Raw genomic sequence first — 167,200 nt, forward strand, 5'->3', positions numbered from 1 at the left:
AAGGTACTCATACTAAGATAAAGACTTTAAAAAGAAATTGTTTTGGTATGAAAAATTTCAATTTGTTTAGAAAGAGAATCATGTTTGCTTGTAAGTAATGATATGAAAACGGGAAAATTTTGCAAAACCCCTAAGGGTTTTGTTTGCTATGCTTATTTTTAATAGTTTTCTTGTTATTTTAGTATTTAAGCTTTATTAGCGTCTATGTGTTTATTTTTACATAAAAAGAGAGACTCAAGTTAACGAGTCTCCCCAATATTTGACATAGAGCCTTTATTTTGTGTTAAATTTTGGGAGACTCGATAATATCGAGTTTTTTATTGTAAAAATAAATAACTATAAATAAAAAATAATAATTTCCATAAGAGCAAAAAGCAAATTAAATAATAATGGAATATAACCTTCAAAAAGCTTCATTAAATATTAATAAGTAGCTAAAGCATTTAAATTAATTGTATCAAAGTACAAAAAGTGAAACATATGTCTTGACAGTTAAGAGAAAAAAGTTTTTGAAAAGAAAAGGAAACTTGTTAATTGCAAAACTATGTCCCACTTTCTTAGAAAATTTGTATTGGAAAAAGAGATTTATGTTGTTGATTTAGAACCCTTTAGAAATCTGCAATGGATACTTGCAAATGAAACAAATAATAAAGTTTAGCATAATTAATTTTAAATAAAATTATAACAAATAGATTGTTATGTGGTTAAAGAGATCCTACCTTTTACAAAAAGTTATCATATTAATAACAAGTTTTTTACATATCATAGTTATAATAACATTAAAGTATCACAGTATAAAGTATTTAAAGGAGAGAATTTTTTTTAAAAAGATTAGTAGATGTTTAAATTTATTTTTAGCTTTTGTAATTTCATTCGTTTTAATGGGGAATTCAATTGTATATGCAAATGAGATTAATTCACAAAAACCTTATGAGAAAAGAGAAAATTTAAAAATCATTGAAGAGTCCTTTTTGAAAGGCAAGTATAAGGCTATTTATGAATATACTGAGGGAGATACTCATTATAAAAGAATAGATGAAGCTGATGATGAATTCAAAGAAACAAAAAGTGAATTATTTGAATTAGTGCGTGGTAAATATGTCAAAGTTGAAACTCAATATACTAATATTGATGATAAAGGCATAATGAATGTATACATAGATTCAGAAAAAGGAAATGATAAAAATTGGCAGGTTAATCTAAAAGATAATTTGGAAATTAACAATAATGCAATTGTACCTTATGTAAATAATTATGATTGGATTACAGAGGAAACCGATGGATATAAATATATAGGGAATTTAGGCAGAACGGCTTTAATATCAGCAATAGCTGCTATAGCTGGGTCTATAATAGGAGGACCGTTAGGCGCTGGTGTTGGGGCATCGGCAGCAGCTATTGCAGATGCCTTATTTAATGGCGGAAATAATTATGTATATTATCATAAAATATATAATTGGAAATATTGTGAAAGAGATTGGAGAATTATAGAAGAAACAGAATACACTAGATTTTATGAAGATTCATATCATAGATTTTTTATTGATTATACCTATGTGGAGTGGAGATGTTAGTTGAAGGAGTGGTATGTATAATTTTTGAGATTATATATGCTAAAAAACTAAAATATACAGAATTAAAAAATAGGAAGTATTATTATTATATAAGTTTTTTTATTATACTAATTAATCTATATAGATATAAATATGGAAATTCAAGTTTTTGGACTATTCAGTTGGTAATTTTTTTAATAGCAATAAACTTAGGTTTTATATTTGAAAAATTTATAAGTAAATAATTTAAAAATCGTTAATTATCTTTAATTGAATTATAAAATTGTTAAACAGTAGTGTAAAATAGCTTGTGTATCGGCTTAACCTGACTAAGGTAGGTCGATACTTTTTTATGGCTCTATGTTAAATTTTGGGAGACTCGATAATATCGAGTTTTTTTTATTGTAAAAATAAATAACTATAAATAAAAATAATTCTAAACTATAAATAAAAAATTATAATTTCCATAAAAGCAAAAAGCAAATTAAAAATGAAAAATATCTATTCTATTATTTCTATCTACTTAAATAAACTAGTCTAGTATAAAAGTGGATAGATAATTATACAAAAAATCTAAAATATTTTAAATATTTAAAACATAAGACAAAAGTAAATTTAAAAATTTACAGCTATTACAATTAATTGTGTATAAATAAAAACTAATTTGTTCCTTAAAAAAATTAAAAAAAAAAAGATAACTATCTATAAGATATTTAAAGTCAATTATGCTATATTTTGAGAATAAATATCCTTAGTAAACCCAAATTTTATAGCTTATTGCGTGATAATGGATATAGATTTTGGTTAAGGTTTCTATCTTTTAAAGGGAGGTAATTTAAAAAAGATAAAAGTTTTCACGACAAACACAATGGAGCAATAAAATTTTTGCAAAAATAATAGAAAAGCTATTTAAACAAAAAATCAACAAAAATTTAAAATAGCTAAAAGTCTATTATACCTTGCTTATAATTTTATAATGACAATCAAAAAAATTAATAGGAGGAATTATGATTTTAGTAGAATCAATAATCATAGTGCTATTATTTGTAGCATTATTTAAAAATTTAATTAAAAGTAATCCCATTCCATTTTATATTTTGGCAGTGTTAATAAATTTTATGTATATAAAAATTGCATCAATGCCAATGGTCAAAGAATTGAACCCAGCAATATCCAAGTATTTATTAGGACCACTAAATAGAGGAGTCATAGGGACAGCCTTTATCATAATAGTAATGTATATTGGCGTTCTCAAAAAGGATCAATTTGTAAGAGAATTAATGCAAATAAGAGGAGAACTTGCAATAATAGGTTCAATTATAATTTTTGGACATAATATATTATTTGGAAAAATATTTTTTGTACAATTTTTCACAGATATGTCAAGTCTTGAACCATTAAAACTAGTGGCGACGATAATTTCCTTGGTGATGATAGCAATTTTAATTCCATTATTTTTAACATCCTTTAAAACTATTAGAAAGAAAATGAATCCAGGTAGCTGGAAAAAACTTCAAAAGTTAGCCTATACATTCTTCTACTTAATATTCATTCATGTAATAGTACTATATTCTGGACATATTAAAGATAAAGTACTTGATGTTGTAATTTATGTTTTAATTTGGGGTTACTACACAATCAAATTAGTTCAAAAAAATCAAATATAAATTCAAGTGAAAGGGTTGCAATAAAAATATAAAGGAGAAGTTAGTCTAAAATAAGTAAAACTATTGTAAAAGTGGTACTTTGTATCATTAATTCTATTTAGGAGGTAGATATGAAAAGAAAATTAATTGCGCTAATGATGGCAATGCTAATGATGATTGGCACTGTAAGCTTTGAAGTCTTTGCTAAAGAAGAATTAACTAATAAACAAAAAGTTGACAAATTAGTTAGTGCAAAAATAGTTGAAGGAGATGAAAGAGGAAATTTAAACCTTGGCAATCCAATCAAGAGAAGTGAGATTACAAAAATCCTAATATATTCCTTGGGATATAAAGACGAGGCTGCAAAACTTCAATCAGAAAAATCTAAATATTCAGATGTTAATTCAAACCACTGGGCAAAGGGAGTAATTCAAGCAGCAAGCAAAATAAAAATGCCCAATGGTCAATATTTGATAGCAGGTTATCCAGATGGGACTTTCAAACCAGAAAAAAACATAACAGAAGCAGAATTGATAAAATTAATGGTTGTAGCCACTAAGAAGGACTTGACAAGTGAGGAAATGGCAAAAGCAAAATGGCCTAATACTTATATTGATTGGGCAAAAGAGCTAAAGATTATAGGCAAGGGTACAGGCATTGAAACTATCGATCCAAATAAAGAAGCAAGCAGAGAATTATCCTTTGTAGCTTTATTTAATGCAACAGAAAATAATGAAACTAAAAAAACTGAAGAAAATAAAAAGGCAGTATCAAGCCTAAAGACGAATACAGTCAAAAAATCATCTTCACGAACAAGTAATAGGTTTATCACTAGTAGCGGTAGCGCATCAACATCAAGTACAACACAAGCACCGAATGCTAATGAAAACTCTAGTTCTACACAAGCACCGAATGCTAATGAAAATTCTGGCTCTACACAAGCGCCAAAAACAAAAAAACCTTTAGATGGAGAATGGTATGCAGCTTCCTTTGAAGGACTTGAAAGTGATAAATATGGACCAAGTATTGTAAAAGTTAAATTAACAGATGAAAAAATAGATTCAGTTGAAGCCATAGCTGATGGTGGATTTAAAGAAGAGTATTTAAATATTGCAAAGCATATTCTTCCAAAAATGAAGGGTTTAAAACTTAATGACCTAGATAAGGTTTTAAGTCAAATAAATAATAAAAAGGGAGAATATTATGATTCAGTAACTAATGCTACTATAACAGCTAAGGATTATGTAAAAGCAACTAAAAAAGCTATTCAAAGATCCATTGATGCAAATGACAATAAAAATATTCAGGACATAACATATATAAAACTAAGACTTGCACCAGGAGAAACAAGAACACAATATATGCTAAAAACTGATTTAAAAGCTGGCGAAAAAGCTGATTTCAATTTTCTAAAATTCGACATAGCCTATGCTAATGGCAGAGTTGAATCTGGAGCAGATTTTACTGAACTTAAATATAACAATATAGATGCAAACTATACTCAAAATCAAAAGCTGGAAAAACCAGGAAGTATCACGTTGCACATAAAGGACAAGACAGGATATCTTGAAGAAAAAGTGACTCTTCATGTATCAGATCAAGAAGATCCAACAAAGATAAAAGTCGAAACCAAACAAATGAAGATGGTAAAAGCTAATGGAGAAGAACAAGATACAGGAATAGTTGTAAAAAACAAAGGAAAAGATACAACAATTACAGCTAACAATAAAGAAGACAAGCAAGTTCCAGTAAGAATAGATGAATCTGGAAAGGTATTTGTCACTCCAAATGCTGATGTTGGAACAATAATCACTATAAGGATTACTGATAAGGATCTTCCTAGAGGTTTTGCAAGTATTAATGTTTCTGTAGATACTACTTCAACTGACATAAAAAAGATAAGTGTAGATAAAGATAATATAAAAACTGTAAATGCTACTAATGAAGAACAAGACACAGGAATCCTTGTAAAAAATAGTGGTAAAGAAACAACTATTACAGCAATTAATCTTGATGGCGATGATGTAGTAGACATAAGAATAGATGACTCTGGAAAAGTATTAGTTACTCCAGGCACTAAAGCAAAAGATTCAATTCATATTGAAATTTTTGATGACAATTTACCTGATGGCTCTGTAGAAATTGAAGTTCCCGTAGACAATAATTCAATTGACTCATCAAAGATAAGTGTAGATAAAGATAATGTAAAAACTGTAAATGCCACTAATGAAGAACAAGATACAGGTATAGTTGTAAAAAACAAAGGCGAAGAAACAACTATTACAGCAACTAATAATGATTACAAGGAGATTCCAGTATCAATAGATGAATCTGGAAGAGTATTTGTTACACCAGGTACTGATGTAGGAGATATAATCTATATTGAAATTGCCGATAGTGATTTACCTTATGGTTTTGTAAATATCGATGTTCCTGTACAAGCAAATAGTGGTGAAACATCTCCAGCTGAAAAAACTTGGTTTGGAACATCTGATGTTAATGTAGGTTTTAATCCTAAGGGAGCAGGTCCAAATATTCTCGAGGTAAAGATAGATGAGGGTCTAGTAAAAGATATAAAAGTTATTAAAAATGGTGGATTAGAAGAAGGATATATAAGAATAGCTCAAAGAATCTTGCTAAAATTAATAGACAAGGATAAAAATGCAATCTTGAAGATTGAAGCTGAAATAGATAAAAAATTAGATAATAAAAATTATACAGGTGAATATGTAGATGTAGTAAGCTCTGCTACTAAGACAGCTAAGGGATATATAAGGGCTGTTGCAAATGCAATAGACAGATCTGAAAAATATAGTGGAGATAAAAATATTCAAGATATAGCCTATATAAAACTCTCTGGAAATAATGAATTTAGTCCGGAAAAATACAGAAATGCTATTGCAGATAAAGTAAAATTAGTACGTGGAGAGAGTGCAGATTTTGATTCTATCAAATTTGATATAGCTTATGGCAATGGATTAATAAGACCTAATGTTAAATTTTCAGATTTAAAAAAATATGGAATAGAAACAAATTACGAGCAAGGACAAATTTTAAACCCTGAAGGAAATCAAATAACTATAAAAGCAAAGGATAAATCAGGCTATGCAGAAGATTGGCTAACACTTTTTGTCGCAGAAAGCCTAAAACATGAAGTAACTCCAACACATTTTATATTGACAATGCCAAATGGAAGTGAAGATAAATTCAATATACAAAAAGGATCTGGAGTTAATCTTGGTGGGAAAACAGTCAATGTCAAACCTACAAAGGCTGAACTTTTCTACAATGATAAAAAGATAGCAGATGGTCAGTGGCTAGATAAACCTTTTGAGTATTGGAAGTTTGAAAACTTTGATACAAGTGTATTAAAGGAAGGTGAAAAATTTGAAACTTCATTCTATAGATTTAATACTTGGGTTGATGATAAATCAGAATTAAAATCCATCAAGCTTAATTTAAAGAAAAATAAATATTTTGAGGGAGAAACTTTATCCAAAGGAGATTTTACAATCACTACAACTACTATCAATGGTACTGTAAAGGAAATAGGTTGGGATGAAGCAAGTCAATTAGGCATTAATATCAATCCAAATATTGATTATGAATTTACTAAAGAGGATACAAGTACTCATGAAAAGGAGATAACTATTAGCTACAAAGAAATAAGTGATAAGGCTAAAGTACAAGTATTAGAAGCAGATTCCGAAACTCCAACAAAGGTTGAGGTCAAACTAGGTGAAGAATTAGTTTATACTCAAAATATAACTAAAGAGGAATGGAATAATGCAGATAAAAAACTTAAAATAATCGGAAAAGAAATTTCAGATAAATTTAAAGGAAAACAAAAGGATTTCAATGTTATTCTATATAATGAAAGCAATAAAGTTATAAGAACAAGTAATGAATATAAGTATAATTTCAACTATGCAAACATTGGAGAATACAAATATGTAGTACTTGGTCATTGGGTATTTAAAGCTGACCCTAAGGTACCAACAAAGGTTGAGGTCAAACTAGGTGAAGAATTAGTTTATACTCAAGATATAACTAAAGAGGAATGGAATAATGCAAATAAAAAACTTAAAATAATCGGAAAAGAAATTTCAGATAAATTTAAAGGAAAACAAAAGGATTTTAAAGTTATTGTATATAATGGAAACAATGAAATTATTCCAACAGAGTATAGATATGACAGTGGCTTGAATATCTCGACAATTCAAGAAAATGAATATATTATGCTTGGACAATGGGTATTTAAATAATGATTTGTGAAATTCATAAATAACAAATATTTCTCTCTAGATTAAGTTAATCTAGAGAGATTTTTATTTCCCATGCTTTATGTATTTTAAATTTTTGATATAAGATTTAAATATATTTATATGGGCGAGAAGGGAAACTAAGGATTAGTTTAAGTTAAAGACTCTCATATAGGGATAAAATTAAAATGAGAGCCTTATTTTTTGTAGACTTCTGTGGTAAAGTCTGTGTTTATTTTTCCATTTTTTATATTGTATATATTGCTTGCGAGAATTTCTTTTTCTAGCATTTTTTTTATTATTCCATTAGATTTATCGTAAAAGTTTTTAAAGGAATAGATTTTATTTTTGTTTTTTGATTTTTTAAATATTTCGATGCCTCTTTTATCACAAGCGAGGACTCTTGTATAGGGTTCTTCAAAGGATTTTTTTATTTCATCTTTTTTTATATCTAAGAGAATTTCAAGAACAAGTCTTTTTATTCTCGATTTGCTATGCCTTTTTGAGTGAACTTTTTCTATAAGTTCTTCAAAATTTTTAGAGTCTAAATTTTCTAAAATTCTATTTTCTAATCCTACTTCATAGTCAAAGTAATCTTTGAAGTTTATTTTTTCTGAAATCATTTTGTATTTAAAAATTTCAAAATAATTTTCTAATTTGTTTTCAACCTTGAGTTCATAATGTGGTATAAAGTTATTTACATCTTCATTATTATAGCAAAGTCTTCTTATATAAGATGCTGATGCAAATTCGTCAATTGAAAAGTCATCATTGTGGTTTACATTTTTTCTCTCGATTGAATAGGGCTTTATTTTTGAATTTAATTTTTCTAGGTTTTTAATGTACTCAAGTGCCAAAATATTATTAGGCTTTTTTAAAATTTCTTTTTCTTCTCGAGGTAAAAAGTCCATGGCAAGTTCACGAGATTTTATATAAGAGTTTCCCTCAGCTAGAAATTTTTTTATTTTAGCATCATCTAGGTTTGTGTTAATTTTTTTTAGTAATTTTTTTAAAATTATAGAATTATCTTCGCTTCCAAAGTAAAGCCTATCGACAATGCCCATAGAATTTAGAATATTTATGCCGCCGTGAGCGAATATTTCTGCGTTTGATGTTGAATAGATTAGTGGCAGCTCTAAAACTAGGCTTGCACCATTATCGACGGCAATTTTTGCCCTTTTAAACTTATTTATTATGGCAGGTTCACCTCTCTGGACAAAATTTCCAGACATTATGATTATTATATAATCTGAATATTCATTTTTTATTTTTTGTATTTGATAGGCGTGACCATTGTGAAAGGGATTGTACTCCGCAATTATAGAAGCAATTTTCATATTTTAAAACTCCAATTATTGACTAATGTCTACATCTGTTATAAACTAATTATTAGTTATTATACTATATTTAATGAATTAAAAAAACATTAGGAGGAAATATGAAGATATTAGTAATTAATTGCGGATCTTCTTCTCTTAAATATCAATTAATTGATATGGAAACTGAAGAATTGATGGCAAAGGGTTTAGTTGAAAGAATTGGAATTGATGGTTCAAGAATTAAGCACGAAACAATAGGCAAGGAAAAGAAAACTATTGAAACTCCAATGCAAGACCACAAAAGAGCTTTGGAACTTGTAATGGAATCCCTAACAAATGAAGAATATGGTGCAATTAAATCCCTTGATGAAATTGACGCAGTAGGTCACAGAGTAGTACATGGTGGTGAAGATTTTGCAAAGTCTGTTATAATTGATGAAAAAGTTTTAAAGGGAATTGAAGATAATGTTGAAATAGCTCCTCTTCACAATCCACCAAATATTATGGGAATTAAGGCTTGTCAAAAACTTCTTCCAAATGTTAAACAAGTTGCAGTATTTGATACAGCTTTCCATCAAACTATGCCTGAAGAAAGCTATATTTATGCACTTCCTTATGAATATTATGAAAAATATAAAATTAGAAGATTTGGTTTCCACGGAACTTCCCATAAATACATCACTAATAGAGCAGCTGAAATGCTTGGAAAAGATGTAAATGAAGTTAATTTAATTACTTGTCACCTTGGCAATGGTTCAAGTATTTGTGCTGTTAAAAATGGTAAATCAATTGACACTTCAATGGGCTTTACTCCACTTGAGGGACTTGCAATGGGAACTAGATGTGGTGATTTAGATCCAGCTATTATTCCTTTTATTATGGAAAAAGAAAATCTTTCTACTGAAGAAGTTAACACTTTAATTAATAAAAAATCAGGTGTACTTGGAATTTCTGGAGTATCAAGTGACTTTAGAGATATAGAAGCTGCAAGAGATGAAGGAAATAAGAGAGCTAAACTTGCCCTTGATATTTTTGAAAAAAGAGTTCGTGGATACATTGGATCTTATATGACTGAACTTGATCATGTTGATGCAATTGTATTTACAGCAGGCGTTGGCGAAAACTCAATTGAAATGAGAGAATCAATTGTTAATGGATTAAAATCTTTAGGAGTTAAAATTGATCCAGAAAGAAACAATGTAAGAGGCGAAGATAAGCTTATTTCTGCTGACGATTCTTTGATAAAAATATTTGTAATTCCAACTAATGAAGAGCTTATGATTGCAAGAGATACTAGAGAACTTGTTAAGGCATAATTTTGCAATAAGTATTGACATTTAAAAAGTAAAAAGTTATAATAATTTGTATGTATTTTTGAGGTGAGTATATGAAATTAGATCTTAGTGCTTTTTTGTCATCTGATGATATTAGGTTAAACTTTGATGGTAGCCTAAAGGAAAATGACACGGATTTGAGTTTAGAAGATCTAAATCTCATCTATCCAATAGAGTACAATGGATATATTCATAATTTGACAGGGGAATTAGAACTTTGTCTAAATATTTCCTACAAATTTAAAGCAACCTGTGACAGATGCCTCAAAGAGTTTATAAAAGAAAAAGAGACGAGTTACATTGGATACAATTTTAAAGACCTTAGTTTATATGATGATGATTCAGTAGACGAGTATTTTAAAATTAAGGATGATTCTGTAGACCTTTCGGAGATTATTTTCTCACAAATTATTACATCTATTGTTGGGAAAAATTTGTGTAGAGAAGATTGTAAGGGTCTCTGTCCACGTTGTGGCAAGAACCTCAATGAAGGTACTTGCGATTGTGAAAAAGGATCTTCTGAAGAGAAATTTGATCCAAGATTTGGAAAGTTATTAGATTTATTTAAGGATGAGGAGGTGTAGAAATGGCCGTACCTAAGAGAAAAACTTCAAAACAAAGAAAGAATAAGAGAAGAGCATCTTCTTACAGATTAAATAAAGCAACAGTAGTTGAATGTCCTAACTGCCATGAAATGAAATTACCTCATAGAGTTTGTCCATCATGTGGACACTATGCAGGCAAAGAAATTGTTGCAGAAGCTGAATAATTAAGTGAGACTTGAGTCTCACTTTTTTTGTGCGAAAAATTTGCTCTATAATATTTCAAATATAGTCCAAGATATAGAGTTTTTATTATCAAATTTCTTTTAAGAATTCATACTAAAGTTATGTTATAATAAAAATATGGTAAAGTTAAAAAAAGCTGATATTTTAGTTATTATTTTAATAGTTATTATTTCTTTTTTAATTTATTTTTTTACAAATAAATTGCCTAAAGAGGATGTAAATCTTGCAAAAAAAGTTGTGATTACTGTTGACGGGAAAGTGTTTAAAGAGATTCCCTTAAATAAGGATACAAAAGAGAAGATAGATATAAATACTATTTATGGTAAAAATGAAGTCGTAATTGAAGGGGGAGAAGTCCATATGCATGAATCCAATTGCAAGGATAAGATTTGCATAAAGATGGGGAAAATAAGTATTCCCGGCGATTCAATAATATGTCTTCCCAATAGACTTATTGTTAAGATAGTATCTGAAAAAAGAAATGACAATGACTTGGATTTGGTTATAAAATGACAAAAAACAAAAAATTAATTTATTTATCACTACTTAGTGCAATTGGGATTGTCCTTGGTTTATTTGAAAGTGTAATTCCACTCCCAGTGGCAATTCCTGGAGCTAGACTTGGATTGTCAAATATTGTTGTGCTTGTAATCATAGTTTCTATTGGTTATAAAGAGGGCTTTTTTGTCTCTATTTTTAAGACTGTGATTTTAGCTCTTGTTACTGGTGCAGTTTCAAGTTTCTTTTTCTCCATGGGTGGTGCAATTTTAAGTTCAATTGCTATGATAATGTCTCATAAATTTTTGAGAAAATATTTATCTTTAATTGGCATCAGTGAAATAGGATCTTTTTTTCACAACTTGGGACAGGTTTTAGTTGCATCCTATATTATGAAAACTACGGCAATACTAGCATATCTACCTTTACTTGTAATTTTGGGGATTTTCACAGGATATTTTGTTGGTCTTGCTTCAATCTATGTAGTCGGCAATACCAATATATCTAAAGAGAGAGGTTGAAATGGAAAGTATTATTTTGGCGTCAAATTCTCCTAGAAGGAGAGAAATTTTATCGAACTTTATAGATTTTAAGGTAATTTCTAAGGAGATCAATGAAATAAAAGACGATTCTTTTTCTCCTTCTACAACGGTAACTGCTCTTGCCTTTGAAAAGGGAATTGAAGTCGCCAGGGAACATGTTGATGAAATAATTTTATCTGCGGATACTTTAGTTGAATTGAAGGGACTACTTTTAGGTAAACCTAAAAATCGAGAAGATGCAAGAGAAATGATTAAAAGTTTAAGGGGAAAGACTCATAATGTCTACACAGGTTATGGGATTTTTAAACTTTCAGAGAAAATTAAATATGTAAGCTATGAGAAGTCTAGTGTAAAATTTTATGATTTAAGTGATTATGAAATTGAAAAATATTTAGACACTCTTGAGTATAAAGATAAGGCTGGTGCCTATGGTATTCAGGGCAAAGGCTCGCTATTAGTGGAAAAAATAGAAGGAGATTATTATAATATTGTGGGCTTTCCAATAGGAAAGATAAACAGGGATTTAATAAAATTATTTAATTTTAGCTTATGGTGATTTTATGAGAGAAAGAGAAATGGAAAAATACACAATAAAGGAAATGCCAGAAGACGAAAGACCTCAGGAAAAATTAATAAAATTTGGGCCAAATTATCTTTCCAATGCCGAACTTTTAGCTCTTATTATAAGAACTGGTACAAATTCAGGTGATTCAGCAATTGATACTGCTCAAAAGGTTCTTAGAAGTTTAAAATCAGAAAATGATGAAGATGGTCTAAACAGCCTTAAAAATGCAAATTTTTCAGACTTGATGAAGGTTGATGGAATCGGACAAGCAAAAGCTGCTATGATTATTGCTGCTGTACAACTTGGAATGCGACTTGCTGTTAGTAATTACAATTCAAAAATTAAAATTACATCGCCGTCTATTGCTGCAAATTATGTTTTAAGTGAAATGAGCGTTTTGGAAGAAGAGCATTTTAGGATTATGACGCTAAACACTAAGAAAGAAATAAACTTTGTTAGAGAAATTTCGAAGGGAACTATTAATATGACCATTGTCCACGCAAGGGAAGTTTTTAGAACTGCAATTCAGGACAATGCACATAGTATAATTTTATTACATAATCATCCAACAGGAGATCCAAGCCCTTCAAAGGAAGATATTAATCTTACAAAAAGTCTTGTCGAGGCGTCAAATATTGTTGACATCAAAATCTTGGACCACATAATTATTGGCGACAATAAATATTTTAGTTTTTTAGAAGAGGGACTTATTTAGGAGGTTTTATGAGGATTTGTGCTCTGGGAGACTCCATATTTGAAGGCTATTTAGTTGGTGGAAAGTCTTTAATTTATTATTTATCGGGAAAAGGTTATGATATTGACAATTATAGTGTCAATGGTTTTACAACAGATGAACTTTTATATCTTATAAATAAGTCAATGAGTTATGATATATATTTAGTTCATATAGGTCTCAATGATTTTTTTAATGGTAGATCTCTTGAATATGTACTAAATAATATATACAAAATTATTGAAAAATTGAAAACCTTGGGAGGAAGGATTTTTATAATAAGCCCCTATCCTACGTCATTTAAAAATTTAGACGAAGCCTATGAAAGTTTTATTAATTTTAGTTCAGTAAATAAGAAAATAGAAAATCTGGACAAAATTTTAAAAAAGAAGGCTAAAGATTTTAAAGTTATTTCCTTTTTTGATTATGCTAAAGAAAATTACATAGAAGAGGATTTAATTGATGGGATTCACCCAAATACAAATCTAAATAAAAGGCTATCAAGTCTTGTAGAGGAAAAATTAAATGGATATATTTGATGCTTTAAGCAAAAAAATTGGATATAGAAAATTTTCAAAAAGAGAGAAGATTTTATTATTAATTTTTATTTTATTGTTTTTAGAATTTTTATTTTATAATTTTCTGATAAAAAGGGAAGCACAAAAAGTATCTGAAGTTAATTTTAACAAAAATGTTGAAGTTGAAAAACCTATTTATAAATATAATGGACTTTCAGATTTTTCCAATGAAAACTTAGATAAAATTGCTTCTGAAAATAATTTAAGCAGAGATAATTTTACCAAGGAAGGGCAAACAGATATTGAGACCCTTTTAATTTCTGGGAAGGTCAATAATAGTGAAATCAAAAAAATTTCTGCTTTCACAAATTATTATGGGTATTCAACTATTGAACTAAATAGGGATGATGAAAATTCTTTTTCCTATAGATTAAAAGCGGAAAAACCATCTAAAGCAATTTATTATTCAGATCTAAAAGGAGCTTATTTTAATGGGAGTGAAAAAGACAAAAAAATAGAAGATCAAATTAAAGGGGAAGAAATTAATCCTAAAAAAGTAGGAGAAAGTGTAAAAGCAGACCAATTAAAAAACACTAAAGTGGCTATGATAAAAAATTCTAAATTAGAAGACATTAGTAAAGAGAATAAAAATATTGACAATAAAATTAAGAGCAAAGAAGTTTCTTCCGCAGATATTAATATAAATTCAAAACCTGAGAGGGATAAATCAAAATATATTAATCCAATTTTATTTGATGATTTTGAAAATAAAATTAAAAAAAATAAAGAATACAAATTCATTGTTGAGGATAATGTGAATACAACTTATCATAGCGAGTCGGGCATTACATCATTTTATATAAATTCGGAAAGCATAGGCGATATTGTTAAACTTGGAGTAGAAAAGCACTGTGACGGAATTTCTCTTTCACTATTTTTCCCCTATGATTCCTGCAAGGAAATTGGAATTATAAATATTTCAGGGGAACAAATCCCCTTTACAGGAGAGATATGTCAAGCTGAGTGGTTTAGAATTAATTTATTTGCATACGATATTAACTATATTTATTTTTTGCCACAAAATAACGAGGATTTATTCTTTTTTGTAAAAGATGTTGAGTATGATGAAGAAATCTAGAGGATTTACATTAATTGAGTTAGTGATATGTATTGGGATTTTATCAATTCTTTTATCTATTGCCAATATTAATCTTAATGTTCGCGACAAAATCGAAGCTAAGGAGCAACTCAAGACCATGGCTTTAGATATAAAACAATTGAAGAATTATTCCCAAGTTAATAACTGTAGAACTAGTATAAAAATAAATAATGATGGATACATTCTTAATTTTTTAGGAAAAAGTAGACATGTAAAATTTAACAAATTAGTTAAACTTAAGTCAACAAATGTAAGAGTTATTAATTTTACAACTGAAGGGAAGCCATCTTTTTTAGCTAATAAAAATTCTGCTGGAACTATTAACTATACTATAAATGATAAAAAAACTGTTAAAATAACAATACAACCTGTTACTGGAAAGGTTAGTTACGATGAATTTAAAAACTAAAAATAAGGGTCATTTGATGATCGAAATACTATTTTCTATAGCCATAATAGGACTCATTGCATCAGTAATTATGCCAAATATTATTACTCTTTTAGAAAACCAAAATAATATAAAAGAAAGAGAAGCATTAGTTTATGCTCTTAATTCAAAAATGGAGGAAATAATTGGCGAAGCTTACAATAATAAAGATTTAAATTTGAATTTTGGTAATGCAGATAGTGAAAATGAGGACTTTATTATTAATGTTACAAAAAACAGCGAAGGCAAATTAAATCATGTAATAGTAAGTGGAAAGAGGCATGATACTGATGAAGAAATTAAGTTTGAGGTTTATATCACGAAGGGAGGGTTATTCACTAATTGAAATAGTGCTTTCTATTGCTATCCTTTTAATTATTTCAATGATATTAACTTCTATTCTTGGAGTTTCACAAAAGGCTTTGAATAAAATCTATTTAAACCAAAATGCAAATTCTGAAATGTCTTATGCAATTGAATATATAAAAGATGAAATAGATAGCTGTGATTATTACGCTTTAATCAATGGGAAAATTTATTTTATTAAAAAAATGGGAAACAAGTACAATTACATAAATTATGAGAAAAAAACAAACCAATTATATAGGGTTTCTAATACTGTAAATACATTATTGAATAAAATAGATACATCAAGTGGAATTAAAAATTCTATGACTGGAGAAATAAAGAGTTTTAAAATTTCTGATTGTGGAAATTATTTTAACATTTATTTGGAATATAGAAATAGAGATAAAATAAATTTTAAAGTAGCAAAGAGGATACCAATTTATGAATAGAAAAGGAAAGGGCTATATTTACATTTTTACAATTATTTTAATTTCACTTCTTGCTCTTTTCTTTTATTTTATTTATTCATATATTTCAAATGCATCTTATATAAATTTAAATAGAGTTGAAAAAATTCAATCAAAATATGCAGCGGAATCTCTTTTAAATATAAAGATTTCTGAAAATGATTTTAATGAAGAATTGGGAAATTTCATATTTTCTAATGAAGAATATAGAAATTTAAATTGTGAATTCAAGCCAAAGGATACAGAAGTAAAGAAACTCGAATTAAGAAAAAGAAACTATGTAAATAAAGATGGCATAGATGTAGATTTAGTTGAACTTAAGGCTGATGCAAAATATAAAAATTCCATAGCAGGTGCTAAGATCATGGCGAATTATGTCAACAAAATTTACAAAGAAGAAGATGGAGTTTTAAATTCAGGTAAAGTAAATAAAGATGATTTAGAAAAAATAAGAAATTTCTTTAACGAAAATAATTGGTCCAAGGGAGACAATAGAGTATTAAATCTAGATGGAGATTTTTTCTACGGAATTGAAAAGGGTAAAAAATTCATCTTTGAAGAAGTTGAAGTCTATGATGAAAACCTGAGAGAGAATGTAAAAAAAAGGAAGCCTCTTTATTTGCTAGACAATGTAGATGTTATTATTCAAAAGAGTGGAACTCTAAATATAGAAACAGGCATAAACAATCAAATTTTATTAATAAATAATAAAGTTTTGTTTAATGACAATGCAATATCTGGTATAATTATTTTAAATGATAATGCAGAAATTTTTAATAATTGTAAATTAGAGGGATATTTAATAAATTTATACGATAAAAATTCTGGCATAAGTGTTAAATATAAACCACAAGTCTTCGAAAAATTTGGTTCTGTATTGCCTGAATACATAAAATTTCAGCCAATTTCACTTAACTATTATGATATAGAAGACAATACTTAATATGGAGGAAAATATGATAACAGCAGGAGATTTAAGAAAAGGACTTACATTTGAATGGGACGGAGATGTTTGGGTAGTTCTAGACTTTCAACACGTTAAGCCTGGAAAAGGTGCAGCTTTTGTAAGAAGTAAAATTAAATCTGTACTTACTGGTGGCATTAAAGATACAACTTTTAATCCATCAGAAAAATTTGAAAAAGTTGTAATTGAAAATAAAGAAATGCAATATCTATACTCTGATGGAACATTATATTATTTCATGGATCAAGAAACTTATGAACAAATTCCACTAGAAAAAGATATGGTAGAAGATGCTCTTAACTTTATCAAAGAAAATGATATGGCAACTATTAATTTTTATAAGGGCAAGGCTTTTAGAGTTACACCTCAAAACTTTGTTGAATTAGAAGTAACGGAAACTGAACCAGGTGTCAAAGGCGATACATCAAGTGGTGGATCTAAACCAGCTACTGTTGAAACGGGTTTCACTCTTAATGTACCACTTTTTATTAATACAGGTGACATTATAAGAATTGACACAAGAGATGGCGAATATATGTCTAGAGTTTAATTTGGAGGGAATATGGAATATTTATTAAAGAGAATATCTTATTTACAAGGTCTTTGTGATGGGTACGATTTGGACACAACTACTAATGAAGGGAAAATTATATCTGAACTTGTGGATATTTTAAGTGATGTTATTGATGAAATGAGAGAATCACATGAAGAAATCGAAGATTATGTAGACATTATTGAAGAAGATCTAGCGGATTTAGAGGATTATGTATACGGAAATGAAGATATGGATTTCGATTTATACGATGACGATTTTGACTTTGACGATTTAGAAATCTACGACGAAGACGAAGAAAAAGGCGAAGAAGAATAATTAAATTTTAGAAGGGCGAGGATTTCCTCGTCTTTTTTTAAAATTTTTATAAATAGGAGAAAATATGATTATAAAAGGCGGAAGAGTAATAGATCCTCTTTCAAAAACTGATGAAATTTTAGATATAAAAATTGAAAAGGAAAAGATCATTGATATTAAAAAAAATATTGATACATCAAATATTAGCGAAGAAATAATTGATGCCAGCGGGAAAATTGTAGTTCCCGGATTTATTGACGTTCACGTTCATTTTAGAGATCCTGGTCAAACTTACAAAGAAGATTTAAAAAGCGGAAGTGAAGCAGCAATCGCCGGTGGATTTACCACTGTCATTCAAATGGCTAATACTAGTCCTAAAATCGACAATAAAGAAAGAATTATTGAACATTATAAGAAGGCAAGAGAACTCCCCTTGAAGATTTTTACGGTTTCAGCTCTTACAAAGAATTTTAGCGATGTTGAACTTGTCGATATGGAAGAAAATTATAAAGCAGGTGCCATTGCCTTTACAGATGACGGAATTCCAAATAGAAATTCTAAATTAATTTTAGAAGCCATGGATCGTGCAAAAAAGCTAGGTGCAATAATTTCTTTTCACGAAGAAGATCCAAATTTAATTATTCAAAATGGGATAAATCATTCAGAAGTTTCAGATAAACTAAATATAGAAGGCTCTCCAACTATTGCAGAAACATCTTTTATAGCAAGAGATGTTGCTATGGCAATTTATACTGGTGCAAAGATTTCAATACAGCATATTTCAACAGCTTTAGGAGTAGAACTAGTTAAATTTGGAAAATCTATGGGAGCAAATATTTTTGCAGAAGTAACTCCTCATCACATTGCACTAAAGGACAGTGCAGTTTTAAAATATGGAAGTTTAGCAAAGATGAATCCGCCTCTTAGAAGTGAAAGGGACAGAAAAAGAATAATTGAGGGAATTAAAGAGGGAACAATTGAAATTATAGCAACAGACCATGCACCACATAGCAACGAAGAAAAGGCTTTAGAACTTACCAAGGCACCATCAGGAATAATTGGACTTGAAACTTCTTTTTCAATTTGCTATGAAAATTTAGTTTTAAATAATGAGATAACTCTTATGAAATTAATTGAGTTAATGAGTACAAATCCAGCAAAAATTTATGGATTAGAGGGAGGAGAAATTGCAAAAGCTAAAATAGCTGACATAGCTATTATTGACCTTAACAGTTGCTATAAAATTGAAAAATTTAAATCAAAATCATCAAACACTCCTTTTAAAGATAAAGTTTTAAAGGGAGAAGTTCTTTATACGATTTCTGAAGGAAAAGTTGTGTACAAAAAATAAATATGTCAAAGTAGATACAATGATAAAGATTTTTACTATTTACTTTAAAATTTAAGATGTTTGATATATTATTAAAATAGGGAGGCAGTTATGAGAATTTTTAATTATACATTATTTAATTTTAATAGTATTAAAAACACCTTTAAAAGATTCCCCTTTACTATTATAAGTGCCATGCTTGCTACAGTGTTTTTGATTATATCGACTTTTTATGAAAAAGATGATATGTTTACAAATAGAATGGGAGGCTATGGTTTAGTCTTTGTATTTGGAATTTTTCTTTATACCTTTGTTGGACTTTTTAATGAAGGACTAAGAAATTATTATGACCTAAAAAACTTAAAAACTAATAATTTATTCAGGGTACTTTCCTATATAATAACCTTTCCAATTTTATATGGAGTTTATGAACTTGTTTACAATGAAGCTACAATATTAGCTAATTATAATAATAATTTTATTTATTTTACATTGATTGCAGCACTAGTTGTATCTTCATCCTTTATTGGGAAATTTAGTTACCACAAGGATTATGTAGCTTATGTTGCAAAAATTTTAAAGTCCTTTATAATATCAAATATTTACAGCTTTATTGTATTTATTGGTGTAAGCGGAATTATATTTGCATTAAATAGTTTATTTAAATTTAATTTTCAGTCCTTAGTTTATTTTAGAGTGGCAATTTTTTCTTTTATATTATTTAATGTTGTAACCTTTTTTTCTGATTTTCCAAAAGTTAGAGATTCTTTCACAGATTATAAATATCCTAAAGCTTTTAAAATTTTATTAGTTTATATAATTGCACCGATTGTAATTATTTATACAGCAATTTTACTTGCGTATTTTGTAAAAATTTTAGTGCTTTGGCAAATTCCTAATAATTTAATCGTAAATTTAGTTATTTGGTTTGCAAGTTTTTCAATAGTATATTTATTTTTCTTGTCTAGAGTGGATTCGATAAAAATTATTAACAAATTTAAAATTATTTTTCCTTTCACACTTTTCCCATTATTGGGAATGATGTTTTTTGCAATTTATTTGAGAATTAATGAATATGGAATAACGGAAAACAGATATATTGTTATAGCGATAGGAATTTGGGTTTTTCTTTCTCTCATTTATTACATTTTGTATAGAGAAAATTCAAATATAACTATACCGATATTTTTATCTGTAATAATTTTAATTACGGGAATAGGACCTGCATCTGCACCAAGCCTTAGCGTAAGATCTCAAAAATCAAGATTCGAAAAACTTTTAAAAGACAATAAAATGATTGCAGGAGAAGAAATTAAGCCTAATTTAAATATTGAAAGTGATGCGAAAAACCAAATAGTAGGTATAGTTAGCTATATGGCAAAAACTGATAGAGTGTCTGAACTAAAATATATACCTAAGGATTTTAAGCTAAATGAAGATAGTTTTACAAAATTATTTGGCTTCAGTAATATTATCGAAGACAAAAATTATCTCGGTTATTCTTATACAGATAATTTTCCAAAGGACAATGAACTTAAATTTAATATAGACATTGAAGGTTACAAAAATTTAATTTTTGTATATTCGCTTGATGATGTTGTTACATCTGGAGATTATAAATTTGAAAAAACTAAAAGAGAAATAAAAATTTATAAAAAATCAGGTGAAGATTATAAAGATATTATTACAATTGATTTGGCAAAATTAAAAGACAACCTAAAAGTTTTGAGAAATACAAAAGACAAAATAGAGTTAGAAGATTTGGCAATGGAAAAAGATGGGTATAAAATTTTATTTACAAATATCTATTTTCCAAAAGAAGATAATTTAGAAGATGCCTATATTGAATTTTATCTTTTAACAAAATAAGGAGTGATTATTTGTACTATATAAATTTTGAAAATGATGTCTTTATTAAAGAAGAAATTGATTTAAGCCCAGTTTCAGATATTTTAAAAATTTATTTAAATAAATGTGATTCCTATCAGATTAAAGTTTTAAAAGAAGATAAAAAATCAAAAAAATTAGTTGAAGAATTTGCGGTTTACTCTGATGAAGATGGATATGAATATATTTTTCAGGGGATAATTGATGAAGACTTTAAAAAAATGATTTTAGATAATTTAATTGGAGATGTTGCTCTCAACTTTATGGGAATAAGTCTTTATAATGATGGGATTTTAAAATTAGAAATCATAAATTATGGTAGCGAAGTCTACATCTATGGTTTTGATGAAAAATCTGTAGTTGAATTTTCCGAAAAACTTGAAAAAATTTATGGAATTAAGGATTTAAATGTATACATGGATGAGAGTGAGGAAGATGATGGTGATGGACATGACCATCACGAAGATAAACACAGTTGCAATTGCAAAGATGATAATGAAAATTCTTGCGATTGCAATGGGAATTGCTCTAAATAAAGTAAAAAAGAGTCTATCGAAGTGAACTAACCTTCTAAGTTGGTTTTTAGGTCCAATTTTTGGGTCAGTTCAAAGGATGGCTCTTTTTTATTAAAAATTATGAAAGTTCTTCTGATATTGCAGAACTAATTTTAGGAAGAAGTTGTTTTTTCCTTGAAAGAAGTCCTTCAGATAAAAATTTGTCGCCAATTAATTCTTTTTCAAATTTTCTTGCAATTGCCTCTTTAAAACTTCCCACAAGGATTACCTCAGAAATCTCTTTAAATATATCCGTTATCATTAAAACAAAAGTATCTGTATCAGATGTTTCTACAAAGTGTTCCATTGCTTCTTTTAATTCCCTTTCCACAGAAGTCGTACTTTCCAAATCCATAGTAAAAATTTGGCAAACTCTTACATTTATGCCTTCAATAGAAAAGTTTTTAACGTCAGATTTTAAAAGTTCATCTGGTTTTCTCCCTTCGAGGCTTGTGCCTGCTTTGAACATTTCCATTGCAAATTCATCTACATCAATTGCTGCAATTTTTTTCATTTTATTTAGCACATATCTATCTGTGTCAGTAGATGTAGGAGATCTAAATAAAAGTGTATCAGAAATTATAGCTGCGCAAAGAAGACCAGCAACTTCACGAGAAGGCTTTATTCCATTTTCAAAAAACATTTTTGAAATAATTGTTGCAGTTGATCCAACAGGTTCATTTCTAAAATAAATTGGAGAATTTGTAGAAATATTGGCAATTCTGTGGTGATCTACGATTTGCACTATTTCTGCAGAATCTATATCATCAATGGATTGATTTCTTTCGTTGTGGTCAACTAAAATTATTTTTTTCTTTAAATTTGAAATCAAGTGGTAACGGGAAATATTTCCAATTACTTTATTTTTATTGTCGAGAACGGGATAGGATCTAAATCTCGATTGTGCCATTTTTTCACGGACTTCGTCAATTAAATCATCCTTGTGAAATACAACTAGATCATTTTTTGTCATCACATATTCAATGGGAACGGATTGTGGTAAAATTCTCGCAACCATAAAAGTTGAAAGCCCAGTAGAAATTACTGCAACATTATTTTCCTTTGCAAGTTCTAAAAGTTTATCGTCAAGCTTACTTGAAATTGTAAGAATTAAAAGAGAGACGCCCTTTTTAATTACAGCTTCTTGGTCTTTTACATCGTCGCCAACAATTACTATATCATTTTCATTTATCAAATCTTGATTTTTTATAGCTTTAACAGCCATTTTACCTGATAACTTTCTTGGATTTTTTGGTAGATAAAGGACTTTACCCTTGAGTACATCTAAAATATTTTCAAAGCTTGTGTTACTCCTACCAATTATAGAGTCGTCCCAAACTTCCATATAAGATGACGCAATATTGGATAAACTTACGATTCCAATGAGGTTATCATCATCGTCTACAACGGGCAAGGAATTGATATTATTTTTTTGAATCAAATCCATTGCCGAAGCCATAGAAAGGCTTGAATCGACACAATAAGCAGCGTCTATTTCAATATCGCGGACTTGCGGTTTAATAGAAGCCTTAAGTCTTGGATTAGGAACGTTAAAATACTTGAGAACAAATTCGGTTTCTTTATTTATATTGCCAAGTCTAATTGCTTCAGCATTTTCACCCAATTTATTTTTTAATTCCGCCAAAGCAATGGCAGAACATATACTATCTGTATCAGGGTTTTTATGTCCTGTTATATAAATTTTATTTTTCATAATTCCTCCAAATTTATTAGCTATTATAACACAAATTTCTTAAATTCTTGTAAAATTATATAACTTTAGGATATAATTTGTTTGTGATACTATGAATATAATAATTATTGGGGCAGGACCTGCTGGGATAGTCGCTGCTATAAATGCAAAAAATGAAAATAACAATGTAATATTAATAGAGAAAAATGATAGAATTGGGAAAAAATTATTGGCAACGGGCAATGGCAGATGTAATTATACTAATTTGAATTTATCGGAAAAAAATTATTCATCTCCAGATTTTGTTAAAGATACTTTAAAGGAATTTAACAATTATGATTTAATAAATTATTTTAAAGTGCTAGGACTTGAATCCACCATTGATGGAAATAGAGTTTATCCAATTACATTGAAGGCAAATTCTGTGTTAAATATTTTAATGTATTGGCTTAATAAAAAGAAGATTGATATTAGGACAAACACAGAAGTTTTAGAAATAAAAAAAGATAAAAAAGGTTTTGAAGTAGTTACAAATGAGGGGGTTTTAAAATCAAAGGTAGTTATAGCAGCCTTTGGTGCTAAATCAATGCCTGCAAGTGGTTCTGATGGAAGAAGTTTTGAAATTTTAAAAGAACTAGGGTTAAAAATAACTGAATTAAAGCCAGCACTTACTCAATTAAAATTAGAATCAAAATATTTAAAGCATCTTAAGGGAACAAAAGTAATTGGGAAGGTAAAATTATTTGAAAAGGATAAAAAAGTCGACGAGAGATTTGGAGAAATTTTATTTACAGATTATGGAATAAGTGGACCACCAATTTTAGATTTGTCAGTAAATATTTCTAAAGACAATTTTATTGAAGTGCCAATTATAAATAATGTTGATGAGAAAACAATTGAGATGCTTTATAGTAGATATTATATGTTTCCAGATTTTTCTCTCGAAGAGTACTTAATGGGAATAGTCGATAAAAAATTTATTCACTATATAATTGACTCTTTAAATTTAGACAAAAAAATTGCAATGAATATGATTTCTATGTCAGATTTTGAAAAGATCCTAGAAATTTTATTAAAGTCAAGGTTTAAGGTACTTGGAACTATGGGTTTTAAAAATTCTCAAGTTACAAGAGGCGGAGTTGATTTAAGTGAGGTAAACTCTTATAATTACTCCTGTAAAAAGATTGAGGATTTATATATTATAGGTGAAGCACTAAATATTGATGGAGATTGCGGTGGTTATAATTTGCAATTTGCATTTTCTTGTGGATATCGACTTGGAAGGATACTTAGTGAAAAATAATTTGCAATAGAAATAGATTCAGATTAAAATAATTTTTGTGAATAAGATTAATTTTAATGATTCAAATAGACTTGGAGGAAAAATGTTTTACTTACAGAAAAAATTAAAGGAATATGGAAATATTTCTGTTGGAATTGTTGGCTCAGGAATAATGGGCACTTCACTATTCACTTTGTTAAGTCAAAATGAAAATTTTTATCCCATAGTTTTTTCATCAAGAAATAAAGTAACACTAAAAGCTGCAATAGATTCAGCAAATATAGATAAGGGTGATTATGCCTTTACAGATGATTTGGAAGAAGCAAGGAGTCTTTTAAAAGAAAAAAAATATATTGCTACAACAAATAATCTAATAGCATCAACTCTTGTAGACTGCATAGTTGATTGTACTGGAGATACTGAGGCCGGTACGAGGTTATCTATTTCTGCAATAGAAAATAATGTGGACATAGTTAGTCTTAATGTTGAGATGGATGCAACAGTCGGACCAATCTTAAAGGTAATGGCAGATAAAAAGGGAATAATTTATTCGGGAACAAAGGGTGACGAGCCTGGTGCTATTGTAGAGATTTATGAATTTGCAAAAAATTGTGGATTTGAAATTTTAGTTCTTGGAAAGGGGAAAAATAATGAATTAAACAATTATGCAACTCCAGATAGTTTAAGGGATTCTGCAAATAAAAGAGGAATAAGCCCAAGAATGCTAACTTCTTTTGTCGATGGGACTAATACAATGATTGAACTTAATGCAGTATGCAATGCTCTTGGATTTATTCCAGACATTAGGGGTTGTCATTTTGTAGACACAAGCCCTAAAAAAATTGCAGATGATTATAAACTAAAAGAAGATGGCGGAATTTTAAATTCCTATGGTGTTGTAGATTTTGCAACTGGGATAGCTCCTGGTGTATTTGCTGTAGTAAAACCAAAATCTAATATTATAGATAAAGAAATGAAATATCTTTCCATGGGCGAAGGTCCAAATTATACAATATATAGGCCTTATCATTTGACTAGTATTGAAACAATAATTTCTATCATTAAAGCGGTGGTATTGAGAGATGCATCTATTGCTCCAATGGGAGAACCCTATGCAGAAACCGTAGCAGTGGCTAAAAGAGATATAAAAAAAGGCGAAAAGCTTGATTCTATTGGTGGAGAAATGATTTTTGGAACTTTGGAAACAAAAAAAGATCAATTAGAAGGAAACCACGTGCCAATTGGTATTGTAACAGAGGGTGCTTGTGCTAAGAGAGATGTAAAAAAGGGAAGCCTAGTTACTTATGATGATATATCTTTAAATGAAGATTCAGAAATTGTAAAACTTAGAAAAATACAAGACAAGTATTTTAAAAAGTAAACAAAGATGATATAATATTTAAAATAGGTGATAAAATGAGAATAACACAAGAGACAGATTATGCCTTTAGAATTGTAAGATATCTGGCTGAAAATGAAGGAAATGTAATTGGAGCACCTCAAATTGCTGAGAACGAAGGTGTTACTAAAAGATTTACTCTGAGAATTTTGAGAAAATTAAATTTGGCTGGAATTACTGATGCAAAAAGAGGTTCTAAGGGTGGCTATTATTTAAAAAAACCAAAAGAAGACATAACATTATACGACATACTTATTGCGATAGATGGACCTATTGTGATTAATAGGTGTTTACAAGAAGATAGTTTTTGCAGCAAAAATAAATCTGGTAATGTAGGAAATTGCAAATTTCACGGTACACTTGCAAAGATTCAATCCAATATTATTAAAATGTTTGAGAATGAAACAATAGACAATTTTATATAAGCTTTGATGAGGACGGTAAATCCTAAAAACTAAGAGAGCAGTTGTTTGGTGCGAAACTGTGTTTTGAAAATTTATAGATCACCTCGGAGCTCAAAGGTCAAAAACCTTTGCGTATTTGCGTTAAAAATTAAGTGATAGTTACCTATAATTAGGGTGGTACCGCGGCTAGTTCGTCCCTTCTCGTTTGAGAGGGGACTTTTTTATAAAATTTAGGAAGAATAAGGAGTTTTAGATGAAAAATTTTAAAGAATTATCTAAGGATAAGGTTAGTGTAAGGGAAGAAGAAATCTCAAAATTTTGGGATGAAATAGATCTTTTACACAAATCTGTGGAATCTAGAAAAGATGGAGAGAATTATATTTTTTATGAGGGTCCTCCAACGGCTAATGGCAAGCCAGGCATACATCATGTAATGGCGAGAACTTTAAAGGACTTAACTTGTAGATATCACACAATGCTAGGATATAAAGTTAAAAGAAAAGCTGGTTGGGATACACATGGTCTTCCAGTTGAAATTGAAGTTGAAAAAAAGCTTGGACTTCATAATAAACAAGATATTGAATCCTATGGAGTTGAAAATTTTAATAAAAAATGTAGAGAATCTGTATTTGAATATGAAAAAGAATGGAGAATTCTTACTAGAAGAATGGGTTATCTAATAGATTTAGATCATCCATATATTACACTTGAAAACAACTATATTGAATCAGTTTGGCATATTTTAGACAAGATGTTTAAAGAAGGACTAATCTATGAAGGACATAAAATTGTTCCCTATTGCCCAAGATGTGGAACGGGACTTGCGTCCCACGAAGTTGCACAAGGTTATGAAGAAATAAAAACCACTACTGCAACTTGTAAATTCAAATTAAAGGGCAAGGATAATGAATATTTCTTGGCATGGACAACTACACCATGGACACTTCCATCTAATGTAGCCCTTGCTGTTAATCCAAAAGTTTTATATATAAAAGTAAAACATTCTGACGGAAATATTTATTATGTGGCAAAACAACTTGCAAAAACAGTTTTTAAAGATGATGAATATGAAGTAATAGAAGAATACATCGGTAAAGATTTAGAGTTTATAGAATATGAACAACTTCTTGATTTTTTAAAACCAGATAAAAAAGCATTTTATGTAATTTGCGCTGACTATGTAACTACTGAAGATGGTACAGGTATTGTTCATATTGCACCTGCTTTTGGTGAAGATGACTATCAAACTGCAAGAAAATATGATCTTCCAATGCTAAAACCAGTGGACGAAGAAGGAAAGTTCACTGATACGCCTTGGAAGGGTCAATTTGTAATAGATGCTGATCATGATGTGCTTCATTATCTAATGGATAAGGGATTAATGTTCTCAAAGCAAAAAGTAGTTCATAATTATCCACACTGCTGGAGATGTCATACTCCATTAATTTATTATGCACACCCATCTTGGCACATTGAAGTTACAAAATTTAAGGATAAATTAATTGAAAACAACAAGGGCGTTAATTGGTTTCCAGATTTTGTTGGTGAAAAGAGGTTTGGAAATTGGTTAGAAAATCTAAATGATTGGGCAATTTCAAGATCAAGATATTGGGGAACACCACTTCCAATTTGGAGATGTGAATGTGGTCATACAGAATCAGTTGGTTCAATTGAAGATCTTAGAAATAAAGCTGTTGAAGATGTGCCAGAGGACATAGAACTTCATAGACCCTATGTTGATGACATTCATTTAAAATGTCCAAAATGTGGAAAAGAAATGAAAAGAGAACCAGATGTAATCGACGTATGGTTTGACTCAGGAGCAATGCCCTTTGCACAATGGCATTATCCTTTTGAAAATAAAGAAAATTTTGGAGATTTATTTCCAGCAGACTTTATATGCGAAGGAATTGACCAAACTAGAGGTTGGTTCTATTCACTAATTACAATTTCAACTTATATGACTGGTAAAAGTCCATATAAAAATGTACTTGTAAATGATCTTATCCTTGATAAAGAAGGAAAGAAAATGTCAAAATCAAGAGGAAATACTGTAGCTCCTTTTGAATTATTTGATAAATACGGTGCTGATGTTGTAAGATGGTATTTACTTTATGTATCTCCACCTTGGGCTCCAACAAAATTTGATGAAGATGGTCTGCGTGAAATTGAATCAAAATTCTTTAGATCACTTAGAAACACTTATAACTTCTTCAGTCTTTATGCAAATACAGATAATATCGATCCTAGAGAACACAAAGTAAGCTATGAAGATTTAGAAGAAATTGATAAATGGTTGCTTTCAAAATATAATAGGCTTGTAAAAACTGTAAGAGAAGACATGGAAGTATTTGAACTTACAAAAGTTGTTAGAGAAATTCAAGAATTTGTAATAGAAGATGTTTCAAACTGGTACATTAGAAGAAATAGAAGAAGATTCTGGAAGGTAGACAAAGACAACACTAAACTTGCAGTATATAAGACAACTTATGAAGTTTTACTAGGTGTTACAAAACTAATTGCACCAATAGTTCCATTTATATCTGAAGAATTATTTAAGTCACTTACTGATGAAGAGTCTGTACATTTAGTTGATTACCCAACTTATGATGAAAATATGATTAATGACAAAGTAGAAGAAAAAATGGATTTAGTAAGAGATCTTGTAACATTGGGAAGAGCATCTAGAGAAAAAGCAAAGATTAAAGTAAGACAACCACTTTCAGAAGTTATTATTGACGGTAAATATAAAGATATTATTGGAGATTTAACTGATTTAATTAAAGAAGAATTAAATGTTAAAGAGGTAAAATTTGAAGATAATCTTTCAGAATATATGGAATTTGAGCTTAAACCAAACTTTAGAGTTTGTGGAAGCATTTTAGGATCAAAAGTAAAAGACTTTGGCAAGTATTTGAGGGAAACTAATGCAAAAGAACTTCTTTCAAAATTAAATGAAGGAAATGTAAATATTGAAATCGGTGGCGAAGAAACAGAAATCGAGAGAGATTATGTAGAAGTGAAAATCACTGCAAAAGAAGGCTTTGATGTTGTTATGGAAAACAACCTCTTTGTAATCTTAGATACTGAGCTTAACGCCGAACTTCTCAAGGAAGGATATGTAAGAGAATTTATATCAAAAATTCAACAACTTAGAAAGAAAAAGGACTTAGATATTCTGGACAATATTAGGATAACTTATAAATCTGACGCAGAAGTAGAGAAGGCAATAACAGCTGAAGAAGAATTTATTAAGACAGAAACTTTGGCAACTGAAATAGTGAATTCAGATGTAGATGCAGAAGTTGAAAACTTAAATGGTCACGATATAAAAATAGGAATAAAAAGAATATAAATTTAATTTAAAATTATCTAGTAAAAATCAAATGACCTCCTCAATTAGGACTTTAAAAGGACTTGAGGAGGTAAATTTTTTATTAAATCTAAGGAACATCTTTTTACCATATGAAAATTATGTAAAACTATTGACAAAAGTAAAAGTTTCAAATATTATGATTAAAGAATATGAATTGACTAATCAATTTAATTTATATTACATATTTGGAGGTATAAAGTGAGAAAGGAAATTGATAATTTAGAGAAGACAGCTGAAGTTTTAAAAGTAATGGCACATCCAATTAGGCTTAAAATTATTAAAAATCTAATTGACAATGGTCCATGTAATGTTGGATCTTTACAAGAGATATTTAATATTCCTCAACCAACTGTTTCTTCTCATCTTGGAAAATTAAAGAGAGCTGGTGTGTTAAATAGCGATAGAAATGGAACTGAAATTTTTTATAAAGTTGACAATAAATTCATAATATCTCTTGCGAAAATAATATTTGATTAATTCCTATAGAGGAATTTTTTTAATGGAGTTTTTATGAATTTAAATAAAATTCAATTAGAGGCAGTTGAGTCTATTGATAAAGATGTAACATTGATGGCAGGAGCAGGAACGGGGAAAACTAGAGTATTGACAAGTAGATTTATAAACATTGTAAAAAAATACAATGACCCCAAAAGTATTTTGGCAATTACTTTTACAAAAAAAGCTGCGGAAGAAATGTTAGCAAGAATTTCCAAAGAACTTGTAGAAGAAAACATTGAATTTGAAGAAAAAGATTTAAATGTCATGACAATCCATTCCTTTGCTCTTGAAATCGTAACTAATTACTCTTATATTCTTGGGATTAATCCAAATTTTAAAGTCTTAGAAGAGGCTAAAAACTTGGAATTATTAGAAGATTCTATAAAATTAGCTTTGAATAGCAATACAGATGAAAAATTGAAAAAATATCTAATAGATTTTAATACAAATCCCTTTGAGGAAAGAAAAGTTTTCTTTGACCTTTACTTGGATTTTAATAATAATGATTTAGATTTTGCAGATGTTTTAAAAAAGAGCTTAAGTTTTTGTAGTTCAAATAAAAATTTTAGCGAATTAATTTTATTGCTAGACGACTTTAGAAAAGTAAGTGGCAAAAAGTTTCAATATTTTTACGATAAAAACATTGAAGATATTAAAAATTTAGAAAATTATAATCTCGACATTTTAAACTCAATAGAAGAAAATCTTGGATCGGCAAAAAAATATAATGACAAAATTAAAAATATTTTGGATTTAGTAAAGGAATTAAGAAAAAACCTTGAAATAAAGAATAAAGAGTATTATGAAATTATCATTGAAATTTTAAGGGAGATTCACGATATTTATTCTAATAAAAAAAGAGAAATAAATTCCCTTGATTATGACGACATCATCTCTTACACTCACAAGATTTTAAAAAAGGAAAACTGCAAAAAAGCTTTACAAAAAAGGTATTCTTATATATTAGTTGATGAATATCAAGATACAAATGGAATTCAAAATGAGATTATAAATACCTTTTCTGCTTCAAATTTATTTATAGTTGGAGATCCAAAGCAGTCTATTTATGCCTTTAGAGGTGCGGATCTTTATAGCTATTTTAGATTTTCAGATGATATAAAAAAACGCGGGCTTTCACTTATAATGAATAAAAACTATAGAAGCGATGGAAATATTATAAATTTTATAAATTCTACTTTTGAAAAGTTAATTGATAATTATGAAGAAATGGAATATGACTTTCAAAGTGACGGCGATGTTTACCTATATGATACTGATGACAATAATGAGATAAGTATTGTTATAAGCGACTTATTAAAAAAATTTGAAGCGAAAGAAGTTGCTATTTTATCTAGGAGCAATGCACAGATTGATGAAATAAGTAAAATACTTACTATTAAAGACATACCCTTTAACAAGGGTGAGAGAACTTTAGAGGAAATAGAAGTTTTAAAGGTCATTAAAAATATTTTGTCTACAATTTATAGCCCTGAAGAATTTTTAAATACATTATCTCTTTTTAATTCTCCTATTTTAAAATTTAATTTTAAAGATCTAGTCAATATTTTAAATTTAGGAATTGATAATTTTTCAGATTTAATTCAAATTGAAACTGAAAATAAAAATTTAAATAATTTTATAAAATTTTTAATTTCAATAAAGAAAAAATCTAAGGTTCTTTTTTTTGATGAAATAATTGAAGAAATTATGAATTATTTTTATGAATTGGAAACTTTAAGAGAAATAGACTGGGATTATTTATATAAATTTAAAGAGATAGCAAAAGATTTTTCCTCAGAAAACTCAAATGATTATAGAATTTTTGAAAAGTATATTTTAACTATTAAATTTAAAGATTTGGAAGAGGGAATAAATCTTTTGACAATACACAAATCAAAGGGTTTAGAATTTGAGGCAGTGGTAATTTCTCACATGGATAAGGGAAGAAAATTAGGGCAAAATAAAAAAATAATCCTAGACAAAGATCTTGGTATTGCCATTAAATCTAATTTTTCTGATTCAAGGTATAGAGAAGTAAGCGAAAGATTGAGAGAAATTGATAAAGAAGAAGAAAAAAGAGTTTTATATGTAGCCATGACTAGGGCAAAAAAGGAACTTTTACTCTTTGGAAATTTTAAAGATTATAAATCAAATTCCTATTTTGATTTTTTGGATAAAGAATTAAAAATCAGGGAATACAAGCTTTCTAGTGTTTTAAAAGAAGATCCTCCTTCAAAAAAATATTTACCCTTAGATTTAAAAATTAATTTTGAAAATAGAATTAGAGAGTATTATACTGTTACGGATTTTATAAATTATAAAAGAAGTCCAAGGGATTTTTACAAGAAATATTTTTTAGGAGTAGACGAGTACACAATGGGCTATGGAAAGAATAGAGCATTAGATCCAAAAACCTTAGGAAGTATTGTGCATTTATTTGCACAAATTCATTCAAGAAAAGATACAAATAAAAATAATATAGAGGAATTTTTAAAAGAAATTTTTGATTATTATGAAGAAGAAATAGATGATGATAAATTAAAAATTGCAAGAGAACTTTCTCTAAATTATTTGGCAATGGAAGAAGAAAATATAATTGAGAAAGAATTATTATTTTATTATGATTTAGAAGGATTTCTAGTAAAGGGCTATATTGATCAAGTTATAAAAATTGGTGAAGAATATTATATTGTTGATTTAAAGACTAGTGACATGGATTTAGACTATATTAAATCTTCTTATGAAAATCAATTAATACTTTATTCAGCGATCTATGAAAATTTATACAAAGTTAATGTAAAAGGTGCATATATTTTTGACCTAAGGGGTAAAAATAAAATAATAATTGAGACTAATGAGGAAAAAAGCAAAATTATAATGAAGGAATTTTTAGATTATATTAAATTTTTAAGGTCTCATACTATTTATAAGGATTATTTATAATTAAGGAGGAAATATGGATTATTCTAAAGAATATCAAGAAAAATTAATTTCAGCAAAAGATGCTGCTTCAATGGTAAAAGATAATATGTGGATTGACTATGCATGGAGTGCTAATACTCCTGTTGCCTTTGATAAGGCTCTCGCTGAAAGACTTGATGAATTAAATGAAATTTATTTAAGAGGTGGTGTAATTCTTTGGGAACCAGAAGTTTTTAAGAAGGATCCTAAAGGAGAAAAAGTTGTGTGGAATTCTTGGCACGCAGGTGGACCAGATAGAAATAGGATTAACAAAACACCAGGTGGATTTTATAATCCACTAAGATATTCTGAATTGCCAAGATGGTACAGAGAAAATTGTAAAGTTGATATTGCAGTAATAGTAACTCCTCCGATGGATAAACATGGAAACTTTAACTTTGGTTTAAGTGCTTCTCATTTAATGGCAGTTATTGAAGTAGCTGACAAGGTAATTATAGAAGTAAACGAAAAAATGGTAACTGGACTTGGCGGCTTTGAACATGAAATTAACATCAAGGATGTTGATTATGTTATTGAAGGCGAAAATCCTGAAATTGCTACTCTTCCAAAGGGAAGTTTTGGTGAAGTGGATAAAAAGGTTGCAGAATTAATTGTAGAAGAAATTCCTAATGGAGCGACTCTTCAATTAGGAATCGGCGGGATGCCTAACGCAGTAGGATCACTTATTGCTGATTCTGACTTAAAAGATCTAGGAGTTCATACAGAAATGTATGTCGATGGATTTGTAGAAATGGCAAAGAGAGGTAAACTTTCTGGCGCAAAGAAAAATATCGATAGATTTAGACAAGTCTATGGATTTGCAGCTGGTTCAAAGGAAATGTATGATTACATCGATGGCAATTCAGCCTGTATGGCAGCTCCAACTTCTTACACAAATGATGCAAGAGTAATTGCACAACTTGATAATTTTGTATCAATCAATAATGCTGTAAATATTGATTTATTCGGACAAGTAAGTTCAGAATCCTCAGGATTAAAACATATTTCTGGAGCAGGAGGACAACTTGACTTTGTGCTTGGAGCATATTTATCTAAGGGTGGCAAATCTTTTATTTGTTTATCTTCTAAATTTATGAATAAAAAGACAGGGAAAGAAGAATCAAGAATCGTTCCTAATTTTGAACCTTTTTCAGTAATTACAGCTGCAAGACCAAACACTCACTGGATTGTAACTGAATATGGAAAGTATAACTGCAAGGGTCAATCAACTTGGCAAAGAGCAGAAGGAATAATAAACCTTGCCGCACCTGAATTTAGAGATGATCTAATCAAAGAAGCAGAAAAGATGAATATTTGGAGAAGAACTAATAAGAGATAATTTTTAAAGAATTTCGCCCTCTAACTTATATGAGTTAGGGGGTTTTAAATTAAAAAAATTTCACAAAAAAAGTTATTAATTTTCACAATAAAGCCTTATACTTATATTAATGCAAATAAAATAAAAAATAATAAAAAATCTTTGCATAAAACAATAATCTATGATATAGTTAAGAATTTTACTTTTTTAAAAATCTCTGTTATACTAATAATAGGGATAATGGGGGGTAAAATATGTTTAATATCGGCGATAAAATTGTATATCCTATGCATGGGGCAGGTGAAATTGTAGCAATAGAAGAGAGAGAAATTCTAGGTAATGTGCACAATTATTACATAATGAAATTACCAATTAATAATTTAAAAGTTATGGTGCCTGTAAAAAATGCTGAAGAGGTTGGCGTTAGAAAAATTTCTGATGTACAAACTATGAAAAATGTTTTAGAGACACTTTCTTCAAGAGAAGAAATATCTATGCCAAAGAATTGGAATAGAAGGTATAGATTTAATTTAGATAAAATAAAGTCAGGTGATTTAACAGAAATTGCCGATGTAGTAAAATGTCTTGAAAATTTGGACAGACAAAAATCTCTTTCAACAGGAGAAAGAAAAATATTGACAGAAGCAAGGCAAATCATCATTTCAGAGATGGCTCTTGTTTTTGATAAAAAGGTGGAAGAAATCACAAAACTTATTGATGACGCCATATTTGGTTAAGGAGGGATTTTTATTAGCAAGAACCGAAAGATCGTGTCCAAAATTTTTAAAGTGCTATTCACATTAATAGGAGCACTAGTGGGTGTTTTTATCGTGTCTATTTTATCAGACATGAAATTTGTAAGAGATATTGAAAGCCAAAAAATTATGACAGTAATTTTTGTCGTTACTGTAATTTTATTTGCACTTATATTTTTTATACTTTCACCAAAGGCCTTCAAAACTTTAGAAGAACTTTTGTCTTTTTGGGAAAGACAAATTCAGACAAAATCTTTTGCAGAGGTAATACTCGGTGCTGTTGGACTTATTCTTGGGCTTATAATAGCATTTTTAATTTCACAGCCTATTTATAAAATTCCTATTCCCTATGTAGGGTCGGTAATTTCTATTTTACTCTACGGAATGCTTGGTTATTTAGGGCTTAATATTGGAATGTCAAACAAGGACACTATTTCAGAAAGAGTAAGGGATTTAATTTCTTTAGCTGCGAAGAAAACATCAAAGCCAAAGGAAAGCATTAAAACTCGAGAAGGCATCCCAAAAGTGTTAGATACTTCTGTTATAATTGATGGAAGGATACTTGATATTGCAAAAATTGGTTTTATTGAGGGACCTCTTGTAGTTCCAGTTTTTGTATTAGAAGAACTTCAACATATTGCAGATTCCGCAGATGGACTAAAGAGAAATCGAGGAAGAAGAGGACTGGATACTGTTGCAGAAATTCAGGAATTAAACAATGTTGAAGTAATAATATATAAGGGGAAAATCGAAGAAATTCCTGAAGTAGATTCAAAACTTTTAAAACTTGCAACTGACTTAGGTGGTAAAATTGTTACAAATGATTACAATTTAAATAAAGTTGCAAAAGTACAAAATTTAGAAGTTTTAAATATCAATGAACTTGCAAATGCAGTTAAACCACTTTACCTCCCAGGAGAAGAAATGAAAATTTTAATTGTTAAGGAAGGGAAGGAACAAAATCAAGGTCTAGGATATTTAGACGATGGAACAATGATAGTTGTTGAAAATGGGAAAAATCTTATTGGAGAAAGTGTAGACATAATAGTTACAAGTGCACTTCAAACTTCAGCAGGAAAAATGATTTTTGCAAAATTAAAATATTAATTTAAAAACTCTGTCTATGGCAGAGTTTTTAATTATATTAAAAAGGGTAAATAAAATAAAATTGAAGGCTCAACAAAAAAATTTATTTGACTATAAGAATATTTTATATTATTATCGTACTAATAATTTAAAAAAAGGGTATATAATAATATATCAAAAGAACATAGTGTAAGTTAATTGCTAGTTTTAACAAAAAAAGGAGGAATTGCTTTGGATAAAGGATACGATTTTTTTGAAGATTATATGAATTCACAAAAAAAGATGATGAATATGTGGCAAGAATACGTAAAATCTTTTGGCGGAAATAACTTCAATCCCATTAATAATGAATATTTTTCAAGTTTTACTAAAATTTTTGGTGATATTGGATCAGCAGATTTCTTTAATTATAGTGGTACACCTACTGAAGTTGTACAAAAAATAAAGGAAACATCTAAGCTTTATTACAGTATTTACGAACTTTACAAAAATATTTACGACAAAGATATTGAACCTACCAAGGAAAATCTTGAAAGAATAATGAAACAATATAAGGAAGGCTCACTTCAATATATTAATAACTATATTTTCCCATATATACCCGTTGATTTACAAAATTTAATAAAACAATGCATGGGGGCTGCTGAAAGTTACAAGAATATGATTATTGCAATTTATGGTCCTTGGATGGATAATTCATCTGAATTAATGGATTATGTCATGAAGGGAGTCTTTGATGATCCCAAGGCCTTTCTTGAATTTTTCAAGTTGTGGAAGAAAAATTATAGCGAAACTTTTGGAAAAATGTTAAATGCTCCACAATTTGGAATTGATAGAAACACTTATGAAATGCAAATGAAAACGATAGATAAAATGATTACTTTTATAGGCAATTATTTAGAACTTAGCATTATGATCTCAAATTTAATTAATGAATCAACTGAGAATGTTGTAAAAGAAAGCTTTGAAATGATTAAAGAAGGTAAAGCACCTAAGACTTATGAAGAATTTTATAATTATTGGAAGGCAAAAACTTCTGAAGAATTCGATACATTATTCTACTCTGACGAATTTTCTAAATTTTTAGGAAACTTTGTTGATTCTCTAATGCTATTGAAGATCGACTTAGATAGAGTTATTGAAGAATCACTTAAATGGGTTCCAATTCCAACTAATTCAGATATGGATTCATTATATAAAACTGTTTATGAACTTAAAAAAGAAGTTAGAAATTTAAAAAGACATATTAGAGATAAAGAATACGAAGAAGAAAAAAAGGAAAATAAATAATAGGAGGTTATTAATTTGAAAAACGCATTTGGAATAGATTATGTGAAGTCAATGTCCGATATGGTCGATTCTTACGAAAAGATTATAAAGGGTGTGGACACTCTCATGAATGTAGACTATAGTGGATTTGATGCAACTCCTAAAAAATTAATTTTTTCACAAGACAAGATGAAGCTTTATCACTATGAGCCAAAGGTTAAAGAGCAAAATAAAATTCCCACACTAATAGTTTATGCTCTTGTCAACAAACAATACATGATGGATTTGCAAGAAGATAGATCTCTAATTAAAAACTTATTAGAAGGTGGACAAGATATTTACATCATTGATTGGGGATATCCTACAATGGACGATAAATATATAGGTTTAGACGACTACATCAATGGCTACATCAATGATTGTGTTGATATCATTAGAAGAAGACACAATATCGAAAAAATCAATATTATAGGAATATGTCAAGGTGGCACTTTTTCCTTTATTTATACAGCAATTCATGGCGAAAAAGTAAATTCATTAGTATCTCTTGTAACGCCAATTGATTTCTCTACAGATGATGGACTTCTATTTAAATGGGGACCATATTTAAACCCAGAAAATATGGTTAAAGCCTTTGGAAATGTACCAGGAGAATTTATGAACGCAGGATTTGTATTCCTAAAACCAATTGATCTTATGGTGGATAAATACATCGGTGTAATTGATTCTCTAGATGATCCAAGCAAACTTGCAAATTTCCTTCGCATGGAACATTGGATCTTCGATTCACCTGATCAAGTTGGGCGAGCTTATCAAGAGTTTCAAGAAGAAATGTATCATAAAAATAGTTTAATCAAGGGAGAATTTTATCTCGATGGAGAAAGAGTAGACCTTAAAAATGTAAAATGTCCAGTGCTTGCAATTTTAGGTACAAAGGACAACCAAGTTCCACCAAATGCAACTAGACCAATACCTGATGTTGTTGGTTCAGATGATGTTGAACTCGTTGAAGTTGAAACAGGTCACATTGGACTATTTGTATCTGGAAGAAGCCAAAAAGAAGTTGCACCAAAGATAAATGAATTTTTGACAAAAAAATCTAAATAATTTTATAATGAAGGGCCGAGCATTTTTGCTCGGTCTTTTACGTCTATAAATTTTATTTTGAAATAATTTTTGAATGGCCGATATTAAGAGAATAATAATAAATTTTTGCAGCGTCCTCTAAATACTCTGCAGATAAAAAAGCTCTATTTAAATCAATTCCACAGCAGACCACGCCATGATTTGCCATTAGACATGAATTTGATTTTTTTAAATAGGGGAGGATGGACTTAGCAAGTTCAAGAGATCCTGCTTCTTGAAAGGGAGCGACTTCTATTTCCCCACCTAAAAAAGCTTCCATTTCAATTAAAATCATGGGAATCTTTTTATTACAAACTGAAAAAGCCGTTGCAATAGGTGAGTGAGTGTGTACAATAGCATTGTAATTTGGATAATTTTTATAAATTTCTGAGTGCATTTGCCACTCTGATGAAGGTTTTTTATTTCCTTCAATAGTTTTGCCATCGAAGTTTATCTTTACTATATCCTCTTCTGATATTTCTAAATAATCCATGCCACTTGGAGTGATGTAAAATATGTCATCATCTTCGCCACGAAGGCTCAAGTTGCCACTTGTTCCTGCAACTAAATTTTTATCTAAAAGTTTTTTTCCATATTTTACTAAAAGTTTTCTATAATTCATTTTGCACCTCAAATATAATTTATCATATTTTTCTTCTAATTGACAATTTATTATGCTGTGTTAGACTAAAATCATAAAGGAATGGAGATTAATTATGTTAAAAGAAAAAATTTTTGATAATTATAAAAAGAGTGCTAATTATATCTTGAAAAAAATAAAGATAAAACCTGAGATTGCAATAATCTTAGGCACAGGCCTTGAAAAACTTTTAGATGAAATTGAAGATAAAATTGAAATTAATTATAAAGATGTGCCAAATTTTTTGATTTCAACTGTAAGTGAAGATAGTGGAAAATTTATTTTTGGGAAGTTAAAGGGCAAATTTGTAATTTGCATGACTAAAAGATTTCATTATTACGAAGGTTATGATTTTAACGAGCTTGCGACTACAGTCTATGTTTTAAAACTCCTTGGTGTAAAAGAATTAATTCTTACAAATGCAGCTGGTGCAGTGAATTATAATTTTCATCCTGGAGATATTTGCCTAATAACCGATCACATAAATTTTGCGGGAGTAAGTCCAACTAGAGGAAATAATTTATCTGAATTTGGCGATAGATTTTACCCAATTGATAAATTGTACGACAAAAGTCTTCGCAACCTAGCAAAAAAATCTGCAATAAAATTAGGAATTGAACTAAAGGAAGGGGTTTATTTCTTTACAGTAGGTCCATTTTTTGAATCACCTTCAGAAATTCGTGCAATAAGAAATTTAGGAGGAGATTTAGTTGGAATGTCAACTATCACAGAGACATTGACGGCGGGTCACTGCGGAATAAAGGTTCTTGCCTTTTCAGTTGCAACAAATTATTCATCTGATAGAGTAGAAAATATGGATGGAAGTGAGGTTGAAGATGTGGCTAGGGAAGTTTCGCCAAAATTAAAAAATTTAATCATTGATATTATTGGGGAGTTGAAATAATAAATGGAAAGACAAGATTATGGTATGCCCTTTATGCTTAGATATGAAAATGTAGCTTGGTATGAAAAGGGAAGAGTGAGAATTTTAGACAGAAGAGTATATCCAAGGGATATTAGATTTGAAATTTGTAATAGTTATAAGGATGTTGCAAGAGCCATAAAAGACATGGTAACACAATCAGCAGGGCCTTATACGGCAGCAGGTATGGGAATGGCGCTTGCAGCCTATGAGGGAAGAAATTTAAAGGGTGAAGAGTTAATAAAATTTTTAGAGGAGGCTGCCCATACAATTTCCACTGCAAGACCAACTACATCAAGTAGACTTAAAAAAGTAACTGAGGGATCAATTAAAGCTGCGAGAAGAGCAATTAAAAATAGGGAAGATGTTGTAGATGCAGTTTTTCGAGAATCTCTAAATTCACTAAATAGAAGATATAATGCAATGAATGAAGTTGCAAAATATTTATGTGATGTAATCCCTGATGGCGGGAAAGTATTGACTCAATGTTTTGCAGAAACGATTATTGGAACCATGACTAGAACTTTAAAGGAGCAAGGTAAAAATGTAAAATTTTACTGCACGGAAACTAGACCTTATTATCAGGGAGCGAGGCTTACTGCAACATGTATAAATGAAATGGGATTTGATACATATGTTATAACGGACAACATGGTTGCCTACGCCATGGAAAATATTGGCATTGATGTATTCACATCTGCGACAGATACAATTACACTTGACGGTCATGTTGCAAATAAAGTTGGCACGCACCAAATTGCAATTGTTGCTCGTGAATTTAATGTTCCCTTTTATGTTACGGGAATGCCCGATAGGGAAAAAAAGAAAAGGGAAGACATAGTAATTGAAAGGAGAGACCCATCCCTTGTGCTAGGTAATCACACTGCAAAGGGAGTAAAGGCAATCTATCCTTCTTTTGATATAACACCTCCAAAGCTAATTACAGGTTTTGTAACAGACAAGGGAATTTATGAGCCTAATAATCTAAAAAAATATTTTGAAACAGATTATAAAAGTTATTATTAAATATAATAAAAATTATGTTGAACTTAAAAAAATAAATAAAAGAGGAGAGTAGTTAAAAATAATTTAACCATTCTCCTTAAGTTTAAAAGAGTGTTACGAAAATAAAATTAATTATAAACCATATCATCTTAAATAGGAGTTCAAAGAGTGTAAAAGCAATGGCATACCAGCCAATGAAATTAATTTTTGATCTCCCAACAAGTTCTTCCTTATAAAGAGTTATTGCAATAAGAATTGATAATATAATTAATATCAATGTAGCAAGGGGCATAGCAGTAAGTGCTTGCAACATATTGTATTTAAGAAATCCACCAAAAGGTGTGATAATAAATCCAACAAATAAAAATACTTTACATATTATCCAGTTAATAAGAGCGAACTTTTTGACTTCTGGATAACTTGTGTCAATCTCATCTCTATCAGTTGCAATATTAAGAGGAATGTAAAATTCAAAATAATCAAATACAAGTTTAAGTATTAAAAATACTATTAAAATAATTTTAAAGGATCCACTGCCAATTAAAAGTGCAATTGCGTTTAATATTGCACCAATTCCTATTAAAATTTTACTTTCCTTTGAGCCAAAGTCGCCTATGTAATTGGAAACTTTGTCGGTAATCTTACTTAAAAATTCCATTGCTTTGTCAATGGCATCTAAAGATGATTTAGAAATTTTAGATTCCATACTATTTACTTTATTAGATAGATTATTTTCAATAACTTTTTCAACTTTTGAATCCACAGATTCTATTTCTTTTATAGGCTTTTCACCATTATCTTTAAAAGTAAATAAATCCTTTAAATTTTTAGATTTTTTATAAGTTTTATGCTTATCTAAAACTTTAGAGCTTTCTGTTTGTTTAGGTATTTTTATTCTATTGAGTTTTTCAGAAAGTTCGGAATCATTCATTGATTTAAAATCTTTAGGTGTATCAGATTTATTATCTTTTGACGCCCTATTGATATCTTTGGCATTGTAATTTTTTTCAGCTAAATCCTTATTTTCATTTTTTTTCCTCTTTACTTCTTCAGATTTTTTTATGGCATCTTCGATATCAATTTTTGGAGTAGAGAGAGTATTTTCAAAAGATTTTTCTGAGTCGCCAATAGATTTACTTATTTCTAAATTTCTTACATCTTCTTTTTTCTTGCTATCGTCTTTAATACTTGAAAAAATAGAAAATTCGTCATTATCTTCATTTATAAAGTTTTTCCATTTTTCCTTTAAAGAAAATTTTTTAGGGTTTTCCTTTTGTGAATTCTTTTTATCATCAAATTTTTCAGAGCTATTAATAAAATTATGGGAAGGAGTTTCTTCTGTATATATGTCCTTTTTTAAATTAGAAACTTTCTTTGAACTTTCGCTAAAATTTGACTTTTTAAGTTCTTCTTGAACTCTTCTTATTAATTCTTTTTGACTCATTCCTGAGTTGGATTCTGATCCTCTATTTGCGTCTAAAAATTCTTTGTCAGCTTTTTTTGTATCAATGGAATCATATCTATTTTCAGAAAGTTTGGATTCTTTTTTTATATCAATATTCTTCGAAGGAGATTCTTTAGGTTTCCTTTCCTTTGAAGATGATTTTGCTTGGACATTGCTTTTTTGGTATTCTTCAATATTTTTGGAAATTTTTCTATCAACTTCAGCAATAATATTCTTTAGCTCGTCAGTAGTGTCAATTCCATCAAGGGACTTTGGATTAAATACTCTAGTATGTTCACTCATTTTTTTAACTTTAGTAGTATTTTCTTTTTTTATTGACGAGTTTGATGTAATATTTATTTTAACATCCTTTAAATTGTAACCACAGTAAGCACAAAAGTTGTCATCTTTAGAGACAGAATTCCCACATTTTGGGCAAAACAATGTAGCACCTTCTTTCATTAATTCTATTAAAATATTATAACATATTTTTTATGACGAACAAATCTTTTATGTAGTAAATAAAAGGTTTGAAAAGTTATATACTTAAAACAAAAATTTTAAAGCAATAAATTTATGTAAAAAAAGAAGCCTCTAAGGGCTTCCTTTAAAGTTAAGCTAAATTATTTTGCTTTTTCTTCTGTTTGAGCAGCATTATTAGTTGCTTCTTCTGTTTTAGCTTCATTAGCTTTAGCGTTTACTTCTTCTTTAGCTTTTTCTTCGTCAGCTTTTACATTAGCTTCAGCTTCTTTAGCATTAGCTTCAACTTTAGCTTTGTTAGCTTCAGCTTGTTCTTCTACTGCTTGGTTTTTAGCATTAGCAGCTTCTTCTTTTTTGTTGTTAGAACCTTGGCATGCTACCATACCTAACATTAGTACAGAAATCATTCCAACGCTTGCTATTTTCTTTAAATTTTTCATTTTAATAATCCTCCTATTTGAAACTTCTTGTTTCTTAATTTATTTATATAATATATTTGCTATGTGATAATTGTGTGAAGATGATGTTAAAACTTTTGGAAATGAAAGCAAAAAGAATTTATAAAAACTTTAAAAATAATTTAATAAAATATTTTTTCATGTATAATTATTTTAGGTGAGAAAATGTATAAAGCATTATATAGAAAATATAGACCACAGACTTTCGATGAAATATGTGGACAAGAGGCAGTGAAAGCTTCACTAAAGAATCAGGTAAAAACAGGAGAGATTAGTCACGCATATATATTTCAAGGTACAAGGGGAACTGGGAAGACTTCTGCTGCAAAAATTTTATCTCGTGCAGTAAATTGTCTTCATCCAGTTGATGGAAATCCATGCAATGAATGCGAAAATTGCAAGCAAATTTTAAAGGAATCAGTTTTAGATGTAGTTGAAATGGATGCAGCAAGTAATAATGGAGTGGACGATATACGGGAATTAAAGGAAAAAGTAATTTATCCGCCTCAATCTCTTAAGTATAAAGTTTACATAATAGACGAGGTTCATATGCTATCCAAGGGTGCCTTCAATGCACTTTTAAAAATTTTGGAAGAACCACCAAAGCACTTGATTTTTATACTTGCAACTACAGAAATCCACAAAATTCCTGCAACGATTTTATCTAGATCTCAAAAATTTAATTTTAAAAGAATATCCATAGAGGAAATTGCAAAAAATTTAAAAAAAATTACTTCTCTCGAAAAAAAACACTGTGATGATGAAGTTTTTACACTTATTGCAAAATCAGCTGATGGTGCAATGAGAGATGCACTTTCAGTTTTAGATCAACTTCTTACAAAAAATAAGGAACACATAACACTCAAAGATGCAATGGAAGTTCTTGGCATATCATCTTCAGAATTATTATTTACACTATCAAAGGCGCTAGTAGAAAAAAATATAAGTGAGTCACTTTTAGCAATTGATGAAATATATAAAGAGGGAGTTGAATTTAACACTCTTGCTTCACAAATTTTAAGTCACTTTAGAGATCTTTTGTTAGTAAAAACTTTAAGAGATCCCAATAAAATTGTCTATACGACTTATTTAAATGAATTTAGAGAACTTGCTGCAAGAGTTGATATCGAGGAACTTTTAATAATTATTGATATTTTAAAAAATTTATCAATGGAAATAAAATATGCAGACAATAAACGTGTAGTATTTGAGATGAATGCAATAAAAATTTGCAATAGAGTTATTAAGGATGATTTAGTTCTTCGAGTTAAGGCTTTAGAAGATAAAGTTAATTCTTTTGGCGATGTAAATTTTGCATCAAATTCTTTTGAAGATCTTTCAAAGGATATTGTCCATAAAAATTCACTTAATATAAAAAATGTGGAAAACCAAATAAATAAAAGCATTGTCAATAATATTGAAAGTGATATAAATATAACTAAGCCCATAGAAAATGCTTCAATTGAAAAATCAAATCAATCTGATATAATAAAAGATAAAGGCAAAGTTCAGAAAGAGGGGATTACTCTAACTCTTGAAAAAATAAATAGTGATTGGCAAAAAATATGTCAAGAATTAATTTCTAGAAAATATCACGGGTTTGGTAGAAATCTTGCCTTTGGAAAACCAATGAAGTTTCACGATGATATTTTAGAAATTGTATTTAAAGAAGGACATGAGTTCTATTATACTTATTGTTCTGATTCTGAAAGGAAAAACATTTTGTCAGATCTTTTAAAGAACATATATGGTATAAATATAGATGTTCGGATGAAGTTGCAAAAAAGTGGAGTAGATAAATTAGAAGAAATATTTGGAAAAGATAATATAGAAGAAATTTAGGAGGAAATATGGCTAGAGGTGGATTCAGTGGTTTCCCTGGTGGAGGCGGAAGAAATAATATGATGAAGCAAATTGAGAAGCTTCAAAAGCAAATGGAAGAAATGCAAGAAAATTTAGCAAATGAAGAAGTTTCTGCGACTTCAGGGGGCGGTGCAGTTTGTGCAACTGTTAATGGAAATAAAGAACTTATTTCTATTAAGCTTGACAAAGATGCTGTTGACCCAGAGGATGTTGAAATGCTTGAAGATTTAATTGTAGCGGCAGTAAACGAAGCTATGAGAAGTGCTGAAAGTAAAATAAATTCTCAAATGGGTAAATTTACTGGCGGATTAAATATTCCGGGGCTATAAGATGAATAAAGAAATTGGTCCTATTGAAGACTTGATAAAAAAGTTAAATAGACTTCCTGGGATTGGTTCAAAAACGGCTCAAAGGCTTGCCTATTACATCATTGGACTTGATGAAAATGAAGTGAAAAATCTTTCAGAAGCTATTATTTCTGCGAAAAAAAACACAGTTGAGTGTTCTATTTGTATGAATTATGCAGATAGTGATCCTTGTGAAATTTGTTCTGACAAGACAAGGGATGATTCAATTATTTGTGTAGTTGAAGGACCAAAGGATGTGGAGGCAATGGAAAGATCTCTTAGTTTTCGAGGAAAGTATCATGTCCTTCATGGGGTAATATCTCCATTAAAGGGCAAGACTCCAGAAGATGTCAAGGTTAAAGAACTAATTAATAGAGTTGAAAAGGGAAATATTAAAGAGATAATAGTTGCGACTAATCCAACAGTTGATGGCGATGCAACCGCAACTTATATAAAAAATGCTCTAAAAGACTTTGACATAATAATTTCAAGAATAGGATATGGATTGCCAGTTGGAGGAGACCTTGAGTTTTATGACGAGATAACAATTCAAACGGCAATGGAAAATAGAAGAAGACTAGATTAATTTTGGGACTAAGTCCCAAAATTTTTCTTTTAATATTTTAGGAAGGGGAAGAATTTGTCTAATAACAAAAATAATTTTAATAAGTACATTCCAACAATCCTCTATGTAATTTTAGCGATAGCAATTTTTTATGTAGTTGCAATATTTCTAGTTCCAAAATTAAATAAAGAATCTGATATAAAGGAAACTGATTATGTATCCTTTGTAAATATGGTCAATAAGGGTGAAGTTAAGAAGGCAGAGATAAGAGATAAAACTATTGCCTTTGAAGTAGAAAAGGACGGGGAAAAAACAAGGTATCAAACTAATAGGATGTACGATCCAAATTTAGTTGATAGACTAGTGAATAAAGATGTAAAATCTGCACAAGTTTATAAAGCGGAGATGAATCCAGTATTGTCCTTTATAATTTCAACGGTGGCTACCTTTGCAATCTTTATTGCTTTTTGGCTATTTCTTTCAAAATTCATCTTTAAAAAAATGGGTGATGTTGGTCCAATGAATTTTGGAAAGAGTGGGGCAAAAATTTATGTGGAATCAACTGATGGAATAAAATTTGAAAATGTGGCAGGTCAAGATGAAGCAAAGGAAGCTTTATCAGAACTTGTAGATTTTTTACACAATCCAAAAAAGTATACAAAAATCGGTGCAAAATTACCCAAGGGTGCACTTTTAGTAGGACCTCCAGGGACTGGTAAAACTCTTCTTGCAAAAGCCGTGGCAAGCGAAGCGGAAGTACCTTTCTTTTCAATATCCGGTTCAGCTTTTGTTGAAATGTTTGTAGGGCTTGGTGCAGCAAAGGTTAGAGATTTATTTAAACAAGCTGTGGAAAAGGCTCCTTGTATAATTTTTATTGATGAAATTGATACAATTGGAAAAAAGAGAGATGGAGCGGGATTTTCGGGAAATGATGAAAGAGAACAAACTCTTAACCAACTTCTTTCTGAAATGGATGGATTTGATGCGAAAGCAGGAGTTGTAATTCTTGCTGCAACCAATAGACCCGATTCTCTTGATCCAGCTCTATTAAGACCAGGTAGGTTTGATAGGAGAATCCCTGTTGAACTTCCAGATTTAAGTGGAAGAACTGCAATTTTAAAAGTTCATGCAAAGGACATAAAAAAAGAAGAGGGCATAGATTATGACAAAATTGCTCGTGCAACTGCAGGAGCAAGTGGAGCTGATCTTGCCAACATGGTAAATGAAGGTGCTCTTCGTGCAGTTCGTGAGGGTAGAGATAAAATGAGCGAAAGGGATTTGGAAGAATCTGTTGAAGTTGTCCTTGCAGGATATGAGAAGAAAAATGCAGTTATTTCTCCGAAGGAAAAGAGAATTATAGCTTATCACGAAGTAGGTCATGCCCTTGTAGCTGCAAAACAAAAGGATTCGGCACCAGTTCATAAAATTACAATTATTCCAAGGACTTCAGGTGCATTGGGCTATACTATGCAAGTTGACGAAGAAGAAAAGTTTCTTATGTCAAAGGAAGATGCAATTAATAGTATTGTAACTTTAACTGGAGGAAGGTCCGCTGAAGAATTAATATTTGGGATTAGAACAAGTGGTGCTTCAAATGACATTGAAAAGGCTACAAAAATTGCCAAGGCAATGGTAACTAGGTTTGGCATGACAGATGAATTTGGTTTTGTTGCACTTGAGTCTATGACAAATGCCTATCTTGGTGGAGACACTTCTCTTCAATGCTCACCACAAACTCAGTATGAAATTGATGAAGCAGTTCAAAAAATTATTGGCGATGCCCATGATAAAGCTCGTAAAATTTTAAAGGAAAATATTAAAGCACTTCACGCAATTGCCGAATATCTTTTGAGACAAGAAACGATTACTGGCGAAGAATTTATGGACATTTTAAAAGAATATGACAGTAAAGAAGAGCAAGTTGAAATGCAAAGAGAATCCGAAGATCGTAATAAATCTATAGAAAATAGTGAAGATTGACATTTTAAAATTATATTTAAGATGGGTAAGTATTGGCTTTTAAAGATTATGCTTTTAAATTCAAATTAATATTTATTTAGGCTCTATATGTCTGTTAGAGATTTTACTTTTCAACAGATGTATAGAGCCTTTAAATAATAAATAATAAGATTTAAAGATTAAAGAGAAATAAATTAAAAATGATCTGCATATGCAAATTAAAAATTATAATACAAAATTTTTAATATAATGGTAAAATTATAGTAGAAGCGATACTTCAAATTTTATAATTTTGCAAGGAGGAGAAATGAAAAAAAATAGTTTTTTTAATTCCTTAGTTTTTAAACTAATATTAGGAATTATCATTGGAATTTTTGTAGGAAGAATCTCTAGTGAATCTGCTATCGTTGTAATTGATACTATTAAGAGAATAGTTGGAGATTTAATAAGTTATATTGTTCCACTTATAATTTTGGGATTTATAACTCCTGCCATTGTTTCTTTAAAGGAAAGTGCAGGCAAGATACTAAGTGTAACACTTATTATATGCTACATATCATCTGTTGGAGCAGCTACAATGTCATTTTTGGCAGGTAGAGCAATAATACCTAAACTTAACATCGCATCAAATGTTGGAGCAGGAAATGTTATTCCAGAATCAATTTTTAAATTATCAATAGCTCCAATTATGCCTGTAATGACTGCTCTCGTTACATCAATTTTATTTGGAATTGCAGTAATAGTTACAAAGTCAGAACATTGGGAAAATTTACTTTTAGAATTAAACAAAATAATCTTATCTATTGTAAATAATTTTGTTATAAAAATTCTTCCAGTTTACATTGCTACAACTTTTGCAGCATTGTCATATGAAGGTGCAATTATTTCTGAACTTCCAGTTTTCTTAAAAATTATTCTTATTGTAATTGTAGGGCATTTTATTTGGATGACAGTAATGTATTCAATTGCAGGAGCTATTTCAAAAACAAACCCTAAGGAAGTATTTAAACACTATTTACCAGCGTATTTAACAGCAGTTGGTACTATGTCTTCAGCAGCAACACTTCCTGTTGCACTTGAATGTGCTAGGAAATCTAAGACACTAGATCCAAAGATTAGAGACTTTGCAATTCCACTTTGCTCTAACACTCACTTGTGTGGCTCTGTATTAACTGAAGTTTTCTTTGTAATGACAGTTTCACAGATTTTAACTGGAAAGCTTCCTGAAACATCAAATATGATAGTATTCATAGTTTTACTTGGAATTTTTGCCATAGCTGCACCAGGAGTGCCTGGCGGTACTGTCGTTGCATCTCTAGGACTTATAACATCAGTTCTTGGTTTTAATGACACAGGAACTGCCCTTATGCTTTCAATTTTTGCACTGCAAGATAGCTTTGGAACAGCATGTAATGTAACATCAGACGGTGCAATTGCACTAATGGTTACTGGAATATTTGACAAAGTTCCTGGCAAGGGAAAAAGTAGTAAGGCTAAGGAAATTTAATATTAATTTAAAGATTAAACCAAGGAGCTTCCTTGGTTTTTTCATTTAGAAGTTATTAAATGATAAGTTAATAATTTTTAATATAATTTTTGTTAAACCTAAAATTATTGAAAAAGTCCAAATTATTGCAAAATGATATGGGAAGATTTTTATTTAACAAATTCCTATAATATTATATAAAAATTCCTCTTTAAATTTATTAAAATAAAAGTTAGATGATAATAAATTTCAGAATTGGAGGAAATAAAATGAGTAAAGTAAATGTAATATACTGGTCAGGAACTGGCAACACAGAGAAAATGGCAAATGCCATTGTTAAAGGGGCAGAAGGCGAAGGCGCTGAAGTAAAATTAATCCAAGTTGGATCTGCAACTGAGGATGATGTAAAAAATGTTGATAGAATTGCCTTTGGCTGTCCAGCAATGGGTGCAGAAGAACTTGAGGAAACTGAAATGAGACCTTTTATGGATAAAGTAAATCCACTTCTTTCAGGGAAAAATGTTGTTCTATTTGGTTCTTACGAATGGGCTGACGGCGAATGGATGAAACTTTGGCAAGAAGAAGTTGAAAATACTGGAGCAAAATTAATTGCAGATGGATTTGCTGCTTATGATGACCCAGATGAAGATGCATTAGAAGAGTGCGAAGCTCTTGGAAAGGATCTTGCAAGGTCATAAGATATCATGGAAAAATCTATTTTCATTGAATTTTTTAATCATATAAAAAATTTTAAAGATTTTGAATATATCTTAGCTTTAATAAAATCCACTGTGGCTCCAACTTTAAAAGATTTAAAATTAGGCACAATGATGAACTTAAAAAATGGAAATAGACCGTTGAAAGATTTATGGGTAAAAAATAAACTTCTCATAAAGGAAGCTTTAGGACTAGATTTTTATGAGCTCAATGAGGGAAAGGATTTTATTTTAGTTTATTTTTTTAAAAAAGATTTACTTATAAAAAAATTATCCACGCCGAAGATTTTAGATTTTCTAAATACAATGGGTTATGAAAATTGTTTTAAACTTGAAGATTATCTTAGTTTATTAAAGAGTCGATTTAATGGCACTTGCCCTGATGAAATTGGTGTATTTCTAGGATATCCTCTAAAGGATGTAATTGATTTTAAGGATCGCCACAAAAAAATATGCAAATGCACAGGATATTGGAAGTGTTTCAACGATGAAGAAAGTTCCAGAAAAGCTTTTGAAAAATTTGATGAAGTAAAAACTATTGAGATGAAAAGTATTTTAGATGGATGTTAAGATTAAAGTGGCACATAAAGTTGTGTTTAAACCAGGGTTAGTTTATACTAGCTCTGGTTTTTTAGATATTTTAGTTTGCCATAAAATTGAGTTTGATTTATGTTAATGTTATATATTTTGCCATAAAAAACCACCCTTTTAAAGGTGGTTGTAGATAAATATTAAATTATTTTACAAAAGTTTTAATAAAAGTTAGTACTATTGGTTGATATATAATGTCTACTAAGAAAGCTCCAACTATAGGAACTATCATCATGGCTTTTCTACTCATGCCATACTCTTCGTTAATTGCAGTCATATTGACTATGGCAGATGGAGTAGCACCAAGTCCGTGACCACAAAGTCCTGCACACATAACTGCTGCATCATAGTTCTTTCCAAGGGCTCTAAATACGAAGAAGTAAGCGTAAATTATCATAAAGATTACTTGACAAATTAGAACTACAAGAACTCCGCCCATTAAATCTTGAAGTTCCCAAAGTTTTAATGTCATAAGTGCAAGTGCAAGGTATAGGTTTAACATTACATCTCCAATACCATCTACTAAATTTCCGCTGAATTTGTACAGATGTGCTTTTTCATTTACATTTCTAAGTATTACTGCTATAAACATTGCACCGACATAATCGGGAAAATCCATATTAATTAAAGTGCCGATAAATTTAGAAACTAATGTACCAATTGCCATTGAAATAATAATTGCAGCAACATTCTTAACTATGTCTAAGTTTGTTAGTTCAATTTTTTCTTCTTTAAAAAGACTGTCTAGTTTTGAAGAGTCAAAATTATCCTCAACAGGTTTTAAGTCGTTTTTGAAAATCAATCTTCTTCCAAGGGGTCCACCTATTACTACTCCAAAGATAAGTCCAAAAGTTGCAGCAGCAGCGCCAACTACTGGAGCTTGTTCATATCCCAGTTTAGCAAAGGTAGAACCATAACTCATTGCAGCTCCGTGTCCACCAATCATTGATATAGATGATGCAAGCATACCGTAAGCTGGCTGAAGGCCAATAGTTTTTGAAACACCGATGCCAATTATATTTTGAAAAAGTGATAAAAGACCACAGATTAGCCAGTAAATAATTAATAGTTTGCCACCTGACTTTAATATCTTTAAGTTTGCTCCAAGACCTACTGTTGTAAAGAATGCCAACATAAATGTTGATTGAAATACATTTTCATAACCAAAGTTAAAAGTATTTGTTTTATAACCTATAAATGTGATAAACATAAACAAGAAGCCACCGACAACGGGTGCAGGTATACAATATTTTCTTAAAAATGAAGATCTATTTTTAATTCCATAACCCACAAGTAGTAATATCACAGCCAGGGCAAGAGTTAAAATAGAATCAAGGTTAATTGTTAAAACGCCATTTTCTCTTATAAATTCCATAATTTACTCCTTTAAATAAAATATATAAATGCATTACACTCTACATAATTAAATAATAACATTTATATAAATTTCCTTCAATAAAGAAATCACAATTTAATTTGTTAAACCAAAGGTTAAAGAATTTTCATTCTAGTTATAATTATAATTTTGCAATATTTTATTGTCGATACTTTTTAAAAGAATCTGGAATATTTATTGCTTTTGTTGTAAAATTATTAAAACACATCATTTATACTAATGCATTAAAACCAATGTATTAAAAAAATGCAACAAACGTTTAAGTAAAATTTATTTTTAGATAAAATATTGTTATAGGGTACTATGAAAGGAGTCCTATGGAAAAATTAACATTTAAATTTTTAGGAAAAAAACATATTGATAAAATTTATGAACTTACTTCAGAAGTTTACGAGGGAATAGAAAATAAAGAAATTTTCTCACACGACTCAAAGAGCGACTTGGAACATATAATAGATAATGGAGGAGCTTTTATTGGAGTTTATGATGGGGATAAACTTGTTGCTTACAGAAGTATTAAAGTTCCTAATGATGAGGAAAACTTGGCCTATGATGTGGACTTTTATTTAGATCCAAAAAAAGTTATTATAAATGATACAGTTGCTGTTTTAAAGGAGTATAGGGGGAAAAATCTTCAAAATATTACAAGGGAAAAATTAGAAGAGAAATATAAAGACTCTAACTTCACTCATAAAATGTCTACGGTTTCACCAAAAAACTATCATTCATACAAAAATACTTTGGATTCAGGATATATGCTTGTAGCACTAAAAAAGAAATATCCCGATGAATTATGTGAAGAGGGTTATGATAGATTTATTTTATTAAAGTCAGAAGATATTGATTTTGATTTTACTGGTGAAGAAGTTATAATTAATGCTAGTGAAATTGATAAATTAAAAGAAATTTTCGCTTCAAATTATTTTGGAGTGTCTGTAGATGATAAGGGCAATATTTTATTTAAGAAAGTTAAACCCTTTGATAGGTTTATCGCAGAAAATGAATAATTATCTTTAAATATTAGGGGGAATAAAGATGAAATTATTTTTGCCGGGTCCTGTGTCTGTTCGCAGCGAAGTTTTAAAACAATTTGAAAAACCTGTAATAGGACATAGAACTAAGGAAGCATCAGAAATTCAAAAATCGATTATAATAAATATGCAAAAAATTTTTGGGACTAAGGAAGATATTTTAGTTTCAACATCATCAGGAACTGGACTTATGGAAGGTGCAATTAGATCTTGCACAAGGAAGAGGGCATTGATTTGTGCACTAGGTTCCTTTGGAGAGCTTTGGCAAAAACTAGGCATCGAAAATGGAATTGAAACAGATATTTTAAGGACCGAACCAGGAGAAGCTACTGATCCAAATAAATTAGAAGAAGTCTTAAAGAAAAAAGATTATGATTTTGTTGGAATTACACATAATGAAACATCCTCTGGTATTTTGAATAATCTTAAAGAACTAAAGCCCATTATAGAAAAATACAGTGAAATTATTTGGGCAATTGATACTGTTAGTTCTGCTGGTGGGACTCCAATTGATCAAGATAAATATGGGATAGATATTTCTATTACATCTTCACAAAAATGTTTAGGTCTTGTGCCAGGACTAAGTTTTGCATCTTTTTCAACAAAGGCCGTAGAAAAAGCAAGGACAATAGAAAATAGAGGCCACTATTTGGATTTATTGCTTTTATATAATTATTCAAGGGAGCATAACTTCCAATATCCTTCAACGCCAGCTATCTCAAATATGGTTGCAGCAGAATATCAGCTTAATTATATTGTCAATGAAGAGGGTCTTGAAAATAGATTTAAAAGACATTTAACGATGTCAAATTATTTTAAAGATTGGGCAAACAAAAATTTTGAGGTTTTTGGAAATAAGAAATATTTGTCACCAACAATAACTTGTGTTAAAAATACAAAAAACTTAAATTTTGAAAAATTAAGTGATGAGTTTTCGAAAAGAGGTATTGTAATTTCTAATGGATATGGTTCAATGGCAGATAAAACTTTTAGAGTTGGACATATGGGTGATACAACTTTAGGTGATATGAAAGAATTTACAAAAATATTTGACGAAATATTAAAAAACATTTAAAATTTTAAGATATCTTGCAAGTATGAAAGATATCAGAGTAAAGACAAACTTAGGGAAAATATCCTTTGAAAAGTTTGGCGTATCAGCTCCTCTTGATAGGTTGTGAGCTGATATTTTTTTGTGTACTTTAGCGTGAATAAACTATTAGCTATGCTAGTGGATAGTTTATCATATGTTTTTTGAAATTGTAATAATATATGGAAGATTAAAATTCACAATAAGGGTAAAAAGAAAAAGAAGAAAAAGAAAAGGGGAGAAATATGATTTTTACAAATGCAGTTGTGCTGTCAGTAATAATTTTGGCAGCTCTATGTTTAGCTAAAGTTCCTGTATTTTTTGCATTGATGATTTCAGGCATATCTGCAGGGCTTATCTCAGGACTTGGAATTTCTGAGACGATGCAAATTTTAATAGGAGGAATGGGAGGAAACGCAGAGACAGCACTTAGCTATATTCTTCTTGGTTCACTCGCCTATTGTATGGAAGAGACTGGTGCAGCAGCTATAATGGCAAAAAAAATTGGTTCACTAGTTAAGGGCAATAAAATTTTATTATGTGCTATCATTATAGTAATTGCAATTGCCGCAGAAACAATAATACCAATTCACATTGCCTTTATTCCAATTTTGATACCACCACTTCTAGCTCTTACTAACAAGATTAAGATGAATAGAAAAATGCTTTCTGTTTCTTTTGGGTTTGGGCTAAAGGCACCTTATATTGCAATTCCAATAGGTTATGGCGCAATATTCCACGGTTTAATAATTGATTCCTTTGCAAGATCAGGACTTACAATAACAGATAAGGATGTAACTGGAACAAATTGGATAGTTGCATTAATTATGTTTTTAGGTCTATGTGCAGGCTTAATATTCTTTATGAAGGATAGGGAATACGAGACTAAAAGCGTTGAAGGGAAAATAGTTGAAGTTCCCGAAAAGCTAGAAAAGAAACATATAATTGTTCTTTTATCGGGAGTAATAACTGTTGTTGTTCAAATATTTACAAAATCGCTTCCCCTGGGAGCTTTAGTTGGGCTAATATTTGTAATTGTAACTGGTGTAGTAAAGTGGTCAGATATGCAAAAAATGCTTGACGGTGGCATTAATATGATGGGATTTATCGCTTTTGTAATGTTACTTGCGGCGGGATATGCTGAAGTAGTTAAGCAATGTGGAGCAGTTGATGATTTAGTTCAAGTAGCAACATCTTCCTTAGGAGAATCAAAAATTATATCATCTTATGTAATGATCCTTCTAGGACTTATGATTACTCTTGGAATTGGTACTTCATTTGGTACAGTTCCTATTATTTCAGCAATTTATGTGCCAATTGCAATGAGTCTAGGATATTCAATTCCAGCAACAATTTTACTTGTAACTATTGCAGCAGTTTGTGGAGATGCAGGTTCACCAGCATCTGACACAACACTTGGACCTACATCTGGACTTTCAGTTGACGGTCAACATGAACATATAAAGGACACTTGTATACCACAAATTTGTTTTTTTGGAGTTCCATTAATCATAATCGGTGGATTTGTTACAACAATAATTTAAAATTAAAAAATAAAAGAGATTCCTGCGGGGTGTACAGGAATCTCTTTTATTTTTGTCAAAATATAAGTAAAGGATGTAAAATAATCATTATTATCTTACTAAGTATATTATAACTCAAGCTCAGTAAAAGTAAAGAAAAATTTTATAATACGAACGATATTCCATATTGTGGGATATCGTAAAATATAAAAATACAATAAATTCATTTAAAAACTATTTATCTTTTTGGCAATCAGGGCAGATGCCGCGAAGTTCTACTATGTGATTTGTAACAGTGTAGCCCGTTTCTTTTTCTGCAATATTTTCAAATTCCGAAATTGGACAATTTTCGATTGCAGAAATTTTTCCACACTTATCGCAGACGATATAATGTCTATGTCCCATATTTGCAAATTCAAAATAGTAAAGTCCATTATGATACAAATTCTTTTTTAAAATATTCTTTTCAGAGAGTTCGTTTAACATTCGATAAAGGGAAGTGAAGCTTGGCAAAGAATTTTTGTCTACCGCTTCATAAATTTCTTCAGTATTCATTGGCACATGGGATTTGTAAAGTAAATTTAAAAGTGCTAACCTTCCCTTAGTTATTTTTAAATTATTTTCCTTTAATATATTTTCAAAATTTTTCAAAAAATCACTCACTTTCAATCTTTAATATTATTATATCAAAATTTAATTAATTTCAAAAATTACTTTAATAATAAAAATTTAGTGCTATAATAACTAATGGAAATCATTATTATTTAGGAGGCAAAAATGAAAAATATCAAGAAAATTTTATTTTTATTAGCAGGAATAGTTTTACTTTCAGGCTGTTCCAAAGGTGCAGATACGAAAAACTCTACAAAAGAAGATACAAATAAGGAAGGGTTAAAGGTATATGCTTCAGTTTATCCAATGTACGATTTTGCAAAGAAAATTGCTGGAGACAAATTAGACGTAGAAATGATAATGCCACAGGGAATAGAACCTCACGGATGGGAACCAGATTCTAATGCAATTAAAAATCTTGAAAACGCAGATATGTTTATTTATAATGGTGCAGGTCTTGAATCTTGGACTGACAAAGTTATCAATTCTTTATCAAATAAAGATTTAAAAGTTGTGGAAGCATCAAAAGGCGTTGAACTCATTAAGTCAGATCATGATGAAGATGAAGAAGAACACGAACATGAACATGAAGAAGTTGAAGATAACAAAAACCATGATGCAACTAAAGAAAACAACAATCATGTTCATGAAGACGAACATGATCACGAAGATCATCAACATGGTCCAATGGATCCTCATGTATGGATTTCACCAAAGAATGCAAAAATAGAAATGGAAAACATAAAAAATGCTTTTGTTGAACTTGACAAAGAAAATGCAGATTATTATGAGTCAAATTATGAAAAATATGCTAAAATGTTAGATGAACTTGATGCAAAATATAGTGAATCTTTAAATAAACTTCCAAATAAGACAATTGTAGTAAGCCACGAAGCTTATGGCTATTTATGTAAAGAATATGGTCTAACTCAAATTGGCATAAAAGGTGTTAACGCAGAAACTGAACCTGATGCAAAGAAAATGGCGGAAATAATTAATTACATCAAAGAAAATAAAATTAAAACTATTTTCACAGAAGAATTAATTGATCCAAAAGTTTCAAAAATTATTGCCGATGAAACTGGATGCGAGGTAAAAGTTCTTTCTCCAATTGAAGGTCTTAGCGAAGAAGAAATTAAAAACAATGAAGAATATTTTAGCATCATGGATAAAAATTTAGAAAATTTAGTGGGTGCTTTAAAATAGTGAAGGAAAAATTGTTAGAAATCAAAAATCTAAGTTTTAAATACAGTGATGAATTAGTCTTAGATGACATAAATTTTGATGTTTATAGGGGCGACTACATCGCCCTTATAGGTTCTAACGGTGCCGGAAAGTCGACATTAGTTAAGCTGATATTAAATCAACTTAAACCACTTACCGGCACCATTTCTTTTTATACAAAAAAGGGATTAAAGGACATTGGATATGTTCCACAACTTTCCATACCATCAAGTTTGGAATTTCCAATAACTGTAATAGAACTTTTATCTCTTGCACTTTATCCAAAGAACAAGGGGTTTAAAAAATTAAAGGAATACGACAGAGAAAAAATTTTCAATGCATTAAATCTCGTTGGCATGGAAAAATACAAGGACAGACTTTACACAGAATTATCTGGAGGACAAAGACAGAGAGTTTTAATTGCAAAAACACTTGTGGCTACACCAGAATTTTTAATTTTAGACGAGCCAATGACTGGAGTGGATAGGGAGTCCAAGAATTCATTATTCCATCTTTTGAGTCATATAAATAGGAAACACGCCATTACAATTCTAATGATTACACATAATCTTGAAGAAGTTGAAGAAAATGTAAACAAAGTTTTTGAGATAAAAGATGAAAAAATTAGGGAAGTGAAATAATGGAAATCTTTCAGTATTCATATATGGTTAAGGCACTAATTGTCGGAGCATTTTTGTCAATAATTATTCCGTGCATGGGAGTTGTAGTTGTAAACAAAAAGATTTCAGTAATTGGAGATGCACTTTCTCACGTTTCCCTTGCGGGTGTAATGCTTGGACTTATTACTTCAACTTCGCCAGTGCTTGGTGCACTTTTATTATGTATAATTGGTTCAATTTTTCTTGAATATGTTAGAAAAAAATTTCCTGGTTATCAAGAAATTTCCACTGCAATTTTAATGAGTACAGGAATTGGTCTTGCTTCACTTTTTTCTGGATTTGTAAAGACTAGTGCAAACTTTGAAGAATATCTCTTTGGATCAATAATTGCAATTCCAAAGTTTGATTTTTATTTAATTTTAATAGTTTCAATAATTGTATTTATTTTATTTTTCTATTTATTTACAGATCTCATGTATATTTCCTTTGACGAGTCTTCTGCAAGATTATCGGGAGTAAATGTAGATAGAATAAATTTGATTTTTATGATTTTAATTGCAGTTACAATTTCTGTTTCAGCAAGAACTGTTGGGATTTTAATCATATCATCTCTCATGGTAGTGCCAGTAGCCTGCGCAATGCAATTTAAGCTAGGCTATTTAAAGACAACTATACTTTCATCTATCTTCGGTTTTATTTTTACAATAATTGGACTTGTAGCTTCCTTTTACATTGGGCTAAAGCCAGGAGGAGCAATAGTATTAATTGGAGTTTTATTTTTGACGATTATACTCTTAATAAAGAAAAAATAAGAGTGAGGATTTTGACATGTCCTCACTCTTTATTAATAATTTATGTTTTAATTTTTAACTATGACGACCGTAGTGTACATAATTTTCTTCATAGAAATATTTAAAATAAGAAGATGTTCCTGTTACGGAAAAATACAAATTACCACTCTCGCCAATGCCAACACTTCCTAAATGTACTATTATAGGAGTCTCCACTAATTGAGTAATAAATTCATGGCTGTCCTCCTAAGAAATAAATAATTTTAATTAAAATTAACATAAGCTATAAAATAAAACAAAGAGAAAATTTATTTTCATTATATTTATAATCCAAGATTAATATAATCCAAGATTATATAAACAAATGAAAAAAGCAAAAACAATAAAAGCTATAAAAGTGCAGAGGTATGTAAGAATATAATATTCTTTTTTAAAGGATTTTTTAAAATCAGAAAAACCTAGCTTTCCAAGTATGATAGGGAAAAAGGGTAATAAAATAATTAAAAATTGTCTAAATAAATAATTAGAATAATCGCTCATATAATCACCTCGTCTTAATTGTAATATATTTTTGTTAATATGCAATGATATTTAGATAAAGTGAGAATAAAAATATTTTAGCTTAAAGCTAATAAGATTCTTTATTTATAGGCATCTTTGTTTTATTATAGAGAGAGCAAGGCATAGGAGTGTTTTATGAAAATTCAAGTTAAAGAAAATAATTATACAATTGATATTGTTTATAAATGTGAAGAGAAAATAAAAAATTTTTTAAATAAAAATAGAGATTCAAAATATTTAGTAATAACTGATGAAAATGTCTACAATCTTTACAGTGAAAGATTAAAAAATATTATGTATGGATTAAATTTTTATATTTTCAAATTTCCTGCTGGAGAAAAGTCTAAATCCATGGAAAATTATATAAATATTAATAAATTTTTGCTGGAAAATAATTTTAACAGAGGAGATATTATAATTGCCTTTGGTGGCGGAGTTGTAGGTGATATTTCTGGATTTGTTGCAGCAACATATTTAAGAGGAATTGATTTTATTGCTATGCCAACGACCCTTCTTTCCATGATTGATTCTTCAGTTGGTGGTAAAAATGGCATTAACTTTATGAATTTAAAAAATCAAATAGGATCTTTTTATTTTCCAAAATATGTCTATATTGATTATAGCTTTTTAGAAACTTTGGACGATAGAAATATTAACAATGGACTTGCAGAAATTTTTAAATATTCTGTACTAAAAGATAAAAATCTTTTTTATTACTTAAAGTCCTGTAACAAACTTGATTATAAAAAAATAATTTATGAATCGCTAAATATTAAACTTGATTTTGTGAAAGAGGACGAGAGAGATAAGGGAAAAAGACAAAAATTAAATCTTGGTCATACTATTGGTCATGGAATTGAATCCCTTTCGAACTATAAATTAAATCATGGAGAGAGCATTGGAATTGGAACAATTTATATGGCAAGAGCTGCTTATAAAATGGGCATAGCAAAAAGCGATTTTTCAAAAGAATTAATTTTAGCCTTTAAAAATCACAATCTTCCAACAAGTTATGATTTTGATACAGATGAGATTTTAGAGATTTTAAAACACGATAAAAAGATAAATAAAAATCTTATAAATGTAATTCTTCCAATAAAAATTGGTGAAGTAATAAATAAAAAAGTTACTTTTGATGAATTAAGAGAAATTGTTGAATTAGGTAAGGGAAATGAATAGAATTATTGAAAATAAAAAACTTTCGGGAGAAATTTCAGGGATTACATCAAAATCCTATGCACATAGAGCTATTTTTTGTGCCGCAATTGCAAAGGGAAAGCCAATAATTGAAATAAGCGACCTTTCAAAGGATATTGAAGCTTCAATAAATGTAATAAAATCTTTGGGAGTTGAAGTTATAAAAAAAGATAATAAGTTTTATATAAATCCTTCCAAAATTTACAAAAGTCCAGTGACTTTTGATGTAAATGAAAGTGGAACTACTCTTAGATTTTTACTTCCAATTGTTGCAACACTTGGTCTTGATGCAAAAATCATAAGAAGAGGAAGTCTAATTAATCGAACAAATTCAGTTTATTTTCACGAATTTCCAAAACATGGCGTAGATATTTATGAAAAGGGTGATATGATTTTTGTAAGTGGAAAATTAAAAGACTATAATTTTACGCTTCCAGCAAATATTAGCTCACAATTTGTTTCGGGATTTATGATAGCTTCAGGATTTTATGGCGAAGATTTTAATATTAAAATTACTACAGAAAGGGAATCAAAACCGTATATCGACATGACAATTGATATAATGAGAAAATTTGGAAGTTGTGTAATAGAAAAGAAAAGGGGATATATTTGTAGGGGCAAATTTAAAGCGATAGATTATGTTGTAGAAAAAGATTGGAGCAATGCTTTATTTTTCTTGGCAAGTGGTGTAAAGGTCAAAGGTTTAGATAAAAATTCTAAGCAAGGAGATAGAAAAGCAATTGAAATTTTCAGGGATTTGGGATATGAAAATATTTTAAAAGATGAATTTCAATTTAAAAGAGTTAAAGATCCAAAGAAAAAAATTATTATAGATGCCAAAAATATGCCTGATGCAGTTCCTATTCTTTCAGTACTTGCTGCTGCATCTAATACAGAGACAGAAGTTATAAATATAAAAAGATTAAAATTAAAGGAAAGCGACAGAGTAAAGAGCACTGTTGAGATGCTAAATAATTTAGGCGTAGATGTTAATCTAAGGGAAGAATCTTTTTCTTTTAGTGGAATAGAAAAATTTAAAAGTGCAAAAATTGATTCACATAAGGATCATAGAATTGCAATGGCATCATCTATTGCGGCAACTTTTGCAGAAGGTCCTATTATTATAAATAATAGCGATTGCGTGGAAAAATCCTACAAAAACTTTTTTAAGGATTTTAAATCTTTGGGAGGAATTTCAAATGTCCTATAGTTTTGGCAAAAATTTTAAAGTAACTTTATTTGGTCAATCTCATTCTAAGGGAATTGGTATTTTAATTGAGGGAATAAGTGCGGGCTATAAAATAAATAGAGATTTAATCGCAAAAAATTTAGATAGAAGAAGACCGGGCAAAAATAAATTCTCAACTGCAAGATGTGAACTTGATGACTTTCAAATTATAAGTGGTGAAGTTGATGGAATAACTTGTGGTGCTCCTCTTGCTTTTGTAATTGAAAACAAGGACCAAAGAAGCAGCGACTATGAAAATTTAAAGGACAATCCTCGTCCATCTCACGCAGATTACCCGGCCTATGTAAAATATGGTGGATTTAACGATATTAGAGGTGGCGGACAATTTTCTGGCAGGATGACGGCTCCAATTGTAATCGCAGGTTCTATTGCAGAAGATTTGCTATTAAACAGAGGAATAAAAATTTTTTCAAGAATAAAAAGCATTGGGAGTATAAAGGATGTTGAGATAAATTTAAATAATATTGATGAAGAAGTTTTTTATGACTTAAAAAATCAAGAGATACCAGTTTTTGATGAGCATACAAGAGAAAAAATGGGAAGTGAAATTTTAAAAGCAAAGGAAAGGGAAGATTCTATTGGCGGAATTGTGGAAACTTTTATTTTAAACATGCCAGCGGGAATTGGAGAACCCTTCTTTGATTCAGTTGAATCAGTTATTTCTCATGCAGTTTTTTCTATTCCAGGAGTTAAGGGAATTGAATTTGGGAGCGGATTTGAAGCTGCAAAAATGACGGGCAGTAGCCATAATGATGAATATTATTATGATGATGGAAAAGTTAAGACTAAAACAAATAATCATGGTGGAGTAATTGGTGGACTTACTACGTCAATGCCAATAATTTTTAGAACTGCAATAAAACCAACTAGCTCCATTGGAAAAACTCAATACACAATATCATTAAAAAATAAAACAAGGGAAAAGTTAAATATTCATGGAAGGCATGATCCTTCAATTGTGCCTCGTGCATTAGTTGCCATTGAAATGATTTCGGCAATTGCAATTTTAGATTTAGTTATGGAAGGTGAAAGATGAAAAATTTAGATGAATCGAGAAAAACATTGGATCAAATTGATTCACAAATTGTAGATCTTTTAGAAAATCGAATGAAGATTTCAAAGGAAATTGGAATTTACAAATTAAATAACAATTTAAATACAGAAGATTCATCACGGGAAGATAAAATTATAAAAAAACTGGAAAATAAAATAGATCCTGAATTTAAAAATTCTATAAGACCAATTTATAGTGAAATTTTTAGTGAAAGCAAAAAAATTATTACAAAAGTAAAAAATGAAAATTTTAAATATGGTTTAATTGGAGAGGACTTATCTCATAGTAAATCTAAGGAAATTCATGAACTATTTGAAAAATATAATTACAATTTAAAGAATTTAAAAAAAAGTGATGTTGAAAGTTTTTTTGAAAATAAAAATTTTCTCGGCATAAATGTTACAATTCCTTATAAAGAGATTTCAATGAAATATTTAAATGAAGTAGATGGACTTGCAAAAGAAATTGGTGCAGTGAATACTATTGTAAATAGAGCTGGAAAATTAATTGGATATAACACGGATTATTTTGGATTGGATTACAGTTTAAATCACTATGGAATAAATATTAAAGATAAAAAAGTTTTGATTCTTGGAAGTGGTGGAGCAAGTAAAATGGTACAAAAACTTGCAAAAGACAAAGGTGCAACAAGTGTAATTGTGATAAGTAGAAGTGGCGAAAACAATTACGAAAGATTGGATAAATATAAGGACTACAATATTTTAATTAATACAACACCTATTGGAATGTATCCCTATAATATGGAATGCAAAGTTGATCTCGCTAGATTTCAAGCTTTAGAAAGTGTAATTGATTTAATTTATAATCCACTAAACACAAAATTAATTTTAGATGCAAAAAGACTTGGATTAAAAACTATGTCCGGACTTTTGATGTTAGTTGTGCAAGCTTTTTTTGCTGGTGAATTATTTTTAGATGAAAAACTAGACAAGAGTTTAATAGAAAAAGTTTATTTGAATTTAAAAAAAGATATGCAAAATATAGTCTTTGTTGGCATGCCATCTGCTGGCAAGACTACAATGGCAAAGCTATTGTCAGAAAAATCTAATAGAGAATTTTTTGATACAGATAAATTAATTGAAGAAAGAGAAGGGAAAATTTCTGAAATTTTTAAAAATAAGGGCGAAAAATATTTTAGAGAAGTCGAAAGCAAAATTTTAAAGGAAGTTTCAAAAAAAACTGGAGTAGTAATTGCCACTGGTGGTGGTACACCTTTAAAAGAAGTAAATAGAGACTTAATTTTACAAAATTCAATAGTAATTTATTTAGATAGAGATTTAAAGAACCTTGAAACCGAAGGAAGACCCCTTTCTAAAAATTTAAATAATCTTAAACAAATGTATGAAGATAGACATAAAATTTACGAAGACATCTCTCACATAAGAATAAAAGTAATTGAAGATAAAGAAAAAAATTTAGAGAAAATTTTGGAGGAAATCAAAAATTATGAAAATTTTAGTAATTGACGGTCCAAATATGAACATGCTTGGAATTCGTGAAGTGAATATTTATGGAAGTGAAAACTATGAAACTTTATTAAAATTATTAGATGAAGTTGCTCTTGAAGAAAATATTGATATAATACACTTTCAATCAAATTATGAGGGAGCGATTGTCGATGAAATTCAAAAAGCTTATCAAAAAGTTGATGGCATAGTTATAAATCCAGCTGCCTATACTCACACAAGTGTTGCAATTTTAGATGCTCTTAAATCTGTGAGTATACCAACAGTTGAAGTTCACATTTCAAAAGTTTCAGAGCGTGAAGACTTTAGACAAATAAATTTTATTAAGCCCTATGCAATAAAATCCTTTGAAGGATTTGGCATAGATGGATACAAAAGGGCAATAATATATCTAAAAAATTATTTAAAGGGGAAAAAATGAAATCACTTATAATTGACAATTACGATTCTTACACCTACAATCTTTTTCAATTAATTGGAAAGGTTAGTGGAGTAGAGCCAATTGTAATTAAAAATGACGAGATGACTTATGAAGAAATTTTAGATTTAGACTTTGACAATGTAATTCTTTCTCCAGGTCCCGGAAGTCCAGAAAAAGAAAAAGACTTTGGAGTGTGTAAAGATATTATTGAAAAATTAAATAAACCAATTTTGGGAATTTGTCTTGGACATCAAGGAATATACTACTACAATGGTGGAAAAATTTTAAAGGCGAGAGAGCCAATGCACGGTAGACAAAGTGAAGTGATTCATAAGGGAAAAAATTTATTTAAGGGAATAAAAAATAATTTTAAAGTAACAAGGTATCATTCCTTAATTTGCGAGGACAAAGAACTTGAAAATATAAATATTGATGCAAGGACAAGTGATGGCATTGTAATGGCAATTTCTCATAAGAATAAGCCAATTTATGGAGTTCAGTTTCACCCCGAGTCCATAGCAAGTGAATGTGGAGAAAAGTTAATAGAAAATTTTATAAATATTTGTCAAGAATTTTATAAAACAAGGGAACTTTATTATGAAATAATTGATAAGAGTTTTGATACTAAAAATATTTATGACAAAATTTATAATTACTGTGAAGGAACTCTTTGGCTAGACAGCAACAAGGTGGAAGAAGGACTTTCGAGATTTTCTATTTTTGGACTTCAAGGGCCTAAGAGCCATACAATTAAATACGATGTTGATAAAAAAATTGTAGAAAAATCCTTTGAAAATTCTTCAGAAGTAGAAATTTATAATATAGATATTTTTGATTTCTTAAAGAAAAATCGCAAAAAGTGGATTTATGACGAATCACTTCCCTTTGATTTTCAATTGGGATATATTGGCTACTTTGGTTATGAATTAAAAAAAGATACAGAAAAGGTAATAAATAAATATTCCTATGAACATCCCGATGCCTATTTTAAATATTGCGATAGAGCTTTAGTTTACGATCATAAAGAAGAAAAATTATATTTTCTTTCTCATGTTGACGATAAAAATTGGATAAATGAAATAAAAAATATTTTAGAAAAAGAAATTGAAATAAAAAAAGGGGATAATACAAAAAAAGATTTTCCAAAATTAAAATTTATAAAGGACAAAAAAACTTACATTAATGACATAAAAAGAATAAAGGAATTAATTTGCGAAGGGGAAACTTATGAAGTATGTCTAACAAATAGACTAGATATTTTTGACAAAATAAATGGAAAAAAATATTATGAATATTTGAGAGAAAAAAGTCCTGGACAATACAGCGCCTACTTGCCCTTTGATGAAATAAAAATTGCGTGTTCTTCAATGGAAAGATTTTTAAAGGTGGACAAGAATAATTTTGTAACTACAAAGCCAATTAAGGGAACTGTAAAAAGAGGAGATTCTTTAGAAGAAGATCAAAAATTAATTGAAGAGTTAAAAAATGAAGAGAAAACGAAGTCAGAAAATCTTATGATTGTAGATTTACTTCGCAATGATTTGGGTAAATTTTGTAAAATTGGTTCTGTTGAAGTGCCAAAATTAATGGATGTGGAGACTTATAAAACTCTGCACCAACTTGTTACTACAGTTTCTGGAAAAATTAAAGATGATGTTGATATAATAGATGTGCTGAAAAAAACTTTTCCAGGTGGATCAATGACAGGTGCTCCTAAAAAAAGGACATTGGAAATAATAGATGAATTAGAAAATTATCCACGAGGAATTTATTCTGGAACTATTGGATATATTTCAAATAATTCTACAATGGATTTTAATATTGTAATTAGAACTGCATTAATTGAAGATGAAAAGACTACTATTGGAGTTGGTGGAGCTATTATTATTCTATCAGATGAAGAGGAAGAGTTCGATGAAATTGTTTTAAAGGCAAAGGGTTCTCTTCTTGCACTGCAATCTTATTACAATAATTTTGATGAGATAGATATTGAGGGAAGCAAAGGATAATGAAAGATAAATTAAGTAAAGGAAAAATTGTAAAAATTAAAGAAGTAAAGGTGGGCGGAAATAAGCCTATTATTATAGCAGGTCCTTGCTCTATTGAATCTCGTGAACACATCGTTGACGAGGCTTTATCGTTAAAAGAAATAGGAGTAGACATACTTCGTGGTGGTGCCTTTAAGCCAAGGACAAGCCCCTTTGACTTTCAGGGTCTTGGGTTTGAGGCAGTTAAGTACTTAAAGGAAGCATCAGAAAAAAGCAATCTTCCCATAGTAACAGAAGTATTAAGCGAAGAGCATGTTGAGAAGATGAAAGATTATGTAGATGCCTTCCAAATAGGTTCTAGAAATATGTATAATTATGCTCTTTTAAAAAAAGTTGGGAAAACAATGAAACCAATAATTTTAAAAAGAGGATTTTCTGCAACTATAAGGGAGTGGGAGATGGCTGCAAAATATATTGAAGCTGAGGGAAACGAAAATATAATTTTTTGTGAGAGAGGTATAAGGACCTTTGAAACTGAACTTAGAAACACATTGGATCTTGCAGGAGCTTATCTCTTAAAAGAAAAAACTGGCTATCCTGTAATTGTGGATCCAAGCCATGGCACAGGCAAAAGAGAATTAATTTTCCCAATGGTAAAAGCAGTACTTGCACTTGGACTTGACGCAGTGATGATTGAAGTTCATCCAAATCCTGATGAAGCAATGAGTGATGCAGCACAAACTATTGACTATAAGACCTATGAAAAAATAGCAAAATATGTAGGAGAATTTAATGAAAATAGAATTTGACGATGGTTTTTCCTTTGGAAAGGGCGTCTTTGAAACTATAAAAGTAGTTGATGGTATGCCTTTATTTTTAGAAGATCATTTAAAAAGACTAAAAAATTCTTTGGATTTTTTTGAAATAAAAACTGATATTGATGAAAAAAAGATTTATGAATATATAGATAAATCAAATAATAAAAACTTTGCCATGAAAGTGATTATTTCAGATAAAAATTTTATTGTTACTTCAAGAGAAGATAATTATAGGAATGATAATAAATCTTATAAACTGAAAATTTCCAAAGTCAAAAGAAACTCAACTTCAAAAATAATTTATCACAAAAGCCTTTCCTATTATGAAAATATTTTAGAGCATGGATTGGCGGTAGGTGGTGGTTATGATTCAGCCTTATTTTTAAATGAAAGAGAAGAAATAAGTGAGACTTCTTTCGCCAATATATTTTTTGTAAAAAATGATAAGATTTATACTCCAACAGTTTCTTCGGGACTTTTAAGGGGAACAATGCGAGGATTTTTGATTAAGAATTTTGAAATTATTGAAGATAAAATTTACGCCAAGAATTTAGATAGTTTTGACGAGTGTTTTATTTCAAATTCACTAATGGGAGTTAGAAATGTAGTTTCCATTGACGAAATAAAATTTAATAGGAATGTGAAAACAAAAATAATACAAGATTATTTAAAAAAATTTGGATTTTAAAATATTTAGACTGGAGATCGCAACTTTTTTATACTTTTTAGTATGAATAAACCACTGGATAAGCCAGTGGTTATGATCTGTCCATTTTATATTTTTTATTTTTGTAATAAAACCAAAGGATAATTAAAAAATATATCCCAGTTATAGAAAACAATAAAGTTTGCTCTAAAAAAAGTGCTGTAAAAGCTAAGTAAAAATCTTCAGCCAGCAATAAAAGTATGTGATCTGGATTAATGTCTAATTTAGAAATTAAAACCATTGGAATTATGTTTAATGCTGATATTATAATAAAATAAATGTAAATACTTTCGTGAATTTTATTGAAATACACATGGTCAATATGCGTTAAAGCTAATTTAAGTGAACAATAATAAAAAACATATAAAAGTATTGTAATTATCTTTTTTTTCATGATTAACTTACCAGTTGGGACAATTATACCATTGACTAACTACTACCGTGTATCTATTTAGATCATTTGTGTCAATATTTTCTTTTGAATTTGCAGCATTGAATTCAATAGCATATGAATTAATAGGAACAATCAAAAAAGCTAAGATTATTAACATTGATATTTTACACAAATTTTTTCTCATAAAAACAGTATACATCCTTTAATATTGTAAAATAAAATGGACTAATAAAAGTAAAATTAATTTTACTTTTAAATAATATTAACACAAGTAGTTTTATTTTTCAAATGAGAAGAAAATTAACACTAACTATTAAATAGATGAAGAAAAGACTTTTTTGTTGTAAAATTAATATAGATGAAAAGGTGATTTTGTGAAAAAAACTAATGCGATGAGAATTCTTGAAAGTGAGAACATAAATTTTGAAATAATTGAATACTCAACTAAGGACGGAATTGGCGGAGTAGATGTTGCAGAAAAGTTGGGAGAAGACAAGGATAGAGTTTTTAAAACTCTTGTGACAGAGGCAAAAGATGGTGAGCATTTTGTATTTGTTGTTCCAGTTTCTAGTGAGCTTGATTTAAAAAAGGCAGCTAAGGCATCAAATTCTAAAAAAATTGAAATGATTCCACAAAAAAAGTTGCTTCCACTCACTGGTTATGTCCACGGTGGTTGTTCTCCAGTTGGTATGAAAAAATCTTTTAAAACTTATATTGATTCATCAGCTGAAAATCTAGACTTTTTTTATGTAAGTGGTGGAAAAGTTGGCATGCAAATAAAAGTAAATCCAAGAGAACTGATTTCTGCAATTGATGGAGAATTTTCGGATATTAAAAAGGAGTAAGTATGTACAGAGATATTTATGAAAAATGGCTTGCAAGTAAAAATGTAGATGAAAATTTAAAAAAAGAACTCATTGACATAAAAGACAATGAAGAAGAAATTGAAGATAGGTTTTATAAAAATTTAGAATTTGGAACTGCAGGTCTTCGTGGAATTTTAGGTGCAGGTACAAATAGAATGAATTATCTGACTGTTGGAAAAACTGCAATTGCACTTTCAAATTTAATCGAAAATCTTGGCGAAGACGCAAAAAAAAGAGGGGTAGTAATTGGACGCGATATAAGACATTTTTCCTACGAATTTTCAATTTTGACTGCAAAAATTTTGGCAGAAAGAGGGATTACCGTTTATTTATTTCCAGGCATTACCCCCACTCCACTTCTCGCTTATTCAATAAGATACTTAAAAACAATTTCTGGAATAATGATTACTGCATCTCACAATCCAAAAAATTACAATGGGTTTAAACTTTATTGGGAGAAGGGGTCTCAAATTTTATCGGACATTGCAGATAGAATGGAAGAAGAGGCACAAAAAGTCGACATCTTAAACTTTGATTTTGCTAGGCTAAAAAAAATAGGCGAATATGAAAATATTAAATTTATTGGTGAAAAAGTTACAAAATCTTTTTATAGAAATACTCTGAAACACACATTGACTGACGATGTCGACAAGGACATAAAGATTATTTACACACCCTTAAGTGGATGTGGCAATAAATTTGTGAGAAAAATTTTAGAACTCCGTGGTTTTAAAAATGTAATTGTTGTGCCAGAGCAAGAAAACCCAGATGGAGATTTTACAAAGGTTACAAATCCAAACCCTGAAGATATAAGGGCCTTTGACAAGGCAATTGAGCTTGCAAAAAAAGAAAATGCCGACATAATTATTGCAACAGATCCAGATGCAGATAGAGTTGCTGTATTGGAAATGAATGGCGAAGTTTTTAGAATAACGGGAAACCAAATGGGTTTTATCCTTGGTAATTTTATTTTGGAAAGAATTAAGGATAAAAATATTGAAAGGGGAGCAATAGTAAAGACAGTTGTAACTTGTGATTTAATTAAAAAAATTGCAGAAAACTTTGACGTTGAAGTTTTTGAAACTTTAACTGGCTTTAAAAATATTTGCAATCTTCCTAATATTTGGGAAGAAAGTCATGAAAAGAACTTTATTTTTGGATATGAAGAGTCCATAGGATATGTAATTGGAGATCATATTAGGGACAAGGATGCCATTGGCACGTCAATGATTGTGGCAGAGATGGCGGGCTATTTAAAGAAGAGGAATTTAAAAATAAAGGATTATCTTGAAGAAATTTACAAAAAATATGGATATTTTGAAGAATATCTAGACTCAATTTATTTTGAAGGCAAAGATGGAAAAATAATCATGGAAAAAATCATGGATGACTTTAGAAAAATTGAGAGCTTTGAAAAAATTGGCGTGCTAAAGAAAAAAATTGATTTTATTAAAGATGAAGAAAACCCACAAGATTTATTAAAATTTTATTTTGATGAAGAAACTTGGTTTGCACTAAGACCTTCAGGAACAGAACCAAAACTAAAAATTTATGCTTATGCAGTTTCAGAAAATAAAGATGAAGCTAATAAAATAATAAATGCAATGAAAGAAGAAATAATGGAAAAAATCGAGGCAAGTAGGTGATTGTATGATATTATTTTGTGACTTTAATCCAAAAATCATTAGAGAATATATATTAAATAGCGAGCTGGAAAATATTATTGAAAGCTCTAAAATTTATCCAAGTGGCAGGGGGATTTATATGTCTCTTTTTGCGAAAAAAATTGGCGTGGACTCAGAAGTTTTTATGCTAAAGGGAAGTGGAAGGGGAAGAGAAATTGCACTTGCTCTAAGTAGACTTGGAATCGACATAAATTACACAGCACTAAAAGACGAAAATGTGGAAGAAGTTATAATAAAGAGTAAAAATTTTGAAAAAAGATACAAGACTAAGGACCCCAGGATTACTATGGAAGATAGAAATGATATTTTAAGTTCCTTTGAGAGAGCATTGTATAATAAAAAAATTGTAGTAATTCCAAAAATTGATTTATTTGGACTTGACGATGAAATTTACGAAAAACTTATTAAAATTTGTTATAAAAACAATACAAAAGTTGCTGTAAATCCAAAAAATCTTGATGCAATAGAAAAGACGAACCCATATATTTTAATGTTTGATAAAGATGACATTGAAAGGGAAAGAAAAATAAATTATACCGGTGAAGTCATTGAATACAATAAAAAATTCATCAAATCAGGAACGAAAATTGTTTTTGTGAATAGCAAGAGAGCAACAATTATTTCCACTGAAGATAAAAATTATAGAGCTTATGTAGATAAACAAAAATTAGAAAGAAAGGAAATCACAGAAAAATTGGATAGCTCCTTATCTCTTGCTGGTCTTGCCATTGCAATCGACAGAGATTATGATTTTATCACTTCAATAAAACTTGCAATATCCTGTGGAGTGTGGGAAAATTTTGTTGAAAAGGATAAGATAGAAATGAGTGCTATTAAAAAAATTATGAATAGCGTTGAAGTTGAAGAAATTTAGGAGGATAAATGAAGAATTTTCACTTAAATAGAGAGGATGTACTCTTTGCCTTTATTGACATTCAAGATAAATTATTAAAGGCAATTTACAACAAAGAAGAAATTGTAAAAAACTCTACAATTTTGGCAAAAGTTGCAAGTATTATTGGAGCAGAAGCAATTTATACAGTTCAATATCCAAAAGGACTTGGATACACTAATGAAGATGTAAAGGCTCCACTAGGGGACAAGGAAGAATTTGGCAAGTTAACTTTTAATTCCTATGGCGATGAAAATATTAAAAGGGAAATCGACAGACTTGGGAAAAAACAAATAATAGTTTGCGGTATGGAAACACATATCTGCGTTTTTCAAACAGTTAGAGCGCTTTTAGAAGCAGGTTTTGAAGTTTTTGTTGTAGAAGATGCACTTGGATCAAGAACAGAAAAAAACTTTAAAAATGGGGTAGAACTTCTCCGTGAAATGGGAGCCGTTGTTACAAATACTGAGACAGTATTATTTGACTTAGCAGGCGTTGCGGGTACAGATGAATTTAAAACTATACAAAAATTAATAATTTGACACTTATGAGCTTCTTGATGGAGCTCTTTTTTAATTATAAACTGTGATATAATTATTTTGGTGATGAAATGAAAATAATTCATGCAGCAGATTTACATTTAAAAAAATTTTATAAGGGCAGACTTCCCCTTGAGATTTCAAATAAACTTTTAGAGGATACTTGGCGTACCTTTAGAGATGTAGCTAATTTCTCAAATGAAGTGGATGCAGATATTTTTTTAATTGCTGGAGATTTATTTGAAAGAGAATTTTTTTATCTTAGAGATTTAAGAAGATTTTTAAATATAATAGAAGACATTAAGGCAAAGGTCTTTTTGGTTTTTGGAAATCACGATTATCTTTCCAAGGATAATTTATTTTTAAAGGTAGATTTGCCAGAAAATTTATATATATTTAATAGTGAGCTTGATTTTTATGAGTTAAAGGATTTAAATACGAGAATATACGGCATCTCCTACGACAGCTATAAATTTAAAAAAGATTTTAGCGATGTTAAACTTGATAAAAACTTCATAAATATTGGGCTTTTTCACTCAGATTTGAAGGATGAGAGGTATATGCCCCTTGATGAAAAATTTTTAAGAGAGTTTAACTATGTTGCACTTGGGCATATTCACAAGAGGGCAAAAGTATTTAACAATGCCTATTATTCTGGCTCGCTAATTTCACTTTCCTTTAAAGATGAGGGTGAAAGGGGAATAATTTTTTTAGATGACGAGAAAAAAACCATAGAATTTAAAAATTTTTCAAGGAGAGAATTTATAAATTTAGAAATAAAAATTGATAAGGATATGACTTTTTCTGAAATTTTAAAAAAGGTTCAAGGTAAAATTTCTACTGAGAATCTTTATAGAATTACTCTAAAGGGCGTGAGTCATAATAAAAGGGAAATAGAAAGTTTCCTTCGTGAAAATTTATCTGCATTTTATTTTGAGGTAATTAATGAAATTACAGAAGAAAGAAATCTTGATTTTGAAATTAAAGATAAGTATATTTTAGATTTACTTGGAACTTTTTCTAATAGCGACATTGAAAGAGATGCACGAGAAATCTCTAAGAATTACATTTTGGAGCAATATTATGGTATTTAAAGAATTGGGAATTTTAAGTTTTGGAAAATTTGAAAATGAAATAATAGAGCTTGATGAAGGGATAAATTTAATTTCTGGCAAAAATGAAGGAGGCAAGTCCACAATTGTAAATTTCATAGACGGAATTTTTTATGGATTTAGCAGAGATTCACTAGCCAAAAAAGTTCGTGACGATATTTTTGAAAAATCAAGACCTTGGAATTCAAATTTTTATAGAGGTTATATTGTTTTAAGTGATGGTAAAGAAAGTTTTAGAATAAGTAGAGATTTTAATAGTGATGAAATTTCAATTATAAATACAAACCACGGTGAAGATTTATCAAAGGACGAGAGGAATTATTTGTATTCGAGAATTCCACAACCTGGAGTTTTGTTTTTTGAAATAAGCAGGAAAATTTATAGATCTAGCTTTTTTATTTCTCAAAGACTTTCACAAGTGGAAGATGATGCAGCAGAGGATTTAAAAAATAAAATCGATAATTTTTCTGTCTCTCAAGATGAAAATATAGATTTAACAAAGGTTTTAGATAAAATGAAAGATGATCTTTATGATTTAGGATCTAAAAGGCGTAAAACTTCAGAAATTGGAAGGATTTATGCTGAACTTGACAAAATTACTACTGAAAAATTAAATTTTATAAAGGTCAGAGAAAATTATGAGAAAACTGCCGAGGATTTTAAAGCTTCAAGGGAAAAATTAAAAACTTTGGAGGATAATTTAAGGGGTAGAAAACTTTTTGAACTTGAAACTTTGAAAAAAAAGTTAAGAGAAATTGAAGAAGAAAAGTCAAAAGAAGATGAAAGCTTAGTTTTTTCAGATTTGGAAAGGGCAATCGAAATAAATAAAACTACGGGGATTTATTTAAGTAAACTTGATGATTTAATTTCACAAGAAAGAAATAGTTATGAGATCGACGACTATGTGGAACAGGATTACAAGAGATTTCGAGACATTAAAGAAGAGATTTCAATTTTAAATGAAAATAATTTTTCTAAAGAGATTGAAATAATTTCTGGAGACATAAAAAACATCGAAAAAACTGTATTAAAATGTTTTTTAAAAATACTTTTTTCTACAATTGGAGGCATAGGAATAGTTTTTCTTTCAATTTATTTTAAAAAATATTTTTTAATAATTTTTTCTCTTTTATTTTTTCTCTATTCTTATTTTAGAATTATGAAGTTTAGAGAAAACAAGGATTTACTAAATAGACTTAGAAGTAAACTCATGGATTTTAAGAAAAAATCAATGGAGAAAACTATAAAGAAAAGAGGATTTGATAAAGATTTTGCAGAGCTTCTTGAAAAATATGACGCAAGAGATATAAGGTCATTATCAGAAATTTTAGAAGAAAAAAGGGAATTAAATTTAAAAAATATTTTTAAAAAGGAGTACAATGAAAGTTGGAAAGAAAAAAACAATCTTGAAATAGAAAAAACTAAGGAAAAAATTACAAATTTTGAAGGGGAACTTAGCAAAATTTTTGAAAAATATTCTGTAAAAAATATAAAAGAACTTAAAAGTTTATTTTACAACTATGCGGGTTTTGATGATAAGAGGGCAAGTGAGTATAAATACAGGATTGAAGAACTTGAAAAAGAAAATTTAAGCGGTGAAATGTACTCACAGGAGTCCCTAGAACTTATTTCAAAAAATATTAAGGAAACAATTATAGAAATTTCGAACTTGGAGGGAATTTTAAATACTCTAGAAGAATCCATGGAAAAACTTAGAACTTTGGAAGAAAAATCCTTTGAGCTAAAGGATAAATTAAAAAAGCTAGAGTATAAGAGAAGTTTAATTGAGCTTTCCATAGAAAAGTTTGAAGAATTTATAAAACTAAAAAGAAGGGACACTCTCCCTATTTTAAGAAATAATATTTCAAAATATTTGGAGAAAATGACAAACTTCAAATACAGTGAAATTTTAATTGATGACAGATTTAAAATAAAGGTATATGATAAATTTGTTGACAGTTATGTTGATTTACACAATTTAAGCCTTGGAACTATTGATCAAATTTATCTTGCCTTTAGACTTTCTATATCAAAAATAATTACAGACAAAAAAATTCCCCTCGTACTCGACAGTCATTTCGACAGTTATGATGATGATAGGTTAAAAAATACTCTTGATGTATTAAGGGATGAGGAGCAAGTTTTGATTTTTTCAAGCTCAAGTCGGGAAAGAGAAATTTTAGATAAGTACAATTTGACATATAAATTTATTAAACTTTGAGGTGTATATGATATTCGCAATAGGAGATCTTCACTTCGATTATACAGAAGAAAAGCCCATGGATATTTTTGGAAATAATTGGGAAAATCACGAAGAAAAAATAATAGAGAATTGGAAAGAAGTTGTCTCTGAGGATGACTTAGTCCTCTTGCCAGGGGATATTTCTTGGGCACTAAAGCTAGATATAGCAATTTATGATTTAAAAAAAATTGACGAACTACCTGGAACAAAGATTATTTCTAAAGGCAATCACGATTATTGGTGGTCTTCGCTAAATAAGATGAATAATTTAGGACTAAAGACGATTCATTTTTTGCACAATAACTCCTTTGAGTACAAAGATTATTCCATATGTGGCACGAGAGGTTGGGCTTCTCGTGATTCCTTTGAATTTTCAGAAGACGATGAAAAAATATATTTAAGAGAAGTCCAGCGACTTAAAAACTCCTTGGATTCTTGTGTAAACAAAAAAATAATTGCAATGATTCACTATCCTCCCTTTAATCAAGATTTAGAACCTAATGAATTTTCACAAACTCTTTCTGATTATAGCGTAGAAAAATGTGTTTATGGACATTTACATGGAAAGGGACATAAATATTCCTATGAAGGAGATTTGCTTGGAGTGGATTATAAATTTGTTGCAAGTGATTTTTTAGATTTTAAACTTAAAATAATTGAGGAGGACTAATGGAAAGGGAGATTGAAGTTAAACTTCTTGACATTGACATATTAGATTTTGAAAAAAAGATCCAAGCTTTGGGAGCAAATTTTGTCAAAGAAGAAGATCAAATAAATATTACAATTAATTCTACTGCACATAAAATTTATAAGAAGCAGGGATATCTTAGAATTAGAATTTCAAAATCAGAGGGTGAAGAAAAAAAATATTTCACTTTTAAAGAAAATATTTCCAATATAAGAGTAAGGGACAATATAGAGCATACTACTGAAATAAGTAGTGTGGATGATTTAATAAATATTTTAAAATGTCTTGGTTATGATAAATTTTACAAGGGCTATAAAAATAGAAAAAAATACAATTACAAAAATCTTGTGATTGATATTGACACTTGGGATGAAAAGACTTATCCAAAGCCATATGTTGAGATAGAAGCACCTAGCATTAATGAAATTTATGCACTTATTGATGATCTAAAAATAGATAGAGAACACGTATCTACAATGTCCATAGATGAACTTAGAAAATCTTTAAAAAAATAGCGTGACATATATAATTAATGTGTTATAATATTTTTAGCAAATAAGGAGGAAATATGTCTAAGTATAATTATATAAAATGGTTTAATGAAATTGGAAAAAATGATGTAGGAATTGTCGGTGGGAAGGGTGCAAATTTAGGTGAACTAACTAGTTTTGGATTACCTGTTCCTCCGGGATTTTGTGTTACTGCAACTGGATACACTAAGTTTATTAAGTACGCAGAACTTGATGAAGTTGTAAAACTTCTAATGGAAGCTGTTGATGTTGAAAATGTTGATGAACTTACTAATGCTTCAAAGGAAATTCAACAGAAAATCAAAGAAAAAGAATTTGATCCAGAACTTAAAGAAGAAATTTTAAATGCATACAGAGAATTTTCTGAAAGTATTGGAGTTAAAGATCCTGAAGTAGCAGTTAGATCATCAGCAACTGCAGAAGACTTGCCAGATGCATCCTTTGCGGGACAACAAGATACTTACCTGCACATTAGTGGCGAAGAGGAACTTTTAAAACACATAAGAGATTGTTTTGCATCACTTTGGACTTCAAGAGCTATTTATTATAGAGAAAAACAAAATTATGATCACTTTGATGTTGCTCTTTCAGTAGTTATTCAAAAAATGGTTAATTCTGAGAAATCCGGTGTAATGTTTACAGCAAATCCTATTAACAATAGCTCCGATGAAATGATGATTAACGCAAGCTATGGACTTGGGGAAGCTGTTGTATCTGGAATTGTAACTCCTGACGAATATATTATTGACAAGAAAACTAAAAAAATTATAGAAAAGAATATTTCTGAAAAAGAATACATGGTTATTAAAAATGAAAATGGGATTGGAACTAGAGTTGTAAATGTTAAAGATGTTTTAGGTGTTGATGCAATTAAAGCTGAGGCACTTTCTCCAAAGGAATTAGATACTTTAATCGAAAGAGGACTAAAAGTAGAGAAACTTTATGGTTCAGTTCAAGATACTGAATGGGGTTTTGATAGAGATACGAAAGAATTTTATTTCTTACAATCAAGACCTATCACAACTCTTGGAGATAAAGAAGAAGAGAAGGAAGAAAAACTAATTACTCTTGTTAAGGGACTTCCTGCTTCTCCGGGAATTGGCAGAGGTAAAGTAAAATTAATTAAAGACATTTCTGAAATCAACCTTGTTGAAGAAGGAGATGTTCTTGTAACAGCAATGACAAATCCTGACATGGTTCCTGCTATGAGAAAATGTGCTGGCGTTGTAACTGACGAAGGCGGAAGAACTTGCCACGCAGCCATAGTTTCTAGAGAATTACAAATACCATGTATAGTTGGAGCAAAAACTGCAACTAAAACTTTAAAGACTGGCGACATTGTAACAGTTGACGCAGTAAGAGGAATTGTATATGAAGGTGAAGTTCTAAAAGAAAAAGAAGAAAAGAAACATGAAGATACAGCAGGTGTATCTAGCATTGCAAATTTAGATGAACTTAGAAATCTTTTCGCACCAACTACTGCGACTAAAATTTATATGAATCTTGGCGAACCAGAATTAATTGAAAAATATAAAAACTTACCAATGGATGGCATTGGTCTAATGAGAACGGAATTTATTTTTACAAATATGATTGGTGCTCATCCAATGTATTTAGTGAAGACTGGTCAAGGAAGCCTTATGGTAGATAAATTAGCTGAAGGAATTTCTAAAGTGGCACAAGCAATTTATCCAAAAAATTTAGTTGTAAGAACTAGCGACTTTAGAACTAATGAATTTAGAGGTCTTAAAGGTGGAGATGAAGTTGAGCCAATTGAAGCCAATCCAATGATTGGATGGAGAGGTGTTTCAAGATATATTTCTCCTGAATATGAAAAGGGATTTAGGTTAGAGTGCCAAGCAATTAAAAAAGTTAGAGAAGAATATGGACTAACAAATGTAATTGTAATGCTTCCCTTTGTTAGAACTCCTGAAGAACTCAAAACCGTTAAGGGAATAATGGCTGAAGAAGGACTTGTGCAATCTAAAAACTTTAAGATTTGGATTATGGCAGAAGTGCCAGCAGTAGTTCTACAAGCAGAAGAATTTGCAGAATTAGTTGACGGATTTTCCATTGGTTCAAACGACTTAACTCAACTTGTAATGGGTGCAGACAGAGACTCTGGAATCCTTAACAACATGGGTTATTTTGATGAAAGAAATGACGCAGTAAAAATTGCATTAAAGACAATTATTGATGCAGCAAACAAAAGGGGAATTACTTGTTCAATTTGTGGACAAGGACCTAGCCAATATCCAGAACTTGCAGAATTTTTAGTTGAATGTGGCATCACTTCCATCTCAGTAAATCCTGACACAGTTGAATACACAAGAAGACTTGTTGCAAGTGTTGAACAAAAGATTATTTTAAAGAAACTTAGACAAATATAAATTATAAATAAAAAGATCTCATGAATGAATTTAATCTCTAAAAGTTAGGTTTAAAAACCAACTTAAGAGATTAAATTCATTATGAGATCTTCTTTTTGCAAAAAAATTTGTGAAATTCATCAACAGATTTTAAAAAATTAAATTAATTTGTCGTAGTCCAAAAAATTTGAAACAAGAGATTTTGTGAATAAAAGTTTTACTAAATCAATTATACACAAATCATCTTTAAACTTTAAGGACTTGTCAATATTTATTTTTATACCATTGTTTAGAAAAATAAAATAATCTCTATCACTTCTTCTGGGAATTCCAATATATGTTTCAGAAGAAGGTAGACCGCTACCACAACATTGTTTAGATGTAATATAATCAATGGTTATTTCTTTTGCCCTTTTATCCTTTAAAAATTCAAAAGCATCTTCTGTAATTTTTATTTTCAAATTAATTATCCTTTTTTATGAGAGTTACAAAAAACTCACTTGGCTCTATTGCTTCAATGGTGATATAATTTTCACCATCGAATTTTAAAACCTTACCTGGTGTAAACTTTCTATCCTCATCGTCATTTAAAATAACTTTAATTTCACCTTTAACAATAGTTACAAGAACAGTAAATCCGGGGTGATTGTGCTTGTCAATAGTTTCACCAGAAGCCAAAACTTTCTTCACTAGAGTAAATTCGTTTTCGCTAAAAACTTTTCCCGGCATACTTCCCACATAACCAATCATTTAATTACCTCATTTCTTAAATTTATCTAAATCATGAAAACTTTCTAAGTTCAAATCACTATTACTAAGATCTTTATCTCTTGAGAAATTTTTTGCATCATCTAAATTCTTTTTGATGATTTGCTCTTCTTCTAAAGTACTTTCTTTTTCAACTTTAATTTCTTCACCACTTATGATGTGATTAATTAAATCTTCAGAAGATTCTAAATCTTCAATTTTGTATTGAGGCATCTCCTCTAAGAAAGTAGAAAGATTTATAGTTTCACTTTCGTAAAGCTTTCTAATGATTTCATCTATATTTTGTGAATTTTTACGGACAAGTTCCGATCTAATTTCGCTTAAAATATTTAATTTTTCCAAATTATATTTTTCAGAAAATTTTTTTAAATCTTCAAAGATAATGTCTGTAATAGTTGGGTTTAGTCTTGAACTATTAAGGGAAAAAGTAAGGGGTCCCCGTTCAATAGACTTATTTATGGACATCAATGATTTTGAAAAGATGTCAAATCTTTGGTAAATCATATTTCTTGAATTTGCTCTTTTCTCCAAAGCTTCATTTAGTTCAAAATCTTCTGTTGCAATAAGAACATAGTCGAATCCCATAAATTTAAAATCCTTTTCTAAAATATGTTCCTTTAATTTAATTTTGCCATTAGATTCATCAGATTTTTTAATTATATCTGTAGTAAAACTATCTGCAATCATATAAATTTCTGCTTCGGTATCTAATACAGATTTAAGTGCAGATAGAGCAAGGTAGCCTCCGCCTAAAATTAAAATCTTTTTTTCAAAAGTATCAATACTTACTGGAAGGAAACGCATAATATCACTCCTTTATAAAAAACTATTTACAAATATATGTAGTTCTTAGCTTAATTATACCAAATATAAAACTAAATTAAGCAAAATATTACATTATTTATAAATTTTCAATTCTAATTATGAAATTTTAACATTTTTAAAATTTAACAGTTTAATATATGTTATAATAAGGAAAACATGCTATATAAAAATGGAGGTTTTATAATGAAGTTTAAAAATTTAAGGAGAGTAGCTTCGATTGGGCTTGCAACTGTTATGCTTGTACCAAGTGCAACTTTTGCTAAAGAATTTAAAGATGTCAAAAAGAATAATAAATATTCTTGGGCTTACGACGCAATTGACGTATTAAGTGATAAGAATGTTATTAATGGACATCCAGATGGTGAATTTAAACCTGGAGATTCAGTTTCTCTTGAAGAACTTTTACAACTAATAAAACAAGTATTAAATCCAAGTGATGAAGAATTAAAAACTGCACGTGACAAATATTCAAAAATTGCTAAAGAAAATGGAGTTAATTCTTGGGCGGAAGATGCAATATGTTTAGCACTTCATAGAGATTACTTAAATGAATCTGCACTAAAAAAAGCTTCTGAAAGAGGATTTTTTAAAATTAATCAAAGAGAATATCCTAGTAGGGGAGATATTGCAATTTTCTTTGCAAGAGCTCTAAACTTAAATGCCAAAGGAAATACTAATCTTTTAAAGCATAAAGATCAAAATAAAATGAGTGACACTTTAAAGGGTTATTTAGCTTCTCTTGTTGATGTAGGAATTTTTACAGCAACTGGTTCTGATGGAAATTTTGAAGGAGACAGACCTATTACTCGTGCTGAAACTGCAATAATTACTAAAGCATCCTTTGATTATGCATCAAAGAATACAATAAGTAATAAGACTGAAAAGAAAAAGGGAACTGTAATTCTTTCTTCAAAACTTAATAATGTCAATGTTATTATAATTGAAACAAATAATCAAAAGTTTTCCTTTGATATTGACAACAACACAAAATTTAAATTAAAGGATAAAGACATTAAATTAGAGGACATTAAAGCTGGTCAAGAGGTTGAAATTGAATATGTAAAGAGTAATAATAACGATAGAGAAGGTACAGCTAAATTAATCAATGTTACTAATGCGAAGCTTGATATGGTTGGATATGTAAATTCTAAGGGAACAAATGAAATTACTTTAAGATATAGAGATAATTCAGACACATTAAACTTTAGAACAACTTCAAAAATCTCAACTTCCGACACAAAGACTTTTATTCTTGATTCAAATGCAAAGATCAAAGCTTATGGAAAAGATTTAAAACTTGATGATATTAAAGTTGACGATTTAGTTGAATTTAAAACAAATAATGACAACAAGATAACTGAAATGACAATTTATCCTAAAGAAGCACAAGTAAGTGGAAAAATTACATCACTTAATACTTTAGACAAGGATAAATCTTCTCTAAAAATTAGACTAAAAGATAATAAGGATTATGAACTATATATTACTAATGAAACTAGAGATTTAGATAAAATTACATTAAATGACAATGTGGATCTTTATGTAAATTACAAAGTTGTAATGGGACTTTCTTCAAATTATAGGGATGGAGATATCTCAGGAGAAGTTGTCGCTTTTAGTGGAGATGAATCTTCTTTTACAAATAGAAGATATAATCGCTATATAGGCATTAAAGATAAATATGGTTACACGAAAAATTATTATTTAGCTGACAGATTTGAAATTAAATCTTATAATGGAGCTAAACAAAATCAAATAACAGAAAATTATCTTAGAGGAAAGAATGTAATTTTAACATTAAATAATTATGGCGAAGTTGAAACTATCACTATAATAGATTCAAGTCTTCAGTTTAGTGGAATGTTCCAAGTAGTTAGCAATGAAAGAATTGGTAGAAGTTTTAATATTTATAAAATAGGACTTCGAGTTATTCAATCAGACAATGATAATTTAAAGCCTGGAAAGACACTTTATTTCCAAACTAGCCAAAATTTGGAACTATACGACGTTCTATCTTTTGATGGTTATTTAAATTATAATGGAGAAATAATTTCAGATTCAAATAATAAATTTCTTGGAAATCCTAGAGAATATTTAAATACTGCAAATAGGACTACAAGAAAAAGCGATTTTGAAGACTACAGATTTTTCTTAAATAATAATCGCTATTATGACAATAAAAACAATGAAAGATTATCAAATCTTAATAAATTTTATTAATGCTTTTCAAAATAGAAACCCATGTGGTTTCTATTTTTTTACATAAAATTATGTTATAATTTACTTCGGAGTGATTAAATGAAGAAAAAAATTATAATAATAAATTTAGTTTTATTACTTTTATTTGCACCGGCAAGTCTTTTTGCAAAAACTTTTACAGATGTTAGTAAAAATGGAAATTCTGCTTGGGCATATAAATATGTAGATGAATTATCAAATAAAAATATTTTAAAGGGTTATGATGATGGAAGTTTCAAGCCAAATAATCCCGTTAGTTTTTTAGAAATAATGCAAATTTTAAAAACTGTATTAAATCCAAAGGAAGAGGAAATGAAATTAGCGAGAGAGGCTAATTTGGAATTTGTAAATTCCATGGGTATCATTGACTGGGCAAAGGATGCTCTTTGTTATAATTTATATCACGGTACGGTGTCTAAAAAGACAATTGAAGCTGCTCGTGAAAGAGGATTTTTAGAAAACAAAGTTTATCCAAATAGAAATACAATTGCAGTTTATTTTGCAAGAGCATTTAGAATTGAGAAAAACAAGGATTTATCAATTTTAAAGTTTAGGGATATTGATAAAATCAATGCTGAAACGTTAGAATATTTGCCAAATCTTGTTAAATTAAATATTTTTACTAGCTCTGGTTCTGATGGGAAATTCAATGGGAATTTTGCAATAAGGAGAAGTGAAATTGCTGTAATTACTTCAAGGGGATTAAACTATGTTGAAGCTAATAAAGATAAAATTAATAATCAAAATAATAATATAGATGGCGAAGATCTTTTAATAAAAAATAATGATAATATTTCTGAAAAAAACCTAGATAATGAAATAAACAAGGCTGAAAACAATAATTCAATTTTAGGGACTTTTACTGAAGAAGAAAACACAGAAGAATTAAAACCGGCAGAGGCAGGTATAATTGTAAATTTTAAAGGTAAAGTTACTGAAGTAATTGATGGAGGAAATGTCAAATACATTAGAATTAAACTTGGGGAAACTGATTCAAATAAATTTATGCCAGGAAATATTATTACTGTTAATACCTTTAGAAATCATAAAATCGATGACAATGTTGAAGGTAGCGGAATTTTGGGCGAAAATAGTTTAACAAATATAAAATTAAAATAATTATTAAGGGCTGTTTAATGACGGCCCTTTCAAATTGGAGGAAAATTGAAATTTCTAAGTAGAATGGAGAGAATGCTCTCATCTGAGGACATTAAAAAAATAAATTCAAGATCTGTATTAGTCTTTGGATTAGGCGGCGTTGGTGGTTCATGTGTTGAAGCACTTATAAGGTCTGGAGTTGAAAAAGTTGGCATAGTTGATGGTGATGAATACGAGATTACAAATTTAAATAGACAAATCTTTGCTACTATGAAGACTATTGGTATTAGAAAAGTAGATGCTTGTGAAGAAAGAATGTTGGAAATAAATCCTAAATTAAAAATCAAAAAATATGATATTTTCGTTACAGAAGAAAACATATGTGGAATTGATTTTGAAAATTATGATTATGTCGTAGATGCAATTGATACAATTACATCAAAACTTTTAATAATAAGGGCTGCATATGAAAAAAACATCAAGATAATTTCTGCTATGGGTGCTGGGAATCGTCTTGATCCGACAAAGTTTGAAGTTGTAGACATCGAAAAGACCAAAAACGATCCTGTTGCAAGGATTATAAGGAAAAAATTGAAAGAAATGAATATAAAAAAATTAAAGGTAGTTTGTTCAAAAGAGATCCCAATAAAAACTCATGACAGGACTCCTGGTTCAATTTCTTTTGTGCCACCTGTTTGCGGCATGGTTTTGGCATCTTATGTGATTTCTGATATTTTAAAAAGTTGAAATGATGGCGAAAAAAACATATAATAATTAGCAGTAAGGAGAAGTCATGGATATAAATACATTAAATGATAAACAAAGAGAAGCACTTTTAGCTACGGAAGGTCCTCTATTAATATTAGCAGGAGCGGGATCTGGAAAGACGAAAGTTGTAACTTCAAAAATTGCATATCTAATAGAAGAATTAAATGTTCCTTCATGGAAGATTTTGGCAATAACTTTCACTAATAAAGCAGCAAAAGAAATGCAAGATAGAGTTCGCAAGTTAATAGATAGAGACATCTCCTCAATGTGGATAGGTACTTTTCATTCAATTTGTGTGAGAATTTTAAGAAAAAACATTGAAAGAATTGGATATAATTCAAATTTTACTATTTATGATAGAGATGATCAAGTAACTGTTGTAAAGGAAGCTATTGCAGAACTTGATCTTGATAAAGATATGTATAAGCCAAGATCTATTGTAAATGATATTTCCAATATAAAAAGTGAAGCAATCTCACCAATTGAATACATTGAGTTAAACGATGATAATTTTTTCAAAAAAAATCTTGGAAAAATTTACGATCTATATGAAAAAAAACTTAAAAAAAACAATGCCTTGGACTTTGACGATTTATTAATAAAAACTGTGGATATTTTAAATACAGAAGATGATGTTAGAGATTTTTATAAAAAAAAGTTTGAATATATTTTTGTAGATGAGTATCAAGATACAAATAAAATTCAGTACAATCTTATAAGATTAATTGCAGGTAAAAATCCAAATTTAACAGTAGTTGGCGACAATGATCAATCCATTTATAAGTGGAGAGGGGCAGACATAAACAATATTTTAAACTTTCACAAAGACTTTCCTGGTGCAAAAATTGTAAAACTTGAGCAAAATTATCGCTCAACTCAAAAAATATTAGATGTTGCAAATAAAGTCATTGAAAACAATGCTACTAGAATAGAGAAAAATCTTTGGACTTCGAGAGATGAGGGTAAAGATGTAATTTATCGTGAATTTCCACATTCAAATGAAGAAGAATATGGTGTTGTAAATAAAATTATTTCACTTAATTACAAGGGCGAAGACTTTAAAGATATGGCGATTCTTTATAGGACTAATGCACAGTCAAGAGGATTTGAAGAAGCCCTTGTGAAAGAGAGAATACCCTATAAAATTGTGGGAGGACTAAAGTTTTACGATAGAATGGAAGTAAAGGACGTCCTTGCTTATCTTCGAATACTTAATAATACCAATGACAATGTAAGTCTTGCACGAATTATAAATAGACCAAAAAGGGGAATTGGAGACACATCTTTATCCGATTTGCTAGACTACGCAGATAATAACGCTCTTTCACTATATGATGTGGTTACAAATATTGACAAGTTTGAAGATCTTAATATTAGAGCAAGAAAAAACATCAAAGAATTCGGAAGCATTCTTAAAATTCTAAAGGATAGAGCGGAAAATCTTTCTATTGGAAAACTTTTTGAAGATGTTTTATATGAAAGTGGATATGCTCTTGATTTAAAGAACCAAAACACAATAGAAGCAAAGACTAGGCTTGAAAATATTGAAGAGCTTCACTCAAATATTATGGAATACGACAGAGAGGGAGTTGAACTTTCAGAGTATTTAAATGCTCTTTCACTTTTATCTGATGTGGATAAAACTTCTGAAGATAGAGGAGTGAATTTAATGACAATGCACGCTGCTAAAGGGCTTGAATTTGATACTGTGTTTTTAGTTGGACTTGAAGAAGGGCTCTTTCCAACTAGCAGATCTCTTGAAAGCGAAGAAGAAATTGAAGAAGAGAGAAGGCTTTGTTATGTAGGTGTAACTCGTGCTCGCAATAATTTATTTATTTCATCTTCAAGGACTCGTTCCATGTATGGAAAATTAACTCCTGCAAAGAGAAGTAGATTTATTGAAGAAATGGGCGACAAAATAGAAATCATCGAAGACAAGAGTAGGGAACTACTAGAAGTAAAAGATTACAATCAAGGTACTTCTATTACTAGACCTAAAAAATTCTTTGGTATTGAAAAGAAAGTTGAAACTACAAAAAAATCTGATGATAAAAATATAAATATTGGAGATAAAGTAAAGCACAAAATTTTTGGAAATGGAATGGTAGTTCAAAAGAAGGAAAAAAATGGTGATTATGAAGTTGTGATTTCCTTTGATAAAAAGGGCTTAAAGAGACTTATGCTCTCAGTTGCTCCTATAAAATTAATTGATTAGTTGGTGAAATATGATTGATAAAATAAAAGAAATGGATGATTTAATTTCGCAAATAGACAAATTAAACTATCATTATTACACATTGGATGATCCACTTCTTTCAGATGCTGAATACGATAAAATTTATGATAAACTTGTAAACCTTGAGAATGAAACGGGAACAGTTTTATCCTATTCTCCAACTACAAGGGTTGGCGGATCGATTTTAGATAAATTTGCCAAGCACACACATCTAGGAAGACTATACTCAATGGATAAAGCACAGGGAGATGATGCTCTTCTTACTTGGTACAATCGAATTGAAAAATTTGTAAAAGATTATAATTTAGTAAATATTAATAAACTTCCTGAACCAGAATTTATTGTAGAATTAAAATTTGATGGACTTACAATTAATCTAACTTATGAAAATAAAAATCTAGTAATGGCATCGACTAGAGGCAATGGAATTATAGGTGAAGAAATCTTGGAACAAGTGAAGACAATATATTCCGTTCCACTTCGCATAAATTATGCTGGTAAAATTGAAGTTCAAGGTGAAGGTTTGATGCCACTATCTGAACTTCAAAAGTATAACGAAAAATTTGATGATAAATTAAAAAATGCAAGAAATGCAGCAGCGGGTGCTCTTAGGAATTTAGATCCAAAAGTTACAAAAAAGAGAAATTTAACAGCTTTTTTCTACAATGTTGGCTACATTGAAGAAGAGTTGTTTAACTCAGATGAAGATATAAAAGAGTTTTTAAGAGAGAATAATTTTAAAGTTTCAAAATATAATTTTAAGGTAAAAAAATTTCAAGAAATAATAGATAAGATTCGTGAAATAGGAGATAATAGGGATAAGCTTGATATATTAATTGACGGAGTTACTATTAAAGTAAATGATATTGCAACGAGAAAAGCTCTTGGTTACACAAATAAATTTCCACGTTGGGCAATTGCCTATAAGTTTGAAGCAGAGGAAATATCGACAACACTATTAGATGTTGTCTGGAATGTGGGTAGGACTGCAAAGGTAACGCCATCTGCAATACTTGAGCCAGTGGATATCGGAGGAGTTACAGTTCAAAGGGCAACACTTAATAATTACGATGACATACTTAGAAAAAAAGTTAAAATAGGTTCAAGAGTTTTAATAAGGAGATCTAATGACGTAATTCCAGAAATACTTGGAACTTTACCTAGTGACAATGAAACTCGTGAAATTGAAAGACCAAAGACTTGCCCCTATTGCGGTTCACATTTGTATCAAGATGGAGTCCACATATTTTGCCCCAACACATTATCTTGCGTGCCTCAACTTGTGTCAAGGCTTACGCATTTTGCATCAAGAGATGCCATGGACATCGAGGGTTTTAGTGAAAAGACAATTGAAAAATTAATGAAGGCAGTGAATTTAAAAGAAATTCCTGATATTTACAAATTAAAGTATGATGACATAATAAAAATTGAGGGTTTTAAGGAAAAAAGGACAAAAAATCTTTTAAGGGCAATTGAGGATTCTAAGAGCCCACATCTTTCAAATTTTATTTATGCACTTGGAATTCCAAATGTTGGAATAAAAACTGCTAGAGATCTTGCAAAGCACTTTAAAGATTTTGATAAATTAAAAGACTCTAAGGAAGAAGAATTAATTTCAATTGGCGATATTGGAAGTATAACTGCTGAGGAAATTGTGGATTTTTTTAATGATGATAGAATAGTAAGGGCAGTGGATGAACTTTTTGAACTTGGAGTTTCTCCAAAGTTTGAAGATGAAGATGATGCTCCAAAACCACTTCTTGATAAGACAATTGTAATAACAGGTACATTGGGTTTGCCACGCAAGGAATTGGAAGAAAAACTAATTTCTTTTGGAGCTAAGGTAACGGGCTCTGTTAGCAAAAAAACAGATTATGTAATTGCTGGCGAAAATCCAGGGTCAAAATACGATAAGGCAAAGTACTTAAATATAAAAATTTTAAGTTTAGAAGAACTTGAAAAATTAGTAGGAGGGTTAAATGAATAAAGAAGATATAAGGCATATTGCAAATATTGCTCAAATTGATTTTTCTGACGAAGAGTTAGATAAATTTGCACCAACCTTTGATGAGAACATTGAACTTGTAAATAAAATTAAAAAAATCGACACAGAAGGTGTTGAAAAAGTTTTTCAAGTTAATGGTACAGAAAACAATATTCGTGAAGATAAAACTGGAGAGTCTCTTTCACAAGAAGAGGCACTTGAAAATGCCGCTACTACAAAATACGGTTATTTTAAGCTTATTAAATTTGTGGATTAGGAGGGACTCATGACTTTTAGTAATTTAAGAGCCTGGGAGATAGCCCAAGGATATAGAAATAAAGATTTTTCTTGTGAAGAAGTTACAAGAGAATTTTTAGATAATATTGATAAAAAAGACAAGAATATTAACGCATATATTACTGTTACAGAAGAAATGGCAATGAAAAAAGCAAGGGAAGTTGACGAAAAATTCCACAACAGAGAAGAAATGTCCCTTCTTGCAGGAGTGCCAATTTCAGTAAAAGATAATATTTCAGTAAAAAATGTCAAGATGACTTGTGCATCAAGGATGCTAGAAAATTATATTGCTCCTTACGATGCGACTTTAGTAAAAAAAATAAAAGATAATGATGGAGTAATTCTTGGCAAAGTAAATCTTGATGAATTTGCCATGGGTGCTTCAACAAAAACTTCCTATTTTGGAGTTACAAAAAACCCCCTTGACTTAACAAGAGTTTCCGGAGGTTCATCAGGTGGTTCTGCTGCATCAGTTAGTGCAAATATGGCTGTAATTTCCATTGGTTCAGATACAGGTGGATCAGTTAGACAACCTTCAAGTTTTTGTAAAACTGTAGGAATGAAACCAACTTATGGTTCTATTTCAAGATTTGGCATGGCGTCAATGGCAAATACTTTTGACCAACCAGGTGTAATTGCAAAGGATGTTAGAGATCTTACGATTATGTTTAACGTAATCGAAGGACGTGACGAAAGAGATGCAACTTCTGTTGGAAATCCAGGGCTTAAATTTGACTTTGACTTTTCTGATGCTGCGATAAAAAATTTAGAAGGTAAAAAGTTCGCAATTCCAAAGACTTATTTAGAAATGGATTTAAATAAAAGAGTAAGGGGAGAACTCGACAAAGCAATTGAAATTCTAAAAGAAAATGGTGCAATAGTTGAAGCTTATGACATCAACTCACTTAATTACACAATTGAAACTTATAATATTCTGGTAAATGGTGAAATTGCATCTAACCTCGCTCGTTTTGATTCTATTCGCTATGGCCACAGAACTGACAAAAAATTTGACACAGTCGAAGAAATGTATCGTGCATCAAGAAGTGAAGGTTTTGGAGAAGAAGTTAAGAGAAGAATAATGATTGGAACTCACATTCTTTCAATGGAAAATGCCGACGAATTTTATTACAAGGCATTAAAGGTTAGAGGACTTATAAAAAGAGATATGGATAGAATGTTTAAAGATTATGACTTTATGATTTGTCCAACATTCCCAGTTTTACCATTTAAAATTGACGACGAGATGAGTCCAATTGAAATGTACCAAGCAGATTTGTTTACAATCCCTGCAAATATGGTAGGCTCACCATCAATTTCACTTCCAATGCCAGCGGCAGAAGATGGACTTTCTGTTGGCATTGAATTTACTGCAAGGAGATTTAAAGATAAGGATTTGCTTCAAGCATCACTTGCTTTTGAAAGGAGTTTAAATAAATGAAATATAAAACAATTGTAGGTTTGGAAATTCACGTTGAACTTTCCACAGAAACAAAGGCTTTTTGTTCATGTAAGAACTCCTTTGGAGATGAACCGAATACAAATGTATGTCCAGTATGTTTAGCACTTCCAGGTGGTATGCCAGTTTTAAATAGAAATGTTGTAAATTATACAATAATGGCTGGAACTGCATTTAATTGTAAAATAAATAATAAATCAAAATTTGATAGAAAAAATTATTTTTATCCCGATTTAACTAAGGGTTTTCAAATAACGCAAAATGACAATCCAATTTGCACAGATGGTTATCTTGAAATCGAAACTGATGAAGGAAATAAAAAAATTGGCCTTTTTCAAATTCAAATGGAAGAAGACACTGCAAAAAGTCTTCACACAGAGGAAAATGAAACACTAATGGACTACAATAGATGTGGTGTTCCATTAATTGAAATTGTTACTAAACCTGATATTTCAAGTGGCAAAGAAGCTCGTATATTTCTTGAAAAATTAAAATCAACATTAAGGTTTTTAAATATTTCTGATTGTAAAATGGAAGAGGGTTCTCTTAGATGTGATGTCAATGTCAATGTCAAGGATATGGAAACAGGAAAAAAGACTGCTATAACTGAAGTAAAAAATCTTAACTCTTTTAGAGGAGTTGAAAAGGCAATTGACTTTGAAGTAGAAAGACATATTAAACTTCTTGAAAATCACGAAGATGAAATTAGAACTACAAGAAGATGGGACGATGCGAAAAACGAAACTGTTTTAATGAGAGTTAAATATACAGCTAGTGATTATAGATTTGCACCTGAAGGGGATCTTCCTATAGTTCATATCACTGATGAAGAGATAAAAGAAATTGTCGACAAAATGCCTGAACTTCCAGCACAAATGATTGAAAGATTTGTAAAGGATTACGGCATTACAAAAGAAGATGCAATAGTTCTTGCATCATCAAGAGAGCTTGCCAAGTTTTTTGAAGATATAGCAGCTGACTTTAAAGACTACACACTTCTTTCAAACTGGATTCAAACAGAAATTTTAAGAAGAGTAGAAATTTCTGATGATGTAGAATTTAAACTTCCCTTTGCTAATAAAGAATTTATTGAACTTTTAAATTCAATTAAAAATGAAAAAATTAGCAATAATGCCGGCAAAAAAGTTTTACGTGAAATGTTTGAGACAGGAGAGGGTGCAAAGGAAATTATTGAAAGGCTTGGTCTTGTTCAAATGACAGATGTATCTGCAATAGAAGAAATTGTAGATGAAGTTCTAAATGAAAACGAACAATCAATTATTGATTTCAAAGAAGGAAAGGACAGAGCTTTAGGATTTTTAGTTGGACAAGTAATGAAAAAATCAAGAGGTAAGGCAAATCCAAAAATCGCAAATGAAATGCTTGTAAAAAAATTAAAAGAAAGATAATTTAAGGTGTCGGAGATGACACCTTTTTTTATTTGCAATTTAAAACTAAATTAAAAATAAATATTTTACAAATTTATTAGAAGTATTGATATAATTAGGTCATCTAAAAGACAAATTTTTATTATTATAGACTTAACAAAGTTGTCATTAAATATTCACAAATTTTTACTATAATAAAGCGGGTGATTAAATGTTTAAGATTTTAGTTGTAGATGATGAAAAAAGCATAAGAGAAGTTATTAGAACTTATGCAGAATTTGAAGGTCATGAAGTCGTTGAAGCCTCAGATGGACTTGAAGCAATAGATAAAGTACGTGAAGAAAATTTTGATGTAATAGTAATGGATATTATGATGCCAAAGCTTGACGGGTTTTCTTCCTACAAAGAGATAAAAAAAATAAAGGACATTCCAGTTCTAATGCTTTCTGCCAGAGGTGAAGAATATGATAAACTATTTGGTTTTGAAATTGGAATTGACGATTATGTTACAAAACCTTTTTCTCCAAAGGAACTTATGGCTAGATTGAATGTAATTGTAAATAGAAATAATAAAATTGAAGAAAATAATACTATGGAGTTTGAGGGTTTAAAAATTGATTTAGATGGAAGAGTTGTTTTTGTTGACGATGAAATTGTTGATTTAACACCTAAAGAGTACGATCTTTTAGTTTACATGGTAAAAAATAAAAACATTGCTTTATCTAGGGACAAACTTTTAAATCAAGTTTGGGGCTACGATTTTTATGGAGAAGACAGGACAGTTGACACTCACATAAAAATGTTGAGAAATTCAATAAAAAAATACAGAAAGTTTATTATTACTGTAAGAGGAGTTGGATATAAATTTGATACAAGAAATTAAAGAGATAAGGAGAGTTAAAATCGACAAAAATAGCATTCTATTTAAGTTATGGAAATATTTTGTCTTTTTTGCTGGACTAATTTTAATTTCTATTTGGCTTTTTCAAACAGTTTTCTTGTCGAGCTTTTACGAAACAATGAAAATCCGTGAAGTTACAAAAGTTGGCAACGAACTTAGAAGCGACTACGATTCTAAGGACTTTGAAACTAAACTATCTAATTATGCAAATACAAAGGGATTAGAGATAAAAGTATTAGATGAAAATGGTGCTTGGGTTTACCCCTTGAGATTATTTGATGAATTTATAGAAAGACCTAGAATGATTTGGGAAAATTTCGATAAGTTTTTTGGATCCCTTAAAAGAGATAATAGGACTTATAAAATTTATACAGTTAGGTATGAAAATTTAAAGGATCCTTCAATTATTTATGCAGGTTATCTTGGAAATACAGATGGAGAAGATTATTATCTTTATATAAATTCCGTGTTAAAACCAGTTGATGCAACAGTTGATGTTATAAGAAGAATTTTAATTATTATATCTTTTTTGGCTCTTATTTTTGCGTCTATTACTGCATACTTTGTTTCAAAAAGACTTTCAGGACCTCTTGTAAGGATGTCAAATACGGCAAAGGAACTCGCTAAAGGTGATTACAAAGTTCAGTTTAGAAAGGGAGAATACACAGAAATCGATGATCTTTCTAATACTCTTAACTATGCAAAAGATGAATTAACTAAGACAATTGAAATGAGGAAGGATTTAGTGGCAAATGTAAGTCATGATTTAAAAACTCCCCTTACTGTTATAAAATCCTATGGCGAGATGATCAGGGATATCTCTGGTTCAAATGAAGCCTTAAGAAATAAACATTTAGAAACAATAATTAGTGAAGCGGATAATTTAACTGCTTTAGTAAATGATTTATTAGATTTATCAAAAATTGAATCCAATCTTGAAGAAATAAAAAAAGAAGAGTTTTGCCTTGAAGATTCAGTATACGAGGTTCTTGACAGATTTAAAGTTAACAAAAATTATTCTGATTATAAATTTGAAATTGATTCAAGTGGAGATACAAGGATTTTAGGCGATAGATCGAAGATAAATCAAGTTATCTATAATTTAATCAATAACGCAATAAATTATTCTCCAGTGAACAAGGATATAAAACTAGTGATTAAGGGCGACAAAAATAAAACTGAATTTCACTGCATTGATAAAGGAATTGGCATTAAAGAAGAAGATATCAATGGGATTTGGGACAGATTTTATAGAGTTAGAAATAATCACACTAGGCCAGAAATTGGAACAGGTCTTGGTCTATATATTGTAAAAACTATTATGGAACTTCACGGATACGAGTATGGCGTTCATTCAAAAATAAATGAAGGTTCAGACTTTTACTTTATTGGAAATAAGTAATTAGAAAATTTAATAAAATTTTGAAATCGGCTAGAAATAGTCGATTTTTTTGTGCCATTTTAATAAAAATAGTTATTTTTGTTCAATTTAAGTTTTTAGTTAGGAGGAAAAATAATGCCATTAGTCCCATATTAAAAAAAGAAATTAAAATACTAGAAAATAGCAAGCTTATGTAGTAAAATTAATCTAAGTGGAGCAAAGTGGATTAAAAAATAATATAAATGGAATAAAGTGGAGAATAAAATGCTAATAGGTGAATTCAGACACAATTTAGACCCAAAGGGCAGAATTACAATTCCATCAAAATTTAGAGATGACCTTTCTGTATTTGTAATGACAAAGGGTTTAGATAATTGCCTATTTTTATATCCAAAAGATCAATGGGAAAAGATTGAAAATAAATTAAAGGAGCTACCTATGACAAATAAAGCAGTCCGATCCTTTGTGAGAACATTTTTCTCCGGTGCAGTTGATTGTGTATTAGATAAACAGGGAAGAGTGCTCATTGCAGAAAATTTAAGAGATTATGCAAATTTAGAGGACAAGTGTGTAATCATAGGGCTTTCCAATCGTGCAGAAGTATGGTCTGAGGATAATTGGAATAAATACAACGAAGAGGAAGCACTTTCTTATGAAGAGCTTGCTGAAAAAATGTCGGAGTTGGGAATATAATGGATTTTTCGCATAAAAGTGTTCTTTTAAAGGAAACAATTAACGGACTAAATGTCAGAAGGAATAAAATTTATATTGATGGAACTCTTGGAGGAGCTGGCCACAGTTATGAAATTTTAAAAAAATTAGATGGTACTGGGCTTTTAATAGGAATTGACCAAGATGTAGAAGCACTAAAAGCAGCTAAAGTTAGACTTTCTGAATTTAAAAATGTTGAATTTTTTAATTTAAATTACATAGATTTTGAAAAAGCACTCGATGCACTTGGTATAAATAAAATTGATGGAGTTCTATTAGATATTGGAGTTTCTTCCTATCAATTTGACAATCCAGAAAGAGGGTTTTCATATAGATTTGATGCACCACTTGATATGAGAATGGATAAGAGTTTAGAAATATCTGCTAAAGATATTTTAAATACATATAGTGAAGATGAAATTACAAAAATTATAAAAGAATATGGTGAAGAGAAATGGGCTTCTCGAATTTCTAAGTTCATTGTAGATTATAGAAAAAACAGAAATATTGAAACTACTTTTGAACTTGTTGAAATAATAAAAAATGCAATTCCTGCATCTGCTAGAAGAAAGGGGCCTCATCCTGCAAAGAGAACTTTTCAAGCTCTTAGAATCGAGGTTAATAAGGAGTTAGATGTTCTTAAGAATTCAATTGACAGTTTTGTAAATAGATTAAATCCTGGCGGCAGAATTGCTATAATTACTTTTCATTCCCTTGAAGATAGAATTGTAAAAAACTCTTTTAAATATTTGGAAAAGGACTGCATATGTCCACCTAATTCTCCAATATGCACTTGTGATAAAAAAAGAGAAATTAAAATTATTACTAGAAAACCCATTACTGCAAGTGAAGAAGAATTAAAAGAAAACAATAGATCTCATTCAGCTAAATTGAGAATTGCCGAAAAATTAGAGGTGTAAAATGGCAAAAAAATCAACTAAAATCTCAAATAAAAGTTATAATAGATATAAAGATCAATTTTTAAATAATAAGCCTTTTATTTTCACTTTGGCAATTGTTACAATTATTTTTATTGCGATTTTAATTTTATACTCTCAAATTGCAGGTCTTGACAGAGAGATTTTAAAACAAAAAGCTGAAATAGATGAATTAAATAAAACTAAGATAACTCTTGTAGGTGAAATAAAAGCTGTAAAATCTTCTGCACAAATTGCTGAAGAAGCTATGTATAAACTTGGAATGGTTTATCCTTCTGAAGATCAAATAGTTTATATTGATTCAAAGGAAGAAAAAAATTTAGGAGATATTAATTACAATGTATTTTTGAGTCCTATCGTATCTGTTTTAAGGTCCTTTACAAGAGATTAGGAGGATATATTGAAAAATAATAAGATCAAAGCTAGAGATAGAAAAAGGGAAGGTGGATTTAAAAGGCACACTAATAACGCCAATAAATTCATATTTATATTTTTTATCTTTCTAGCTTTTTTATTTGTAACTGTAATCGCAAAACTTTTATATATTCAAATTGTTCAGTCAGAAGATTTAACCATTGCTGCTCTTAACCAACTTACTAGGACTGAGGTTATAAATTCTAATCGTGGCATTATTTACGATAGGAATAAAAAAGAGATGGCTATAAACATTACTAAGTGCAATATTTTTTACAATTTGGATTATTTGACACAATTTAAGGATGAAAGTAATAGCGATTTTAAAAACAGAAAAGAAAAATTATATGATGAAGATGCAAAAATCATTTCTGATATTACTGGATTAGATTACGATGAAGTAAGAGGAAATATGATTGGCGATAAAGTTGTGAGAGTTGCCACAAATATTGATCGAGCAAAGGCAAATGAGTTAAAGGATTTAAGAACAAAAATTGCAAAGGAAAATCAAAACAAAAAAGACAATAAAAATTTGAATTTAATGGCAATTTCTATTGACGATGTAACTAGGAGACTTTATCCTTTTAATAATCTTGCTTCTTATATAATTGGATTTACTAATGACGAAAATGTTGGACAATATGGAATTGAGGCTAGCTATGACGAAGAACTTTCTGGAATTTCTGGAAAAAGTGTTTCACTAAAGGATAATGCATCAAATAAGATCCCTTTGACAGATGAGGAAACTTATGCTCCAAAAGAAGGTCATTCTGTAGTTTTGTCAATTGATTCAAATATTCAACAATTTGCAGAGACTGCTGCAGAAAATGCAAAAAAAGATAATAATGCAGATAGAGTTTCTGTAATTGTTCAAGATACTATGACAGGCGAAATTTTAGCAATGACAACTAAGGACGACTATAATCTAAATGATCCAAGAGCTCCTATAAATGAAAACCAAGAAAAAGAATGGAACAATTTAAATGAAGAAGAAAAAATTAATGTGCTATACGAAAATTGGAGAGATTTTAATGTAAACGATCAATACGAACCAGGTTCAATTTTTAAACTCATTACGGCAGCAGCTGCTATCGAAGAAAACACTTCTCAACCAGATTCACAGTATTATTGTAATGGGTGGATGAAGATAGGAGATAGAAAATTATCTTGTACAAGTCCAACTAGGGGAATGAAAACTCTTGCAAAGGCGATTGAAGAGTCTTGTAACATGACTATGATACAAGTTGGGCAAGGTTTAGGAGCTGAAAAGCTTTTAAATTACATCAAAGCTTTTGGGTTTGGTAGAAAAACTGGTATAGAATTATATGGTGAGTCTATGGGGTTAATTCCAGCATCTGCTAATGAGATTAGCAAAGTAAAACTTGCAACAATGTCTTATGGTCATTCAATTGCAGTTTCTCCGCTTCAACTTATAAATGCAGTAAGTGCAATTTCTAATGGTGGTTTTTTAAACAAGCCAACACTTATAAAAGAATTAGTGGACGCCAATGGAAATGTAATTGAAAAAAAGAAAACTGATCTCAAAAGAAGGGTAATTTCCGAGGAAACTTCAGATAAGATGAAGTATATGATGAAGAGAGTAGTCGATAGTGGAATAGGAAAACTTGCACAAGTACCAGGTTATCAAGTTGGCGGAAAATCTGGTACAGCAAATATTGCAACACCTACAGGTTATTTAGATGCATATAATTCATCTTTTGTCGGAGTTGCTCCTCTTAATGCTCCTAGATTAACTGTACTTGTTATAGTAAATAATCCTAAGGGTGCAATACTTGGTAGTGCTGTTGCAGCACCAGTAGTACAAGAAATTTTAAGTAAATCTTTGAATTATATGAAAATTCAAAAAACTGAAGAAGTTGATGAAAAAGAAGATTTTGTATCAGTGCCAGAAGTAGAGGGATTGCTTTTAGAAGATGCTGGGAAAATTTTACTAAAATCAGGGCTTAGATTTAACACTAATGCTGAAGGAGTAGAAAATTATTCTGTAGTAATAAATCAAAGTCCGTCACAGGGATCTTATGTAATAAAAAACACCATAGTTGATCTAGCAATAAATGATAAAGACAGTGGTATTTTGATAATGCCTAATTTATCAAGAAAGAGTAGAAAAGAAGTTGAATCTATTTTAAATTCTATGAATATAGAGTATAATATCAAAGGAAATGGCGACTTTATTTCACAAAGCCCTAGAGCTGGCAAAAAGTTATCAGGAGATGAAACTGTTACAATTAATTATTCGAAAAGAGATGACGAAGAAGTTTTGAATGAGGAAAATTCAAAAATTAATAATGGTGTCAATGCGAATAATAAAAATTCAACAGAGGAAAATTCTAACAATAAGAAAAATTCGTTGATAAATAAAGGAAATAATGTTAAAAAAGAAAAATAGAGAATAATAAAAGTTTAAATAGAGTACATTATAAAAAATAAAAGGGATTAGGATAAAAAATATTATGAATTATTTAGTTAATTTAGCGTTGGGTTTAATTTTCTCATTAATTTTTGGAAGAATTTTAATTCCAATATTAAAAAACTTGCACGCAGGTCAAAGTATAAGAGAAGATGGCCCACAAAGTCATATGATAAAAAGCGGCACGCCAACAATTGGTGGATTAATATTTTTATCTTCTGCAATAATGACAACTTTACTTACAAGAAATTTTAAAGTTTCTGTCCTTATGATACTTTTTTCTACACTTGCCTTTGGAGCAGTTGGATTTATAGACGATTATATAAAAGTTGTTATGAAGCGGAATTTAGGACTTCGTGCTTATCAAAAACTTCTTTTACAAATCATAGCAGCTGTAATTTTAATTGTTTATCAGTATAATTCTAAAAATATGGGAACGGATTTATACATTCCTTTTTTAAAGGATTATAGATCCATTGGACTTTTTTATATTCCTTTTATAATTTTTGTAATAGTAGGAACTGTTAACTCAGTAAATTTAACTGATGGTCTTGATGGACTCTCTACTAGTGTGACAATTATTTGTCTATTGTTTTTTAATGTAGTTTCTGTTAAATTTCAAAGATATGAGATTGCAACTTTCTGTATTGTGCTTGCAGGAGCCTTAATTGGTTTTTTATTTTTCAATAAATATCCAGCCAAAGTTTTTATGGGTGATACGGGATCTCTAGCACTAGGTGGTGCAATTTCTGCAATAGCTCTTCTTTTAAATGTACCCTTAATCCTACCAATAGCTGGAGGAATATATTTTATAGAAACTCTTTCTGTCATTATTCAAGTCCTAAGTTTTAAGATGAGGGGAAAGAGAGTATTTCTCATGTCGCCGCTTCATCATCACTTTGAACAAAAGGGGTGGCACGAGAAAAAAATTGTTGCAGTATTCTCATTAGTTGAACTTATATTATGTGTAATTTCATATTTAATATTATTTTAGGTGATAGAAATGTTAGAAAATAAAAATATTCTTATATTGGGCTTTGGAGTAACGGGAAGAGCTACTTTAAAATTTTTAAAGGGATTTCCATGTAAAATTTATATTTTCGATAGTAATAAAGATCTTCAAAAGTTAAATATAGACGAAGATTTTATAATTTTTAAGGAAGAAGATTTAGAAAAAATTGATTTAATAGTAAAAAGTCCAGGGATTTATCCTTTCCACGAACTTTTAGTCAAAGCAAGGGAAAAAAATATTGAAATAATTTCTGATATTGAATTAAGTTATAGAAATTTAAAAACTAATAATGTAGTTGCAGTTACAGGAACTAATGGGAAAACTACAACGACTACAATTATTGGCGATATTTTAAGAAGAAAGGCAAAGACTTTTGTAGTTGGAAATATTGGAAAGGGAATTTTAGAAATAACTGAAGAAGTAAATGATGATGACTATATTGTTATAGAAGCTTCATCCTTCCAATTAGAAGATACGAAAACTTTTAAGCCACATATTGCACTTTTAACTTATGTTACTAGCGATCACTTAGATTGGCACAAGACAACACAAAACTATATTGATGCAAAATTTAAAATTTTCGCAAATCAGGATTGTGAAGACTTTGCAATTTTAAATTATGAAAATAAAGAGCTTGCTCAAAATTATAATTTAAAGGGCGAAAAATATTATTTTTCAATGAATAAGATTTCAGAAAAAGGAACTTATGTTGAAAATGGAAAGATTTATTTTAACGATGGCGAAAATATCGAGGAGATTTTAGAAACAAGGGATGTTAAAATTCCTGGAAAGCACAATATTAAAAACATTATGGCGGCAATTATTGCCACAAAACTCTTAAATATTGATACGGATACTATAAGAAAGAGCATTATTTCTTTTACTGGAGTTGAACATAGAATTGAATTTGTAAGAGAAATTCACGGAGTAAAATATTACAATGATTCAAAGGGAACAAACCCAGATTCAACTGAAGTTGCAGTTGCTGCAATGGATGGCAATGTGATTCTTATAGCAGGTGGATACGACAAGGGTGCAAATTTTGATGAGTTAATAGAAAAGTCTAAAAATAAATTAAAAACTGTAATTTTATTTGGACAAACTGCAGAAAAATTTTCTAATTCTTGCAAAAAGTCAGAAGTTGAATTTTATATTGTAAAGGATCTAAATAGGGCTGTTGAACTTGCAAATAAATTGGCAGTTAAGGGAGATGACGTTCTCCTTTCTCCTGCATGTGCATCATGGGATATGTATAGTGATTATGAAGCTAGAGGAAGACATTTTAAAGATTTAATTAGAGAGTTGGTATAAATGAAGTTAAAAAAGGAGATGAAAGATGTTGATCTAATGCTTTTAGTTAGCATGATACTTTTAGTAGTAATAGGTCTTATTGCGGTTACATCAGCATCTTTTCCCACTGCAAAAAAATACAATTTAAATAGTTTTCACTATCTAATTAGGCAGGGAATGTTTCTAATTTTAGGAATAGTCTCCATGATTTTAATAATTCGTGTGCCTAGAGCAGTAATTTATAAGAATATTTCATGGTTATTTCCTTTAAGTGTAATATTAATTTTATTGCTATGGACACCTCTTGGATCTGCGAAAAAGGGTCAAGCAAGGTGGTTGGACTTTAGGGTAATACCTCTTAGATTTCAGCCCTCAGATATTTTAAAAATTTCATCTATTATTTATTTGTCAAAATATCTTTCAAGAAATATCTATAGCCTTAGAGAACCAAAGACATTTATGACAGCCGTTGCTATAATGGGTATATCTGTAGGACCAATTATGATAAAGGATTTTTCTACGGCAGTTGTAATAGGAGTGGCACTTTTTGCGATACTTCTTGCAGCTGGCATTGATAAGAAGCAGTTTTTATTTTTAATAGTATTGGGTGCTGTCTTTATATGGCTTGTTCTAAAGGATCCAGAAAATAAGTTTAGAATTAAAAGAATTTTAGGATTTGTATCCGATTCTACAAATTATCAATCAGCAGATTTATACCAAGCAAGACAATCTCTTTATGCTTTTGCTCTCGGTGGTTATTCAGGTGTTGGACTTTTTAGATCTAGACAAAAATACACAAATTTGCCAGAAGCATACACTGACTTTATTTTTTCAGTGATAGCAGAAGAATTTGGATTTATAGGAACTTTTGTAATTATTTTGCTTTTTATAATCTACATTTATAGAGGTTATATGATTGCCTTTAAAGCAACAAATTATTTTGATAAATTCACAGCAATTGGTATGACAACTTATATTGGTATACAGGCATTTTTTAACATGGGAGTATGTGCAAAACTACTTCCTGTAACTGGTATTACACTTCCTTTTATATCCTATGGAGGAACTGCACTTGTAATAGCAATTGCATCCACAGCAATTTTACTTAAAATATCGAAAGAAGGCACTATATGAAATATATTTTATCTGGTGGAGGAACTGGTGGACATATTTATCCAGCTCTTGCCATAGGAGAAGAAATAAAAAAACAAGACAAAGAGGCAAAAATTTTATATGTAGGCAAGAAAAATTCTTTAGAAGAAGAACTTGCAGAAAAATATAATTTTGACTTTAAGGGAATAGATATTTCTGGTCTACCTAGAAAAAAGTTAAATAAAGACACTGTAATTACGTTTTTTAATTTAATGAAGGGCTTAAATCAGTGTACAAAGATATTAAATATATTTAAACCAGATATTGTTATTGGGACTGGTGGATATGTATGTGCTCCAATAGTTTTTAAAGCACAACAAAAAAAGATAAAGACGGCTATCCAAGAGCAAAATGCATATCCTGGAAAGACTAATAAAATTTTGGCAAAAAAAGCAGATTATGTTTTTATAAATTTCATGGAAGCGAAAAAACATTTAAGTAACGAGAATATTATTTTTACAGGAAATCCAATAAGGGATGTTTTTTCACATCTTGACAGAAACAAATCAAGAGAGAAATTAAAAATAAAAAATAATGAAAAATTTGTGTTTTCCTTTGGCGGAAGTGGTGGACAAGAATCTACTAATGACGCAATTTTAGAAATATTAAACAAAAAAGAAAAATTACCTTTTAAGTTAACTCATATAACTGGAAGAGAACATTTTAAATCATTTATGGAAAAATTAGGGAAGGTACCTGAAAATGTTGAAATTTTAGACTATACTCATAATGTTTATGATTATCTTTCCAGTGCAGATCTTGTAATAGCATCTTCATCTGCAATGACATTGGCTGAAATTTCAGCAATAGGAATAGCATCAATTTTAATACCAAAGGCGTATACTGCAGGAAATCATCAGTATTACAACGCTATGAGTTATAGCAATATGGGCGCAAGCTTTGTTATTGAAGAAAAAAACTTAAAGGGAGATACCTTATTAAGAAAAATAGAAAATATATTAAATAATTATGAAGAAAGAAACATAATGGCAGAAAATGCAAAAAAGCTGGCAAGTCCTGATGCTGTTTCAAAAATTGTTGATTTAATTTTAAAGTGATTTTATGAAAAAGATGAAAAAGAAAAAAAGAAAACTAAATAAGAAAAGAAAATATTTTAGAATTTTTACTAGGTTTTTTTTATTTTTTTTCTTCGTTTTTTTGTTGATTTTTGCATTAAAAAATTCTAATCTATTTAATATAAAAAGTGTAACTATTGAAGGCAATAAAAAGGTTGCCTCTGCCACTATAAAAAGGGTTTCTGAATTAAAAAAGGGAAATAAATATTTCTTGATTTCAAAAAAGAAAAGACAAGAAAGCATAAAATCTATTCCATACATAAAGGATGCAAAAATATCATTTAATGCCATTGGAAATGTCAAGATTAAGGTAACTGAAAGAGTTCCTTATTATCAAATGGAAACAAACGAATATCTTTTGGTTGACGAAGATTTTAGAATATTGGAAAACTCAAAGAAGAAAGCTGACAATTTAATAAATTTAAGTGGTTTTAATTTAGAGGATCAAAAACCAGGCAATTATATTTTAAATAATAAAGAAGATGAGGAAAAAAAGGCTCTTCTTCTAGAGATTAAAAAAGATAAATATTCACTAAATGGAAATATAAAAGAAATTGAATTAATGGACTCTATTGCGACCTTTACAACAGTTAGTGGAATTAAAATTGAATTTGGGTCTTATAATAATACAGCTTATAAATTAAAAATGCTCTCTTTAATTTTGGATGATATTAAAAAAACGAATAAAAACGCTGTCATTATTCAAATGGAAAAGGGTGAGAGTCCGATTCTTATTACTAATGATGAGAATGAAGGCGACAATAAAAACAATAAAGAAGCGAGAAGAGAAAATTCTAAAGAGAATAATGAAAAAAGTTACAAGGAAATAGAAAAAAATTAGTAAAAACAAATAAAAGTTAGCAAATGACCTTTATATATTGACTATTTGCGACTATTTCTATAAAATAATAGTAATGAATAAAAAAACAATTAATTAGTATAAGAGGAGGATGTTTATGTTGGAATTCGATATGGATCAAGACGAATTTGCCAAAATTAAAGTAGTTGGCGTTGGTGGCGGCGGAAACAACGCTGTTAATAGAATGATTAACGCTGGTGTTAAAGGCGTAGAATTTTTAGCTTTCAATACTGACAAACAAGCATTAAAAAGCTCACTTGCCGAAAACAAGATTCAACTTGGTGAAAAAATAACTAAAGGTCTTGGAGCAGGTGCGAATCCTGAAGTAGGAGAACAAGCAGCAGAAGAATCAATTGATGAAATTAGAGAAGCTCTTGAAGGTGCTGACATGGTGTTTATCACTGCAGGTATGGGTGGAGGTACTGGTACTGGTGCAGCTCCTGTTATAGCTGATGTTGCAAAAGAATTAGGCCTACTAACAGTTGGTGTTGTTACAAAACCCTTTACATTTGAAGGTAAAAAAAGAGCAAAATCTGCTGAATTAGGAATAAACTCTCTAAAGGGAAAAGTTGATACATTAGTTATAATTCCAAATGACAGACTTCTTAGCGTTGCAGACAAGAAGACTAGCTTCTCACAAGCTTTTGAAATGGCTGATGACATTTTAAAACAAGGTATTCAAGGTATTTCAGATTTGATTTCTGTACCTAATTTAATCAACCTTGATTTTGCTGATGTTAAAACGATTATGTATGACAAAGGCGTTGCTCATATGGGTATTGGTCGTGCTTCAGGTGATGATAGAGCTACAGAAGCTGCAAAACTTGCAATCAATTCTCCTCTACTAGAAACTTCTATTGAAGGAGCAAAATCTGTCCTATTGAATATTACTGCAGGGTCAGATCTTGGTATTTTTGAAGTTAATGAAGCAGCAGATTTAATTAGAGATTGTGTATCTGAAGATGCAAATATTATCTTCGGTGCAGGAATTGACGAAACACTTAAGGATGAAGTAAAGATAACAGTTATTGCAACTGAATTCGATAAGTATAAAGATGAAAAGAAGGATAAAAAAGAAAGCAAAACGGAAGTTTCAGAGAAAAGCCCCCTTGAATCTCTTGAAGATACTGAAGAAGATAGTGGCGAACTTAAAATCCCTTCTTTCTTGAGAATTAATAGAAAATAATAGAATTATTTTCATAATATAACATTTTGGACATTGGAGACAATGTCCTTTTTTATTAAATTAAAAAAAATAAATTAATAAATTTACTTGACAAAAATAAAATTGAACATTATAATCATTCATTAAATATTGAGATAATATTGTACAACTTTGAATACTATATAGCTATGAGAAAAAGCGCAAAATTTATCTAAGTTTAAGAGAGATGTTATTTGGTGAGAAACATTACTTGAATTTTTTGCAACTCATTTTCTCGCATCACTATTGAATAAAGTAGGTAGTGACGTATAACTACGTTAAAAGTTTCAAGTGGCTGTAAAGCAATTTAGGTGGTACCGCGATCATTCGTCCTGAGATTATTCTCAGGACTTTTTTATTAGGAGGAAAAGATGAAAAAGATAGTAAAAATTTTTGATACTACATTGAGAGATGGAGAGCAATCCCCAGGATGTTCAATGAACAGAAAAGAAAAAGTTCAACTGGCTTATCAAATAGAGAAGTTGGGAGTAGATGTTATTGAAGCAGGTTTTGCTGCATCTTCAGTGGAAGATTTTAATTCCATAAGAGAAGTTGCAAAAATAGCAAAAAATATGACAGTAGCTTCCCTTGCAAGATGCAATAAAAATGATATAGATAGAGCTTATGAAGCTTTAAAGGATGCGAAATATAAAAGATTGCACATTTTTATTGCTACAAGTGATATTCACATGGAATATAAACTAGAAATGACTAGAGAGGATGTTAAAAATTCCGTTAGAAAGCATGTTACTTATGCAAAAGAAAAATTTTCTGATATTGAATTTTCATGTGAAGATGCTACAAGAACAGATGTAGATTTTATGATAGAGGTAATTCAAATTGCAGTAGATTGTGGAGCTACGACAATAAATATTCCCGATACTGTAGGTTATATTATGCCAGATGAGTATTCAGATATCATTAAAAAGGTAAGAGAAAAGGTTGTAGGAATTGAAAATGTAGACATATCAGTACATTGTCATAATGATTTAGGGCTTGCTGTTGCAAATTCACTTGCAGCAATAAAGGCAGGGGCAACTCAAGTTGAATGTACAATAAATGGTATAGGAGAAAGAGCTGGCAATACAGCGATGGAAGAAGTTGTAATGGCATTAAAAACAAGAGGGGATTTTTTTAATATAGATACAAATATTAATACTAAAGAAATAATGAAATCTTCAGAAATGCTTTCTTCAATAATTGGAGTTAAAATAAGTCCAACAAAGCCAATTGTCGGTAAAAATGTATTTAGTCATGAGGCTGGAATTCATCAACATGGAGTTTTAAAAAATAAAGAGACTTATGAAATTATGGATCCTTCAATGATAGGTTATAAAGCAAATTCTTTTGTACTGGGCAAGCATTCAGGAAAACATGCATTAAAACAAAAACTAGAAGAATTAGGTTTTATTGTAAATGATATAGAGATGAATGATATTTTTGAAAAATTTAAAGAGGTATCCGATGTTAAAAAAGAAATTTATGATGATGATTTAATTGCGATTATGAGTGCCAACAATAAATTAGTTCCTGGAGGATATGAATTTTTAGATTATCAATCTATGACAAGTAATGGAAAAGATTCTAAGACAATAATAAAAGTTAAAAAAGATGATAGAGAAATAGAGATGCTAGGTACTGGTAAAGGCCCTATAGATGCTGCATTTGATGCAATGAGAAAGATTACATCTAGAAATATTAAATTAAAAGATTTTTCTATAAACTCAGTTACGCAAGGAAAGGATGCACTTGGGGAGACTATAATTAGAGTATATGACGAAGATACAAATAGGACACTTGGTGCTAAGGGATTAGACAATGACATCATAAAATCGGGAATATTATCTTATATAAATGCAGTAAATAGAATTGAAAGATGAGGATAGAATATGAAAACACTATTTGAAAAAATTTGGGATAGACATGTAATTACATCGAAAGATGATAAAGACTTATTATACATTGACCTTCATTTAATTCATGAAGTTACATCTCCTCAAGCTTTTGAAGCATTAAGAATTAAGAATAGGAATTTTAGAAGACCTGACTTGACTTTTGCTACAATGGATCACAATACGCCTACAAGAATAGAAAATAGAAAAAATATATCAGAAATTAAAGATAAACTTTCAAAAGAACAGTTAGAAACTTTAGAAAAAAATTGTAAAGAATATGGAATAGAGCTTTTTGATATGAATTCAGAAAATAATGGAATAGTCCATATGATTGGACCTGAAATGGGTCTATCTCTTCCGGGAAAGACAATAGTGTGTGGAGATTCACATACTGCAACACATGGCGCTATGGGTGCAATAGCTTTTGGAATAGGTACAAGTGAAGTTGAAGATGTATTTGCAACACAATGTATTTGGAATAAAAAACCTAAAAATATGGGAGTTAAAATTACTGGACAGCTTGGTAAAAACATAAGTTCAAAAGACATTATTCTAAAATTAATAAGTAAGTATTCAACATCTTTTGGTAGTGGATATGCAATAGAATTTTATGGCGACACAATTGAGAACATGGAAATGGAACAGAGACTTACACTTTCTAATATGGCAATTGAAGGTGGTGCAAAGTTTGGGATTATAAAGCCTGACAACAAGACTATAGAATATATTAGAAATAGGAAATATACACCTAAAGGAAAAGCTTTTGAAAAATATTTGAAATCAATTGAAGATTTATATACAGACGATGAGAGTTGCTACGATAAAATAATAAGTTTAGATGTTAGCAATTTAAAAAGGCAAGTAAGCTATGGGACAAATCCATCTATGACTTGTGATATAGATGAATACTTTCCAAAAATTAAATCAGAAGAAGATAAAAAATCCTATGAATATATGGGAATAAAAGAAAATATGAGAGCAAATGAAATAAAAGTGGATACAGTTTTTATTGGCTCATGCACAAATGGAAGAATTATAGATATGAAAATAGCAGCAGATGTTATTAGGGGAAATAAAGTAAAAGATGGTATACGTTGTATAATTGTTCCAGGTTCTATGGAAGTGAAAAGATATATACATGAGAAGGGATTAGATAAAATATTTTTAGATGCTGGATGTGAACTTAGAGAACCGGGATGTTCATATTGTTTAGCTATGAACGATGATAAAATTGATGAATTTAAACATTGTGTATCTACTTCAAATAGAAATTTTGAAGGAAGACAAGGTAGACTTTCTAGGACACATCTAGTATCACCTTATACAGCAGCACTTTGTGCAATAGAAGGGAGAATAGTATGAAAAAGATAGAAGTAATTAAATCAAAGCCAATAATTATTTTTAAAGACAATATTGATACAGATATACTAATTCCCAAAAATTATCTAAAGACGACTAAGAGAAAGGGTTTTGAAAAGGCACTATTTTCGCCTTGGAGATATGATGTGAAGGGAGAAGAAATTAAGGATTTTCCTCTTAACATTGATAAAAATAAAGATAGAAATATTTTAATAACAGGGGATAATTTTGGATGTGGTTCTTCACGCGAGCATGCAGCATGGGCTCTTATTGACTACGGAATTGATATTATTATAGCGGGGGGATATTCGCCTATATTTTATATGAATTATATAAATAACAATAGACTCCCAATTATTTTAGATGAAAAATACAGAAGAGAACTTGTAGATGATATTGAAATAGAAATAGATATTATAAACAAAAAGATTACTCAAGAAGATAGAATTTATAGTTTTGAAATTGAAGATTCTTTCAGAGAAAAACTAATAAATGGAGAAGACAATATTTCAGAAATTTTAAAATATGAAGAATTAATAAGCTCATATGAGGAGAGTAAAATATGAAGGAAATTTTAGTTTTAAAAGGAGATGGGGTTGGAGAAGAAATTATAAACTCCGCTTTAAAAGTTTTAGAGGAAATTTCAAATAAAAGTGATTTCAAATATAATTTAAATTTTGCTGAAATAGGTGGAGATGCCATTGATAAATATGGAGATCCCTTTCCAGAAGAAACAAAGGAGATGCTTAAAAATAAAGATGCAGTCCTCCTTGGAGCAGTTGGAGGTCCAAAATGGGATAATATTGAAAGGGACAAAAGACCGGAAAAGGGACTTTTAAGACTTAGAAAAGAAATGGGAGTCTATATTAATCTTAGACCTGCAAAAATTTATGAAAAATTACTAGACAGATCTCCAATAAAAAACGAAATAGTAAAAGACTTAAATATTTTAGTTGTGAGAGAACTTCTTGGAGGAATTTATTTTGGCAAGAGAGATATCTATGTAGAGAAGGGCATAAGAAAGGCCTATGATGTAGAATTCTACGATGAAAAGGAAATTAAAAGGATTGCAAAATATGCTTTTATAGCAGCAAGAGATAGAAGAAAAAAATTAAGTTTAATAGATAAGGCAAATGTTCTTGATTCTTCAAAACTATGGAGAGAAGTTGTAAAGGAAGTTCATGAAGATTTTAAAGATGTAGAACTTGAATTTTTGTACGTAGATAATGCCTCTATGCAGCTTATTAAAAATCCTCGAAATTTTGATGTAATTCTGACAAATAATATTTTTGGAGATATTTTATCTGATGAATTAAGTGAGATAACAGGATCTATTGGCCTACTTCCTTCGGCATCAATTGGAGATAGTATATCTCTATATGAGCCAATACATGGTTCAGCGCCAGATATTGCAGGCAAAAATATTGTAAATCCAATTGCAACTATTCTTTCAGTAGCAATGATGCTTAAATTTTCCTTTAATAGAGAAGATTTAGCAAAAGAAATAGAAGAATCTGTTAAAAAAACTATTGAAAAAGACATTTTAAGCTTTGATTTAAATAAAGAAAATTACTATACCACAAAAGATATAACAGACGAAATTATTAAAAATTTATAAAAAAAACTTGACACTTTTAGAAAATTAAATTAATATAATTAACAATACAAAAAAAGAGTTATATTAATTTTGCGCTAAAGAAAAAGGGTAATAATTTAGAAAACATTAAGAGAGTTGCAGTTTGGTGGAATGCAATTGTTTTGATTATTATAGATCATTTTCTAGCATCATTTCTGAAGTAAGTAGGAAGTGACGGTTAAAGCCGTTATTTAAAATAAGTGATTAAATTTTTTGATTTAATAATTTAGGTGGTACCGCGAATTTCGTCCTGAGAATATCTCAGGATTTTTTTATTAGGATTATTAGGAGAAAAGATGATAGAGTTTTGTGGAGTTTCCTTTATTAGAGATGGAAAAACTATTTTAAAAGATATAAATTTAAAAATAAAAAGTGGAGAAAATTGGCTTGTATTAGGGCCAAATGGCAGTGGGAAAAGTACACTTTTTTCAATGCTTATGGCATATAGAATTTCTACAACAGGAAGAATAATGTGTTTTGGAAGGGAATTTGGAAAAGACAATTGGAGTCAAGTAAAAGATAAAATTGGAATCATTTCATCAACAATGGAAAAATTCAATCCAACATTTTTCAATATGACTGTAAAAGAAATTTTAATTTCAGGTATAAAAAAGACAATTGGAATTTATGACGAAGTTACAAAGGAAGAGGAAGAAACTGTGGAAGAATATATAAAAGAATATAATCTTTCTAAGTTAAAAAGTGAGTACTTCAAAAATTTATCTTCAGGCGAGAGAAAAAAAGTCTTAATTGTCAGAAGCTTAATTCAAAAACCAGAAGTTTTGATTTTAGATGAACCTTGTGCATCATTAGATATATGCGAAAGGGAAAATATTTTAGACACATTAAGAAAAGCTAAAACTGATCTAATTTATATCACACATGATGTAGAAGAAACAATTCCAAAAATAACAAATGTACTATTATTAAAAGATGGAAAAATTTTTAAATGTGGAAAGAAAAGTGAAGTTTTAAATTCGGAAAACTTAAAAAATTTATATGGCATAGATTTGAATTTAACCAAAAAAAATAATTATTACTCAATAGAAGTTAACGCTAGGAGGTAAAATGAAATACACAGGAAATGAAATAATATTAAAGACACTTATAAACCTTGGGATAGACACTATATTTGGATATCCCGGAGGAGCAGTAATTGATTTATATGATGCTATTTATGATCACAAAGATATTATTACTATAACAAATTCGCATGAGCAATCAGCAGCACATAGTGCAGATGGATATGCTAGAAGTTCAGGGAAAACTGGAGTATGTATTGCAACAAGTGGTCCTGGTGCTACAAATTTAGTAACTGGAATTGCAACAGCTTTTATGGATTCAGTTCCTATGATAGCTTTAACAGGCAATGTATCGACAACTCTTTTAGGTAGAGATTCCTTTCAAGAGATTGATATTGTGGGCATGACAATTCCAATTACAAAGCATTCATTTTTAATAAAAAATATAGAAGATTTAGAGTATTCAATTGTAAGAGCTTATGAAATAGCAAATGATAAGAGAAAAGGTCCTGTTCTTATAGATATTCCAAAGGATATATTTTCTTCAAAGGCAGAATTTAAAAATATAAAAGCAAAAAAAGAAGGAAATGGCGTTGTTCCTAATAGAGATGATTTATTGAAGATTTCTGATTTAATAAACAATGCAAAAAAACCTGTTGCCTATGTTGGTGGAGGGGTTAAAAGCTCTGGAGCATATTTAGAACTTAGAAAACTTTTAAAAAAGGGAAAAATCCCAAGTTGTCATACAATTACTGGTAAGGGCGTACTAGATCCAAAGGATAATTTAAATCTTGGTCTTGTTGGGATGCATGGAAATCAAAGTGCAAACTATGCAATTGAAGAATGTGATTTATTAGTCGCTATTGGAGTTAGATTTTCTGATAGGGTTGCACTTAATAGAAATAAATTTGCTCCAAATGCAACAATTATTCAAATAGATATTGATGAAAGTGAAATAGACAAGAATGTCTTTGTCGATATAAATATTGTATGCGACATTAAAGATATTGTTTTTGAATTAGAGTCCTTAATTCTGGAAAAAGACAGATGCTCTTGGCAAAATAGAATTACTGAATTAAAAGAAAAAGATAGAGAACTTGTGAACAAAGAAGAGGGAATAAAACCCTTTGATTTAATTGACATTATTAATGAAGATATGGATGAAAATACAATAATAGTCACAGATGTTGGACAACATCAAATGTGGACTGCACAAAGGGCAAAAATTTATAATCCTAGAAATTTTATTACTAGTGCTGGTCTTGGCACTATGGGATTTGGAATGGGAGCAAGTATAGGGGCTAAATGTGCAAACACAGATAAAGAAGTGATTCTAATTACTGGAGATGGATCTTTTCATATGAATTTAAATGAATTAGCTACATCAGTATTTTATGGAATAAAAATTATTGTAATAGTTCTAAATAATAAAGCTTTAGGAATGATAAAACAATGGCAACATTTAATATATCATGATAGATTTTCACATACAAAGGGCAAAGATACAAAATTTGATATTGTTGCAAAGGGATTTGGAGCAATGGGATATGATGTAAACTCACTAGAAGAATTTAGAGATGCCTTTAACAAGGCAAGGGCAAGTAAAATTACATCAGTGATAAATGTTAATATATCAGATAAAAATTTAGTTTTACCAATGATACCAGCTGGTGGAACGGTGGATGATTTAATTGTGGAGTAGTTTATGAAATATGAAGTATTAAGTTTATTAGTAGATAATCAGTCAGGAACACTGACAAGGATAGCATCTCTATTTGCAAGAAGAGGCTATAATATAGAATCTCTTACAGTTTCTGCTGTTAAAGATAGCAAGCATTCTAAAATAACAATAACAACTATTATAGAAGATAAATATGAGTTAAAGCAAATTGTTAGTCAATGTGCAAAACTTGAAGTAGTTAGAGATATTGAAATCATAACTAGGGAAGAGGCTGTACAAAGAGAGATTTGTCTAGTAAAGATAAAATGTAAAAGTGAAAGGGCAATGGAAGTTGTAAACATTGCGAATATATATAAAGCTAATATAGTGGATTTTTCAAAGGACTCACTAATAGTAGAAATTACAGGTAAGCCTGCAAAAGTCGATGCCTTTTTAAAGGTCATTGAATCTTATGAAATTATAGATTTTTGTAGAACTGGCATAACAGCCATGAAAAGATGAAGGGAGTAAAAAATGATAAAAAAATATTATGACAAAGACGCAAATTTAGAATTATTAAGTGGTAAAACAGTAGCTATTATTGGCTTTGGATCGCAAGGTCATGCTCATGCATTAAACCTTAAAGAAAGTGGAGTAAATGTAATAGTTGGGCTTCATGAAGGTTCGAAATCAATACAAAAAGCAAAAGAATATGGTCTAGAGGTTTTTAGTGTAGAAGAAGCTGCAAAAAAAGGCGATATGGTTATGATGCTCGTACCAGATGAAATTTCTGCTGATTTGTATAAGGAAAAAGTTGCACCATATATGAAAAAAGGTGACACATTGATGTATGCTCATGGATTTAATATTCATTATAATCTAGTGAGGCCATCAGAAGACATAAATGTAATTATGGTTGCTCCAAAGGGACCAGGACACACTGTTAGAAGTGAATATGAAAAGGGAGCAGGAGTACCTTCTCTAATTGCAGTATATCAAGATGCAACAGGTAATGCAAAGGATCTTGCTCTTGCATATGCGTCAGGAATTGGAGCAGGCCGTGCAGGAATTCTTGAAACTACATTTAAAGAAGAAACAGAAACAGATTTATTTGGAGAACAAGCTGTACTTTGTGGTGGAGTTACAGAACTTATGAAAGCAGGTTTTGAAACATTAGTAAATGCTGGATATGAACCAGAAATGGCATATTTTGAATGTATACATGAAATGAAATTAATTGTAGATATGATTATCGAAGGTGGATTTGAAAACATGAGAAATTCAATTTCAAATACAGCTGAATATGGGGACTATCATGCTGGCAAAAAAATAATTGGAAAAGAAACGAGAGAAGCTATGAAAGATATTCTTGATGATATACAAACAGGTGCTTTTGCATCAGAATTTATGACAGAATTTTCATCAGGAAGAAAAATCAAATTCTTAACAACAAGAAGAAAAGAAAGAGAACATCAATTAGAATCTGTTGGCAAAGAACTTAGAAAAATGATGAGTTGGTTGAAAAAATAAGAGAGGAGAAATTATGAATTTAAGAAGTGATAATGTAGTAAGGGGACCCGAAAGGGCTCCCAACAGGTCACTTTTTTATGCATTAGGATATACTGATGAACAGCTAGATAGACCACTTGTTGGAATAATATCTGCATATAGTGAAATAGTACCAGGTCATATGTTTTTAGACAAGCTTGAAAAAGCTGTAAGAGAAGGAGTTCTAATGAATGGAGGAACTCCAATAATGATTCCATCAATAGGAGTATGTGATGGGATAGCTATGGGACATACAGGAATGAAATATTCACTTCCAAGTAGAGAACTCATTGCAGACAGTGTAGAATCTATGGCTATTGCACATGGGCTTGATGCATTAGTACTTGTCCCTAACTGTGATAAAATTGTGCCTGGAATGATAATGGGTGCACTTAGAGTAAATCTTCCTACTATTTTAGTTAGTGGAGGACCAATGCTTGCAGGACATGATCAAAATGATGAAATTTCTCTATCAAAAATGTTTGAAGCTGTTGGTGCATTTAAGGCAGATTTAATAACAGCAGAAAAACTTATGGAATTAGAAAAATCCGCATGTCCTAGTTGTGGATCATGTGCAGGAATGTATACAGCTAATTCAATGAATTGTCTTAGTGAAGCAATAGGTCTTGCTTTAACTGGAAATGGCACAATCCCAGCAGTATACTCGGAAAGACTAAGATTAGGTAAAAAAACAGGAATGCAAATAATGAATCTTTTAAAAGAAGATATAAAGATAAAAGATATCATAAACAAAGATTCAGTTAAAAACGCACTAGCTTGTGATATGGCACTAGGTTGTTCTACAAATACAATTCTTCATCTTTTAGCAATTACAAATGAAGCAGGAATTGAAGTAGATTTAAATGATATAAATGAAGTTAGCGATAAAGTGCCAAATCTTTGTCATCTTGCACCAGCAGGAGATACTCATATAGAAGATTTATATTTTGCTGGCGGTATTGCGGCTGTTCAAAAAGAACTTTCAAAGAAAAACCTCTTAAAACTTGACGTAATAACTGCAAGTGGCAAAAATCTTTCTGAAAACATAAAAAATGCTATAAATAAAAATAAAAATATTATTAGAGATATTAATAATCCCTTTTCTGAAACAGGAGGACTTTGCGTTTTATTTGGAAATATTGCAAAAGATGGAGCAGTTGTAAAAAAATCTGCTGTTGCAGACAATATGTTGAAACACACTGGACCAGCTCGAGTATTTAATTCAGAAGATGATGCCATAAAGGCGATTTATAGAGGAGATATAAATCATGGCGATGTAGTAGTAATTAGATACGAAGGACCTAAGGGTGGACCAGGAATGAGAGAAATGTTAAACCCAACATCAGCCCTTGCAGGTATGAAACTTGATACATCTGTTGCACTTATAACAGATGGAAGATTTTCAGGAGCAAGTAGAGGCGCATCCATTGGTCATGTTTCTCCAGAAGCTGCTCAAGGCGGAGCTATTGGAATAATAAATGAAGGGGATTTAATAGAAATAGATATATTAAATCATAGTTTAAATTTAAAAGTATCAAATGAAGAGTTTAGTAAGAGAATTGAAAACTTTACCCCTATTGAAACTAACAAAGTATCTGGATATTTAAATAGATATAGAAGGTTGGTAACAAGTGCTGATAAAGGAGCTATATTAAAATAAGTTCCATATAAATATAGGAGACTCAATTTTAAACTGACAACAAAAGTTGGACCTAAAACCAACATAGGAGGCAGTTCATTTTTGAGTCTCTTTTATTATTTTAAAGACATGAAAGTACATGAAAAGGATTTAATTGTAAAATTAATTTTCAGAAAAAATTTTACAATTTTCAGAACATGGCTTAAGAATTTTTTATAATTTTTACTGCAAAAATATTTACGATTAGATATTTTTGCAGTAAAAATTATAAAAAATGATTAATTTTAAAATACTTAAAGATTAGATTAAACAATACGTAAAAATTTTAATAATTACTTTTCAGTTATAATTTTTTTGTTATAATAAGTGATGTAGTGAAAAAGGAGGTATTATAAAAACGTGAACATTTCATTCAATTTAATGCAAACGGTAGGATTTGCGATAATAGTTTACTACATAGGAAAATTTCTAAGACAAAAAATTAATTTTTTTCAAAAGTTTTGTGTGCCAGCACCTGTAATTGGCGGATTTTTATTTGCTATAATTAGATTTTTATTACAAATAGGTGGCATTGCAACTTTTGAATTTGATCAAACCCTACAAAATCCATTTATGATGGTATTCTTTACAGCAATAGGTGTTGGAGCAGACATTGACACTTTGAAAAAAGGTGGAAAAGGATTTTTAATATTCTGGTTAATATCAGCAATATTAGTTATAGGACAGGATACAATTGGACTTGTACTAGCTAAAACTCTTAACCAAAATCCTCTTCTAGGGCTTATTTGTGGTTCAGTTACAATGGTAGGTGGACATGGTTCTGCTGGAGCTTGGGGAGGCACATTTGCTAAATTAGGTTTGGACAATGCCAAGACATTTGGATTAGCTGCAGCAACTTTCGGAGTTATTATGGGGTCTTTAATTGGTGGACCAATTGGATCAACTCTAATTAGAAAGCATAATCTCACAGGAAACAACCCTAATGTATCAAACTTTGACGAAGTGTTGGAAAACCTTGAAGAAAACAATGCAGGAGAAGGATATGAAAGAGTAATTCCTCTTCAAGCAGGTGATTTCATTAAAGTTCTTGGATTAATTTTTGTATCAGTTGGATTAGGTTCAATTCTTCAAGAATTTATCAGAACTCATGTATCAATTCTTGGAAAAGAATTAAATTTACCGGCTTACGTAACTGCCATGATTATTGCAGGGATTTTTGTAAATACTATTGGCAAAAAGGGACCACTAATGGTTAGCCAAAGAGCTAACTCTATTTGCGGCGATGTGGGGCTAAATGTATTCTTAGTAATGGCATTAATCGATATTAATTTATTAGATCTTAAAGATGTTGCAGGTCCTATGTTAATAATTCTATTTGCACAAACAATATTCATGGCTCTATTTGCTTACTTTGTAACTTTTTGGGCAATGGGTAAAAATTATGATGCGGCAGTTTTATCAGGCGGTATTTGTGGATTTGGTATGGGAGCAACTTATAATGCACTTGCAAATATGGACTCAATTACTGAGAGATTTGGGCCATCACCAAAAGCATATTTTATATTGCCTATGGTAGGTGCTTTTGCAATCGACATTACAAATTCAGTATTTATAACAGTATTCTTAAATATTGCGCAAAGTATTTCATAAAAATATTTAGGTCAAGACCGAGCACAAAAGGTGTTCGGTCTTTTTGTGATGAGTTTAATTGATTAATAAATTTTTAAATGATATTATATTTTATAATAGTCTTTTAGACTACATTAGAAGAGGTGAAGACAATGAAATGTCCTTTTTGCGGATACAATGATTCAAAAGTTTTAGACACTAGACCAACAGATGAAGGTTATACAATTAGAAGAAGACGCGAGTGTTTAAAATGTCAAAAAAGATTTACTACTTATGAAAAAATAGAACAGTCTCCTGTAATGGTTATAAAAAAAGATGGAAATAGGCAAGCTTTTGATCGAGAAAAAATAATTAAGGGAATGATCAAGTCATGTGAAAAAAGACCAGTTTCTGCTGATAAGATAGAAGAAGCAGTTAATAATATTGAAAAGAAAATTGAAAACTCTATGCGCCGAGAAATTACTTCTCTAGAAATTGGAGAAATGGTAATGAATGAACTAAAAGATTTAGATGAAGTTTCCTATGTAAGATTTGCATCAGTTTATAGGGAATTTAAAGATTTACAATCTTTTGTTGATGAACTTGAAAGTTTTGTAAAAAAGAAGAATTAATATGGACTTATTTGAACTTAGCATGCAAAAAAATTTAATGAAGCAGGCACCTCTTGCTGATAGGATGAGACCTAGAAATTTGCTTGAGTTTGTAGGACAAGATCATGTTATTGGCGAGGGAAAATATCTTTCACGACTTATAAAAAGCGACAGACTTAGTTCAATTTTATTTTATGGTCCACCTGGAGTTGGAAAAACTACTTTGGCAGAAATAATTGCAAAGACTACAAATAAAAATTTTATAAAACTTTCTGCTGTCACATCAAACTTAAAAGAACTTCGTGAAGTTTTGAAAAAGGCTGAAGACTCTATGAAATTTCACGATATTTCAACAATAGTTTTCATTGACGAAATTCATAGATTTAATAAGACGCAACAAGATGCACTTTTGCCTTTTGTAGAAAGAGGAGTAATAACTTTAATTGGAGCAACAACAGAAAATCCATATTTTGAAGTTAATAGAGCTTTGTTGTCTAGGATGCAAATAATAAATTTATTTCCACTTGAAGACAAAGATTTACTCAAAATATTAGAAATGGCTTTAAGTGATAGGGAAAGAGGATTTGGCAATAATAATATAGAGATCACAGATCTGGCAAAAAAAATTCTTATAAAAAACTCCAATGGAGATGGAAGATTTTTGTTAAATAGTTTAGAAATTGCAATTCTTTCGACGGATAAAATTGATGGGAAAATTTTAGTAGATGAAAATGTAATAGAAAATTCTCTTTTAATAAAAAATGTAAAATACGATAAAAATAATAATGAGCATTACGATACAATTTCTGCTTTTATAAAGTCCATGAGAGGCTCTGACCCAGATGCAGCTCTTATTTATCTTGCAAAGATGCTTGAAGGTGGAGAGGACATAAAATTTATTGCAAGAAGACTTATGATTTTTGCATCAGAAGATGTGGGAAACGCAAATCCACAAGCAATGGTCATGGCTTCAGCGTGTTTTAATAGTGTCAACGCTGTGGGAATGCCTGAAGCTAGAATTATTTTAGCGCAGACTGTAACTTATCTTGCATCCTCAGAGAAATCAAATGCATCCTATCTTGGTATTAATAAAGCCATGGCGGATGTCAGAAATTCAAGTAATATAATTATTCCTAAAATTATTAGAGACAAGCACAATCCGCAAAATGAAACTAATGAAAATTATTTGTATCCACATAATTATAAAAACTCCTATGTAGATCAAACTTATATGCCAGATAATTTTATTGGCAGAAAATATTATGAGCCAAAAAATATTGGATATGAAAAGATTATTAAGGAGTATTTAGATAGTTTAAAGTGAGTAAAATTGACAAATAAGGGATTTAATTATATACTTAAACATTATGTGGCAAATACAAATTAGGAGGAATTATGTCAATTAGCATTAGAGATATTTTTAAAAATCCAGAAGATTTTTTAGATAAAGAAATATTATTAAATGGTTGGATAAAAACAAGCAGAGCATCAAAGAATTTTGGGTTTATTGAGCTTACAGATGGTACAAGCTTTAAACCAATTCAAGTAGTTTATGGAAAAGACTTGGAAAATTTTGATTTAGTTGAAAAATATCCAATTAGTTCATCATTAGAAGTTAGTGGAAAGGTTGTTAAATCTCCAGGAAAGAATCAATCTTTTGAACTTCAAGCGGATAAAATTGTTGCGCTTTGTTCATCTGATCCTTCCTATCCTCTGCAAAAAAAGAGACATACATTGGAATATTTAAGGACAATTGCACATCTTCGTCCAAGGGCAAATACTTTCAATGCTGTTTTTAGAGTAAGGTCATTAATTGCTTATGCAATTCACAAATTCTTCCAAGAAAAAGGGTTTATTTATGTTCATGCTCCAATTATCACAACATCAGATGCTGAAGGTGCAGGAGAGATGTTTCAAGTAACAACACTTGATATAGATAGTATTGCAAAGTCAAATCCAACAGAAGTTGATTATTCAAAGGACTTTTTTAACAAAAAGACTCACTTAACTGTATCTGGTCAACTTGAAGCTGAAGCATTTGCAGAAGCTTTCAAAAATATTTATACTTTTGGACCTACATTTAGAGCAGAAAACTCAAATACACAAAGACATGCAGCTGAGTTTTGGATGATTGAACCAGAAATGGCATTTGCTGATTTAAATGTAAATATGGATGTTTCAGAAGAAATGTTAAAATATATTATTTCTTATGTTTTGGAAAATGCACCACAAGAAATGGAATTTTTCAACAATTTTATTGACAAAGGTCTTTTTGAAAGATTGCAAAATGTACTTAAAAATGAATTTGCAAGAATAACATATACAGAAGCTATTGAAATTCTTGAAAAAGCAGATAGAAAATTTAACTATCCTGTAAGTTGGGGCATTGATCTTCAAACTGAACACGAAAGATATATTACAGAAGAAGTTTATAAAAAACCAGTTTTCGTAACAGATTATCCTAAAGAAATTAAAGCTTTTTATATGTATCAAAATGAAGACGAAAAAACTGTTGCAGCAATGGACCTTTTAGTTCCAGGAGTTGGGGAAATCATTGGAGGAAGCCAAAGGGAACATAGACTTGAAGTACTAGAAGAAAAAATGAAAAATATTGGAATGAATATGGATACTTATAATTGGTATCTTGATTTGAGAAGATATGGCTCTGTTGTTCACTCTGGTTATGGACTTGGATTCGAAAGGGCTGTAATGTATATAACTGGAATGAAAAACATAAGAGATGTAATTCCATTCCCAAGAACTGTTGGAAATGCTGAGTTTTAGGAGTTAATATGAAAAAATATATACCTAGTGAAATAGAAAAAAAGTGGCAAGACTTTTGGGATGAACACGAGTCCTTTGTATGTGAAAATAATTCCGATAAAGAAAAATTCTATGCACTTGTAGAATTTCCTTATCCGTCAGGGCAAGGACTTCATGTAGGGCATCCGAGACCTTATACTGCTCTTGATATTGTTTCTAGAATGAAGAGAATGCAGGGATATAATGTACTTTATCCAATGGGTTGGGATGCTTTTGGCTTGCCGACTGAAAATTATGCAATAAAAAATAAAATTCATCCAGCAATTGTTACAAAAAACAATATTGAACATTTTAAAAGACAATTAAAGTCTATTGGCTTTTCCTTTGATTGGTCGAGAGAAATAAATACAACTGATCCTGAATATTATAAGTGGACACAATGGATCTTTTTACAACTTTTTAAACATGGACTTGCTTATAAAAAAGAAATGCCAATAAACTGGTGTCCTTCTTGTAAAGTTGGACTTTCTAATGAAGAAGTTGTTGGTGGAAAATGCGAAAGATGTGGAGAAGTTGTTGTAAGGCGTGTAAAAAGTCAATGGATGTTAAAAATTACTGATTATGCAGATAGACTCATTGAGGATCTTGATGACCTTGACTTCATCGAAAGAGTTGTAACACAACAAAAAAACTGGATTGGAAGAAGTGAAGGGGCAAGTATAAAATTTTCTCTTAAGGATTTTGATGAAAAACTTGAAGTTTTCACTACTAGACCTGATACAATTTACGGAGCAACTTATATGGTAATTGCACCCGAACATCCGCTAATTAAAAATCATTCAGATAAAATTGAAAATTTAGACGAAATAAATGCTTATAAAGAAGAAGTTGCAAAGAAAAGTGACTTTGAAAGAACTGAACTTGAAAAAGAGAAAACGGGTGTTGAAATTAAGGGAATTAAAGCCATTAATCCTCTTACGAATAAAGAAATGCCAATTTGGATTTCAGATTATGTTCTCATGACTTATGGAACTGGAGCAATTATGGCTGTTCCTGCTCATGATGATCGTGACTACGACTTTGCAAAAAAATTTGGTCTTGAAATAATTCCTGTAATTGAAGGTTCTGACATAAGTGAACATGCAAACACTGAAACTTCTACTGGAAAAATGATAAACTCAGGTATTTTAAATGGTCTTGAAGTTAAAGAGGCTATTGCCAAGATGATTGATTATCTTGAAGAAAATAATATTGGAGATAGAAAGGTCAATTATAAGCTTAGAGACTGGTTGTTCTCAAGACAAAGATATTGGGGAGAGCCAATACCAATAGTTCATTGTGATAAATGTGGTTATGTTGCTCTTCCTGAAGAAGAACTTCCACTTTTACTTCCAAAAGTTGAAAATTACGAACCAACTGATTCTGGTGAATCACCACTTGCTACGATGACTGATTGGGTTAATACTACTTGTCCAAAATGCGGAGGACCTGCAAAAAGAGAAACAGATACTATGCCACAGTGGGCTGGATCATCTTGGTATTTCTTGAGATATACCGATCCACACAATGACAAAGAGCTTGCAAGTAAGGAAGCGCTTGAATATTGGACTCCAGTAGACTGGTATAATGGTGGTATGGAACATACTACACTTCACTTACTTTATTCAAGATTTTGGCATAAATTTTTGTATGATATTGGAGTAGTTCCAACTAAAGAACCATATAAAAAGAGAACCTCCCATGGCATGATTCTAGGCAATAACAACGAAAAAATGTCTAAATCAAGAGGAAATGTTGTAAATCCAGATGATATTGTAAGGGATTATGGTGCTGATACACTTAGATGCTATGAAATGTTTATTGGTGATTTTGAAAAGCCTGTTCCATGGTCAGAAAATGGAGTTAAGGGTTGCAGAAGATTTTTGGAAAGAGTTTGGAATTTACAAAGTATTGTCGTAGATGGAGAAGATTATAGCGAAGGTTTAGTTTCAGAAATTCACAAAACTATTAAAAAAGTTACAGAAGATTATACAAATCTAAAAGCTAATACTGCAATAGCACAACTTATGACACTTTCAAATGAGTTTAATTCTGTTGGAAAAATCACAAAAGAAGACTTCAGGACTTATTTAATTTTATTAAATCCTGTTGCTCCACATATAACTGAAGAATTGTGGCAAATATGTGATTTAGGCGGAATTTTATCAGAAAAAGATTGGCCTAAATTTAATGAAAAAATAATTATAGATGATGAAATTGAAATTCCAGTTCAATTTAATGGTAAGGTTAGGTATACTATTAAAATTGAAAGAGATGCATCTGAAAGTAAAGTATTTGAAATAGTAGAGGAGAACGAACTTTTTGCTAAAAATACTGAATCAAAGAAAGTTATAAAGAAAATTTATATTTCAAATAAGATAGTAAATATTGTTGTAAAATAAAACTGAAAGGCACTATATAGTGCTTTTTAGTTTTTATGAGGAGTTTTTATGAATAGCATGACTGGCTACGGCCTTTTTGAGAAGAGAAGTGATGATTTTTGTATCAAAGTGGAGATGAAATCTGTTAATAATAGATTTCTTGATATTAATGTAAGGATGCCGAGTTCTATTATGTATGCTGAAGAATCTGTTAAATCTTTTATAAAAGATAAAATTAAAAGAGGTAAAGTTGATGTTTTTATAAATTTTGATTATCTAAACTCTAAAGATGTTAAAATTGATATTGACTATGAGCTTTTAAATAAGTATATTAGTATAAGTAAAGATTTACAGAAAAAATTCGGAGTTATAGAAGATCTTTCTTTTTCAAAATTAACTGAAGATTCGAATATTTTTAAACCACAAAAAGCTGAATTTGATGGCGACTATATTAAAAAAGAGCTACTAGAGGTTGTTGAATTTGCCGCAAAGGATTTTATCGAAGCTAGAAATATTGAAGGTGAAAAAATCAAAAATGATTTTCTAGTTAAACTTGAAGAAATTAAAAAATTAACTGATTTTATAGAAAAGAGAGCTCCAATTACTCTTAAAGAAAATGAAAAAAGACTTAGAGATAGGGTTAGTGAATATCTTGATTCGAATAAAATAGATGAAGATAGAATTTTGACTGAAATTGCGATAATGCTTGACAAGCTTTCCATTGATGAAGAAATCACTAGATTGAAAATACATATAGACAATTTTAATGATATAATAAATTCAGAGGGAGCTATTGGAAGAAGATTAGATTTTCTTATTCAAGAGATGAATAGGGAATCTAATACAATTGCTTCAAAATCTAATGATATCGAAATTATAAGTAAAGTTCTTCTACTTAAATCTGAAATTGAAAAGCTGCGTGAACAAGCACAAAATGTTGAATAGTTAATAATTAGGATGGTGATGATTTGGACGGCGGATTTTTATTGGTTTTATCAGGTCCTTCTGGTTCTGGGAAGGGAACTGTAAGCGAGGCTCTTATGAAAAACAATGACGATATAATTTTTTCTACTTCTGTAACCACGAGAACACCTAGACCAGGCGAAGTTAATGGTGAAAATTATTTTTTTGCTACAAGAGAAGAATTTGAAAAAATGGTGGACAATGATGAACTTTTAGAACATGCCTTTGTTCATACAAATTATTATGGCACACCAAAAAAGTTTGTTTTTGATGAAATTGAAAAGGGCGAAATTGTACTTTTAGAAATTGATGTGCAAGGAGCTTTACAAATTAAAGAAAAATACAAGGAAGCAGTCTTTATTTTTTTAATTCCTCCAACTATGGATGAACTTAAATCTCGTCTTGTTAAGAGGGATACAGAAACTGAAGATGAAATTGAAACTAGATATAGAAATGCCTTTAAAGAACTGGATTTTGTTGGTGAATATGATTATTTTGTTATAAATGATGTAATAGATAATGCCGTTAAGGATATCGAAAATATTATTGCTGCAGAAAAGTTAAGAGTAAAAAGACATAAAAATATTAAAAAAGAAGTTCAAGCAGAAGAGGAGAGAAATAAATGATAATACCATCTTTTAAAGATTTAAGAGAAGTTGCAAATTCCAGATATGAACTTGCAATTTTAGTTTCAAAGAGAGCTAGAAAGATAATTGACGGAAATCCAAAACTTGTTGATACAGAAAGTAAAAAGCCAGTTACAATTGCTTTGGAAGAAATTATGGCTGGAAAAATTAAATTTGGAGAAAAGTTATCTGACTCTCAATATGAAAAGAAAATTGCAGAAGAAAAAGAAGAATTAATTGAAAAAATTAAACAAGAAAGAATTGAAAAAATAAACTCTGAAGGATTGGAAGAGGAATAAAATGTTAAAGGGCAAAAAAATTCTACTTGGCGTAACAGGTGGAATTGCATCTTATAAATCACCTGGAATTTGTAGTTTACTTAGAAAACTAGGGGCAGAAGTAAAGGTTGTAATGACCAAAAATGCAACAGAGTTTGTAACTCCTCTTACTTTTCAGACTATGTCAAACAATACAGTACACTGCGAAATGTTTAATCAATTATTTAACATGGATGTGGAGCATATTTCTCTTGCAAAATGGGCAGATATAATTGTAATTGCACCAGCAACTGCAAATGTAATTGGAAAATTTGCAAATGGAATAGCAGACGATATGCTTACTACAGTTTTAATGGCATCTAGGTCAAAAATAATAATTGCACCGGGAATGAACACTGTAATGTTAGAGTCAGAGGCTAATCAAAAAAATATGGAAACTCTCAGAAAAAGAGGAGTAATTATTTTAGATACTAAAGAAGATCTTTTGGCTTGCAATGATTATGGCAGTGGAAAAATGCTTGAACCAAGTGAAATTGTCGACGAAATAGATAGGGCTTTGACAGAAAAAGACTTGAAGGGAAAACATGTTGTAATTACGGCTGGACCTACTGTTGAACCAATTGATCCGGTGAGATTTATTTCAAATTATTCTTCAGGGAAAATGGGCTATGCTTTGGCGGATAATGCAAAAAAAAGAGGAGCAAAGGTAACTCTAATCTCTGGGCCAACTAAAATAGACATTCCAAAAGTCGACAATTTTGTAAGAGTTAAAACTACACGAGATATGTATGAAATTGTTGGAAAATATTTTGACGATTGCGACATACTTATTAAGGCTGCCGCACCTAGTGATTATAGACCAAAATTTTATAGTGAAGAAAAAATTAAAAAGGGCAATGACAGTCAAATGAATTTAATTGAAATGGAAAAAAACCCAGATATTGCTGCTCATTATGGAAGCCTTAAGAAAAATCAAATTATTGTTGGCTTTGCAGCTGAGTCAACAAATATTTACGAGTATGCAAAGGAAAAACTCGTAAAAAAGAATTTTGACATGATTGTTGTAAATAATATTAAGAAAAAGGGTGCAGGTTTTGGAAGTGACACTAATATAGTTTCTATTATCAGTAAAAGTAAAACTGATGATTTAGAAATTATGAGTAAATCTGATCTTGCAAAGGAAATTTTAGATAGAATATTAAAGCTTATGAGCTAGAGAAATCTAGCTCTTTTGTAGGTGAAAAAGTGTTTGCAGATATTTTTATAGAAAATAATTTTCAAAAAATAGATAAACTTTATACATATATCGTAAAAGATGATGTTAAACCAGGTATGCGAGTTCTTGTAAATTTTGGAAATAGCTACCGAGTTGGTATCGTCCTTTCTTTGCATGCAAATTATTCTGAAAAGTATTTAGATAAATTAAAAGAAATTCATTCGGTACTAGATGACGAGCCAATTATTTCAAGGGATTTAATTGAACTTGGACTTTGGATGAAAGATAGGTATTTAATTGGATATTCAAAGGCTTTTTCTCCAATTTTACCTCCTGGAAATTTGCAAAAAATAAAAAAGAAAATTATTGTAGAAAAATATCCTCATGGAAAGGACCTTGAAAAATTAAATTCTATTGATATAAATAAATATTTTGAAGATTTAAGTGAAACTGAAAAGAAATTTATAAAAAAATTAAGAGCCAAGGGTTTTATTAAATATATTTACGATTCGCTAGTTATGGTAAAGCCAAAGCTTGTAAATTATCTTAAAGTATCAGAAAATTTTGCCCCAAAAAATTTGGAAGGTATAAGTGAAAAACAAGCTCAAGTCTTTAATTTTGTAAAAGAAAAAAAAGATATATCAAGAGTTGATGTAATGGCTAGTCTTGGAATTTCTTATTCTCCAATAAAAACTTTAATAAAAAAAGATTTAATCTGTGAATATAAAAAGGAAATAAAAAGGGAGCCAGTTGAGAAAAATTTTGCAACACAAAAGATTTCTTTAAACGAAGAGCAGCAAAAAGCTATAAAAAGTATAATAGAAACTGATAAAGTTGTTTCACTGCTCCATGGGCTTACGGGAAGTGGGAAGACTGAAGTCTATTTAAATCTTGCATCAAAGGTAATAGAAAAGGGTGGGGAAGTAATAGTTCTAGTGCCAGAAATTGGACTTACTCCACAAATGATAGATAGATTTAAGGGAAGATTTGGAGATAAGGTTGCAGTTATTCACTCAAAACTTTCTCAAGGAGAAAGATACGATGAGTATAGAAAAGTTTTAAATGGAGAAGTAAATATTGTTGTTGGCGTAAGAAGTGCAGTCTTCGTTCCATTTAAAAGTCTAAAAATGATTATAATAGATGAATCTCACGACTCTTCTTACGAATTTCACGACAACCTAAAGTATGACACTATTGAAGTTGCAATAAATCGAATGAAGCACAGAGGAAAAGTTGTCCTTGGTTCAGCAACGCCTTCTATTGAAACCTATTTTTATGCAAAGAAAAATTTTTATAATTTATGTGAGTTAAAGAATAGAGCAAAAAAGGGTGCCTATCTTCCAGAAACAAAAGTTGTGGACATGAGAGATGAATTAATCATGGGAAATATTTCTATTTTTAGCAGAGAACTTAAAAAAGCAATGGAAGAAAAATTAAAAAAGAAGGAACAAATAATTTTATTTTTAAATCGTCGTGGTTTTTCTAATTTTATTTCATGCAGATCTTGTGGCGAAGTTATAAAATGTGACGATTGTGATATTTCCATGACTTATCATAAGACAAAAAATAGGCTTATTTGTCATTATTGCGGAAGTACAAAACCTCTTCCTAAGGTATGTCCAAGTTGTGGATCAAAATTTATCAAACAATTTGGAGTTGGAACACAAAAGGTTGAAGAGGAAGTAAAAAAATTGTTTCCTGAGGCACGAGTGCTTAGAATGGATAGAGATACCACTACAAAAAAAGATTCCTTCGATAAATTTTATGAAATTGTAAAAAATAGGAAAGCAGATGTAATTATTGGAACGCAAATGGTTTCAAAGGGTTTTGACTTTGAAAATGTTACTTTAGTTGGAATTGTTGCAGCTGATATGTCTCTTTATGTTTCTGATTACAAGGCAAAGGAAAGAACTTTTCAACTTATCACTCAGGTTTCAGGAAGAGCTGGGCGTGCATCGAAAAAAGGTGAGGTAATTATTCAAACATATAGTCCTGATAGCGAGATCATAAAATATTCTGCCACTGGCGATTATGTTGATTTTTACGATTATGAAATTGAAGAGAGAAAACTATTTTTATATCCACCTTATACAAAATTAATTGAGATTGAATTTTCTTCCTACGATGAAAAGTTAACTCAAATATGGGCAGAAAGGTTTTTGCATCAAATGTCTACTGATATAAAAAATGTAGAATTAATGGTAACAAAATTTATTAAGATGCCAAAGATAAAAAATATAAATAGAACTAAATTTTCAATAAAGGTAAAGCCAAAAAATTTAGTTCTGTTAATAGATGGACTTAAAAGGGTAATTAATAATAGTAAGATAGAAGAAGATAATAAAGTATTTTTAAACATAGATTTTAGGTGATTATATGGCAATAAGAAAAATTAGAACGGATGGAGATCCAATACTTAGAAAAAAATCAAAAGTAGTTTCAAATTACAACGACAGATTAAAAGTTTTAATCGACGATATGTACGAAACCATGGATATAGCTTATGGAGTAGGTCTTGCCGCACCGCAAGTTGGAATTTTAAAAAGAGTTATTGTAATTGACAATAGAGACGAAGAAGATGGCAATAGATTTTACATGATTAATCCTGAAATTATTGAAAAGGAAGGGGAAGAAGTTTCCTTGGAAGGTTGTCTTTCAGTTCCTGGCAAACAAGGAAGTGTAAAGAGGGCAAAAGATGTAAAAGTTAGATACAATGATTTATATGGAGAAGAAAAAATTATGGAAGCTGAGGATTTTTTAGCGAGAATTCTTCAACATGAGATTGACCACTTAGATGGAGTTTTATACACGGACAAGGCAATTGAAATGTTTGAAGCGGAGAGTGAATAGAAATGAGATTTATTTTTATGGGAACGCCAGATTTTTCAGTTCCTATTTTAGATAAATTAAATAATCTTGGTGAAGTTGCTCTAGTTGTTTCTCAAGAAGATAAGAGAAAGGGAAGAGGCAAGAAACTAACAAAAACTCCAGTAAAGATTAAGGCTGAAAATTTAGGACTAGAAATTTTTCAACCTGCTGATGTAAATTCAAAGGATTCTATAAATAAATTAAAAGAAGTTGATGCTGATATTATTGTAGTTGTTGCCTATGGACAAATATTATCTAGAGAAATAATTGATCTTCCAAAAAAATATATTGTAAATGTTCACGCATCAATCCTTCCAGAGTTAAGGGGAGCTGCCCCAATTAACCGAGCAATTATGGAAGGACACAAAAAAACTGGAGTTAGCCTTATGAAAGTAGAAGAAGGTCTTGACTCTGGCGCAGTTTCATCTGTAAAAGAAATTGAAATAAAAAATATGAATGCTGGAGAATTGGAAGATAAACTTTCACTAATGGGTGCAGATCTTTTGGAAGAATTTATTAATGAAGTTGAAGAAAATAAAGTTAAATTTACTGAACAAGATGATTCAAAAAAAACTTATGCAAATAAAATTTTGAAAAAGGATTTGATTTTAGATTTTAAGGACAATTCAAAAAATATTGTAAATAAAATAAAAGGGCTTAGTCCACACTATGGTGCAAAATTTAATTATGAGGACAAAGTTTATAAAATTTTTGATGCAGAAGAAATTAAAAGTTCAGCTATTGAAGTTCCAGGAACAATTTTAAATTCAGATGAGAAATTAATTATCAAGACAAAGGATGGAGCAATTTCAGTAAAAGTTATACAAGCACCTGGCAAGAAAGCCATGGGAATTGATGATTTCCTCAGAGGAAATAAAATTGAAGAAAATTATGTGATTGGAGGAAAATGATGTTTCCATATTTTTATATTTATGATTACAGTTATTTAGTTTATATTTTACCTGGACTTATTTTAGCATTTTACGCACAGGCAAAGATAAGTTCTGCTTATGAAAAATATAATAAAATTGGATCTTCCACAAATCTAAGTGGAGTAGAAGTTGCGAGAGAAATTTTAGATAGAAATGGACTAAATTACGTAAAAGTAAATTTAGTTGATGGAAAACTTTCGGATCACTATGACCCAAGGGATAAAACTCTAAATCTATCTCGAGATGTTTATTACAAAAATTCTATTGCATCAGTTTCCATTGCTGCTCACGAAGTAGGCCATGCAATTCAAGATTCAGTTGAATATGTACCTTTAAGAATTAGAGGTGCTTTAGTTCCTCTTGCAAATTTGGGAACTCAAGTAAGTTTCTTTTTAATAATACTCGGATTTTTCTTTTCAGTTTTTTTTACAAAACTTGGAGTTGCATTATTTTTCTTTGCAGTTTTATTTCAAATAGTTACGCTTCCTGTGGAGTTTAACGCATCAAATAGAGCAAAAAAAGAACTTGCAAAGGGAATTATAACTGAAGAAGATTTGACAGGGACTAAGGAAGTTTTAAATGCAGCAGCACTTACTTATGTTGCATCGACAATAGTTGCAATAGGACAATTTTTGAGACTACTTAGCATATTTGGAAGAAGAGATTAATGAAAAATACTAGGGAAAAAGCATTACAAATAATTAACGATGTCCTCTACAAGGGGGCATTTTTAGAAGAAAGTCTAGAAATTCTTAAAAAGTCAAACATTGATGATAGGGACTACAATTTTATAAAAGAAATAACAACTGGAGTAATTAGGAATAGATCCTATTTAGATTACGTAGTGAAAATAAACTCTAAAGTAAAGATTAATAAAATTCATAAAATCATTTTAACTATTCTAGAGATGGCAATTTATCAAATGTATTTTTTGGATAAAGTTCCAGATTATTCAATTGTCGATGAGTCGGTAAATCTTGCAAAAATTTATGGGAATAGAGGCTCAATTTCTTTCACAAATGGAATCTTAAGAAGTATTTCAAAAAAAGAAGCACCACAAGTTAAAATTGAAGATAGCATTGAAAATTTATCTACTTTTTATTCTCATCAAAAGTTCTATACAGAATATTTTTATAAAAACTATGGAGAGAATTTTACAAAAAAACTTTTAAAAGCAAATAATGAAAAACCTCCCTTTACCATTAGAGTAAATACTCTTAAGACTAATAAAAAGGACTTAATGAAAAATTTAAAGGATTTAGGCTTTGAAATAAGAGAGACAACTTATGAGAATGCTTTAAACATTTTAAACCCAAAGGGAATAATTGATACAGAATTTTTAAAAAAGGGACAATTTTATGTGCAAGATCTTGGATCAATTTTGGTTTCAACCTTTTTAAATCCAAAGGAAGAGAGCAAAGTTCTGGATTTATGTGCAGCACCAGGGGGCAAGACAACTCATCTTTCTGAAATTATGAATAACACTGGTGAGATCATTGCCTGTGATAAATCAAAGGGAAAAATAAAATTAATAGAAGAAAATGCCGAGAGACTTGGTGCAAAAAATATTAAAACAATGGTTAATGATGCCAGAGTTTTAAATGAAAGTTTCCTAAATAAATTTGACTATGTCTTAGTTGATGCACCTTGTTCTGGTACAGGATTATACAGGAAAAAACCTGATATAAAGTGGAATAAGAGCATAGAAGACATAAGGGAACTTTCAAAAATTCAAATAGAAATTTTAGAAAAAGCAAAAAATTATGTAAAAGATAAGGGAAAAATTTTATATTCAACTTGCTCTCTTTCAAAAATTGAAAATGAAGATGTAATAAATGAATTTTTAAAAAGCAATAAAAATTTTAAAATAAAAAATTTAAGAGATAAAGAAATACTAAAATTATTTCCATCAATAGATGGTACGGACGGTTTTTCTATAACTCTTTTAGAAAAGATTGGACTGTGATTAGACAGTCCTTTTATTTTATTAAATTTTTTAAATTCATTTTTATTTGTCAGAGTCTAATGGTATAATGAGTAAATGAATAGGTGGTTTAATGGAATTAAATTCTATGTATGAAGATGAATTGCGCGGTTTTTTTGAAAATAAAGGTGAGAAGCCTTTTAGAGGATCTCAACTCTTTACTTTTTTCCATGACAAAAAGAGATATGATATAGAAAATTCAAATCTTTCCGATGGGGCAATTTCCATAATAAAAAACGAAGAAATAAATAAAGTGAAAATTTTTAAAAGTTTCGATTCAAAATTAGATGAGACAAAAAAATTTATCTTTAAACTAAAAGACGAAAACTTAATAGAAGGTGTCCTCATGGAGTACAAACACGGTTATTCTCAGTGCATATCAACTCAAGTAGGTTGTAGAATGGGTTGCGATTTTTGTGCCTCTACAAAATCTGGTCTTGTGAGAAATCTTACAGCTGCAGAAATGTTAAGTGAGGTCTATGAAATTGAAAATAGATTAAATATTAAGGTTTCTAATTTTATCTTAATGGGAAGTGGTGAACCCCTTGATAATTTTCAAGAAGTGATGAGATTTATAAAACTTCTTCACGATGAAAGGGGACACAACACAAGTTATAGAAATATAACAATATCAACTTGCGGAATAGCAGATAAAATTTATGAATTAGCAGATTATAACTTACCTATAAATCTTGCGATTAGTCTTCATCAAACAAATGATTTTGATAGGTCAGCCCTTATGCCAATTAACAGAAAATTTAATTTAGCGGAATTGAAAAAATCTTTAAAATATTATGTCAATAAGACAAATAATAGAATTACCTTTGAATACACTTTAATTAAAAATCAAAATGATGGTAAAAAAAATATTGAAGAGCTTTATAATTTTGCCAAAAATTTAAAATGCCATATTAATTTAATACCATTAAATCCAATTGATGAATTTGACGAAAAAAGACCTTCTAAATTAGAAATAAATGAATTTAAAGATAAGCTTGAAAAAATAGGATTTAATGTGACTATAAGAAGAGAGCTTGGAAGGGACATCAGCGCTTCATGTGGACAACTTAGGCGCAAAGTTGAGGTGAAATAAATGATTGTTGTATCAGCAACAAATGTAGGCAATTACAGAAAAAATAACGAAGACAGTTATTTTGTAAATGAATCAAAAAATTTATATATATTGGCTGATGGAATGGGAGGACATCTTGCTGGCGAAAGAGCATCTAAGATGGCAACTGAAATAATTGCTTCTGATTTTGAAAAGGCAGAGGAAGTTAATAAGATTGAAGATGCTATTGAAATTTTGTCTTCTTCAATTAGAGATGCTAATAGAGAAATATTTAATAGTTCTGAAAAAAATGAGGATTACAGAGGCATGGGTACAACAGTATCTGCTGGCATCATTTTAGGAGATTTTTTAATTTATTCAAATGTTGGCGATTCAAGAATTTATAAAATAAATAAAGATATAGAGCAAATTACAAGAGATGATTCCTTTGTAAATTACTTAAAGGAGATTGGAGAAATCACTGAAGAAGAGGCAAAAAATCATCCAAAGAAAAATGTGCTTACAAAAGCCGTTGGAACAATAGCTGATTTAGATGTACATGTAAACACTTTAAAGATCGAAGAAGGGGACATATTTTTATTTTGTTCAGACGGACTTACAAATATGATTCCTGATGAAGAAATTTTCAAAATAATAAAAGAAAACACTCCTGAAGTTGCAAAGGATAAACTTTTGGCTCTCGCTTTAAAAAATGGCGGCATGGATAATATTACATTTATTTTAGTATTTAATGAGTAGGTGCACAATGATAAATAAAATTTTAGCAAATAGATATGAAATATTAGAAAAAATTGGAACAGGCGGAATGGGCAATGTATTCAAAGCTCATGATAAAAAGCTTGATAGAATTGTTGCCATAAAGGTTTTAAAATTAGAATATAACGAAGACAATAATTTTATTAGAAAATTCAAGAGAGAGTCCCTTGCAGCTGCAAGTATTTCTCATCCTAATATTGTAAGTATTTATGATGTAGGAACTGAAAAAGTTGAAGACAAAGAAGTTCATTACATTGTAATGGAATATATTGATGGTAAAACTCTAAAAGATTTGATAAATGATGAGGGCAGACTTTCTGAAAAGAGGGCATTAAATTACTGCATTCAAATTGCAGAGGCTTTAAAGGTTGCTCACTCAAAACATATTGTCCATAGAGATATTAAGTCACAAAACATCATGGTTACTCGTGATGATCGAATTAAAGTTACAGATTTTGGAATTGCAAGAGTTGCGGACAATACAACTGTTACAGCTACTAATGCAGTAATGGGTTCAGTTCATTATTTTTCACCAGAACAAGCAAGAGGAGCAAAGGTAGATAATAGATCGGATATATATTCTTTGGGTATTGTTCTTTTTGAAATGCTTACAGGAAGACTTCCTTTTGATGCAGATAATCCCGTGTCCGTTGCACTTATGCAAGTTCAATCACAAATGCCAAAGCCATCAGATTTTATTAAGAGTATAGATCCATCTGTTGATGCACTTGTTATTAAAATGACTGAAAAAGATCCTAAAGATAGATATAAAGACGTCTTCGAACTAATTAAAGATATTAAGGATTATACAATTGGAGCAAAAACTTTCTCAGTTAAAAGAGAATACCAAGAGGATGATAGAAGGGTCGTTACTCCAACAGTTAATAGAAGACCAAAAAGAAATCATTCCAATAATATGGATATAGAACGACAAAAGCCAAAAAAAGTTGTTAAAAAGAAAAAATCGGCTGCTCCAGCCATACTTGGAATTTTTTCTGCAATAGTTATTATAGCTCTATTGATTTATGTCGTTCCAAAGGCTATGAAAGGTATGAAGAATAGCGATGTAGTTGAAAAGATTGCCGTAGAAAATTATATTGGAAAAACAAGGGATGAGGCTAAGGAGCTAATAGAAGCTCAAGGTTTGGTTTTAGATGTTAATACCGTAGAAAATGAAAATGAACCTGATGGCGTTGTACTTGGTCAAAAGCCAGAAAAGGGAACTTCCGTTGATAAGGGCTCAACTGTTACTCTAGAAATTAATGAACTCCCTGATTCTGTTCCAGTTCCACCACTAAAGGGATTAAGCAAAAAAGATGCACAAAAAGTTTTAGAAGAAAATTCTCTAAAACTTGGTTCTGTTGAAGAAGAGTTTAATGAAGATGTTGAGGAAGGTAAGGTAATTTATTCAAATCCAGATGGCGGTTATTCTGTTAAAAGAGGAACTGCTGTAAAAGTTATAATATCTAAGGGTGTTGACAAGACTCCAGTCGTATTGAGTGACTACAAGGGAATGGAACAAGATGTTGTTGTAAATCAATTAAAGAGTTTAGGATTTACTGTTGTAATTGAAAATGGAAATAGCAATAGCGTTGGCGAAGGACAAGTTTATGACATGGATCCAAAGCCAAATACAAGTGTGGAAAAGGGCTCTACTGTTACTATTTACATCTCTAAGGGATCAAAGGTTGACGAAGAAGTAAATGAGGACAACGAAAGCAATCAAAATGAAGATAATTTCAATAAAGTAAATCATGTAAAGGTAAGGGTTCCAGATGATGGTGCTACTCACAATGTTTCAGCTGAAAGAGTAAAAGACGGCAATGGAAATAAAATTGGAGCAACTTCTGTTTGGGATTACAATGTTGATAGTGGACAAGTTAGTAATGTAGAGTTAATTGGTCCTGGTGAATACAATATATACGTAGATGGAAATCTAGTGAAGACTGAGAAAATAAAATAATGATTGGAAAAATTATTAAGCTAACAGGTGGCTTCTATTATATAAAATCTGGAGATAAAATTTTTGAAACTAGAGCTAGAGGAAATTTTAGACATTCTAAAGTAACACCTATTGTTGGTGATGATGTAGAATTTAAATATGAAGAAAAAACTCTGGGATATATTGAAAAAGTATATCCCAGAAAAAATATGCTCACAAGACCAAAGGTTAGCAATGTTGATTTAGCTTTAATTGTTATACCAGTAATGGATCCAAAGTATAATCTAGTAATAATAGATAAAACCATTGTACAAGCTGAGCATGAAGGAATTGATGTTGCCGTTGTAGTAAATAAATCAGATTTAGATAAGGAAAGCGCAAAAGAACTTACGAAAATTTATAAAAATTCAGGATTTGATACTTTTATGATTTCTGATAAGGATGACAGCATTAAACTATTGAGAGAATATCTTCATGGAAAGACTGTTGCCCTTTGCGGCGTAAGTGGTGCTGGTAAATCTACTATTACTTCAAGAATTTTGGATAAAGATGTGGAAATTGGAAAAGTTTCTGAAAAAACCAAGAGAGGCAAACACACCACTAGGCACACAGAAATACTTTACAATAAAGATATTTATATTTTTGATACTCCTGGATTTTCTTCATTAAGTTTAAAAATTGGCGAAGATAATTTAAAAAATTATTTTCGAGAATTTAAAAAATTTACAAGTTGTAAATTTAACAATTGCAATCACATTAAGGAGCCAAAATGTGCTATTAAAGATGCAGTTGATAGTGGCGAAATAGAAAAATCAAGATACGAAAATTATTTATACATTTACAATGAATTAAAAGAAAAAGGAGAATACTAATGATTTCACCTTCATTACTTTCAGCAGATTTTACAAATTTAGAAAAGGAATTTAAAATTTTGAATGAAGAAAAAGTTGACTTCATTCACTTAGATATTATGGACGGAAATTATGTACCTAATATTTCCTATGGTCCAGGAATTGTAAAAAGTCTTAGACATCTAACTGAAATACCCTTTGATACACATCTAATGATTGAAAGACCAGAAAATTTTATTGAAGAATTTGTAAAAGCTGGATCGGATATTATTACAATTCATCCCATGACAACAAAACATCTTGATAGAACTCTTTCTCTAATTAAAAGTTATGGAAAAAAGACAGGACTTGCATTAAATCCTGGAGATAGTCTTGATGTTTTAAATTACAACTTAGAAAAATTAGATTTAGTATTAATTATGAGTGTAAATCCTGGATTTGGGGGACAAAAGTTTATTCCATCTGTTTTAAGGAAAATTAGAGAAGTAAAAAAATTAATTGAGGAGAGAAATTTAGATACATTAATTGAAGTCGATGGTGGAGTTAAACTAGATAATGCAAAGGAAGTTCTCGATGCAGGAGCAGATATTTTAGTTGCCGGATCTGCAATTTTTAAAAAAGACAAGACTCGTGAAAATATAAAAGCTTTTAAGGAATTATAATGAAAAAAGCACTTTTAATTTCAGGAGGAAGACAGGTTTCAAGGGAATTAATAGAAAAATATAGTGATAGATTTATTTTAGTTGCCGACGGAGGCGCAAAACTTTTAAAAAAGTACGAACTTGACGCAGATCTTCTTCTTGGAGATTTAGATTCAATTGATGAAGAGTCTTTATATTATGTAAAAAAACATAATATAAAGATAAAAAAATTTCCTACAAAAAAAGATTTTACAGACACAGCACTTTGTTTAGATTATCTTTTTGATGAAGGCTATGATGATATAATAATATTGGGAGCATTGGGAACGAGACTTGATCACGAGCTTGCAAATCTATCTTATCTTAAAAAGGCATATAGATGTGGGGTTTCTGCAAAAATCATTGATAATTATAACGAAATCACCTATGCTGAAGAAGGAGAATATGAATTTTATAAATCAGATAAAAAATATTTTTCATTAATAAATGCTGGTGATAAAATGAACTTTACAACTAAGGGACTTTATTATGAGGTAAAGAATTTAGAAGTTAACTCTGAGAATCCAAGTAGAGCTGTTAGCAATGAAATAGTGGCTGATAAGGCAATTATAAAAATAAACTATGGTGCTGCTTTTATAATTCAGTCTAGGGACTAATTTTAAATATTAATTAGAAATAAGGATGAACAAAAAAAACCAGCGGTGAAACTGGTTTTTTTATGTTAATAATCTATTTCTCTAATTTATAGTACATTTTATAATGTTTTATTGAACCATATTTTCTCTTTAGATAAGTTATTTTTCTATTAAAGCTGAAATCTTTTTTGTTGTTAATTGTAAATTCGTAGCCATTTTTTAAAAGTTCATCAATAATTTTGTGATATTTTTTGTCAGTATACTCCTTTAACAATTTAGGGTGGGCATTCATCCAAATTTTTGAAGTTTCCTTGTGGTAATAAACTTCTTCCTCAAATCCTAAATCTAAAAGGTCTCTAATGTAAAAATCCAAAACATTAACGCCACCAGCAGCCATAAAGTAATGACTTTGGGGAAGTCTCAAGTTCATCTCAAAGGCCTTATAAGTATTATCTCTTGGATCATATTTTAAATCTATATTTGAATAGCCAGTATAGTTGATGGATTCAAGCTTTTCTTTGTAAAATTTAAAAAGTTCAGGCATGTATTTTGTGTAGATTGCATCGTTATTTCCAATTCTAAGTGGAAGAGGGTCTGCAAGAAGAATTTGTCCATAGACCATCATGCGCACCTTGCCAAATTTGTCACAATACACATTAAAGGATGCTTGGTTTGATGCAGGTCCAGGGATGTATTCTTGCACAAGCATTGTGCCTTCATAGTGATTGTCATCGTAAATAGTTTCTACAACAGATTTAAGCTCATCGTAGCTATAAATAGTGTAGACTTTATATTTATTAGGGAAGGATAATTTTACATAGGAAATTGAATCGTTGGGTTTAAGTATTAGAGGAAATTGTAAGTCCAATTTTTTGATTCCCTTGGAATTATTTATAATTGCAAATTTTGGATAAGGTATGCCTAATTCTTCACAAGAATTGTAGAAATCAATTTTATTTTCCAATCTTTCATTTAATTCTGTAGAAGGTGTGTTAAATTTATAGTACTCTTTAATTTTTTCCTTATTGTTTGAAAGAAGTTTTGAATATTCATCTCCGCAAGGAATAGTTATTAAAGTGGCATCTTTATTTTCTTCCGCAAATTTTATCATCTCATTTACAAAAACATCATCATTAGAAAAGTTATTTATAATTTTTCTATCTAAAATTTTTGAGTTATTTGTGGCAGGGAGTGCCCTTTGACAAAATATAGTTGAGATCAAATCATAGTTGTCATTTAATATTCTAGCAATTCCATAGGCATTTTCATCGGATCCAAGAATTACAAATTTGACATTTAATTTTTTTAGTATATCTTTAGAAATGTTTTTCATATTTCTCCTTATAAATTAAAATTTAACATTATCTTACATTATACACTAGAGCAAAGTATTTTTTAACCTTTATCAATAAATGCATTATCTTTATCTTTCCAATAAGATACTATTTTTTTAATTTTATCCTCTGTTACAATTTTTTCATTAGATTCCTTTAGTTTTTTATCAATTTCTGAAATTACTGAAAGTTTGTCAGCACACCACTTTGGCTCAAAAAGTTTAGATTTTGGCGGATCACCAGTAATTCTGTGAACTACAGTTTTTTCGTCAATATTTTTTAGTGCAAAAATAACTATATCAATATATTCTTCCCTTGTTAATATTTTAAAACTTTTATTTTTATAAAGCTTATAGATTGGCGAGTCCTTTAAAATATATAAATTGTGAAATTTAACTCCAAAGGGAGATACATTTTTTATGTAATCAATAGTATTTACAAAATCAATATAATCTTCAAAGGGAAGACCAAAAATTGCGTGAATTAAAAATAATAAATTTGCATCTTTGAGTTTACTAATAGTATCATCAAAAAATTTATGAGAGTAACCTCGATTAATTAATTTAATAGTATTTTCATTCACACTTTGCATTCCAAGTTCAAGCCAAAGTGTTTTTTTATGAGAAATTTCCTCAAGATATTTTATCTTTTCTTTGTCAAGACAATCGCATCTAGTTGCAATAGATATGGCAGAAATGTCATTGCGACTTGCAACTGGATCGTAAATTTTTCTTAAATCATTTAATGAACCATAAGTGTTTGTAAAATTTTGAAAGTAAGCAATATAGTTTTTTGCTTTCCACTTTTTTTCTAAAAATATTTTTTGAGACTCAATTTGCCTAGATATAGAGTAATTTTTTGAGGCAGCAAACTCACCGCTGCCCTCGTCAGAGCAAAAAACACAGCCAATATTTGATAAAGTGCCGTCTCTATTTGGACAAGAAAAACCACCGTCTAGAGAGAGTTTTACGCTCTTTCCAGAAAAATATTTGCGAAAAAAATCGTTAAAAGATAAAAATCTTCTCATTTAATCACCTAATTCATTATATATTCTTTTAAAAATTATTTCCATGGGTTTGAAATTAGAAAAAATACTATATAATATAATAAGAATTGGAGTTTTTTATGGATTTAAAGTTTAAAAATTATTTAATTTTAGCAGAAGAGTTCTTATTAGAAGGCGATAGCGATAAGGCGGAAGATTTGTTACTTAAATCTCTTAAATTTACTAACGATGAAGATGCAGATGAGAGGATTTCTGTTTACTTTGAACTAGCTGATATATATCTCAAGGAAGAAAATTATGCTAGGGCAAAGTTTTATTTTGAAAAAATTTTGAGCATAAAGAAAATGGCAGGTGCTTTTTATGGGCTTGCAATAACAAATGACTTTATAGATGGAGATATAAATTATTCGATAAAAAATTATAAAAGAGCAATTGAACTAGATGACAATTATGATAGAGCGCACTATTACCTTGCCCATGCCTACGATAAAATTGGAAAAACTAATCTTGCTATAGAGGAATTTAAAAAAGTTCTTGCCATTGATGAATACGACTTTGTAACTTATAATGATTTAGGTTCAATTTATGAAATAGAAAATAAAAATGATTTAGCAGAAAAATTTGTGAAAAAATCTCTTGAGATAAAAGCGGATTATGGAAGAGCGCTATATAACATGGGAGTACTCTCAAAAAAGAAGGGCGACAACAAATTGGCTTTAAAATATTATTACGAAGCTATTGGAAAATTTGAAGATCCTTTTTTATTTTTAAATATGTCCGCAGTATATATTGAAGAAAAAGATTATAAATCTGCTATAAATATTTTAGATAGGGGATTAATGGATTTTCCAAATTCAGTGAACCTACATTATAATAAGGCTTGCTCCTTCTCATTACTTGGAGATGTTAAAAGAGCAAAGGAAGAAATTATAAAGGCAATAAAAATAAACGGCGATGCCTATACATGGGCAAAAACCGATGTCGATTTATGTGAAATTGTAAAGGAGTTAAAATGATTATTATTAAAACAGAAGACGAAATAAAAAAAATGCAAGTTGCAGGAAAAGTATTATCTGATGTACATCATAAACTTAGAGATCTTATAAAACCAGGCGTAAAAACTATTGAGATAGATAGATTTGTAGAAAATTATTTAAAGGAAAGAGGAGCTTATCCTGAACAAAAAGGATATGAAGGCTATCCTTATTCAATTTGTGCATCTGTAAATGATGAGATTTGCCACGGATTTCCATCAGAATATAAATTAAAAAATGGCGATATAATTACTGTTGATATGGTTGTAAATGTTGACGGATGGCTAGCTGATTCGGCATGGTCCTATGAAGTTGGAGAAGTTTCTCCTGAAGCAAAAAAATTACTACAAGTTACTCGTGAGTCAATGTACAAGGGAATTGAAAAGGCTGTAATAGGAAATAGACTTGGCGATATAGCAGCGGCAGTTCAAAAACATGCAGAAGAAAATGGCTACTCTATTGTAAGAGAATTTGTAGGTCATGGAATTGGTCAAGAAATGCACGAAGACCCTCAAGTTCTTCACTATGGAAAGCCTGGTCGTGGATTAAGATTACAAGAGGGGATGGTATTTACAATTGAGCCAATGATTAATATGGGGAAAAAGGAACTTACAATAGATGACAATGGTTGGACAGCAAGAACTAAGGACGGTTCTCTTTCTGCACAATATGAGCACCAAATTGCAATTACAAAGGATGGACCAATAATAATTACTGACCAAGGCGATTGTTGATAAATGAGAGAAGTAAATTTGTTAAAGGGAAATATTTTTTCTGCACTATTAAAAATGGCTTTACCATTAATGGGTACTGCCTTTGTGCAAATGGCATATTCCTTAGTTGATTTAATGTGGCTTGGAAGACTTTCCACAGGAGCAGTTGCTGCTGTGGGAACTTGTTCCTTTTTAGTTTGGATTGCACAATCCATTACTCTTATTGCTAAAACGGGGATTTCTGTTGGACTTTCTCAGTCTTATGGCAAGGGAGATAGCGAAGGTTGCAAGAGTGTTTGGGTTTCTGGGTTTGTCTTAAATCTTATTTTTTGTCTAAGTCTTACAATTTTTTATATCGCTATGAGAAATAAAATTATTGGATTTTATAATCTCGACAGAGATGTACACGCCATGGCAGTAGACTATCTTGTAATAATAAGTGGTGGACTAATTTTTACTTTTTTGAATCCAGTTTTATCAGCTGCATTTTTTGCAAAGGGAAATTCAATAACTCCCTTTAAAATTTCAATAATTTCGCTAATTATAAATTTAATACTAGATCCCTTTTTAATTTTTGGAATTTCTATTTTCCCTAAACTTGGTATTAAAGGCGCAGCAGCGGCAACTGTATTTGCACAAATGATTTCCACACTTTTATACTTACACATTGGATTAAAGTCACGAGAAATATTTGTGCGAACTAATTACTTTAAAATGCCCGAGAAAAATTACTTTAAATCAATTTTAAATTTAGGATTTCCTGCCTCACTTCAATCCATGATCCACGCAATGGTAGGCATGGTTTTAAATAAATATATTTCGAGTTTTGGATCATTATACATTGCAGTTTATTCCATTGGGTCACAAATTGAATCGATTTCTTGGATGACTGCTGATGGATTTTCTGTAGCATTTTCAGCTTTTTTTGGTCAAAATTTTGGTGCAAAAAATTATGACAGACTTCACGACGGAAGAAGAGAAGCAATGAAGATAGTAAATATAATTGGGATTTTTACTTCATTTTTGTTATTTTTCTTTGCTAGAAATTTATTTACACTTTTTATACCAAGGGACCCAATGGCTATTGTCAAGGGAATTGATTATCTAAAAATTATGGCTCTGTCACAGTATTTTATGGCATTGGAAATAGGAACTACGGGGATGTTAAATGGTTTGGGGCTTACAAAATACCCTGCAATCAATGCAATGATATTAAATATTAGCAGGATACCTTTGGCACTAATTTTGATGCCAATTCTTGCAATTAATGGTATTTGGGTAGCTATGAGTTTATCATCTATTTTAAAGGGAATATTTTTAACTTTAATTTATTTTTATTTGCGTAAAAAGACAGATGGCTTTAGAATTAATTTGAAGACATATATTTGAAAGGAGACACAATGTTAAAACAATTTGAAAAACCTGCAATTGGAGAAAAAATTGCGGTACTAAAGACAAGTAAGGGAGATATAAAAGTTAGATTATTTGAAGAAGCAGCACCTCTTGCTGTTGAAAATTTTATTTCATTAATAGAAGACAAGTATTATGATGGAATAATTTTCCACAGAGTTATCGAAAACTTTATGATTCAAGGTGGAGATCCAAGTGGAACTGGTAGAGGTGGTGAAAGCAAATGGAAAAAACCTTTTAAAGATGAATTTGATGTAAACTTTAGAAACTTTAGAGGAGCACTTTCCATGGCAAATGCTGGTCCAAATACTAATGGTTCACAATTTTTTATAGTGCAAGGAGATAAACTTTCCGATGACATTTTAAGTCAAATGAAGGATGCCGGAGCTGAAAAAGGATATCCTGAAGAAATTATTGAAGCTTACGAAAAAGTTGGTGGAGCTTTTTGGCTTGATGGCAAGCACACTGTTTTCGGACAAGTTTTTGAAGGAATGGATGTAGTTGACGATATTGCAAAATCAAAAGTTGGCTTTATGGATAAGCCTGTTTTTGATATTGTAATTGAAGCAGCAATAGTTACAGATTACCAAGGATAAATTATGCATCAATATAGAGGAAGAATGATTTTACACACTGGTTCAATGTTTTCTGGGAAGACTAGCTCGCTTGAAAAGGACTTGAAGAGATTTTCAATTGCAAATTATAAAGTCATTGCCTTCAAACCAATGCTTGACAAAAGGTATTCAAGAGAAGAAATTGTTACTCATGATAAAATTTCTCTAAAAGCGATTGAAATTGAGTCTATAAAAGAAATTTTAGATTATGCAGAGAAAAATTCACCACAAGTAATTGGAATAGATGAAGTTCAGTTTTTAAAAGATGATCCAAAAGTTGTATTAGAAAATTTAGAAAAAATGTTAGAGATGGGAATTACAATTGTAATGGCAGGTCTCGATATGGATTATATGGCTGAGCCCTTTGAAATTGTAAAAGAAATCATGCCAAAGACAGATTATTTAAACAAACATCATGCGGTTTGTAAAAGATGTGGGACAGACGCTTGGGTCTCTCATAGAAAGATAAAAAGTAACAATAGAGTTGAGCTTGGAGCAGTAGAAGAATACGAACCCCTTTGCAGAAGATGTTACAAAGAAGCAATTGCTGAAGACAAATTAAAAGAAAATCAAGAAAAGTTTTTATAAAGCATTGACAACCTCTAATCATTTGATTAAAATTTAAGTAAATGATTAGAGGTGTTTTTTTGACTCCAAGAGAAAAAGAAATTATAAATCTTTTGAAAAAGAATCCTGGAATTTCACAACAAGAAATTGCCGACGAATTAAATATCACGAGGTCAGGTGTATCCACTCATATAAATAATTTGATGAGTTCTGGATATATTTTAGGTAGAGGATATATTCTTAGAGAAGATACCTATGTTGCGGTTCTAGGTGGGTGCAATATGGATATTATTGGTTATTCCTTTGACAATTTAAAGGTGAGAGATTCAAATCCAGGAAAGATTAAATATTCTAGTGGCGGCGTTGGGAGAAATATTTGTGAAAATTTAGCAAGGCTTGGCATAAATACAACTTTTCTTTCGGTTTTAGGAAAAGATGATGCAGCCAAAAATATTTTAGATGAGCTAAATCACATAAATGTCGACAGTTCCAAAATTCTAATATCTGAGGGAATTACTCCTCATTATCTGGCGATTTTAGATGAAGAGAAGGATATGTATGTAGCAATTGCCGACATGGATCTTTTAAAAAATATAGATAAAGATTATATTGATAAGAATAAAAAAATTATTGAAAATGCTGAATTTACAATAATTGATACAAATTTAGAAGAGGAAACTTTAGATTATATTCTAAAAAATATAAAGGGTAAATTTTTAATCGACGGAGTTTCCACAAAAAAGGTAATAAAAATTAAGAATTTATTGAATAAAATTGATTTCTTAAAAGTAAATAATTACGAGGCAAAGGCTCTTTCTGGTTTAGATACAGACAATATTAATAGCCTTGGAGAAGATTTAATAGATAAAGGTTTAAAAAGTCTTGTAATAACAGCTGGCAGTAGGGGAGCTTTTTATTTTGAAAAAGATTTTAAAAGGGTTAGAAAACCTGATCCAGTAAAAGTTGTAAGTGCAAGTGGAGCAGGTGATGCTTTTATGGCAGGATATGCCTATGGACTATACAATGATTTTGATATAGATAAGAGAATGAAAGCGGCAGAAGCTGCTGCTAGGATTGTTTTAAAAAGTGCTAATTCATGTTCAAAGGACATGAATGAAAATAATTTAAAAGGAGAAATTTATGATTAATAATGAAATGCTAAAAAAATATGTTGAGTATAATGATGAAGTGAAAGATGCTATGGAAAAGGGAAAACCAATAGTTGCACTTGAATCTACAATAATCTCTCATGGGATGCCCTATCCTCAAAATATTGAGACAGCAAAGGCTTGTGAGAAAATCATAAGAGAAGGGGGAGCTATTCCTGCAACAACTGCAATTATAGGTGGAAAAATTAAAATTGGTTTAAATGATGAAGAATTAGAATTTATGGCAAAATCAAAGGACATTATAAAAACATCAAGAAGAGACTTTGCCTATATTGTTTCTCGTGGATTAAATGGTGCTACAACAGTAGCATCAACAATTATTGCATCAAGACTTGCTGGAATTAAAATTTTTGTAACTGGAGGACTTGGTGGCGTTCACAGACATGCTGAAACTACTTTTGACATCTCAAGGGATCTTGATGAACTTGCATCAAATGATATTATGATAGTTTGTGCAGGATGCAAATCAATTCTAGATATTGGACTTACTCTTGAATACCTTGAAACTAAGGGAGTACCAGTATTTGGTTATCAAACAGACTATATGCCAGCTTTTTTTACAAGAAAGAGTGAATTTAAAGTTGATTATAATATCAAAAATCCTAAAGAAGCAGCGGATGCAGCTAATACTCAATGGAATTTAGGATTACAAGGTGGAATTCTTCTTACAAATCCAATTCCTGAAGAGGATTCAATGGATGAAGATAAAATTAATTCTGCAATAGAAAAAGCTCTTTTAGAAGCTGAAGAAAAGGGAATTCACGGAAAAGAAACAACGCCATTCTTACTTTCAAAAGTTCTTGAAGTAACAGAAGGAAAATCACTTGAAGCAAATATTGCCCTTGTAAAAAATAATGCAAGATTAGGTGCTGAAGTTGCAAAATACCTTTACTAATTCAAAGAAAGTTTCTGAATCAAAGGTTGTTTTCACTTACGGAGTAATGCCAACAGATTTAAACACTGGAGGCACAATGTATGGGGCAAGAATTTTTGAAATTGCTGATCACAGTTCTGGAACTTGTGCTATAAGGCATACTAGGGGAAGAGTCGCTACAATTTCTTGTGACAACTTAACATTTTTAAAGCCAATTAATCTAGGAGATTTTTTAACTGCGACTACATTTATATCTGGAGTGGGAAATTCATCTGTTGAAGTTTTTACAAAGTTTACAAAGGAAAAATCAATGACAGGCGAGACAGAACTTGCAGCTTTCTGTTTTTTGACCTTTAAATGTAAAGGGACAGATTCAGGAAAAATTCCTGCTATAATTGGAGAAACTCTCGAAGAGAAAAATATCATTGAAGGATATGAAAATCGAAGAGAAATAAATAAGATAAGACAGAGAAATAATGCTCAGATAAAGGAGTTTCTAAAATAGATTAATCATAAAATTGCACCACTTTGGTGCTTTTTTTACTTAATTTAAAATATTTTAAAATTAAATAATTTTATATATCAAAGTAAAAAATTTAATTTCTTATGTTATAATTTTAATTATGATAATAGGAATATGTACTTGCGAAATATTTATTTACAATGCAAATTCTTTGAAATCAAAGAGATCCGTTGTAAAAAGTATTGTCGAGAAATCAAAAAATAGATTTAATGTATCAATTGCTGAAGTTGGCGAGAATGACAAGTGGCAAAAAAGTGTAATAGGATTTGCTACGGTATCCAATGACAAAAAAATTGTGGATGAAACTATGGAAAACGTAATACAATTTTTTAATAGCTACAGTGAAATTGAAATTATGAATATAGAAAAAGAAATTTTGTAAGAGGAGGAATATGAAGGATATTTTAACTCATGAAGAGGCGGAAAAATGCCTAGACATATTAGAAGAAACTTACCCAGATGCACATTGCGAACTTGAACATAATAGTCCCTATGAACTTTTAGTTGCAACAATATTATCGGCACAATGCACAGATATTAGAGTCAATAAAGTTACTAGAGAGATGTTTAAAAAATATAATACTCCAAAAGATTTTGCTTATATGGACATAAAAAAACTTGAAAGCCTAATAAAGGAATGTGGAATTTATAGAAATAAGGCAAAAAATATTAAGGCAAGCTCAAGTGTCATTTTGGAAGAATATAATGGTGAAGTTCCAAATACAATTGAAGAACTTATGAAGCTACCAGGAGTTGGCAAAAAAACAGCTAATGTTGTTGCATCGACTGCTTTTGGTGTGCCTGCAATTGCAGTTGATACTCATGTTTTCAGAGTTAGCAATAGAATTGGATTTGTTCACGAAAAAAATGTAGAAGCTACTGAAAGGGCACTTCAAAATAAAATTGATAAAAATAGATGGACTAAGGCTCATCATTTGTTTATATTTCATGGAAGAAGATGTTGCACCGCAAGAAATCCAAAGTGTGAAATTTGCACCATAAATAAAATTTGTAGATATTATGAGGGTGATAGTTGATGGAAAATTTAGGAACAAAAATTCTAAATATTAATAAAAAGATATTAATTACAATTGCAATTATTTTGATGATTATTTTTATGTCTGTTATTTATTTCACTCAAGAATATGTAAATCCAAATATACACAGAGGTATAAAAATCGAAGGTGTAGATGTCTCAAATTTATCAAAAGAGGAAGCATTAAAAGAAGTTAAGACAGTTACAGATGAAATAATTAAAAATAAAGTGGTTAATTTTTATTATGATGATATTAATTTATCTGTTCCATTAAGGGATTTTGGTTATGAATTAAATTTGCATGATGCCGTAAATTCAGCCTTTAATTATGGACGAAGTGAAAATTTATTTTATAATTATTTTGATATAGTTAAGAGTTCAATATTTAAAAAGAATTTTATTGCAAAATCATATATAAATGATGCAAAACGAGAAAAAATAATTCTTGACATGGGAAATAAAGTTTTTAAAAAACCTGTCGATGCCCATCCTATTATTAATACCGATAGAAGTTTAAAAATTGCAGAATCTGAAATTGGAAGATACATGGATATTGACGAAGCAAAAAAACTTATTAATTTAGATATTTTAAATGAAGAAAAAATAGAACTTCCAGTTTACAAAACTGAGCCAAAAATTTATTCAAATTATTACGAAGGGATAGACAAAGAACTTGGCAACTTTGAAACAGACTATTCATCTTCAGCGAAAAATAGAAAGGAAAATATTAAGATTGCTGCATCAAAATTCAATAACATGAAATTAAATCCAGGAGATGAAGTTTCTTTTAACGATGTCATTGGAGAAATTTCCCCAGAAACAGGATTTAAGAATGCAACTGTAATTGTTGGTGGAGAATATGAAGATGGAATTGGTGGAGGAATTTGCCAAGTATCTACAACTCTATATAATTCATTAATATTATCAGATCTTGAAATTACAGAAAGACATAATCATTCAAGACCTATCCACTATGTTGATCTTGGCACAGATGCTGCAGTTGCAAGAGGTTATAAGGATTTAAAATTTAAAAATAATACTAATAATCCAATTTTAATTTTGTCAGAAGCTAATGGCGAAAAATTAAATTTTAAAATTTTAGGAAATGCCGCAGATAGGGATTATGAAATAAAAATAATTCCTAAACTTTTAGAAACAGTAGGTCCAGGAGTTGACACAATTTATTCAGATGAATTACCAGAAGGGGAATCAACGGTAAAAGATAGGGGAGCTAGAGGTTATTCTTACAAAACTTATAAAGAAATAATAAAAAATGGCGAAGTTATTGAAAATAAAGAAATTTCAAAATCCTACTATTTACCAAAGGATAAAATTGTAGTTGTGGGAACAGGAACATCAAATAGCAATGATGATAAGGATAAGGATAAAGATTGATAAGAGCATAAGCTCTTATTTTTTTATCTGTATTTCCTCATATTGTTTATCCTTTCGTTTTTTTTAGTGTAAAATATTTGTAGCGATTTATAATTGGTTTTGATTTTTACTTGCCTTTGCAAACACTATTTTATCATATACTGTGCATTATTTTTTCTTGCATTATATTATAAATTCAAGACATATAAAAATACTTGTAGTTGTGATAAAATAGCATTATGAAAATATTTAAGAGATTTAAAAAGAAAAAGTCAATTTATAAAATTCTTTGGGAAAATAATTTTGATTTACAAAAATTAGAAGAGATAGATGATCTTAATTTATCTGATGGAAGCTATGAACTTTCTATTTTGAAAGGCGAAAAAGAAATAAATCACATTAATACAAGAGAGATAAACAAAGCTGTTGACGATTATTATCTAAGGGAAAGTAAAGCCATAGATGAATTTGAAGAATTTTTTGGTGGACATAGAGCTTTAGAATCTGAGAGAAATTTTTTGACTTTTTTGCTTCAAAAAATTGAATTTGATGAATCAAAATTAGTTGGACTTTCCATTTTGCTTATGAGAGATTCGAAAGTAGAAGAATGTGTAAAATTTGGAATGCTTCTTACAAAGTACTATAATCTCGTTGAAGTAAAAAGGGCATACGAAATATTTTTAAATTTATTAAAACATCCTTCATTTATTTACTATGGCATAGATGTTTTAAAAAATATAGATTATGGAATAATCGACGATTTGTACGATGAAACCACAGAAATTGGAAAAGAAATAATAGAGGAGAAGGCATGGAATTAGGAAAAGTGCAAAAATTAAAAGTTGAGTCAAAAAAAGATAGAAAAATAATTTTAACAGACAATGAAAATAATAGAGTAAATCTTGCAATTGGCGAAGGGGAAAATTTAAAAGTTGGAGATGAAGTTGAAGCCTTTGTATACAATATTCACGATGAATTTGAAGCAACTTTAAAAAAACCTTTTGCACAAGTTGGCGATTTAAAAAAATTAAAAGTAGTTGACAAAGCAAAAATTGGATATTTTGTAGATAATGGAATTGGAAAGGACATCTTCCTTCCATTTAAAGAAAGTTACGGAAGATTAACAGTTGGAGGAGAATATCTTTTATATTTGTACCATGATAAGAGCAATAGACTTGCACTTACAATGAATATTAAGGACAAACTCAAGGTTAATGAAAATTACAAAGTAAATGACATAGTCAAGGGTACGATTTATAGCATTGGAAGACCTGGAGCTTTCGTTGCAATTGAAAACAAATACGATGGAATGATTCCTGCTGAAGAAATCAAGGGGATTTATAGAATTGGAGACGAAGTAGAAGCTAGAGTTCAAAGAATTTTGCAGAGCGGATTTATAACTTTGACCTTAAGAGAAAAAGCCTACAAACAAATTGATGCCGATGCCGATTTAATTTTAGAACTTTTAGAAGAAAATGATGGAGTTCTTGAACTTGGCGATAAATCTAATCCAGAAATTATAAAAGATTTAACAGGACTTAGCAAAAAAGCCTACAAGAGAGCAGTGGGACATCTTTATAAAAATCGACTTATAAATATTTATGATACAAAAATAGAGTTGAAACATGGAAGAAAATAAATTTATAAGAGAAATAATTGACTTTGACTTTAAAGGACTTGGAATTACAAAAATCGATGGGATTCCAGTATTTTTAGATGGCGGAGTAATTGGAGATGAGGTTGAATTTCTCGTAACTAAAAAAAAGAAAAATTTCTGTAAAGGAAAAATTCAAAAAATAATAAAAAAATCTAAGGACAGAGTAAACGGCCCCTGCCCTTATTTTAAAGATTGCGGAGGTTGCGACTTTCTAAATTATTCTAACGAAAAAGAATTAAAGTGGAAAGAAAATGACGTAAATAAAAATTTAAACAAAATTGCAGGACTAGATATAAAAGTTCAAGAAGTAATTGATTCGCCTGAAAAAACTCATTACAGAAATAATATGCAGTTTCAAGTGCGAGATGGCATCATAGGTCTTTATGCAAAAAATTCAAAGGAAATAGTTCCTATAAAAAATTGTATAATGCAAAAAGATATTGCCAATAAAGTATTAAAGATAATGTGGCGATACAAACAATTAAGGGAATTAAAGAGAATTGGGATAAGGACAAACTATAGAGGAGAAGTTCTTTTAATACTCGTAACAAAGGCTGCCAAAATTGAAATAAAGGATATACTTCCAGAATTAATTGATGTGGGAGTAAAATCAATTTATCTAAATTACAACACAGGTGATAAAATTCATTACTCAAGAGAATTTAAAAAAATTTATGGCGAAGACTTTATCGAAGAAAAATTATTAGACATAGATTATAGAATTTCTCCAGAATCCTTTTTTCAAATAAATAGATTGGCAACAGAAAAATTATATGAAAAAGCCATAGAATACTTAGATCCAAAAGCAGAAGATAAAATTTACGATTTATATTGCGGAGTAGGTTCAATATCAATATCAATTGCAAAAAAAGCTACAAATGTAATAGGAATAGAAATTGTAGAAAGTGCCATAGAAGATGCAAGAATTAATGCAGAAAATAATAACATTGAAGCTAGATTTATCAAAGGAGCAGCTGAAGAAATAATAGAAAAAATTTATAAAGAAGAAAAAATTTCACCAAATAAAATAATAGTGGATCCACCGCGAAGGGGACTAGATGACAAATTAGTGAATTTTTTAAAAGAAAACCTAGTTGAAAGACTAGTGTATATCTCATGCAACCCAGCAACACAAGCAAGAGACTTGAAAACTTTAAAAAAAGTATATAAAGTTGAAAAAATAGCGCTAGTAAATTTATTCCCTAACACAGCTCATGTGGAGACTATAGCGCTTATACAAAAGATGTAAATTTAGAAATCCTTCATTTTAAGCAGTTTTATAAGCATTTTGTCTTCGATAAAGATGAAGAAGGATACGTCAAAAAGACCCAAAAAAACTACATGGACGTAAGAGTAGTTTTGCAACTGGTATGAGGAGACACAAAGAAAAATATAATAAGATAAAACCCATTTTATACTTTCTACAAGAGTAGCTTCAATAAGGCTGCTCTTTTTTATTTTAAAGAAAGACTAACTATTAAAAGTCAAGATGTGAAACAAAGAAAATATAAGTAATGATATTGATAAAAAATGAATAAAAATAAGCATGAAAAAGCACCCTAAAGTTTAAGATTAAAAATAGGGTTAGTAAAGTTTTCGCCTTTTAAATATTAATTTTCTCAAAAGAACCTGTAAATGATGAAGGCTATGCCCGAGCAAAGCTCGTCATTTACAGAACCTTTTTCAAAAATTTGTAAACAGTTAATCAAAAATTAACTCTGCACTTGATAAGGTTCATTCTTAGTAAGAACAGCAAAAATAGTATGACAAAGCTTTCTAGCAACAGCATTGGTAGCAACTAGATGATGTTTTCCTTCACTAATCTTTTTTTGATAATAATCTGAGAAAACAGGATCACAAAATTCAGCTCTAAGAGCGGATTGAAAAAGAGCACGCCTTAAATAAGGAGAACCCCTTTTACTCATATGATTGTAAGTAGATTCATATTCTCCAGACTGAGAAACGCTAGCATCCAAACCAGCATAAGCGACAAGTTTAGAAGGATTAGAAAATCTTTTAATATCTCCAATCTCACCTAATATAGTAGCTGCATTAACAGAACCGATACCTGGAATAGTAGTAATTGGAGAATTAAGTTTTTCAAGCAATAGTTCAATTTCATTTTCAACATCAGAAACCTGATTTTGAATAAAAGAAATTTGCTCAATAAGTATTTTGATCTGAAGACTAAATGAATCCAGACAGAAATTAATACCAAAAGAAGAAGAAGCCTTTTTAGAAAGCTCATCAATCTTCTTAGAAGCATAGTTTTTCTTAGAAACAGATTCAAGAAAAGTATTCAAATCATCAGAATTAATATCCTCAAAATCAGAAGGAGTAGAGAAATTTGAAAGAATTTCCTTAGAAGTCTTCCCAAAAATATTACTAAAAGAAGAGGCATATTCAGGAAAAACTTGGTCTAAAAGTGCAATAGTTTTTCTTTTAAGATCGCCAATTGAAGAAATGAGGTAAGACCTAAATCTGGAAAGATTTCTCAAAGACAAATAATCTTCATTAGAAAGCGAAGTCTCAACGAAATCTCCATATCTAAGAAGATCAGCTATTAAAAGAGAATCAATAACATCAGTTTTTCTCTTTCTGATTTCTACACCTTGTCGCCAACCGTCAGTTTGGATTGGATTGATAACACGAACAGTAAAGTTTTTTTCAACAAGATATGAGTATAGAGATAACCAATAATGACCTGTAGCTTCCATACCAACTTCAAGTTCATTTTTGAAAGCTTCTAGTTTAAGGATTAAACTCTCAGCACCATCAATGGAATTTGAAAAAGAAAAAGCTTTAAAAATAACCTTTTTCTTGTCATCAACTAATGAAGCAACATGAGTATTTTTGCCAATATCAATACCTAAATAAAACATTTGAACCTCATAAAAAAGTATTTTAGATAGACACCTCAAAATCTAATAACGTTACTGCCTTATGGTATATACGAAGTACCCTGAAAGGGTCAACATCTAACTTATTCGTAAACAGTTAAAAGATTAGAGGACTCACTCTTTCAATTACGAGATTAAATCTCAAGGAAGTGACGAGTACACTCTATCTAATAACAATATTATACAGTAAAACTGAATAATACTTAGTCGAAAAAGGGTTATAGGTTACCTTTAACAACCTAAATACATTATATAAGGAGGTAAGAATGAATTTTGATTATTTTTATAATAGCAAGTCTTTGATGTATAACTTCATAAGGTTATCTATGGTATTAATGGAAGATGAAATTTTTGAGAGCATTTCTATTGAAGCTAAAGTTTTGTATTCATATATGCTTAATCGAATGGGGCTTTCATATAAAAATGGCTGGATAGATGAAGACGGAAAAGTCTTTATTTACTACGCAATTGAAAGTATAAAAGATCAATTTAATTGTGCGAGTGAAAAAGCAAATAAATTAATAGCTGAACTTGATATTAAATCAGGAATAGGACTGATTGAAAAGAAAAGACAAGGACTTGGAAAGCCTAACAGAATTTATGTTAAAGACTTTATGAGCATATTTAATAATATGGAATTAAAAAATCAAGAAGTTCGAAAAACAAAATTCCAGAAGTTCGATAATCGGAATTCAAGAACTCTGAATAACGGACTTCAAGATTTCCGAAAATCGGAAGGTAACTATAACAATATTAGTAATAATGAGTTAAGAAAGAATGATTTTAGTAAGGGGCAAAAGCCTTATGGGATATATAAAAATATATTTTTAACTGATAAAGAATACAAAGACTTAACGAATGAGTTAGGAAGTAGAATTAGTGAGTACATTGATAGATTGTCGTCATATATGAAATCAAATAACAGAGATTATCAGGATCACAAGGCAACGATAATCAATTGGTATCTTAATGATCAGGCAAAAAATATTAATGACAATTCAACAAGAAAAATGAATTACGATATAGGAGAGAGTTTATGACAAGCTTAAAAGATTTTGTATTAAGAGAAAATGATGTTGAAAGAAATTGTCATATCTATTGTAAGGTATGTGGTAAAAGAGTCGATGGAGAATTACTTGACCTTGGATTTACAAAGTTTATTCCAAGAATTAAATGTGAATGTGAAATAAAAAGAGATAAGGAAAATGAAGAAAGATAATGTTGGACTTTTATTTTATGGAGATGTTGGTAGTGGAAAGACTTATCTTGCTTGTTCAATTGCAAATGAATTAATCGAAAGAAAACAAATTAAAGTTAAGATTATGAATTTATCTCAGGTTATAAACCAAATACAAAAATCAGCATTTAAGCTAGATTCAAATGAAATTATCAGTAAACTCTCTAATATTCCATTGTTAATCTTAGATGACCTTGGAATTGAAAGGGATACATCTTATGCAAGAGAACAAGTATATAACATTATAAACTCAAGATACTTAAAGGGTAGGCCGACAATTTTTACTACAAACTTATCATTGGAAATTATTCAAAATCCTAATATTGACCTTGAGTATCAGAGGATATATTCAAGAATACTTGAAATGACAATACCAGTTAAAGTTACGGGAGAAGATTTTAGAAGAAAAATCCATCAAGAGAAGTTAAGAAAATACAAAGAGTTACTTTTATATGGAGGTGGAATAGATGATTAATGAAGAAGTATCTAGGTCGGGTCTTAATCTTGAAGTAAGACTTGCAAAAGCAACAAGTAAAGCAATTCTTGATGCCTTAAAGAAAGTTCACAAGCAAATAGAAGAACAAGGAGGTTTGAAAAATGTAATAAAAAATAATGGAGAAGAAGTAAAGCTAAAAGATATGGTTAAAAAGGGACAGTTAGAAGAAATTAATTTAAAGGATCCTGAGTTAAAAGAACTAAAGAAAGTTTTAAATAAACACGGAGTGAAGTTTTCTGTTATGAAAGATAAGGAAACTGGCAACCACTCTGTGTTTTTTCAATCTAAGGATATAAAAGTAATGGAACATGCCTTTAAAAAAGTAGTTAAGGCTTCTGAAAGAAAGTATAGTTACTTTAAGAGATAAGAATTATAAGACCACAAGAGCCTTAAAAGATACCGAAAAGAAGATTGATGAAAAAACACAACTCATCGACTAATCAGAAAAATATTTGAAGTACAAGAAAACCTACAAAGCCTATATAAAATTAAAGAAAAGCAAACAGGAAGATTTTTATAACGAGCATACCGCAGAGATTATTTTATTTGAGAGTGCAAAGAAATATCTGAAAGAACATTTAGGAGAAAGTAAGACCTTAGCCATCAGTAAATGGGAAACAGAAGTTACCACTTTGAAGAAAGAGAAAAAGAGCCTTTACAATCAAATATTAGAGATAAGGGAAGAAGTAGAACAAGCAGAAAAAGTTAAAACATGTATAGAGCAGCTACAGGAAAATTCAAAGGAACTAAAACAGAGCAAGAATAAAGATTTTCAACTTTAGAAAAAAGGAAAGTATACTTGATATTTTTGAAAATAATGATTATACTATATGTAAAGTTAGCTTGTCATTTGAAGAAGGTGGTTTAATGTGAAGAACAGACTTGAAGAAATAAGAAAAGCAAATGGAATAACGCAAGAGGAGTTAGCTTCTATTCTGGAGGTATCAAGGCAGACGATTGGTTCTTTAGAAAATGGAAGATATAATCCATCAATAATGTTGGCATTTAAAATTGCAAGGTACTTTCAAATGAACATTGAAGAAATTTTTATTTATGAGGAGGAATAAGATGAAAAATAAAATTGAATATGAAATGAAGACTGGTAAAAAAGTAGGTATTTTATTTATTTGTATTGGTGTGTTATTTGCTTTACTTGGCGTAATACTATTTTCTAAGAAAGATATTTTACAAATATTTCCAAGAATGGATATTGCTTGGATTGGATTTTCTGTTGTTGCTTTTATTCTATGTGTTAGTGGGATAAATGTATTCTTAATTTCTGGGAAAAAGCAAGAATGGATAAATGAAACTGATGAAAGAGAGTTACTAATTACTGCTAAGGCTAGTATGGTAGGGTATTATATTCAAACAGTTTTACTGGGAGTAGTTTTTTTCCTATTAACTTTTATGGGATATTTAAATAAAGCTTCAGGATTTTCTATACTAGGAGTCATTTTGATAAGTGGTATTGTGTCATGGATTTATAATTTATATTTACGAAAAGTAGAATAGATAACTAAAAAGTAATATTTATTAGAAAACAGTAAATCACAAAAAGGTTTACTGTTTTTTCTTGTTCAAATGTTAAAAGAAAGAGCGTCAATAAATCAAAAAAGGTACTTGACAAAACGCTTCCTGGGGAGAAAGCAAGGATATTGCTCCATACATTGACCCTAAGTTTGAAAACAATGTACTAATAACTAATACTGAAAGACTTACAATGAACTCAAGACCTAAAAACCCTAAATATGCTAGAAATAAAAATGTATTAGTAATAGGTGGTTCTGGATCAGGTAAGACGAGATTTTATGTAAAGCCAAATCTAATGCAAATGCATTCTTCCTATGTAGTAACAGACCCTAAAGGATTAACCTCTTAGGGATATAGAAAATCATAAAAACTTGGAAAGGAGGTAATTCTCATGTCAAATACGAAAAGAACAGGACAAACAGCCCTTTATGAGCGTTTAAGTCGAGATGATGAAATGCAAGGAGAAAGCAATTCCATCACTAATCAAAAGCAGCTGCTTGAAAGCTATGCAAAAAGAAACGGCTTTGTAAATATCTATCACTATACCGATGACGGAGTAAGCGGAACAACCTTCGATAGAGAGGGATTTCAAAAGATGATAAAAGCAGTAGAAGAAAACAAAGTATCTACTGTGATAGTAAAAGATATGAGTAGGTTTGGCAGAGACTACCTCAAAGTAGGTTTTTACACCGAAATACTTTTCAAAGAAAAGGGAGTAAGGTTTATCGCCATCAATAACGGAATAGACAGTGAAAAACAAGCAGAAAGCGACTTTACCCCATTTCTAAATATTATGAATGAATGGTATGCAAGAGATACCTCAAAAAAAATACAATCTATCTTTAGAGCAAGAATGGAAGAAGGTAAAAGAGTATCACCAAGCGTTCCATACAGCTATTATAGAAACCCTAAGAACAAACAGGAGTTACTTGTCGATAAAGAGAGTGCAAAGGTCGTAAACCGTATTTACCATCTTGTAATAGAGGGATATGGAGTAACACAGATAGCAGATATATTAACCAAAGATAAAGTCCTTATTCCGTCTGCTTATGCAGAAATACATTACCCCGAAAATAATCATAGCTCAAAGAAAAGAGGAATAGAAGACCCGTATTTTTGGACACCAACCACAGTAGGCTATATCTTAGAAAAAAGAGAATACATGGGACACACTGTACTTGGTAAAACAATATGCCTTGATTACAAAACCAAGAAACGAAGAAAGGCAAAAGAAGATGAACTCATTATCTTCAAAAATACCCATGAAGCCATCATTGACGAAGAAACATGGAACAATGCGAGGAGGCTAAGAAAAACAGTAAGAAGAAGTCCAAAGTACGGGACAACATCACACCCATTTACAGGACTTTTAATCTGTGCAGATTTTGGAGGAAAATTAAGTTACAGAGAGCCGGCAGAACATAAAGCAAAGAAATATGATAGTGATTACTCTTTTGTATGCCAACATTACAGACACAGAAAAGGCACTTGCAGTATGCACTACATCAAAGTATAAACAGTCAATGAAATTCTCTTAAAATCAATCAAAGAAATCACAGACTTTGCAAAAGAAGAAAAGCAAGAGTTTCTAAAAGTGATGAACAAGTTATCCGACGAAAAAAGAGAAGAAAAGTATCAAGGATATAAAGAGAAATTAGAAAAACTGTTATCAAGAAATGCAGAACTAACACCCCTTATTACAAAGCAATACGAAGACCATGCACTTGGAAAAATTCCCGCAAAACACTTTGACAGATTATTTAATATCTATGATACGGAGCAACAAGACTTAGAAAAACAAATACAGTATTTTGAAGAGGAAATTGAAAACTATCATCAGAGAAAAATTGACACCGATAAATTTCTAAAAATGATAGAAAAGTATACAGATATTGAGGAATTGACCGTACCAATGATAAATGAGTATATAGAAAAAATAATAGTCCACGAATCAACAGGAGGAAGAAAAGGTAAAGACCGAAAACAACAAGTTGATGTTTACTTTAACTTTATAGGCAACTGTCAAGTACCACAGAAAGTAGATATAGAAAAAATGGCTTAAAAATGGTATAGTATTACTAATTATTGAGATAGAAAAATTAGAATTTGAGAGGATATTTAATGAAGTTAAAGAAAAGTAAACAGGTACCTGTTGGGATGTTGTTTTTGGTATTAGCTATCATCTTAAACAGAGTATCCAACATAAGTGATTTAGTTATTGGTATCCTATATGGAATATCAATCGGTGTATTGACTATTGGAATTATCAATGGTAAAAAGTAATTCCCAATTTGTGGAGGGGAATAATTTGCTGGTATTAAATAAATTAGAGCAGTTGCTAACTGTATGTAAAGTAAAAAACATTGACGATATAGATTTGAGCAAGGAATTCTACTTCATAGGTAAAACAGATGAAGAAATTTCTCTTGTGTGTGAAACAGATGATGTTCCTGAAAACACAATAGAGCGTGAAGATGGGTGGCGTGGTTTCCGTATTCAAGGAATTTTGGATTTTTCACTCATTGGCATTCTTTCAAAGTTGTCTGGAATACTTGCAGATAATAAAATTGGAATTTTTGCGGTATCTACATTCAACACAGATTATATTTTAGTGAAAGATGTGGATTTTGAAAAATCATTAGCTGTATTATCAAATGCCGGATATACAGTGATATAGATTTCAGATACTTTAAACGCAAAGAAAATCATAGGAGGAGTGAATTATTAGTATGAAAGATATTGATAATATTTGTAAAATCGCATTGGTGCAGGCAGAACCTGTAATGTTTGATAAAAGTGCATCGCTGAAAAAGGCACTTCAATATATTCGTGAAGCTGCAAGCCAAAAACCGGATTTGATTGTTTTCCCGGAACTGTTTATTCCGGGATATCCTGTTGGAATGAATTTCGGCTTTAGCATGGGAAAACGAAGCGAGGAGGGACGAAAAGACTGGAAACGATACTACGATGCTTCCATTGTTGCTGGAGAGACGGAGTTCCAACAACTCGCAGAGGCAGCCAGAAAAGCAGAGGCATATATCAGCCTCGGATTTTCCGAGCGAGATGCTGTTAGCGGAACGCTCTACAACAGCAATGTCATTTTTGAACCGAACGGGTCATATAAGGTACACAGAAAATTGAAGCCGACAGGATCTGAGCGTGTTGTATGGGGAGATGCGAATAAGGATTATTTCCCTGTTACTGAAACGCCGTGGGGACCGATCGGCAGTATGATTTGTTGGGAAAGCTATATGCCGCTTGCTCGGGTAGCGCTCTATCAAAAGGGAATCACCATTTACATTTCACCAAACACCAATGACAATCCAGAATGGCAAGCCACTATTCAGCACATTGCAATCGAGGGGAAATGTTTCTTTGTGAATGCTGATATGATCATCAGACGCAGTTCATATCCTTCTGACTTGTGTGAGCGCAATATCGTATCCGAGCTTCCGGAATTTGTGTGCAGAGGAGGGAGCTGTATAATTGATCCATATGGACATTATTTGACAAAACCTGTCTGGGATAAAGAAACTATCATCTATGCAGAACTTGATATGAATTTGCCTGCCGCCTGTAAGATGGAGCATGATGCGATTGGACATTATGCACGTCCGGATATACTTGAATTAAAAGTCAACGAAAAATAATAGTCTGTTGGCTCATCAACTTCCAGTTTGTCGAAGTAAAACAATTAAATACAAGCAATGATATAACAACTTACGAAACAGTAAATCAAAAAAGGTTTACTGTTTTTTCTTTGTCCAAAAACTAAAGAAAGGAAAACAGAAATGAAAAACATAGATGAAAAAATCTTAATGGCAGAAGAAGAAATTAAGCAGTTACAAAACAAAAGAAGAAAACTCATCAGTCAGCAGAAACAGGAAGAAAGAAAAAAGATAGATAAAAGGATATATGAAAAAGGAGCAGTCTTTGAAAGTATCTTTACCGAAAGCAAGGACTTTACTAAAGACGAATTTTATCAGCTAATCACATTTCCGAATATAAAAGAAATAGTCAATCAAAAATCTTAAAAATAGTAGAAGAACGAGGACAAAGCGAAAACAAAATTACAGAAACACAAGAGGAAGTAACGGACATCAAGGAATAATCCCTTGTTTACAAGGGCGCACATATACACCTTAACAGGTGCGTGCGTTCTCCGAAGGCTCTTGCTAGATAAGCATATCAGCTAACGCTGATACAGGGGAGCTACACTCCTCTACGGAAATAAATTTCCTACCCCTTGTGTACTTCCCAAAGAAAATCGGATAAAAAGCTATCCGATTTTTTTAGGAAGTCTTATCTATCGCCACATAAAAGTATCAGAAAAATGGAAAGGAGGTTTTCTCTTATGGCGATATATCATCTTTGTATAAAGATTATCTCAAGAGGCAAAGGCAAAAGTGCAGTAGCAGCTTCCGCCTATCGAAGTGGCGAAAAGATAAAAAACGAATATGACGGCATAGTCCACGACTTTACAAGAAAAGGAGCAATAGCCCATACTGAAATTCTATTACCACAAAATGCACCACAGGAATTTTCAGATAGAGGAACATTATGGAATAGTGTAGAAAAAATAGAAAAAAGTAAAAACTCACAGCTTGCAAGAGAAATAGAAATTGCATTGCCTAAAGAATTAGACAGAGAAAAACAAATAAATCTTGTAAGAGAGTATGTAAAAGAAAATTTTGTAGATGTCGGTATGTGTGCCGATATTGCTCTGCACGATAGAAATGATGGAAATCCACACGCACATATCCTACTTACCATGCGACCGTTAAATGAAGATACAACATGGGGAGCAAAATCAAAAAAAGAATATATCCTTGATGAAAACGGAGAAAAAGTAAAACTCAAAAATGGAAATTACAAGACAAGAAAAATCAATACAGTGGATTGGAATGAGCAAGACAAAGCAGAACATTGGCGAAAAGCATGGGCAGACATTACAAACAAATATCTTGAAGAAAACAGCATACAGGAAAAAGTGGATCACCGTTCTTATCAAAGACAAGGCATAGAACAAATACCGACTATTCATTTAGGCGTATCAGCTACCCAAATGGAAAAGAAAGGTATAGCCACCGACAGAGGAAATATCAACCGAGAAATCAAACATCAAAACAAAATACTAAAAGAAATTGCAAGAAGAATAAAAGCCTTAATGAGATGGATAAGAAGTTTGACGACAAACAAAAGCAAAGATAATCTAACAGAGAACCAAGAGGATATATCTGTATAACCCACTACCTTGCCAAAACAAAATAACCTAATAAATATACTTTCTCATTTCATAAAAGAAAATGCAGATAACCATAATACAGATTTAGAACAATACATTGAAAGCTATCAATTTCTTAAAGAGAAAAATATTACATCAATACCCGAATTGAAAGAATGTATATCAGCATTAAGAGATAAGAACTACAAGACCACAAGAGCTATTAAAGATACCGAAAAGCAGATTGATTATAGAGTACAACTTATCAACCAAGCCGAGAAATATTTGAATCGTAAAGACACTTACAAAGCCTATACCAAGCTAAAGAAAAACAAACAAGATACTTTCTACAATGAACATACCGCAGAGATTATTTTATTTGAAAGTGCAAAGAAATATTTGAAAGAACATTTAGGAGAAAGCAAGACCTTAAATGTATCTAAATGGAAATGGGAAGTAACAATCTTTAAGAAAGAAAAAGATACTCTATATTCTCAAATCTTAGATATGCGAAAAGAGGTTGAACAAGCTGAAAGTGTTAGAAGCTGCATAGAGAAATTACTACAAGAAAACAGAGAATTAACACAGGTCAAGAAGCACGAGTTAAGGCTGTAAAACTAATTGAAAATATTGATATAATGATATAAACATAGAGTGAAATAAAATTTCAATTAACTCAAGGAGGTGTGTTGAAATACAAAAAGTAAAGATAGAAAAGAATACCGTTCAGGAAACATTGCTTGTACCACTATATGGTAGAAAAATGTGTTCTGAAAAATTTCCTGAACTTTATACAGACATTTTCGCAAAGAATTTATGCAATAGTTTGGATTATGATTTTTCAGAATTAGAGAGAAAAAATAATTCGTTTTTATATGAGTTTGGATCACTTGAAGCAGCAATGCGTCAGTTAGATATTATGTGGGAAATCAAAGAATATCTAAAGACTTATCCGAAGGCAACTGTTGTAAATCTTGGCTGTGGCTTAGACGAAACAGGAAAAGCTTGTGATAATGGAAGTTGTAAGATAGTCAATGTAGATTTCCCCGATGTTATAGAAGTTCGTAATCAGCTTATTTCAAATTATGAAAGAGAAAAAAATGTTACCTGTGATTTAAAAGATTATTCATAGATGAACGAAGTAGACGGTTCAAATGGAGTTGTTTTCTTTGCGGCAGGAGTATTTCATTATTTTAAGAGAAACGAAGTAAAGGATTTGGTTTTAGAGCTTTCTAAAAGATATGTAGGAGGCTGCTTGATTTTTGATAGTGTAGGTAAGCTTGGTTTAAAGCTAATGATGTCAAAGACACTAAAGAATATGGGCATCAGCGATGTAGAAGGATTATTCTATACAAATAATCCAATGCAAGAGCTTAACTGGTCGGACAAAATAAAAATTACATCAAAAGGCTATATGTTAGGCTACTATGACATGAAAAGCCCCAATATTCGTTTCTCTCATCGCTTACTTGCAAAGATAGGCTATGATATGATGAAGATGGCTATAAATAGAACTGAGTTTGTTTAACTCAAGCAACTAAATACAATCTATAACATATCAACTTACGAAACAGTAAATCATAAAAGGTTTACTGTTTTTTCTTTGTCTAAAAATGGAAAGGAGGACTTATGGAAGAAAAAAGAGAAATAAAAACACCCCCTAATAAACAGTTAATAATGGATATTGGAAAGATAAAATATACTGTAAACCTACATTTTAAGCAAGGTACAGGAGAAACATACAAGGATAAAATACTAAAGCTAATCAAGAGAGAAACAGAGAAGATATAAATTTATCAAAGAAATTTTGTTTATGTCCTTGACAAACCTTCCCAAAAGGGACACTTGTGCTAGAGTGTGGAAAAATGCTTTATGAAAATAGATATGACATAAAGATATTAAACACAATAAACTTTAAAAAATCTATGAAATACAATCCCTTTGCTTATCTTCGATCAGAAAAAGATATTTTAAAGCTTGTCCAAACAATTATTGCCAACACTAAGGGAGATGGAGAAAAGGCAGGAGAAGATTTCTGGGTAAAAGCTGAAAAGCTATATTACACTGCCCTTATCGGTTATATATATTATGAAGCACCAGAAGAAGAAAAGAATTTTAAGACGCTATTGGATATGATTGACGCAAGTGAAGTTAGAGAAGATGACGAAACCTATATGAACCCAATTGATAGGCTTTTTGAAGCTCTTGAAAAGAAAGATTCAAGTCATTTTGCAGTTAAGCAATATAAGAAATATAAGCTGGCAGCAGGAAAAACTGCCAAGTCAATTCTAATATCTTGTGGAGCAAGACTTGCACCTTTTGATATAAGAGAGCTTAGAGAGCTAATGAGTGAAGATGAATTAGAACTCGATAAAATTGGAGATAGAAAAACTGCATTATTCGTAATAATATCAGATACTGATGATACCTTTAACTTTGTAGTGTCAATAATGTATTCCCAATTATTTAATCTACTATGTGATAAGGCAGATGATGTTTATGGTGGAAGACTTCCTGTTCATGTAAGATGTCTACTTGATGAGTTTGCCAATAGTGTGACACGTTCTACGCCCAAAGCGGTAGGAATAACCGACAAAAGCGTAGCCTAAAGTCACAAATAATTTAATAATGTGGTTTTAGAGAACTGCATAACTGAAATTTCAAATGAAGGGGTAA

Annotated in this window: 151 protein-coding genes, 9 pseudogenes and 3 other annotated features; of the genes and pseudogenes, 145 read left to right on the forward strand and 15 right to left on the reverse strand. The window is 30.1% G+C overall.

The features are described from left to right. From HKO22_RS11135 to HKO22_RS03385, 5 genes and pseudogenes are all read left to right on the forward strand, one after another. The coding region (locus tag HKO22_RS11135; RefSeq protein WP_169968558.1) for a transposase at positions 1 to 98 on the forward strand (98 nt) is incomplete at its 5' end. A gap of 398 nt (positions 99 to 496) precedes the next feature. Further along, a pseudogene (locus HKO22_RS11140) lies at positions 497 to 649 on the forward strand (plasmid mobilization protein); the annotation flags it as partial. 232 nt (positions 650 to 881) lie between these two features. Next, entirely contained in the window at positions 882 to 1,574 is a 693-nt protein-coding gene (locus HKO22_RS03375; protein WP_144015217.1) for a hypothetical protein, read from the forward strand. 986 nt (positions 1,575 to 2,560) lie between these two features. Further along, positions 2,561 to 3,220, forward strand: a complete 660-nt coding sequence (locus tag HKO22_RS03380; protein WP_169968560.1) for a hypothetical protein — start codon at positions 2,561 to 2,563, stop codon at positions 3,218 to 3,220. A 110-nt stretch (positions 3,221 to 3,330) separates the two neighbouring features. After that, entirely contained in the window at positions 3,331 to 7,464 is a 4,134-nt protein-coding gene (locus tag HKO22_RS03385; protein WP_169968562.1) for an S-layer homology domain-containing protein, read from the forward strand. Positions 7,465 to 7,658: 194 nt separating this feature from the next. Here HKO22_RS03385 and HKO22_RS03390 read toward each other — a convergent pair whose 3' ends face one another. Further along, positions 7,659 to 8,798 (reverse strand): nucleotidyltransferase, encoded by a 1,140-nt coding sequence (locus HKO22_RS03390; protein ID WP_169968564.1) that lies wholly within the window; start codon positions 8,796 to 8,798, stop codon positions 7,659 to 7,661. 101 nt (positions 8,799 to 8,899) lie between these two features. On the opposite strand from HKO22_RS03390, the gene HKO22_RS03395 reads away from it, so the two are divergent. The 18 genes from HKO22_RS03395 (at position 8,900) to HKO22_RS03480 (ending at position 21,726) form a co-directional block, all read left to right on the forward strand. Beyond that, entirely contained in the window at positions 8,900 to 10,096 is a 1,197-nt protein-coding gene (locus HKO22_RS03395) for an acetate kinase (RefSeq protein WP_169968566.1), read from the forward strand. A gap of 71 nt (positions 10,097 to 10,167) precedes the next feature. Further along, the gene (locus HKO22_RS03400) at positions 10,168 to 10,698 is read left to right on the forward strand and encodes a YceD family protein (protein ID WP_075660299.1); all 531 of its coding nucleotides are present in this window, start codon (positions 10,168 to 10,170) and stop codon (positions 10,696 to 10,698) included. Positions 10,699 to 10,700: 2 nt separating this feature from the next. Then, a complete protein-coding gene (gene rpmF / locus HKO22_RS03405; protein ID WP_019107039.1) occupies positions 10,701 to 10,883 on the forward strand; it encodes a 50S ribosomal protein L32 in 183 nt (60 codons plus the stop codon). 136 nt (positions 10,884 to 11,019) lie between these two features. Beyond that, the gene (locus tag HKO22_RS03410) at positions 11,020 to 11,415 is read left to right on the forward strand and encodes a NusG domain II-containing protein (protein WP_075660300.1); all 396 of its coding nucleotides are present in this window, start codon (positions 11,020 to 11,022) and stop codon (positions 11,413 to 11,415) included. Beyond that, a complete protein-coding gene (locus tag HKO22_RS03415; protein ID WP_169968568.1) occupies positions 11,412 to 11,921 on the forward strand; it encodes a Gx transporter family protein in 510 nt (169 codons plus the stop codon). The genes HKO22_RS03410 and HKO22_RS03415 overlap by 4 nt, the downstream gene beginning before the upstream one ends. Before the next feature lies 1 nt (position 11,922). Next, complete coding sequence (locus tag HKO22_RS03420; RefSeq protein ID WP_075660302.1) at positions 11,923 to 12,498, forward strand: nucleoside triphosphate pyrophosphatase; 576 nt, start codon at positions 11,923 to 11,925, stop codon at positions 12,496 to 12,498. 4 nt (positions 12,499 to 12,502) lie between these two features. Then, complete coding sequence (radC, locus tag HKO22_RS03425) at positions 12,503 to 13,222, forward strand: RadC family protein (protein ID WP_169968570.1); 720 nt, start codon at positions 12,503 to 12,505, stop codon at positions 13,220 to 13,222. Positions 13,223 to 13,230: 8 nt separating this feature from the next. Beyond that, positions 13,231 to 13,779 (forward strand): SGNH/GDSL hydrolase family protein, encoded by a 549-nt coding sequence (locus tag HKO22_RS03430; RefSeq protein ID WP_169968572.1) that lies wholly within the window; start codon positions 13,231 to 13,233, stop codon positions 13,777 to 13,779. Beyond that, positions 13,766 to 14,896 carry a hypothetical protein gene (locus HKO22_RS03435; protein ID WP_169968574.1) on the forward strand — a complete coding sequence of 377 codons (1,131 nt, stop codon included), beginning with the start codon at positions 13,766 to 13,768 and terminating at the stop codon, positions 14,894 to 14,896. Before HKO22_RS03430 ends, HKO22_RS03435 begins: the two co-directional genes overlap by 14 nt. Further along, complete coding sequence (locus HKO22_RS03440) at positions 14,880 to 15,326, forward strand: type II secretion system protein (RefSeq protein WP_235932811.1); 447 nt, start codon at positions 14,880 to 14,882, stop codon at positions 15,324 to 15,326. The genes HKO22_RS03435 and HKO22_RS03440 overlap by 17 nt, the downstream gene beginning before the upstream one ends. Beyond that, entirely contained in the window at positions 15,310 to 15,690 is a 381-nt protein-coding gene (locus HKO22_RS03445) for a type II secretion system protein (protein WP_075660306.1), read from the forward strand. Before HKO22_RS03440 ends, HKO22_RS03445 begins: the two co-directional genes overlap by 17 nt. Further along, positions 15,635 to 16,141 carry a PulJ/GspJ family protein gene (locus tag HKO22_RS03450; RefSeq protein ID WP_169968576.1) on the forward strand — a complete coding sequence of 169 codons (507 nt, stop codon included), beginning with the start codon at positions 15,635 to 15,637 and terminating at the stop codon, positions 16,139 to 16,141. The genes HKO22_RS03445 and HKO22_RS03450 overlap by 56 nt, the downstream gene beginning before the upstream one ends. Next, positions 16,134 to 17,102 carry a hypothetical protein gene (locus HKO22_RS03455; protein ID WP_169968578.1) on the forward strand — a complete coding sequence of 323 codons (969 nt, stop codon included), beginning with the start codon at positions 16,134 to 16,136 and terminating at the stop codon, positions 17,100 to 17,102. The genes HKO22_RS03450 and HKO22_RS03455 overlap by 8 nt, the downstream gene beginning before the upstream one ends. Before the next feature lie 13 nt (positions 17,103 to 17,115). After that, complete coding sequence (efp, locus tag HKO22_RS03460; protein WP_075660309.1) at positions 17,116 to 17,673, forward strand: elongation factor P; 558 nt, start codon at positions 17,116 to 17,118, stop codon at positions 17,671 to 17,673. A gap of 12 nt (positions 17,674 to 17,685) precedes the next feature. Beyond that, positions 17,686 to 17,994: a CD1247 N-terminal domain-containing protein gene (locus tag HKO22_RS03465; protein ID WP_075660310.1), complete on the forward strand. Its 309-nt coding sequence runs from the start codon at positions 17,686 to 17,688 to the stop codon at positions 17,992 to 17,994. Positions 17,995 to 18,058: 64 nt separating this feature from the next. Continuing rightward, complete coding sequence (locus HKO22_RS03470; RefSeq protein WP_169968579.1) at positions 18,059 to 19,324, forward strand: dihydroorotase; 1,266 nt, start codon at positions 18,059 to 18,061, stop codon at positions 19,322 to 19,324. A 90-nt stretch (positions 19,325 to 19,414) separates the two neighbouring features. After that, the gene (locus HKO22_RS03475; protein ID WP_169968581.1) at positions 19,415 to 21,172 is read left to right on the forward strand and encodes a DUF4153 domain-containing protein; all 1,758 of its coding nucleotides are present in this window, start codon (positions 19,415 to 19,417) and stop codon (positions 21,170 to 21,172) included. Between the two features lie 11 nt (positions 21,173 to 21,183). Then, positions 21,184 to 21,726, forward strand: coding sequence for a hypothetical protein (locus tag HKO22_RS03480; protein ID WP_169968583.1), 543 nt, complete (start codon positions 21,184 to 21,186; stop codon positions 21,724 to 21,726). 97 nt (positions 21,727 to 21,823) lie between these two features. On the opposite strand, the gene HKO22_RS03485 is transcribed toward HKO22_RS03480, so the two are convergent. Further along, entirely contained in the window at positions 21,824 to 23,458 is a 1,635-nt protein-coding gene (locus HKO22_RS03485) for a putative manganese-dependent inorganic diphosphatase (RefSeq protein ID WP_075660314.1), read from the reverse strand. A 91-nt stretch (positions 23,459 to 23,549) separates the two neighbouring features. Here HKO22_RS03485 and HKO22_RS03490 point away from each other — a divergent pair, with 91 nt between their 5' ends. From HKO22_RS03490 to phaC, 11 genes are all read left to right on the forward strand, one after another. Further along, a complete protein-coding gene (locus HKO22_RS03490; protein ID WP_075660315.1) occupies positions 23,550 to 24,740 on the forward strand; it encodes an aminoacetone oxidase family FAD-binding enzyme in 1,191 nt (396 codons plus the stop codon). 82 nt (positions 24,741 to 24,822) lie between these two features. Further along, a complete protein-coding gene (locus HKO22_RS03495; RefSeq protein ID WP_075660316.1) occupies positions 24,823 to 26,100 on the forward strand; it encodes an NAD(P)H-dependent oxidoreductase in 1,278 nt (425 codons plus the stop codon). A gap of 35 nt (positions 26,101 to 26,135) precedes the next feature. Further along, positions 26,136 to 26,543, forward strand: a complete 408-nt coding sequence (locus HKO22_RS03500) for an RrF2 family transcriptional regulator (RefSeq protein ID WP_169968585.1) — start codon at positions 26,136 to 26,138, stop codon at positions 26,541 to 26,543. Next, positions 26,538 to 26,724: a binding site (T-box leader), on the forward strand. Its footprint overlaps the gene before it by 6 nt. Positions 26,725 to 26,775: 51 nt before the next feature. Further along, entirely contained in the window at positions 26,776 to 29,877 is a 3,102-nt protein-coding gene (gene ileS / locus HKO22_RS03505) for an isoleucine--tRNA ligase (protein ID WP_169968587.1), read from the forward strand. A gap of 219 nt (positions 29,878 to 30,096) precedes the next feature. Beyond that, positions 30,097 to 30,375 carry an ArsR/SmtB family transcription factor gene (locus tag HKO22_RS03510; protein WP_075660320.1) on the forward strand — a complete coding sequence of 93 codons (279 nt, stop codon included), beginning with the start codon at positions 30,097 to 30,099 and terminating at the stop codon, positions 30,373 to 30,375. A 33-nt stretch (positions 30,376 to 30,408) separates the two neighbouring features. Continuing rightward, positions 30,409 to 33,339 carry a UvrD-helicase domain-containing protein gene (locus HKO22_RS03515; protein ID WP_169968589.1) on the forward strand — a complete coding sequence of 977 codons (2,931 nt, stop codon included), beginning with the start codon at positions 30,409 to 30,411 and terminating at the stop codon, positions 33,337 to 33,339. A gap of 13 nt (positions 33,340 to 33,352) precedes the next feature. Continuing rightward, on the forward strand, positions 33,353 to 34,696 hold the full coding sequence (locus tag HKO22_RS03520; RefSeq protein WP_169968591.1) for a butyryl-CoA:acetate CoA-transferase: 1,344 nt from the start codon (positions 33,353 to 33,355) through the stop codon (positions 34,694 to 34,696). 233 nt (positions 34,697 to 34,929) lie between these two features. After that, on the forward strand, positions 34,930 to 35,412 hold the full coding sequence (locus HKO22_RS03525) for a CarD family transcriptional regulator (protein ID WP_075660323.1): 483 nt from the start codon (positions 34,930 to 34,932) through the stop codon (positions 35,410 to 35,412). A gap of 33 nt (positions 35,413 to 35,445) precedes the next feature. After that, complete coding sequence (locus HKO22_RS03530) at positions 35,446 to 36,537, forward strand: PIN/TRAM domain-containing protein (protein WP_075660324.1); 1,092 nt, start codon at positions 35,446 to 35,448, stop codon at positions 36,535 to 36,537. 210 nt (positions 36,538 to 36,747) lie between these two features. Continuing rightward, entirely contained in the window at positions 36,748 to 37,806 is a 1,059-nt protein-coding gene (locus tag HKO22_RS03535; RefSeq protein ID WP_075660325.1) for a poly(R)-hydroxyalkanoic acid synthase subunit PhaE, read from the forward strand. 15 nt (positions 37,807 to 37,821) lie between these two features. Continuing rightward, on the forward strand, positions 37,822 to 38,892 hold the full coding sequence (gene phaC / locus HKO22_RS03540) for a class III poly(R)-hydroxyalkanoic acid synthase subunit PhaC (protein WP_075660326.1): 1,071 nt from the start codon (positions 37,822 to 37,824) through the stop codon (positions 38,890 to 38,892). 52 nt (positions 38,893 to 38,944) lie between these two features. Here the strand turns inward: phaC and HKO22_RS03545 are convergent, their stop codons facing one another. Beyond that, on the reverse strand, positions 38,945 to 39,532 hold the full coding sequence (locus HKO22_RS03545) for a class II aldolase/adducin family protein (protein ID WP_169968593.1): 588 nt from the start codon (positions 39,530 to 39,532) through the stop codon (positions 38,945 to 38,947). A 94-nt stretch (positions 39,533 to 39,626) separates the two neighbouring features. Between HKO22_RS03545 and HKO22_RS03550 the strand changes: the two genes are divergently transcribed. Both HKO22_RS03550 and HKO22_RS03555 read left to right on the forward strand, forming a co-directional pair. Further along, positions 39,627 to 40,454, forward strand: a complete 828-nt coding sequence (locus tag HKO22_RS03550) for a purine-nucleoside phosphorylase (RefSeq protein ID WP_169968595.1) — start codon at positions 39,627 to 39,629, stop codon at positions 40,452 to 40,454. 3 nt (positions 40,455 to 40,457) lie between these two features. Continuing rightward, positions 40,458 to 41,498, forward strand: a complete 1,041-nt coding sequence (locus tag HKO22_RS03555; protein WP_169968603.1) for a s-methyl-5-thioribose-1-phosphate isomerase — start codon at positions 40,458 to 40,460, stop codon at positions 41,496 to 41,498. Positions 41,499 to 41,580: 82 nt separating this feature from the next. On the opposite strand, the gene HKO22_RS03560 is transcribed toward HKO22_RS03555, so the two are convergent. After that, positions 41,581 to 43,365: a zinc ribbon domain-containing protein gene (locus HKO22_RS03560; RefSeq protein ID WP_235932812.1), complete on the reverse strand. Its 1,785-nt coding sequence runs from the start codon at positions 43,363 to 43,365 to the stop codon at positions 41,581 to 41,583. Positions 43,366 to 43,544: 179 nt separating this feature from the next. Beyond that, positions 43,545 to 43,841 carry a hypothetical protein gene (locus tag HKO22_RS03565; RefSeq protein ID WP_075660330.1) on the reverse strand — a complete coding sequence of 99 codons (297 nt, stop codon included), beginning with the start codon at positions 43,839 to 43,841 and terminating at the stop codon, positions 43,545 to 43,547. Positions 43,842 to 44,024: 183 nt separating this feature from the next. Here HKO22_RS03565 and dnaX point away from each other — a divergent pair, with 183 nt between their 5' ends. The 7 genes from dnaX to HKO22_RS03600 all read left to right on the forward strand — a co-directional run bounded on the left by dnaX (position 44,025) and on the right by HKO22_RS03600 (position 51,365). After that, positions 44,025 to 45,701 carry a DNA polymerase III subunit gamma/tau gene (dnaX, locus tag HKO22_RS03570; protein ID WP_169968607.1) on the forward strand — a complete coding sequence of 559 codons (1,677 nt, stop codon included), beginning with the start codon at positions 44,025 to 44,027 and terminating at the stop codon, positions 45,699 to 45,701. Between the two features lie 8 nt (positions 45,702 to 45,709). Next, positions 45,710 to 46,051, forward strand: coding sequence for a YbaB/EbfC family nucleoid-associated protein (locus tag HKO22_RS03575; protein ID WP_169968609.1), 342 nt, complete (start codon positions 45,710 to 45,712; stop codon positions 46,049 to 46,051). 1 nt (position 46,052) lies between these two features. Then, the gene (recR, locus tag HKO22_RS03580) at positions 46,053 to 46,655 is read left to right on the forward strand and encodes a recombination mediator RecR (RefSeq protein WP_169968611.1); all 603 of its coding nucleotides are present in this window, start codon (positions 46,053 to 46,055) and stop codon (positions 46,653 to 46,655) included. A gap of 54 nt (positions 46,656 to 46,709) precedes the next feature. Then, positions 46,710 to 48,614, forward strand: a complete 1,905-nt coding sequence (gene ftsH / locus HKO22_RS03585; RefSeq protein ID WP_169968613.1) for an ATP-dependent zinc metalloprotease FtsH — start codon at positions 46,710 to 46,712, stop codon at positions 48,612 to 48,614. A gap of 286 nt (positions 48,615 to 48,900) precedes the next feature. Continuing rightward, entirely contained in the window at positions 48,901 to 50,100 is a 1,200-nt protein-coding gene (locus HKO22_RS03590) for a dicarboxylate/amino acid:cation symporter (protein WP_169968615.1), read from the forward strand. A 248-nt stretch (positions 50,101 to 50,348) separates the two neighbouring features. Further along, complete coding sequence (locus HKO22_RS03595) at positions 50,349 to 50,777, forward strand: flavodoxin (RefSeq protein WP_169968617.1); 429 nt, start codon at positions 50,349 to 50,351, stop codon at positions 50,775 to 50,777. Positions 50,778 to 50,783: 6 nt separating this feature from the next. Then, positions 50,784 to 51,365 (forward strand): DUF3793 family protein, encoded by a 582-nt coding sequence (locus HKO22_RS03600; protein ID WP_169968619.1) that lies wholly within the window; start codon positions 50,784 to 50,786, stop codon positions 51,363 to 51,365. A 166-nt stretch (positions 51,366 to 51,531) separates the two neighbouring features. On the opposite strand, the gene gltS (HKO22_RS03605) is transcribed toward HKO22_RS03600, so the two are convergent. Further along, positions 51,532 to 52,761, reverse strand: coding sequence for a sodium/glutamate symporter (gene gltS, locus HKO22_RS03605; RefSeq protein WP_075660338.1), 1,230 nt, complete (start codon positions 52,759 to 52,761; stop codon positions 51,532 to 51,534). Positions 52,762 to 53,099: 338 nt separating this feature from the next. Between gltS (HKO22_RS03605) and HKO22_RS03610 the strand changes: the two genes are divergently transcribed. From HKO22_RS03610 to HKO22_RS03620, 3 genes are all read left to right on the forward strand, one after another. Continuing rightward, positions 53,100 to 53,789, forward strand: coding sequence for a GNAT family N-acetyltransferase (locus HKO22_RS03610; RefSeq protein WP_169968621.1), 690 nt, complete (start codon positions 53,100 to 53,102; stop codon positions 53,787 to 53,789). A gap of 28 nt (positions 53,790 to 53,817) precedes the next feature. Further along, positions 53,818 to 54,888 (forward strand): pyridoxal-phosphate-dependent aminotransferase family protein, encoded by a 1,071-nt coding sequence (locus HKO22_RS03615; RefSeq protein WP_211660195.1) that lies wholly within the window; start codon positions 53,818 to 53,820, stop codon positions 54,886 to 54,888. A 260-nt stretch (positions 54,889 to 55,148) separates the two neighbouring features. Next, complete coding sequence (locus HKO22_RS03620) at positions 55,149 to 56,447, forward strand: Na+/H+ antiporter NhaC family protein (protein ID WP_169968623.1); 1,299 nt, start codon at positions 55,149 to 55,151, stop codon at positions 56,445 to 56,447. 213 nt (positions 56,448 to 56,660) lie between these two features. Here the strand turns inward: HKO22_RS03620 and HKO22_RS03625 are convergent, their stop codons facing one another. Then, positions 56,661 to 57,077: a Fur family transcriptional regulator gene (locus HKO22_RS03625; RefSeq protein WP_169968625.1), complete on the reverse strand. Its 417-nt coding sequence runs from the start codon at positions 57,075 to 57,077 to the stop codon at positions 56,661 to 56,663. 126 nt (positions 57,078 to 57,203) lie between these two features. Between HKO22_RS03625 and HKO22_RS03630 the strand changes: the two genes are divergently transcribed. The 11 genes from HKO22_RS03630 to HKO22_RS03680 all read left to right on the forward strand — a co-directional run bounded on the left by HKO22_RS03630 (position 57,204) and on the right by HKO22_RS03680 (position 69,136). Beyond that, positions 57,204 to 58,244, forward strand: coding sequence for a metal ABC transporter substrate-binding protein (locus tag HKO22_RS03630; protein ID WP_169968627.1), 1,041 nt, complete (start codon positions 57,204 to 57,206; stop codon positions 58,242 to 58,244). Further along, positions 58,244 to 58,903 (forward strand): metal ABC transporter ATP-binding protein, encoded by a 660-nt coding sequence (locus tag HKO22_RS03635; protein WP_169968629.1) that lies wholly within the window; start codon positions 58,244 to 58,246, stop codon positions 58,901 to 58,903. Before HKO22_RS03630 ends, HKO22_RS03635 begins: the two co-directional genes overlap by 1 nt. Further along, complete coding sequence (locus tag HKO22_RS03640; RefSeq protein WP_169968631.1) at positions 58,903 to 59,694, forward strand: metal ABC transporter permease; 792 nt, start codon at positions 58,903 to 58,905, stop codon at positions 59,692 to 59,694. Before HKO22_RS03635 ends, HKO22_RS03640 begins: the two co-directional genes overlap by 1 nt. Before the next feature lie 675 nt (positions 59,695 to 60,369). After that, positions 60,370 to 61,413 (forward strand): 3-dehydroquinate synthase, encoded by a 1,044-nt coding sequence (gene aroB / locus HKO22_RS03645; protein ID WP_075658517.1) that lies wholly within the window; start codon positions 60,370 to 60,372, stop codon positions 61,411 to 61,413. After that, positions 61,406 to 62,641, forward strand: a complete 1,236-nt coding sequence (locus HKO22_RS03650; RefSeq protein WP_169968633.1) for a 3-phosphoshikimate 1-carboxyvinyltransferase — start codon at positions 61,406 to 61,408, stop codon at positions 62,639 to 62,641. The genes aroB and HKO22_RS03650 overlap by 8 nt, the downstream gene beginning before the upstream one ends. Next, positions 62,631 to 63,716 (forward strand): chorismate synthase, encoded by a 1,086-nt coding sequence (gene aroC / locus HKO22_RS03655; protein ID WP_075658521.1) that lies wholly within the window; start codon positions 62,631 to 62,633, stop codon positions 63,714 to 63,716. The genes HKO22_RS03650 and aroC overlap by 11 nt, the downstream gene beginning before the upstream one ends. Continuing rightward, positions 63,713 to 65,221: a shikimate kinase gene (locus HKO22_RS03660; RefSeq protein ID WP_075658523.1), complete on the forward strand. Its 1,509-nt coding sequence runs from the start codon at positions 63,713 to 63,715 to the stop codon at positions 65,219 to 65,221. The genes aroC and HKO22_RS03660 overlap by 4 nt, the downstream gene beginning before the upstream one ends. Beyond that, positions 65,202 to 65,642 carry a type II 3-dehydroquinate dehydratase gene (gene aroQ, locus HKO22_RS03665; protein WP_075658525.1) on the forward strand — a complete coding sequence of 147 codons (441 nt, stop codon included), beginning with the start codon at positions 65,202 to 65,204 and terminating at the stop codon, positions 65,640 to 65,642. Before HKO22_RS03660 ends, aroQ begins: the two co-directional genes overlap by 20 nt. After that, positions 65,639 to 67,651: an aminodeoxychorismate synthase component I gene (pabB, locus tag HKO22_RS03670; RefSeq protein ID WP_169968634.1), complete on the forward strand. Its 2,013-nt coding sequence runs from the start codon at positions 65,639 to 65,641 to the stop codon at positions 67,649 to 67,651. The genes aroQ and pabB overlap by 4 nt, the downstream gene beginning before the upstream one ends. Continuing rightward, complete coding sequence (gene aroF, locus HKO22_RS03675) at positions 67,651 to 68,439, forward strand: 3-deoxy-7-phosphoheptulonate synthase (RefSeq protein ID WP_169968636.1); 789 nt, start codon at positions 67,651 to 67,653, stop codon at positions 68,437 to 68,439. Before pabB ends, aroF begins: the two co-directional genes overlap by 1 nt. Next, the gene (locus HKO22_RS03680) at positions 68,423 to 69,136 is read left to right on the forward strand and encodes an aminotransferase class IV (RefSeq protein ID WP_169968638.1); all 714 of its coding nucleotides are present in this window, start codon (positions 68,423 to 68,425) and stop codon (positions 69,134 to 69,136) included. The genes aroF and HKO22_RS03680 overlap by 17 nt, the downstream gene beginning before the upstream one ends. 70 nt (positions 69,137 to 69,206) lie before the next feature. Here HKO22_RS03680 and HKO22_RS03685 read toward each other — a convergent pair whose 3' ends face one another. Beyond that, a complete protein-coding gene (locus tag HKO22_RS03685) occupies positions 69,207 to 69,548 on the reverse strand; it encodes a hypothetical protein (RefSeq protein ID WP_075658533.1) in 342 nt (113 codons plus the stop codon). A gap of 7 nt (positions 69,549 to 69,555) precedes the next feature. Then, positions 69,556 to 69,720 (reverse strand): hypothetical protein, encoded by a 165-nt coding sequence (locus HKO22_RS03690; protein ID WP_169968639.1) that lies wholly within the window; start codon positions 69,718 to 69,720, stop codon positions 69,556 to 69,558. 202 nt (positions 69,721 to 69,922) lie between these two features. Between HKO22_RS03690 and ybaK the strand changes: the two genes are divergently transcribed. From ybaK to ppsA, 9 genes are all read left to right on the forward strand, one after another. Continuing rightward, positions 69,923 to 70,393, forward strand: a complete 471-nt coding sequence (ybaK, locus tag HKO22_RS03695) for a Cys-tRNA(Pro) deacylase (RefSeq protein ID WP_075658535.1) — start codon at positions 69,923 to 69,925, stop codon at positions 70,391 to 70,393. 2 nt (positions 70,394 to 70,395) lie between these two features. Then, complete coding sequence (locus HKO22_RS03700; RefSeq protein ID WP_169968641.1) at positions 70,396 to 72,060, forward strand: phospho-sugar mutase; 1,665 nt, start codon at positions 70,396 to 70,398, stop codon at positions 72,058 to 72,060. A 4-nt stretch (positions 72,061 to 72,064) separates the two neighbouring features. Further along, positions 72,065 to 72,973 (forward strand): 1-phosphofructokinase family hexose kinase, encoded by a 909-nt coding sequence (locus tag HKO22_RS03705; RefSeq protein WP_169968643.1) that lies wholly within the window; start codon positions 72,065 to 72,067, stop codon positions 72,971 to 72,973. Between the two features lie 8 nt (positions 72,974 to 72,981). Further along, the gene (locus HKO22_RS03710; RefSeq protein ID WP_169968645.1) at positions 72,982 to 73,533 is read left to right on the forward strand and encodes an isochorismatase family protein; all 552 of its coding nucleotides are present in this window, start codon (positions 72,982 to 72,984) and stop codon (positions 73,531 to 73,533) included. 68 nt (positions 73,534 to 73,601) lie between these two features. Next, positions 73,602 to 74,624: a metallophosphoesterase family protein gene (locus tag HKO22_RS03715; protein ID WP_169968647.1), complete on the forward strand. Its 1,023-nt coding sequence runs from the start codon at positions 73,602 to 73,604 to the stop codon at positions 74,622 to 74,624. Beyond that, positions 74,614 to 76,863, forward strand: a complete 2,250-nt coding sequence (locus HKO22_RS03720) for an ATP-binding protein (RefSeq protein ID WP_169968649.1) — start codon at positions 74,614 to 74,616, stop codon at positions 76,861 to 76,863. Before HKO22_RS03715 ends, HKO22_RS03720 begins: the two co-directional genes overlap by 11 nt. 7 nt (positions 76,864 to 76,870) lie before the next feature. Beyond that, entirely contained in the window at positions 76,871 to 77,554 is a 684-nt protein-coding gene (locus HKO22_RS03725; protein WP_075658545.1) for a metallophosphoesterase, read from the forward strand. Next, entirely contained in the window at positions 77,554 to 78,087 is a 534-nt protein-coding gene (locus HKO22_RS03730) for a class IV adenylate cyclase (protein ID WP_169968651.1), read from the forward strand. The genes HKO22_RS03725 and HKO22_RS03730 overlap by 1 nt, the downstream gene beginning before the upstream one ends. A 53-nt stretch (positions 78,088 to 78,140) precedes the next feature. Beyond that, entirely contained in the window at positions 78,141 to 80,492 is a 2,352-nt protein-coding gene (gene ppsA / locus HKO22_RS03735; RefSeq protein ID WP_169968652.1) for a phosphoenolpyruvate synthase, read from the forward strand. A gap of 137 nt (positions 80,493 to 80,629) precedes the next feature. On the opposite strand, the gene HKO22_RS03740 is transcribed toward ppsA, so the two are convergent. From HKO22_RS03740 to HKO22_RS03750, 3 genes are read right to left on the reverse strand one after another with little or no spacing between them, the layout of a single operon-like run. After that, entirely contained in the window at positions 80,630 to 80,932 is a 303-nt protein-coding gene (locus HKO22_RS03740) for a hypothetical protein (RefSeq protein WP_211660197.1), read from the reverse strand. Between the two features lies 1 nt (position 80,933). Then, complete coding sequence (locus HKO22_RS03745; protein WP_075658553.1) at positions 80,934 to 81,221, reverse strand: DUF1637 domain-containing protein; 288 nt, start codon at positions 81,219 to 81,221, stop codon at positions 80,934 to 80,936. A gap of 9 nt (positions 81,222 to 81,230) precedes the next feature. Further along, entirely contained in the window at positions 81,231 to 82,043 is an 813-nt protein-coding gene (locus tag HKO22_RS03750) for a precorrin-2 dehydrogenase/sirohydrochlorin ferrochelatase family protein (RefSeq protein WP_075658555.1), read from the reverse strand. Between the two features lie 204 nt (positions 82,044 to 82,247). Here HKO22_RS03750 and HKO22_RS03755 point away from each other — a divergent pair, with 204 nt between their 5' ends. The 49 genes from HKO22_RS03755 (at position 82,248) to HKO22_RS03995 (ending at position 139,847) form a co-directional block, all read left to right on the forward strand. Further along, a complete protein-coding gene (locus tag HKO22_RS03755) occupies positions 82,248 to 84,284 on the forward strand; it encodes an S-layer homology domain-containing protein (protein WP_169968654.1) in 2,037 nt (678 codons plus the stop codon). 78 nt (positions 84,285 to 84,362) lie between these two features. After that, the gene (locus HKO22_RS03760) at positions 84,363 to 85,421 is read left to right on the forward strand and encodes an S-layer homology domain-containing protein (protein ID WP_075658559.1); all 1,059 of its coding nucleotides are present in this window, start codon (positions 84,363 to 84,365) and stop codon (positions 85,419 to 85,421) included. A 45-nt stretch (positions 85,422 to 85,466) separates the two neighbouring features. Further along, positions 85,467 to 86,147: a tRNA threonylcarbamoyladenosine dehydratase gene (locus tag HKO22_RS03765; protein WP_169968656.1), complete on the forward strand. Its 681-nt coding sequence runs from the start codon at positions 85,467 to 85,469 to the stop codon at positions 86,145 to 86,147. 46 nt (positions 86,148 to 86,193) lie between these two features. Next, positions 86,194 to 88,383 carry an ATP-dependent helicase gene (locus HKO22_RS03770; protein ID WP_169968658.1) on the forward strand — a complete coding sequence of 730 codons (2,190 nt, stop codon included), beginning with the start codon at positions 86,194 to 86,196 and terminating at the stop codon, positions 88,381 to 88,383. Positions 88,384 to 88,393: 10 nt separating this feature from the next. Then, positions 88,394 to 90,391, forward strand: a complete 1,998-nt coding sequence (gene ligA / locus HKO22_RS03775) for an NAD-dependent DNA ligase LigA (protein WP_169968660.1) — start codon at positions 88,394 to 88,396, stop codon at positions 90,389 to 90,391. Further along, entirely contained in the window at positions 90,384 to 90,665 is a 282-nt protein-coding gene (gene gatC / locus HKO22_RS03780) for an Asp-tRNA(Asn)/Glu-tRNA(Gln) amidotransferase subunit GatC (RefSeq protein ID WP_169968662.1), read from the forward strand. Before ligA ends, gatC begins: the two co-directional genes overlap by 8 nt. Before the next feature lie 9 nt (positions 90,666 to 90,674). Beyond that, on the forward strand, positions 90,675 to 92,126 hold the full coding sequence (gatA, locus tag HKO22_RS03785) for an Asp-tRNA(Asn)/Glu-tRNA(Gln) amidotransferase subunit GatA (RefSeq protein WP_169968664.1): 1,452 nt from the start codon (positions 90,675 to 90,677) through the stop codon (positions 92,124 to 92,126). Then, entirely contained in the window at positions 92,123 to 93,553 is a 1,431-nt protein-coding gene (gene gatB / locus HKO22_RS03790) for an Asp-tRNA(Asn)/Glu-tRNA(Gln) amidotransferase subunit GatB (RefSeq protein WP_169968666.1), read from the forward strand. Before gatA ends, gatB begins: the two co-directional genes overlap by 4 nt. Before the next feature lie 190 nt (positions 93,554 to 93,743). After that, a complete protein-coding gene (locus HKO22_RS03795) occupies positions 93,744 to 94,415 on the forward strand; it encodes a response regulator transcription factor (RefSeq protein ID WP_075658571.1) in 672 nt (223 codons plus the stop codon). Next, on the forward strand, positions 94,399 to 95,835 hold the full coding sequence (locus HKO22_RS03800) for a sensor histidine kinase (RefSeq protein WP_075660346.1): 1,437 nt from the start codon (positions 94,399 to 94,401) through the stop codon (positions 95,833 to 95,835). Before HKO22_RS03795 ends, HKO22_RS03800 begins: the two co-directional genes overlap by 17 nt. A 243-nt stretch (positions 95,836 to 96,078) precedes the next feature. Next, the gene (gene mraZ, locus HKO22_RS03805) at positions 96,079 to 96,507 is read left to right on the forward strand and encodes a division/cell wall cluster transcriptional repressor MraZ (RefSeq protein ID WP_169968668.1); all 429 of its coding nucleotides are present in this window, start codon (positions 96,079 to 96,081) and stop codon (positions 96,505 to 96,507) included. After that, positions 96,507 to 97,445, forward strand: a complete 939-nt coding sequence (gene rsmH / locus HKO22_RS03810; protein ID WP_169968670.1) for a 16S rRNA (cytosine(1402)-N(4))-methyltransferase RsmH — start codon at positions 96,507 to 96,509, stop codon at positions 97,443 to 97,445. Before mraZ ends, rsmH begins: the two co-directional genes overlap by 1 nt. Position 97,446: 1 nt before the next feature. After that, positions 97,447 to 97,854, forward strand: coding sequence for an FtsB family cell division protein (locus HKO22_RS03815; protein WP_075658577.1), 408 nt, complete (start codon positions 97,447 to 97,449; stop codon positions 97,852 to 97,854). Positions 97,855 to 97,863: 9 nt separating this feature from the next. Beyond that, on the forward strand, positions 97,864 to 100,287 hold the full coding sequence (locus HKO22_RS03820; protein WP_169968672.1) for a penicillin-binding transpeptidase domain-containing protein: 2,424 nt from the start codon (positions 97,864 to 97,866) through the stop codon (positions 100,285 to 100,287). 64 nt (positions 100,288 to 100,351) lie between these two features. Continuing rightward, positions 100,352 to 101,302: a phospho-N-acetylmuramoyl-pentapeptide-transferase gene (gene mraY, locus HKO22_RS03825; protein ID WP_169968674.1), complete on the forward strand. Its 951-nt coding sequence runs from the start codon at positions 100,352 to 100,354 to the stop codon at positions 101,300 to 101,302. A gap of 9 nt (positions 101,303 to 101,311) precedes the next feature. Then, positions 101,312 to 102,631 (forward strand): UDP-N-acetylmuramoyl-L-alanine--D-glutamate ligase, encoded by a 1,320-nt coding sequence (murD, locus tag HKO22_RS03830; protein WP_075658581.1) that lies wholly within the window; start codon positions 101,312 to 101,314, stop codon positions 102,629 to 102,631. Beyond that, positions 102,632 to 103,744, forward strand: a complete 1,113-nt coding sequence (locus HKO22_RS03835) for an FtsW/RodA/SpoVE family cell cycle protein (protein ID WP_169968676.1) — start codon at positions 102,632 to 102,634, stop codon at positions 103,742 to 103,744. Beyond that, entirely contained in the window at positions 103,741 to 104,820 is a 1,080-nt protein-coding gene (gene murG, locus HKO22_RS03840) for an undecaprenyldiphospho-muramoylpentapeptide beta-N-acetylglucosaminyltransferase (RefSeq protein ID WP_169968679.1), read from the forward strand. Before HKO22_RS03835 ends, murG begins: the two co-directional genes overlap by 4 nt. A 4-nt stretch (positions 104,821 to 104,824) precedes the next feature. Continuing rightward, positions 104,825 to 105,679, forward strand: coding sequence for a cell division protein FtsQ/DivIB (locus HKO22_RS03845; RefSeq protein WP_169968681.1), 855 nt, complete (start codon positions 104,825 to 104,827; stop codon positions 105,677 to 105,679). A 115-nt stretch (positions 105,680 to 105,794) separates the two neighbouring features. Continuing rightward, positions 105,795 to 106,883 carry a cell division protein FtsZ gene (gene ftsZ, locus HKO22_RS03850; protein WP_169968683.1) on the forward strand — a complete coding sequence of 363 codons (1,089 nt, stop codon included), beginning with the start codon at positions 105,795 to 105,797 and terminating at the stop codon, positions 106,881 to 106,883. Positions 106,884 to 107,041: 158 nt separating this feature from the next. After that, positions 107,042 to 107,239: a binding site (T-box leader), on the forward strand. A gap of 33 nt (positions 107,240 to 107,272) precedes the next feature. Next, positions 107,273 to 108,781, forward strand: coding sequence for a 2-isopropylmalate synthase (locus HKO22_RS03855; protein WP_169968684.1), 1,509 nt, complete (start codon positions 107,273 to 107,275; stop codon positions 108,779 to 108,781). Positions 108,782 to 108,790: 9 nt separating this feature from the next. Further along, on the forward strand, positions 108,791 to 110,158 hold the full coding sequence (gene leuC, locus HKO22_RS03860; RefSeq protein WP_169968686.1) for a 3-isopropylmalate dehydratase large subunit: 1,368 nt from the start codon (positions 108,791 to 108,793) through the stop codon (positions 110,156 to 110,158). After that, positions 110,155 to 110,721: a 3-isopropylmalate dehydratase small subunit gene (leuD, locus tag HKO22_RS03865; protein WP_169968688.1), complete on the forward strand. Its 567-nt coding sequence runs from the start codon at positions 110,155 to 110,157 to the stop codon at positions 110,719 to 110,721. The genes leuC and leuD overlap by 4 nt, the downstream gene beginning before the upstream one ends. After that, positions 110,718 to 111,773: a 3-isopropylmalate dehydrogenase gene (gene leuB, locus HKO22_RS03870; protein WP_169968690.1), complete on the forward strand. Its 1,056-nt coding sequence runs from the start codon at positions 110,718 to 110,720 to the stop codon at positions 111,771 to 111,773. Before leuD ends, leuB begins: the two co-directional genes overlap by 4 nt. 65 nt (positions 111,774 to 111,838) lie before the next feature. Next, positions 111,839 to 112,047 (forward strand) — a binding site (T-box leader). 40 nt (positions 112,048 to 112,087) lie between these two features. Beyond that, positions 112,088 to 112,858: an ABC transporter ATP-binding protein gene (locus tag HKO22_RS03875; protein ID WP_075658597.1), complete on the forward strand. Its 771-nt coding sequence runs from the start codon at positions 112,088 to 112,090 to the stop codon at positions 112,856 to 112,858. Position 112,859: 1 nt separating this feature from the next. After that, on the forward strand, positions 112,860 to 114,515 hold the full coding sequence (gene ilvB / locus HKO22_RS03880; protein ID WP_169968692.1) for a biosynthetic-type acetolactate synthase large subunit: 1,656 nt from the start codon (positions 112,860 to 112,862) through the stop codon (positions 114,513 to 114,515). A gap of 3 nt (positions 114,516 to 114,518) precedes the next feature. Then, the gene (gene ilvN / locus HKO22_RS03885) at positions 114,519 to 114,995 is read left to right on the forward strand and encodes an acetolactate synthase small subunit (protein WP_169968701.1); all 477 of its coding nucleotides are present in this window, start codon (positions 114,519 to 114,521) and stop codon (positions 114,993 to 114,995) included. A gap of 12 nt (positions 114,996 to 115,007) precedes the next feature. Beyond that, positions 115,008 to 116,003 (forward strand): ketol-acid reductoisomerase, encoded by a 996-nt coding sequence (gene ilvC / locus HKO22_RS03890; protein WP_169968703.1) that lies wholly within the window; start codon positions 115,008 to 115,010, stop codon positions 116,001 to 116,003. Between the two features lie 13 nt (positions 116,004 to 116,016). Further along, on the forward strand, positions 116,017 to 117,681 hold the full coding sequence (ilvD, locus tag HKO22_RS03895) for a dihydroxy-acid dehydratase (protein WP_169968705.1): 1,665 nt from the start codon (positions 116,017 to 116,019) through the stop codon (positions 117,679 to 117,681). A 378-nt stretch (positions 117,682 to 118,059) separates the two neighbouring features. Continuing rightward, a complete protein-coding gene (gltS, locus tag HKO22_RS03900) occupies positions 118,060 to 119,310 on the forward strand; it encodes a sodium/glutamate symporter (protein ID WP_144015187.1) in 1,251 nt (416 codons plus the stop codon). 131 nt (positions 119,311 to 119,441) lie between these two features. Continuing rightward, the gene (gene nrdR, locus HKO22_RS03905; protein ID WP_075658609.1) at positions 119,442 to 119,900 is read left to right on the forward strand and encodes a transcriptional regulator NrdR; all 459 of its coding nucleotides are present in this window, start codon (positions 119,442 to 119,444) and stop codon (positions 119,898 to 119,900) included. Between the two features lies 1 nt (position 119,901). Beyond that, positions 119,902 to 121,203 carry a replication-associated recombination protein A gene (locus HKO22_RS03910; protein WP_169968707.1) on the forward strand — a complete coding sequence of 434 codons (1,302 nt, stop codon included), beginning with the start codon at positions 119,902 to 119,904 and terminating at the stop codon, positions 121,201 to 121,203. 71 nt (positions 121,204 to 121,274) lie between these two features. Beyond that, positions 121,275 to 122,663, forward strand: coding sequence for an asparagine--tRNA ligase (gene asnS, locus HKO22_RS03915; protein WP_211660198.1), 1,389 nt, complete (start codon positions 121,275 to 121,277; stop codon positions 122,661 to 122,663). 8 nt (positions 122,664 to 122,671) lie between these two features. Beyond that, entirely contained in the window at positions 122,672 to 125,083 is a 2,412-nt protein-coding gene (leuS, locus tag HKO22_RS03920; RefSeq protein WP_169968709.1) for a leucine--tRNA ligase, read from the forward strand. A gap of 48 nt (positions 125,084 to 125,131) precedes the next feature. Further along, the gene (locus tag HKO22_RS03925) at positions 125,132 to 126,007 is read left to right on the forward strand and encodes a YicC/YloC family endoribonuclease (protein WP_075658617.1); all 876 of its coding nucleotides are present in this window, start codon (positions 125,132 to 125,134) and stop codon (positions 126,005 to 126,007) included. A gap of 23 nt (positions 126,008 to 126,030) precedes the next feature. Continuing rightward, positions 126,031 to 126,651 (forward strand): guanylate kinase, encoded by a 621-nt coding sequence (gene gmk / locus HKO22_RS03930; RefSeq protein ID WP_075658619.1) that lies wholly within the window; start codon positions 126,031 to 126,033, stop codon positions 126,649 to 126,651. Next, positions 126,648 to 126,950, forward strand: a complete 303-nt coding sequence (gene rpoZ, locus HKO22_RS03935; protein WP_075658621.1) for a DNA-directed RNA polymerase subunit omega — start codon at positions 126,648 to 126,650, stop codon at positions 126,948 to 126,950. The genes gmk and rpoZ overlap by 4 nt, the downstream gene beginning before the upstream one ends. A 1-nt stretch (position 126,951) precedes the next feature. After that, positions 126,952 to 128,145 (forward strand): bifunctional phosphopantothenoylcysteine decarboxylase/phosphopantothenate--cysteine ligase CoaBC, encoded by a 1,194-nt coding sequence (gene coaBC, locus HKO22_RS03940; RefSeq protein ID WP_169968712.1) that lies wholly within the window; start codon positions 126,952 to 126,954, stop codon positions 128,143 to 128,145. A gap of 29 nt (positions 128,146 to 128,174) precedes the next feature. Beyond that, the gene (gene priA, locus HKO22_RS03945; protein ID WP_169968714.1) at positions 128,175 to 130,517 is read left to right on the forward strand and encodes a primosomal protein N'; all 2,343 of its coding nucleotides are present in this window, start codon (positions 128,175 to 128,177) and stop codon (positions 130,515 to 130,517) included. Between the two features lie 4 nt (positions 130,518 to 130,521). Beyond that, complete coding sequence (def, locus tag HKO22_RS03950; protein ID WP_075658627.1) at positions 130,522 to 130,995, forward strand: peptide deformylase; 474 nt, start codon at positions 130,522 to 130,524, stop codon at positions 130,993 to 130,995. Positions 130,996 to 130,997: 2 nt separating this feature from the next. Continuing rightward, positions 130,998 to 131,924, forward strand: coding sequence for a methionyl-tRNA formyltransferase (gene fmt, locus HKO22_RS03955; RefSeq protein ID WP_169968716.1), 927 nt, complete (start codon positions 130,998 to 131,000; stop codon positions 131,922 to 131,924). Further along, a complete protein-coding gene (locus tag HKO22_RS03960; RefSeq protein ID WP_169968718.1) occupies positions 131,921 to 132,613 on the forward strand; it encodes a zinc metallopeptidase in 693 nt (230 codons plus the stop codon). The genes fmt and HKO22_RS03960 overlap by 4 nt, the downstream gene beginning before the upstream one ends. Beyond that, positions 132,613 to 133,911, forward strand: coding sequence for a 16S rRNA (cytosine(967)-C(5))-methyltransferase RsmB (gene rsmB, locus HKO22_RS03965; RefSeq protein ID WP_169968720.1), 1,299 nt, complete (start codon positions 132,613 to 132,615; stop codon positions 133,909 to 133,911). The genes HKO22_RS03960 and rsmB overlap by 1 nt, the downstream gene beginning before the upstream one ends. Positions 133,912 to 134,002: 91 nt before the next feature. Beyond that, positions 134,003 to 135,022 (forward strand): 23S rRNA (adenine(2503)-C(2))-methyltransferase RlmN, encoded by a 1,020-nt coding sequence (rlmN, locus tag HKO22_RS03970; RefSeq protein ID WP_169968722.1) that lies wholly within the window; start codon positions 134,003 to 134,005, stop codon positions 135,020 to 135,022. Beyond that, complete coding sequence (locus tag HKO22_RS03975; RefSeq protein ID WP_075658633.1) at positions 135,023 to 135,739, forward strand: Stp1/IreP family PP2C-type Ser/Thr phosphatase; 717 nt, start codon at positions 135,023 to 135,025, stop codon at positions 135,737 to 135,739. It begins immediately after the preceding gene. A gap of 7 nt (positions 135,740 to 135,746) precedes the next feature. After that, the gene (gene pknB, locus HKO22_RS03980) at positions 135,747 to 137,720 is read left to right on the forward strand and encodes a Stk1 family PASTA domain-containing Ser/Thr kinase (RefSeq protein WP_075658635.1); all 1,974 of its coding nucleotides are present in this window, start codon (positions 135,747 to 135,749) and stop codon (positions 137,718 to 137,720) included. Next, positions 137,720 to 138,571 carry a ribosome small subunit-dependent GTPase A gene (gene rsgA / locus HKO22_RS03985; protein WP_075658637.1) on the forward strand — a complete coding sequence of 284 codons (852 nt, stop codon included), beginning with the start codon at positions 137,720 to 137,722 and terminating at the stop codon, positions 138,569 to 138,571. The genes pknB and rsgA overlap by 1 nt, the downstream gene beginning before the upstream one ends. Then, on the forward strand, positions 138,571 to 139,212 hold the full coding sequence (gene rpe / locus HKO22_RS03990) for a ribulose-phosphate 3-epimerase (RefSeq protein ID WP_075658639.1): 642 nt from the start codon (positions 138,571 to 138,573) through the stop codon (positions 139,210 to 139,212). The genes rsgA and rpe overlap by 1 nt, the downstream gene beginning before the upstream one ends. Then, positions 139,212 to 139,847, forward strand: coding sequence for a thiamine diphosphokinase (locus HKO22_RS03995; RefSeq protein ID WP_169968724.1), 636 nt, complete (start codon positions 139,212 to 139,214; stop codon positions 139,845 to 139,847). Before rpe ends, HKO22_RS03995 begins: the two co-directional genes overlap by 1 nt. 73 nt (positions 139,848 to 139,920) lie before the next feature. Here HKO22_RS03995 and HKO22_RS04000 read toward each other — a convergent pair whose 3' ends face one another. Together HKO22_RS04000 and HKO22_RS04005 are read right to left on the reverse strand one after the other, a co-directional pair. Further along, entirely contained in the window at positions 139,921 to 141,159 is a 1,239-nt protein-coding gene (locus HKO22_RS04000; RefSeq protein WP_169968726.1) for a carboxylate--amine ligase, read from the reverse strand. A 62-nt stretch (positions 141,160 to 141,221) separates the two neighbouring features. Next, positions 141,222 to 142,187: a TIGR01212 family radical SAM protein gene (locus HKO22_RS04005; RefSeq protein WP_169968728.1), complete on the reverse strand. Its 966-nt coding sequence runs from the start codon at positions 142,185 to 142,187 to the stop codon at positions 141,222 to 141,224. A 98-nt stretch (positions 142,188 to 142,285) separates the two neighbouring features. Here HKO22_RS04005 and HKO22_RS04010 point away from each other — a divergent pair, with 98 nt between their 5' ends. From HKO22_RS04010 to rlmD, 14 genes are all read left to right on the forward strand, one after another. Beyond that, positions 142,286 to 143,182, forward strand: a complete 897-nt coding sequence (locus HKO22_RS04010) for a tetratricopeptide repeat protein (protein WP_169968730.1) — start codon at positions 142,286 to 142,288, stop codon at positions 143,180 to 143,182. Continuing rightward, on the forward strand, positions 143,179 to 143,934 hold the full coding sequence (gene map, locus HKO22_RS04015) for a type I methionyl aminopeptidase (protein ID WP_169968732.1): 756 nt from the start codon (positions 143,179 to 143,181) through the stop codon (positions 143,932 to 143,934). Before HKO22_RS04010 ends, map begins: the two co-directional genes overlap by 4 nt. Positions 143,935 to 143,937: 3 nt before the next feature. Next, positions 143,938 to 145,302 carry an MATE family efflux transporter gene (locus tag HKO22_RS04020; protein WP_169968734.1) on the forward strand — a complete coding sequence of 455 codons (1,365 nt, stop codon included), beginning with the start codon at positions 143,938 to 143,940 and terminating at the stop codon, positions 145,300 to 145,302. Between the two features lie 11 nt (positions 145,303 to 145,313). Further along, positions 145,314 to 145,919: a peptidylprolyl isomerase gene (locus tag HKO22_RS04025; protein WP_169968736.1), complete on the forward strand. Its 606-nt coding sequence runs from the start codon at positions 145,314 to 145,316 to the stop codon at positions 145,917 to 145,919. Positions 145,920 to 145,922: 3 nt separating this feature from the next. Then, the gene (locus HKO22_RS04030; RefSeq protein WP_075658653.1) at positions 145,923 to 146,525 is read left to right on the forward strand and encodes a thymidine kinase; all 603 of its coding nucleotides are present in this window, start codon (positions 145,923 to 145,925) and stop codon (positions 146,523 to 146,525) included. 59 nt (positions 146,526 to 146,584) lie between these two features. Next, positions 146,585 to 147,652, forward strand: coding sequence for a carbohydrate kinase (locus HKO22_RS04035; RefSeq protein ID WP_169968738.1), 1,068 nt, complete (start codon positions 146,585 to 146,587; stop codon positions 147,650 to 147,652). Further along, on the forward strand, positions 147,645 to 148,568 hold the full coding sequence (locus HKO22_RS04040; protein WP_169968740.1) for a pseudouridine-5'-phosphate glycosidase: 924 nt from the start codon (positions 147,645 to 147,647) through the stop codon (positions 148,566 to 148,568). The genes HKO22_RS04035 and HKO22_RS04040 overlap by 8 nt, the downstream gene beginning before the upstream one ends. Beyond that, entirely contained in the window at positions 148,540 to 149,052 is a 513-nt protein-coding gene (locus HKO22_RS04045; RefSeq protein WP_328818741.1) for an acyl-CoA thioesterase, read from the forward strand. The genes HKO22_RS04040 and HKO22_RS04045 overlap by 29 nt, the downstream gene beginning before the upstream one ends. Before the next feature lie 118 nt (positions 149,053 to 149,170). Beyond that, on the forward strand, positions 149,171 to 149,452 hold the full coding sequence (locus HKO22_RS04050; RefSeq protein ID WP_169968744.1) for a DUF503 domain-containing protein: 282 nt from the start codon (positions 149,171 to 149,173) through the stop codon (positions 149,450 to 149,452). A 10-nt stretch (positions 149,453 to 149,462) separates the two neighbouring features. After that, positions 149,463 to 150,107 carry an endonuclease III gene (nth, locus tag HKO22_RS04055; protein ID WP_075658661.1) on the forward strand — a complete coding sequence of 215 codons (645 nt, stop codon included), beginning with the start codon at positions 149,463 to 149,465 and terminating at the stop codon, positions 150,105 to 150,107. Further along, positions 150,107 to 151,501 carry a VanW family protein gene (locus HKO22_RS04060; protein ID WP_169968746.1) on the forward strand — a complete coding sequence of 465 codons (1,395 nt, stop codon included), beginning with the start codon at positions 150,107 to 150,109 and terminating at the stop codon, positions 151,499 to 151,501. Before nth ends, HKO22_RS04060 begins: the two co-directional genes overlap by 1 nt. Positions 151,502 to 151,719: 218 nt before the next feature. Continuing rightward, on the forward strand, positions 151,720 to 152,301 hold the full coding sequence (locus HKO22_RS04065) for a hypothetical protein (protein ID WP_075658665.1): 582 nt from the start codon (positions 151,720 to 151,722) through the stop codon (positions 152,299 to 152,301). Further along, a complete protein-coding gene (locus HKO22_RS04070; protein ID WP_075658667.1) occupies positions 152,292 to 153,119 on the forward strand; it encodes a CvfB family protein in 828 nt (275 codons plus the stop codon). The genes HKO22_RS04065 and HKO22_RS04070 overlap by 10 nt, the downstream gene beginning before the upstream one ends. After that, positions 153,106 to 154,386, forward strand: coding sequence for a 23S rRNA (uracil(1939)-C(5))-methyltransferase RlmD (gene rlmD, locus HKO22_RS04075; protein ID WP_169968747.1), 1,281 nt, complete (start codon positions 153,106 to 153,108; stop codon positions 154,384 to 154,386). The genes HKO22_RS04070 and rlmD overlap by 14 nt, the downstream gene beginning before the upstream one ends. Positions 154,387 to 154,849: 463 nt before the next feature. On the opposite strand, the gene HKO22_RS04080 is transcribed toward rlmD, so the two are convergent. After that, the gene (locus HKO22_RS04080; RefSeq protein WP_169968750.1) at positions 154,850 to 156,019 is read right to left on the reverse strand and encodes an IS110 family RNA-guided transposase; all 1,170 of its coding nucleotides are present in this window, start codon (positions 156,017 to 156,019) and stop codon (positions 154,850 to 154,852) included. 284 nt (positions 156,020 to 156,303) lie between these two features. Here HKO22_RS04080 and HKO22_RS04085 point away from each other — a divergent pair, with 284 nt between their 5' ends. The 16 genes and pseudogenes from HKO22_RS04085 to HKO22_RS04155 form a co-directional block, all read left to right on the forward strand. Further along, positions 156,304 to 157,077 carry a replication initiator protein A gene (locus HKO22_RS04085; RefSeq protein WP_169968752.1) on the forward strand — a complete coding sequence of 258 codons (774 nt, stop codon included), beginning with the start codon at positions 156,304 to 156,306 and terminating at the stop codon, positions 157,075 to 157,077. Next, a pseudogene (locus HKO22_RS04090) lies at positions 157,074 to 157,749 on the forward strand (ATP-binding protein). The gene HKO22_RS04085 and the pseudogene HKO22_RS04090 overlap by 4 nt, the downstream one beginning before the upstream one ends. After that, positions 157,742 to 158,116 (forward strand): annotated as a pseudogene (locus tag HKO22_RS04095) (PcfB family protein); the annotation flags it as partial. The pseudogenes HKO22_RS04090 and HKO22_RS04095, both read left to right, overlap by 8 nt. After that, positions 158,106 to 158,552 (forward strand): annotated as a pseudogene (locus HKO22_RS04100) (hypothetical protein); the annotation flags it as partial. The pseudogenes HKO22_RS04095 and HKO22_RS04100, both read left to right, overlap by 11 nt. A gap of 87 nt (positions 158,553 to 158,639) precedes the next feature. Beyond that, a complete protein-coding gene (locus HKO22_RS04105) occupies positions 158,640 to 158,837 on the forward strand; it encodes a helix-turn-helix transcriptional regulator (RefSeq protein WP_075658676.1) in 198 nt (65 codons plus the stop codon). Between the two features lies 1 nt (position 158,838). Next, positions 158,839 to 159,282 (forward strand): hypothetical protein, encoded by a 444-nt coding sequence (locus HKO22_RS04110; protein ID WP_211660200.1) that lies wholly within the window; start codon positions 158,839 to 158,841, stop codon positions 159,280 to 159,282. Positions 159,283 to 159,397: 115 nt separating this feature from the next. After that, positions 159,398 to 159,637 (forward strand): annotated as a pseudogene (locus tag HKO22_RS04115) (type IV secretory system conjugative DNA transfer family protein); the annotation flags it as partial. Between the two features lie 54 nt (positions 159,638 to 159,691). Continuing rightward, positions 159,692 to 161,362: pseudogene (locus HKO22_RS04120) on the forward strand (recombinase family protein). A gap of 195 nt (positions 161,363 to 161,557) precedes the next feature. Continuing rightward, a complete protein-coding gene (locus HKO22_RS04125) occupies positions 161,558 to 161,977 on the forward strand; it encodes an ACT domain-containing protein (RefSeq protein ID WP_211660201.1) in 420 nt (139 codons plus the stop codon). A gap of 52 nt (positions 161,978 to 162,029) precedes the next feature. Continuing rightward, on the forward strand, positions 162,030 to 162,950 hold the full coding sequence (locus tag HKO22_RS04130; RefSeq protein ID WP_169968756.1) for a carbon-nitrogen hydrolase family protein: 921 nt from the start codon (positions 162,030 to 162,032) through the stop codon (positions 162,948 to 162,950). Positions 162,951 to 163,091: 141 nt separating this feature from the next. Next, a pseudogene (locus HKO22_RS04135) lies at positions 163,092 to 163,411 on the forward strand (DUF3847 domain-containing protein). A 243-nt stretch (positions 163,412 to 163,654) separates the two neighbouring features. Then, a pseudogene (gene mobQ, locus HKO22_RS04140) lies at positions 163,655 to 165,139 on the forward strand (MobQ family relaxase). Positions 165,140 to 165,287: 148 nt separating this feature from the next. Further along, positions 165,288 to 165,656, forward strand: coding sequence for a class I SAM-dependent methyltransferase (locus HKO22_RS10815; RefSeq protein WP_235932813.1), 369 nt, complete (start codon positions 165,288 to 165,290; stop codon positions 165,654 to 165,656). Next, positions 165,657 to 166,052: a hypothetical protein gene (locus HKO22_RS10820; protein ID WP_235932814.1), complete on the forward strand. Its 396-nt coding sequence runs from the start codon at positions 165,657 to 165,659 to the stop codon at positions 166,050 to 166,052. Between the two features lie 101 nt (positions 166,053 to 166,153). Beyond that, on the forward strand, positions 166,154 to 166,315 hold the full coding sequence (locus HKO22_RS04150) for a transposon-encoded TnpW family protein (RefSeq protein ID WP_169968758.1): 162 nt from the start codon (positions 166,154 to 166,156) through the stop codon (positions 166,313 to 166,315). 35 nt (positions 166,316 to 166,350) lie between these two features. Further along, positions 166,351 to 167,076, forward strand: a pseudogene (locus tag HKO22_RS04155) (VirD4-like conjugal transfer protein, CD1115 family); the annotation flags it as partial. Positions 167,077 to 167,200 lie beyond the last annotated feature (124 nt).

This window comes from Peptoniphilus faecalis (genome assembly GCF_012976305.1).
GTDB classification, from domain to species: Bacteria; Bacillota; Clostridia; order Tissierellales; family Peptoniphilaceae; genus Peptoniphilus_A; species Peptoniphilus_A faecalis.

Bases quoted from the DNA above. Each gene is read 5' to 3' on its own strand.
- murD (WP_075658581.1), top strand. From the start codon at position 101,312: ATGTTAGAAAATAAAAATATTCTTATATTGGGCTTTGGAGTAACGGGA.
- nth (WP_075658661.1), top strand. From the start codon at position 149,463: ATGAAGGATATTTTAACTCATGAAGAGGCGGAAAAATGCCTAGACATA.
- dnaX (WP_169968607.1), top strand. From the start codon at position 44,025: ATGTATAAAGCATTATATAGAAAATATAGACCACAGACTTTCGATGAA.
- ilvC (WP_169968703.1), top strand. From the start codon at position 115,008: ATGATAAAAAAATATTATGACAAAGACGCAAATTTAGAATTATTAAGT.
- HKO22_RS03715 (WP_169968647.1), top strand. From the start codon at position 73,602: ATGAAAATAATTCATGCAGCAGATTTACATTTAAAAAAATTTTATAAG.
- HKO22_RS03855 (WP_169968684.1), top strand. From the start codon at position 107,273: ATGAAAAAGATAGTAAAAATTTTTGATACTACATTGAGAGATGGAGAG.
- rsgA (WP_075658637.1), top strand. From the start codon at position 137,720: ATGATTGGAAAAATTATTAAGCTAACAGGTGGCTTCTATTATATAAAA.
- HKO22_RS04005 (WP_169968728.1), bottom strand. From the start codon at position 142,187: ATGAGAAGATTTTTATCTTTTAACGATTTTTTTCGCAAATATTTTTCT.
- HKO22_RS03720 (WP_169968649.1), top strand. From the start codon at position 74,614: ATGGTATTTAAAGAATTGGGAATTTTAAGTTTTGGAAAATTTGAAAAT.
- HKO22_RS04070 (WP_075658667.1), top strand. From the start codon at position 152,292: ATGGAATTAGGAAAAGTGCAAAAATTAAAAGTTGAGTCAAAAAAAGAT.
- HKO22_RS03430 (WP_169968572.1), top strand. From the start codon at position 13,231: ATGAGGATTTGTGCTCTGGGAGACTCCATATTTGAAGGCTATTTAGTT.
- gatC (WP_169968662.1), top strand. From the start codon at position 90,384: ATGAATAAAGAAGATATAAGGCATATTGCAAATATTGCTCAAATTGAT.
- rpoZ (WP_075658621.1), top strand. From the start codon at position 126,648: ATGATAATACCATCTTTTAAAGATTTAAGAGAAGTTGCAAATTCCAGA.
- radC (WP_169968570.1), top strand. From the start codon at position 12,503: ATGAGAGAAAGAGAAATGGAAAAATACACAATAAAGGAAATGCCAGAA.
- HKO22_RS03485 (WP_075660314.1), bottom strand. From the start codon at position 23,458: ATGAAAAATAAAATTTATATAACAGGACATAAAAACCCTGATACAGAT.
- HKO22_RS03410 (WP_075660300.1), top strand. From the start codon at position 11,020: ATGGTAAAGTTAAAAAAAGCTGATATTTTAGTTATTATTTTAATAGTT.
- HKO22_RS03555 (WP_169968603.1), top strand. From the start codon at position 40,458: ATGGAAAGACAAGATTATGGTATGCCCTTTATGCTTAGATATGAAAAT.
- rpe (WP_075658639.1), top strand. From the start codon at position 138,571: ATGATTTCACCTTCATTACTTTCAGCAGATTTTACAAATTTAGAAAAG.
- mraZ (WP_169968668.1), top strand. From the start codon at position 96,079: ATGCTAATAGGTGAATTCAGACACAATTTAGACCCAAAGGGCAGAATT.
- ilvD (WP_169968705.1), top strand. From the start codon at position 116,017: ATGAATTTAAGAAGTGATAATGTAGTAAGGGGACCCGAAAGGGCTCCC.
- HKO22_RS03725 (WP_075658545.1), top strand. From the start codon at position 76,871: ATGATATTCGCAATAGGAGATCTTCACTTCGATTATACAGAAGAAAAG.
- HKO22_RS03755 (WP_169968654.1), top strand. From the start codon at position 82,248: ATGAAGTTTAAAAATTTAAGGAGAGTAGCTTCGATTGGGCTTGCAACT.
- HKO22_RS03465 (WP_075660310.1), top strand. From the start codon at position 17,686: ATGGAATATTTATTAAAGAGAATATCTTATTTACAAGGTCTTTGTGAT.
- HKO22_RS03500 (WP_169968585.1), top strand. From the start codon at position 26,136: ATGAGAATAACACAAGAGACAGATTATGCCTTTAGAATTGTAAGATAT.
- HKO22_RS04050 (WP_169968744.1), top strand. From the start codon at position 149,171: ATGATAATAGGAATATGTACTTGCGAAATATTTATTTACAATGCAAAT.
- aroB (WP_075658517.1), top strand. From the start codon at position 60,370: ATGAAAATTCAAGTTAAAGAAAATAATTATACAATTGATATTGTTTAT.
- HKO22_RS04010 (WP_169968730.1), top strand. From the start codon at position 142,286: ATGGATTTAAAGTTTAAAAATTATTTAATTTTAGCAGAAGAGTTCTTA.
- HKO22_RS03815 (WP_075658577.1), top strand. From the start codon at position 97,447: ATGGCAAAAAAATCAACTAAAATCTCAAATAAAAGTTATAATAGATAT.
- HKO22_RS04110 (WP_211660200.1), top strand. From the start codon at position 158,839: ATGAAAAATAAAATTGAATATGAAATGAAGACTGGTAAAAAAGTAGGT.
- pabB (WP_169968634.1), top strand. From the start codon at position 65,639: ATGAAATCACTTATAATTGACAATTACGATTCTTACACCTACAATCTT.
- gatB (WP_169968666.1), top strand. From the start codon at position 92,123: ATGAAATATAAAACAATTGTAGGTTTGGAAATTCACGTTGAACTTTCC.
- HKO22_RS03390 (WP_169968564.1), bottom strand. From the start codon at position 8,798: ATGAAAATTGCTTCTATAATTGCGGAGTACAATCCCTTTCACAATGGT.
- HKO22_RS04030 (WP_075658653.1), top strand. From the start codon at position 145,923: ATGCATCAATATAGAGGAAGAATGATTTTACACACTGGTTCAATGTTT.
- HKO22_RS04130 (WP_169968756.1), top strand. From the start codon at position 162,030: ATGAAAGATATTGATAATATTTGTAAAATCGCATTGGTGCAGGCAGAA.
- HKO22_RS03385 (WP_169968562.1), top strand. From the start codon at position 3,331: ATGAAAAGAAAATTAATTGCGCTAATGATGGCAATGCTAATGATGATT.
- HKO22_RS03615 (WP_211660195.1), top strand. From the start codon at position 53,818: ATGAAATTATTTTTGCCGGGTCCTGTGTCTGTTCGCAGCGAAGTTTTA.
- pknB (WP_075658635.1), top strand. From the start codon at position 135,747: ATGATAAATAAAATTTTAGCAAATAGATATGAAATATTAGAAAAAATT.
- HKO22_RS04040 (WP_169968740.1), top strand. From the start codon at position 147,645: ATGATTAATAATGAAATGCTAAAAAAATATGTTGAGTATAATGATGAA.
- HKO22_RS03710 (WP_169968645.1), top strand. From the start codon at position 72,982: ATGAAGAATTTTCACTTAAATAGAGAGGATGTACTCTTTGCCTTTATT.
- HKO22_RS03445 (WP_075660306.1), top strand. From the start codon at position 15,310: ATGAATTTAAAAACTAAAAATAAGGGTCATTTGATGATCGAAATACTA.
- HKO22_RS03550 (WP_169968595.1), top strand. From the start codon at position 39,627: ATGTTAAAAGAAAAAATTTTTGATAATTATAAAAAGAGTGCTAATTAT.
- HKO22_RS03415 (WP_169968568.1), top strand. From the start codon at position 11,412: ATGACAAAAAACAAAAAATTAATTTATTTATCACTACTTAGTGCAATT.
- HKO22_RS03450 (WP_169968576.1), top strand. From the start codon at position 15,635: ATGAAGAAATTAAGTTTGAGGTTTATATCACGAAGGGAGGGTTATTCA.
- rlmN (WP_169968722.1), top strand. From the start codon at position 134,003: ATGGAATTAAATTCTATGTATGAAGATGAATTGCGCGGTTTTTTTGAA.
- def (WP_075658627.1), top strand. From the start codon at position 130,522: ATGGCAATAAGAAAAATTAGAACGGATGGAGATCCAATACTTAGAAAA.
- HKO22_RS03700 (WP_169968641.1), top strand. From the start codon at position 70,396: ATGTACAGAGATATTTATGAAAAATGGCTTGCAAGTAAAAATGTAGAT.
- HKO22_RS10820 (WP_235932814.1), top strand. From the start codon at position 165,657: ATGAACGAAGTAGACGGTTCAAATGGAGTTGTTTTCTTTGCGGCAGGA.
- HKO22_RS03600 (WP_169968619.1), top strand. From the start codon at position 50,784: ATGGAAAAATCTATTTTCATTGAATTTTTTAATCATATAAAAAATTTT.
- rpmF (WP_019107039.1), top strand. From the start codon at position 10,701: ATGGCCGTACCTAAGAGAAAAACTTCAAAACAAAGAAAGAATAAGAGA.
- HKO22_RS03470 (WP_169968579.1), top strand. From the start codon at position 18,059: ATGATTATAAAAGGCGGAAGAGTAATAGATCCTCTTTCAAAAACTGAT.
- HKO22_RS03495 (WP_075660316.1), top strand. From the start codon at position 24,823: ATGTTTTACTTACAGAAAAAATTAAAGGAATATGGAAATATTTCTGTT.
- HKO22_RS03455 (WP_169968578.1), top strand. From the start codon at position 16,134: ATGAATAGAAAAGGAAAGGGCTATATTTACATTTTTACAATTATTTTA.
- HKO22_RS03875 (WP_075658597.1), top strand. From the start codon at position 112,088: ATGATAGAGTTTTGTGGAGTTTCCTTTATTAGAGATGGAAAAACTATT.
- efp (WP_075660309.1), top strand. From the start codon at position 17,116: ATGATAACAGCAGGAGATTTAAGAAAAGGACTTACATTTGAATGGGAC.
- HKO22_RS04000 (WP_169968726.1), bottom strand. From the start codon at position 141,159: ATGAAAAACATTTCTAAAGATATACTAAAAAAATTAAATGTCAAATTT.
- HKO22_RS03490 (WP_075660315.1), top strand. From the start codon at position 23,550: ATGAATATAATAATTATTGGGGCAGGACCTGCTGGGATAGTCGCTGCT.
- HKO22_RS04080 (WP_169968750.1), bottom strand. From the start codon at position 156,019: ATGTTTTATTTAGGTATTGATATTGGCAAAAATACTCATGTTGCTTCA.
- HKO22_RS03960 (WP_169968718.1), top strand. From the start codon at position 131,921: ATGATGTTTCCATATTTTTATATTTATGATTACAGTTATTTAGTTTAT.
- HKO22_RS03420 (WP_075660302.1), top strand. From the start codon at position 11,923: ATGGAAAGTATTATTTTGGCGTCAAATTCTCCTAGAAGGAGAGAAATT.
- leuC (WP_169968686.1), top strand. From the start codon at position 108,791: ATGAAAACACTATTTGAAAAAATTTGGGATAGACATGTAATTACATCG.
- gltS (WP_075660338.1), bottom strand. From the start codon at position 52,761: ATGGAATTTATAAGAGAAAATGGCGTTTTAACAATTAACCTTGATTCT.
- HKO22_RS03705 (WP_169968643.1), top strand. From the start codon at position 72,065: ATGATATTATTTTGTGACTTTAATCCAAAAATCATTAGAGAATATATA.
- HKO22_RS03630 (WP_169968627.1), top strand. From the start codon at position 57,204: ATGAAAAATATCAAGAAAATTTTATTTTTATTAGCAGGAATAGTTTTA.
- HKO22_RS03760 (WP_075658559.1), top strand. From the start codon at position 84,363: ATGAAGAAAAAAATTATAATAATAAATTTAGTTTTATTACTTTTATTT.
- ppsA (WP_169968652.1), top strand. From the start codon at position 78,141: ATGTCTAAGTATAATTATATAAAATGGTTTAATGAAATTGGAAAAAAT.
- HKO22_RS03520 (WP_169968591.1), top strand. From the start codon at position 33,353: ATGGATTATTCTAAAGAATATCAAGAAAAATTAATTTCAGCAAAAGAT.
- fmt (WP_169968716.1), top strand. From the start codon at position 130,998: ATGAGATTTATTTTTATGGGAACGCCAGATTTTTCAGTTCCTATTTTA.
- HKO22_RS03640 (WP_169968631.1), top strand. From the start codon at position 58,903: ATGGAAATCTTTCAGTATTCATATATGGTTAAGGCACTAATTGTCGGA.
- HKO22_RS04025 (WP_169968736.1), top strand. From the start codon at position 145,314: ATGTTAAAACAATTTGAAAAACCTGCAATTGGAGAAAAAATTGCGGTA.
- ileS (WP_169968587.1), top strand. From the start codon at position 26,776: ATGAAAAATTTTAAAGAATTATCTAAGGATAAGGTTAGTGTAAGGGAA.
- HKO22_RS04020 (WP_169968734.1), top strand. From the start codon at position 143,938: ATGAGAGAAGTAAATTTGTTAAAGGGAAATATTTTTTCTGCACTATTA.
- HKO22_RS03995 (WP_169968724.1), top strand. From the start codon at position 139,212: ATGAAAAAAGCACTTTTAATTTCAGGAGGAAGACAGGTTTCAAGGGAA.
- HKO22_RS03845 (WP_169968681.1), top strand. From the start codon at position 104,825: ATGAAAAAGATGAAAAAGAAAAAAAGAAAACTAAATAAGAAAAGAAAA.
- rsmB (WP_169968720.1), top strand. From the start codon at position 132,613: ATGAAAAATACTAGGGAAAAAGCATTACAAATAATTAACGATGTCCTC.
- HKO22_RS04060 (WP_169968746.1), top strand. From the start codon at position 150,107: ATGGAAAATTTAGGAACAAAAATTCTAAATATTAATAAAAAGATATTA.
- asnS (WP_211660198.1), top strand. From the start codon at position 121,275: ATGTCAATTAGCATTAGAGATATTTTTAAAAATCCAGAAGATTTTTTA.
- gatA (WP_169968664.1), top strand. From the start codon at position 90,675: ATGACTTTTAGTAATTTAAGAGCCTGGGAGATAGCCCAAGGATATAGA.
- nrdR (WP_075658609.1), top strand. From the start codon at position 119,442: ATGAAATGTCCTTTTTGCGGATACAATGATTCAAAAGTTTTAGACACT.
- leuS (WP_169968709.1), top strand. From the start codon at position 122,672: ATGAAAAAATATATACCTAGTGAAATAGAAAAAAAGTGGCAAGACTTT.
- HKO22_RS03565 (WP_075660330.1), bottom strand. From the start codon at position 43,841: ATGAAAAATTTAAAGAAAATAGCAAGCGTTGGAATGATTTCTGTACTA.
- HKO22_RS03925 (WP_075658617.1), top strand. From the start codon at position 125,132: ATGAATAGCATGACTGGCTACGGCCTTTTTGAGAAGAGAAGTGATGAT.
- HKO22_RS03770 (WP_169968658.1), top strand. From the start codon at position 86,194: ATGGATATAAATACATTAAATGATAAACAAAGAGAAGCACTTTTAGCT.
- HKO22_RS03835 (WP_169968676.1), top strand. From the start codon at position 102,632: ATGAAGTTAAAAAAGGAGATGAAAGATGTTGATCTAATGCTTTTAGTT.
- HKO22_RS03595 (WP_169968617.1), top strand. From the start codon at position 50,349: ATGAGTAAAGTAAATGTAATATACTGGTCAGGAACTGGCAACACAGAG.
- coaBC (WP_169968712.1), top strand. From the start codon at position 126,952: ATGTTAAAGGGCAAAAAAATTCTACTTGGCGTAACAGGTGGAATTGCA.
- leuD (WP_169968688.1), top strand. From the start codon at position 110,155: ATGAAAAAGATAGAAGTAATTAAATCAAAGCCAATAATTATTTTTAAA.
- HKO22_RS03400 (WP_075660299.1), top strand. From the start codon at position 10,168: ATGAAATTAGATCTTAGTGCTTTTTTGTCATCTGATGATATTAGGTTA.
- rsmH (WP_169968670.1), top strand. From the start codon at position 96,507: ATGGATTTTTCGCATAAAAGTGTTCTTTTAAAGGAAACAATTAACGGA.
- aroF (WP_169968636.1), top strand. From the start codon at position 67,651: ATGAAAGATAAATTAAGTAAAGGAAAAATTGTAAAAATTAAAGAAGTA.
- HKO22_RS03440 (WP_235932811.1), top strand. From the start codon at position 14,880: ATGATGAAGAAATCTAGAGGATTTACATTAATTGAGTTAGTGATATGT.
- HKO22_RS04065 (WP_075658665.1), top strand. From the start codon at position 151,720: ATGAAAATATTTAAGAGATTTAAAAAGAAAAAGTCAATTTATAAAATT.
- HKO22_RS03910 (WP_169968707.1), top strand. From the start codon at position 119,902: ATGGACTTATTTGAACTTAGCATGCAAAAAAATTTAATGAAGCAGGCA.
- HKO22_RS03375 (WP_144015217.1), top strand. From the start codon at position 882: ATGGGGAATTCAATTGTATATGCAAATGAGATTAATTCACAAAAACCT.
- HKO22_RS03475 (WP_169968581.1), top strand. From the start codon at position 19,415: ATGAGAATTTTTAATTATACATTATTTAATTTTAATAGTATTAAAAAC.
- ilvN (WP_169968701.1), top strand. From the start codon at position 114,519: ATGAAATATGAAGTATTAAGTTTATTAGTAGATAATCAGTCAGGAACA.
- rlmD (WP_169968747.1), top strand. From the start codon at position 153,106: ATGGAAGAAAATAAATTTATAAGAGAAATAATTGACTTTGACTTTAAA.
- HKO22_RS03750 (WP_075658555.1), bottom strand. From the start codon at position 82,043: ATGCGTTTCCTTCCAGTAAGTATTGATACTTTTGAAAAAAAGATTTTA.
- HKO22_RS03525 (WP_075660323.1), top strand. From the start codon at position 34,930: ATGTTTAATATCGGCGATAAAATTGTATATCCTATGCATGGGGCAGGT.
- map (WP_169968732.1), top strand. From the start codon at position 143,179: ATGATTATTATTAAAACAGAAGACGAAATAAAAAAAATGCAAGTTGCA.
- HKO22_RS03730 (WP_169968651.1), top strand. From the start codon at position 77,554: ATGGAAAGGGAGATTGAAGTTAAACTTCTTGACATTGACATATTAGAT.
- recR (WP_169968611.1), top strand. From the start codon at position 46,053: ATGAATAAAGAAATTGGTCCTATTGAAGACTTGATAAAAAAGTTAAAT.
- HKO22_RS03685 (WP_075658533.1), bottom strand. From the start codon at position 69,548: ATGAAAAAAAAGATAATTACAATACTTTTATATGTTTTTTATTATTGT.
- HKO22_RS03590 (WP_169968615.1), top strand. From the start codon at position 48,901: ATGAAAAAAAATAGTTTTTTTAATTCCTTAGTTTTTAAACTAATATTA.
- HKO22_RS03680 (WP_169968638.1), top strand. From the start codon at position 68,423: ATGAAAATAGAATTTGACGATGGTTTTTCCTTTGGAAAGGGCGTCTTT.
- HKO22_RS03975 (WP_075658633.1), top strand. From the start codon at position 135,023: ATGATTGTTGTATCAGCAACAAATGTAGGCAATTACAGAAAAAATAAC.
- HKO22_RS04150 (WP_169968758.1), top strand. From the start codon at position 166,154: ATGGAAGAAAAAAGAGAAATAAAAACACCCCCTAATAAACAGTTAATA.
- mraY (WP_169968674.1), top strand. From the start codon at position 100,352: ATGAATTATTTAGTTAATTTAGCGTTGGGTTTAATTTTCTCATTAATT.
- HKO22_RS03435 (WP_169968574.1), top strand. From the start codon at position 13,766: ATGGATATATTTGATGCTTTAAGCAAAAAAATTGGATATAGAAAATTT.
- HKO22_RS03610 (WP_169968621.1), top strand. From the start codon at position 53,100: ATGGAAAAATTAACATTTAAATTTTTAGGAAAAAAACATATTGATAAA.
- HKO22_RS03650 (WP_169968633.1), top strand. From the start codon at position 61,406: ATGAATAGAATTATTGAAAATAAAAAACTTTCGGGAGAAATTTCAGGG.
- HKO22_RS03380 (WP_169968560.1), top strand. From the start codon at position 2,561: ATGATTTTAGTAGAATCAATAATCATAGTGCTATTATTTGTAGCATTA.
- HKO22_RS03745 (WP_075658553.1), bottom strand. From the start codon at position 81,221: ATGATTGGTTATGTGGGAAGTATGCCGGGAAAAGTTTTTAGCGAAAAC.
- murG (WP_169968679.1), top strand. From the start codon at position 103,741: ATGAAATATATTTTATCTGGTGGAGGAACTGGTGGACATATTTATCCA.
- HKO22_RS03660 (WP_075658523.1), top strand. From the start codon at position 63,713: ATGAAAAATTTAGATGAATCGAGAAAAACATTGGATCAAATTGATTCA.
- HKO22_RS03575 (WP_169968609.1), top strand. From the start codon at position 45,710: ATGGCTAGAGGTGGATTCAGTGGTTTCCCTGGTGGAGGCGGAAGAAAT.
- ilvB (WP_169968692.1), top strand. From the start codon at position 112,860: ATGAAATACACAGGAAATGAAATAATATTAAAGACACTTATAAACCTT.
- HKO22_RS03515 (WP_169968589.1), top strand. From the start codon at position 30,409: ATGAATTTAAATAAAATTCAATTAGAGGCAGTTGAGTCTATTGATAAA.
- HKO22_RS03795 (WP_075658571.1), top strand. From the start codon at position 93,744: ATGTTTAAGATTTTAGTTGTAGATGATGAAAAAAGCATAAGAGAAGTT.
- aroC (WP_075658521.1), top strand. From the start codon at position 62,631: ATGTCCTATAGTTTTGGCAAAAATTTTAAAGTAACTTTATTTGGTCAA.
- HKO22_RS03620 (WP_169968623.1), top strand. From the start codon at position 55,149: ATGATTTTTACAAATGCAGTTGTGCTGTCAGTAATAATTTTGGCAGCT.
- HKO22_RS03545 (WP_169968593.1), bottom strand. From the start codon at position 39,532: ATGAATTATAGAAAACTTTTAGTAAAATATGGAAAAAAACTTTTAGAT.
- HKO22_RS03395 (WP_169968566.1), top strand. From the start codon at position 8,900: ATGAAGATATTAGTAATTAATTGCGGATCTTCTTCTCTTAAATATCAA.
- HKO22_RS10815 (WP_235932813.1), top strand. From the start codon at position 165,288: ATGTGTTCTGAAAAATTTCCTGAACTTTATACAGACATTTTCGCAAAG.
- ligA (WP_169968660.1), top strand. From the start codon at position 88,394: ATGATTGATAAAATAAAAGAAATGGATGATTTAATTTCGCAAATAGAC.
- ftsZ (WP_169968683.1), top strand. From the start codon at position 105,795: ATGTTGGAATTCGATATGGATCAAGACGAATTTGCCAAAATTAAAGTA.
- aroQ (WP_075658525.1), top strand. From the start codon at position 65,202: ATGAAAATTTTAGTAATTGACGGTCCAAATATGAACATGCTTGGAATT.
- HKO22_RS04085 (WP_169968752.1), top strand. From the start codon at position 156,304: ATGAATTTTGATTATTTTTATAATAGCAAGTCTTTGATGTATAACTTC.
- leuB (WP_169968690.1), top strand. From the start codon at position 110,718: ATGAAGGAAATTTTAGTTTTAAAAGGAGATGGGGTTGGAGAAGAAATT.